This window comes from Caulobacter sp. Root655, assembly GCF_001427665.1.
GTDB lineage: Bacteria > Pseudomonadota > Alphaproteobacteria > Caulobacterales > Caulobacteraceae > Caulobacter.
The window spans coordinates 115344-341728 of the sequence record NZ_LMHC01000023.1; the positions used below are offsets into that span (position 1 = coordinate 115344).

A 226385-nucleotide genomic window follows, 5' to 3' on the forward strand; every position below is an offset into this window, starting at 1 on the left:
GGATCGCCGGCCTCAGGCCAATCGCGGCTATCTGGAGATCGTCGACCAGGACGTCTCGGCACGCCTCCCGGTGCTGATGGCGCCGGGCGACGTGCTGTTTTTCCACAGCTTCCTGATGCACATGTCGACCGACAACGTCGCCGATCACCGCCGCTCAGCCATGGTCTACCACTATGGCCAGGCGGGCTCCCAGCCGCTGTCGCCCGAGGCCGAGGCAATGCTGCGCCCGGTCAATCGCTGGCTTCCCGTCCGCCGAACCGCCTGACCCGAGCCCTCCCCGCTCCGGGCGAAGACATGCCGTCCGGGCGCCTGTCCATCCCTTCCCCCCTGTCCATCCCTTCCATCGAGAGACACCATGCCCATCACCGCCGCCGCAGCGGGCGTCCAGCCCCACCCCCTCAATCGTGATTTCGTCTGGGGCGACACGGTCGCCGACCCGCTCCGCCGCCTCTCGGCCAACCAGGCCGCGTGTTTCAACGAAGACGGCTTCGTCAGGCTGGAAGGAGTCTTCAGCCTCGAGGAGATCGCCGCCGTCACGGCCGCCATCGATCCGATCGAGGAGGAGCGCGAGCGCTATGTCCGCGAGCAGCACGCCGGTCGCATGCGCCTGTCGGAAGCCGACATCATCACCTTCACGACCCACATCGTCCGCAACTCGCAGATCCTGCGCGACTTCGCCGCCCATCGCGTGATCAAGGACATCTGTCACGACCTGATCGGCCCGGACGTCCGCCTCTACTGGGACCAGTCGGTCTACAAGAAGACCGGCAAGCCGCAGGAATTCCCCTGGCACCAGGACAACGGCTACACCTTCGTCACGCCGCAGCAGTACCTGACCCTGTGGATTCCGCTGGTCGACGTCGACGCGGAAAACGGTTGCCCCTGGATCGCGCCGGGCCTGCACAAGCTGGGCACCCTGGAGCACTGGCCCACCGACATCGGCCTCAAATGCCTGGAGACCGCGCCCGCCGCGGTCTGCGTGCCGGCCAAGGCGGGCGACGTGGTCGCCTTCTCCTCGCTCGCGCCGCACCGGACCGGGCCCAACCTCAAGACCGGCACGGTGCGCAAGGCCTACATCCTGCAATACGCCCCCGACGGCGCCTACGCCCCACAGCCCGACGGCGCGCGGATCTCCCTGAACGACCCCGAACGGCAGTTCAGCATCCTCAACGGCGGCCGATAGGTCCCGACATGGCCGACGACATCGAAACTCTCATAGAGCGCTTCCAGCGGGACGGCTTCGTCCACGCCCGCGCGGTCCTGGGACCCGACGAGGTGGCGGGCTTCGCCGCGGCGATCGATCGTGCGGTGGCGACGCGCAAGCGATCCGATCCCCGCGCCCTGGCCGACAAATCCGCCTACGAGCAGTCCTTCATCCAGTGCCAGTATCTGTGGGAGGACCACCCCGCGGTGCGGGGGCTGACCTTCCACCCGAAGGTCGCGGGACTGGCCGCGGCCCTGATCGGCGCCGAGCGGGTGCGGCTATGGCACGACCAGGCGCTCTACAAGGAACCGGGCGGCCGCGAGACCGAGGCCCATCAGGATCACGCCTACTGGCCGATCGCCGAGACGGACACCCTGACGGTGTGGATTCCACTGTGCGAGGTCGACGAACTGACGGGCTGCATGGGTTATGTGCCGGGCACCCATCGCGGCGACTGCGAGTTCGTCGACATCTTCACCGCGCCGGGATCCGGCAAGGCGCTGGAGGCCAAGTACGGCGATATCGCGCCGGTCTTCATCCCCTGCGCGCCTGGGGACCTGCTGTTCCACCACGGCCGCACCGTGCACATGGCCAAGCCCAACCGCTCCGAACGAATGCGGCGCGCCTATACGGCCATCTATTTCCGCGATGGATGCATGCGCGCCCCCGGCTATGCCCACCCCTCGGTGGATCGCGACGCCATCGCGATCGGCGCGCCCATCGTCGGAGCGGCGACGCCGGTAGCGTGGCCCCTGTCCAGCGAGGGTTTTCCGCGACCGCGCCCCTGGCCCGTCGCCGTGAGCGATCGGCAACGCCGCGCCAGCGCCCTTGGCGTCATCCCTCCCACGAAAGGCTAGATGATGACGTTGATCAAGGTCCGACCTCAGGCCGATCTCTTCCTGGACGCCCGGGGCCGACAGGTCATGCTCAGGGGCGTCAATCTCGGCGGCGACAGCAAGACGCCCTATCCGGACGGCGGGACCCAGTTCCCATCCGACTTCTCCGACCATCGCCAGGTCAGCTTTATCGGCCGGCCCTTTCCGCTGGAGGACGCCGAAGAGCATCTCGCCCGGTTGGCGGGTTGGGGCTTCAACGTCGTCCGGCTGCTGACCACCTGGGAGGCCGTCGAGCACGCCGGGCCTGGTCTCTATGACGAGGCCTATCTCGACTATTTCGCCGAGGTCTGCCGACGGTGCGGCGCGCACGGCTTGCATGTCTTTGTCGACTTCCACCAGGACGTCTGGAGCCGGATGAGCGGCGGCGACGGCGCGCCGGGCTGGACGTTCGAAGCCGTCGGCCTCGACTTCACCCGCTTCCCGGCCGCCGGCGCGGCGCATGTGATGCAGGCGAAATTCGACTACGCCGACCCCAGCGACCGCCAGGCGGCCTATCCTCAGATGAGCTGGGGCTCGAACTATCGCCTGCCGGCCAACGGGATCATGTGGACCCTGTTCTGGGGTGGACGGACCTTCACCCCGGACTTCCGGGTCGACGGCGCGAACGTGCAGGATTTCCTGCAGGGGCGCTACCTCGGGGCGATCGACGCCGTCGCCCGCCGCCTCAAGGCCCTGCCCAACGTCCTGGGCTTCGACACCCTGAACGAACCGGGGCTCGGCTGGCTCGGCCAGGGCTTGAGCTATCGTCACCTCGCGCCGACGGCCCAGGATCCAACCCCGCCCCGGGTCGGACCAGCCCTTTCGCCGCTCGACAGCCTGGCCGTGGCGCGCGGGATCGCGACCACCGTTCCGCTCCTGGCGCGCAACGCCAACACCGGCGCGGCCGAACCGAGCGGCGAGACGACGGTCAATCCGGACGGCGTTTCGATCTGGACCAGGGGCGCCGAATGCCCCTTTGAACGCCACGGAATCTATCGGGTCGAGGGAGGACGTCCCGTCGCCGCCGCCGAGGACGTCTTCCGGCGGCATGCCGGTCGCGCGCTCGACATCCCCAATGACGCGTTCGGGCCGCTGTTTCGAAAGGTGGCCGAGACGACCCGCCGGCATGAACCCGATTGGGCGGTGTTCGCCGAGCTCGATCCGTTCGGGACCGCATTCGGACGAACCTTTCCCGATGACATGCCCGAGCGCTCGGTCAACGCCAGCCACTGGTACGACGTCGCCATCCTGTTCCAGAAGACGGTCGATCCGGACCCGACGCCGACTCCATCGGAGACCCTGGCCGCGCCGGACCGTCGCCAGGATCGCTACCTGCGCCAGCTTTCGCACTACGCCACGCTGTCGCGACGGATCGTCGGCGGCGCGCCCACCCTCATCGGAGAGTTCGGCATCCCGTTCGATCTCGACGAGGGCGAAGCCTACGCCCACTGGGCGAGCGGCCGGCGGGATCGTGCAATCTGGAGCCCGCATGTCCGGGCGCTGAGCGCGATGTACGATGCCCTGGACGCCCTGCTGCTGCATGCGACGCAATGGAACTACACCGCCAGCAACCGCAACAGCCTGCGCGTCGGAGACGGCTGGAACCAGGAGGACCTGTCGATCTTCTCCGCCGATCAGCGCGACGCGCCGGAGGACCGGGACTCTGGTGGGCGCGCCGTCGAGGGCTTCTGCCGTCCGTTCGCCCGCGCCGTCCAGGGTCGGATCGGCGGCATGGGCTTTCAACGGGAACAGCGCGCCTTTCATCTGCGGTTCGACGCCGACCCCACGATCGACGCTCCGACAGAGATCTACGCGCCGAGGGTCCAGTACCCAGCCGGCTTCGACGTCCTTGCCAAAGGCGCTCGCGTTCGCCTGGAATCGCAGCCGACGGGCCAACGTCTCCTTGTCCACGCACTGGAGCCCGGTTGCGTTGACCTGATGCTGAAGCCGTCGAGCCGCCCCTGATCCGATCGGCGGGTGGCGGACGATCGCTTGGAAATTGGCCAAGGCGCGCGGCGTTATCGGTTGGGCGGCGATCAGGCGCAGGACGCCGCTGTCCCGCTCCCCGGTAAGCCGCGTCGCGCTGAATGCGATCAACCCGAGGGGCGCCAGGAAAACCAGAACGAACGCCAGGTCGAACGAACCCAGCGTCAACGCGCGCGAGTTTCCCGGATCGTAGGCCGCGTCCGGAAAGATCGCGTTGAAGTCGACGCGGATCTGGTGGGGCTGAAGGTCGGACTGGCCCGCGGCCAGCGCCGCCAACGGGGTCGGTGGCTTAACCGCGTGCGTCACCAGGAAGTAGGTCATGTAGCCGAACGCGTCGGTACACCACACGACCCGGGGAAAGCGGCCAGGCGAAGTTTCATGCGGCCTCTCGCTTTACGCAGGAGCAATGCCATAATACAACTAAAGGAAGTTTTGTCAGCTGATACACGAATGAAGAGCTTCGCCTCCCAACGCTGCATCCCCACTGGAGAAAGACTATGAGCAAATGGCATCCCGTGGTCGCGAAGCTGCAAAAGCTGATCAAGGATAACGGCTGGGAGGCGCGCTTCGAGAAAGCCGTCGCCCAGGCCCGGGCCTGGAACATCCCCGAGTTGGCCGACCTGAAGGACCTCGAGAGCTACTACGTCTACATCAACGACTTTCTGCGTTGGGTCCCGAGCGAGAACGAGCCGGGCCGCGAGGTCTACAACAAGCTCTGCAAGTTCTATTTCGTGTTGGACCAGGAGGCGGTGATCGGCCTGCAGAACAAGGTCGTCCCGCACGACAAGGCCCCGCCCCTGACGCCGCTGTCGGCCTGGCTGGTCGACTATGCCGACGCCCTGGGCGCTTTCCTCGATACGCCGGAATCCCTGACGCCGGCCTCGCTGGAGACCTTCCGCAAGTCGCCCAACTACAATCTGGACGACTACATCGAGCCACACGGCGGCTGGAAGAGCTTCAACCAGTTCTTCGCCCGCAACTTCAAGCCGGGCTACCGGCCCGTCGCGGCCATTGCCGACCAGAGGATCGTGGTCTCGCCCGCCGACTCCACCTTCGCCGGCCAGTGGGAAATTCGCTCGGATTCCCACGTGACGGTGAAGAACCTGCATTGGAAGATCGAGGAGCTGATGGAGGGCAGCCCCTACAAGGACCGCTTCAAGAACGGCCTCTTCATGCATGCGTTCCTGGGGCCGAACGATTACCACCGGCAGCACGCCCCCGTCGGCGGCACGGTGCTGGAGGCCCGCGTCATACCTGGCCAAGTCTATCTGGCGGTCGTGGCCGAGCCGGTCGGTGATGACGAGAACGGCGCGCACAAGTTGAAGCCGCTGCGCGCTTTCGACGCCCCCGATGCGGCCGGCTACCAGTTCGCCCAGGCCCGCGGTCTGATCGTGCTGGACACCCCAATCGGCTTGGTCGCCGTGCTGCCGATCGGCATGTGCCAGGTCTCGTCGGTCATCCTGACCGCCGAGGTCGGCGTCACCGTCCGCAAGGGCGAAGAGCTCGCCTACTTCCAGTTCGGCGGCTCGGACATCATCGTCCTGTTCGAGGCCAAGAGTAACGTCAGCTTCACCGCCCAACCCAACGTCCACTACAAGATCGGCACGAAGATCGCGGACGCTTATCCGGCGGTATAGGGCGGCGCGCGGCGGGACGGCCGGCGGCGCTCTCCACAGGATCGACCGGGTTCAATCATCAGACGCCGCGGTTTTGAGAGTGGCGCGCGGCTGAGCAGGCAAAAAGAAAGGGACCGGTGTGACCCTGAAGTCCACACCGGTCAGGAAGGTTTGCCAGCGGGGGACGCTGGCAAACCATGGGTCCGCGAGAGGGAGCTCTCGCTGACAGACTAGAACTTGCCGCGCACGCCGAACTTGATCGTTCGGCCGTCATACTTGGCGTAGTCGAGGCGGGTCTTCTTGCCGTTACCGTAGCGACCCGCGACGTCTTCGAAGTAGTCGAAGCCCAACGTGTTGGTCAGGTTCAGGACATCGAGACGCAGTTCAAGGGCGTCGCTGATCTTGTAGCTGACGTTGCCGTCAAGGTAGCCCGCCCCAGCATGCCAGCGCTCCAGATCCGAACCATCCGGGTTGGTGTCGATGATGTTCCGAGCCTTGTAGTTGTAGGTCAGTCGCGCGCCCAGCGGGCCCTTTTCGTAGTAACCGGTCAGGCTGTACGAATATTTCGGGATGCGGTTGACCATGTCGATCGACCCGTCCTGCTTACGATACTTCAGATCGCTGCTCTTCGAGTTGACCTTGGTGTAGCTGGCCAGGGCGCCAAAACCGTCCCACGGCGCAGGCAGGAAATCAAACGACTGCTGATAGGCGAACTCGAGACCGTCGAGATTCACCGTGCCGCCATTGATGAAGGTATCGACATCGATGGGGAGGTTGGGGTCGACATGCCCGTTCTGGGTCTGCCAGATGATGGCCAGCGACTGGTCGGGAAGGCCGAGGCTGGAAAACGGCACGACCGAACGCTGAGCGATCGTCGTATCCTCCAGCTTCTTCTTGAAGTAACCCGCGCTCAGAATGCCGCCGCGCCCGAAGTACCACTCCACCGTCGTATCCCAGTTCGTCGAGACTTCCGGCTTCAGGTCTGGGTTACCCGAGGTCGCATAGGTGTTGTAGATATTGGGAATGACCGTCTGAGCAGCGATCCGCGACAACGAGGCTCGCGTGATGGTCTTGCCCCAGGAACCACGCCAGACCAAATTGGGGATCACGTCGTAAGCGAAGCTGACCGAAGGCAGGGTGTTGTTGTAGCTGCTCTCTTCGGTATTGGGCTGATAGGCGCCGCCGGTCCCCGTCTTCTTGAAGTTGTCGATGGTCATGTCGGTTTGCGAATAACGCACGCCGGCATTGATACGCAGTTCGCGGTCAAGAACCTGCCCGCTGAAATCCGACTGGATAAAGGCGGTGCTGACCTGTTCGTCGGCCGTAAAGCTGCTGGAGAGATCGATCGGCGAGGCCATGGCGGCGCCGACAGGATCAAGCACGCTGACCATATAGTCGCGCGAGAAAGTGGCCCATTGCTGCGGGTAGTTGTCGCCGATGACGAGGTTATCGAGCGGCACGTGATGCAGCATCGAGGCGCGCAGCCCCGCGGCGCCGATCGCGGCCAGGCGGGCTTGAACGATCGAGGTTCCGTTACGCTTGGTCTTTTGCTTGGTCGTATCGACGTATGACAGGCCAGCCTTCAGGTGACCCTTCCAGTCGCCAAGCCCGTAGTCCCAGTCGGCCACCAGCTTGGCGACCCGCTCTGTATCGACCTCGCGATTCCAGTCCACGGCCGTGCTGAAATCTTCGAAATTGGCCGGGTTGGTAAAGTCGACGCCCGGCGCGGAGAGCCCCGGATAGACGCGGTCATTGCCCCAGTCGAGGGTGGAGGTCACGCCGTAGATGTTCGAGACGATCCGCTTGTTGTTATAGAACGCCCGGCTGTCCGAAGCCGCGAGCTGGCCAGTCAGTCTCAATGAATCGTTGACTTGGTACTTGGCGTTGAGGCCGCCGTACCCAAACTTCGTCTCGGCGTTGTAGTAGTAGCTCTCGCCCAGATAAGACGTGTTCCCGAACGTTCCCTGGAGCAGATTGCCGTCGACGATGCTGACGTTGATGGGCACGAGGCCGTTGTGACCAGAGGTTCCCGGACGGGCGGCCACATTGGTGGTGGCCGAGTTGCGGATCGGCAGGCCGAAGGTGAACTCGTCACGCGAGTCTTGCAGATGCGACAGCAGCGTGTCGAAGCTCACGTCCAGCTTGTCGTTCTTGTACTGGAGCGAAGACACCAGGCCGTCGCGATCACGCGTGTTCTCGGCGCCGTAGTAGCGGTAGAAACGCGACAGATAGGCGTTGTCGATCGCCGTTCGATTGCCAAGCATGCCCGCGGCCCGCGGATCAGCCCAGTCCAGCGCCATGTTGAAGGGACCATTGCGCATGGTCGGCGGCGTCTTGGTGTCGACGGGGACGGGGTGGCCAGCCAGATAGTTGCTGTTATAGCCGCCCGTCGCCTCGAAACCCGACTTCATGTTGACGCTGGTCGAGTGGGCGACACCGATCAGGAAGCCCCAATTGTTCCAGGTCTTGGAGAACAGCCCAAAGACGTTCGGGTCCATCTTCTTGGACGCCGTGTTGTAGGAGGCCACCGCGTTGAAGCGCAGAACCTGGCCGCCGGCGCCGTCGAACGGCCTTGGCGTCTGCAGATCGACCACGCCGCCGACGCCGCCTTCTTCAAGTTCAGCCAAGGGCGTCTTGTAAAAGTCCACGCGGCCGAACAGCTCGGAAGCAAAGACGTCGTAGTTGAAGTCGCGCGAAGAGCCGCCGACGTTGGTCGAGGAGGTCGTATGGACCGGAGCGCCGTTGAGGGTCGTCACCGTATATTCGGGACCAAGGCCCCGGATGGCGATGCGCTGGCCTTCGTTGGAAGCGCCATCGCGGCTCATGTAAATTCCGGGGATGCGCTGCAGGGCTTCGGCGACGTTAGCCTCGGGGAATTTGCCGATGTCTTCGGCGACGATCGAGTCTCGGACGGCGATCGCGTCGCGCTTCAGGGTCAGCGCCTTCTCCAGCGAGGAGCGGAAGCCGGTCACCACAACCTCTTCGACGGTGTCGGTGGCGGTGGCAGCTGGCGTCGCCGCGTCCTGGGCCCAGGCCGCGGTGACCCCGCCCATTCCCATGGTCAAAATCGTCGTCAGCAGAAGCTTCTTCTTCACGATGTCTTTCCTCCCCATTGCGGTCTTGCCGCGCAGCACTCGCCCGCTCGCCTTGCGTTGGAGCAAAGCGGCGGCCGACGAACAAAAGGCGGTCTGCCGGCGTCAGGAGGCGCGTGACGTACGCGAACTTGTTTCCTCACCCCGGACGCCGAGCGCCTCTGGATCTTCTGTCACGCATATCGACACAAGCACGCAGCTATGGGAACGGCATTTGTAGTATTTTTCAGCCAAACCGCGTTCGGACGCGCAGAGCGTTGCGTTGGCGCAACACTGCTCCGTGGACTATCGTTCAAAACTGGAACGCAAGCGGCCGCCAGGCCGCGCCCTGCCCTATCGGTAGCCGAACTCAGCGCTGATCTTGGCGGTGGCTTCCTTGACGTAGGCGGTCACGGTTTCGATTCGCGCGTCGTCCATGTACTGGGCGATCGACGAGACCGAGACCGCCGCGACGATCTTGCCGCTCATGTCGCGGATCGGGGCGGCCACGCAGCGGATGTGATCTTCGTTCTCGTCCAGATCCAGGGCCGCGCCCTTGGCGCGATAGGCCCGCATCACCTCCAGCCATTGGCGAAGGTCGTAACGATAGCGGGGAAAGATCGCCGCCTCGCGCAGGAAGACCTCGCGCCAGACGTCTTCGCTTTCATCAAGCAGCAGAGCCTTGCCAAGCCCTGTGTGGCGCAAAGGTTGACGCTCGCCGACCACGCAGCGCACCTCGATGCGGCGCGAGCCGGGAATCTTGTCGATATAGTGCACCTGGTCGCGCTCCAGAACGCCCAGGTTCACGGTGTCGCCGGTGTCGATCGACAGCTGGCGCAGATGCTCGCGGCTGACGCGGGTCAGGGTGATCTGCTGGGAGGCGGCGTAGCCGAGCTCCAGCAGCTTGGTGCCCAGCGCATAGCCTTCGCGGGCGTTGAAGGACAAAAAGCCGGCCTCCACCAGGGTCGAAGCCAGGCGGTGGACGGTGGTCTTGTTCAGCTGCAGCGCCTTGGCCATCTGGCCCAGGGTCGCATCGCCCTTGGCCACGCGACTGAGCACCTCCAACCCCTTGAACAGGGTCAGCGCTCCGGCGCTGGTGCGCGGAGAAGAGGAATGATCCCCTTCATCATCATCAACAGCGATGTCGACGGACTGGGACATCTAAGGCAACTCTCGCCATGGCGCGACGCGCCGTTCCGGTATTTGATACGCTTCGGCGTTCCTTTTGAAAACCCCAGCCCCTCGCCAAGCCCTAGAAATCGACGGCGTAGTCCTTTGGAAACGCCTTGCCGGCGAAGGCGAGCTTCTGGGTCCACGGCTCAGCGGGGGCCGTCCAGAAACTGTCGGCGGGCGCAAGACCCAGCGCCAGGAAGCCCTCGGTGGTGATGTACATGCTGCCGTTGTTCGAATACCAGTCGCCCAGGGTCGGATGGTGGCCCACGAAGCCGATGGTGAGGAAGCCGTCCGGCGTGAAATTGCTCGGCTCGCTGAACACGGCCTTGTGGACGGCCACCAGCGCCGAACGCACTTGCCCTTCCGAGACCTTGGCCGGCAGTTGCTTGCGCCAGGCCAGCAGCGCCAGCGGCTGAAAGACGGCCGTGCGATAGGTCAGCGACCGGCCGAACGGCGGAAACGTGCCTTCCGGGGATACGAACCGCTCCAGATGTTCGCTGTAGCGCTGGGCGCGCTTGACGGCCAGCTCGCGCCATTTGGTCAGGTCGTCCTTCCAGAACGGCGCCTTGTGGGCCTCCATGACCTCCAGCACCTGGATCATCATCGGGTGCATGACGAACGAGCTGTAATAGTCGAAGTGGAAGGTCGCGCCGTCCTGGATCCAGCCGTCGCCGATGTACCATTCGTCGATCTTGCGCACGGCGGTGTTCAGCCGCATCGGGTCGGACTCCTCGCCGATCGACAGCAGGAAGGCCTCGTTCATCGCCGCGAACAGCAGCCAGTTGATGAAGGGCGGGTTGACCCGCCGCAGTCCCTTGATCTCCTCGACGATGCGCCTCTTGGTCGTTGCGTCCAGGGGCTCCCACAGCGCCTTGGGCGCGCGCAGCAGAGCCTGGGTGAAATAGGCGGAATCGACCAGGGCCTGACCGTGGCCGCGCCAGGTCAGATAGTCGGGGCTTGAGGGATCCACGGCGTGGACATAGCTTTGCAGCGCCTGCTCGGTCAGGCGCTTGCGCGTGCGACCTTCGGGGGTGTCGTCCTCGGGCAGGCTCAGCCAGGGCGATAGTCCCGAGATCAGTCTGCCAAAGCACTCCAGATAGGCCACGCTCTTTTCGCGCCCGTCCCAAGTCGGGCTGAGCTCCAGCGGAAAGGACGCCTTCAGTCGCCCCTGCGACATCGCCGAAAGGACCGGATCGGCGATCGATTGCAGCAGACCGGCCATATAGGCTCGATCGGTCTTGGCCTGCGCCTTGGCGGGCGCGGCCTGAGCCGCGTTGGAGCTGGCCAGGGTCGCGGCCCCGACCAGGGCCGTCTTCAGGAAGTCGCGCTTGTGCATGATAGCCCCCTTAGTTGCCGCTGTTGCGTGGCGTGCGCGGGACCGAAACACCGCGATCCTTGGCGGGCTTCAGGCCCAGGTCCCCCACCGCCGCCGCCGCCAGCAAGAATGCGCCCACGCCGTAGAATTGGGTGTCGTCGTAGCTGACGCTTTCGGGACGATCAGACACCGGCTGGACGTAGCCGAACTTGCCGTCGGGGTGGACCGCGCGCGTCAGCGCCGCCCAGCCCTTACGGACAGTGGGCTCGAAGGTCGCCCGGTCCAGCAAGCCGGACTTGATCCCCCAGGCCAGGCCATAGGTGAAAAAGGCGGTGCCGCTGGATTCCGGCGGCGACTTGGCCGGGTCCGAGAGCAAGGACGGCGACCAATAGCCGTCGGCCTTTTGAATCGCCTTCAGCTTGCCGGCCATCTCCTTGAAGACCGCCTCCATCTTGAGGCGATCAGGATCGCCGGCCGGCAAGAGCGGGATCATGCGGGCCAGACCCGCCAGCACCCAGCCGTCGCCCCTGCTCCAGAACACCTTCTCCCCATCGGGGCCACGTCGCGTGAAGAAGCGCGAGTCTCGATAATAGAGGTGCTCGTCTCGGTCGTAGAGATAGGCGGTGACCGCGGCGAACTCCGACTTGGCGTAGGCGGCGTAGCGCGGATCACCGCTTACCTTCGACAGCTCCAGCCAGGTGGTCGGCGCCATGAACAGCGCATCGCTCCAGCACCAGCGCTGGTCGCAGTCCACGCCCCGCGGGTCGGAGTATTCAGCGTGCTCCAGCCCCACCTTGGGCGGATAGGTCAGGATGGCGTCGAACCGCTGGCGCAGCGGCGCGATCGCCTCGGCGCCGGCGCCGTTTTGCGCCGCCCACAGATAGGCCTGGCCGATCACGTGGTCGTCGGCGTGATAAAAGCGCTTGCCCAATTCCCACTGGTTGGCCAGCCCCCGCGCGAGGATGGCTTGCCGATAGGCCGGATTGGACGAGCGATCGGCCAGATCGGTCAGGCCAACCAGCAGCGCGCCCTGGACCCAGCCCTTCGGGTCGGCGGTGTCGCGCGAGGTGTTGGGCGGAATGTAGCCGGCCGCCATGGTCGCCAGCTGGTAGTCGGCGACCTTCTCGGCCAGGGCCATCACGTCGTCGCGCGAATAGGGGACGGGGCTGGGCGCCTGGGACACGGCGGCCAGCGCGGCCGGCGCCGCCGAGGGCGCCAGGGACGCGGTCAACATCGCCAAGGCGAGCGCGGTGTGAGCCAGGGACGTCATGGAGGAACTTTTCCTTGGGAAAGGGTGGCGGGTCGCGCGCTTCATCGCGCCCCCTATCGAAGCTGACAGATGTCGAGGACATCCATGTCGTGATAGTCGAGGTTCTCGCCCCCCATCGCCCAGATGAAGGCGTAGTTAGAGGTCGCCGCGCCGCAGTGCACCGACCACGGCGGGCAGATCACCGCCTGCTCATTGGCCACGATCAGGTGACGCGTCTCATCCGGCGGACCCATGAAGTGGAAGACGCGATCATCGAGGCCCAGCTGGAAATAGAAATAGGCCTCGGACCGCCGGTCATGCAGGTGGGGCGGCATGGTGTTCCACACGCTGCCGGGCTTGAGGATCGTCAGGCCCAAAAGGAGCTGGGCCGAGGCGCAGACCCCCGGCACGACCAGTTGGTAGATGATGCGATGGTTGGAGGTCTCTGGCGCGCCGCGTTCCAGCGGGATGGCCGCGCGAGTCGACAAGGCGCGGGTCTCGTAGGCCGCATGGGCCGGCGTCGAGGCCAGATAGAACCGCGCGGGGACGGCCGGATCACGGCTTGCGAAACGCACGTCCGCCGCGCCTCGGCCGATATAGAGCGCGTCCAGCGGGTCGAGCTGATGCACCGTCCCATCCACCGTGACACGCCCGGGGCCCTCGCCGACATTGACGACCCCCATTTCCCGTGACGCCAGGAAGGGCGCTCCGCTTTGCGAGGGCGGCTCGGTTTGAACCGGCAGGGCGAGCTCTTCGAGGAGCGGCGCCGCGCCGCCGATCACCAGACGTTCCTGGTGCAGGTAGTTGAGGGTCACCGTCTCGGGCGCGAACAGACGATCGACGAGGTAACGGTCGCGCAGGTCTTGCGAGGCCGCGCCGTCCATCATGTCCGGATGGGTGGCGTAATAGACCTTGGCGAAGGGCCCCGAGGGAGAAGCGCCCACATCGCTGGCCGCGCTCGCGCCCGGCCGAGCCGCCGAACGGCGCCCCTTGCTGACACCGCTGGTTCTTAGGCTCACGCCGCTGGCCACGCACCCCTCCCGACCCGCGCGCAAACCGCCGGCCACTTGCTCTTGTATTGATACTATAATTGCAAAATTGAAACGCAAGACCATAAATCGGAATGAGCAGACACAGGCCCACTGGCGTGACCCCGCCCACAGCAGGCTTTGCTCACCAGGGTCTTTGGAGGACGTGTATCGATAATCAAATTCACGATCGACGATTCGTGACGCTTTTCGCCAAAGCCCCCGTCACGCTAGATTTCGACGCCGCCGCGCCTGGCCAACCTGCCCCTCCGCAGGGCCACCAACCCAGACGGACCGGCGCCCAGCTTCGGCCCGCACGGTTATCTGACCGAAACGATGAACGTTCCCCTTTGGTTCACGCGCCGCTACACTCGCCGCCATGGCCGGCGACGGGATTCGCAAGATCATTCATATCGACATGGACGCCTTCTATGCGTCGGTCGAACAGCGCGACGATCCCAGCCTCAAGGGGCGACCGCTGGCGGTCGGCCATGGCGCCCGGCGCGGCGTGGTGGCGGCCGCCAGCTACGAGGCGCGGGCCTTCGGCGTGAGATCGGCCATGCCCTCGACCACGGCGCTGCGCAAATGCCCGGACCTAGTGTTCGCCCCGCCCAGGTTCGAGGTCTACAAGGCCGTCTCGCGGCAGATCCATGGGATCTTCGCCGACTACACGGACCTGATCGAGCCGCTGTCGCTGGACGAGGCCTATCTCGACGTCACCGAAAACCGCCGCGGCCTGGCGACCGCCACCGACACCGCCCAGGAGATCCGGGCGCGAATCCTCGCGGAAACCGGCCTGACCGCGTCGGCCGGGATTTCCTACAACAAGTTCCTGGCCAAGCTGGCCTCCGACCAGCGCAAGCCCAACGGCCAGTTCGTCGTCCCGCCGGGCAAGGGCGAGGCCTTCGTCCAGTCCCTGCCGATCGGCCGTTTCCATGGCGTCGGTCAGGTCACCGAGGCCAAGATGAAGCGGCTGGGCGTCCACACGGGCGAGGACCTGCATCGCCGGAGCCTGACCTTCCTGCAGCATCATTTCGGCAAGTCGGGGGCTTGGTACTACGCCATCGCCCGTGGCGAGGACCATCGCGCCGTCAATCCCGACCGGGTGCGCAAGTCCTTGGGTTCGGAGACCACTTTCGCCCAGGACGTCGTCGATCCGCAGGCCATCGAGGCCGGGGTCCTGGCGATGGCCGACGACGTCTGGGCCTGGTGCGAGAAGACCGGCGCCCGCGCGCGCACCATCACCGTGAAGATCAAATGGGCTGATTTCCAGCAGGCGACCCGCAGCCGCTCCCTGCCCTCGCCCGTCGCCGATCACCAGACGCTGCGCCGGACGAGCCTGGACCTGATCCGCTCGGTCTATCCGCCGCGCCTGGGCATCCGCCTGGTCGGCGTCACCCTGTCGAACCTCGACCAGGAAATCGCGCTGCGCGACGAGCAGTTGGGCTTGGGATTCGCCGCCGCCTGCGTCAATGGACCGGACTAGACGCGGCCTTGCTCAGGGCGCCACCACGACGTCCCAACCGTGAAGCCGCGTCTGGTTGCGCTGCGGGTCAAGGCGAGCGTTCTGAGCGAAGAGCGCACCGGTAGGACCGACGGGGTCGGCCGCGCACATTCGCAGCGTCGCCTCGAACAGGTCGCGATGAACCGACTTGTGGCATAGAAACAGCTTGTTCTGGATGTATGCGAACGCCACTAGGCCGGCGCCGAGCGCCAGATGGGCATTGACCGCTTGAGAGACGCCTAACCGGACCGGGTTGAGGAAGTCGTCGCAGGCGATGATGCCGCCCTCAGCCAGCAGAGCGCCCGAAATCAGCAAGTCGTGGCTGACGTCCTCGACCAGATGCGAGCCGTCGATGCTGATGAACCGCACTGGGCCTTCCAGTCGCAACACCAGGCTCGCGACGTCATGGACAACCGAGGGGCCGCGCAGGAACGCGAAGCCGGTCCCGAGCCCGACAGCGGCGAGATTCTGGCGAACCACCTCCTCGTCGACACGCTCGAAGGTGTCCAGCCCCAGAACCATGCCGCCGCGCGGCGCGACCTCGCGCAGCAGCACAGAGAAGTAGAGCCCGGCGTAGATGCCGATCTCCAGAGCCGCCCCCTCGACACCCTTTTCGGACTGCCAGCGCATCAGCTCCATGGTGCGGAGCGCGACATAGTCGTCCAGCCAGCCTGGGATGCGATCGTGGATGAGGGCGAGGAAGGCCCGGTCCGCGTCCAGGCCCGCGGCGTCCGCCTTGGGCTCTTCTGCTATAGCTTCCACCTCGGCCTCAACGGACGGGGGGGCGATCGACTCGGTGACAGTCAGAGGAGTCAGGATGGGAGGCCCCGGCTGCGACGACCCGAACCAGCATTCGCGCTCGCTGACCATATCCCATTCGATCTGATACTCACCGGCCAGATCCGGAACATGGAAGGCGCACACGAAAATCGCTTCGCCGCCGGGGACTGTAATGTCCATGACCAACGTGCGTTCGCAGTCCCAGATCACCATGCCGCCTTCGGCGTCGCGCACGTGCGGACTGAAACCCAACTGGGCGCCGCGCTTGCTCCAGTCGGGAAACCAGGCCAGCCCGCCAGTGTTGCGCACCCTGACGCGGGCGATCACCCGTGTCCCCGCTTTAGCCTCGGCGGGCATGTCGACCTCGAGCACCTGCATGCCCCAGGACGTACCGCTCGCCAGGAAGGCGTCGCGCACCTCGGCATGGACCACCGCCCCGCCTGATCGTCGTGGATCATGAGCCATCTTGACGAAGCCCTCCGCCGGGCGACGAGGACCACCAATCCGGTCGGGATACTGGGCATCGTTTTCGATCGCCGCCCCTGCGGCGTGATATCGCTCCAGCTTGCGTTGGCGATCCAGCGGCGAGCACCAGACCGGTTCGAAATGCAGGATGCTGGCGCGCGGTTCCTGAAAGCCAGGGCCCAACACGTGGTAGCCGCTGTGAGGACGGGCCGGCTTCCAGACCAGGCTGCGATCGTTGCGGAACAGGCGCATCTGCCAGTCGGGATGCCAGGGCAGGGAGAAGGCGAATTCGCAAGGCGCCTCGTTGACGATCCACTTGCGAGGGAACCAGAAGTGGGTGGCGCCCGCGCGCGACATCAGCTCTGGCAATAGCGTCGCGAAGGCAGGCTCCAAGCTTTCATCGTCGTCCACCACCAAGATCCAGTCGCCGACCGCGTAGTCGAAGATCATCATCCGGGCCGCGGCCATCTGACCGTCATGGCGGAAGGTGAAGACGTCGTCGGCCCATCGCGCGGCGATCTCCGCCGTATCGTCGGCCGACTCCGCGTCGACCCCGACAACGATCTGGTCAGCCAACCACGACAGCTGGGCGAGGAGCGGCTCCAGACGGTCGGCCGAATTCTTGGTCAGGATGCTGATAGTCAGTCGCGGGGCGCCGCTGAAGCCCACAGGACGCGCGTTGGGAGACAAGGCGCCGGACAGGCTGAATTTTTCAGTCATCGATCATCCATCCGCCCCGTCCCGGCGTCGCCTGCCCATTTTCCGGTGCCCTGACGTGCACAATGCTCTATCCCAAACTTCCGGGACACGCGAAGGACAGTTCGTGACAACCCTTTTTTGCGCAAGGCCGACCACGCCCAATATTGGCAATGATCTGATCAACCGGGCGACCCGCGACCTGCTGTATGCGGTGTTCGGCGAAGAGACCTCGATCGTCAATATTTCCGCTTTCGCCAATGGTGGGCGTGGCGGCCTTTCGGCCGCGCAAATCTACGACATGAATCGCTTCGCCGATGGGGTGGTGATCGGCGGCGGCAACCTGTTCGAGAATGGCCAGCTGACCATCGACCGCCACGCCCTGCGGTCGCTGCGCACGCCGATGATGCTGATCGGTGTTTCCCACGGGCGGATCTACGACGCGGTTGGGGCATGGACCCATCGCAGCGATTCGATGCCGGACACCGAGGCCCGTGAACTGGTGGCCAAGGCCGAGATCGCGATGGTTCGCGATCACGGCTCGCTCGCCATTTTGCAAGCCATGGGAGTCGGCCACGTCGAGCAGGCCGGCTGCCCAACGATGTTCATGGCGCCCAACGCCCCCGGCGCCCCGTGCGACGGCCGCGTGCTGCTGTCCGTCCGTCATCCGGCCCGGATGAGCGTTCCGCCCGCCCTGCAATGGCGCACGCCACAGGACGTGCGCCGCCTGGCCGACGCGCTGCGGGATGTCTATGGCGACCGGGTTCACCTAGTGTGCCACGACTACATGGACCTGGAGTTCGCCGCCGGCTTCCCGGACGTGCCGCATCTGTATTTCGACGATGTCGATCGCTATGTGGCCGCGCTGCGCGGCTGCTTGCTGAACGTCACCTATCGGCTGCACGCCTTCCTGCCCTGCCTGGCTTTCGGCGCCCACTCGATTCATCTGTCCTACGACGAGCGCGGCAAGGCCATGGTCGATACCGCGGGCATGGGGACCTGGGACATCGACCTGATGACCGAGACCGATCTGGTCAGCGCGGTGCTGGCGAGAGCCGCCGCTCCCGCCGACTACCAGCGTCTGAGAACTCAGGCCGCCGACGGCCTGGCGCGGATGCGCGATCTTACCCTCTCTGGACTGCAACGCTTCGCCGGCGCGGTCGAAAGGCACCGGTCCGATGCCAAGCGGAGATAGCCCCACCATGGCGCCCGCCGTCACCCCGCCATCGCACCAGGTTTGCGGCGCCGAGACCCTGGACGGGCTGAACGCCCTGCACCGGCGAGTGATCGACGAGATCCTCGCCGCGATCGCCGCCTTGAAAGGACCCGAAGCCGTCGCGCGCCTGGACGGTGACCTGGGCCGACTGCATCTGGTCATCGCCGCCGCCGAGGTGGGCTTCCTCCGCGACCAGGTGCTGGAAGCATTGCGCGGGGACCTGTTGCGACTGGCGGTGCAGGTAGGCCGCGACGTCCTGGGTTGGACACACGATTTCCACGTCGACGACTATCTGATCCTGCGCGTGAACCTGCCTTACACCGTGGCGCGCCGCGCGACGGCTTCGGACGAGAATCCCGGTATCGGCCGCGTCAGCCCGTCGGTGCGCGCGATCGCGGCTTCCCGGCGCGTCAAGGACCCGGTCTACGATCCCCAGAGCTACCACAAAGGCCATCCGCCCCCGGCCTGGGCGCACGGTCCGCATCTGGACAGTTGGGCCGGCCACTCCCGCGACGGCTTCAATATCTGGTGGGCGATTTCCGAGGTGCCCGCCGAGACCGGCATGGTGCTGTATCCGGAATTGGCTGACACGCCGCTGTCGTGTGATCGGCGCAGCCTCTATCTCAACGCCGGACACCCGCTGCCGCCGCCCACCTTCTTGCCGCTGGCGGCGGGCCAGATGTTGATCTTCGACCCCGAAATCCTGCATGGCACCCACCTGAACGTTACCGATCAGACCCGGGTGGCTATCTCGCTGCGCCTCAACGCCGCCGAGCCGACCTTCGACCCAGCCTCCTTCTACGCCCGCGAGTTCTGGCGCACGGCCGGCGCCATCGAACGCGGCGAGGCCGACGCGGTGCTTCACCTGAAGCGCGAAGACCACCTGTCGCTGGACGCTCCGCGGCCAGTGCCGGCGCTCCGCCGCCCGGCGCCGATCACGCCACTGGCGGTGGACGGGTCGACGGTGCGGATCGCGCTGGATCACCCTCTCGCAAAAGGCGAGCGGCTCGACATCGATCTCGGCGATCGGCGGGTGTTGCTGCTGGGAACGGCCGACGGACTGCGCGCCGTCGATGGGACCTGCCCGCACTACGGCCTGGATCTCATCGACGGCGGCCTGGCCGGCCACCGGCTGCATTGTCCGGGCTGCGCCATCGCTTTCGACCTGCGCACCGGCCGCTCCCTCTGCGCCGACCTGACACTGGGCGTCCACCACGTCCACCAGACTGACAGCGAGGTTGCGGTCACCCTGGACCGCGCCCCGGACGCCTAGCATCCGCCTTCGGCGCCTGGGCAAGCCAAACCTTTGGCCTTGAACACGCCTGCGTCCTAAGCAGCGATCCGCACGGATGACCCCCGGTTGCGCGCCCACCTTAAAGACCTTTGATTGTGCCTCAAGCGCGGCAACGCTTGGTGTGGTCTGGGCGGCTCCGGGGTGGCTCCGGGAAACCCTGGCGTAAAATAGCGTAGGCGCGCCCAGGACGATCCGAACGACGATTTCTTCTCGATCAAATGTTTCCGCCCAACCAACGCGGACTGAATTGAGAAGTGACGGCCACCGCGCGCTAAATCATGATTGCGACTCAGTCGCCCCGGAACAATCCCGAAGCAAGTCCGCCGCACATTAAAGATGTTAATAGACTCAAATACTTGCAGGATATCGATTTCGGTTTTGTAGACCGAAGGTCACGGGTTCGATTCCTGTAACCGGCGCCATATCCACCGCGCGCGGCGTCACTCCAGGATGTCGGCCGACGAGATCACCGAGACCAGCTCGGCCTGGCGATGCACGCCGACCTTGATCATGGCCGAGGCCATCTGAACGCGCAGGGTGTTGATGCTGACATGGCGCTCGACGGCGATCTCGACCGGCTCGCGTCCCTGGACGACCCTGGAAACGATCTCGGCCTCCGCCGGCGAAAAGTTGAACATCATCCGCGCCCGCTCGGCCAGGCGGGGCGAAGCCCGGCCAACCTCGCGCACGGTGATCAGCGCGCAGCGAAAGCTGCTCTCGTCGGTCGAGAACGGTTCGATCAGCAGCACCAGCGGCTTGGCGCTGCGCGAACGGTGAATCAGCATCGCCCCGGCGTGTCCTTGGCGAACCGCCCCGGCGATACGGCTATGCAGGGCCTCGGCCTCGAAATCGCTTTCGGTGGTCAACAAACCGCCGTTCTCGGCCAGGCCATCGCCTCGCGTCACATAGCCCCAGGCCAGATCGTTGGCGGCATAGGCGCAACCTTCACTGTCCGTGACGATGACGCCGAAGTTCACCAGGTTAAGGATGGCGTTGGCGACATGCGCCTCGAAGACGCCGCGCTCGACAGCCGTATCCACGACTTCAATCATCTTTCTCAGCCCCATCCGCGCACCCTCGCTGCATCTTCTTCCGCTTGCCTGGTCGTCGCGAAGCGCCTGTGTGGAAAATGAACATGAAACGTAAAATTGCTTCAGCACACTCACTCAACCACAAAGAACAGACACCTCTAAGGCGAACAAAACAAAGCCTCCTTGATCATTTGATGCTAACCATAGCGCAAAATCGCACCCCAAATTGGGTAGTTGAAAAGACTATTATTGAGACTCTGGGTCAATAAACCCCACCCATCAGAAGAAAGCTCGCCTAGTAAGATATATATACGTAAAAACAGCAAAATTCTCCGAACTTCATTTAAGCAGTTCGATGTGCGCCAAGTGATGAGTGACCGCTAACAGGCCAGAGTTCCAGCCGGCGTACAGGGCGCCTACCGCGATCGCCACACCGTAGGGCAGGCCCGCCCGCGGCCGGGGCCAACCCGAGGCGACCAGCAACCCCTCGTAGGGCCGCACGGCCAGGGCCGTGATCGCCAGCGCCCCGCCCGTCAACGCGGTGGCCACCAGCAGCAGCAACAGATTGTCCATCCCGGCGAACAGCGCCGCCGCCGCCAACAGCTTGACGTCGCCGGCGCCCATCACCCGGCCGACAAACATCGGAAAGCCGACGACCAGGGCCAGGGCGAAGGCCGCCAGGCAGGACAGCCAGCCGGGGGCCAGCCACCCCTGCGTCAGGCCGACCAGGAACACGCCCACCAGCCCAACGACGGTCCAGTTGGGAATCCGCCGCGCCCAGATGTCGTAGCCGGCCGCCGACAGCAGCAGGCCGGCATAGGCGATCGACCAGGCCAGGCGGACATAGTCAATTTCCATCGCCGACCCCGCGCCCGGCCTGGGCCTTGAGGCTGATCGCCAGCTTGCGGTTCTCGCTGGCCAGCGGGTAGTAGGCGCCGCGCGCCTGGCCCGCCTCGTCCAGCAAGGTCATGGCCTTCTCGTAGTCGCCGCGCAGCAGCGCCGCGAAGCCGGCGTTGTTGAGCAGGGCGGCGGAATCGTCCCTGCCCGCCCCGCGCGCCGAGGCGCGGCCATAGTCGCCTTGCAGGGCCAGGACCAGCCTCAGATTGCCGCGCGCGGCGGTCAGGTCGGGCCGCTTCTCCAGCGCCGCCACGAAATCGGCCGAGGCTTCGCCCAGGCGTCCCTGCAGCATGCGCGAATAGCCCCGGTTGTTCAGCGGCAAGGCCTCGCGGCCCGAGGCGTCCAGCGCCCGGGCGTAGGCCGCTTCGGCGTTGACCCAGTCGTGGCGGCGGTCGTATTCGCGGCCCAGGCCGTTCCAGGCCCGCCAGAGGCTCGGTTCCCTGGCCGTCGCCGCCGACAGGGCCGCGACCGCCGCGGCCGCCTGTCCCTGGGCCGAAAGGGCCAGCCCCTCGCCCTGGAGAGTCCTGGCGGCGAAGGCCCCGTCGGCCGGAACCTGGCGAAAGGCGGCCAGGGCCGCGTCGTAGTCGCCGCGGGCCAGGCGGGTCTCGCCCATCAGCACCAGAAAACGGGGATCCTCGGCGCCGCCCATGAGGGCGTTGTTGAGCAGGCCGGCCGCGTCCACCGTCCGCCCTTCGGCCAGGGCGGCCTCGACGGCGGCCACGACCGCGTCCCGCGCGGCGGGGGCCTGTCCGGCGGAGACCGCCGGCGTCGCCGGCTTCGACCAGAGCCACGACCCCGCCGCCCAGCAGGGCGACCCGACGATGATCGCGACGCCGCAGACGGCGCCGAGCAGGAGAGCGCTCTTCATGCCTTGGTCCTCGGAAGGGTGGGAGATGTCGCCGCCGCCGGGTCAGGCGACGCGGCGAGGCTCGACGCCTCGGCCGAAACGGGGGCCGAAGCCGGCGCGGACGGCGGCGCGGCGGCCTGGAGGGTCGGCGAGCTTGCCTTCAGCCCCTGAAGCCGCGCCGAATAGGCGATGTTGTTGGCGACGATCGCCGAGTTCGGATCGGCCTGGAGGGCGCGGGCGTAGTACCGGCCGCTGAGGTCGAAACGGCCCAGTTCGTCATAGACCACGCCCTGGGCGTTCAGCACCCGGACGTCGCCCGGCGCGCGGGCGGCGGCCACCTGCAGCAGGTCCAGCGCCAGGGCGTAGTCGCGCGCCCGGATCGCGTCGGCCGCCCGCGCGTAGAGCCGGTTGACGACCGCTGCGGGATCGGGCGGGGCAAGGTCGGCATTGGGCACGGCGCGGATGCGGACATCCAGCGGCGCCCGGCTGGCGAACTGCCCCTGCCCGGTCAATCGTCCCCAGACCGAACACCCTCCCAGCGCCGGAAGCACCAGGCAGCAGCACGCCGTCAGCAGAAACCGTCGCATGTCAGTGACGCCCTTTCAGGGCGGGCAGCAGGTTGTGGGCGACGTCCAGGCCCGCCGGCAAGAGCAGGGCCGTGACGATGACCGGCAGGATGCAGGCCACGAGCGGCATGGTCAGCAGCACCGGGATGCGCATGGCCTTCTCCTCGCCGCGCAGGAACCGTCGTTCGCGCAACTCGCTCGAATAGGAGCGCAGGGTCTGGGTGATGCTGGCCCCGAGGCTCTCGGTCTGGATCATCAGCGCGGCGAAGGCCCGCAGGGAATCGACGTTGATCCGCTCGGCCATCCGTCGCAGGGCGTCGGAGCGGCTGCGCCCGGCGCGCAATTCCTGGGAGACGCGATTGAACTCGCAGGCGATGTCGCGATGCGAGTTGGCGATCTCGTGGCTGACCCGCACGAAGGCCGCGTCGACCCCCAGGCCCGCCTCGACGCAGACCATCATCAGGTCCAGGGCGTCGGGAAACTGGTTCTCCAACCGCTCGCGACGGTCGGTGGCCCGCAGGTCCACGAAGATGGCCGGCGCCGTCAGGCCGGCGCCGCACAGGAGAAGGGCCCCGATGATCAGCTGCGCGCCGGTGATCGGCACCGAGGTCAGCTTCTGCGAGACCACCAGCAGCAAGGGCAGGCCCGCGGCCGCGATCACGCGGATCAACACATACAGGGACGGGGCCGACGGATGGGTGAAGCCGGCCTCGATCAGGGTGCGCGCCTGCCCCCGGGGGGTCTTGTCGGCGGCGCCGGGCAGTCGCGACTGCACCCAGGCCAGGATGGGATTCTTGACCTCGGAGTCCTTCAGCAGGCCTTCGCCGGCCGGACCGGCGAGCGTCCCATCCGCCGTCGGACGATCCTTCATCCGCCGCCGCAGGACGGCCCCTCGCTCCATCTGCTGAAGCACGACCCAGGTCACGCCGACCACGCCCAGGAAGATCCCGATCAAGAGAAGCATGTCCATGTCCGACCTCAATATTTGAACTGGACGATCCGGCGGATCATCAACTGGCCGATGAGGTAGAGCACCACCACGCCACCGACGACGGGCCAGAAGGCCGGGTCGGAGAACTTGCTGGTGTAGAATTCGGGATGGAAGATGCTGACGGCCGAGACGCAGAGGATCGGCAGCAAGCTGAGGATCAGGGCCGACATGCGCCCCTCGCTGGACAGCGCCTGGATGCGCTTGTTGAGCGAAGCGCGGCCCCGGATCACCGTCGCCAGGCCCGCCAGGATCTCGGCCAGGTTGCCGCCGGTCTCGTTCTGGATGGCGATGCTGACGGAGAAGAAGGCGACGTCGGCCGAACCGGTGCGCCGCGCCAGGCTGGCCAGGGCGTCCTTGAACTCGCCGCCATAGGTGGTCTCGTCCATGACAAGGCCGAACTCGCTGCCGATCGGGTCGGACATCTCCTGGGTCACCAGGTTGACCGCCGAGATCACCGGATGGCCGGCGCGCAGGGCCCGCACCATGACGTCCAGCGCCAGGGGCAGTTGTTCCTCCAGCCTGCGCAGGCGGCTGGCGCGGCGGTTGGTGATCCACATCAGGGCCACGGCGCCCGACAGGCCCGCCGCGCCCACGGCCGCCATCATCACCTGGGGAAAGGGCGTGCTGATCGGCGAGGACCGCAGGAAGACCATGGCCGCCAGCCATAGCCCTCCGGCCACGGCGGCGGTGAAACCGACGACCTGCAGCGGCCCGGCCGACAGTCCGGCCTGGCGGCAATAGAGCGTGGCGCGGTCGTGCAGCGCCCCGTAGGGCGTGCGGCCGATCCAGCTGGCCCGCGTCTTGCGCAGGAGGGTCTGGTAGACTTGGTCGGGAGCCATGCCGCTGGCCATCAGGGTCAGGCGGCGATTGACCCGCTGGCCGTGCTCGCGGGCGCCCATGAACAGGCCGAACAGCGCCTGGCCGCCCAGCACCACGGCCATGAAGACCAGAACCAGAACCATGGGAGCGAGGAGGTTTTCCATGGCGTCACGCCGAGACCCGGCCGGGCGCGAACAGGTCGATCGGCAGCTCGATGCCGCGCGCGCGCAGCACCTCCATGAGCCGGGGCCGCACGCCGGTGGCCTCGTACTGGCCGATCACCTTTCCCTCGGTCGAGCGACCGATCCGCCGGAAGCGGAAGATTTCCTGCATGCAGATGACGTCCTCTTCCATGCCCGAGATCTCGGAGATCGAGACGATGCGGCGGGCGCCGTCCTCCATGCGCTCGGCCTGGACGACGACGTGGATGGCCGAGGCGATCTGGCCGCGGATCGAGCGGGCCGGGATGTCGAGCCCCGCCATGCCGATCATCTGCTCGACGCGTGACAGGGCGTCGCGCGCCGTGTTGGCGTGGACGGTGGTCATCGAGCCGTCGTGGCCGGTGTTCATCGCCTGCAGCATGTCGAAGGCCTCGCCCGAGCGGACTTCGCCGACGATGATCCGGTCGGGGCGCATGCGCAGGGCGTTGCGGACCAGTTCGCGCTGCTGCACCTCGCCCTGGCCCTCGATGTTGGCGGGCCGGGTCTCCAGTCGCCCCACATGCGATTGCTGCAGCTGCAGTTCGGCGGAGTCCTCGATGGTGATGATCCGCTCGTGGTCGTCGATATAGGCCGACAGGGCGTTGAGCAGGGTGGTCTTGCCCGAGCCGGTGCCGCCCGAGATCAGCACGTTGCGTCGCGCCTGGACGATGGCCTCGAGCACCAGCGCCATCTCCTGGGTGATGCTGCCCAGCTCCACCAGGCGGCTCATGGCCAGGGGCACGCGCGAGAACTTGCGGATCGAGACCAGCGGCCCGTCCACGGCCAGGGGCGGGATGATGGCGTTGACCCGCGAGCCGTCGGCCAGGCGGGCGTCGACCATCGGCTGGGACTCGTCCACCCGCCGGCCCACCGCGGCGACGATCTTGTTGACGATCCGCACCAGGTGCCGGGTGTCCTGGAAGCGCACGTTGGTGCGCTGCAGCCGCCCGCCCCGCTCCACATAGACGGCTTCGTGGGTGTTGATCAGGATGTCGGTGATGCTGTCGTCCTTGAGCAGCGGCTCCAACGGTCCCAGACCCAGAAGTTCGTCGAGGATCTCGTCGATCAGGAGGTCGGTCTGGGCCGGGGTCAGCAGGCGCTTCTCCTCGGCCAGCAGGCCGATCACCGCGCCGCGGATCTCCAGGCGCAGGGTCTCGCGCGGGGTCCTGTCCAGCAGGTTGAGATTCAGCAGGTCGATCAGCCGCTGGTGCAGCCGCACCTTCAGGCCAAGGGCGTCGTCGATCGGCGTGGTCAGCGGATAGTCCGCCGGAACCGCCGTTGCTTCGATATGTCGGGACTCGTCGTTCCAGAACATGACAGCCTTACCTTCCCATGCCGGCGGCGGCCGGCGCGGCGTGAACGGGCGCGATGACCTCGGCCAGGCGGGCGATCGCCGCCTCGATCTTGCTGCCGCGCCGCAGGGCGCTCAGCGCCACGCCTTCGTCGATGGCCTGGTGCATCAGCCGGCGATCCTCGGGGATCACCAGGTCGAACGGCCGGCCGATGGCCTGCTGGGCGGCCTTCAGCGAGATGCCGCTGGCGCTCTCGGATTCGACCTGGTTGCAGATCAGGGTGACGGGAATGTCGTCCAGGGCCTGGGCGGCCAGCATGTGCAGCTGCCGGCGGGCCAGATAGACGTGCGGCACCGACAGGCGGGTGACCAGCAGGATGCGCTGCGACTGGCGCAGCAGCCGGTTGGTCCACGCGGTCCACACCGTCGGCAGGTCGATCAGGGTGATCTCGAAATCCCGGCGAAGCCCCGCCAGCAGGCCGTCGATCAGGGCGGGGTTCAGGGTTTCGATCGGCATCAGTTCGTGTGGCGCGGCCAGCACGCAGGCGCCGCTGCGGTGCGACGGCAAGGACGAGGCGAACGGCACCTCCTCCACGGCGCCGCCGGCCGCCAGCACCTGGGCCACGGTCACCGTGTCCGGCACGTCGAGATAGAGGGCCGCCGCGCCCATCTGCAGGTCGAGGTCGGCCAGGCAGACGCCGGCCAGGGCCGGGTTGACGGCCAGCATCACCGCCAGCTGGGCCGCCAGCGAGGTCGCTCCGACCCCGCCCCCGGCCTTCAGCAAGGTGACGACCTCGCCGCGCCGCCGCTGGGCGCGACCGGTGTCGAGGCGACAGAAGATCCGCTCCAGGGCGATGGCCAGGGCGGTGTCGGTGACCGGCGCGGGCAGCACGTCCGCCGCCCCCTGATGGATCAGTCGGCGCGTGGTCTCCACGTCGGCGCCGCGCACCAGCACCAGCACCTCCACCCGTCCGGCGCAGGCGGCGACGCGGGTGGCCAGGCGCTCCTGTTCGGCCGCGTCGGCGGCGTCCAGGCCGACGATCAGCAGGTCGAAAGTCTGGACGGCGCGCTCTGGCCAGGCGTTGTCGAGGACCTGGAAGGTGACGGCCGGGAACATGGCCGACAGCATCGCCACCGGCGGTTCCGGGCCCAGGCCCGGCCCGCACAGACCCACGCGCCAGGCGCAAGGCCGGCTGGGCTGGGCGACGCTATCCGTCGTCTTCGGTCGTCCGAAATGGAGCAGGCTCATGAAAGGCTCTCCCCGCTGAGGGTGGACGCCGTCGCCGGCAAGGTGAACGGCGCAACGCCGAAGATCTGAAGGGCCGCGCTCTGGAAGGTCACGCCGGTCAGGCTGACCGTGACCAGGGGCTCCATGTCGGGCGCGTAGGGGTTGCCCACCTTGCCCAGGCCGACATGGCGATAGGTGATGACCACGTTGGCGGCGGTGATGTCGGGGTCGTAGGCCTGCATCTTGGCCAGCACGGCGCCGAACGTTGTCGTGTCGAAGCCGGGATCGCCGCCGCTGCCGGCGATCTGGGTGCAGGTCGAGCCAACCCCCGTGCAGCTGAACGCCATGTCGGGCACGACGGCGCCTCCGCCCAGCGTGCCGGAGCCGTCATAATCGGCCATGTAGGTCGAGATGATCGGGCTGACCACGGCCAGACGCACCCCTTCGCGGGTGGCGGCCTTGGCCGTGTTGATGCGCCAGGCCAGGCGGCCCATGTCGATGACGCCCAGCAGCATCGAGACGAACACCAGGCACACCAGGCCGAACTCGACGGCGGTGGTTCCCCGCTGCTCGCGGACCAGGCGGGAGATGAGGCCGGCGCGGCGCATCACTCGGTCCACGCTTGCTGGGCGCTGACCGAGAAGGTGGTCAGGCTGACGCCGGTCAGGCCGCCGAAGGCGTCGACATAGGGCGGCGAGGCCGTCACCTTGACCACCGGCACGTCGGCCATGCCGTCGTAGCGACCGGAGTAGGTTCCGCCCGCGTTGCTGACGCAGGTGACGGTGACGACGACGCTGGCGTCGCTGGTCCAGTCGGCGATCAGGGGTCCGCCCACGGCGTCGATGTCGCCCGTGCGCGCCAGGTGCTGGACGTGCAGTTGGTCGGCCCCGGACAGCCCCGCGCAGGTCATCGGCAGGCGAGCGGCGTAGCGGGCCGCGTCGCGCACCGCCGAGACGGCGATGTGGTAGTTCCAGAACAGTCGCCCAACGCCGATGAAGGCGAACATCAGCAGCATCAGGAACGGCAGGACCAGGGCGAACTCGACCGCCGCCGAGCCACGGCGCCCGATCAGGAACCGGCGCAGGAGGGCGGCGGGGCTAGTCATAGAGCCGCACCGAATAGAGCATCGTTTCCGCGCCCACCGACGAGACGTCGGTGGTGGCGCCGATGACCTCGCCGTAGATCGAGTTGTTGTGGGCCGGCGCCGTCAGGAACAGGTCGACGTAGGAGATCACGTTCACGGTCGAGCTGCCGTGGACGTTGTCGGCGAGGCAGTTGACGACCACCACCGAGATCGTGCGGCGGTCCGGCGTGGACTGGGCGCCCAGCTTGTTGCACTGGGGCGCGGCGTAGTCGTTCGAGCCACTGACCGCCGCCTGGCCGTCGGAGAAGGCGCCGGCCGGCTTGGCGATCGCCCCACTCAGCATGGCCAGCTCCCATTGATAGACCTGGTAGCGGGTCGGGGTCGTGCCGCCCGCCACCGTCGCGGGTCCGTAGGCGGCCCAGCCCGAACCCGCCGCGCCGGCCGGAATCTCCGGGACGTAGGTGCCCGGCGTGATGCCCGAATGGTTGGTGGCGAAGTACTGGGCAACGTTCCAGACGCCGGAACCGATCTTTGCGGTCCCTTGACCGCAATCCAGCGGGAAGCCCATGCCGGTGCTGACCGCGGCGCTGCTGGCGCATGAATCGCCGGGCGCCGAAACGGCAGGCGAGCAGGCGCTGGCGCCGGCGTTGGTCTTGACCCCGATCATGGTGTTCATGGCCGGGGCGAAGAAAATGTCGTTCTTGTTGCCCGACGCCGACGCGTTGTAGATGTCGAACCGCGTGTTGAACCAGTCGTCGGCCGAGGCGATGTTGCCGGTCTGGGTCTGCACCGACGTGCCGAAGCATTCGGTCAGCGGCGGGTTGCGGCCCATGGCGTTCTTGACGTCGGCCGCGCCGGACCCCACCGACAGGAAGCCGAAATTGCCGGGGCCCCACGCACCGTTGCCGCCGGGCGGCGGAGTCAGCAGGAAGCTGCGACCGATATAGGCGTTGCCGTCGAACGTCAGGCTCGTGGCTTCGTCCGGGTTGCAGATCATCAGCGGCGGCACCTTGCAGATCGCCGTGCCGTAGCCGGCCACCGCGTGGGCGGTGGCGTTGAAGCCGGTAGCCCCGGTCAACATCCCGAACACCAGGCCCAGCGACCGGGGCGTCAGGTCGATGCGGATGAAGCTGGCGCCGGCGTCGGTCGTGGCCACGACGTCCGGATCCTGGGCACTGAGGAAGGCGATGTCGGCGGGCACGACCGCGACATTGGTTTCGAAGGCGTCGGCCAGGGCCTCGCGGTTGCCGACCAGGCTGCCCATGGCCGCGGACTGGGCCCGCCCCATCGCGCCGGCGGTTCCGTCCAGCTGGCTGGCCCCGGCCAGGGCGGCGGCGTCGACGGCGCTTTCCAGCTCGGCCCTCAGGGCATAGGCGCGGCTGACGTCGTAGGCCAGGCCGCCGATCCCCACCAGGGCGATCAGGGCGACCCCCGTGAGGGCCGCCACCGCGCCGGACTGATCGTCAATGAAACGTCGAACGAGAGACATGGTCAGTTGGCGGGGGCCGGGCCCTTCGCCCCTCCCTTGATGTCGACGCTGGAGGTCGAGGCCGAAGCCGGCGCGATGACCTGGTTCTTGCCGTAGCGGGTGGCGGCCAGCGCCGCCCGGGCCCCGTCGCCGCCCGGCTGCAGCACCCGGTCGTAGCGGGCCTCGGGATCGGCGATCTGGGCGGCCAGGTTGGCGCGCACGGCGTTGCCGAAATCGGGGCTGAGGTCGCGGCTGGCGTCGGCGCAACCGGCCAGGGCCAGCAGGGCGGCCAGAGCCGTCAGGGGGCGAACGATCATCCTAGTGGAGCACATAGCCGTAAGGTCCATCGACCCCTCCCTTGGCGTTTCCGGTCAGGAGCACGCGGTCCTCGGGCGACAGGGCGCCCTTGCCCGACTGGGTCCTGCCCAGCAGGAACAGTTCGGTGTCGGAGGGCGGCACGAAGCCGTCGGCGGGCGTCGCCATCCTGCCGCGCGTCGGCCGGACCAGGTGCGGCGTGACCACGATCACCAGCTCGGTCTGGTTGCGCTGATAGCTGGTCGAGCGGAACAGGGTCCCCAGCACGGGCAGGTCGCCCAGCATCGGGAACTGGCGGATCTGGTTCTGGTAGTCGTCGCGGATCAGGCCGGCGATGGTGAAGGACTCGCCGTCCCGGAGCTCGACCGTGGTCTTGGCGCGCCGCACCTTGATGCCGGGGATGCGCAGGCCGTTGCTGACGAACGAGCTGTTGGGGTCGATGCTCGAGACCTCGGGATTGACCACCAGGTTGATCATGCCGTCCTGCAGCACCGTCGGCGTGAAGGCCAGGGCGATGCCGAACTGCTTGAACTCGACGGTGATGGTCGTCAGGCCGCCGCTCTGGTTCTGGGCGACCGGCACGGGAAACTCGCCGCCGGCCAGGAAGTTGGCCGTATCGCCCGACATGGCCGTCAGGTTCGGCTCGGCCAGGGTCTTGACCGCGCCCTTGGTCTCCAGGGCGTCGAACAGCACGTTGAGGTCGACGTCGCCGGCCCGGAGCGGGAACTTCAGCAGGCCGAAGCTGTCGAGCACGCCGCCGATCACCCCGGTGTCGCCGGTGCCGATGACGAACTTGTGGTAGCTGGGCGAGGCCGGATCGGCGGTCGCGACGTTCAGTCGCAAGGCCTTGGCGGTCGCCCGCTCCATCTCGACGATGCGCACCGACAGGGTCACCTGTTGCGAGCCTTGCACCGTCATCAGGTTGACCACCTGCCCGGGGGCGAAGCTCTCGGCCAGGGCGGCGGCGCGGCCGGCGGCGGCGCCGCTGCTGACCGGACCCGACAGCAGGATCGACTGGTTGCTGGCGGCGACCACCAGGCCATCCTCGCCGGGCATGATGTCGTGCAGGCGTTGCCGCAGCGTGTCGACGTCGGCCGAGACGACCACGTTGGCGGCGGCCATCAGGGAGCGGCCGGGACCGTAGACGGTGAGCGTGGTGGTCCCCAGCTTCTTGCCCACCACATAGACCGAACGCGCGGTCAGCGGCAGGACGTCGGCGGTGTCGGGGTTGGCGACCATCAGGTCGGTGTAGGGGCCGGGCAGTTCCAGCACCTGGGCCTTGCCGACCGGCACGGTGACCTCGACCCGGCGGACCGAGGTCTCGGAAACGGCCGCGGCGGGCTGGGCCAGACCTGTCGCGGGAAGCGCGGTCGCCAGGCTGGCGGCGGCGAGCGCGAGACCGCAGGCGACCGCCGGGCGGACCAGCAGGAGTTTTCGGGTCATGGTTGGGCGTCCGGTTGCGCGCGACGTCCGGCCGCGCAGGCAGGGATGGAGCGGGATGGCAGGGGCGGCGGTCACAGCGTCACCTGATAGCCAGTGGTCACCACGCCTCGGGTCACCCGCACTTCGGTGGCGCGGGGCTCGATGCGGGGAGCGGCGACGCGACGCGGGGCAGGAGCGCGAGCACGGACCGGCATGGCTGGCGCCGCGACCCGCGGCGATCCGCCACGCGCCAGGTCGGCCAGGGTCGTCACCTGGCGCTGAAGGGGGGCCTGGTCGGAGATCTGCCGCAGCGACAGCGACACCGCGCCGACGGCCTGGGCCAGGGTGATGACCTGGGCCTGGTCGGGCGTCACCTCGACGGTGATGGCCTTGACCACCACCGGCTTGTCGGCCGCCTGGTTGTCGGACTGGTCCACGCCCACGACACGGACGTTCTCGGCCAGGACCTGGGTGAGGCTGGTTTCCGGCGCGTTGGCGTCCTGGCTGCGGGTCAGCAGGACGTCCACCCGGTCGCCCGGCAGGACGAAGCCACCGACGCCGGCGACGTCGTTGGCGCGCAGCGACACCGCGCGCATGCCCTCGGCGAGGGAGCCGGAAAGATTGGCGCGCCCGCCGGGTCCCGAGACGCGGTCGGGCAGGATGGGCTCGTTGGAGCCGATGTCCTTGAGCACGATGCGCGCGCCGGCCTGGGTCGAGGCGGCCTCCGCGACGGTGCGGAACGCCCCGGGAGGCACGGCGTCGGCGGGATAGCGGGCCACCTTGAGCACCGCGGATTGCAGCTTGAAGCCTCGGGTCAGCGGCTGTGAAGCCACGACCACCGGCACGGAGCCCACGTCGCGAGCGGCGGGCGCGGCGTTGCGCGCCGATCCCAGATAGACCCGGGCGGCCAGAACGGCTCCCAAGCCGAGCACGACCGCGACGGCGAGCGAAACGACGGTTCGCGTTTGCATGCGCACCCCTCCCCAGCTCGGCGACGCGACCTCACGGGTCCGTCGCCTGGGTCGGCGACGCGGCGAGCGGGCCGCGTCGCCGACGGTTCAGTCAGCAGTTGGCGGCGGTCGGATTGGCGACGCAGGTAGCCGCGTCGGTGATCGCCTGGCCGATGTTCGTGCCCAGCAGGACAGCGGCCACCGCGATGGCGCTGCCGATGATCGCCAGGATCAACGCGTACTCGGCCGCCGCGGCGCCCTCTTCTTCGAGAATGAAGTCACGCAGAATATTCATGGACCTATACCTCGCTTATATTGACCCTACCCAAGTTTGGGGAGGCTTTTAAGAAGAGGACACCCCCTTCGGGTCCACATTTAAGGTCTTAATGGATTGTTAAGTAAATAGATATTGGTACGTAATCAATATTATATATATTAAACTCGAATATTTAGTTAGTTCACATCATGTTATGAGGAATGATTATCATGAAGATCGCGCACCCGGCGATTAGTTCAACCGCGAAAGGCTCTAAGGCTTGAAGGCGAACACTAGAGGTTGAGGCGCAACCTCTAGTGTATCCACAGCCATACGGGTCAAATGATGTCGAACAACGGAAGCACGGCGGCGCTTCAAAGCATCGTGACCAAGCTCGACAGGCCCGGCCCTCAGGTCGCGCGGAGCGCGCGCCTCAGGATAAACTCCGGCCGGGGCTAGGTTCAGCCGTCGTGCCGGACGATGACTCGAAACTCTCCGCCCTATGATCTGGGCCCCGGCCTTCGCCGGGGAAACGGAATGGGGTGGGCTCTAGCGCCATGACCCCGGCGATCAGCGCCCGAGGCAACGCCCGCCTCCGCGCCGCCGATGCGTTCGCCGTAAGCCCCAGCCCCAACGCCAGTCGGAACGACCTACGCCCGCGCAAGGCCTTGGCGCACGAACCGCGCACCAAGATCACGCCAACGCCTCAGGATTGAATAACAATAACGTATTAGAAGATTTTTCGAAACATCCGATAGAAATAGTTGTGCGTCGAAACATTCCAATCTGAAGCATCCATACAACTGCCGTATTTGGTTCCTAGTGATTACTTTTACCTAGCTGTCAATACTATTGACACAGCCCGGAACTGGGACGATCGCTAACCACTGTTTCGCTTCGCGTTGGCAAACGCGGACCGAGTGGGCGGCAAACGGTCGTGGACAAGGGAGGCTGCCCCCTCTCTGTCTCCCCGCGTTCACGAGGCCGCGCGCGCCTCCGGCGTCGACGTCGGAGTTCTCCCCAGCACACTCCGGCGTCGACGTCGTGACAGAAGCCACCCTTTGGATCGCGCGGACGAGCGGACTGCACGCGCGCGGAATGTTCAGGAGCCAGTCATGGCCGACATCGACCTCACTTCGCCCGGCAGTACGACGACGATCGACGGCGTCATTATCACCTATGGTGACCCGATAGGCTCGGGCACCGGTCTCTACGACCCGTTCCTAGGGATCAACGACAATGACGGCGACGAAGAAGGCTTCAACACCGATGCGAGCGGTGTCCTCGACACCGACCAAAGCAAGACCAGCAGCCTGACGTTCAACGACATTCCGGTCAAAATCATCGACGGCGTGGAATATTTCGAATTCCGCCTGGACCTGAACCAGACCAACGCCGACACGAATATCTCCCTGACCAGCCTGAAGCTCTATTACTCGTCGGCCGCCGCGACGGGCGCGGACTACATCGCCGCCACCAACGAGCTGGATTCCGACTTCACCAAGGTCTTCGACCTGGACAGCGGCGGCGATACCCGTCTGCTGCTCGACGCGCACTCCTCCGGCAGCGGCAATGACGACTACGTCTTCTTCGTGCCGGTATCGTCCTTCGCGGGGGCCGATTTCGCCACCGACTTCATCACCCTGTACGCCGACTTCGGTTCGCCCGGCACGGACTACGCCGCGAACGACGGCTTCGAGGAGTTCAACACCGAGAAGGTGTCGACCATCAACGGCGTCAAGTTCAACGACACCGACGGCGACGGCGTCAAGGACGCCGGTGAGGCCGGCCTGGCGGGCTGGACCATCTTCATCGACACGGACAAGGACGGCGTGCTCGACGCCGACGAACGCTCGACGGTCACCGACGCCAACGGCGCCTTCCAGTTCGCGGGCGTTGGGACGTCGCTCGAATCCGTCCAAATCGACGAGGTCCTGCAAGCCGGCTGGGTCCAGACGACGGGCGACTTCGAGACGGTCGACGTCTCCAGCGCCGGGAACTACAGCGTCGAGATCGGCAACTTCCTGCCCAACCCGGCCCTGAACATCACCAAGGACGCCAGCGTCCCCGGCGGCACGGCCAATGCGGCGGGCGAAGTGATCAGCTACACGATCAGCGTCGCCAACACCGGCAACGTCGCCCTGACCGGCGTGGTGGTGACCGACCCGTTCGTGTCGAACCTGGCTCCGGTCCTGTCCGGCGGCTTCAACAGCGGTGACATCGATCACGACAGCGTCCTCGACACCACCGAGACCTGGCACTACACGGCGACCCACACCGTCACCCAGGCCGAGATCGACGCCGGCGGCACCATCGATAACACCGCCACGGCCGACAGTGACCAGACCGGTCCCGACACCGACCCGGCTTCGATCCCCGTCGAGCAGAACCCGGCCCTGAACATCACCAAGGACGGCAGCGTCCCCGGCGGCACGGCCGACACGGCCGGCGAGCTGATCAACTACACGATCAGCGTCGCCAACACCGGCAACATGACGCTGAGCGGCGTGACGGTCACCGACCCGTTCGCGGATGTCGGCTCCATCGTGCGCGGGGCTGACGTCTCGGGCGACAACGACGCCCTGCTCGAAGTCGGCGAAACCTGGGGCTATACGGCGGCTCACACCGTCACCCAGGCCGAGATCGACTCCAATGGCGGCGGCGACGGCGCGCTGGAGAACACCGCCACGGCCGACTCCACCCAGACCGGACCGGATACCGACGACGCCAGCGTGCCCGTCGAACAAAGGCCCAGCCTGAACATCACCAAGGACGCCAGCGTCCCGGGCGGCACGGCCGACGCGGCGGGTGAACTGATCAGCTATACGATCACGGTCGCCAACACCGGCAACACCACCCTGACCGGCGTGACCGTCACCGACCCGTTCGCGGATGTCGGCTCGATCGTGCGCGGCGCTGACGTGGTGGGCGATAACGACGCCCTGCTCGAAGTCGGCGAAACCTGGGGCTATACGGCGGCTCACACCGTCACCCAGGCCGAGATCGACTCCAACGGCGGCGGCGACGGCGCCCTGGAGAACACCGCCACGGCGGACTCCGACCAGACCAGCGATGACGACGACGACGCCTCGGTTCCGGTGTCCCGCAATCCGGCCCTGAACATCACCAAGGACGCCAGCGTCCCGGGCGGTACGGCCGACACGGCCGGCGAGCTGATCAGCTACACGATCACCGTCGCCAATACCGGCAACACCACCCTGACCGGCGTGACCGTCACCGACCCGTTCGCGGATGTCGGCTCGATCGTGCGCGGCGCTGACGTCTCCGGCGACAACGACGCCCTGCTCGAAGTCGGCGAAACCTGGGGCTATACGGCGGCCCATACCGTCACCCAGGCCGAACTCGACTCCAACGGCGGCGGCGACGGCATCCTGGAGAACACGGCCACGGCCGACTCCAACGAGACCGGACCTGACACCGACGACGCCAACGTGCCCGTCGATCAGATTCCGGGCCTGAACATCACCAAGGACGCCAGCGTCCCTGGCGGCACGGCCGACACGGCCGGCGAGCTGATCAGCTACACGATCAGCGTCCAGAACACCGGCAACACGACGCTGACCGGCGTGGTGGTGAGCGACCCGTTCGCGGATGTCGGATCGATCGTGCGCGGGGCTGACGTCTCGGGCGACAACGACGCCCTGCTGGAAGTCGGCGAGACCTGGGGTTACACGGCGACCCATACCGTCACCCAGGCCGAGATCGACTCCAATGGCGGCGGCGACGGCCAACTGGAGAACGTCGCGACGGCCTCCTCCGACCAGGTCGAGCCGGACACCGACGACGCCACGGTCCCGGTCGAGCAAAGGCCCAGCCTCAACATCACCAAGGACGCCAGCGTCCCTGGCGGCACGGCCAACGCAGCGGGTGAACTGATCAGCTACACGATCAGCGTCGCCAATACCGGCAACACCACCCTGACCGGGGTGACGGTCACCGACCCGTTCGCGGACGTCGGCTCGATCGTGCGCGGCGCTGACGTGTCGGGCGACAACGACGCCCTGCTGGAAGTCGGCGAAACCTGGGGCTACACGGCGGCCCACACCGTCACCCAGGCCGAGATCGACTCCAACGGCGGCGGCGACGGCGCGCTGGAGAACACCGCCACGGCCGACTCCAACGAGACCGGACCGGACACGGATGACGCCTCCGTCCCGGTCGATCGCAGCCCGGCCCTGAACATCACCAAGGACGCCTCTGTCCCTGGCGGCACGGCCGACGCGGCGGGCGAACTGATCAGCTACACGATCAGCGTCGCCAACACCGGCAACACCACCCTGACCGGGGTGACGGTGACCGACCCGTTCGCGGACGTCGGATCGATCGTCCGCGGCGCCGACGTCTTGGGCGACAACGACGCCCTGCTGGAAGTCGGCGAAACCTGGGGTTACACGGCGGCCCATACCGTCACCCAGGCCGAGCTCGACTCCAACGGCGGCGGCGACGGCCTGTTGCAGAACACGGCCACGGCCGACTCCAACGAGACCGGACCTGACACCGACGACGCCAACGTGCCGGTCGCGCAACGCGCCAGCATCGACATCGAGAAGTACGTGTCGATCGATGGAGGCCAGACCTGGGACGACGCCGACAACCCGCAGGGACCGGTCGCCATCTCGAGCGCGGACATCCAGTTCAAGTTCGTGGTGACCAACACCGGCAACGTGACCCTGACCGACGCCACGGTCACCGACTCGGTGTTCGACCTGAACGGCGCGGATCCGGGCACGGCGATGTCGCTGGGCACGCTCGATGTCGGAGAGACCAACACGTTCTACTACGACGCCTCCTGGACCGTCGGCCAGCATGTCAACGACGCCACCGCCACCGGGACCTATTCCGGCGGCCCGGTGAGCGACCACGACCTGGCCTACTATTTCGGCCTGATCGACTGCGTCGGCGTGCGGACCCCCGGCTTCTGGTCCTCGCCCAACGGCCTGACCTTCTGGGACGGCACGGTCGGCAATGAAACCAAGTCGGGACCGGAATTCGCCGACGGCGAACTGCTGGCCTACAACAACGGCATCAACGACGGACCCGACCCAGGCACGAGCAACAAGGAGGAACGCTACATCCTGCTGGGTGATGACGACGGCGACGGGATCACCGACGCCGGCGAAGACACCCTGAAGATCTCGCTGGATCTGGCGCTGAAGATCATCAACGCCTCCCAGAAGACGCAGCAGGACGCCCGTTGGGTTCTCGGACGCGACGCGGTCGCCGCCTGGCTGAACTTCGAGGCCGGCAACGACGACGGCAGCCCCCTCGACCTCAACAGTCCGGCCCACAAGATGGACCTGGCGATCGACTGGCTGCAGCAGTACGCAGACTCCAACCATGACGGAGTGCTGGACTTCGGCGGCGCGGCCATCAAGCAAAGCAGCGCGGCCTGGCAGGGCTCCGGCGCGGGCCTTCACACCGCGCTCGACGAGTACAACAACTTCGGCACGGTCAATGGCGTGGCCTATGCCTGCGACGCCGACGACCATGTCTTCGTGGACGCCCTGACCCGCTACCATCACGAAGACGTGCTGGCATGACCGGGCGTAGCGCGGAAGGCGGGCGGACGGACCGGGCCCGGCAACGGATCCCGGAGCCGCTCGCCACCGCGCTGCGGACTTGCCGGCGGCATCTCTTGATCGCCGCCGGCTTCAGCGCCCTGGTCAACATCCTGTACCTGGCGCCGACGCTGTACATGTTGCAGATCTACGACAGGGTCCTGCCCACGGGCGGGATCCTGACTCTTGTCTTCCTCACCGTAGCGGTCGTCTTCGCCCTGGCCACCCTGGCCATGCTGGACAGCCTGCGTCAGCGGATTCTCGTCCGGCTCGGCCTGCGGCTCGACCGCCAGCTGGCCGCCGAGGTCCTGACCCGGCTGACCGGTGGGTTGGGCTCGGCCGCCAACCCGCGGCTGCGCCAGGCGATGCGGGAGTTCGACGCCTTCCGCAACATCATCGCCGGTCCGGCCGCCCTGGCCATGCTGGACGCGCCCTGGACGCCGATCTACCTGTTCCTGTGCTTCGTCCTGCACCCGCTGCTGGGCGTGATCTCGGTGCTCGGCGCCCTGGCCCTGCTGATCCTGGCCGTGCTCAACGAGCGCGCCACCCGCAGCAAACTGGAGGCGCTGCACGAAGCCTCCGCCCAGGCCTATGCGGCCCAGGAGGCCATCGCCACCCATGGCGGACTGGTGCGGGCCCTGGGCATGCGCGAGCCGCTGATCGTGCGCCAACTCCTCGAACGCCGCACCGCCGTCGGCCTTCAAGCCGACGCCCAGTTCACCGGCGGGGTCTATTCGGGCCTGATCCGCTTCCTGCGGCTGACCCTGCAATCCCTGGCCCTGGGCACCGGCGCCTGGCTGGCCGTCCGTCACGAGATCTCGGCCGGGGGCGTGATCGCCGCCTCGATCCTGCTCAGCCGCAGCCTGCAGCCGATCGAGCAGATCGTCGGCGCCTGGAAGGGCGTCATCCAGGCCCGCGACGGCTTCCGCACCCTGGTCGACCTGTTCCAGCAAGCGCCGGTCATGACGCCCCGGACCCGCCTGCCCGCCCCCGAAGGCCGCCTCCGGGCCGAGCAGGCCAGTGTGCGGACCCCGGACGGGACCGGCATGATCCTGCGCGGCGTCTCCTTCGACCTGAACCCGGGCGAGATCATCGGCGTCGTCGGCCCCAGCGGGGCCGGCAAGACCACCCTGGCCCGCGTGCTGGTCGGCGCCCTGGCGCCCGACCACGGCTGCGTGCGCATCGACGGCGCCGACCTCGCCGACTGGCAGCAGGAGCGCCTGGCCTCCTATATCGGCTACCTTCCCCAGAACTGCGGCCTGTTCGCGGGGACGGTGAAGGAGAACATCGCCCGCTTCGCCAGCATCCTCGAGAGCGACCCGCGGGAGATCGACGAGCGCACCGTGGCCGCCGCCACCGCCGCCGGGGCGCACGAGATGATCCTGCGCCTGCCGGAAGCCTATGACACGCCGCTCGCAGCCGGCGGCGGCGGGCTTTCCGCCGGCCAGGCCCAGCGCCTGGCCCTGGCTCGCGCCCTGTACGGCGATCCGCGCATCTTCGTTCTCGACGAGCCCAATTCGAACCTCGATTCCGAGGGCGAGACGGCGCTGGAGCACGCCATCGCCGCCCAAAAGGCGCGCGGCGCGGCCCTGGTGGTCATCGCCCACCGCCTCAACATCCTGGGCGTCGCCGACAAGCTGCTGGTGCTGCGCGACGGGGCGGTCGACCTCTACGGTCCGCGCCGCGACGTCCTGCAGGCGCTGGAGGCGCGGGTCGCCAGCCTGCCACGCGCGGCCAACGCCGCGCCCGACCTGCGGGTTACGAGGTAGCACCATGACCGGTTCGCTCATTCACTCGACCCCGGGCGGGATCATCAACATCGACAGCTTCGCGGACGACGGTCCGACGGACGGCACCCGTTGGGAACTGCGCGTCGGCCTGTGCGTGGCGGGCGCGTTCTTCGTCGGCTTCCTCGGCTGGGCGGCGCTCGCGCCGCTGGACGCCGGCGCCTACGCCCCGGGCGTGGTCGTGGTGTCGGGCAGCCGCCAGGCCGTGCAGCACCGCGAGGGCGGCGTCATCTCGGCCCTGCGCGTGCAGGAGGGCGACGTGGTCCGCCAGGGCCAGGTGCTGGTCGAGATCAACGTCCAGGACGTCCGCGCCCTGGAACGAGCCCTGGCCTCGCGGACCTTCGCCGTCGAGGCGCGGCGGGCCCGCCTGATCGCCGAGCGCGACGGCCTGGACGAACCGCCGGCGCCCCTCGCCTTCATCGGCCTGCCGCCCGAGGACCAGATCCTGGCCGACGAGGCCATGGGACTGGAGCGCCGCCAGCTGGCTGCCCGGCGCGGCGCGCGGGCCTCGCAGCACGGCGTGCTCGGCGAACGCGCCAGCCAGCTGAGCGAACAGATCAACGGCTACAACCGCCAGCTGGCCGCCAATCGCGAACAGCAGCGGCTGATCGGCGAAGAGCTTGTGGGCATGAAGAAGCTGGCCGCCCTGGGCTATGCGCCCCTGACCCGGGTGCGGGCGCTGGAGCGCGCCGCCGCCGACCTGACCGGCGCCGACGGGGCCTTCCGCGCCCAGGCGGCCAGCGCCCGCGAGGGCATCGGCGAGACCCGGATGCAGGCCCTGCAGGTCGATCGCCAGCAGATGGACGAGGTGATCGTCGACCTTCGGCAGTCCGAGGTCGAGCTCAACGAGCTCAAGCCCAAGCTGTCGGCCGCCCGCGATCAGCTGTCGCGCGGCATGGTCCGCGCCCCGGCCTCCGGCCAGGTGGTGGGCCTGAAGGTGTTCACGGTCGGCGGCCTGGCCCAGCCGGGCGACACCCTGATGGAGATCGTGCCCAAGCGCGCGCCGCTGGTCATCGAGGCGCGGGTGTCGTCAAACGACGCCGACGACATCCATGTCGGCCAGACCACCGACGTGCGCCTGACCGCCTTCCACGACCGCCACCTGCCGCTGCTGGAGGGCACGGTGACCAAGCTGTCGGCCGACGGCTTCACCGACGAGAAGACCGGCGCCCACTATTTCCGCGCCGAGGTCGCCGTGCCGCCCGAGGAGCTGGCCGCGCTCAAGCAGCCCGGTCGCGAGGCGCCGATGCTGAAGGCCGGCCTGCCGGTCGAGGTGGTGGTGCCGTTGCGCAAGCGGACCGCCCTGCAATACATGATCGAGCCGCTGCAGCAGCGCCTGTTCCGGGCCTTCCGCGAACAATGAACCGGTCCCGCCGGCTCTGGCGACCCTGGATGGAACGTCGCCATGCGCGTTCGGCATGGCCGGCGCCGGCATCGGCATGGGCCTCCGCCGGACCGCTCCCCTAGACTGGCCGCCAGCGGCGCGCGGTCGGCGCGGCAATGGCCTTGGGGGAAATGCACCGATGAAGATCTCGAACACCCGCCGCCTGCTCGCCCTGCTGGCGGGCGCGATGCTGGCGGGCGGCGCGGCGAGCGCCCAGGCCCAGTCGGTCAACCGCTTCCCCGAACGGGTCTGCGACGTGCGCGACCACGGGGCCGGCGGCACGCGGATCTGGTTCGACACCGAGAGCTTCCAGGCCGCCATCGACGCCTGCGCCAAGGCCGGCGGCGGCACGGTGCGGGTGACCCGCGGCGAATATCTGATCGGCCCCATCTGGCTGAAGTCCAACATCCGCCTGGAGGTCCAGAAAGGCGCCGAGGTGTTGGCCGCCACCGACCCTGCCCTGTTCCCGCAGGGGGAACGGGCCGGGCTGATCAACGTCAAGGACGCCGACAACGTCGCCGTGGTCGGCGAGGGCCTGATCGACGGCCAGGGCGCGGTGTGGTGGGAGCGGATCCGGGCGATCTGGCGCGCCAATCCCAACTTCGCCACTGACGGCCAGGCCCGCCAGCAGCAAAAGGACGACCGTCCCCGCCTGATCCTGGTGTCGCACAGCACCAACGTCCGGTTCGAGGGCGTGCGGATCGAGAACTCGCCGTCATTCCACCTGGTGCTCAACGACGCCGACCACGTGACCATCGACCGCGTGCGCATCACCGCCCCGGCCCACGCCCCCAACACCGACGCCATCGACCCGATCGACAGCCGCTACGTGGTGATCACCAACAACGTCATCAGCGTCGGCGACGACATCGTGGCCATCAAGTCCAACGGCCCCGACCCCCGCCATCCCGACGCCGTGTCGTCCGATATCCTGATCGCGGGCAACACCATCCTGGCCGGACGGGGCATCTGCATCGGCAGCGGCGCCAGCGGCGGTGTCGCCCGCGTGCGGGTCGAGAACAACAGCTTCGACGGCTCGATGTACGGCCTGCGCATCAAGACCATGCGCGGCAAGGGCGGCAAGATCCGCGACGTGGTGTTCAAGAACAACCGCATGAAGGACGTCGAGACCCCGCTGGTGTTCACCAGCTACTACGAGTACCGGCCGCTGGACCTGAAGGCGGCGACGGCGCTGTTGCAGCCGGGCGGCTTCCTGCTGGGCAACCAGATCTGGCCCGGCCCGACCGATCCCGCCCAGCCGATCGTCGCCGACAGGACGCCGGACATGGCGGGCATCGTCGTCGACGGCCTGACAGCCACCGGCGCCGACCGGGCCGGCATCGTCGTGGGCCTGCCCGAACGGCCGATCGCCGGCCTGACCCTGCGCAACGTCCGCATCGAGGCCAAGCGCGGCCTGCTGGTCCGCAACGCGGCGGTCTCGACGTCGAAGGCGGTGATCACGGTGGCGGACGGGACGCCGTACAGGCTGGAGGTCGGCGCGACCGTGGCGCGCTAGCGCCGCGGGTCGAAAGCGCGGCGTCCATGCCAAACGGGCATGGGTCCCAACCGGATCGGCATTGGCCCCGGCCGTCGCGTCAAGCCTAAACTGTCGCGCGGCCTCGTCCTTCCTACCCGGGCGGCTCGCGAACTTTCTCCCCCAAACATCAAGGGGCGCCGACCCCGGGTTCGCCCCGGTCGGCGCCCTTCTTTTTTCAGCGAACCGCCAGTTCGCTCCAGAACGCCTCGGCCGCCAGGCTCTGGCGGGCGGTGGGACGGAAGACGCGGATATCGACGGGGGCTTCCCAGTCGCCGCCCGCCGCGCGCACCAGCCGCCCCTGCGCCACCTCGTTCTCGGCCAGGCTGACCGGCAGCCAGGCCACGCCCCGGCCGTCGCGCGCCATGGTCATCAGGCTGGCGGCCAGCCGCGCGGAGAACACGACCTTCAAGCCCTGAGCGCGATCGGTGAAGCGCTGGGCCTCGATGATCCGCCCCAGCCCCGACTCGTCGCTATAGGCCAGGTAGGGGATCTCGTCCGCCCCGTCCGACAGGCTCCAGCGCGGCCCGCCGTCCGGACCCGGCGCGACGAACGGCGCCAAGGCGTCCTGGCCGACCACCTGCGAGCGGAACTGCGCCCCGAACCGGCTGGGCGCGGCGGCGTGGTGATGGCACAGCAGGAACTGCGCCTCGCCGTGCAGCATCAGGTCCTCGCAGGCCTGCATGCTGTCGGAGATCAGCCGGATCGGGCCCAGCGTGGCCCGCGATTCCAGCTCGCGCATCCATTGCGGGAAGAAGGTGAAGGACAGGGCGTGGGTGGCGGCGAACCGCAGGGTGGCGGCCTCCATCCCGCCGGCCTCGCGGCTCTCGCGTCGCAGCTGGTTGATGCGGCGGATCAGTTCGTCGGCGCCGGTGCGGAACTGCTGGCCGGCCGCCGTCAGGGTGACGCCCGGCGTGGCGCGGTCGAACAGCGGCGCGCCCACCCAGTCTTCCAGCGCCCGCACCCGCCGGCTGAAGGCGGGCTGGGTCACGTGGCGGTTTTCGGCCGCCCGCGAGAAGTTTCCGGTCTCGGCCAGGGCGACGAAATCCTCGAGCCAGATCAATTCCATGGATGATGCCTGTTGCGCATAGCGATCGCCGGGAACGGCATTGGCTCGCGATTTGACGCTTGCCTAGGGTCCAGTCGCCAACTGGAGAACACCGTGCGTATCCTCGACATCCGCGAGAAGACCGTCTCAATCGCCTCGCCGATCGCCAATGCCTATATCGACTTCTCGAAGATGACTTGCTCGGTCGTCGCCGTCATCACCGATGTGGTGCGCGATGGCAAGCCGGTGATCGGCTACGGCTTCAATTCCAACGGCCGCTACGGCCAAGGCGCTCTGATGCGCGACCGCTTCCTGCCGCGCCTGGCCGAGGCGGCGCCCGACAGCCTGATCGACCCGGAAACCGGCAATCTCGACCCCTTCGCCATCTGGAAGGCCCTGATGGCCAACGAGAAGCCCGGCGGCCACGGCGAGCGCTCGGTGGCGGTCGGCACCCTGGACATGGCGGTCTGGGACGCGGTGGCCAAGATCGCCGAAAAGCCGCTCTATCGTCTGCTGGCCGACCGCTATCGTGGTGGCGTCGCCGACGACAAGGTCTGGGTCTACGCGGCCGGCGGCTACTACTATCCGGGCAAGGACGACGCCCAATTGCAGGCCGAGATGCGCGGCTATCGCGACCGCGGCTACCAGGTGGTCAAGATGAAGATCGGCGGCGCGCCGCTGGACGTCGACCTGCGTCGCATCGAGTCTGTGCTCGAGATCGTCGGCGACGGCCAGAACCTGGCGGTCGACGCCAACGGCCGCTTCGACCTGGAGACCGCCCTCGCCTACGCGCAGGCGCTCAAGCCCTACAACCTGTTCTGGTACGAGGAAGCCGGCGATCCGTTGGACTATCGCCTGCAGGCCGAGCTTTCCCGCCACTACGACCTGCCGATGGCCACCGGCGAGAACCTGTTCTCGCACCAGGACGCCCGCAACCTGCTGCGCCACGGCGGCATGCGGCCCGACCGCGACTTCCTGCAGTTCGACTGCGCCCTGTCATATGGCCTTGTCGAATACCTGCGCACGCTGGAGGTCCTGGAGCAGAACGGCTGGTCGTCGCGCCGGATCGTGCCGCACGGGGGGCATCAGATGTCGCTCAACATCGCCGCCGGCCTGCACCTGGGCGGCAACGAGTCCTATCCCGACGTCTTCAAGCCATTTGGCGGTTTCGCCGACGGCATCGCGGTCGAGAACGGCCATGTCGGCCTGCCCGACGCGCCCGGCGTCGGCTTCGAGGCCAAGTCGGAGCTCATCGCCCTGATGCGCACCCTTACCGAGGACGTCACCGCCGCCAGCCACGCGGCCTGAACCACACGACGACCCGGCGATCAAAGCCGGGCGCATTAGGGGGTAACGACCATTTCGACGCTCAAGCGACTGCTGTCCCAGATCTACGTCCAGGTGCTGTTCGCCATCGTCATCGGGGCGCTGGTGGGCCTGTGGTTCCCCCAGGTCGGAACCGCGCTGAAACCGCTGGCCGACGGCTTCATCAAGCTGATCAAGATGCTGCTGGCGCCGATCATCTTCGGCACCGTGGTGGTCGGCATCGCCAAGATGGGCGATCTCAAGGCGGTCGGTCGGATCGGCGTCAAGGCGCTGGTCTATTTCGAGGTGCTGTCGACCATCGCCCTGGTCGTCGGGCTGGTGGTGGTCAACGTCCTCAAGCCCGGCGCCGGCATGAACATCGACGCGTCGAACCTGGACGGCCAGGCCTTGGCCGGCTTCACGGCGGCGGCCAAGGAACAGGGCGTCGTGCCCTTCCTGCTCGACATCATTCCCACCACCCTGGTCGACGCCTTCGCCAAGGGGGCGATGCTGCAGGTCATCCTGCTGTCGGTGCTGATCGGGGTCGGGGTCGGCCAGATGGGTCCGCGCGCCAAGCCGCTGGTCGAGATGATCGACCTGTTTCTGGAGGCGATCTTCAAGGTGGTGGGCATGGTCATGCGCCTGGCCCCGCTGGGCGCCGGGGCCGGCATCGCCTTCACCATCGGCAAGTACGGGATCGACACCCTGTGGTCGCTGGCCCACCTGCTGATCGCCCTCTACGTCACCTCGCTGTTCTTCGTGCTGGTGGTGCTGGGCGGGGTGATGCGTTCGACCGGCCTGCCGTTCTTCGCGTTCCTGGGCTTCATCCGCGAGGAGATCTTCGTGGTGCTGGGCACCTGCTCGACCGAGGCCGTGCTGCCCCGGTTGATGCAGAAACTGGAGGATCTGGGCTGCGCCAAGCCGGTGGTCGGGCTGGTGCTGCCGACCGGCTACACGTTCAACGCCGACGGCACCTGCATCTACCTGACCCTGGCGACGGTGTTCGTCGCCCAGGCGACCAACACCCATCTGGGCCTCGTCGACCAGCTGGTGATCCTGGCGGTGCTGCTGCTGACCTCCAAGGGGTCGGCGGGCGTGGCGGGCGCGGGCTTCGTGACCCTGGCGGCGACCCTGTCGACCCTGCACGCCGTGCCGGTCAGTGGCCTGGTCCTGCTGCTGGGCGTCGACCGCTTCCTCAACGAGGCCCGCGCCGTCACCAACCTGATCGGCAACAGCGTCGCCACCGTGGCCATCGCCAAGTGGGACGGGGCGCTGGACATGGACAAGGCCCGCGAAACCCTCGCGCGCCGCCCTCAAGCCGACGCGACTTGATCTCGACATCACTTTGAATGACACCGGTTTCCATAACAGACTCGATACGAGCGAATTCAGGGAGGGCGCCATGGCCCGCTTAACCAGACAGACCCTCAAGGCCGCGCTGCTGCTGTCGGCCGCGCTGATCGCCGCACCGGGCCTGGGCCACGCCGCCCCAGAACAACAGGACGACGGCGGCCTGCTCTTCCACCTGACCGGCGACAAGGGGCTGACCGCCGACCTCGCCGCCGGCCAGGCCGCGCCCAACTTCGCCGACAAGGTCAAGATCCAGACTGACCCCGCCCACGGCCCCTATATCGAGGCCTCGGGCGACGAAGTGCTCAGTTGGATGGCCCCGGGCAACATCTACGCCCAGCGCGGCACGCTCAGTTTCTACTGGCGGGCCCGCGACCCGGTCGGCCCGACGCCCTTCCCGCTGTTCCGCGTCGGCTACGCCGACCACACCAGCTGGGACATGGCCTGGCTGCGCGTCGACTGGAACGGCAAGGGCTTCGACGCCTTCGTCACCGACAACAATCTCGCGCGCGTCCGCGTGAGCGTCGACGCCCCGGCGCCCCGGCCCGACCAATGGATCCTTGTGACCTTCACCTGGGACGAGACCAAGGGGATCGCCCTCTATGTCGACGGCAAACCGGTGGCCGCCAAGGCCCAGGTCGCCGCCCTCGACGCGGGCCTGGACCAGTTCGGTCCGCACAGCCGGGTGATCTCGCCCCACCAGGTGCAGAGCGCCTACCAGTTCGTCCGCGGCGGCGACGTCGACGACATCCGCGTCTACGACCACGCGCTGGGCGACGCCGACATCGCGGGACTGGCGGCCGGCAAGGAACCGGCCGCCGCGCCGCCGACCACCGCCGACGCCAAGGCCTGGCTCCACCGCTACGGCTGGGACCACCCGGCCGATCCGCCGCCCTACCTGGCCGATGCCGCGACCCGGGTGCGCAAGGTCGAGTTCACCGACCAGTACGACCTGAAGGAACGGATGGACCTGGGCTCGGACGGCATCGCCGAGACCACCTGGCCCGGCGTCTACAACCGCTCCAAGCTGCCCGGCCGCTACGACTATTTCGAGCTGCCCGACTGGAACGTCTATGTCGAGGGCGGCAAGGCCATCACCTTCACCCTGCCCGACGAGCCGTGGAACCGGCTGGAGTTCCAGGGCGCGGCCTATGGCGCGCTGACCGCGATCGACGCCGCCGGCAAGGAGACCCCGCTGGCCAGGCGGGCCCAGGGCCAGTTGCGCACCATCAACCAGTTCGCGCCCCTGAAGGGCGGCAAGCTGCGGTTCGACAACCTCGTCCAGGAAACCCCGATCCAGGAACTGGCCGCCTACGACGTCACGGCTGGCGCCGAGCCCGACGAGTTCACGCTGAGCTATGTCGTGCGGCCGGGCGCCGATCCCGCCGCCTATCCGACGCTGGACGACCTGACCACCTTCGTCAAAGGCCGGTTCGCGGCCGGCGAGCGGAACATGGTCGCCGCCCTGCCCGCCTCGGCCCCGGTCAAGGCCCGGGTCGAGGCCGCCGGCCCCAAGCTGCCGATCGTCCACGTGCTGATCCCCGCCGACTTCCGCCTGGGCCGGGCCGGCGGGCCGGTGGGCAAGTTCCAGTACGGCTGGCAGGGCATGGACGCCGGCCTCGACGGCGTGGCGATCGACATCCCGGCCCTGAACGTCAAGGCCACGCACGGCGGGCTGTTCCCGCTGAACATCAAGGTCAAGGACCCGCTGTGGCCGGGCCGCGACCTGATCGACGTCAACGTCTCGGTCAAGCCGGGCGAGGCCCGCACGGTGTTCCTCGACACCCGCGACCGCCTGCTGCCGCCGGACAGGAGCCTCTACCTGACCATCGCCGGGGCCGGCGGCGACTTCGACGCCAGACAGCTGGACGGCATGGCCGTGCGGCTGAAGTTCAAGCCCGCCCAGGACGCCAGGCCCGAGCACATCGCCGACCGCCTGGTCCAGGCACGCGACAACCTGGCCTTCCTGGTCGAGGAGCACGACGTCTCCAAGCGCCTGGCCCGTTACGCGCGGCTGGACCTGGAGTTGTCGGACCTGCTGCGGGTCGATCCGCAGAACCGGCACGGCCGCGAGATGTGGGCCGAGCTCAATCCCGAACAGCCGGGCGTTCCCGTCACCCTGCCCGTGGCCCCGGCCGGGGTTCCGAAATGGGCCTTCCTGCAGGTCGAGGACCTCAAGCGGGTCCGCCACTTCATCGAATGGTGGATCGACAACCGCCAGGTCCCCTACGGCGACTTCGGCGGCGGCATTTCCGACGACAACGACCTGACCCAGCAGTGGCCGCCCCTGGCCTTGATGGGCGACATTCCCGACAAGACCACCGCCTCGCTCAACGCCCTGGCCGACGCCGCCTACAAGAACGACATGCTTCCCCTGGGCCTGTCGAAGATCAAGACCGACGAGCTCCACTCCTACGAGGAGGGGATCAACCTCAAGGCCGAGGCGATGTACACCAGCTACGGCGACCCCAAGGTCGTCGAGCGGCTGATGGAGACGGCCCGAGCCTATCCGACCGTCATGGGCAAGGGCGAGGACGGCCACGTCCACGTGCTCAGCCGGTTCTTCTCGGCGACCGACGTGTCGCGGGACGGCCCGTGGGGCTGGTCGCACCCCTATTCCTACCTGATCCTGCATCCCGGGATCATGCTGGCCGACTTCAACGGCGACCCGACCCTGCGCAAGCTGATCGTCGACCTGGCCGACGGCCACATGGCCCACGGCAAGCAGGATCCGGACGGGACCTGGCGCTATCCGGAGGACATCAACGCCGCCACCGGCCAGTCGCGCGGCGAACTGGCCGGCAAGGCGCGCGGCAACATCTCGGCCATCCAGCTGTTCTGGGCCGCCTGGCGCTGGACCGGCGACGAGAAGTACCTGCTGCCGCTGAAGGGCGAGATGGCGCACGGCAAGCTGCGCGGCATGGACGAGCTGAACAGCGACGTCGTCGACATGCTGGGCCAGCGCGCGACCTGGGGCGCGGAGTTCGAGCGCCGGGCCAAGGCCGGCGACAACGATCCCTTCACCCTCTACGAGGCCTGGCGGACCAGCGGCGACACCCGCTTCCTGGAGAAGGTCTATGGCGACGAGATCACCACCGCCGAGCAGCGGATGTGGATGATGACCGACGCCCACTGGTGGTCGGACCGGGTGGAGCTGTTCAGCGACATCCTGCAGCGCTCGCGCCTGGGCGGCATGGCCCTGCGACGGAACCAGATGTTCCCCGGTCACCTGGTCAGCTGGCGCTTCGACACGCCGACCGGGGCCGAGGACGTCGGCATCCTGGTCACGGGCGGCCCAAAGGGGTTCAGGGTCACCGGTTACAACCTGACCGGCCGGCCGATCCACGCGGTGATGACCGGCTGGGACGTCGTCGCCGGCCAGTGGAAGATGGTCCGCGCCGTCGAGGGCGCCGCCGATCCGGGGACCCGCCTGGCCTTCGAGCGCACCACCGGCGTCGACGTGACCTTCGCGCCCGGCAAGACCACCACCTGGGACTTCGCGCTGGAAACCCCCGCCGCCCCGGCAGCCGGGCGCGCCGACCTGGGCGTCGGTCGTGACGACGTCAAGGCGACGCGCTCGGGCCTGACGGTGACCGTCCACAGCCTGGGCTCCAGGCCGGCCCCGGCCAGCATTGTGGTGCTGGAAGACGCCGCCGGTCACGAACTGGCCCGCGCCACGACGCCCGCCCTGCCCGCGCCGCTCGACCTGAAGCCCAAGACCGCCCAGGTGAGCTTGGCGTCGAAGGCCGGCTGGAAGACCGGCTATCGCGTGCGGATCGTCACCCCGACCGGCGCGCCGGAGATCACCCAGCTCAACAACATCGTCACCGCCCCCTGACCAAAAACCGGAGACCCCGGAGCGGACGCGCTCCGGGGGCGTTACCTCGCCATGGCCGAAACCCTCACCGTTCCCCGCGACCTCTTCCTGCGCCTGCGCGCCCGGTTGCCCGCCGTCACCCGCGAGCACCTGTTCGACTGCTACGCGATCAGCGAAACCACCTGGACCAAGCTGCGCGACGGCAAGCCCGTCAAGCGCTCCACCCTGGAGCGGATCCTGCGCCGCTACGAAGGGTTGATCGCCCGCGCCGCGTGATGCCGGACCGGCATCAACAGGTTCGAGAACGGCATTGGCGGCGCGCCGCCGCCGGCTCCTAGTCTCCCGGCGGGATGAGGTCCCGCCGCCGATCCGAACACCGGTCGGCGCCCGGCCCCTCCCGAGAACAAGACCGAGCATCGGTCAGAAAATGTCCCGTCGGGAGGGAAATGGGTATGCATACTGTTCAACGCCGCACATGGCTGGCGAGCGCGTCCTTGGCCGCCGTCTGCCTGGGCCTGGCCGCCACGCCGGCCCTGGCGCGGCAAGACGCGGCGCCGCCGGCGCAAGCCACGCCGAACAATGACGCCGTGTCGGAAGTGGTGGTCACCGGCTTCCGCTCCAGCCTGGCCAAGGCCCTAAACGTCAAGCGCCAGGAGTCCGCGGCCGTCGACTCCATCCTGGCCGAGGACATCGGCAAGTTCCCCGACCTCAACCTCTCGGAATCCATCCAGCGCATCCCCGGCGTCGCCCTGGCGCGCGACGGCGGCGAAGGCCGGCAAATCTCGGTGCGGGGCCTGGGCCCGCAGTTCACCCGCGTGCGCATCAACGGCATGGAAGCCCTGACCACCGGCGGCGGTTCCGACGCCGGCGGCGGCATCAACCGCGGCCGCTCGTTCGACTTCAACGTCTTCGCCTCGGACCTGTTCAGCGCCATCACCGTGCGCAAGACGGCCGAAGCGGCCACGGAGGAAGGCTCGCTCGGCGCCACCGTCGACCTGCGCACCGCCCGCGCCTTCGACTATCACGGCTTCAAGATGGTCGGCTCGCTGCAGGGCAGCTACAACGACCTGGCCAAGTCGACCAATCCGCGCGGCGCCTTCATGGTCTCCAACACCTGGAAGGACGACACCTTCGGCGCCCTGCTGTCGGTGGCCTACACCAAGCGCAAGCTGGACGACGAGGGCTCCTCGACCGTCCGCTGGGCGACTGGCGCCGCCTTCGGCCCCGGCTTCGACGCCCTGCCCAACGGCGCGGGCCTGCCGACCACGGTCAACCCGGCCGCCGCCGCCAACAACGCCGCCTTCCACCCGCGCTTCCCGCGCTACGACAACTATATCGACGACCAGGAGCGCATCGGCGGCACCCTGTCGCTGCAATGGCGGCCGAGCGACAAGACCCTGATCAGCTTCGACGGCCTCTATGCCGACTTCAAGGGCACGCGCGAGGAGCAGTACCTCGAGGCGCCGTCGTTCAGCGTCGGCGGGGCCTGCACCGCGGCCAACGTCAACACCTCCTGCGGCATCGCCCAGACCCACGTGGTGTCCTCGACCATCGACAGCCACAACACGATGATCGCCGGCAAGTTCAACAACGTCGACCTGCGGGTCGAAAACCGCTTCGACGAACTCGACACCAAGTTCACCCAGCTGGGCCTGAACCTCGACCACCAGATCACCGACGACATCAAGGTCACAGGCCTGCTGGGCCATTCGAAGTCGGACCACCAGAACCCGGTGCAGACGACAGTCCAGTTCGACCAGTTCAACGTCCAGGGCTATTCCTACGACTACAGCAACGGCAACCTGCCGGTGATCGACTACGGCAGCGCCCAGCTGACCAACCCGTCGAGCTGGGTGCTGACCCAGATCCGCCAGCGCCCGCAGACCGCCGTCAACACCTATGACGTCGCTCAGATCGACGGCGAATGGGCCAATCTGGGGATCTTCAAGCTGAGCGGCGGCGCGGCGTTCAAGGAGTACAAGTTCACGACCACCGAGCTGCGCCGCTCCAACGGCTCCAGCACCAATATCGAACCCACCGTGCCGGCCGCCCTGGTGGCCCTCCCGACCTCGTCGTACGGCAAGGTCGTCAACTTCGCCGGCGCCGACGTGCTGATCCCCAACGTCCAGACCGCCGCCGGCGTGCTCAGCCTCTATGACCAGACAGCCTATGGCGGCGCGTTCCACCTGGGCAAGGAACCGGCCCTGGGCAACAACCGCGGCGTCACCGAGAAGGACGCCGGCGGCTATGTGCAGGCCGACTTCGACACCCAGGTCGCGGGGCGTCCGCTACGCGGCAATTTCGGAGTGCGCTACGTCAAGACCAAGCAGCGGTCGCAGGGCTACACCTATGTCAGCGGCGCGCCGCTGGCGATCACCGCCGAGCGTGAATACAGCGACACCCTGCCGTCGATGAACGTGGTCTACGAGCCGATCGACAATTTCCTGATCCGCTTCGGCGCGGCCAAGGTGATGTCGCGGCCCGACCTCGGCAGCCTGACCCCGGGCGCGACGATCAGCGTCTCGGGCGCCGGCCGCAGCGTCACCGCCGGCAACCCCAACCTCGACCCGTTCCGGGCCAAGGCCTACGACCTGTCGTTCGAATGGTACTTCCAGCAGTCGGGCCTGCTGTCGCTGGCGGTGTTCAAGAAAGAGATCGGCAGCTTCGTCCAGACGCTGCAGACCAACGGGGCTTTCACCGGCAATGCGTTCGGCCTGCCCGACAGCGTGGCCATCGCCGCCTGCGGCGCGACCAACGGCTGCAGCCCCAGCGCCCAGTGGCAGTTCACCGTGCCGAGCAACACTCCCGGCGGCGACCTGACCGGCTACGAGATCAACTACCAGCAGCCGTTGACCTTCCTGCCGGGCTTCCTCAAGCACACCGGCGTGCTGCTGAACTACACGCACGTCAAATCGTCGATCAACTACCTGAACGGCGCCGGCGCGGTGGTGGCCACGGCCAACCTGACCGGCCTGTCGCCCAGCTCGTACAACGCCACGGTCTATTACGAGGACAGCAAGTGGAGCGCCCGCGCCTCGGCGGCCTACCGCGACGCCTACCTGACCCGGATCCCGGGCTCGGAGGCCGGCACCGACGCCGACGGCGCCGCCTCGACGCTCAATGTCGACGCCTCGCTGCAGTACACGGTCAACGACCACTTCAAGCTCACCTTGGAGGGCGTGAACCTGACCGACGAGAACCAGGACCAGTTCAACGACTCCGTCGCCGACCGGTCCTCGTTCTATCACCACACGGGCCGCGAGTTCATTCTGGGCGTCCGCTACACCTACTGACGGCCAGATGAAGCGATGGCGCGATGGTTTGTCCCCGCCGCGCCTCGACAGCAGAGGTGCGCGGACGTCCCTCCCGGCGTCCGCGCGCTTTCGCGTTTCCCCAATCGCGGTCAGGATCAGCCATGCTCGTTCGCGCCCTTCTCGCCACCGCTGTCGCCCTCAACCTGAGTCTGGGCCTGGCGAGCGCCGTCCAGGCCCAGATCGCGGTCTCGGCCAATGACGGCAAGCAGGTGCTGGACGACGGCGAGCAGGTGGTCCCAGCCCATCCGGCCCCGGACTCCGTCACCCTGATCGACATGTCCGCCTCGCCGCCCCGGAGCGTCGGCGACGTCGCCGCCCCGACCAGCGTCATCGGGCCACCGTCCAGCGTGGCGGTGGCGCCCGACGAGTCCTTCGCCCTGGTCACCGCGGCCCGCAGGCTGACGCCCGGCGATCCCACCACCATCAGCCCGGACGACGTGGTCAGCGTCATCGACCTGAAGACCCGGCGCGTGACCGCCACCCTGCACGCCGGGGCCGGGGCCTCGGGGGTGTCGATCAACCGAGCCGGGACCCTGGCCCTGGTGGCCAACCGCGCCGAGGGCACGGTCAGCGTCTTCACCGTCGCCGGCGGCGTCCTGACCCCGGTCGGCAAGGTCCGGGTCGGCGAACCGGACTCCTCGCCGGCCATGCCGATCTTCTTCGACGACGACCACCGGGCCCTGGTGTCGCGCGACCGTGATCACAAGATCGTCCAGCTGAGCCTCGACGGCGCGACCGTCGCCGTCACGTCGGTGACCCTGGCCCCCGGCCTGCGCCCCTATCAGATCGACACCGACGGCCCGCGCCGCTTCGCCGTGTCGGGAAACATCGGCGGCGGCGGGCGCGACGTCGATACGATCAGCCTGATCGACTTGGCCCCAGCCATCCCCCGCGTCGTCGACACCGTGGCCGTCGGCCTGACGCCGGAAGGCCTGAAGATGTCGCCCGACGGCCGTTACGTCGCGGTCAACGTCAACAACGGCTCCAACCTCGCCCGCGCGGCGCCAGGCTATCATCCCAAGGGCCTGGTCCAGATCTGGCGCATCGACGGCGAAAGGCTGACCAAGGTCACGCAGGCCGACGTCGGCGCCTGGGGTCAGGGGATCGCCTGGTCGCGCGACTCCCGCCGCCTGCTGGTCCAGTGCGTGGTCGGCCAGACGATCGAGGCCTTCGCCTTCGACGGCCGCCGCCTGCGCCACACCGCCACCCTGCCCATGCCCGCTGGCCCGGCGGCGATCAGGACCGCCGAGCCGTGAGGGCCTTGGCTTCCGTCCTTCAGGCCGGGGCGACCGGGCAGTAGCGGTCCACGAAGGCCTGGTGGCTCGGCATCCGGTCCACCGCGCGGGCGATGTTGCCCTTCAGGTCGTTCAGCGCCTGGCGCAGCTGCTCGGGTGGCATCAGACGGCCCATGTGGTGGTGGCCGCTTGGTCGCAACCTCTGCCCCAGCATCACCTGCAGCCAGGAGTCGGTCTGGAACAGTTCGCCCGGGGCCCGGAACACGTGGCCGCTGTCACGAAACAGGGCGATGCGATGGGCCAGGCTGTCGGGGATTTCCATGGTCCGGCAGTGGTCCCAGAACGGGCTGTCGGTCCGCTCGGTCAGCTTGTAGTGCAGCACGACGAAGTCGCGGATCTTCTCGATCTCGTCGTCGGCCAGATGGTTGAAGCGGTCGCTGAGCGCTTCGTTGCAGCCGGCGAACGGGAAGAGCTGAAGCAGCCGGTGCACCGCGACCATGATCATGTGGATCGAGGTGGATTCCAGCGGCTCGATGAAGCCGGCGGCCAGACCTATGGCGACGCAGTTCTTGTGCCAGGCCTTGCGGCGGCGGCCGGCGCGGAAGCGGATGAGCCGGGGCTCGGCCACCATCTCGCCCTCGATCATGTCGCGCAGCCCCGCCTGCGCCTCGTCGTCGCTCATATGGTCGCTGGAATAGACGAAGCCGTTGCCGATCTTGCCCTGCAGCGGAATGCCCCACAGCCATCCCGCCCGATGGGCGATGGCGCGGGTGTAGGGATAGGCCGGAGCGTCCGTGCGCGTCTGAACCGCCAGGGCGCTGTTGTTGGGCAGCCAGTGGGTCCAATCCTCGAAACCGACCTCCAGAGCGCCCCCCATCAGCAGCGACCGGAAGCCGGTGCAGTCGATGAAGAGGTCGCCCTCGATCACCTCGCCCGACTCCAGCACCAGCGCCTCGATGAACCCGTCGTCGGACCGCTGCTTGACGCTGGTGATCTTGCCCTCGACCCGCCGGACGCCCTTGCCCTCGCTCTTCGCGCGCAGGTACCGGCCGTAGAGGGTGGCGTCGATGTGATAGGCGTAATTCAACGAGGCGTTCTCGTCGGTGAAGAACCGGTGATCCTCGGCGGCCTTGAGCTCAAGACAGTAGTCTCCAAGGTCGCCGCCGAACCCCTGCGCCTTGGCCTGAAGCCAGAAGTGGTGGAAATCGCCGAGCCAGGTTGATTTCCCGATCTGACCGAACGAGTGGATGTACCGGTCGCCGATCTCGCCCCAGTTCTCGAACGAAATCCCCAGCTTGAAGGTCGCCTGGCAGGCGCTCATGAATTCCGGTTCGTCCAGATTGAGCAGAGCGTTGAAGGTGCGCGCCGTGGGGACGGTCGACTCCCCTACCCCGACCGTGCCGATGTCGTCGGATTCGATCAGGGTGATGTCCAGCAGCGGCCCCAGTTGCTTCGACAGGGCGGCGGCGGCCATCCAGCCGGCGGAGCCGCCGCCGGCGATCACCACCTTCTTCACGACCTGTTCGGCCATCGGAGCCTTCTCCTCGTTCATCGGTTCAGTCGGTTGAGCAGCAGAGCGCGCAGGCGGCGGGCCTTGAGGTCGTCCATCGGCCCCAGCGCGCCGCGCGCCGCCTCGGGCAGGTGGGCGCCAGCGCGGTCGGAGGGCCCGAAGACATAGTGGTCGAACAGCTCGCGCCAGCCCTGCTTCTCGAAGTCGGGGCGATCGCGCAGGCTGAGCAGGCCATGCAGCAGGGTGTTCATGGGCGTGTCCATGAAGCCCGGCGCGCTGTTCCACCAGTAATTGACCAGCACGTTGAAGGCGTCCAGGGCCTCGACCTGGTGCCACCACAGGGCCGGGTAGACCAGCACGTCGCCGGGCTCCAGTTCGGCGACCTGGGCGGCGGCCAGGGCGTCGCGGAAACCCGGGAAGCGGTCGTGGTCGGGGTTCTCGAAATCAACCATGCTCACGGCCTGGCCGCCGGGCGTCGGCTCCAGCGGGCCGGGATAGAGATTGTGGACCTGGTTGGGCGGAAACAGCGTGAAGCGGCGGCGTCCGACCACGCAGCAGGCGATGTTGTTGGACATGTCGTAGTGGGCGGCCGCCGTCGTGCGATTGCCGATCCAGATGCTGACCAGCGGCGGCTCGCCGCCGAACACTTCGGGATCCAGCCCCAGGTCGTTCCGCTCGCGAAAACCCGGCAGATAGGTGTCCAGGTCGGTGGAGCCGACATAGAGGGAGGGGGCGCTCTCGTCGGCGAGATGTCGCGAGATGTTGTCCAGGACGGCGTCCAGCGGCTCGCGCCTAGCCTGGAAGTTCATCCCGGTGACCGTGTCGTCGTAGAAGAACCGTCCCTTGATTTCCGGCGCCCCACGATAGGCGACCACCCGCTGGCCCTTGGCGAAGCCGGCGAGGTAGGCCATCGCCGGCTCCGGGCCCTCCAGGCCCAGCCTGACCAGCGGCCAGTCGCGAGCCAGCCCCCTGAAGATCATCGGCCTCTGGTCACGCAGGATCTCGTCGAAAGGGATGTCCTTCGGCGACGAGACCGCGACCACCGGGGTCCTGCACGCGATATCGACCATGAATTCAGACTTCCGCCAGCCGGCGGGTTTTCAGGTCGATCAGGGTCCGCAGGTTGCCCATCGACGATACGACCCACTGGGCCGCGCGCAGAAGCCCGGACCGGTGGAGCCGCAGGAGATCCGCCGCGTCCAGCCCCACCAGGCGTTCCTGGGAGATCGTGTAGAGGTCGGGCAGGTCGTAGGACCGCTCGTCGTCGAGCTTGATCTCCACCACGACCGGCTCGATCAGCGCCAGTTCCTCGAAGGCGGCGAACATCGCCGGGCCCATCTCCAGGCCGTCATAGATGGCGCCGAGAAGACCCACGACCCCCTGCAGGTAAGGCGCGTTGCCGCCGGCCGGCAGGAACACCGCCTCCCCTTCCGTCCGGCTGATCCGCGGATGGTCCAGATCGACATGGATCATCAGTTCGGGCTGAGCGGCGTCGGCCGAGCGATCGCCCTGCAGCGCGATCGAGAACGGTCCCCGTTGCTGCACCGCGGGGACGTAACGGGCCCGCCAGCTCCCGTCGTCCAGGAACAGGTTCTCGTCCCGATCCAGTCCCAGCAGGGCGATGGTCTGGTAGGCGCCGGTCGCGTCCTTGCGGAAGAACATCGGGTACTCGCGCTGGACGTCCTCGAACTCGGTCGGCAGCACCAGAACCTGGTTGATGTCGTCGCCGAACCGCGCGCCGTGGCCCGTGAGGACCCGCAGGTCCCCATGGTCGACATTGTTCAGCAGCACTCTGTTGGTCATGTCCGCCTTCCGGGCTCGCGAAAAGCCGAGCCCCTGCCCTGTAGCCTTGAGAAGAAAAAGGCCGCTGCAAGCAGCGACCTTTCCCCCATCGTGGATCTACGTCCACCACCTAGAAGCGATAGCGCGCTCCGAGCAGGAAGCGGCGATCCAGTTCCTGAGCGTACCACAGCTGGTTCTCGTCACGGGCATAGGTCCGCAGGCTCTCCTTGGTCAGGTTGATCCCTTCCAGCGAGATGGCGAGTTTTTCCGTCACGTCGTAGCTGATGTTGATGTCCAGCTGGCCGAAGGGTTCGACGAAGACCGGGTTCCTGGAGCCGCCACGGTTGGTGGCCTGCAGGAAGCGGTCGCGCCAGTTATAGGCTACGCGGGCCGAGATGCCGTACTTCTCGTAGATCAGCGTGGCGTTGGCCGTGTCGCTGAGCCCGAGCAGCGCGAACTGGTCCTGCCCCGGATCCGCGGCGATATCGAAGCCGATGTCGCCGCGCACCATGGTGTAGGCCGCGGCAACGCCGAACCCGGTGTCGCCGATGAAGTGCTGGGCGGCGATTTCGAAACCGTGGATCTTGCCGGTCTCGTTGTTGATCGGCTTGGAGACTTGGAAATTGAACAGCGGATCGGTCGCGGTCGGCTCGATGTCGACCGTGGCCAGGATGTTGTCCACGAACGCCTGGTTGAGGTCGCCACCCGGTCCGCGGTTGGCCTGGAACTGGGCGGTCGCGGCGGCCACCGAGCCGGTCTGCTGGATCAGGGCCGTCATCGTGAACAGATTCACGTCGGTCTGGTCGGCGCCGATCGTCGTGAGCGAAGCCTTGGCGTCGCCCGAACGGGTGCCGGCCGCGCCGGAGCTGGGATCGCGCAGACCGAACAGGTTCTGCATGACGGTGCCCCGACCGACGAAGTTGTTGACCCGCTTCTCGAAGAAGCCCGCCGAGATGAAGCTGCTGGGCTTGTAGTACCACTCCAGCGAAACGTCGAAGTTGTCGGAGATCGCCGGCTGCAGGTTCGGGTTGCCCGAGGTGCCGAGTGGGACGGCGCCGTTGGCGATCGGACGGTTGGGTGCCCCGGCGGTCTGGGCGGCGAACAGATCGCCGTAGTCCGGGCGCCCGAGGGTGCGGCTGAACGAGAAGCGCCCCACGATGTCGTCGGTCAGCTCCACCTGGAAGTCCATCGCCGGCAACAGGCTGGAATACTTGCCCTTGCCGGAAACCGGCGAGTAGGTGGAGAGTGTATCGACGCGGAAGTCGTTGTCGGCGGTCCAGATGATAGCCCGCGGCGTGCGGACCAGCGAAGTGGACGTGACCTTGGTCTCTTCGTAGCGCACGCCGGCCACCAGGGTGGCCGGGCGTCCCGCCAGTTGCGCCTTCCAGGTCAATTGGAAGTAGCCAGCCAGGATGTCCTCGTCGACGCGGTTGTTGTCCTGACTGGTGACGGCGACGGCGTTGCCGCGCTGGGCGTAGACCGGCGACAGGGCGTTGTAGAGGTCGACCGCATTGGCGCGGAACGAGATCAGGCCAGGCCCGCTCTGCTTCGGATCGAAGCTGTCGAACTTGCAGGCCATGCAGAAGGTGCTGACCAGGCCGTTGGCGTACTGGTTCACGTCACGCGGATTGGAGATGCCCCAGCTGCCCAGGTCCTGCTGGGTGTTGACGGCCGATTGGGTCATCTTGGAGGAGCGGTAGTTCACCCCGAAGTCGAACCGGCTGCCGCCGTCGTCATCCAGGTCCCAGCTGGCGTCGGCGCGGATTTCCTTGATCTCGTGCTGCTGGCGCTGGGCGGAGGTGCGGGCCACCTGGCTGCCCAGGTCGCCGACGTCCAGCACGCCGTTGGCGTTGCCGCGCGGCAGGGCGTCGTTGATCGTGAAGCTCTGGACCGGAATCTTGCCGCTGTAGTCCACCGAGTGGCTCGAAACGATCGGCGCGCCGATGCTGACCGAGGTCGAGCTCGTCCCGTTGGGGGCGTCCGGCGCGCTGTCGGCCTTCGAGATGTGGCCGTCCACCGTCACCTTGAACCGGTCGCTGAGGTCCCAGGCGGCGTTCAGCCCGTAGGACTTCAAGGTGTCCTCGTTAGCGCGATACTGCTGCTCGAAGCCCATGTCTTTGGTGCCGCTGAGCGTTTCCTGCAGCAGCACGGCGGTGGCGACGACGGGGTTGTCGTCGAACGTCACCTTGTCGAACGGACGGTTGAACCAGTTGGTGCTGTCGTTGCGCTTTTCGTAGGTCTTGTTGCGCGCATAGAGGGCGTCAGCCGTCAGGGTCAGGTTTTCGATCGGACGATATTGCACGGTCGCCTGGCCGTTCAGGCGTTCGCGCTGGCCTTCGGAGAAGTGGTAGCGGCTGTCGTTCGGGATCGAGACCCAGGTGTTGGGATCCTTCGGCGCGTTGGTGATCTGGGTGGCGCCGCCGTTGCGGACGTAGCCGTTGGCCGGATTGATGAAGTCCGAGTAGTGGCGCATGTTCCAGTCGTTGGAGGTGGCGGCGCGGCTGGTAAAATTGCGCTTCTGATAGCTGCCGAATAGCGCGACGCCGAACTTGTCGCTGTCGTCGGTCCAGTTGAGCAGGCCGGAGACTTCCGGCGTCAGCTTGTCGGCGTCCTCCAGGCTCTTGTCGACGCCGGTGTCGTAGACCGCCTTGACGCCGATGCTGCCCGAAAGCCCGGATTCGCGCGCCTCGAACGGGTGGCGCGTCTTGACGTTGATCGTCGCGCCGATCCCGCCGGAGGGGATCGCGGCGCGGCCGGTCTTGTAGACCTCCAGCGTGCTGACGCCTTCCGAGGCCAGGTTGGAGAAGTCGAAGGACCGGCTGGTGCCGCCGGCGAAGTCCGCCGACTGGTCGCCGCCGACGGTCACCACATTGGCGGTCGGCATGGTGCGGCCGTTGAGCGTCACCAGGTTGAACCCGCCACCGAAGCCGCGCACCGTGACCTGAGAGCCCTCGCCGTTCGTGCGGTCGATGGACACGCCGGTGATGCGCTGCAGCGACTCCGCCAGGTTGGTGTCGGGGAACTTGCCGATGTCCTCGGCCGAGATCGCGTCGACGACGCCGCTGTTGCTGCGCTTGATCTCGATGGCGCGGTCGAGCGAGGCCCGAATGCCCGTGACGATGATCTCTTCCACGGTATCAGATTTAGGCGCCTCCTGGGCCGCGGCATGGCCTGCGGCAAGCGCCGCCGACAAGGCCAACAGAGACGCAGACGTAGTCCACCGACGGTGCCGTTTCATGGTCGTTTCCCCGCGCTTTGCCCGTGAATTGGGCTTCAATTTTTTTGTTACAACATCGTCAAAAATTTCCAGGGGCGCCTCGCGAAAGCCCCAAATTTCAACTTGACGACGAAGTCATCGGTAGCGGTAACATCGCTATGCGAAATAGGTCAAGCACTCCGAAAGGTCTTTTAGACACTTTTTGACAGCGCTGTTTTTGCCGATTTGCCGCGACTATTGACCAAACCGTTATGGCGCCAGTGGTTTCGCCACTTTTTGACATAATTGTATTATTATTGCCACGTCGGCACGAAACTACTTTTGCGCGTGCTCAGAAACCGGCCGTCAGGCGCTTGCTCGCGTCGCGACGCCGTGTCGCCCGGGAATCACGGTCGGGCCGTCGGCCCAAGACGAAGACCGTCCGAACCCCGCCTAAGTTGTCGGCCGAACGGGCATCTGGATCAGATTGAAGAAGGTCAGCACGACGACGTCGTCCTGGTTGGTGACGGTGGTGGCCGTGCGGATCGTGCCGCGATCGGGCCGGGTCCGGGACGGGGTCACGGCGACGAGTTGGCGTCGCACCCGCAGCGCATCACCCGGCCGCACCGGATGCAGCCAGCAAAGCTCGTCGATCCGCATGCCCAGCATCGGCGTGGCGCCGAACGGCGCGAGCTCGACATATTCGCGCATCACCCGCGAGGCCACGTGCCAGCCGCTGGCGATCAAGCCCCCGAACCGCCCCCGCGCGGCCGCGACCGGATCCAGGTGCATCGGTTGCGGGTCGAACTGCCTCGCGAAGGCGATGATCTCGGCCTCCGAGATCGTGAAGGGCTCGCCTTCCCAGGTTTCCCCCACCTGGAGGTCGTCGAGATAGCGATCGGGATAGGCCAAGGCCTACCGTCCCGGCTCGGTCATCGACGGCGGGTCGCTGGCGGGAAAGCTCTCCTCCAGGGCCTCGTCCAGCCGCGCGTCTTCCCGGGCCCTGGCGTTGATCGCCAGGCTGGCCTCCATGCGCGCCAGTTGCTCCGGGGTGGCCGACTTCTGATGCCGAGCCTTCCAGTCTCCGAAGGGCATGCCATAGACCGCCTCGCGCGCCTGATCGCGATCGAGCGCGCCGTCCGAGGCTTCGCTGACCCAGTCGGCCAGGCAGTTCCGGCAGAACCCCGCCTCGCCCATCAGGTCGACGTTCTGGACGTCGCGCCGAAGCCGCAGGTGCTCGATCAGCCGCCGGAACGCGGCCGCGGCCACCCGGTCATCCAAGGGAATCTCGCTCATCGCCGCCTCGCTGGTCCGCACGCGCCAGACCTATCCCACCCGTCGCGCGCGACGCAACGCCGGCCTGCCGCTTCAGGCGCCAAGCAACGCCTCATAGCGGGCGATGTTCTCGATCAGCCACTGTTCGAGCCGCTCCAGCTCATTGATGTGGGTGGGGGTCTCGTCGCGCTCGCCGCCGTCGTCTTCGCGGGCCTTGACCTGCAAGTCGCCGCTGCGCAGGGCGCCCAGACGCTCGGCCAGGGCTTCCTGTTCCTGCTTGTGGCGTTCGATGAGGCGATTGAGTTCGGCCTTGTCCATACTCGGTCTCCACACGGGCCCGGCGCGAGGGCCAGGCCGTTCAAGGATCAAGCTTAAGGCCGCGGCCCTCGCGCGTCGATCAAGCGGCCGGGGTACAGGCAAAAAAAAGCCCGGCACAAAGGCCGGGCAGTCATTAGGGAGGAAACGCCCAGGAAGGGCAGGAGCGCCAAAGGCGGCTCCACGGGTTGATATCTAGTGGGCCCGGGTCGGGGATCAAGGCGGGGTTCCACCTTTGATGCGCACATCGCCCAGAAAGATTGGTTGCGCTAACAAACGGTGCAAGCTGCGCCATGATGCTCAAATCATGAGCGCTAAAATCCGCCGAAGCGAACGCGCCGGGGAATCGCCCTCAACCCTTCAGCCGCACCTTCACGGTCGTCGACAGGCCCGGCCGCAGGCGCTCCAGCCCCGCCTGCCCCGGTTCGATGCGGATGCGCACCGGCACGCGCTGGACGATCTTGGTGAAGTTGCCCGTCCCCGGCTCGAACGGCAGCAGCGAGAACTGCGACCCCGAACCCGGCGCGAAGCTTTCCACCGAACCCTTCAGGGCCGGACCGTCCAGGGCGTCGACCTTGATCGTCGCGGCCTGGCCGATGACCATGCGCGAGACCTGGGTCTCCTTGAAATTGGCCACCACATAGAGCGCCCGCAGCGGCACCACGGTCAGCAGGCGCGTGCCTGGCTGCACGTAGTCGCCCGGCTCGGCCTGGCGGTCGCCGACCACCCCGTCGATCGGGGCGCGGATCAGGGTGTGGGCCTGGTCCTGGCGCGCCAGGTCGAGGGCGGCCTGGGCGCGGGCGACCGAGGCCTGTGCCTGGGCCAATGCGGCGTTCAGCGAAGCGCGCTTGGCGGTCGTCACGGAGGCCTGGTTGCGGCTGACGTCGAACTCGGCGCGGCTGCGCTCGGCGGTCGACTGGGCGGTGATCGCCGCGGCCTGGTAGCGCTCGACATCGCGGCGGGCGACCGCGCCACTGCTGGCCAGGGCGTCGAAGCGGGCTCGGTCGGACTGGGCCTGGGCGTTCTGGGCGTCGGCGGCGCGGATCGAGGTCTGGGCGGCGCGGATGTTGGAGGCGGCCAGTTGCTCCTCGGCGTCCAGGGCGATCAGAGCCGCCCGCGCGGCCTCGACCGAGGCCTGGGCGTCCTGCAGGTCGGCGCCGGCCGAGGCGACGCGGGCGTCAAACTCTTCGGGGTCGATGCGCACCAGCGGGTCGCCGCGCTTGACGGTCTGGTTGTGGGCGACCAGCACCTCGGAGACCAGGCCCCGCACCTTGGGGGCGATGGTCGAGCTGTCGGCCTGCACATAGGCCGCGTCGGTCGAGACCACCGCCTTGGGCGCGGCCAGATAGACGCCCCCGGCCACGGCCAGGACGATCGCGCCACCGACCATCAGGGCGGTGCGCGGCGAGAACGGCAGGCCCTTGCGGGTCTTGGCCGTCGCCTGGTTCGGGGGCGGGGCGACCGGAGCGGCGACGCCGACCGGCGTATCGAGGATCGCGGCGGTCATCGCTCGAACACCAGCAAGGTCGAGGTCGCCGAGGCGTAGAGCCGCCCCGCCGCGTCCTTGATCGTCGCCTCGGTGAAGGCCGCCCGTCGGCCGAAGGTCACCACCCGGCCCTCTGCGCGGACCGGACCGGTCTTGTCGGTCATCGCCCGGTGATAGGTCACCTTCAGCTCCAGGGTCGTGTAGCCCTGGGTGGCGCTGAGCTTGGAATGGGCCGCGCAGCCGCAGGCGGAGTCGAGCAGGGTCGCCGCATAGCCGCCGTGCACCGTGCCGATCGGATTGTAGACGTGCCGGCCCGGCGTGCCCTCGAAGGCCGCCCAGCCGTCGCCGGCTTCCACGAGCGTGAACTCCAGGGTGTCGCCGATCGGCGGACGGCCGCCGGCCGCCACCATGGCCCGCAGTTGCTCCAGTCCGGTGACGCCGGGGGCGAGTTGGTCGACCAGGGTGGTCATTGGGTCAGCTCCAGGCCGAGACGGCGTTGCAGGGCGGCGCGGGTGCGCGCGAGGATGGCGTCCGACCGCGCCGGGTCGGGCTCGGCCCGGGCCAGGGCGACGGCCCCGACCATCTCCGACAGCATCGAGCCGGCGGCTTCCTCGGCGTCGGCGCGGCCCAGTTCGGCCAGCACCTGGGCCAGGCGGTCGGTCAGGTTGGCCACGCCCTGGGCGAAGCGCTCGCGCGACGGGGCGGCCAGGCGCGGGGCGTCGGCCGACAGGAACGGCAGGGGGCAGCCGGCGGTGCGCGTATCGCGATGGGCGGCCGACAGGTAGAAGTCGAGATAGGCCCGGAGCCCCTCGGCGGGCGTGCGCCCCTCCACCGCCCGGTCCAGCCGCCCCCGACTCTCGACGAACATCTGGCCGACGGCGGCGGCGATGAAATCGTCCTTGGACTTGAAGTGGGCGTAGAAGCCGCCGTGGGTCAGGCCGGCCTCGGCCATCACCGCGGCGACGCCGATCCGGTGCGGCCCCTCGGCCCGAAGGGCCTTGGCCGCCGCCTTCAACACCCGCTCCCGGGTCTGCTGCTTGTGGTCCGCATCGTAGCGCATGGCTTGCGATCTCCATTGCATGATGCATATAATATTACGGTGATCATACTTTCAAGAGGGCGTCATGCGCGACACCGCCGAAATCCCCGGTCCGCCCCCCTCGGCGCCGGCGGCGGCGATCAATCCGCTGAACCTGCCGGACGCGACCAAGTACCTGATCTTCGCGGTGATGGCCTTTGGCCAGTTCATGGCCCTGATCGACATCCAGATCGTCGCCGCCTCGCTGAACGACGTGCAGGCCGGGTTGTCGGCCGGGCCCGACGAGATCAGCTGGGTGCAGACTGGCTACCTGATGGCCGAGCTGGTGATGATCCCGTTCGCCGCCTTCCTGGCCCAAGCCCTATCGACCCGCTGGCTGTTCGCCCTGTCGGCCGGGCTGTTCACCCTGTCCAGCGCCCTGTGCGGCATGGCCTGGGACATCAATTCGATGATCCTGTTCCGGGTGATCCAGGGCTTCGTCGGCGGAGCCATGGTGCCGACGGTGTTCGCCACGGGCTTCGCGATGTTCGAGGGCAAGCAGCGGGCGATGATCCCGGCGATCCTCGGCATGGTCTCGGTGCTGGCCCCGACCCTGGGCCCCACGGTCGGCGGCTGGCTGACCGACGCGGCCGGCTGGCGGTGGATCTTCTACATCAACATCGTGCCGGGGATCATCGTCACCCTGCTGGCCGTCAGGTTCATCCGCGTCGACGCGCCCAAGCTGTCGATGCTCAAGACCATCGACTATTCCCACCTGGCGGCGATGGCGGTGTTCCTGGGCGGACTGGAATATGTGCTGGAGGAAGGCCCGCGCCACGACTGGTTCGGCGAGCCGTCGATCACCATCGCCGCCTGGCTGTCGTTCGTGGGGCTGCTGCTGTTCCTGGAGCGCTCGTTCAACTCCGGCGGCCCGGTCGTGCGGCTTAGCCCGTTCCGCAGGCCGACCTTCGTGTTCGCCTGCGTGTTCAACCTGGTGATCGGCTTTGGGCTCTATTCGGCGACCTATCTGATCCCGGTCTTCCTGGGCCGGGTGCGCGGCTATAACAGCCAGGAGATCGGCACCACCGTGGTGGTCACCGGCGTCGCCCAGATCCTGTCGGTGGTGATCGCCGCGCGGCTGTCGCAGCGGGTCGACCCGCGCATCCTGATCACCGTCGGCCTCAGCGCCTTCGCCAGCAGCCTGTTCCTGACCTCGCACCTGACCCCGGAATGGGGCTTCCACGCCCTGCTCTGGCCCCAGGCCCTGCGGGGCTTCGCGATCATGCTGTGCATCGTGCCCAGCGTGAACCTGGCCCTCTCCGGCTTCGCCATGGCCGAGCTGCGCTACGCGTCGGGCCTGTTCAACCTGATGCGCAACCTGGGCGGCGCCATCGGCATCGCCGTGGTCAACACCTGGCTGGGCGACAACACCCGCATCCATGTGGCGCGGATGGGCGAAAGCCTGGGCGAGGCCGGCCGCGTCGCCCCCGACTTCGTGGCCGCCCTGGCCGCCCGGATCGGCCAGCTGACGCCCGACCCCGCCCATGCCGCCCTGCTGGCCCAGGGCGAACTGGCCAAGGTCATCGGCCGCGCCGCCACGACCCTGGCCTTCAACGACGTCTTCCGGCTGATGTCGTGGATCTTCCTGGCCGCCCTGATCATGGTGCCGTTCTGCAAGCCCGCCCCGCAGACGTCGGCGCCGCCGCCTGACGCGCACTGAGGTATCGCCCTTCTACTTCCGTCTTCCCGGCGAAGGCCGGGACCCAGATTCATCTAGAGAGGCTCGTGGGTGTCACCTGGGCCCCGGCCTTCGCCGGGGAGACGGAGGTGGGTCGGCTTGCCCCATTGCGCCCCGAAGCGCTACGACACGGCATGACCACCGTTCTCTACATCGACGCCGACGCCTGCCCCGTGAAGGACGAGGTCTACAAGGTCGCCGCGCGCTATGGCCTGAAGACCTTCGTGGTCTCCAACAGCTGGATCCGCGTGCCCCTGACCCCGGCCATCGAGCAGGTGGTGGTCGACGCCGGGCCCGACATCGCCGACGACTGGATCGCCGAGCGGGCCGGCCCCGGCGACGTGGTGATCACCAACGACATCCCCCTGGCCGACCGGGTGCTGAAGGCCGGCGGCCAGGCCCTGGGCACGACGGGGCGGCTGTTCACGACGGACACTATAGGCTCGGCCCTCGCCTCGCGGGCCATCGGCGAGCACCTGCGCTCGATGGGCGAGGTGACCAGCGGCCCCAAGGCCTTCGGTCCGGCCGACCGCAGCAAGTTCCTGCAGGCGCTGGACACCGCCGTGGTCAAGGCGCGGCGCGTGGTCCGATGATCGAGATCACGTCCTGGCTGCGCATCGACGACGACGAGCTCGTCGAGAAGGCCACCCGCGCCTCGGGGCCGGGCGGCCAGCACGTCAACAAGACCTCGACGGCGATCGAGCTGCGGTTCGACGTGCGGGGCTCCCCGAACCTGCCCGAGGACGTCAAGACCCGGCTCGAGGCGCTGGGCGGCAGCCGCATGACCCTGGACGGGGTGCTGGTGCTGTTCGCCCAGGGCAGCCGGTCGCAGGAGATGAACAGGCAGGAAGCGCGCGAACGGCTGGTGGAGCTGATCCGCAAGGCGACGGAAAAGCCGAAGCCCCGGCGGCCGACCAAACCGACCTATTCCAGCAAGCTCAAGCGGCTGGAGACGAAGGGCAAGCGGGCGGGGATCAAGAGCCTGCGGGGGCGACCGAGGGGGGACGACTAGGCCGGCAATTTTCCAAGCGGTCTTTGAGAGATCCTACCCCTGCTCCCAGGCCGCGCCCTGCGGCGCTGGCCCGTACGACAGCACCTCGTGCTTCCATTCCGGTTCGGTGATCAGCCCGCCGAGGATCTTCTGCAGATAGGTCGCCAGGTTGGCCTGCTCTTCCTCGGTCAGTTCGGCGCAGACTTCCTGGTTGATCGGCCGGATGTCGTCGCCGACCCGGTCCAGAAGTTCCGCCCCCGCCGGCGTCAGGCGCACCACCACCTTGCGGCGGTCCGACGCCTGGGCGCCGCGCTCGACCAGGCCGTCGCGGATCAGGCCGTCGATCGAGCGGGTCAGGGTGGTGCGGTCCGCGGCCGACAGCTTGGCCAGGCGGGTCATCGAGCATTCGCCGAACCGCGCCAGCGAGGCCAGCGCGACCCACTTGCCGAAGTTCAGTCCGTGCTGAGCGATGCAATCGGCCGCCAGGGCGCGCCGGTGCTGCTCTGTCTGGTACATCAGATAACTGACATAGGTCGGCAACGGCAAACCGTGGCCCTCCTGATGGTCTTGATCTGACATGGTTCCCCCCACGCCGTTCGAGCGCTGTCTTCTCACAAGCTAGGCCGTCGCACAATCATGGCGCGCGGCTCACCCGCGCGGTCGCGCTCGAATGCACATTTCATGGAAGCTCCCGGCGCCGATCTGGTGGCGTGAACGGTGATAGCGTCACCGTTCGCAAAACCCTAACGCCACGTTAACCACCCGGTTCCAGGCGACAAAAAACCCCGCGAACGGATTCGCGGGGTCGCTGTGTCTTTCGCCTCGGAATAGGCGGCGGCGCCCTTCTGGCGCGCCTCGCCTAGAACTGGGGCCTCAGTTGGGGATGGTGGCGTTGCGGGCCCGGGCCCGGGTCAACCAGTCGTCCGGATAGGTCTCGCGCACCACGATCGACTTGAACTGGCCCACCGGGATGTGGGTGTTCTCGCCGGGATTGAGGTCGCGCGACACCGAGTGGCCGGCGAACTCCTCGATGATGGTGATCACCTGGCTGCTGCCGGCGGTGTTTTCGATGAAGACCATGTTCATTGTCGTCGTTCCGAAAGCTCTGGGGTCAGCGGCTTGAGGGTTCAGCGAAAGGCGATCAGGCGGTGTGCAGTTCGATGGCCGGCGCCGAGATCGGTTGGCGGGCCCAGGTCTTGATGTCCGCGGCCGTCTGCGGCCGGCGGAAGGCCCCGCGGGCGTGGTCGTCGCAGTAGGAGCCCCGGGCGGTCTTTTCGCGACCGCAGAAGCCGAAGTCGTTGGCGTCGGGATTGCCGATCGGCCAGCGACAGGAATGGGTGGAAAGACCCAGGATGGTCGAGGTCGGCGCCATCTCGGCCAGTTCGATCAGGCGAAGGGCGGGCCGCGGCGCGGCGGTGATGTCGCGGACGGGACGGGTGCGGGCCGGGGCCCGGCTGGCGGTGCGCGCCGTGGTGCGCTGGCGGACCGGAACCTCGCGGACGGTGATGCCCAGGCGGTGCACCTTGCCGATCACCGCGCTGCGGCTGACGCCGCCCAATTGCCGAGCCACCTGGCTGGCGCTCAGGCCTTCGAGCCACAATTTGCGTAGGGTGGCGGTGCGCTCGTCGTTCCAGTCCATGACCTTGTTTCCATCCCGTCGCCAGAGCAGCCCCTCCGGCCTTATCTGGGTACGTTTATGGTTAATTAGGGTCAATTTATTATGTGCATACCCACGGTTTGCGATTGCCCATTTTGCGTTTGCAATCTGTTACATAGCGCTCGTTGTCGCAGGGCGTTCGCTGAAAGATGGCGAGACCTTGACCGAATAACGGCGTTATATATTGGATGCGCGACCCATAGTTGGGCAGGAAAATGAATGCGGCGCGGCGCCGCACAGCTTGCGGCATAGTGTCAGTCGGGAACCTTTGAATGCGTCAGTTTCACCTCGCCGCGACGGCGGTTTTTTGCGTCTTTCTGGCCGGCTGCTCGAAACCCGCCGACAGCGGTTCGGGCGCCACGTCGGCGACACCGCCCACGGCGGCGCCGACCGACACCGAGAAGCAGGCGCTGCTGGCCGCCCTGCCCGCCCCCTACAACACCGGCGACCTGCTGAACGGCCAAAGCAAGTTCGCCCTCTGCCGCTCGTGCCACACCATCACCCAGGGCGGGCCCAACATGACCGGCCCCAACCTCTACGGCGTGTTCGGCCGCAAGGCCGGGACCCTGGCCAGCTACAAGTACTCGCCCGTGGTCGCCGCCGCTGGCTTCGCCTGGGACGCCGAGCACCTGGACAAGTGGCTGGCCGACCCGCGCGGCTTCATGCCCGGCACCAAGATGACCTTCGCCGGCCTGAAAGACCCCAAGGACCGCGTCGACCTGATCGCCTATCTGAAAGTTGAGACCGGCTACAAGCCTCCCAAAGGCTGAACTGGGACGGACCCATGGACCACGCGCAAGCGCTGCTGACCAAGGTCTACGACGCCTATAACCGGCAGGATTTCGCCGCTTTCTCGGCGTATCTGACGCTGGATGTCGATTGGCCCAACCAACTGCAAGGCGGCCGGGTGGTCGGTCACGACGCCGTGGCCGCCCAATGGCGCGAGACCGCCAAATCGATCCAGGTGGACCTGGCCCCGGTGACCTTCGCCCTGGAACCCGACGGCCGGATCGCCGTGAACGTCAACCAGGTCGTGCGCAATCTGGGCGGCCAGATCTGGTCCGACAGCTGCGTACGGCACCTGTTCACGCTGGACGGCGGGATGATCGCCCGGCTGGACGTCGAGCCGCTGGATGGAGGAACCTGACCATGAGCGCGGCGTCGGACCTGATCACCCGGTTGCACGACGCCCTCAATCGCCGTGACCTCGACGCGGCCATGGCCCAGATCCATCCGCGGGCCCGGTTCCGGGACTATCTCGAGGGCGGTGAGATCGAGGGCCTGGTCGCCATCCGGGACTTCTACCAGCGCCTGTTCGACATGCTCGCGCCCGACCTGGCCCTGATCGCGCTCAAGCCCCTGCCCGGCGGCCGGGTGCGAGCCGACATCCAGTCCTCGGTCCGCGACCGTTCAGGCCACCTGTGGTCCGACACCCGCGTCGTGGCGATCTACACCATCACCGACGGGCTGATCTCGAGCGTCGAACTTCTGGACGGCACGGGGTAGAGGGCGACTGCTCCACATTGAATCACTTTTTACCCGCTCATCCCGGCGAATGCCGGGACCCAGATGGAATGGCTCTGGTGTGGGCTCCAAGGGCTCTGCGTTGCTCCAATCCGCCACCCCGCCTGGGATCTGGGTCCCGGCATTCGCCGGGATGAGCGGAGATTGGGAGTGCTTCAATGTTGAGCAAACCCACTCCAGGCCTCAGATCAGCAGATCCGCGCAGGCGTCGAGGATCGCGTCGGCGTCCAGCCGGTACTTGGCGTAGAGGTCCGGCAGGTCGCCCGACTGGCCGAAGGTCTCCAGGCCCAGGGCCCGCAGGCGCATGCCCCGTACCGAGCCCAGCCACGACAGCGTGGACGGCGCGCCGTCGATCACCGTCACCAGCCCGGCGTCGCGCGACAGCGGGGCCAGGAGGGTCTCGATGGTCGAGGTCCGCGCGGCGCCGTCGGTCCAGCGCGAACGGCCGGCGGCGGTCCAGTCCTGGTGCAGGACGTCGGCCGAGGTGATCGCCAGCAGGCCGGCGCCCGGCTCGTCCTCCAGCACCGCCTCGAAGGCCGCCAGGGCCTCGGGAGCCAGGGCCCCGGCATAGGCGATGGCCAGGCGCGCGCCGGGGGCCGGCGGCCGCAGCCAGTAGGCGCCGTCGACCACGCCCTGGCGCCAGGCGTCGTCCGTCCGTTCGGGTTGGGCGATCACCCGGGTGGATAGCCGCAGATAGGTCGAGGCCCCCTGCTCGGCCTGGATCCGTTCGAAGGCGTGAGCCATCAGCACCGCCGTCTCGTCGGCGAAGGCCGGCTCGTAACTGTCCAGTCCTGGCTGGCTCATGCCGATCAGCGGCGAGCCGATCGACTGGTGCGCCCCGCCTTCGGGGGCCAGGGTCAGGCCGGACGGCGTCGCCACCAGCAGGAACCGGGCGTCCTGGTAGCAGGCGTAGTTCAGCGCATCGAGACCCCGGGCGATGAACGGATCATATAGGGTGCCGACCGGGAACAGGCGCTCGCCGAACAGCGGCGCGGTCAGGCCCAGGGCCGCCAGGACGATGAACAGGTTGTTCTCGGCGATGCCCAGCTCGACATGCTGGCCGGTCTCGACCTTGGACCACACCTGGGACGAAGGGATGCGTCGACGCTTGAAGACGTCCTCGTGGGCCCGGCGCTGGAACACGCCGCGCCGGTTGACGAACCCGCCGAGGTTGGTCGAGACCGTGACGTCGGGCGAGGTGGTGACCACCCGGCCGGCGAACTCGTCGTCGCGGCGCGAGATCTCGAACATCACCTTGCCGAACGCCGCCTGGGTGGACTGCTCGCCGCCGCCCAGCACCGGGACCAGCAGTTCGTCGGCCGTCGGGGTGGCGACGGTGGGCGCGACGTGGCGGCGCTGGACGTCGGCGGCGAACGGCGCGCGGGCGACCAGGCCCTTGAGCGCCGTGCGCTCGGCGCTGGACAGGCCCGACAGCGCGTCCCACTCCTCGCCCTCGGTCACGCCCAGCCGGCCGCGCAGTTCGGCGATCTGGGTTTCGGTCATCAGGCCGGCGTGGTTGTCCTTGTGGCCCTGGAACGGCAGGCGCAGGCCCTTGACGGTATAGGCGATGAAGAACCGGGGGGCGTCGTCCTGGCCGGCCCGCTCGAAGGCCTCCAGGATGGTCTCCATGCAGTGGCCGCCCAGCTCGGTCATCAGCTCTCCGAGGTCGACGTCCTTGTAGCCGGCGATCAAGGCCAGGGCGTCGGCGTCGCCGGCCAGGTCGGCGGACAAACGCTCGCGCCAGGCCGTCCCGCCCTGGTAGCTGAGGGCGGCGTAGAGGTCGTTGGGCGCGGTCTCGATCCAGGCCTTCAGGGCTTCGCCGCCCGGCCTGGCGAAGGCCTCGCGCTGGCGCTTGGACCATTTCAACGTCTCGACGGTCCAGCCGGCGGCCTCGAAGATCTCGCCGTAGCGGGTGAACATCCGGTCCTGGGTGGTCGCGTCCAGGCTCTGGCGGTTGTAGTCGACGATCCACCAGGTGTTGCGGATGTCGTGCTTGCAGGCCTCGATCAGGGCCTCGTAGATGTTGCCCTCGTCCAGCTCGGCGTCGCCCAGCAGCGAGATCATCCGGCCCATCCGCTCGGGCTTCACCGCCCCGCGCGCCGCCAGGTAGTCCTGGGTCAGCGAGGCGAAGGCGGTCATGGCCACGCCCAGCCCCACCGAGCCCGTGGAGAAATCGACATCGTCGACGTCCTTGGTGCGCGAGGGATAGGACTGGGCCCCGCCCAGGGCGCGGAAGGCCTTCAGCTTGTCCAGGCTCTGGCGGCCGAACAGGTGTTGGATGGCGTGGAACACCGGGCTGGCGTGCGGCTTGACCGCCACCCGGTCCTGCGGCCGCAGCGCCTTCATGTAGAGCGCCGTCATCAGGGTGGTCATCGAGGCGCACGAGGCCTGGTGCCCGCCGACCTTCAGGCCGTCGCGGCTCTCACGCAGGTGGTTGGCGTTGTGGATCGTCCACGAGGCCAACCAGAGAATGCGTTCCTCGATGCGACGCAGAAGCGCAAGCTCCTGCCGCTTCGCCGCCAAAATGGCTTCAGCCATGCTTCCTCACCCAACTCAGACGGGTGAGGCTTGCCCTTCCCCGTTCTTCTCACGGGCTTCATAGTCCTCGATCTGCCGCGCCGTCCACTCCGGAGACTTCGTGAAGCGCGCCAGCAGATTGTAGAACACCGGCACCACGAACAGCGTCAGCAGGGTGGCGAAGATCGCGCCCATGAAGATCACCGCCCCGATCGTCTTGCGGCTCCCCGCCCCCGCGCCGGTCCACAGCATCAGCGGCAGGGCGCCCATGGCGGTCGCGATCGAGGTCATGATGATCGGCCGCAGACGCAGGGCGGCGGCCTCGATCACCGCCTCCTTCACCTTCAGGCCCTCGTCGCGCAGCTGGTTGGCGAACTCGACGATCAGGATGCCGTTCTTGGCGGCGATGCCGACCAGGATGATCAGGCCGATCTGACTGTAGGTGTTGATGGTCGAGCCGGTCATCAGCAGGCCAAACAGCCCGCCTAGCACCGCCAGCGGCACGGTCAGCATGATCACGGCCGGGTGGATCCAGCTTTCGAACTGCGCGGCCAGCACCAGGAAGACCAGCAGCAGGGCCAGGCCGAAGGCGACGCCGACGGCGCCCGAGGCTTCCAGGAAGTCCTTGGCCTGGCCGCCCCACTTGACGCTGACGCCGGGGCTCGGATGGGCGGCGGCCTGCGCCTGGAAGAACGTCACCGCGTCGCCGACCGTGTAGCCGGGCGACAGCTGGGAGGTCAGGGTCACCGAGCGCAGACGGTCAACACGGGGCCGGTCGGCCGCGTCGCCCCGCAGCTCGGTGGTGACCACGGTCGATAGTGGCACCAGGGTTCCGGACTGGGTGCGCACCTGAAGTTGGTCCAGGTTGGCGAGGCTGCGGCGCTGCTCCAGGCTGGACTGCAGGATGACATCGTATTCCTGGCCGTTCTTGATGTAGGTCGTGGCGCGGCGGGAGCCGAACATGGTCTCCAGCGCCCGGCCGATCGATTGGGCCGAGACCCCCAGGCTGGCGGCCTTGTCGCGATCGATCTGCACGGCAAGACGCGGCGAGGTCGGCTCGTAGTCGATGCGCGGGCGCGACAGGCCCGGATTGGCCTGGGCCGCGGCCAGGATCGGCTTGAGCCAATTGGCCAGCTCGACATAGTCGTTGCCGGTGGCGATCAGGTCGACATTGGTGCCGCCGCCTCCGCCGCCGCCGCGCTGGAAGGCGCCGCGCACGCTGGCCACGGCGCGAACGCCGGTGATCCTGCTCAGGCTCTTGTTGAGTTCGGCGGCCACCTCGTCGGCGGTCTTGTCGCGCTCGCCCCAGTCCTTGAGCACCAGCACGCCGTTGCCGGTGTTGAACTGGTTCTGGCCAAAGCGCGGCACGCCGATGATGGTCCGCGCGGCGACGCCGTCGGCGCGGTATTTCTCCAGCTGCTTCTCGACGGCGTTGGCGGCCTTGACGGTGTAGTCGAAGCCCGCGCCCTCGGGGCCGTTGATGGAGACGTCGACGCGACCGCGGTCCTCGGCCGGCACCAGTTCCTGCGGCAGCGCCACGAACAGCCCCCCGGCCACTACCGCCAGAACCAGCACCACGGCGCCGGCCCCGATCGTGGCCGAGCGCGCCGCCAGCAGGCCTTCCAGCGAATGGCGATAGCTGTCTTTCAGCCTGTCCATCGCCTGATCGACCTTGCGATTGAACCAGTTGCCGCCGGCGGCGGGCTTGAGCAGCTTGGAGGCCAGCATCGGCGACAGACTCAGCGCCAGCAGGGCCGAAAAGCCGACGGCCGCCGCGATCGCCACGGCCAGCTCGACGAACAGCCGGCCGATATAGCCGGGCAGGAACATCAGCGGCGCGAACACCGAGATCAACACGATGGTGGTGGCCACCACCGCGAAGAACACCTGCCGGGTGCCGCGCAGAGCCGCGACATTGGCCGGCTCGCCCTCATCCACCCGGCGCTGGATGTTCTCGACCACGACGATGGCGTCGTCGACCACCAGGCCGACGGCCAGCACCAGGGCCAGCAGGGTCAGCAGGTTCAGTGAAAAGCCCAACGGGGCCAGGACGATGAAGGTCGACAGGATGCAGATCGGCGCGACGATCGAGGGGATCAGGGCCGAGCGCCAACTGCCCAGGAACACCAGGTTGACCAGGGCCACCAGCCCGATCGAGATACCCATGGTGACCCACACTTCGTGGATCGCCTCGGCCGTGAAGATCGAATTGTCGACGGCCTTGATCAGCTGTGTGCCGGGCGGCAGCGTCTTGTTGATCTCCGTCAGCTCGCTATCGACCACCTTGGAGATGGCGACGTCGTTGGCTTGCGATTGACGGGTCAGGAAGATGCCGATCTGGTTGACGCCGTTGCCGCGATAGAGCCTGCGGCGTTCGTTGGAGCCCTCCTCCACGCGCGCCACGTCGCCCAGACGGAGCACGAAGCCGTTGGCGTCGGCCGCCCTCAACGGCAACTTCGCGAAATCCTCGGGCCGAGAATAGCTGCGCGCCACACGGATGGTGAAGTCCTTGGCGTCGCTTTCCAGCGCCCCGGCCGGCAGTTCGACGTTCTGGCTGTTCAGCGCGGTCTCGATGTCGTCCACCGTCACCCCGCGCGCCGCCATGGCGTCGGGGTTTAGCCAGATGCGCATGGCGTAGAGCTGGCCACTAAGGCCGGCCTGGGCGACGCCCGGCACGGTCGACAACCGCTCGACCAGATAACGGTCGGCGTAGTCGGCCAGCTCCAGCGGCGACAAGGTCGTGGAGGACAGGTTGAGGAAGACGATCGGCGAGCTGTCGGCCTGGGCCTTGGCGATCTGCGGCGGGTCGGCCTGGTCGGGCAGGTTGGCGGTCACCCGGCTGACGGCGTCGCGCACGTCGTTGGCGGCGGCGTCGAGGTCGCGGTCCAGGGTGAAGGTGATGGTGATTTGCGAGCGGCCGTCGCGCGAGCTGCTGTTGACCCGGTCGATGCCCTGGATGCCGGCCACCTGGCGCTCGATCACCTGGGTGATGCGCTCCTCGATGACCTCGGCCGAGGCGCCGGTATAGGTGGTCGAAATCGACACCACGGGCGGATCGACGTTGGGCAGTTCGCGGATCGGCAGGCTGGTGAAGGCGGCCAGGCCGATGACGCAGAGGATGATCGCGGCGACGGCCGCGAAGACCGGGCGGCGGACGGAAAGGTCGGACAGCATCAGCCGGCCTTCTTCTGACCGGGCTTGCCGCCCTGTGCCTTGTCGCCCTTGCCGCCGCCGACCGGCGCGCCGTCTTGCACGCGGTTGAGGCCGTCGCCGACGATCCGGTCACCGGCCTTCAGGCCCGAGACGATCTCGACGAAGCCGTCGGCGCTGAGGCCGGTCTGCACCGTGGTGCGCCGGGCGATCTGGCCCTTGGGGCCCTTGGCGATCAGGAACACCGAGGCCTGCGTGCCCTCGAACTGGACGGCGGCCTCGGGGACCGCCACGGCCTGGCGCTGGCCCTGGTCGATGCCGACCTTGATCAGCATGCCCGGCTTGAGGCGTCCGTCGGCGTTGGCGAACTCGGCCCGGGCCTTGAGGGCGCGGGTGGTCGGGTCGATGCGGGTGTCGATCTGGGCGATATGCCCCGTGAAGCTCTCGCCCGGCAGGGCGTCGGGCGCGGCGGTGATCGTCAGGCCTTCGCGCAGGATCGGCAGGTAGCGGTCGGGCACCGAGAAATCGACGCGGATCAGCGAGACGTCGTCCAGGCTGACGATGGCGGTGCCGGGGCTGATCAGCGTGCCCGGCGCGATGTCGGAAATGCCCACCCGGCCGGCGAACGGCGCGCGGATCACCCGGTCCAGCTTCTGGGCGCTGGCGGAATTGAGCGCGGCGCGGGCGGTGTCGCGGGCGGCCAGGTACTGCTCGGCGGTGGCGCGCGGGGCGACGCCCTTGTCGGCCAGCGCCTTCCAGCGGGTATATTCGCGGTCGGCCTGGGCCAGTTGAGCCTGGGCCTGGGCGATGCCGGCGTTCTCCTGGTCGGCCTTCAGCTCGACCAGCACCTGACCCTTGGACACCGCCTGGCCGTCGGTGAAGTGCACGGCGGTGATCAGCTCGGCGGTGTTGGAGGTGATGGTCACCGACTGGCGGCCCTTGGCCACGCCCAGCACCTCGATACGGTCGGTGAAGGCGCGTGGCTGCACGGTGATTTGCGAGACCGCCGTGGCGCGCCCGCCGCCGCCCGGTCCGGCCTGACCCGTGGCCTTGCCGCCGAACGCCAGCTTCAGCCCGCCGATCACCAGCATCAGCAGAACCGCGACAACCGCCGCGACGAAGAAGAAGTGTCTGCGGATCACGAAAAGCTCCGGGCGCCGAAAGGAGTCGGTCTAGCTGTCTGAATGCGGCTCATAGCCGCCTGCCCTAACCCACGTCCAGTGACACACGGATGACCGAATATTACGGTTTTGACACAGTCAGAACCGGCGCCACGCCGCGACGACGCCGCCCTGGTCCGCGGGGGTTTCGCGACCCGACAGCGCCTGACGCCATCCGACCTGGAAACTCCAGTCCCCCAGATCGCGCACCACCGACAGTTCGGCCTTCATCCAGCGCGATCCGACCGGCTTGGATTCCGCCTTGCCGGCATAGGCCTGGGCCAGCAACAGCCAAGGTTTGGCGGGACGGAGGCCCAGGGTGAGGTCGGCCCGGGTCTCGTCGGCCAGGCCGCCACGTTTCAGCCGCGCGACCTGGATTTCACCGAAGACATGCCGGCCGCGCCACTCCCGCGAGGTCCCCGCCAGCAGCCGCGCTTCGAGGTCGGTGTCGCCCCGGCCGGGCGCCGCGTAGCCCGCATTGCGCCCCACCCCGTCCTTGGCGGCGCCCAGATAAAGGCTGACCGCTGATCGATCCGTATGCAGCAGAGCGTAGCGCAGGCCCAGTTCGATCGGCCCGCGCCCGTCATAGGCGACGAAACGGTCGTGGCCGCGCGTCACGCCGGCCTTGGCCTGCAGGGTCAGGCGATCGCTCAGGCCGTATTCGCTGTAGACCGAGAGGTTCTGGTCCCGCCGACGGTCGATGGCGACGCGCACGCCATCCGGATCAAAGCCTTCGTCGGCCCGCTGGTCCTCGTATTTGAGGATGGCCAGCCCTTCCCCGTCCTTCATCGGCCAGGCCCCGGCCCAGGCGGACTGCGCGCAAAAGAAAGCCGCCGCGACCCCGGGGATCGCGGCGGCCCATCGTTTTCGCCGTTTCGGCGTCAATCCGCGTAGCCGGGGGACTCCCGGTCGAGCTGGCGCAGGCAACCGGGCCAGGCCAGGCCGGAGATCATGCCCATGCCCATGCCGGTCTGGCTGCGGACCTCGGCCTGGGCGGCCTCCGGCGCCTCCAGCACGTTGTCGCGGCCGGCGCTGAGCGCCATCACCTGTTGGGCGCAAGCGCGCTCGAGGAAGAACATCCCCAGCCAGCACTCGGCCGCCGTCGCTCCCACCGACAGGGTGCCGTGGTTGCGCAACATCATCAGCTTCTTCTCACCGAGGTCGGCCACCAGCCGTTCTCTTTCGTCAAGGTTGAGCGCTATACCTTCATAGTCGTGATAGGAGAGCTGTGGCAAGACGATTAATGCGTGCTGCGACAGCGGCAGCAGCCCATCCTTGTTGGCCGACACCCCCACGCCCTGGTCGGTGTGCAGGTGCATGACGAAATGGGCGTCTTCGCGGGCGGCGTGGATCGCCGAATGGATCGTGAACCCCGCCGGATTGATGAAGTACGGCGTCTTGTCGATGACATTGCCGTCCAGATCGACCTTGACCAGCATCGAGGCGGTCATCTCGCCGAAGAACATGCCGTAGGGATTGATCAGGAAGTGGTGCTCGGGCCCCGGGATACGGGCCGAGATGTGGGTGAAGATCATGTCGTCCCAGCCGTGGACGGCGACCAGGCGATAGAGCGCGGCCAGATCGACGCGGGCCTTCCACTCGGCCTCGCTGACCTTGTCCTTGAGCGACGTGGCGATGGGCGATGCACCGTCGGCCATGAGCGGATCCTTCCTAGGTTATCGTTGTTAGCTTGAAGGTCGCGCCGAGAGGCCCTTGCGTCAAGCGTCGTGCGTCCTTCGAGGCTCGCCATGGGCTCGCACCTCAGGATGAGGCGCTCAGCAACAGCGTTCCTCATCCTGAGGCGCCCGCGCCAGCGGGCCTCGAAGGACGCACGGTGATGTGATAGCGCGTCTGGCTCCGATGGCTTGAGCAATCCCCATGATCCCCTGGCAGCATCTCGACACCGCCCAGGTTCCCGGCGACGGCGACGAGCTGCGGCTGATGCGGCGCGGGACCGAATATTCGATCATGACCGGCGGAATCGAGCTGATGAACAGCCGCCTCAGCGGGTCGGAAGAGGCCTTGGCCACCCTGGCCTTCGAACGCATCGGCGGCCGGCCCAAGGCGCGGGTGCTGATCGGCGGCCTGGGCATGGGCTTCACCCTGCGCGCCGCCCTGGCCGTGTTCGGCCCGGACGCGGAGATCGTCGTCGCCGAACTGGTCCCCGCCGTGGTCGCCTGGGCGCGCGGCCCGCTCGGCGGCCTCTACGGCGACAGCCTGTCAGACCCCCGCGCCCGGATCCATGAGGGCGACGTGGGCGAGCTGATCCGCGCGGGCGACGGCGCCTTCGACGCCATCCTGCTCGACGTCGACAACGGCCCCGGCGGCCTCAGCCGCAAGGAGAACGACGGGTTATATAGCCCGGGCGGGCTGGCGGCGGCCAAGCGGGCCCTGCGCCCCGGCGGCGTGCTGGAGGTCTGGTCCTCGACGCGGGACAGCGCCTTCACCCGGCGATTGAAGCAGGCCGGCTACGCGGTCGAGGAGGTCGGCGTGCGCGCCCACAAGGGACGCGGCGCGCGGCATGTGATCTGGATGGCGACAGGGCCCTGACGCCAACGGGAGACGACGATGAAGACCATCCTGACGATCACCGCCGGAGTCCTGGCGCTGTGGGGCGGCCAGGCGGCGGCCCAGACCGCCGTCATCCGCGACAACCCGCCTGGACTGTTCACCAGCCCGCGCTTCACCAATGTGATCGAGGTCCCGGCCGGGACGACCCTGGTCTTCGTGTCGGGCCTCACCGCCCAGGGCCCGGACGGCTCCGCGCCCAAGGACCCGCGGGCCCAGGCCGACGCCGTGTTCGCCAACCTGCGCACGGCCCTGGCCGCGCGTGGCCTGACGCCCGCCGACGTGATCCAGGTCCGCGCCTTCCTGGTCGACATCCAAACCACCCTGCCCGCCTATCGCAAGGCGTATGGCGACTTCATCGGCAAGGCCCCGCCGCCGGCCAGCACGGCGGTCGGCGTCGCCGGCCTGGTCCGTCCGGACCTGTTGCTGGAGGTGGAACTGGTCGCGGCCAGGCCGACGGCGGTGCGGCCTTAGACAAAAGTCCTCCCCCTGTGGGGGAGGCGATCGCGTAGCGATCGGTGGGGGGAACCTGCCGAGGTGGGATCACTCCCCCCTCCGGCGCTTCGCGCCACCTCCCCCATAGGGGGAGGAATTCTAGTCCGACCGGTCGCCCTTCATCAGCCGCGCCTTGTCGCGCTGCCAGTCGCGGGCGGCTTCGGTTTCGCGCTTGTCGTGGTTCTTCTTGCCCTTGGCCAGGCCGACCTCGAGCTTCACCAGGCCCTTCTCGTTGAAATAGATCTTCAGCGGGATCAGCGTGCGGCCGTCGCGCTGCACCGCGCCGATCAGCTTGTCGATCTGCTTGCGGTGCAGCAGCAGCTTCCGGTGGCGGCGCGGCTCGTGGTTGAAGCGGTTGGCCTGGCCGTAGGGCGGAATGTCGGCGTTGATCAGCTTGATCTCGCGCCCTTCGACCGAGGCGTAGGACTCGGCGATATTGGCCCGCCCCACGCGCAACGACTTGACCTCGGTGCCGGTCAGCATGATGCCGGCCTCGAAGGTCTCCTCGATGAAATAGTCGTACCGCGCGCGGCGGTTCTCGGCGATCGGCTTGGTCATCAGACCAGACCAGCCTCGTGCATGGCCTCGAGGATCTCCGGCTTCACCGCGTCGCTACACGGCGAGATCGGCAGACGCGTGTCGGCCTCGCACAGGCCCAGGCGCGCCATGGCGAACTTGGTCGGCGACGGCGAGGCGTCGAGGAACAGCGCCCTGTGCAGCCGCACCAGGCGGTCCTGCCAATAGAGCGCGGTCTCCCACTCGCCGCCCAGGCAGGCGTTGATGAAGGTGGCGCAGGCGTCGGGCGCGACGTTGGAGGTCACCGAGATCACCCCGTGGCCGCCGTGCGCCACGTAGCCGAGCGCGGTGGGATCGTCGCCCGACAGCATCACCCAATCGGGGCCGCACAGGATCCGCTGCATGCTGGCCCGGGTCATGTCGCCGGTGGCGTCCTTGATGCCGACGATGTTGGGCAGCTTGGCCAGGCGGGCCAGGGTCTCGTTGCTGATGTCGCTGCCGGTGCGGCCCGGCACGTTGTAGACCAGCACCGGAAGCTGCACGGCGTCGTTGATCGCCTTGTAGTGCTGGTACATGCCCTCCTGGCTGGGGCGCACATAGTAGGGCGTCACAACCAGGGCCGCGTCGGCGCCGACCGCCTTGGCGTGGGCGACCAGTTCGATGGCCTCGGCGGTCGAGTTGGAGCCCGCCCCGGCGATCACCGGCACGCGGCCGCGCGCGGTCTGCACGCACAGCTCGACGACGCGCTTGTGCTCGTCATGCGACAGGGTGGCGGTCTCGCCCGTGGTGCCCACCGGCACCAGGCCGTGGACGCCGCCGGCGATCTGGCGCTCGACCAGGGCCACGAAGGTTTTCTCATCCACCGCGCCGTTGCGGAAGGGCGTGACCAGCGCCGGAATGACGCCCTTGAACGGAGAATGAGCCATGACTTGCAATTTGCCGTGAGAAACGCGCCGCGACGGTTGCGGCTGGAGAATGGGGGCGGACAATATCTTGGTCGCGGCGTCCCGCAACTGCTCCGTCGTCCTCTGATGTCATTTGGTGACGTTTCCGAGGGGGTCAATCCTCGGCGAAGCGGTCTATAGGTGCTGGGAAGGACGATGATCGCCGTAAATCGGCCCCGTCCCCCCTCGAAAAGGACATAGCCCCGCTCCGCGAGAGCCGGGAGGTTTGGGAGACAAGGTTTTGGCGTCAGGGTTGGGTAAGGTGTTGCTGGGCGGCGCCGGCGCCATCACGGCTTTGGGGATCGTGGCCTTCGGGGTGGCGGTCGCCCAGGAGGATGTCGCCGACCTGCCCCGCGCGCCGCAGCCCTATACCGGCTCGGCCACGCCGCGTGGCCTGATCACCACCCCGCCGATCGCCAGCTACGCCACGCCCGCCGAGGCCGACGCCGGCAACCTGCGCATCGCGGTGACCAGCCGCGACCCCTCCACCATCCGCATGGCGATGAGCGGCATCCAGGACCCGCTGTCGCGCAAGATCGCCCTGTGGGCCCTGGTCGACGCCGGCGCCGAGACCATGAGCTTCTTCGAGCTGGACCAGGCGCGCCGCGACCTGTCGGGCTGGCCGCGCGGCGGCCGTCGCGACGCCGCGGCGGAAAAGGCCCTGCCCACCTCCGGCCTCGACGCCCAGCGGACCATCGCCTGGTTCGGCGGCGCCGACCCCAAGACCGCCGAAGGGGCCATGGCCCTGGCGGCGGCCTACCAGGCCGCCGGCCGCGCCGGCGACGCCACCACCCTGATTCGCCGCTTCTGGCGCGACCAGGTGTTCGAGCTGGACGCCCAACGCGGCATGTACGCGCGGTTCGGGACGCTGCTGACCGCCGACGACATCACCCGCCGCGCCGACATCCTGCTGTACGGGGCCCAGGGCCCCGCCGCCCGCGACGCGGTGGCCCTGCTGCCCTACGACCAGCAGGCGCCCGCCCAGGCGCGCCTGGGCCTGCGCTCGAACGCGACCAACGCCAACGACCTGTTCGCCGCCCTGACGCCCGCCCAGCAGGCCTCGCCGGGCGTGGCCTTCGAACGCGCGGCCTATCTGCGCCGCAAGGGCCTGGACACCCTGGCCCTGCCGCTGGTGCGCCTGTTCCCCTCGCCGCCGCCGACCGACGAGGCGGCCGCCGCCGTCTGGCGCGAGCGTCGCGCCCTGGTGGTCGGGGCCCTGAAGAACGGCGACAGCGCCGGCGCCTACGCCGCGGCCAACGCCGGGCTGAAAGCCGGGCCCGACGCGGCCGAGGCCGAGTTCTACGCCGGCTGGATCGCCCTGAGCCGATTGAAGAACCCCGACGCCGCCGCCCGTCACTTCGCCCGCATCGCCGAGATCGGCGCCTCGCCGATCACCCGCGGCCGGGCGCTCTACTGGCAGGGCCGGGCGGCCGAGGCGCAGGGCGACCAGATCGCCGCCAAGACCTTCTATTCGGACGGCGCGCGCTACATCACCACCTTCTACGGCCAGCTGGCCGCCGAGAAGGCCGGGATCACGGAGATCCGCCTCGACAAGGACCCGGTGGTCACCCAGGCCGACCGCGCCCGCTTCGAAGGCCGCGAACTGGTGCGCGCCGCCCGCGTCCTGGCCGGGATCGGGGCCCGCGACGCGTTCAGGGCCTTCGTGCTCTATATCGACGACCAACTTCCCTCCGCGGAAGAAGAGGCCCTGCTGGTCGACCTGGCTCGGAACTATGGCGACCAGGACCTGGCCATGCGCGCCGTGCGCACCGCGGCCCAGCGCGGCTTCATCCTGGCCGAGCGCGGCTATCCGCTGCTGGACCACCATTTCACGCCGGGACCGGGCGCGGCCGAGACGGCCTTCGTCTATTCGATCTCGCGCCAGGAGAGCAATTTCGACCCCAACGCCCGCTCGTCTCCGGGCGCGCGCGGCATGATGCAGCTGATGCCGGCCACCGCCGCCAGCGTGGCCCGCCAGCTGGGCGAAGCCCACAGCGTCGACCGCCTGTCGGACCCGTCCTACAACATGCGCCTGGGCTCGACCTACCTGGGCAGCATGGTCAGCAATTTCAGCGGCTCCTACATCATGGCCGCCGCCGCCTATAACGCCGGCCCCAGCCGCCCGCCGCAATGGACCGCCCTGTGCGGCGACCCGCGCGGCGCGACCACGGACCCGCTCGACTTCATCGAATGCATCCCGTTCTCCGAAACCCGCAACTACGTGATGCGGACGCTGGAGACGACGATGGTCTACCGCGCGCGCCTGAACGGCAATGTCGCGCCCCTGACGCTGTCGACGGACCTGAAACGGGGCGGATACAGCTACGCGACCATCCCGTCCGGCCCCATCGGCGGGACGATCGGAGGGACGACGGCGCCCTCGACCCCGGCGATCCCGATCGGCGGCTACAGGCCGGGGACGCGCTGATCTAGCTTTCAAAGAGACCCTCTCCCAGAGGGAGAGGGAGGGGCCCGCCGCGTAGCGGTGGGAGGGTGAGGGGTTTAGACGCCAACCGCCGATCCCCAATGCCCTGCCCGGATCTGAAACAGCGTAACCCCTCACCCTCCCACGCCTACGGCGTGGGCCCCTCCCTCTCCCTCTGGGAGAGGGTTCTTCGCGCGGCGACCACCAGCCCCGCCGGCGTCTCGACCAGCGCCCCGTCCAGCCGGAACACGTCGGCCAACACGGTCGGCGACAGCGCCTCCAGCGGCGCGCCGTCGGCCGCGACGCGGCCGTGATCAAGCACCAGCACCCGGTCGCAGGCCCGCGCCGCCAGGCCCAGGTCGTGCAGCGTCACCACCACCGCCGCCCCGGCCGACGCCTGCGCGCGCAGCAGGTCCAAGGTCAGCAGTTGGGCGTCGGGGTCCAGGCCCGCCACCGGCTCGTCGGCGACCAGCAGCGGCGCGCGGGTGGCCAGCAGCCGGGCCAGCAGCACCCTCGCCCGCTCGCCGCCCGACATGTCGAGCACGCCGCGCTCGGCCAGATGGGACATCCCCACCCGCGTCAGGCGCTCGCGGGCCACCGCCAGGGCCTCGCCCGGCGGCAGGTCCGGCGCGCCCAGGGCGGCGACGTCGAGGGCCGGCAGGTTCCAGGCCAGGCGGCGCTCCTGCGGCAGATAGCCGACCAGCCGCGCCCGCTCGATCGGGTTGAGGCCGCCGATCGCGCGGCCGCCTAGCAGCGCCCGCCCGGTCTCCAGCGGCATCAGGCCCAGGCCCGCCCGCAGCAGGCTGGTCTTGCCCGCGCCGTTGGGTCCGACCACGCCCAGCACCTCGCCGGGCGCGACGCTCAGGCCGGCGCCGTCCAGCACCAGGGCCTTGCCGCGCCGGGCCTTCGCGCCCTCGATGGTCCAGGCGGCGGTCACGACCGCCAACTCCGCGCCGCGCGCCAGGCCAGCAAGGCGAAGACCGGCGCGCCGAACAGGGCGGTGACCACGCCCAGCTTCAGTTCCTGCTCGGTCGGGATCAGCCGGGCGGCCAGGTCGGCGGCGACCAGCAGCAGCGCGCCAGCCAGGGCGGAAGGCCGCAGGATCTTGCCCGGATCGTCGCGCGCGGCCGCTCGCACTAGGTGCGGCGCGGCCAGGCCGACGAAGCCGATGACGCCAGCGGCGGCCACGGAAGCGCCGGCCAGCAGCGCCGAGCCGGCCACCGCCGCCACCCGCAGCCGGGCCATCGGCAGGCCAGACATCTGGGCCGCCTCCTCGCCCAGGGTCAGCATCCGCAGGCCCTGGGCGGCGTAGAGACACAGCCCCGCCCCCACCGCCATCGGCGGCAGGGCGCGCAGGATGTCGGTGAAATCGCGGTTCTCGACCGAGCCCATCAGCCAGGCCAGGACCTCGGCCATGGCCACCGGCGACGGCGACAGGTTGAACACCAGGGCGGTCAGCGCCCCGGCGAAGGCCGACAACGCCACGCCGAACAGGATCAGCACCTCGGGCTCGCGGAACCGCGCCGCCAGGCCGACGACGACCGCGCCGGCCAGCAAGGCCCCGGCCAGGGCGCTGACCTCGACCGCGCCGGGCAGCGCCGCCAGGCCGCCGGCGATCGCCAGCGACGCCCCCAGCCCGGCCGTGGCCGAGACGCCCAGCACGCCCGGCTCGGCCAGCGGATTGCGCAGCAGCCCCTGCATCGCCGCCCCGGCCAGGCCCAGACCCGCGCCGATCAGGGCGGCCATCACCACGCGCGGCAGACGGATGGTCCACAGCACCTCACCGGGCGGCGAGCCCGGATCGCTCAGGGCCTGATGGTACTGGGCCAAGCTCAGCGGGCTTTCGCCCAGGCTCACGGCCACCACGGCGACCACGACCAGGGCCAGCAGCAGCAGGAGTTCCAGACGCCGCGCGCTCATGGCCGCGTCGCCTTGGCCAGGACCTGCGCCCCGTCGGCGGCGAACCAGGCCGAGCAGCCCAGCATGGCGCCGGGCAGCGAGGCGATCACCCGGCCCCGGGTCGCCTGGCGCAGCGCCGCGTGCCGTCCAGGACCCCAGCGGTCCGCGCCGGCCCGGGTCAGGTCGAAAAAGCCCAGCACCACCGCCTTGGGCGGGGCCAGCACCAGCGCCTCCAGCGGCGCGGGCGAAAAATAGGGCTGGGCGGCGGCGTTGGCGAAGCCGGCGGCCCGCAGCATCGCGTCGATCATGGTGCTGGACCCGGCCGTATAGCCGCCCGGCGTCAGATAGAAGGCGCTCCGACCCCGCCCCGCCCCAGCCGCCCGCGCCAGCTTGCCATCCATTTCGGCCAGCAAGACCTCGCCCGCCGCCTGGCGGTTCAGCGCCACGGCCACCTGACGGACATTGGCGCGCACGCCGTCGAAGTCGGTGGCGTCGCCCAGGCTGACGGTACGGATCCCCCGCCGTTGCAGGGCCGCCGTCAGCCGGGCGTCGCCGCCCCACTGGCGCACCACGACGTCGGGCCGCGCGCCCAGCACCGCCTCGATCGTCGTCCGCCGTTGCGGCAAGCCCTCGGCCCTGGCCCTTAGGAAGGAGTCCGGCGCATCGGCGCGCGGTGACAGGCCAACCACCGCCGCGCGCGGGGCCAGGGCCAGCACGTACTGGTCGGCGCAGGAGTCGAGCGACATCACCCGCTGGGCCGCGGCGGGCCCCGCCAACCCCATAAGGCCGCCGGCGAACAGGGCGACCAAGCCGACGCGCATCGCTCTAGTCCGTGACCAGGCCGTGCAGCAGGCCATCGAGCATGACGGTCATCAGCTCCTCGCGCGGCGCCCAGTTGCGGTCGGGTATGGTGATCAGCAGGGCCACCAGGCCATGGCAGGCGGCCCACAGCACCTGGGCCGCGCTCTCGCCCGAGCCCGTGCGCAGGCGCCCGGCGGCGGCGATCTCGTGGATCGGGCCGCTGAACTCCTCGAAGCAGCGATCGCCCAGCTCGGCGGTGGCGGCCTGCTTCTCCTTGGAGATCACGTCGCGCGAACCGCAGAACACCAGTTGGTAGGTGTTGGGGTTCTCCAGGGCGAAGCGCATATAGGCTTCCAGCATCAGCCGCACCCGCGACACCGCGTCGATCGGCCGGTGGGCGATGTCGACATTGACCGCCAGCAGCTGGCCGATCGCGTCGTCGCTGATCTCCAGCAGGATCTGATCCTTGTCGCGAAAGTGCATGTAGAGGGCCGTCGACGACACCCCCACGGCATCGGCGATCTTGCGGATCGTCGCCCCGGCATAGCCTTCGGCGATGAAGATCTTCTCGGCGGCGGCCAGAATCTCTCCGCGGCGCAGGTGCCCGTCGCCCTTGGGCTTGCGCGCCGACTTGTGCGGCTTCTTCAACGCGATCGTCACGATCTGGCGTTCCCCTTACCTAGTCCCCGAACCCGACACTAAACGGGAATCACACAAACGTCGCAACTGTCGACGAAATACGTGAAACGCGTGTTTTTACGTTTGACACTCCATGGTTGAAGATTCGCTATCTGCGCGCTGGATATCCGCAAGCGCGACGGGGGAGCGATGGCGCGGGAGGAACGAGACCAGCAAGGTCGCGCCTGGCGCGCGCGCCCATCGATACTGGCGCCGGGCGGGCCCGCGCCGCTCTTGCCCGATGGAGCGCACAGACGCCTGTCGCCAGCCCAGGCGGTGGTGCTGATCCTCCTGGCGGCCCTGGTCATGACCCTGGCGGCGACGCGTCCGGCCCTGCTGACCGAGACCTTCCACTGGCTGTTCATGACCGGCTTCATGCTGAGCGCCGTGGTCAAGCTGGCGGCGGCCTGCACGCCGCGCCTGGCCGTCGTCCCGCCATCGCCGGACGATGCGGACCTGCCCGTCTACACCGTGATCTGCCCGCTGTTCCGCGAGGCGGCGGTGGCGGCCGAACTGGTCGAGAACCTGTCGCGCCTGGATTATCCGCGCGACCGCCTGCAGGTGTTGATCGCGCTGGAGGCCAAGGACCACGAGACCCAGGCCGCCTTCCAGGCCCTGCCCCTGCCGACCTTCGTCCAGGTGCTGATCGTGCCGCCCGGCTCGCCCCAGACCAAGCCCCGCGCCTGCAACCACGCCCTGGAGCGGGCGCGCGGGCAACTGGTGGTGATCTACGACGCCGAGGACGCGCCCCACCCCGGTCAACTGCGCGAGGCCGCCGCCCGCTTCGCCGCCGAGGGGCCAGAGCTGGCCTGCCTGCAGGCCCCGCTGCGCATCGAGGCCGACCGGCGGTTCATCGGCGAACAGTTCGCCCTGGAATACGCCGTGCAGTTCGAGGTGCTGCAACCCGCTTTGGCCCGCTGGGGCCTGCCCTTCCCACTAGGCGGCACCAGCAACCACTTCCGCGCGGAAGCCCTGCGCGCCATCGCCGGGTGGGACGCCTACAACGTCACCGAGGACGCCGACATCGGTTTTCGGCTGGCCACCCGGGACTACCGGCTGGGCGTCATCGCCTCGCCCACCTTCGAAACGCCGCCGCGCCTGGGCCCATGGTTCCCGCAACGCGCCCGCTGGGTGAAGGGTCATATCCAGACTCTGGCGGTGCATCTGCGCGGACCGGCGGCCCGGAGCCCGCGCGGCCTGACCTCGCTGGTCCTGACCCTGGTCCTGTCGGTGGCCTCGTCCCATCTGCATGGGCCGCTGTTCTTCTGGTTGCTGGCCAAGGTCGTCGGGGCCTTGCTGGGCGTCCAAGGGCTGATCGACGGCGGAGACTTCGTGGTCCTGTCGTTCGGCTGGTCCTGCGCCGCGATCGCCGGGGCGCGCGGCCTGGAGCGGGCCGGCGCCAAGCCGCGTCTCCTGCCGTTGTTCGGCGCGATGCTGTACTGGCCGCTGCAAAGCTTGGCCGCCGCCAACGCCGCCGTGCAGTTCGTGGTCGCCCCTTTCCATTGGGACAAGACCCCGCACCAGCCCCGCACCCCGTCCAAAACCTCGTCCCCCGCCTCGCCCCAGACTGGACGGGGCTTGCCCTGAGCGCGTATTGGCGGGGTCATGGATCCGACCGTCGCCCCCGCCCCCCTCGTCATGCGCACCACCGGTTGGGCCGACTACGCCCTGCTCGACAGCGGCCATGGCAGGAAGCTGGAGCGCTACGGCCGCTACACCGTGGTGCGGCCCGAGCCGCAGTGCTTCTGGACCCCGCGCCTGCCCGCCAAGGCCTGGGACGAGGCCGACGCCGTCTTCGACCCAACCGACGAGGACGAGGCCGGCCGCTGGCGCTTCAAGGGCAAGCCGCTGGAGAAGTTCCCGCTGGCCTGGGGCGAGGCCAGGTTCCACGGCCAGTTCACGCCGTTCCGCCACCTGGCCTTCTTCCCCGAACAGGCCGCCAACTGGGCCTGGCAGGACGCCCGCGTCCGGGCCTTCAAGACCCGCCAGCCCAAGATCCTGAACCTGTTCGGCTACACCGGCGTGGCCAGCCTGGTCTGCGCCGCGGCCGGAGCGGCCGTCACCCACGTGGACGCCTCCAAGAAATCGGTCGGCTTCGCGCGCGACAACGCCGCCTTCGCCGGCCTGTCCGACAAGCCAATCCGCTGGATCGTCGAGGACGCCCGCCGCTTCGTGGCCCGCGAGGTGCGCCGTGGCTCGCAATATGACGGGATCATCCTGGACCCCCCGAAATTCGGCCGCGGGGCCGACGGCGAGGTCTGGCGGCTGTTCGAGGACCTGGCCGAGCTCACGGCGAACTGCGCCCAGATCCTCAGCCTCGACGCCTCGTTCCTGCTGATGAACGCCTATGCCGCCCGGGTTTCGGGCGCGGCGATGTCGGGCCTGCTGGCCCAGGAACTGAAGGGGCGCGGCGGGGTCATCGACTGGGGCGAGCTATCGCTGGTCGAGGAAAAGGGCGACCGGCAGATCGGCCTGTCGTTCTTCGCGCGCTGGGCTTGCGACAACGCGGCGGGAGCCTGATCATGACCAAGACCGTCACCTCCCTTTCGAACAGCACGGTGAAAGCCGTCCGCGCCCTGCACATGCGCAAGGAGCGCGAGGACAGCGGCCTGTTCCTGGCCGAAGGCCTGAAGATCGTCATCGAGGCGATCGACTGCGGCCACGCCCCCAAGATCCTGATGTACGGCCCCGACGCCGCCGACCATCCGATGCTGCAGAAGGCCGCCCAGGCCTGCTTCAAGGCCGGCGGCGAGATCATCGAGGTCAATCGCGAGATCCTCGAAAAGGTCTCGCGCCGCGACAATCCCCAAGCCGTGGTCGGGGTGTTCCAGCAGGTCTACACGCCGCTGTCGGCCATCGTCCCCGAGAGCGCCCCGTGCTGGGTGGCCATGCAGGCCGTGCGCGACCCTGGCAACCTGGGCACCGTGATCCGCACGGCCGACGCGGCCGGTTGCGGCGGGGTGATCCTGGTCGGCGACTGCGTCGACCCCTATTCGGTCGAGGGCGTGCGGGCGACCATGGGCTCGATCTTCGCCGTCAAGATCGCCAAGGCCAGCATCCAGGAGTTCCTGGCCTGGCGCGAGGATTGGCCGGGCAGCGTGATCGGCACGCTCTTGACCGCCACGGTCGATCACAAGAACGCAGACTATGTGAAGCCGTCGCTGATCCTGATGGGCAACGAGCAGCAGGGCCTGCCGCCCGAACTGGCGGCGGCCTGCGACGTCAACGTCAAGATCCCGATGCGCGGCCGGGCCGACAGCCTGAACCTGTCGGTGGCGACGGGCATCATGATCTACACGGTGACGGGGTAGCCCAGGTCATGGCGGGTCGATCGTCAGGGTGAAACCTTCGTTGCCGAGAGGGAACAACTCGTCCGTTGTCGCCTCATCGTCATACATCCCCACAGATTGACCAGAACCTGCTATACTCAGCCGACAAGCTGACCTCAGCGCCATTCCACCGGCAGAGCAACTCTTTCCCCGCCCCTAGTCCGGCGAGCCCTCGCCAGGTTGGGGGCGCTGTTGCGCTTACTGTACGGACTTCAGAAAAGACCATGATCAAACGCGCCGAAATCACCTGCGCCGCTCAGAACGGGCGCCACAGCCCCTACGAGCGGATCACCCATGTCGGCGGCGGCAAGACCAAGCCCTGGAAGCTGACGATCAAGGAAGCGATCAAGCTGCTCGATAGCGGCAAGTGGCAGTTCTACGTGATGCGCGACGACGCGCCGGTGAAGGTCGAGGCCCTGAACAGTCGAACCGGGTGTCGTTACCTGAAGACGGTCAATGACCGCAACGAGCCGCTGGACCTGCTGACGCTGCCGGACTGCCCGGCCGACGAGGTCGTTTCGGGATAGACGCCCTCTCGCCCCGGAGAGGGCTCCATGCGAGCGTAGATGTCGCTGTCCTCAACGAAATCAACGGCTTGAAGTTTCTCGATCTATTTCGTCCTCACCCCTTCCGGGCGCCCCGATACTGAGCTCACCCCAGCGCACGGGGAGGGACGTCGGCCGGCGACCTGACGGGCGGTGGGGGGTGGTCGAGCGGGAAGCGCTCGCCGGTGGTCTTTAAGGGACAGCCTTCGCGGCGGTCCAGGGCAGGTTCCCTGCAACATGGGACGAAGCCCTGGCGGCGAGGGATCGGCGGACGCGGCAGGTGTGGGCTGAAATCGCCTACACGGTCCGGAAGGTTCGCTAGCCTTCCGCCCGCCGGGGGCCTCCATCGGAGCGGGTTAAAAATCCGCGATCCGAAGGCTCTCGTCCGCAGGCCGCGCGAAGCGCTCGTCTTCGTCGAAACGGTATTCAAAACTGCAAATCCTCCGGGCGGAGCCCGGGCGCTTCGCGACCCTCCCCAATCCCTCAGCGGGTTTCCGCGTGAGATCACACCCACTTGCCCCCACCTGACCGCTTCGCGGTCTGTCAGCGGCGAGGGGGCGGAGCCTTCGCGCTTAGGCTCTTCCCCCTCTGGGGGAAGACGGCCGAAGGCCCGTAGGGGGCAAGGACGTGAGCCCCCTACTTCACCCGCGTCCAGTTCTGGGTCTTGCAGATCGGCGCGACGATGCAGCCCTTGAGCTTCAACGTGTTGGGCGAGGTCAGGATGATGGTGCCCGAATAGGTGCCGCCGTCGTCGGCGTTATAGACCTTGCCGCTGCTCCACTTGGTCGGGCCGCCGGTGAAGTCGTAGAGCATCTGCATGTTCTTCAGCGGACGGGCGCGCAGGCTGGCGTCCTTGTTCTTGAGGTCCTTGGCCGTCGGATCGGTCTGGATGTGGTTCGAGGTCACCAGCTTGCCGCACAGGCTGTTGCCGCAGCGGCTGATCTCGACCTGGCCGCCATTGGTCTCGGTCTGCCACAGCCCGGTGGCGTCCTGGGCCAGGGCCGGGGCGGAAAGGGCCACGGCGAAGGCGGCGGCGAGGATGGGCAGTTTCATCTGGCGTCTCTCCCAAGAGCTTCGTGCTGTTCTAACGCGCGTTCGGCTGAACCGGCCATGAATTGCTCGCCGGGTTCGAACACCCCTCGCCTGGTTTCGGGCCTAGTTCCGCGGCCCCCTCCGAGCGGCGGGGCTCGAACAGGTCGTGTAGCTGTTGACGTTCAGGCGGCCAGCCACCATGCCCAGCTTCGCGGGAAGGTCGCGGATGTGCGAGCTCCGGGTTTCCCGCACCGCGGCCAGGGCGACGCTGGCGCAGGCGAAGGCGTCCTGCGCCGCGTCGTGGTGCTTGAACGCCACGCCCAGGAAGTCGCAGACCGCGTTCAGCTTGCCCGACGGCAGGGCCGGCCAGGTGTTGCGGGCGACCTGGACGGTGCAGAGGTAGTCGAACTCCGGAAACGGCAGTCCGTAGAGCTCGCAGGTGCGCCGCATCACGCTGATGTCGAACGCCGCGTTGTGGGCGATCACCGTGGCCCCCTCGATCCGGGCCTTGAGCCGCGACAGCACGGCGGGAAACTCATCGGCGTCCTCGACATCGCCCGGCCGAATGCCGTGGACCGCGATGTTCCAGCCCGAGAACCGCATGTCGGCCGGGCGGATGTAGTGATGCTCGACCTGGGTGATCACGCCGTCCTCGATCCACGCCAGGCCGATGGCGCAGGGGCTCGAACGCTGCTCGTTGGCCGTCTCGAAATCGATCGCCACGACGGGCAAGGGCAGTCTCCTCGAAAGTTCGTCGGCGATGGACGTTCGTCAGCCCACCATCTCCAGCCACTCGTCCTCGGTCATCACCTGGATGCCCAGGTCCGTCGCGGTCTTCAGCTTCGACCCCGCCCCCGGTCCGGCCACCACGAGGTCGGTCTTCTTCGACACCGACGAGGCCACCTTGGCGCCCAGGGCCTCGGCCTGGGCCTTGGCTTCGTCGCGGGTCATCTTCTCCAGCGAACCGGTGAAGACGATGGTCTTGCCGGCCACGGCGGTGTCGGTCTTGGGCTTGGCCACCGCCTGGATGTCGAGCTGTTCGACCAGGTTGGCCACCTTTTCGCGATTGTGGTCCTCGGCGAAGAACCGGGCGATCGACTGGGCCGCCACCGGCCCGACGCCGTCGACCGCCGCCAGTTGCAGATAGTCGTCGCCCGGCGCGCCCTGGGCCGCCTCGACCAGGGCCTGGGCGAAGGCGTCCCAGTCGCCGTAGCGTTCGGTCAGGGCCGCCTTGGCCGGTTTGGAGAGCTTGGGCACGGCATGGCCGATCTTGACCTCCAGGCTGTCGGCCTCGGGCCACGGATCGGACTTCAGCCCCCCCTTCCCGGCCTCGACCAGCTCGTCGCGGGCCTTGGGTCCAACCCCGGCCGCTCCGGCCAACTCCAGATAGACCGCGCCGGGCAATTGGCCGGCCGCCTTCTCGGCCAAGGCCTGCAAGTCCTCGAAGCGGTCGAAGTTGCGGGCCAGGACGGTCGAGGTGGTCTCGCCGATATCGCGCATGCCCAGGCCGTAGATCACCCGGTCCAGGCCGACGGTCCGCCGCGCCTCGATGCCCTTGACCAGGTTGGCCACCGAGGTTTCGCCATAGCCGTCGCGCTCCCGCAACTCCGTCAGCTTTTCCTCGTCCCGGGCAAGCTTGAAGATGTCGGCCGGCTCCTTGATCCAGCCGGCCTCGAAGAAGGCCGCCAGTTGCTTCTCGCCCAGGCCCTCGATGTCGAAGGCCCGGCGGGAGACGAAGTGGCGCAGGTGCTCGATGCGCTGGAACGGACAGGCGAACTCGCCGCTGCACCGACGCACCACCGTCTCGGCCCCTGCCGCCGTGGTCTCGCGGACCAGCGGCGTGTGCAGCGGACAGGGGCAATGGGTCGGGAACTCGAACGGGACCGCGTCCGCCGGCCGCTCGTCCAGCACCGGCCCGACGATCTGCGGGATGACGTCGCCGGCCCGTTGCAGGATCACCGTGTCGCCGACCCGGACATCCTTGCGGGCGATCTCGTCGGCGTTGTGCAGGGTGGCGTTGGTCACCGACACCCCGCCCACCGTCACGGGCTTCAGCCGCGCCACCGGGGTGATCGCCCCAGTGCGCCCCACCTGCAGGTCGATGGCCTCCAGGATCGTGCGGGCCTGCTGGGCAGGGAACTTGCGGGCGACGGCCCAGCGCGGCGAGCGCGACACGAAGCCCAGGCGACGCTGCTGTTCCAGGTCGTCGACCTTGTAGACCACCCCGTCGATGTCGAACGGCAGCTTGGGACGCAGCACCTCGAACTCGGCATAGGCGTCGAGCAGGCCTTGCGCGTCCTGAACCCGACGGGCCGGCGGCGCGGTGGTGACGAAGCCCCAGTCCTCGAGCTTGTCCAGCGCCTCCCACTGGCCGGCGGCGAACGGCGCGCTGACCAGGCCCCAGGCATAGGCGAAGAACCGCAGCGGCCGCTGGGCGCTGATCTTCGGGTCGATCTGGCGCAGCGAGCCGGCCGCGAAGTTGCGGGGGTTGGCGTAGGTGCGCTGGCCGGCTTCGAGGGCGGCGGCGTTGAAGGCGGCGAAGGCCTCCAGCTCGACATAGACCTCGCCGCGTACCTCGATGACGTCGGGCCAGCCGGAACCTTTCAGGCGATGGGGGATGTCGGCCAGGGTCCGCAGGTTGGCGGTGACGTCCTCGCCCACCTTGCCGTCGCCCCGCGTCGCCCCCTGGACCAGCACGCCCTTCTCGTAGCGCAGCGAGGCCGACAGCCCGTCGATCTTCGGCTCGGCGGTGTAGAACACCGGCTCGCTTCCCAGCCGCAGAAACCGGCGGATGCGGGCGTCGAACTCGGTCGCCTCGTCGTTGGAGAAGGCGTTGTCGAGGCTGAGCATCGGCACGCCGTGCTCGACGGCCGAGAACTGCTCGGCCCGCGCCGCCCCGACCCGCAAGCTCGGGGAGTTGTCGCGGACCAGGTGCGGGAAGCGGTCCTCGATGTCGAGGTTGCGGCGCTTGAGGGCGTCGTACTCGCCGTCGGAAATGACCGGGGCGTCTTCCTGGTGGTAACGCAGGTCGTGGCCCGCCAGCTCGTCGGCCAGGCGCGTCAGCTCCTCGACGGCCTGGTCTTCGGTGAGGTCGGCGACGGCGATCTGGGGCACGGGCGAATCCGGAGGAGCTGGAGAACGGCGGCAGACTAGCCGGTCCTCCCCCTCTGGGGGAGGTGTCGGCGTAGCCGACGGTGGGGGGAGTTTGCTGAATCTTCCGAGCACTCCCCCTACCGGCCTTCGGCCGCCTCCCCCACAAGGGGAGGACCTTTAACCGCGATGGCCTAGACCTTGCTCCTGAAGCCCCGAAGGAGCCCGCCGCATGACCCAGACCGCAACGCTGTCCCAGAACGGTTCTCGGGGCCAATCCCGCGACTTGGCCCGTGGCGGCGCCCTGGACCTCCTGCGGTTCGTCGCGGCCCTGTTCATCGTGCTCTACCACGTGGCCGAGCGAGCCCCGGTGTCGCTGTTCGCCATCCATCCGGCCTTTGGACGCGGCTACCTGGCCACCGACTTCTTCCTGATGCTGTCGGGTTATGTGCTGGCCAGGACCTATGGCGAGCGGGTGTTGGGCCCCAAAGGCTCAGGCGGGGGGGTTGGAACCGGGGAGTTCCTCAAGCGCCGCCTCCTGCGCATCTGGCCGGCCCACCTGGTCATGCTGGCCTTGTTCGTGGCTTTCGTGCTGGCCACCGGCGCCATCGGCCTGGCCCCGCAAAACCCGCAATGGTTCCAGTGGAGCCAGCTCCTGCCGCAGGTCTTCCTGGTTCAGGCTTGGTTCGTGCCCGGCCCCTCGGGCTGGAACATGCCGACCTGGACGCTGTCGGCCCTGATCGTCTGCTATGCCGGCTTCCCGACCGCCTGGCGGCTGACCGCCAAGGTCGCCTCGCCCTGGGTCACCCTGGCGGTCGGCGTGGCGATCTTCCTGGTCGTCGACTACGCGGCCAAGGCGATCACCGGCATCCCCGCCCACCAGCTGCCGCTGCGGTTTGGCCTGGTGCGCGGCGTTCCGCTGTTCATCCTCGGCATGCTGATCGCCCGGCTGGGGACCGCGAGCGCCGCGCCGCGCCCCCTCTTCCCGTATTGGGCCGACGGCCTGGCGATCTTCGCCGGCGTCGGGGTTCTGGCCCTGCAGGTGGCCGGCCGCTTCGACCACGCCAGCCTGGCCCTGCTGGGCCTGCTGATCTACGCCGCCGGCGCCTCGGGCTCAAAGGGCTGGGGCTGGGCCAGCCTGGCCGGGCGGCTGTCGTTTTCGCTGTTCCTGACCAACCAGCTGGCCGCCGTGGTCTGGTTCGGCGTGACCCGCGCCGTTGGTGACAAGCTCGGCTTCGAAGGTTCGATACTGTGGCTGACCTGGGCTCTGGCCCTGCCCGCCTGCGTCGTCGCCGCCTGGCTGTTCGAGCGTTTCGTCGATGCGCCGCTGCAGGTGTGGATCAAGGCGCGGCAGCAGCGCAAGGCGGCGGCCAAGGCGGTGGAACTGGCGCCGGCCTGATTTACTCGGAAGGCCCCGGAAATCCAGGACCCCACTTCCGTTGTCATCCCGGAAGCCTCGCAGAGGCTGTCCGGGACCCAGGGGACTGGGCAGAGGCGGTGCGGTTCACCTGGGTCCCGGACAAGCGCTGCGCGCTTTCCGGGATGACAACAAGAGAGTGAATTCCAGGAGCTTGAACCCCAGCTTACCCGATCAGCGCCCGCGCCGCGGCCCTGGCCGCCTCGGTCACCTCCGCCCCCGACAGCATCCGGGCGATCTCTTCCTGGCGTTCGGCCGGCGACAGCGGCTCCACCCGGGTGCGGGTCGAGGTTTCGTCGCCGGACTTGGCGATCCGCCAGTGGGCGTCGGCCCGGGCGGCGACCTGGGCCGAGTGGGTGACCACCAGGACCTGGGCCCCATTGCCCTGGGAACCGTCGGCCAGGCGCTTGAGGCGCAAGCCCACGGCGTCGGCCACGGCCCCGCCGACCCCCTGGTCGACTTCGTCGAAGATCATCAGCGGCTGGGCGCCCTCGCCTCTTCCCGCCAGGGCGGCTTTCAGGGCCAGGGCGAAGCGGGCCAGTTCGCCGCCCGAGGCGATGGCCTCCATCGGGCCGAACGGCGCGCCGGGGTTGGTCGAGATTTCGAAGGCGACGCGGTCGATGCCCGTGGGCCCGGCGCGGTCCTCGTCCAGGGCCTCGACGGCGACGCGGAACCGGGCCTTCTCCAGTTTCAGCGGCGCCAGTTCGGCCATCACCGCGGTCGCCAGGCGGTCGCCGGCGGCGCGGCGCTCGGCCGACAGGGCCTGGGCGGCGAACAGATAGCCGTCGCGGGCGTCCGCCGCCTCCTGCTCGGCGGCCTTCAAGGCCTCGCCGGAGGTCTCGATGGCCTGGAGCTGGGCGGCGAAATCTGCCCGCACCGAAGGCAGCAGTTCGGGGGCGACGTTCAGCTTGCGGGCCATGCCGCGCAGGGCGAACAGCCGCTCCTCGGTCTTCTCCAACTGGTCGGGCTCGAACTCGAAGCTTTCGGCGGCCGCGTCGATGGCGGCGGTGGCTTCCTGAGCCTCGACCAGGGCGCGGTCGATGGCCTCGCAGGCGGCGGCCAGCCGGGTCATGGCGAGGCCGTCGGCCGGGGCGCCGGCGTGGGCGGCGCGCTCCCGGGCCCGCTCCAGGGCGCGGAAGGCGCTGGCCAGCTTGCCTGACAGCGCGTCGCCGCCCAGGGCGTCGCGAGCGGCCTCGATATCGGCCAGGGCCTTCTCGGCCGAGCCCAGCAAGGCCCGCTCCTCGGCCAGGGCCGTCTCCTCGCCCTCGCGGGGGTCCAGGCGGTCCAGTTCGGAGAGGCGGAGGGTCAGCTCCTCGGTCTCGGCGGCGGCGCGGTCGGACAGCTCGCGCAGGGCGGCGGCCTTCTCGCGGGCCGCCCGCCAGCCGCTCCAGGCCGAGGCCACGGCCCCGACGGCGACCGAGCCGAAGGCGTCCAGCAGAGTGCGATGGGTGCGCGGGTCGAGCAGGCCGACGGTCTCGTGCTGGCCATGGACCTCGAGCAGCAGGGCGCCGAGGTCCTTGAGCACGCCGACGCTGGTGGCCTGGTCGTTGACGAAGGCCCGTGATCTGCCATCGGCCGAAAGCTGGCGGCGCAGGACCAGGTCCTCGTCGCGGCCGTAGTCCAGGCCCTTGTCGTCGAGATAGGCGAAGGCCGGGTGGTCGGCCGCCAAGGCGAACATGGCCGTGGCGCTGGCGTGGCCGGCGGCCCCGCGCCGCACCAGGCCGGCGTCGGCCCGGGCGCCGGTGGCCAGGCCCAGGGCGTCGAGGATGATCGACTTGCCAGCTCCGGTTTCACCGGTCAGGGCGGTCAGGCCCGGCCCGATGGCCAGGTCCAGGCTCTCGATGAGCACGACGTCGCGGATGGAAAGGCCGATCAGCATGGGACGCAGGATCGCCGGGAATCAGCATTTTTCAAAGGGGGCTTGTTCCCCGGGTGTTCTCACCGCCCGCGAACGACGAAAAACGGGCCGATCCTCGAAGGATCGGCCCGTTGAAATCACATCCCCAGGATGCCCTTGATGCCGCCCTTCTTGGGCGGGGTCGCCCCGGGCGGCGCCAGGGTGGCGTCCTTGTCCTGGGTCAGGCGGTCCAGGAAGTTCTTCTTGTTGCCGGCCTTCAGCGGCTCGACGGCGGGCTTGAGGCCGGCGTTGTTGAGCAGCTTGTAGGCGTCGGCGTACCAGGGGTCGCCCGGGAAGTTGTAGCCCAGCACCGCGCCGTTGCGCTTGGCCTCGTCCAGCAGGCCCAGGGTCATGTAGCTCTCGACCAGGCGATAGAGGGCTTCGGGGGTGTGCGAGGTGGTCTGGTGGCGGTCGACCACGGTGCGGAACCGGCCGATGGCGGCCAGGGTCTGGCCGCTCTTCAGATAGTAGCGGCCGATGGTCATTTCCTTGCCGGCCAGCTGGTCGTTGACCATGTCGATCTTCAGGCGAGCGTCCTGGGCGTATTCCGAGTTGGGATAGCGCTGGACGACGTCGCGCAGCGAGGCCAGGGCCTGCTCGGTGGCGGCCTGGTCGCGGTTCACGTCGACGATCTGCTCGAAATAGCAGACGGCCTTCAGATAGTAGGCGTAGGAGGCCGACGGGTTGCCCGGGTACAGGCCGATGAAGCGGTCGGCGTCCGAGATCGCCTCGTTGTACTGGTTGCCCTGGTAGTGGGCGTAGCCGGTCATCAGGATCGAGCGGCGCGACCATTCCGAATAGGGGTGCTGGCGCTCGACCTCGCGGAAATAGTCGACGGCTTCGTTCCAGTTGCCACGGTCCAGACGATTGGCGCCGGTCGAATAGAGCAGCTCCACCGGGCGCTCTTCGTAGGCCAGGGAGGGCTTCTTATGCTTGCCGGCGCAGGCGTTTACAGACAACGCGACCAGCACGGCGGCGGTGACCGTAGCGGCCTGGCGTCCCGAGAAATTACGAAGCACGGACTTTTCACCCTCGAAGCAAACGTGCGCCCCTGCGCCGTGCAAGGCTTCTACACCACGCCGATGCGGGCGCAAATGGAAGCCGAGCCGTGACAAGGATACGCCCCAAGACGCATCCCCCAGGAATCCGCCCAAACGCTACTGACACCGGCTTTTTGACCAAATCAGGTCGAAGCGCCGATACCCAGGTCCAGATTGTCAGACGGCTTCGGCCAATTGCACCGAATGGGTCCGCATCCGCCAGGCGCGTGGCTTGGCCATCAGGGCCCGGACAATGGCGTTGTTCAGGCCGTGACCGGCCAGCACGCCCTCGAAACGGCCGATGACCGGCGCGCCCAGGACATAGAGGTCGCCCACCGCGTCCAGCGCCTTGTGGCGCACGAACTCGTCGGGACGGCGCAGGCCTTCCGGGTTGAGCACCCGGTCGCCGTCGACGACCACCGCGTTCTCCATCGAGCCGCCACGGGCCAGACCGATGGCGCGCAGGGCCTCGACGTCGCGGACAAAGCCAAAGGTGCGGCAGTTGGAAAGCTCGGCGCGGAACGATTCTTCGTCGATGGTCAGGTCGACGCGCTGGCGGCCGATGGCCTTGCTGGCGAAGGCGATCTCGAAGGCGACCTCGAAGCGGTCCGACGGCGACAGGCTGGCCCGCTTGTCGCCCTCCTCGACCACGACGGTCTCCAGGATTTCGATGTAGCGGCGCGCGGCTTCCTGCTTGCGGCGACCGGCGCGGTCGAGGATCTGCACGAAGGGTTCGGACGAGCCGTCCATGATCGGCACTTCGGGGCCGTCCAGCTCGACGACGCAGTTGTCGATGGCCAGGGCGGCCAGCGCGGCCATCAGGTGTTCGATGGTGGAGACGCGCACGTCGGCGGCGTTGTTGATCACGGTGCCAAGCTGAGTCTGGCAGACGGCGTCGGGCTTCACCGGCACGCGGTTGTCGCGGTCGTGGACATCGGTCCGCACGAAGACGACGCCGGTGTCGACCGGCGCGGGGCGCACGGCGACGCGGACGTGCGAACCCGTATGCAGGCCCACTCCCGCGAAGATCACCGGTCCCGCGACCGTGTGCTGAAAATATGCCGAAGCCGACAAAACAGAGACCCTTACCTTGACCAGCGGAGCGGCTCTTTGACCGCCTCTCGCCCCGCATACCATTTAGGGACAATGCTGCGACGCGGCAAAGCAAGTCCTGTTTCCGATTGTTACCTCCCTACAGGCTTGTTTCTAATGGCCTTTTTCGCCCAATCTTGGCCATTTTTACGCCGCATTGCAGAGCTTGCGCCCAACGCGTGGGGTCGCCGCGCAATCTTGTGCCCTCCCCCTGGCCTGTCTCGCACGTCGTCGCTAGGCTCTCGCCTCTTTCCGGCGCCAACATCTCCTGGATACCGTTTCGATGACCAAGACCTTGCGTATGGCCGCGTCCGCCCTCGCCCTTTCCCTGGCCGCCTTCGCGGTCGCGCCGGCGGCCCTGGCCGCCCAGGACCAAGGCGGCCGCGGCTTCACCGCCAAGGACATGGTCCGGCTGGAGCGGATCAGCGACCCGCGGGTGTCGCCGGACGGCCGCTACGTGCTCTACAGCGTGCGGACGATGGACTACGCGGCCAACAAGGCCTCGATGTCGCTGTGGATCGCCGACCTCAAGGCCCGCATGGCCCCGCGCCGGCTGGCGATCTCGGACGGCGGCGCGTCCAGCGGGCGCTGGTCGCCGGACGGCAAGGGCGTCTATTTCGTCTCGGGACGGACAGGCGGGCTGGACCAGGTCTACCGCACCGACGTCGCCGGCGAGACGGCCGTTCAGGTGACCACGGCCCCCTTCGACGTCGGGGCCTTCAAGCTCGCCCCGGACGGCAAGACCATCGTCATCGCCCAGTCGGTCTATCCCGACTGCCCGACCCTGGAATGCACCAAGGACAGGCTGGCGGCCAAGGCCGGCGTCAAGACCACCGGCGTGGTGTTCGACAAGCTGTTCATCCGTCATTGGGACACCTGGGCCGACGGCACGCAAAACCACCTCTACGCGCTCGCGCTGGATGACAAGGGCGTGGCGAGCGGCGCGCCGGTCGCGCTGATGAACGGCTTCAACGGCGACGCGCCCACCAAGCCGTTCGGCGGCGACGAAGACTTCACCATCAGCCCCGACGGCAAGACGGTGGTGTTCTCGGCCAAGATCGCCGGCCGCGACGAGCCCTGGACCACCAATTACGACCTGTGGCGAGCGCCGCTGGACGGTTCGGCCGCGCCGGTCAACGAGACCGAGGGCAACAAGGCCTGGGACGCCCAGCCCAGCTTCTCGCCCGATGGCAAGACCAGCGCCTGGCTGGCCATGAAGCGCCCGGGCTTCGAGGCCGACCGCTTCGGCGTCATGGTGCGCGAAGGCGGCAAGATCCGTGAACTGGCCCCGAGCTGGGACCACTCGGCCCAGTCGATCACCTGGAGCGCCGACGGCAAGACGATCTACACGACGGCCGAGGACGTCGGTCAGACCCGCCTGTTCGCCATCGACGTGAAGTCCGGCAAGGCCACCGCCCTGACCGGGCTCGGCCATGTCGGCGGCTTCGGCGTCGGCGGCTCCAGCATCGTCTACGCCCAGGACGATCTGAAGGGCCCGGCCCAGCTCTACGCGCTCTCGATCGCCAAAAAGACCGAGGCGCCCATCAAGCTGACCAACAACAACGCCGAAGCCCTGACCGGCGTGGCCATGGGCGAGCCCGAGCAGTTCAGCTTCCCGGGCTGGAACGGCGAGACCGTGCACGGCTACGTGGTCAAGCCGGCCAATTTCGACGCCTCGAAGAAGTACCCCGTCGCCTTCCTGATCCACGGCGGCCCACAGGGCAGCTTCGGCAACCTGTTCCACTATCGCTGGAACGCCCAGACCTACGCCGGGGCGGGCTACGCCGTGGTGATGATCGATTTCCACGGCTCGACCGGCTACGGCCAGGCCTTCACCGACGCCATCAGCCAGCACTGGGGCGACCGTCCGCTGGAAGACCTGCAGAAGGGCTGGGCGTTCGCGACGTCGAAGTACGGCTTCCTCGACAAGGACCGCGCCTGCGCCCTGGGCGGCTCGTACGGCGGCTTCATGGTCAACTGGATCGCCAGCCAGTGGAAAGAGCCGTGGAAGTGCCTGGTGAATCACGACGGCATCTTCGACAGCCGCTTCATGGGCTATTCCACCGAGGAGCTATGGTTCAGCGAGTGGGAGAACGGCGGCCCGCCCTTCGCGCCCGACACCACCTATTCGAAGTTCAACCCCGCCGACCACGTCGCCGACTGGAGCGTGCCGACCCTGGTCGTGCAGGGCGGCCAGGACTTCCGCGTGCCGCTGGAACAGGGCATCGCCACCTTCACCGCCCTGCAGCGCAAGGGCGTGCCCAGCAAGCTGCTCTACTATCCCAACGAGAACCACTGGGTGCTCAAGGCCCAGAACTCGGTGCAGTGGCACGGCGAGGTCCTGAAGTGGCTGGACCAGTGGACCAACACCAAGAACTAGACGCCATGAACTGGGGACAGGCGCATGCGCCTGTCCCCAACCGATGTCAGACCCGGCCCGTCGCCACCGCCCAGGTCAGCCGGGCCCGCGCCTCCAACTCGCCCAGCGCCCGCGTTCCAGTCTGGGCGGCCGCCAGGGCGGCCAGCGCGGCGGCCGGGAAGGCCGCCACCGAAAGCGCCTTCAACTCGTCCCGCGCCTTGGCCAGGGCCTCGCGCACCCGGCGCCGGACGTCGGCCTGGGTCCAGTCGAGCGGCAGCCGGTCCACGCCCGCCAGTTTCAGCCGCCACAGCCCCGCCAGGCCGTAGGCCCGCGCCGCGCTCTTCACTGCGTGGAGGTCGGCCTCGGGGTCCAGTCGCCAGGTCGCCAGCATCATCACCGCCCCGGCCGTGGCGTCGATATAGGCCAGGACCTGCGCTTCGGTCGCGAACGGCGCGCCGTCCAGGTCGGCCATCCGCGCCTCGGCCATTTCGGCCAGAGCGCTTGACGGATAGCCGGCGGCGGCGACCGCCTCGACCGTGGGGTGTTTGCGCGGCGGCCGCCTCGCGGCGACCTCCTCCATGGCCTCCCGCCACCAGGTCAGGCGGATCTCGCCCATCAGGGCGTTGCTGACCCCGCCGGCCACCCGGGCCAGCTCGTAGTTGAAGGCGTACAGCGCCACGACGTCGGCCCGCGCATTGGGATCGGCGATGAACCGGCTGGCCAGCCAGCGGTCCGGGTCCATGCGGCGGACCAGGGCGTCGAGATCGGTGTCGGGGCTGGTGTCCAAGGGCGTCGTCATGGGCGCGGCTTATGCGCCACGTCGCCCAAAAGAAAAAGGCCCGCCGGATGGGCGGGCCTTCTCCAGGATATCGGCGAGACCGATCAGCCGAACAGCGTCTGGTACATCGTCATGGTCACCAGCATCGGGATGCTGAGCAGCGTGTTGATACGCGAGAACAGCATGGCGATCCTGGCGGACTTGGCCTTGGTGTCCGCGTCGGCCTCGACGATGCCCAGGGCGCGCTTCTGGTTCGGCCAGATCACGCCCCAGACGTTGATGAACATGATCGTCGCCAGCCACATGCCCAGGCCGATGAAGGTGAAGCCCATGTCGACGCCGCGCTCGTAGCCGCCCCACAGGCCCAGCGTCGCCGCTTCGGCGAAGTAGCCGCGCGAGATGGCCAGGATCACGCCCATCACCCAGGTGGCCAGGGCCGCCCAGCGGAACCAGAACAGCGCCTCGGGCGCGATATATTTGGAGACCGCCGGCTTCAGCTCGGCCGGGATCTGCGGCATCACCCGGATCTGCACGAAGTTGAAATAGTAGAGCAACCCGATCCACAGGATGCCGAAGAACACGTGCAGCACACGGAAGACGGCCTGGAAATAGGCGGCGTCGAAGCCGTGTGGGCTATGCCCGAAGCCAAATACGATCACCAGCGCCAGGATGACGCTGAGGATGATGGTGTTACGAAAATTCGAAAGTAGTCCGGCCATGGTTCAGCCCCCTGAAATTCCAACCCTGGCGATCAGGTATAGGCCTGTTCGCGGAGTCGGCAAGAGTCGGGTTTTGCAAGCGCCTTGCGTCCTTCGAGGCCCGCTGCGCGGGCGCCTCAGGATGAGGAGGCTTTGTGCACTGAATTCCTCATCCTGAGGCGCGAGGCGTAGCCGAGCCTCGAAGGACGCAGGACCTAAACCGCGATCAGCGCCGCCGCCAGCCGCCGGCCCTCGCTGGCCAGGACGTTGTAGGTGCGGGCGGCGGCCTCGGTGCTCATGAACTCAAGGCCCAGGCCGGCGGCCTTGAGGGCGTCGCGCACCGGGCGCGGCGGCAGGGCGTTGACCAGCCCCACGCCCAGCAGCACGAACTCGACCGCCGGGCCGGCCGCGAAGACCTCGGCGAAGTCGTCGGGCGTCAGGTCGGCCAGGGCCTTGGCGGCCCAGTCCCGCGGCTGATCGTCGAGGATCAGCAGCGAGCCCGGGCGCCATTGGCCGGAGACGCGGAAACCGCCGCCGCCCCAGGCGTCGATCGATGGCGGCTGGCGTAGCATCAGGGACGGGTGCCGGCGCCGAGCTTGATCGGCTCGGCCTCTTCGTCGCCGCGCTTGACGCCCCAGACCAGGATCAGCGGCAGGGCGATATAGACCGACGAATAGGTGCCGATGATGATGCCGAAGGTCATGGTGAAGACCAGCGGGAACAGCACCGGGCCGCCGAAGAACATCGTCCCGCCCAGGGCCAGCAGGGCCGTGGTGCCGGTGATGACCGTCCGCGACAGACGCTCGTTCTCCGACAGGTCGATGATGTCGCGCAGCGGCGTGGTCTTGTACTTGCGCAGGTTCTCCTTGAGGCGGTCGAAGGTGATGACCTTCTCGTTCATGGAGTAGCCGATCACCGTCAGCAGGGCGGCGATCGAGGTCATCGAGAACTCGATGCGCATCACCGACAGCAGGCCCAGCGTCAGGATGATGTCGTGGAACACCGCGACCACGGCGCCGACCCCGAACTGCCACTGGAAGCGGAACCAGATGTAGCCGAGCATCAGCAGCAGGGCGATGCCGAGCGCCTTGAAGCCCGAGCCGAGCAGTTCGCCCGACACCTTGGGGCCGACTTCCGAGCGGTCGGTGATCTTGGCGCCCGGGAAGGTTTCCGCGACCTTGGCGGTCATCCGGTCGGCGGCGGCGCTGGGCGCCTCGCCGGGTTCGGGCAGAAAGCGCACGATCGCGGCGTTGCCGGAGCCGAAGCTCTGGACCTGCGGGTCGTGCGCCCCGCCCTGTTCCAGGGTCGAGCGCAGCTTGGCCAGGGGCAATTGCTGGGCGGTGGCGACGCGGAAGGAGACGCCCCCCTTGAAGTCGATGCCGAGGTTCAGGCCCTGGGTGAAGAACGACACGCAGGAGCCAAGGATCAGCAGGGCGGAGATCCCGGCGGCGACCGGAGCCCACTTCACGAAACGGAAGTGGGTCTGGCGGGGGATCAGGCGGATGAGAGGCCAAACCATGATGTGAACCTAAGCGATCGGCAGCTTCTTCGGCTTGGCGACCTTGAACCACCAACCGATGAGCACTTGAGTAATGATGATGGCGGTGAACACCGAGGTGAACACGCCGATCGAGAGCGTCCAGGCGAAGCCCTTGATGGGCCCCGACCCGAAGCCGAACATGATGCCGGCCGAGATCAGGCTGGTGATGTTGGCGTCCATGATCGAGACCATGGCCCGGCGGAAGCCGGTGTCGGCCGCCGACATCGGCGATCGTCCCCCCGCCGCCTCGTCCCGCATCCGTTCGTAGATCAGCACGTTGGCGTCGACCGCGACCGCCAGGGTCAGGATCAGGCCGGCGATGCCGGGGAAGGTCAGGGTGGCCTGGGTGAACGACATGATGCCGATGATCATCAGCACGTTGACCACCAGGGCGATGGCCGCGAACACCCCGAACAGGCCGTAGGCCAGGACGATGAACACGAACATCGCGGCGGCGCCGATGGCCAGCGAGATGGCGCCGGCCCGCACGGCGTCGGCGCCGAGCTCGGCCCCCACGGTGCGCTGTTCCTCGAGGTTCAGCTTGGCGGGCAGAGCCCCCGAGCGCAGCAGCAGGGCCAGCTCGTTGGCGCTTTCCGGCGTGAAGTTGCCGGTGATCTGGCCCGAACCGCCTGGGATCGCGCCCTGGATGACCGGCGCCGAGATGTACCTGTTGTCGAGCACGATGGCGAAGCGCTTGCCGATGTTGCGCGCCGTGGCGTCGCCGAACTTGCGGGCGCCGGGGCCGCCGAAGCGGAAAGAGACCACCGCCTCGTTGTTCTGGCCGAACGCCTGGCCGGCGTCGACCAGGTCCTCGCCGGTCACCAGGGCCCGCTTGGCCATGGCAAGCGGCGGAGCGCCCGGCTCCGTGCCGGACAGAACCATCACGCCCGGCGGGATGCGGCCGGCGGCGATGTCTTCCGGCGTGACGGTGTCGTCGACCATCTGGAAGGTCAGCTTGGCCGTCTGGCCGATCACCGCGCGCAGACGGTTGGGATCGCTTTCGCCGGCCGCCTGGATGACGATCCGGTTGTAGCCCTGACGGGTGATGATCGGTTCCTTGGTGCCCAGGGAGTCGATCCGGCGACGGATCGTCTCGATGGACTGGTCCACGGCCTTGGCGGCGTCGGCCCGCGCGGCCTCGGCCACGAAGCTGAGCTCCAGGCGCCCGTCGCCCTTGTTGTTGACCGTCACGTCGCGGCCGCTGATCGTGCCCTGAAGGGGCCCGCCGACCGAGCGGCGCAGCAGGCTGAGGGCCTGGTCCACCTTGCTCGGGTCGGTGACGCGCACCCGCACGATGCCGCCAGCCTCGCCCAGTTCGCTGAAGGTGATCTGATCGTTGCGCAACGCGGTCCGCACGTCCTCGACCATGTTGGTCAGGCGTTCGGCCCGCAGGGCGTCGGTGTCGACCTCATAGAGCAGGTACGACCCGCCCTGCAGGTCGAGGCCGAGGTTCAGCTTCTGCTGGGGAACCCAGCCAGGCAGCGCGTCGAGCGTCCTCTGCGGCAGGAGATTCGGCAGGGTGAAGACGATGCCGAAAATCACCGACAGTATGACGGCGGTGACTTTCCAGCGGGAGAGGGTCAGCATGGATTACAGGCTCTAGACGACGCTTTGCAGCGTCTAGTGGCGGGCAGCGCCCCGTGGTCGGCGCGGAGGGTGATCAGCTCTTGGGGTCGTTGGCCGGGGCGGGTTCGCCCTTGGCGCGGATCTCGGCGATCATGCTCTTGACGACCTTGATGGTCACGCCCTGGGCGATCTCGACGCCGACTTCGCTGTCCTCGACCCGGACGACCTTGCCCAGGATGCCGCTCGACAGCACGACGTTGTCGCCGCGCTTGACGGCGGCGATGGCCGCGGCGTGGGCCTTGGCGCGCTGCTGTTGCGGACGGATCAGCATGAAATAGAACAGCACGACCATCAGCACGATGGGCGCGATCTGGATCAGTTGGGCTTGCAGGCCAGCGGGCATGTCGTCTCCAAGAAATTCTGGGTGGCGTCCCTCCCACATGGGGGGCCGGCCAAGTCGGCGGAAGCTATGCGTTCACCTCCCCTTTTGCAATGACGGCGCGGTGGGGCTAGGAGGCAACACATGGACGACGCCACCACAGCCTATCTCGCCCGTATCGCCGACGCCTTGGAGCGTCTGGCCCCGACGGCCTCGGCGCCGCCGTCATTCGATGGCGCGCGCCTTTTCCGGCATGAACCAAACGGCGGTAACTTCGTACCGGCGCCCGACTATCCGATGCCGCTGGACCTGCTGATCGGCGTCGAGCGGCAGAAGGACCGCTTCGTCGAGAACCTGCGCCGCTTCGCCGTCGGCCTGCCCAGCAACCACGTGCTGCTGTGGGGCGTGCGCGGCACTGGCAAGAGCTCGCTGACCAAGTCGGCCTTCATGGTGCTGGCCGCCGAGTATCCGGACCTCAAGCTGGTCGAGGTCGACCGCGACGAGGTCACCGCCCTGCCCCCGCTGTTCGACCTGCTGCGCGCGCGGTCGGAGCGCTTCGTGGTGCTGTGCGACGACCTGTCGTTCGAGGACGGGGCCGAGGCCGCCAAGGCCCTGAAGTCGGCCCTGGAGGGCGGCGTGGCCGGACCGCCGGAGAACGTGCTGTTCGTCGCCACCTCGAACCGCCGCCACCTGATGCCGCGCGACCACACCGAGAACCAGGGCGCGATCGCCAGCGCCGAGAACGCCGAGGAGGAGATGAGCGTCTCCGACCGCTTCGGCCTGTGGATCGGCTTCCCGCCCATGGACCAGGCCACCTATCTGGCGGCGATCCAGGGCTATGCCGCCCGGTTCGGCCTGCAAGTCGAGAACCTCGACCGCCGGGCGCTGCAATGGTCACAGCTGCGTGGAGCGCGGTCGGGCCGGGTGGCGTACCAGTTCATCCGTGACCTGGCCGGCGAGCTGGGTGTAAACCTGCCCGTGTAGAACCGTCTGGAGCCTCGCCATGGGCAAGCCCTGGTTTCGCGTCAAACGTTACGGCCTCGGCGCCGGATTGCCGTGCAGTTGGCAAGGCTGGGCGGTGACGGCGGGATTCGCCGCGATCCTGTTCGGCGCCGGCCTGGCCGAGCTTCCTTACGGCCCGCGCCTGGCGATCGTTCTCGCCGCCGCGATCGCCTTCCTCGCCGTCGCCCGACTCAAGAGCGACGCCCCGTGGAAATGGCGCTGGGGCGGGAAGTAAAGACGCCCTCTCCCGGAGGGAGAGGGTTCAGAGATTTGACTACCTCGGCAGCACCAGGCCCGGATCCACCGGACGGGCCTTGTCCTTCGGGGTCGGGGCGTAACGGACCTCGAAGTGCAGTTGCGGCTCGGTGACGCCGCCGGTCTGGCCGACGGAGCCCAGGGTGGCGCCCTGCGAGACCTGCTGGCGCATCTTCACTTCGGTGGACGACAGGTGGGCATAGGCCGTCACCCAGCCGTCGGCGTGCTTGACCAGCACCAGATTGCCGAAGCCCGGCACCTGGTTGCCGGCATAGACCACCTCGCCGGCGGCGGCGGCGCGGACCGGCGTGCCGGAGGGGGCGCGGATGTTGACGCCGTCGTTGCGCTGGCCCGTGCCCTTGGCGCCGAAGCTCGAGATCGTCTCGCCCTGCAATGGCCAGACGAAGCGGCCGCGCCCGGCGGCGGTGATCTCGGCCTCGGTCGGCGGCGGGCTGGCGCCGATGATCTGGCCCGGCCCGGGCGGCGGTGTGACGGGCTGAGCCGAGACCGGGCCGGTGGGACGCGGATAGCTGCTGACCGGCGGCGGCGTATAGGGACGCGGCGTCGAAGGCGTCGGCGTGTAGGGCGTCGGGCTCGAGGGCGTCGGCGCGGGCGGGTTGTAGATCGGCGCCGGGGTGGTCGGCTGCGGGGTCGGGCGCGGCGCGGGCGGCTGCGTCGTGACCGTGGTCTTCAGGGGGCCCTTGTCCTTGTAGCCGGACGGCAGGCGCAGCTTCTGGCCCTTCTTGATGGTCGAGCCGACGCGGATGTCGTTCTCGTCGGCCAGGGCGGCGGGCTTGACGTTGAAGCGCTTGGCGATGTTGGCCAGGGTGTCGCCGCTGTTGGCGACATAGGCCTTGGCCGTGGTCGCCGGGCCCTTGAGCTTCTGGCCGGGCTGGATGCGGTACGGGGCCTTGAGGTCGTTGTCCTTGACCAGGTCGGCGCGGGTGGTGTCCAGGCCGCGGGCGATGGCGTCGATCGCGTCACCCGACTTCACCGTATAGGCGCGGCGCGGGCCGGCCACCTCGACAACGGAACCGGTGACGCTGGTCGTGGTGGTGGTAATGGCCCGGGCCGGCGGCGGCTCCGAGACGGTCTCGGTCATCCGCGACGGCGTCGGGGTGGCGGCCGGCGGCGCATAGGTCGGCGCGCTGGTCTGGACCGGACGGCTGGGGCCTGGCGTCATGGTCGCGCCCTGGGCGACCGGCTGCATCACCGTGGTCCGGGTCGGGCCCTTGTCCTTGTAGCCGGACGGCAGACGCAGCTTCTGACCCTTGCGGATCGCGGAACCGGTCTTCAGGTCGTTCTCGTCGGCCAGGGCCCCGGCCGAGACCGAGAAGCGCTTGGCGATGGCGAACATCGTGTCGCCGGTCTGGACCACATAGGCCTTGGCGTCGGTGGTCGGGCCCTTCAGCGTCTGGCCCGGCTTGATCCGGTAGGGCGACTTGAGGTCGTTGTCCTTGGCCAGGTCGGCGCGGGTGGTGCCCAGGGTGCGGGCGATGGCGTCGATATTGTCGCCGGACTTGACGGTATAGGTCTTGGCCGCGCCGGTCACCGAGACGACCTGGCCGCCGACCGTGGTCACCACCACCGGACGCGGCGGCGGGGCCGGACGATTTTCGACGGGCGGCGGTGGCGGAGGCGGCGACGACTCGGCGGGCGTCACCGGAGCCAGCGGCTGGCTCGACACGCCAACGCTGCTGGGCGGCGAGGAAAGGTTGACGGGCGGCTCGTCGTCCTGGGTCGAGACCGGCGGGCCTTCGGGCTGCTGGGCGGCCGGCGGAGCCTGGACGATCGGGAAGTTGGGCGTCGAGCGCCCGTCGCTGTCACGGGAGGGATACTGCGCGCCGCCGGTGCTTTCGCAGGCCGCGAGGGTTCCAGCCGTCAGGGCGATCACCGCCGCGCGCGTCCACAACTGCCGCATAGCCACTCCTTTGCCTCGCGAGGCTCCAGACGCCGTCGCAAGGGTAAATCAATCATTAAACATCCCGCGCCGCGCCGAGAACCCGAGAACGGGAACCCAGCGTCGCCGCCCGCCTATTCGCGGGCGACGCCGTCCAGGATCGGGACGAAACGCACATCGCACAGAACTTCGACCGTGAAGCCCCCCTTACCGTCGCCGGCATAGCGGCGAAGGCTCTGCACCGGGCCCTTGCCCACCGGCGCCACGAGGACGCCTTGGGGCTTGAGCTGGGCCAGCAGAGCTTCAGGTTCATCCTGGGCCGCCGCCGTGACCAGAATACGGTCAAACGGCGCCTGTTTGGGCCAGCCTTCCCAACCATCCCCAAATTTCGTGATGACGTTGGTCAGGCCAAGAGTCGCGAAGCGCGCCTCGGCCTCCTTCATCAGGGTCCGGTAGCGTTCGATCGTGTAGACCAGCCGCGAAACGCGGCTGAGGATGGCGGTCTGGTAGCCCGAGCCGGTGCCGATCTCCAGCACCCGACAGCGCGGCTCCAGGGTCAGGGCCTGGGTCATCAGCCCGACGATGAACGGCTGGCTGATGGTCTGGCCGCAGGCGATCGGCAGGGCCGAGTCCTCCCACGAGCGTTCCTTGAACAGGTCGGGCGTGAACAGGTCGCGCGGGGTCTTCTCGATGGCCGCCAGCACGGCCGGGTCGGTGACGCCCTGGGCGCGCAGGGCCTTCATCAGGGCCTGCAGGCGCACCTCGGGCGTTTCGGGCTTCCTGGCCTGGGCCATCACGACCCCGTTTCCATTTTTGCGGGTTCCGCTCTAGGCGGCGAACCGCCGAGCAGGCCCTTCATCGCCGCGACCGTGGCGTTGTGGGTCAGGTCGATGTGCAGGGGCGTGACGGAGATGCGCCCGTCATGGACGGCTTTCAGGTCGGTGCCCTCCGCGAGAATGGACGGCTTGGCGATGAAGCCGGTCCAGTAATAGTCGCGACCACGCAGGTCGGTCCGCTTTTCCATGCGCCGCATGTGCGAGTCGCGGAAGCCCTGGCGGGTGACTTCCACCTCGGTGACGCTTTCGGGGGCAAGGGCTGGGAAGTTGACGTTCATGATCACGTCCTTGGGCCAGCCGATCTCCAGCAGGCGGCGGACGATGCCCGGACCATAGATCTCGGCGGTGGCCCAGTGAATGATAACCTCATCGTGGGCGAAGGTCATGGCCTGCGACAGGGCGATCGACGGGACGCCCAGGGCCATGCCCTCGATCGCGCCGGCCACCGTGCCCGACAGGGTGACGTCCTCGGCGATGTTCTGGCCGCGGTTGACGCCCGACAGCACCAGGTCGGGCGCGGCGCCCTCGATCAGCTCCTGCACGGCCATGGCCACGCAGTCGGTGGGCGTGCCTTCGACGGCGAAGCGGCGCGGGTCGATGCGGCGCACGCGGATCGGGTCGGCCAGGGTCAGGGCCCGGCTGGCGCCCGACTGCTCGTACTCCGGCGCGCAGATCCAGATGTCGTCGGACAGCGTCCGAGCGATGCGCTCCAGGCTTTGCAGGCCCTCGGCATGGATGCCGTCGTCGTTGGTGAGGAGGATGCGCATCAGCGGGCGGGCTCAAAAACGTCTGTCATCCCGGACGAGCGCGTAGCGCGAAGATCCGGGACCGGCGCGTGAACGTAAGCGCTTCCGGCGGTCCCGGATCTGCGCTTCGCTTGTCCGGGATGACAGACGTTTTTGGTAAAAGTGGTGTTCACGCCTCCCCCCCGATGTGCGTCACGCCGCCCATGTACGGAACCAGCACCTCCGGCACCGTGATCCGCCCGGTCTCGTCCTGGTAGTTTTCCAGCACCGCCACCAGGGTGCGGCCGACGGCTAGGCCCGAGCCGTTGAGGGTGTGGACGTAGTGCGCGCCCTTCTCGCCGGCGCGTTTAAAGCGGGCGCCCATGCGCCGGGCCTGGAAGTCGCCGCAGTTGGAGCACGAGCTGATCTCGCGATAGGTGTTTTGCGACGGCAGCCAGACCTCGAGGTCGTAGGTCTTGCGCGCCCCGAAGCCCATGTCGCCGGCGCACAGCAGCATGGTGCGGAACGGCAGCTCCAGCGCCTTCAGCACCGCCTCGGCGCAACCGACCATGCGCTCGTGCTCGGCCTCGCTTTGGTCGGGCGTGGTGATCGACACCAGCTCGACCTTGTAGAACTGGTGCTGGCGGATCATGCCTCGGGTGTCGCGGCCCGACGCGCCGGCTTCCGAGCGGAAGCTGGGGGTCAGGGCGGTCATCCGCAGCGGCAGCTCGGCCTCGTCGGTGATCTGCTCACGGACGATATTGGTCAGCGAGACTTCGGCGGTGGGGATGAGCCAGTGGCGAGAGCGCCGAAGCACGATCTCGCGTATTCCTCGAAGCTCGTTCTGGGCCGCGATTTCGGAAAGAATTCCGCCTCCCGAAGTGGTCACGGGGTCGGCTTGATCAAGATAGGCGATCGCATCTGCGACACCGGCCTCGACCTCCGCCACGTTCCCACAAAAGAAAAGATCTTCCTCAAACTTCGGCAACTGCCCCGTCCCGAACAGCGCCTCGTCCTTGACCAGCAGCGGCGGCGACACCTCGGTGTAGCCGTTCTGCACCGTCTGCAGATCCAGCATGAACTGGCCGAGCGCCCGTTCCAGCCGGGCGATCTGGCCCTTCAGCACCACGAAGCGGGCGCCGGACATCCGGGCGGCGGCTTCGAAGTCCATGCCGCCGAGGGCCGCGCCGAGGTCGACGTGGTCCTTGGGGGCGTTCAGCCGGCCGGCCGGCAGCTTGGAGGCGTCGCCCCAGCGGCGGATCTCGACATTGCCGGCCTCGTCCTCGCCCGGCGGCACGTCGGCGGCGGGGATGTTGGGCAGGGCCGCCAGCAGGTCGCGCAGTTCGCCGCCGACCTCGGCCTCGGTCCTGGCCGCCGAGGCCATGACCTCCTTCAGATGCTCGACCTCGGCCATCAGGCGGGCGGCTTCGGCCTCGTCCTTCTTGGCCTTGGCCATGCCGATCAGCTTGGAGCTCTCGTTACGCTTGGCCTGGGCCTCCTGCAGGGCGGTCTGGGCCGCGCGCAGGGCCGCGTCCAGCTTGACCGCCTGGTCGGCCGCGCCCGAACGGCCCTTGGCCGACCAGGCGGCTTCGAAGGCTTCGGGATTGTCGCGGATGGCCTTGATGTCGTGCATCGGGAGCGCTCGGGGGAGAAGTCGGCGGGAACGGACCTCTCTAAGGCGCGTCGGCGGGGGCGCCAAGCGTGGTGTCGGGACGCGGGTACACAGGGCTGTCATCCCGGACGTAGCGAAGCGAAGATCCGGGACCGACGCGTGAACTCGGCGCTTCCGGCGGTCCCGGATCTTCGCGCTACGCGCTCGTCCGGGATGACAGCCGCGGGTGGAAAGGAAACTAAACCGCCACCACGTCCTTGCCCGCCTCGCGCTCGTCCTTGGCCTTGCGGCGTTCGATCAGCCACACGCACCAGATCGAGATCTCGTAGAGCAGGCACATCGGGATCGCCAGGGTCATCTGGCTGATCGGGTCGGGCGGGGTCAGGATGGCGGCGGCGATGAACACGCCGACGATGGCGTAGCGGCGGCCCTCGCGCAGCATCTTGCTGGAGAGGATGCCGGCCATGCCGAGCAGCGACACCACCACCGGCAGCTGGAAGCACAGGCCGAAGGCCAGCAGCAGGGTGGTCACCAGGGTCAGGTAGTCGCTGACCTTGGGCAGCAGCTGGATCGAAATGCCGGCCGTGGTGATCTGCTGGCTCAGCGAGAACCACAGCACGAACGGCAGCATGACGTAATAGACCAGCGCCGCGCCCAGGAAGAACATCAGCGGCGAGGCCAGCAGGAACGGCAGGAACGCTCCGCGCTCGTTCTTGTAGAGGCCCGGGGCCACGAAACGGTACAGCTGCCAGGCCAGCACCGGGAAGGTCAGGACCACCGCCCCGAACCCGGCCAGCTTCAGCTTGGTGAAGAAGAACTCCAGGGCGGCCGTATAGACCAGGCCCAGCGTCTTGACGTCGCCGACCGGGATGGCCTTCAGCCCCACCAGGGCCAGCAGCAGGTCGAACGGTCCATGGTGGCCGCCGGACGCCTTCTGGGCGGCCAGCAGCTGCTGGGCCACAGTGAACGGCTTGACCAGGAACAGGAAGATCTGGTCGGCGAAGGCGAAGCAGAGGCCAAAACCCAGGAACAGGGCGACGACGCAGATGATCAGCCGCATGCGCAGCTCGATCAGGTGGTCCATCAGCGGGGCGCGCGAGGCTTCGATCTCGTCTTCCGGATCGTGTCCGATGGCGTTGGTCACGAGGCGATGTCCGATTTTGGCGCGCGCTTGCGGGCCGGCTTGGCCGGGACCGAGATGTCGGTCTTGTCGGCCTTGGCGACGGCCCGCCTGGGCTTGGAGACGATTTCGACCGTCGGCTTGGGGGCCGGGGCCGGCGCGGGCTTGGCGGCGCGCGGCTTGCGGGCTGGCTTGGAGACGATCTCGACGGTCGGCTCCGGCAGATGGATCGTCGGGTCCGCGGCCTGGTAGGCGGCGTGCGGCGAGACCTGCACCGCGCCGCTGTTGAGGCTGGCGTCGATGTCGGCGAACACCTGGTCGACGTGGCTGGCGTCGCCGGCCTGGGACGCGGCGTCGCGCATCGGGGCGGTGTATTGCCCCTCGCGCATGGCCTGGACTTCCTTGCGCAGCTCGTCGAGCTCCGATTGGCGGGCCATCTCGTCGAAGCTGGCGCGGAATTCGTTGGCCATGCCGCGGATGCGCGCGACGAACTGGCCAAGCTTGCGCAGCAGGACCGGCAGGTCCTTGGGCCCGACCACGATCAGAGCGACCGCGGCGATGACCAGGAGTTCGGTGCCGCCGATATCAGGGAGCATGGACGCGCCTTAGAGCGAGCGGCCGAAGGCCAGCGCGCGAAGTGAAACGGCCGCCCTCCCCTGCTCGGGAAAGGCGGCGCGACGTATCTCCTACGACTTGCGCAGGTCTTCTTTTTCGGCCTCGGTGCGCGGCAGGGCGCCCGTCGACTTGTTGGCCGAGACCTCGTCGGAGGTGTCGTCCTTCAGGCCGTCCTTGAAAGCTTTGATGCCCTTGGCCGCGTCGCCCATGATGCCGGACAGCTTGCCGCGCCCGCCAAACAGCAGGGCGACGACCGCGATCACGATCACCCAGTGGATCCAGCTCATGCTACCCATGACGACGATGCTCCTTGCGACAGCGGCCCATTAGCCGGTGCGGCGTGTCGTTACAATATCCCAGACAATATAGGCCGTCGCGCGGCGGGGGGCCAATGCTATCGGACCTCAACTGTCCCCCAGGAAATCCTGCGCGAATTCGGGCGCCTCGTCGCCGTCCAGCGGGTCCTCGTCCTCGCCGGGACGCAGGCCCATCGGGTCGGGCACCGAGAAGCCGGGCGGCAGGTCCAGCGACAGCAGGCCGGCGGCGCGCATCTCGGCGACGCCCGGCAGGTCGGCCAGGGTGGCCAGGCCGTAGTGCTCGAGGAAGGCGTCGGTGGTGCCGAAGGTCACCGGGCGGCCCGGCGTGCGGCGGCGGCCGCGCATCTTGACCAGGCCCAGTTCCAGCAACACGTCCAGCGTGCCCCGGCTGGCCTGGACGCCGCGCACGGCCTCGATCTCGGCCCGGGTGACGGGCTGGTGGTAGGCGATGATCGCCAGGGTCTCCTGGGCGGCCTTGGAGAGGCGTCGCGGCTCTTCGCGCTCCTCGGTCATCAGGAAGGCCAGGTCGGCGGCGGTCTGGTAGCGCCAGCGGCCGGCCACCTGGACCAGCTCGATGCCCTGGCCGGCGTAGCGGACCGCCAGGTCGGCCAGGCCCCGCTCGATGTCGGCGCCCTCCGGCAGGCGCTTGGCCAGGTCGGCGACGCTCAGCGGCTCGGCCGCCGCGAACAGCAGGGCCTCGATGCAGCGCTCGGTGAAGAGAGGGTCGATGGTCATGACGAGGTCCTCCCCCTTTGGGGGAGGCGATCGCGCAGCGATCGGTGGGGGGAACCTGCGAAGGTGGGGGCGCTCCCCCCACCGGCCCATTCGGGCCGCCTCCCCCACGGGGGGAGGACCTTGAGAATGGAACTCACGTGATCGCCTCCAACGGCGTCGTCCGCGTCCGCAGGTAGACGTCCGAGAACGCCTCCATCTGCCGGGCCTCCAGGACGCCCTCCTTCACCAGCTCCAGGCTGGCGGCCAGGGTCGAGGCCAGGTAACTGGCCGGGCTGGGACCGTCGGGGTCTTCCTCGTGCTGGTCGACCGGCGCGACGCCCGACAGGGTCGTCCAGTCGGCCATCGCCGGCAGCAGGGTCCGCAAGCGGTCGCGGGCGTCCTCCAGCGGATAGGCCTGGGGCGGACGCGGGGCGTAGTGGCGGCCGTGCTCGCGTTTGCGCTGGGTGATGTAGGCGGTCATCAGGGCGTAGAGGTCGCCCTCGAAGCGGGTCGACGAGACGATCTTCACCGCCTCCGGATCGCCGCGCATGAACACGTCGCGCTTGAGGATCGGCTGGTCCTTCAGCGCCTCGACGGCCTTGCGCATGACGTCCAGCTTGGCCAGGCGGAAGGCCAGCTGGGCGGCCATCTCCTCGGCCGGCGGCTCCTCGGCCTTGGGGCGTTCGGGCTTGGGCAGCAGCAGGCGTGACTTCAGATAGGCCAGCCAGGCGGCCATCACCAGATAGTCGGCGGCCAGCGAGAAGCGCACCCGGCGGGCCTGCTGCACAAAGGCCAGGTACTGCTCGGCCAGCTTGGTGATCGACAGCTGCAGCAGGTCGACCTTCTGGCTGCGCGCCAGGGCCAGCAGCACGTGCAGCGGGCCTTCATAGCCCTCGATGTCGATGACCAGGGCCGCGCCGTCTTCGGCCGCGGCGTCGGCGGCCTCGAAGTCGAGGGTGGGCTGGAAGCCCGTGCTCACGCAAATTGTCCATTGAAGGCGGCGTCGAAGCGGGCGCGGGCCTCGGCGACGTCGAGCGGCTCGGGGACCTTTACGATCCGCGCCATCACCGCCTGCACCCGGCGCTTGGCCTCGCGCGACAGCTTGCCGACGCCGGACATCACAGCCTTCATCTCGGCCATGTCGCCGTTGCAATGCAGGACGACGTCGCAGCCGGCCGACAGGCTGTCCTTGGCGCGCTGCCTGAAGTCGCCCGACAGCGCCTTCATCGACAGGTCGTCGCTCATCAGAAGTCCGTCGAAGCCGATGGATTCCCTGATGATTTTCTTGATGGCCTTGCGCGAGGTGGTGGCGGGGCGGCCACGGTCGATGGCCGTGTAGACCACGTGGGCGGTCATCGCCATCGGCATGTCGGACAGCACGCGGAACGGCGCGAAGTCGCGGGCCTCCAGCTCGGCCAGCTTGGCCTTGACCACCGGCAGCTCCAGGTGGCTGTCGGACATCGCCCGGCCGTGGCCGGGGATGTGCTTGATGATCGGCAGCACCCCGCCGGCCAGCAGGCCCTCGGCCGCCGCCCGGCCCAGGGTCGCCACCTGCTCGGGCGTGTCGCCATAGGCGCGGTCGCCGATGATCTCGTGACCCTTCGGATCGGGCACGTCCAGCACCGGCACGCAGTCGACATTGATGCCCAGCGACGTCAGGTCGTGGGCGATCAGCCGCGCGCCCAGGCGGGTGATCTCGCGGGCCACCAGCGGGTCGTTGGCCACCAGGGCGCCATAGGCGCGGCCCGGCGGGTAGGTCTTCCAGTGCGGCGGCTGCAGGCGGGCGACACGGCCGCCTTCCTGGTCGATCAGGATCGGCGCGTCGTCTCGGCCCACCGTGGCCCGCAGGGCGGCGGTCAGGGCCCGCACCTGGTCAGGGCTCTCGATATTGCGCCGGAAGAGGATGAAGCCCCACGGCTTCACGTCCCGGAAGAAGGCGGCCTCTTCCGCCAGCAGGGCGGTCCCGGCGCAGCCGAGGATGGCGGCGGAAATGGCCAAGCGCCCTACTCCCTTACTTCACGAAGCAGGATTTGCCGGCGGCGCTCAGGGCGTCGCAGAACGCCTTGGCGTCGGCGCGGCTGGCGAAGCCGGTGACGGCGGTGCGGTAGAGGGTGGCGCCGTTCTTGTCGATCGCCTCGACCTTCTTGCCCTTGCCTGCCGCCAGGCCCGGCGCGATGCGGGCGGCGTCAGACCAGGCCTTGTCGGCCAGAGCGGTCGAGGACAGGGCGCCGATCTGCACGCTGGCCGGGCCGCCGGCCGAGGCGGCGACCGCGGGCTTGGTCGCGACGACCGTCGGCTTGGCGACCGGCGGCGCGGACCGGGGCGAGACGGCGGCGGTGGCCAGGCCTTCGATGGTCGGCTGCTTGGCGGGAGGCTTGACCGCCGGGGGCTTGGCGGCGGGCGCGGCCGAGATGGGCGCGCTGGGGCCGACCGGAGCGGGCTTGGCCGGGGCCAGGGTCGCGGTCTGGACCGGCGCGGTCGGCGGCGGCGCGACCGGACGGGCCAACGGCGTCTCGGGCTGGGCGGCGAAGGTCGGCGAGGCCTCGGGGGTCTCGTTCTTGTAGATCTGCAGGCCGGCGGCCGGATCGGTCGGCTGGGTCGCGCCGGCCGGCGGCGCGGACTTCATCGCGGCGACGGGCTCGCCGACCGTGCGCGGCGGCTCGCCCTGGCCGCGCACGCCGCCGCGATAGATCAGCAGCACCGCGACCACCAGCGTGGCCAGGACCACGGCGCTGAGGATCAGGGTCATGGGCAGGGGCCGCGAGCCGCGAACCGGTTGGCGCGCGTCGAACGAGAGCGGCGCATCGGTGGGCGGCGTATAGGCGCCGCGGTGGGGATCGGACATTCGCGTCGAGGCTCCAGAATTCCAGCGCGCGGATCGTCCCAGACGGGCGAATCAGACGCGCGCGACCGCAGTTTATCGAAGCCCGAGCCTACCCAGAACCGCCGGCGAAAGTTGGACTAGTTCCAGACGTCCAACTGGAACAACTTCCGGTGCTCTTCGATGGCGAAACGGTCGGTCATGCCCGCGATATAGTCGCAGACCACGCGGGCGCGGCCGGCCTCGTCGCGATTCTGCGACCGGGCGAACCATTCCGACGGCAGGACGTCGGGCTCGGCCAAGAACAGGCTGAACATCTCGGCCAGAATGCGGCGGGCCTGGCTCCGCGTCCGATTGACGCGCCAGTGGCGGTACATCCGGGCGTGCAGGAACTGGCGCAGCCGGGCCAGGTCCTCGGCCATGTCCGGCGAGAAGGCGACCAGGGCGTGGTCCAGGGCCCGCACCTCGTCGGCGGTCTGCACGCCGGTGGCGGCGGCCCGCTTCAGGGTCTCGCCCATCACGTCGTCGACCATCGCCCCGATCATCCGCCGCACGGCCTCCAGCCGGGTCAGGCGCAGGTCGAGGTCCGGGCGCTCGCTGCGCACGGCGGCCAGGATCGGGCCGATCAGCGGCACGTCCATCAGCTCGTCCAGGGTGAACAGCCCCGCCTCGACCCCGTCGTCGACGTCGTGGTTGTTGTAGGCGATATCGTCGGCCAGGGCCGCGACCTGGGCCTCGGCCGAGGCCCAGGTGTTGAGGCCCAGCTTGTATTCGCCGTCGTACTTGGAGATCGCCTTCCAGGACGGCTTGCCCAGCTTTTCGGTCACCGGGCCGTTGTGCTTGATGATCCCTTCCAGGGTCTCCCAGGTCAGGTTCAAGCCGTCGAAGTCCGGATAGCGGCGCTCCAGCTCGGTGACGACGCGGAAGGTCTGGACGTTGTGATCGAAGCCGCCATAGGGGGCCATCTTGGCCTGAAGTTCGTCCTCACCGGCGTGGCCGAACGGCGGGTGGCCGATGTCGTGGCCCAGGGCGATGGTCTCGGCCAGGTCGCTGTCCAGCCCCAACGCGGTCGCTAGCGAACGCGCAACTTGCGCCACTTCCAGCGAATGGGTCAGGCGGGTGCGGAAGTTGTCGCCTTCGTGGGCGACGAACACCTGGGTCTTTTCCTTCAGCCGCCGGAAGGCCGAGGTGTGGATGATGCGGTCGCGGTCGCGGGCGAACGGGGTGCGCGTGCGGCTCTCGTCCTCCGGGAAGCGGCGTCCCCGCGACTTGGCCGGATCTTCGGCATAGGGGGCTCGCGGAACGAGGAACGGAGACGACGACATAGGCGGCCTTTGCTGATCGCCCCCTTTCCCTGGGGCGCGGACACCCTCATATAGGCCAAGCACGGGTTTTCCACAGCCATGACCGACACCACCGTAACGCTTTCTCCCAACGCCGCCCGCCGGCTGCGCACGATCTCGGAGGCCGAGGGCCATCCGGTGATGCTGCGCGTCGCCGTGGACGGCGGCGGCTGCTCGGGTTTCCAGTACCGTTTCGACCTGGTCGACGCCGCCGAGGCCGACGACCTTCGAGTCGAGCGCGACGGAGCCGCGGCCCTGGTCGACGTCATCTCCCTGGCCCTGCTGAAGGGCTCGGAGATCGATTTCGTCGACGAACTGGCCGGCGCCGAGTTCAAGGTGCGCAACCCCAACGCCAAGTCCAGCTGCGGCTGCGGCGTCAGCTTCTCGATCTGAATTCCGACGCTATCGCGCCGTGAAATGGGAGTGCGTATGGTTCAGGACGCGGTGAAGGGCTTGCTTGCCATCAGCAACACCCTGTCTGACGATCTTCGCGCCGAACAATTGGATGCCGCCGTCAAGGAACTTGACGCCCTTGCCGCTCCTCTGTCGGAAGAGGACGTTCGCGCCTTGTTGTCCTTGCTCCCGCAGGGAGGTGATACCGCATTCGGGCTCAACTGGACTGTTCTGCACGCCATCGAGTCCGCACTCTGCTGGCCGCTCTGGGATACGCTCCAAGACGAGCGCAGTGAATGGACGCGGATACTGCGGCTGAGGCTCGCTAATGCCGGCCTTCACCCACCCCAAGAAGGCGGCTCGGCGAAAGCTTGAGTAGAAGGCTTGCCGCCCTAAGCCAACACGAACCGCAGCACCGTCATCGTCACGGCCGCCCAAGCCAAGGGCGTGAGGACCGCGGCTACCGCGCCGGCCAGGGCCAGGGGCCATCGTCGCCAGAACCAGCAGCAAAAGCCGGTTGCGTCGCGAAATCTGGAACCCCGACTTGAGCGCCTTGCCCATGAGCCCTAGCCTCCCGCCGCCGACTGGAGCCGTCAATGCGCATCGCCACCTGGAACGTCAATTCCGTCAACGCCCGCCTGGAAAGAGTCCTGGAGTGGTTCGAATCGGCCGCGCCCGACGTGGCGGTGCTGCAGGAGATCAAGTGCGTCGACGAGAAGTTCCCCACCGAAGCCTTTGAACGGCTGGGCTATAACGTCGCCGTCCATGGCCAGAAGACCTACAACGGCGTGGCCCTGCTCTCGAAATATCCGCTGGAGGACGTGCGGCGCGGCCTGCCCTTCCTGCACGAGGGCGAGGTCGACGAGCAGTCGCGCTACATCGAGGCGGTGATCGCCGCCCCCAAGCCCGTCCGCGTCGCCGGCATCTACCTGCCCAACGGCAATCCGCTGGGCACCGAGAAGTTCGACTACAAGCTAGCCTGGATGCGCCGGCTCCACGCCCACGCCCAGGGGTTGCTGGCTCTGGAGGAGCCGCTGCTCATCGCCGGCGACTACAACGTCATCCCCGAGGTCGAGGACGTGGCCAATCCCGAGGCCTGGCTGGGCGACGCCCTGTTCCAGCCCGAGAGCCGCGGCGCGTTCCGGGCGCTGAAGAACCTGGGCCTGGTCGACGCCTACATGCAGGCCGACGGCGCGCCGCACGGCTACACTTTCTGGGACTACCAGGCCGGCGCGTGGCCGCGAAACCTGGGCATCCGCATCGACCATCTGCTGCTGTCGCCGCAGGCCGCCGACAAGCTGGCCGGGGTGACGATCCACCGCGACGAGCGCGACAAGGAAAAGCCGTCGGACCACGTTCCCGTGGTCGCCGAACTCGCGCTGTAGCGCCGCCCTCTGGCCCCAAACAGGGACTCTCGCTAGCCTGATCCCATGAGTGAACTCTGGCGTCTCATGTTGCTGGTGACGATCTCGGCCTCGGCCGTGACGTTCCTGGGCAGCGCCGCGATCTGGTTCATGGACGAGGACCGCCGGATCCGCCGCGCCCTGCGCCACGTGCTGAAGGGCGCGCCGGAGACGGTGATCGTCGCGCGGGGACGTGGGCGCGGAGCGGGCTTCAACTTCACGACCAACCAGGCCGCCGTCGCCTGGGACAGCGGCGCCTGGTGCCTGCTCTATCGCATCGACGAGCTGATGGGCGCCGAGCTGTCGGTCGACGGCCAGGTGATCGGTCGGGTGTTCCGGGGCGAGCAGCGCCGGGCCATCGACCAGATCGTGCAGCAGGCCGCCCAGGTGACCCTGAAGCTGATCTTCGACGATCCGCGCCACCCGGACTTCGAACTGGAGCTGTGGGTGGACGGCGACCAGCAACGGCGCGAGACCCGCTCGCCGGCCGACGCCATCCAGGAGGCCAACCGCTGGCTGCTGCGGGCAGACGCCATCGTCCGCCGGCCCCTGGCTCCCAAGGCGCAGCCCCAGGCCGCCGTCCAGGCCCGTCCGCCGGCCGAGCCGGAGATCGCGCGGCCGCAGCCGGCTCCCAAGCCCTACCAGCCGGCGCTCGAGGCCGTGACGGCAACGGCGCCCCGCCCGACCGCCACCGCTCCGCTGTTCGACGAGATCGACACCACCGCCGACCCGATGGAGGCTCCGTGGGACGACGACCTCGACGACGCCCCGTCGCCCTTCGCCGAAAAGTCCTACAAGCCAGTCTCGAAGGCCGCCCGTCCGCCTAGGGGCGATCAGGACGAACTGCCGTTCGACCTGGACGAGGACGACTGACGGGCGGCCGATCTAGCGGCTCTGTTGCGCCTGCACGCGACGCCGTTCCCACTCGACCAATATATCGAGAAAGGCCGTGACGCGGGCGCGGCGAAAGCGGGTGGCCGGCGTGACGGCGTAGATGCCGCCGCTCTCGAGGCCCCATGCGGGCAGCAACCGCGTCAGGCGGCCGCTCGCCAGATCCGTCGCGACGGCGAAGTCCGGAAGCACCGAGGCCCCGACCCCGGCCCGCACCGCCTCGAGGACCCCCAGGGTCGCGTCGATGGCGAGCGTGGCTGACACCCGCACCGCCCGCTGCTGTCCTTCGCTGTTGGAAAAGGTCCAGCCCAGCGGATCGCGCAGGACGCTGTTGGCGACAAACGGCAGGTGGGCGATCTGGCCGGGTTCGTCGTCGTCGCCCAGGCACGCCGCGAGTTCGGGACCGGCGACCAGCACCTGCTGGAACGATCCGATGCGCCGCGCCCGCAGGTTGCTGTCGGCAAGCCAGCCGACCCGGATCGCCAGTTCGATGTCCTTCTCGACGGGATCGAGGGTCCGGTCGCTGATCACGAGATCGGCGGTGCAGGCAGGAAAGCGCCGATGAAATTCGGCGATCGCCGGAACGACCACGGCGACCCCGTAGTCGAAGGGCGCGGTCAGGCGCAGCATGCCCGTCGGCGTGCGGTCCTCGCCCTCCAGCCCGTCGAAGGCCTCCTGGGCTTCGGACAGGATGCGGGCGCAACGTTCATAGAAGGCGCGGCCCTCCTCGGTCGGACGGACGCTGCGGGTGGTGCGCACCAGCAAGGTCGTCTCGAAGGCCTGTTCAAGCCGGGCGACCTGCTGGCTGACCACGGCCTTGGTGATGCCCAGGCGCTCGGCCGCGGCGGTGAACGAGCCGGTTTCGACCACCTCGGCGAAATAGGCCAGGCGCTTGAGGTTGTTGATCCCGCGCTTGGCGCCGTCACGCTGATTGTATGCTTGAGGCATACAGAAGGTGTATTTTCCCGGTCTGCGAATTGCAATCGACGAGGCGCATGTTGGCCGCGGACCTGGAGCCGCCCTCATGCCTACGCCCCTGACGCCGACTCGGAGACAGACGATGACCATGATCGCAGGCGGCGCGGCCGCATCCCTCGCGGGCCAGGGCGACGCCTTGGCCGCCGGCGCCAAGCTGGAATGGCGAGCCTTCCCCGCCGGTGAAAACGGCTTCTTCCGGGCGCCGGTCCTGGTCTGGGGGCCCACCGACGCCCTGCTGATCGACGGCGGCTTCACGCTCTCCGACGGCCGGGCCCTGGTCGAGGCGATCAAGGCCACGGGTCGCAAGCTGACCGCGATCTATGTCAGCCAGAGCGATCCGGACTACTATTTCAGCCTGGACCCGATCAAGGCCGCCTTCCCGGACGCGCGGGTGCTCGCCGCCTCGGCGACGATCGCGGCGATCCAGGCCAGTGTCGAGAAGAAGCTCGCCACCTGGGGGCCGCAGTTGGGCGACAACGGCCCCAAGACCCTGGCCGACATCGTCATGCCGACAGCGTTCGACGGCGACCATCTGGCCGTCGACGGCCAGGCGATCCAGATCGTCCCGGCCCAGGGCCTGGCCAATCGCCGCTACCTCTGGGCGCCGTCGCTGTCGGCGGTCTTCGGCGGCGTGCTGGTGTTCTCCGGCGTGCACGTCTGGACCGCCGACACCGCCGGCGCGGACGCCCGCGCGGCCTGGGTCAAGGAACTGGACGCCATGCTGGCCCGCGCCCCGGCCGTGGTCGTGCCCGGGCACATGACGCCGTCGGCGCCGACCGGTCAGGCCGCTCTCGCCTACACCCGCGACTACCTGCTGGTCTTCGAGCAGGAACTGGCCAAGGCCAAGGATAGCGCCGCCCTGATCGCGGCGATGACCGCCCGCTATCCGGATGCGGGCATGGGCGTGGCGCTGCAGGTCGGCGCCAAGGTCGCCACCGGCGAGATGAAGTGGGGCTGAAGCCGGCATGACGCTCCCTCGGGCGCCATGCCGGCGTGGCGGGCGCTCGCCCGCCCAGCGTTCTCAGATATCCGCGTAGACGTGGGTCTCCGCCGCCGCGCCCGGATGGGTGACGGCGCCCAGATAGGCCGGACCGACCAGTTGGGCGAACTTCCAGATCGCGCCGCTGTTGTAGTCGGTCCCGCGCGGCTTCCAGGCGGCCTTGCGGCGCGCCAGTTCGTCGGCCTCGACCTCCAGGTCGATCGTCCCCTTGGTGGCGTCGATGCTGATGATGTCGCCGTCCTGGACCAGGGCGATCGGGCCGCCGGCCGCCGCTTCCGGACCGACATGGCCGATGCACAGGCCGCGCGTGGCGCCCGAGAAGCGGCCGTCGGTGATCAGGGCGATGTTCTCGACGCCCTGGCCGTAGATGGCGGCCGTGGTCGACAGCATCTCGCGCATCCCCGGCCCGCCCTTGGGGCCCTCGTAGCGGATGACCAGGACGTCGCCTTCCTTGTAGTCGCGGTTCGACACCGCCTCGAAACAGGCCGCCTCGCCGTCGAACACCCGGGCGGGGCCGCGATGCACCTGGTGCTTGAGGCCGGCCACCTTGACGATGCCGCCCTCGGGGGCCAGCGAGCCCCACAGGCCGACGACGCCGCCGGTCGGCGACAGCGGGTTGGAGACCGGGCGGATCACGTCCTGGTCGTCGCGCCAGACCACATCGGCCAGGTTCTCGGCCAGGGTCTTGCCGGTCACGGTCATGCAATCGCCGTGCAGCAGGCCGGCGTCCAGCAGGGTGCGCAGCAGCATCGGCACGCCGCCGGCCTCGCCCATGTCCTTGGCCACGTAGCGGCCGCCGGGCTTCAGGTCGGCGATGTAGGGGGTGCGAGCGGCGATCTCGGCCACGTCCTTGAGGGTGAACTCGATGCCGCACTCATGGGCCATGGCCGGCAGGTGCAGGGCGCCGTTGGTCGAACCGCCGGTGGCGGCGACGACGACGGCGGCGTTCTCGAACGCCTTGCGGGTGCAGATGTCGCGCGGCCGGATGTTCTGCTCGATCAGCCGCATCACCGCCTCGCCCGAGGCCACGGCGTACTGGTCGCGGTCCAGATAAGGCGCCGGCAGGGCCGAGGACAGCGGCAGGGCCAGGCCGATGGCTTCCGACACGCAGGCCATGGTGTTGGCGGTGAACTGGCCGCCGCAGGCGCCGTCCGACGGACAGGCGTGCTGCTCCAGCTCGCACAGGGTCTTGGCGTCCATGGTCCCGGCGGCATAGGCGCCGACGCCCTCGAATACGTCCATGACGGTGATGTCGCGACCCTGGAAGCGGCCCGGCAGGATCGAACCGCCGTACAGGAACACGCTGGGCACGTTGAGGCGCAGCATGGCCATCATCATGCCCGGCAGGCTCTTGTCGCAGCCGGCGACCCCGACCAGGGCGTCATAGCCGTGGCCGCGCATGGTCAGTTCGACGGAGTCGGCGATCACGTCGCGGCTGACGAGGGACGAGCGCATGCCCTCGTGGCCCATGGCGATGCCGTCGGTGACGGTGATGGTGCAGAACTCGCGCGGCGTGCCGCCGGCCGCCTTGACGCCTTGCGAGGCGGCGTGCGCCTGGCGCATCAGGGCGGTGTTGCACGGCGCGGCCTCGTTCCAGCACGAGGCCACCCCGACGAATGGCTGGGCGATCTCGCGGGTGCCAAGACCCATGGCGTAGTAATACGAGCGGTGCGGCGCGCGGGCCGGCCCCTCGGTCACGTGCCGGCTCGGGAGTTTGGACTTGTCCCAGCTGCCGTCGGGGTTCTTGGTCATGATGGTACGCCTTCCGAATAGAGCGGTGTGGTTAGCTCAGGCGGGCGCGGGACGGAAGAGTCAGACGCCGAGTTTTTGCCGGAAAAGGGCTTGAGGGCGCGTGTTTCATTGCGAGCGGTTCGCGAATGTGACGGCCGTCACGCATGATCACACCCTCGGCGCGATCGCCCTCTGTACGTCGCCGGCAAAATGATGGTAGCGCTCACATCGCCGCACCTTGGACGACGAACAGCGCCGGGGCGGTTTGGGCAGGAACTTCGGGAGCGTCGCAAGGCCATGAAGATCACCGACAGATCGCGCGTCACGACGGGGCTTCACGCCAGCCTCCTGGCGTCAGCCCTGGCCGTCCTGCTGGCCGGATCGGCGGCCGTCGCCGGCGACAAGGTCCCGACCCGCCATGTCGCGATCGACGCCCAGGCCCCCACCGTCCCGCGAGACCGCTTCCACGACCTGTCGATCGGCTCCGACTATCCCGGCACCCTGCTGCGCGAGGACAGCCTGGCCCAACTGAAGACGACTCGCGACGAGCTCGGGTTCCGCTATATCCGCTTCCACGCGATCTTCCATGACGTGCTCGGGACCTACCGCGTCGTCGACGGCAAACCGGTCTATGACTGGACCAAGATCGACGAACTCTACGACCGCCTGCTGAAGATCGGGATCAAGCCCTTCGTCGAGCTGGGCTTCACCCCGGACGCGATGAAGACCTCGAACCAGACGATCTTCTGGTGGAAGGGCAACACCTCCCACCCCGACCCGAAGCAATGGGCCGGCCTGGTCGACGCCTTCGTCCGCCACGTCCAACAACGCTATGGCGAGGCCGAGGTGCGATCCTGGTATTTCGAGGTCTGGAACGAGCCCAACCTCGACGGTTTCTGGGAGAAGGCCGACCAGAAGGCCTATTTCGAGCTCTATGACCTGACGGCGCGGACCATCAAGGCCATCGATCCCGCGCTGAAGGTCGGCGGCCCCTCGACGGCGGGCGCGGCCTGGACACCCGAATTCATCCGCCATGTCGAGGCCTCGGGCGCGCCGGTCGACTTCATCACCACCCACACCTACGGCGTGGACGGCGGTTTCCTCGACGAGAAGGGCCAGCAGGACACCAAGCTGTCACCCTCTCCCGACGCGATCGTCGGCGACGTGCGCCGCGTGCGCCAGGAGATCGAGGCGTCGTCCAAGCCCGGTCTGCCGCTCTATTTCACCGAATGGAGCACCAGCTACACGCCGCGCGACCCGGTCCACGATTCCTATGTCAGCGCGCCCTATATCCTGAGCAAGCTGAAGGCCAGCCAGGGCCTGCTGCAAGGCATGAGCTACTGGACCTATAGCGATCTGTTCGAGGAACCCGGCCCGCCGTCCGCGCCCTTCGAGGGCGGCTTCGGCCTGATGAATCCGCAAGGGATCCGCAAGCCCGCCTGGTTCGCCTACAAGTACCTGAACCAGCTGGGCGACAAGGCGATCAAGGTCGCCGACGCCCAGACCTGGGCCACCACCGACGGCGACGGCGTGCAAGCTGTGATCTGGGACTTCCGCCAGCCGGTGCAGGCGGTCAGCAACCGCCCTTACTACACCAAGGTTCAGCCCACGCGGGACGTCGAGCCCGTCAGCCTGGACCTCCGGGGCCTGAAGCCTGGCCGGTATGACGTCCAGATCTTCCGCACCGGCTTCAAGGCCAACGACGCCTATACGGCCTATCTGGAACTGGGTTCGCCCAAGACGCTGAGCGATCAGCAGGTGCGGGACCTGAACGCCCTGACGGTGGATCGACCGGAAACCCAGACCCTCAGCGTCGGCAAGTCGGGCGCGACCAGCCTCCAGGTCCCGATGCGCGCCAACGACGTCGTCCTGGTCAAACTGGCGCCGCGCTAGAGTCCGACTTTTCGCCTCTGAATCCCAGCTTTCTCCGTTTCCCCGGCGAAGGCCGGGGCCCAGGTGAAACCCACGAGCCGCTCTGGATGAATCTGGGTCCCGGCCTTCGCCGGGAAAACGGCGTTGGGACTGGCGCGCTTCAACGAGAAGCAAACGCGCGCTAGACGCCAAGCAGGCGGTCGCGTTCGCGATGAATCACGGCCGCCAGATGGTCGCCGACCGTCCGCACCGCCGCCGAGCGGCGCAGGTCTTCGTGCATGGCCAGCCACAGGCCCCGGTTGGGCGGCGCGGCGCTCGACCAGCGCCGCAGCCCCGGATCGCCGTCGGCCAGGAAGCACGGCAGCATCACCACCCCCAGCCCGGCCCGCGCCGCCGGCATCAGGATGCTCATGTCGTTGCTGCGGAAACTGACCGGTCGACCGGCCGCGAAGGTCCGCAGCCATTCCTGCGGCGGCAGGCGATCCATCTCGGCGTCGTAGCTGACCAGCGACCAGTCGCCGTCGGGTTCGTGCGGATAGTCGGCGGCGGCATAGAGCCCGTAGGCCATCTCGCCCACCTTGCGCGCCACGCTGGTCGGCTCGCTCGGGGCCTGGAGGCGCAGCGTCAGGTCGGCCTCACGCCGGGTCAGCGACACCAGTGAGGCCTCGCCGCGCAGGGTGACGGTGATCGACGGCCGGGCGCGGCGCAGCTCGACCAGGCTTTCGGCCAGCATGAACATCGCCAGGGACGGCGGGACGCTGACCACCACCTCGGCCGCCGGCGGCTGGCGCTCGGCCTGGGCCAGGCGCTCGACCGCCAGCGCCCGGTCCTCCATGTCGAAGGCCAGGGCCGCGACCCGCTCGCCCGCCTCGGTCAGGGCCGTGCCCCGGCCGCGCCGCTCCAGCAGCCGCAGGCCGGTGCGCGCCTCCAGGGCGGCGACCCGGCGGCCAACCGTGGCATGGTCGACGCCCAGCGCCCGCGCGGCGCCCGACAGCGAGCCCTGTCGCCCGACGGCGGCGAGGTGGCGAAGGTCTTCCCAATCCATCCGTGCATTTTCGCACAAATGGAGTGCGATCTCACGGAATTTTCGGAGACTGGACGACATGCGAACCTTGGAGCTCAAGAAGGAGAATTAATCCATGGTCCGCACCATCGAACTCGTCGGCACGGGCGGCGTCGAACAGCTTCAGCCAGCGCGCCGTCCGCTCCCCGCCCCCGGCGAGGGCGAACTGCGGGTCCGTCATGACGTGGCCGGGGTCAACTTCATCGACGTCTATTACCGGACCGGCCTCTACCCCCTGTCGCTGCCGACCGTGCTCGGCGTCGAAGGCGCCGGCGTGGTCGAGGCGGTGGGCGACGGCGTCCAGGGCTTCGCGCCCGGCGACCGCGTCGCCTATGCCGGCGCGCCGATGGGCGGCTACGCCGAGGCCCGCAACCTGCCGGCGTCGCGCGCCATCAAGCTGCCGGACGGCGTCGACACGCGGGTCGCGGCGGGCGCCATGCTGCGCGGCCTCACCGTCCAGATGCTGCTGCGCGGCCCGCGCCCGGCGACGCCTGGCTCGACCATCCTGGTCCACGCCGCCGCCGGCGGTCTGGGCCAGCTTCTGACCCGCTGGGCCAGGCGGATGGACCTCACGGTGATCGGCACGGTCAGTTCGGAGGCCAAGGCTGAAGTCGCCCGGGCGGCGGGCGCGGCCGAGGTGATCGTCGGCCGCGACGCCGACTTCGTGGCCCAGACCCTGGCCCTGACCGATGGCCGGGGCGTTGATGTCGCCTATGACGGCCTGGGTGGCGATTACCTGCGCCGAACCTTCGACGCCGTCGCGCCGTTCGGCATGGTGGTCAATGTCGGCCAGGCGGCCGGCCCGGTCCCGCCGGTCGTGGTCGCCGACCTGAGCAAGCGGGCCCTGGCCCTGTGGCGGCCCAGCGTCATGGCCTATGTCACGGACGTTCCCCGCTACCGCGCGGCGGCGGCCGACCTGCTGGGCGCGATCGAGCGCGGCGACCTCACCGTCGAGATCGGCGGCGAGTACGCGCTGGAGGACGTGGGGAAGGCCCACGCCGACCTGGAGGCCGGACGGACGACGGGAAGCTTGTTGCTGCTTCCTTGATTGAGGCCAGCGCAGAGAACCCCCTCAATCGCTCCGCGACTGCTCTCCCAGAGGGGGAGCATCTAGCGCCGCGTAGATCCTCCCCCTTGGGCGAGGTGGCCCGAAGGGCCGGAGGGGGCGACCCCGCCCTAGCCGCAGGCCTGCTCTACCGCCAGCCCCAGGTCCAGCGCCCGCGCCGCCTCCTCGCCCGTCACCACCGGACGGGGCGCCTGCCCGCGCACCGCCGCCAGGAACCCGGCCACGCTCTGGCCCAGAGGATCCTTGCCGGCCGGGGTCTCGGTGAAATCCTCGATCAGCGGGAACGGGGTGGTGTTGCGGAAGGTGCGGGCGAGGAAGTCGATCTCGACCTCGCCTGAGGGATAGACGACCTTCATGGTCCGCTCGCGGGCTTCGGCGACGCGCGAGCTGTCGAACACGGCAGTGAAGCCGTTGTCGAAGGTGGCCTCGGCCTTGACCCAATCTAGCGAAGGATTGGCGAGCGAGGTCGAGCGGGTGATCGCCCCCTCGCCTTCCACCGTCACCGGCTCGGCGTCGCAGATCGCCAGGGCCAGGTCGATGTCGTGGATCATCAGGTCCAGCACCACCGAGACGTCGAGGTTGCGGTCCGACGGCGTGCCACGCCGCACGGCTTCCAGGCGCAGCGGCTGCTCAGGGATGTCCAGCAGGCCCATGGCCTGGAACACCACGCGCTCCTGGTGACCGCAGGCCAGGGGCAGCTTGCGCTTGGCGGCCTCGGCGACCAGGGCGTCGGCGTCTTCCGGCGTCACGGCCAGGGGCTTTTCCGAATAGACCGGCTTGCCGGCCTTCAGCGCCGCCAGCACGGCCGGGGCGTGGTGCACGGCGGGGGTGGCGACGGTGACCACGTCGACGGCGGCCAGGAAACCCGGGAGGTCGTCGAAAGCTTCCGCTCCCAGCGGCTCGGCCAGCGCCCTGGCCCGTGCGAGGTCGATGTCGAACACCGCCACCAGGGTCACGTCGGGAAGGTCCACGTACTTCTTGGCGTGATAGCCGCCGAACACGCCGGCGCCGACGACGCCCGCCTTGAGAGGAGCTTGGGTCATGGGGCGGTGTCTAACCGGTTCGCCGGGATGCGGGAAGCGCTTGGAAGCGGAGGCGAGAGCGGGTTAAACAGTCGTTTAACGAAAAAGCCCCAGGGAGCGACGACCATGACCGCCTCGCGTGAAATCCGTCTGAAGAGCCGCCCGGTGGGCGTTCCGGCCACCACCGACTTCGAGTTGGCCACCGTCGAGGTCCGCCCGCCCGGCGACGGCGAGATCCAGGTTCGGAACCTGTGGATGTCGGTCGACCCCTACATGCGCGGCCGGATGACCGATCGCAAAAGCTATGTGCCGCCGTTCGAGCTGGGCAAGGTGCTGCAGGGCGGCGCGATCGGCGAGGTCGTCGGCTCCAACGATCCGGACTTCAAGCCCGGCGACATCGTCAGCACCATGTTCGGCTGGCGCGAGCTGTTCAACGTCTCGCCCAAGGCCCTGGCGGCGGCGGGCATGGGCGCGGTCACCAAGATCGACACCCATGGCCTGCCGCCCCAGACCTTCCTGGGCGTGGCCGGCATGCCGGGCCTGACCGCCTATGCCGGCCTGCTGCGGATCGCCGCCCTCAAGGACGGCGACGTGGTGTTCGTCTCGGCCGCCGCCGGGGCCGTGGGCCAGGTCGTCTGCCAGATCGCCAAGAACAAGGGCCACACGGTGATCGGCTCGGCCGGCGGACCGGAAAAGGTCGCCTTCCTCAAGAGTATCGGCGTCGATCACGTCATCGACTACAAGGCCACCCCTGACGTGGTCGCCGAGCTTGAGCGCGTCGCGCCCAAGGGCATCGACGTCTATTTCGAGAACGTCGGCGGCGTGCATCTGGAAGCCGCCATCAACTCGGCCCGCCCGTTCGCCCGCTTCGCCCTGTGCGGGATGATCTCGCAGTACAACGAGACCGGAAAGCCGGTCGGCCCGGCCAACATCATCCAGGCGGTCGGCAAGAGCCTGCGGCTGGAGGGCTTCATCGTCTCCAACCACTACGACCTGGCGCCGCAGTTCATCAAGGACATGGCCGGCTGGATCGGCGCCGGCCAGATGAAGTGGAACGAGACGATCGAGGAAGGCGTCGACCGCGCGCCCGAAGCCTTCATCAAGCTCTTCAAGGGCGAGAACCTGGGCAAGATGCTGGTCAAGCTGACCTAAGCGCTCGGGACTGAAACGGGGGACGCACGCTCGCGGCAAGGCCTATGCGGACTTGGCCGAAACCTTGGAGTGAGCGTGTGTCCTCTCGCCTGCTCCGAGCACCTCCAATAATTTATTGTAGACGCCATTGAACGCTCAGGTAGCATACCTTCACTACGCTCGAATGGGGCGTGCGAGGGGGCGATCATGGGCAGATTTGCGACGCGGGCCGCGATCCGCGCGGGATGGCGGCTGGGGGCGGCGGTCGCCGCGCTAGGCTTCGGCCTGGGCGTCGCCCAGGCGCAGGACCGGGTGGTCAGCAACCCCCGCCTGCTCGGCGTCGAATCGCCCGAGAACGCCGGCCAACCCAAGGCGGTCCCCAACCTGATCGCGGCGGCGACCACCGCCAAGTCGGCCGACCGGCCGTTCGACCTCAACGTCGTCTATACCGATGGCCGGCTCTACAACCCCGCCACCCTGAGCTACGACAAGGTCCGGCTGCGCAGCTACAACGGCACTGACGTCAAGCCGGACGCGCCCTATGTGGCCCCGACCATCCAGGCGTGGCCAGGCGACACCGTGCGGGTCAATCTCGACAACCAGCTGCCGGCCGACCCCAGCTGCGTGACCAGCGGGCCGGTCAACAGCCCGCACTGCTTCAACGGCACGAACCTGCACTCGCACGGCCTGTGGGTCAGCCCGACGGGCAACAGCGACAACGTGCTGCTGTCGATCAATCCGGGGGTGCAGTTCGAGTACGAATACAACATCCCGCGCACCCATCCGGCCGGGACCTTCTGGTACCACACCCACCGTCACGGCTCGACCGCGCTGCAGGTGTCCAGCGGCATGGCCGGGGCGCTGATCATCCGCGGCGAACGGCTTCCGACCCCGACGGCCAACGGCGACCTCGACACCCTGCTCTTCAAGAGCGGCCGGTCGATGCCCGACGAGGTGCTGGTGTTCCAGCAGATCCAGTACGCCTGCCTGGACGCGGCCGGCAACATCAAGGTCAAGACCGTCATGGGCCCGGACGGCAAGCCCAAGGTCGTCGCCTGGATCTGCGACAAGGGCGACACCGGGGTCATCGAGACCTATGAAGACAAGAACGGCAACGGCTTCGGGCCCGGCAGCTGGGGCCAGTCGGGACGCTACACCAGCATCAATGGCGAGGTCCTGGCCACGCTGAAGGCCAAGGCCGGCGAACTGGCCCGCTGGCGACTGATCCATGCCGGGGTGCGCGACACCCTCTCGGTGCAGTTCGTGCCGATGACCGACGCCGGGGTGAAGGCCATGGAAAGCCTGGCCGCCGTCGACGGCGACGCCTTCCGGTCCGCCAACTGCGTCGGCGCGCCCGTGCCGGTCCACGTGGTGGCCAGCGACGGCCTGACCATGGCCCAGGCCCAGCGAGCGACCACGGTCACCCTGCAGCCCGGCTACCGCAACGACCTGCTGGTGGTGTTCCCCAAGGCCGGCAACTACTGCATGCTCGACGCCGCCACGCCCAAGTCCGCCACGGTCAACGGCGACGACGTCGGTACGCGGCTGCTGGGCAAGGTGGTGGTGGCCAAGGGCCAGGACATCGCCAACATCCCTGCCTTCGTCACCGCCGAACTGGTCGAAGCCGCCCGGGCCCAGATGCCGGCCGCCGTGCGCGTCCAGGTGATCGGCGACCTGCGCGACGGCCTGAAGCTGACCCGCTTCGTCCCGCACCAGACCGTCACCGACGCCGAGGTGGCCGGCAAGCCCCGGCAGGAAGTGACGTTCAACATCGACGTCAAGGCCACGCCGACAGCATTCGAGGTCGGCTCGCAGGACTATGCGCCCCGCCCCTACAAGCCCGACCGCATCGATCGCACCCTGGTGCTGGGCCAGGCCCAGGAATGGGTGCTGAAGTCCGACTTCGTCAGCCACCCGTTCCACATCCACGTCAATCCGTTCGAGGTGGTCGCCATCCTCGATCCGGACGGCAAGGACGTCAGCGCCCCCGGGGCCGTGGACAGCTATGACGGGACGGTCGACCCGCAGTATCCGGGCCTGAAGGGGGTCTGGAAGGACACCCTGTGGGTCAAGAGCGTGCAGAAGGTCAAGAACGGCCCCTACATGTCCTACACCCTGATCACCCGTACCCGGTACGAGCGCTACATCGGCGAGTACGTGCTGCACTGCCACATCCTCGACCACGAGGACCAGGGCATGATGCAGAACGTCGAGATCGTCCTGCCCAACGGGGCCGGCGGCGTCGCCCACGGCCACCACTGACCTCGAGGCCGGCCGGGCCCAGGGTCCCGCCGGCCTCTCCATCTCGACCCCAAGATCGACGGCAAGAGGGAAACCGGGCATGACCCAGAGCGTCTTCGAAACGGGCGGCGTGCAACGCCGGACCCTGCTGGCCGGGGCCGTCGCCGCGGCGAGCGTCGCGGCTCTGGGCGGCGGCCGGGCGATGGCGGCGACCCAGGCCCGCTACCGTCGCCACAACGTCGCCAGCCCCGAGGGGGCCAAGATGCTGGAGAGCTACAAGACGGCGATCACCGCCATGCTGGCCCTGCCGCCGGCCGACCCGCGCAACTGGTATCGCCACGCCCTGACCCACACCATGGACTGCCCGCACGGCAACTGGTGGTTCGTGGTCTGGCACCGGGGCTATGTCGGCTGGTTCGAGCAGGTCTGCCGCGACCTCAGCGGCAATCCCGATTTCGCCTTCCCCTACTGGGACTGGACCGCCAATCCGCAGGTGCCGGCGGCGATGTTCGACGGGGTGCTCAATCCCAACGACCCAGCCTATATCGCCAGCCTGGATCGGTTCAACGCCGAGTTCGGCCCGGTGCTCGACACGTTCTGGAACGGCCTGACGCCGGCCCAGAACGGCCAACTTCTGATCCGGGGCCTGCGCTTCCCCGCCGACCTGCTGTTCGATATCGGACCCAAGGGCGGGCCGATGTTCTTCCCGCGGGGCAGCGCGCGCGGCTCGACCCAGGCCAAGCCGGGCTTCGACGACATCACCAACAACGCCGTCTCGCCGTGGATGCTGGACAACGCCCTGGCCCCGCGCGACTTCATCGGTTTCGCCAGCCCCAAGACCTTCTATCACGGCAGCATCACCGGCTTCGGGGTGCTGGAAGGCCAGCCGCACAACAAGGTGCACAACTGCACCGGCGGCATCTGGACCGACCCGAACGGGCAGACGACCTATGGCGACGGCTTCATGCAGTCCAACCTGTCGCCGGTCGATCCGCTGTTCTTCCTGCACCATTCCAACATCGACCGGCTGTGGGACGTGTGGACGCGCAAGCAGCAGGGCTATGGCTATCCCACCCTGCCCGACAACAATCCCAGCGCGCTCGACCCCAAGGGCGACCTGGGCCGCTGGCAAGCCGAACCGTTCGTGTTCTTCTCCGACGCCAAGGGCCAGGTGCTGCCGCCGCAGAAGCAATTGGCCGGTTATTACGCGACGATCGGCGAGTTCGACTACGACTACCAGCCCGGCTCGGGCGAACAGGTCGTGCCGCCGGCCGCGCCCACCACCAAGAAGCTGAAGGCCGTGGCGGCGGCCCCGCCGCAACGGTTCGCCGGCACGCTGAAGGTCGCGGGCAAGACCAGCCTGGGGGCCGCCGACGTCGCCGTGCCCACCGTCCTGCTGACCCAGGCCGCCCAGCCGAACGGGCCCCGGCTGTTCGCCACCATCACCGTCGAACTGTCGCCGTTCGAGCACGGCCAGGACCTGGCGGTGCTGATCAACACGCCCGAGGGCCAGGCCTTCGACGCCAAGTCGCCAGGCTTCGTCACCACCCTGTCGATGTTCGGCAACCACGTCGTGCAGCGCCCGGTGACCTTCATGGTGCCGCTGTCGAAACCGCTGGCGGCGCTGAATGGCCAGAAGCTGCTGCGGGCCAATCAGCCGCTGAGCATCAGGGTCGCCAGGCTGGGCTCCGGCGGACCCAGGCCGGCGATGCTGCACAGCCATGGTCTCGCCGCCTCCGGGGCCACCACCTCCACCGCCCAGGTGGTCAGCATCGTCATCGAGTCGCACTGAGCCCAGCAGAGGAGCCCGCCATGATCGCCGGCCTGTGGACCTATCGCAGCTACCTCAACGATCCCGCCCTGGTCGACGGCGATCCCGCCAAGGCGCTGGCCCTGATCTTCGGCGAAGGCGTCTTCAGCTTCGAGACGCCGACGCCGGAGACCCTGACCGGCACGCTCGACATGGGCGGCGGCTACGTGCTGGACCTCGAGGGCGAGATCGCGACCTCGGCCGACGAGCCTGTCGTCCTGGTCATCAACGGCTATGGCCGCGACGGCACACCGACCGCCGGCTGGGAATATGACTACCATTGCTGGCCCGGCTACGCCTGGCCGGACGGCGTCGACCAGGTCCTGTCCCTGGTCGGCACGGTGGTGCGGGCCAAGCCGCACAACGGCGAGCCGGCCGGCGTGGTCGCCTCGTTCATCGCCGTGAGCCAGTCGTGACCGCCGCCGCCAAGCCGCCGCCCGTCTTCACCGTGGGCATCGTCCTCTATCCGGGCTTCGACATCCTGGACGTGGCCGGCCCGCATGAGGTGTTCGGGTTCTTCGACGGCGCGGTGATCGGCCGGACCGTCAAGGTGGCGACGGTGGCCCAGACCAAGGCGGCGCTGCCGACCTCGGGCGTGCTGCGGGTGCTGCCGGAATATGACTTCGGTGACTGCCCGCCGATCGACCTGCTGTTCGTGCCCGGCGGCGGCGACGGCCTGGACAAGGCGATCGGCGACCAGGCCCTGCTGGCCTTCCTGCGCAAGGCCGCCAAGCACGCCCGTTACGTGGCCGGAGTCTGCACTGGCGGCTTGCTGCTGGGCGCGGCCGGGTTGCTGGACGGCTACCAGGCCACCACCCACTGGGGCTTCATCGACTGCCTGAAGCTGTTTCCCAAGGTCAAGGTCGTCAACGGCTGCCCGCGCTGGGTGCGCGACCGCAACCGCATCACCGGCGGCGGCATCTCGTCGTCGATCGACGAGTCGCTGTTCCTGCTGGACACCCTGGTCTCCGACCTGGCGCCGGGCAAGGACAAGGCAGCCCTGGCCGAACTGACCACCCGGCAGGTCCAGCTCTCGATCCAGTACAATCCCCAGCCGCCCTTCTCGGGCGGTGACCCCTGCTCGGTGGACTACGCGGTGTTCGAACCGGTGAACGCCGGCATGGCCGGGTTCCGCGAGATCGTTTCCAAGGCGATCCTGGCGCGGCCCTGAACTCAGGGACCAGCGTGCCCTGGGTCCCGGGTCTTCGGCCCGCCGCGCGGTCCTGCGCCCGGGATGACAACCACCAGAGAGGGTGGGTTCCGGTTGAATCCAGGATCTACCGCCCCTTCAATTCCGTCAGCTCATACCCCGCGCCGGCCTTGCGGAACTTGAACGCCACGCGGGTCCCGGCCGTCAGCGGCGCCTCGGCCAGCACGTCGCCATAGCCCTGGAACGCGGTGCGGCCGGCGACCAGTCCAGCGCCGCTCGCGCCCTCGTGATCGAGCGTTACCAGTTGGCCTTCCAGCGCCGCGATCACGCCCGTCGAGTCGTATTCCGGACCCGCTGGAACCGGCGTTTGAGCCGTTTCAGCGGGCTTCGGCGGCGTCTTCGCCGACTGGCCAGGACCGCAGGCCGCGAGAACGCCGATCACGGCGATTGAAAAAATAATCTTTATTTTCATGGACTTGAATGACTTTCAGGCCTGACGGGTCGTTCCGGATACGGCGCTTCTATAAGGTTTTTCGCCGCAAGTGCGAAAAGAGCGGCGATTGTGGTAGCGAATTCGTGATCGAAGTTTTACATTCACGACACCGACGGCTCTCCACGTCGGTTGCCGAAGACACGCAGAACCAGCAGCAGAACGCGCCCGATCCTAGCGGAAACGGCACGTCCCGTAAGCCGGTCTTGCGCGCGCTCGGTCCCCCGCGGAGAGGCCCGGCCCGGCGCCGGACAGCCCGAGACGATGGACCATGAGCGAACGCGGCGCCTTCTTCGACCTGACCTCCTCGCGGAGCGTCGCCTATGAAACGGTGATCTCCGTCAGCGACCGGGTCGAGATTCCGACCGACGCGCCCCTGGCCATGCCGGTCCAACCCCTGGCCTTCTGGCAGGGCGGCGCCCGTCCATCCAACACCGCCGCCAACACCGACATGACCCTGCGCCGCTGGGGCGTGTTCGTCGCCACCGCGATCATGGCGTTCGCCGGCTGGAAGGCCACGTTCGACACCATCGCCCTGGGCGGCGTCACGCGCCTGGAAGCCGTCTGCATCGTGCTGCTGGCCCCGCTGTTCCTGGCCCTGGCCCTGTGGTTTTGCACCGCCGTGGTCGGCTTCGTGGTGCTGCTGGGCAAGCCCAAGGATCCGCTCGGCATCGACGAAACCCTGCCGATGCCCCGGCCCAAGGCCCGCACCGCCATCCTGATGCCCGTGCACAACGAGGACGCCGCCGAGGTGTTCGCCCGCCTGCGCGCCATGGACGCCTCGCTGGCCGAGACCGGCAACAGCCGCGCCTTCGACATCTTCATCCTCAGCGACACTCGCGACGCCGCCGTGGCCCTGGCAGAACAGGCCTGCTTCGCCCGCTTCCGCCGCGAGGCCAGCAGCCACGTCTTCTATCGCAAGCGCACCCAGAACACGGGCCGCAAGGCCGGCAACATCGCCGACTGGGTGGCCCGCTGGGGCGGCGACTACGAGCACATGCTGGTGCTGGACGCCGACAGCCTGATGACCGGCGAGGCCATGGTCCGCCTGGCCGACGCCATGGAGCGTCATCCGCGCATCGGCCTGATCCAGACCATGCCGATGATCATCAACGGCCAGACGGTCTTCGCCCGCACCCTGCAATTCGCCACGCGCCTGTACGGTCGCGTCGCCTGGACCGGCCTGGCCTGGTGGTCGGGCTCGGAAAGCAGCTTCTGGGGCCACAACGCCATCGTCCGCACCAAGGCCTTCGCCGAGACCTGCGGCCTTCCCAGCCTGAACGGCCCCAAGCCGTTCGGCGGCGAGGTGATGAGCCACGACGCCCTGGAAAGCGCCCTGCTGCGCCGTGGCGGCTGGGGCGTGCACCTGGCTCCCTATCTGGGTGGCTCCTACGAGGAAAGCCCCTCCAACCTGCTGGATTTCGCCACCCGTGACCGTCGCTGGTGCCGGGGCAACGTGCAGCACGTGCCGCTGATCGGCCTGCCCGGCCTGCACTGGATGAGCCGTCTGCACCTAGTGATCGGCGTGCTCAGCTACGTGCTGTCGCCGCTGTGGTTCGTGGCCCTGTCGTCGGGGATCATCTCGCGCATGCTGATGCCCGAGTTGAAGAAGGCCGCCTTCACCATGGCCGACCTGCAGGCCGCGGCCCACGCCCTGATCGACTGGCGCGAGATCCAAGCCACCGCCTGGGCGATGATCATCACCTTCGTGCTGCTGTTCGGCCCCAAGATCCTGGGCTCGATCCTGGTGTTCTCGCGCAAGCACGAGATCAAGGGCTTCGGCGGCCGTCGCCGGATCCTGGCCGGCCTGGGCGTCGAGATGCTGCTCTCGGCGCTGGTCGCCCCGATGCTGATGTTCACCCAGACCCGCGCCCTGGTCGAGATCCTGGCCGGCAAGGTCGGCGGCTGGGCCACCCAGCGCCGCGACGCCGACAAGGTCACCAGCCAGGAGGCCTTCAAGGCCATGGGCTGGATCAGCATCACCGGCCTGACCCTGGCGGTGATGTTCTGGTTCACGCCGGACCTGCTGACCGCTACCCTGCCGATCCTGGCCGGCCTGGTCCTGGCCGTGCCGCTGACCATGCTGGGGGCCCACAAGATCGCCGGCCTGAAGCTGAAGGCCAACGGCCTGTTCATGACTCCGGAAGAGCGCCGCCCGCCGGCCATCGTCCGCGCGGCCCTGGGCCCGGCCTGCGAGCCGCCGGCCGCCTGGTTCCCCGGCCAGCGCCACACGGCCATGGTCGCCGAACCGGCGACGGAACGGAACGCGGCCTAAGCGCCTTATGGGGCCTGACGCCTTTATGCGCAGGCCTCTACATAAGGATATGGCCGCCTCGGCTCGACCGGAGTAGAAGCGCGCTTCGTTCAATCCTAACGGAGCGTCCGCCGTGTCGCGCCTCTTCAGCGCCTATGTGATCGTCGACTGGAGCGCGGCCACCAAGCCGACGACGGGGGCGGATTCCGTGTGGATCGGCGTGGTCAAGCGCGACGTGCGCTTTCGCCTGACCTATGAAAGCTTCAACCCGCCGACCCGCCAGGAAGCCGAGACCAAGCTGGCGGCGATCCTCGACGACCTGAAGAAGCGCAACGAACGGGCCCTGGTCGGTTTCGACTTCCCACTGGGCTTCCCGCGCGGCGTCACCGCCGCCCTGTCGCTGAAGGGCGAGCATCCCTGGCGCGCGGTCTGGGACCAGTTGGCCAAGATGGTCAAGGACAAGGCCGACAACACCAACAACCGCTTCGGCGTCGGCTCGGAGCTGAACCGCCGGCTGACCGGCGGCCCGTTCCCGTTCTGGGGCTGCCCGCCCAAGGACACCTTGACGACCCTGCAGCCCAAGAAGACCCGCGAGCACGGCCCAGGCGACCTGCCGGAGTTCCGCCACGCAGACCTGGCGGCCCATCCTTCAAAAGGGGGGGGAGCGGCCTCGATCTGGAAGCTCTACTATAACGGCTCGGTCGGCGGTCAGGCGATCGTCGGCATTCCGGCCGCGCGCCGGTTGAGGGACGCGCGCGGCGAGGCCGCCCGCGTCTGGCCGTTCGAGACCAGCTTCAAGGCCCTGGCCGAGGCCGACCTCGAGGGCGTCCAGGTGGTGATCGCCGAGGTCTATCCCTCGCTGATCAAGGCGACGCCGGCCGCCGGCGAGGTCAAGGACGCCGCCCAGGTGCGGGCCCTGGCCGAGCACTTCGCCAAGCTGGACGAGGCGGGCAAGTTGGCCGCGCTGTTCGGGCCGTCCAAGGACGCGCCGGCCGACGTGGTGCGGGACGCTGAGACCGAAGAGGGCTGGATTTTGGGGGCGGGCGTCTAGGCCGCTCCGCTGGCGGGGACAGGCACATGTGCCTGTCCCCAACCGTGCCCCCTACCGGTCCTCCGCGGCCAAGGCTTCTTCCACCACGGTCGCCGCGCCGAACGCGACCGGGATCGAGGTCTCGTCGCCCGGGTTGGCCGGGTCGAACCAGACGACCACGGGATCGCCGACCCGTGGCAACTGGACCGCGTCGAAATTGTCGGTCTTGGTCACCCAGCGGTCGACGCCCTGGTGGTCGGTGAACTTGACGACGACGCGGAGCCTCGGCTGATTCATGATTTCGACCCCGGTGTCGTGCAGTTCGGTGATCAGGCCGCGCGTCTTGATCCCCGTCTCGATCACGGCCTTGGCCCGCGCCCTGCGGCGGCTCTCGGCCCTGGCCTGGTTGCGGCCGATCCAAGCCAGGCCGGCGCCGATCAGGACCAGCAGCGCCGGAGCCCAGTAGCGCGACGTCCAGGCGATCCAGGCGCCGGCGTCCCACGGCCCCGTCCGCTCGCCGGGCGGCGTCGCGTCCGTGAAGCCTTCGGACGACCCGACCCAGAAATCGCCGCCCACAGACGAGGCGCCGCCGTTGGCGACGGCCGCGAAGACACCGGGCTCGGGCGCGGCGACCCAGAACAGGCTCGCGCCCAGCCAGAACCCCACCGCGCAGCCGATCAGGGTGACGGCCGCCGGAAGCGAGAACCCGGCGCCGAGCCCGAAACGCGAGGTCATGGCGGCCGCGAACCCGAGATCCAGGACAAAGCCGACGATCGAACCGACGAACACCGCCCAGAACAGGCCGGGCACGACGTTGGCGGGATACAGATCCGGCGTCAGATAGAGCAGGCCCATCGGATAGCGGATGGTGTCGGCCAGCCCCAGGCCGAACAACGCCCAGGCCGCGAAGACCAGGAACAGTCCCAGCCCCGCGCCGCCGCCCGGCTCTTGCCGGCTCTCCTCGAGCGCCTTGCGTCGCCGTTCGACGGCCGGATCCACCGTGCTCAAATCAACGCCCTCCCGATACAACCTGAGGAAACGGCGCCGCTCGGCTATCGTTCCTTCAGATCCAGCATCCGGTAGCGCCCCAGCAGCAGGCCGGCGGCCAGGAAACTGGTGATGATCACCGACCAGACGATGCCCTGCACGCCCAGCTTCATCGGCAGGGCCAGCCACCAGGCCAGGGGTCCCATGATCAGGGCGTAGCTGATCATGTGGGTCGTGGTCGGAATCCACACCTCGCCCCGGGCCCGCAGGGCCTGGGCGCAGACCACCTGCACGGCGTCGGGGACCAGGAACAGGCAGCTGAGCGCCAGGGCCGGCGCGATCAGGGTCAAGGCGGCCGGGTCGCTGGTGTAGGCCTCGGCCACCAGATGGCGCAGCGGCAGCAGCAGCACCGAGACCAGCAATGCAAAGACGGCGGTGACGCCGAAGGCGATCCAGCCGGCCCGGCTCATGCCCTTGGTGTCGCGCGCGCCATAGGCTCGGCCGACCTGCACCGCCGTGGCGGTCGACAGGCCCAGCGGGACCATGAAGATCACCGCCACCACGTTCAGCACCACCGCCCAGGCGGCCACCGAATAGCCGCCCAGCCAGCCGGCCACCAGGCTCATGCCGGCGAAGGCCCCGGCCTCGAACAGGTTCGAGCCGCCCGCCCCATAACCGACCCGGCGCTGCTCGCGCTCGGCGGCCAGGTCGGACGCCGGCTTGTCGAAGACGCCCATGGTCCTGGCGTCCTTCAGGCGCACGATGACCACCGCCAGCATCACGGCGAAGGCGGCGCGGGCCACGAAGGTCGACCAGGCCGCGCCCACCGCCCCCAGGGCCGGCAGGCCGAAGGTCCCCGGCACCAGCAGCAGGTTGACCGCCAAGTTGATCAGGTTGGCGATCCACATGGCCACGGTCACCAGGCCCGGCCGGCCCAGGCCCTCCAACCAGAAGCTCAGGGTCACGCTCAGGGCGAACATCGGCAGCGACAGCGAAAAGACGATCAGCGGCGCGGTCGCCCCATTGGCCAGGGCCTTGTCCAGGCCGGCGTGATGCATCAGCGGCGGTCCGGCGACCGCCAGCAGGGCCGCGCCGGCCACGCCCAGCCACAGGGCATAGGACAGGCCGCGCCGCAGCACCGCCCCGGTCTCGTGCGGCTTGCCCGCCCCCACGGCGCGCGAGGCCATGACCTGCACCCCGACCAGCAGGCCGACCGTCATGGTCACGAACACCGAGGTCGGGGCCCAGGCCATGGCGTGGAAGCCCAGCTGCGTCGCCGAATAGTGGCCGACCACGATGGCGTCGGTCAGGCCCATGACCATGATGCCCAGGCGCGACAACACCACCGGCCCCGCCAGGCGGAGCAGTTCGACGAGATCGGAGACGATGACGCCGTGCGGCTTCCCGGAGGGGGAAGCCGGCGCGGCCGCGGAACGCGGCATGGACAGGGCCTTTTCAAAGAAGGCCGGGAAAGTGACCGATGCACAAGCTTTGGGCAACCCCCGGTTACAGCGCTCTTGGGCATGGTGGGCTCCTTTTGGGTTGAATGGCTCACGCCCTTGCCCCCTACGGATCGCTTCGCGATCGTCTTCCCCCATAGGGGGAAGAGTTCCGTGCCGCCGACTCCGCCCCCTCGCCGCTGACAGACCGCGAAGCGGTCAGGTGGGGGCAAGCGGGTGTGATCCCACGCGGAAACCCGCTGAGAATGTGAGGAGGCGCGGAGCGGCCGGGCCAGGCCCGGAGACCGTGAGTATTGTGTTTGCGTTTCGGCGTGGACCGACCGCTCCGCGAAACCGTTNCACGCGGAAACCCGCTGAGAATGTGAGGAGGCGCGGAGCGGCCGGGCCAGGCCCGGAGACCGTGAGTATTGTGTTTGCGTTTCGGCGTGGACCGACCGCTCCGCGAAACCGTTATTCTCGAGGGACGGCGACTGAGGGCTTGTTTCATCCCGGTCGACGTTCCCCCTCGGACGGGCAGGATCAAAGTCGCCCGGAAGGGGCCGTCGGCGACTCCGACAGATCCTGGAACAGGCCGGTTTGTCATCCCGGTCGACGTTCCCCCTCGGACGGGCAGGATCAAAGTCGCCCGGAAGGGGCCGTCGGCGACTCCGACAGATCCTGGAACAGGCCGGTTTGAACCTCCCGACCCCGTCGACCCGCCTGTCCCGCCATCGTCCGCGCCGGACCTTGGAGCCTTCTGAGCCCCGCCGCCCGCCGTGATCCGATCGCCAGGCCAGGCGGCCCCGCTCGGTTCCATCTCCATCGCCGCTTCGGGTCGGTACCAAGCGCCCTCCTCCGCGATGGAGACAGCGATCAGTATGGGCGTGGTTGTGAGTACGCCAGCGATCGTGACGCTGATTATTTTGTACGGCGTTGAGATTGCTGAACTTCGTTCCAGCCGCGACGGGGATAGACAGGGCGCCGGCCAGCAGGTCGTCGACGGAGGCGTCGCCAAGGNTCCGCGACGGAGACAGCGATCAGTATGGGCGTGGTTGTGAGTACGCCAGCGATCGTGACGCTGATTATTTTGTACGGCGTTGAGATTGCTGAACTTCGTTCCAGCCGCGACGGGGATAGACGCCCGCCTGTCCCCGCCCCCCTTCCCCTCAGTGCGGCCAGGCTTCGGCCAACACCTTGGCCACGCCGTTCTTCCAGCTGACCTCCAGGGCCGGCGTCTTGGGTTGGCCCGCCGCGAACAGTTCGTAGATCACCAAGCCGTTGTTCTGGGTGCTTTCGATGACCCGGACCGGCGCGACGGCGTGGGCGGCCTTGGTCGCCGCGTCGCGCACGGCCTGCGGGGCCGAAACCCAGGCGATGTCGCGCTGGGTCTCGACGATCTCCCAGCGACCGTCCTTTTCCAGCAGATCGAACTCGATCTCGGCCCCGTCCGGCAGCACGCCCTCGACATCGAAATAGCGGCGGTTCTCGCGCGCCTTCAGCTCGGCCTCCTTGATGACCAGGCCCGGCGCGGCAGCCTTGACGACGGCGATCACCGCCGGCGGCAGGTCGGCGGCCGCGACGGTGGTGATCTTGGTTTCGGGCGCGCCGGCGAGGGCGGCGGAGGCGACCAGCGCCAAGGCGGGGGCAAGCATCAGGCGCGTGAACATGACGAACTCTCCGGACGGCCAATTTGCAAAGACACCGGTATCATGGCGTCCCTCCTGCCAGGAACCGTTGAAAACCGCCGATCGTTCCCGTCAAATCCCCACGGGCGGGTCACTGGCGATGGAGAGCCTCATGATGTCCCACAAACACTTGATCGCGGCGGCGGCGGCCATTTTGCTCGTTCCCGGAGCGGCCCTCGCCCACCACGGCTGGAGCAGCTACGACGCCGGAAAGACGCTCAAGATCACCGCGCCGCTGACGTCGATCGCCTGGCGCAATCCGCATGGCGAGGCCAAGGTCAACTACAACGGCAAGACCTGGGCCGTGGTGCTGGCGCCGGTCGCCCGCATGGAGGCGCGGGGCCTGACCGAGGCGATGATCGGCGGCGGCAAGCCGGTGACGATCGAGGGCTATCCGCGCAAGGACGGCGTTCCCGAGATGCGCATCGAGCGGATCACCGTCGACGGCAAGACGGTCGAGCTGCGCTAGGTGGAGGCCCTGGCCGTCGCGCTGGAAGCCTCGCCCCTGGGTGCGTGGGCGCGCGGTTCGGACCTGGCCTACCCGGTCGCCAACCTGGTCCACCTGCTAGGCCTGGTGCTGCTGGTCGGCGGCATCGGCCTGCTGGACCTGCGGTTGACCGGTCTGTTCAGGAGCCTGCCCGTCGCGACCCTGTCGCGCGTGCTGACCCCGCTGGCGATCGCCGGCCTGGTCCTGCTCGGCCTGGGCGGGGCGGTGATGTTCAGCGCGGACGCGACCGCCCTGTTCGCCTCGACGGTGTTCCGCTGGAAGGTGGCGCTGATCGCGCTGGCCCTGGCCAACGCCGCGGCGTTCCGCTGGCTCCGGCGACGGCGGATGGCGCGCTGGGATGTCGACCCGCCGCCGGCCGGGCGCGTCATGGCCGCCGGTTCGCTGGGACTCTGGCTGATCGTCGCGGGCCTGGGCCGATGGATCGCCTACAGCTAGGCTCGACGCTTTCCCAGTGAGTCCCCATGGCCCGCCACCTCGCCCTCCTGTCGCTGCTCGTCGAAGACTATGACCAGGCCCTGGCCTTCTATGTCGGCAAGCTGGGCTTCAGCCTGGTCGAGGACAGCGACCTGGGCGGCGGCAAGCGCTGGGTCGTCGTCTCGCCCGGCCCCGGCGGCTCGCGGTTCCTGTTGGCCCAGGCGGCCGACGATCGCCAGGCGGCGCGGGTCGGCGACCAGGGCGGCGGCCGGGTCTGGCTGTTCCTGCACACCGACGACTTCGCCGGCGACCACGCCCGGATGACCGCCGCCGGCGTGCGGTTCCTCGAAGAGCCGCGCCACGAGGCCTATGGCAGCGTGGCGGTGTTCGAGGACCTCTACGGCAACCGCTGGGACCTGCTACAGCCCAAGACCTGACCTTGCTTGCCCTACCGCGATCGGAGTCTTCGATGAAACTGCTCGGCGTTTCCGGCAGCCTGCGGGCCGCCTCGTTCAACACCGCCCTGCTGCACGCGGCCCAGGAGGTGGCGCCGGACGGGGTGACGATCGAGATCTTCCGCCTGCACGACCTGCCGCTGTTCAACCAGGACGTCGAGGACCAGGGCGATCCCGCGCCGGTCACGGCCTGGAAGGACGCCGTGCGCGGCGCCGACGCCCTGCTGCTGGCCTGCCCGGAATATAACGGCGGGGTGACCGGCGTGCTGAAGAACGCCATCGACTGGGCCTCGCGCGGCGCGCCCTCGGCGCTACAGGGCAAGACCGCCTGCATCATCGGCGCCTCGCCGGGCGTGACCGGCACGGTGCGGGCCCAGGACGCCCTGCGTCAGTCGCTGCGCAAGGTCTCGGCGCAATACTGGCCGCTGAGCGAGATGCTGGTGGGCCAGGCTCACACCAAGATCGAGGCCGGGGTGGTCACGGACGAGAAGACCCGGGCCTATCTGGCCCGACACCTGGCCACGTTCGTGGAGCACATGCGGGGCGGTTGACACAAGGTCGGGCCGTGATCTGAAGTCCTATTCCGGCCCAGCCGCCAACTTCCTATTCGACCCTGAGCGGACGTTCGAACGGTCAGCTTTCGAAATCCGAAACCCTCTCGTCCCTCCCCCCTGCGGGGAGGGTGGCCCGCGTAGCGCGTCGGGTGGGGGTCCGGTGCAGGGCCGTTCGTTGCGGCGGTGAAGCCCCACCCACCAGCTTCGCTGGTCCCCCCTCCCCATAAAGGGGAGGGAAAGGCGATCCGTCCGTTGTTATCGGCGCTCGCGTATCTCCCTTTCGCTTCAAGGCAGGAATGACGGACGTCGGCGACGGCGAATGGCAAGATTGCTCCCCTCCCGCGTTGCACCACGACAAGCGCGGGCGTAAGACCGCCGCAATCCTGAAACCGGTCTTTCGAGTCCACGTCCTCCCAGGGGAGTCCTGAACCATGTCGCTCGAGTCCGCCGCCCTGCGGCGCATCGCCCCGTCCGCCACCATCGCCATCAGCGCCAAGGCGCGCGCCCTGAAAGCGGCCGGCCGGGACGTGATCGCCCTTTCCGCCGGCGAACCGGACTTCGACACCCCCGACAACATCAAGGAAGCCGGCATCGCGGCGATCCGGGCCGGCAAGACCAAGTACACCGACCCCGACGGCATGCCCGAGCTGAAGGCGGCGATCTGCGCCAAGTTCAAGCGCGAGAACGGCCTGGACTACAAGCCCAGTCAAGTCCACGTCGCCCCGGGCGGCAAGCCGGTGATCTTCAACGCCCTGGTCGCCACCCTGAACCCGGGCGACGAGGTGGTCATCCCCGCCCCGTACTGGGTGTCGTATCCCGACATGACCCTGCTGGCCGGCGGCACGCCGGTGCCGGTGGAAACCACCGCCGAGAGCGGCTTCAAGCTGACCCCCGACGCCCTGGAAGCGGCGATCACGCCGAAGACCAAGTGGCTGCTGATCAACAGTCCGTCCAACCCCTCGGGCGGCGCCTATACCCGCGCCGAGCTGCAGGCCCTCGCCGACGTGCTGCTGCGCCACCCGCACGTGTGGGTGCTGACCGACGACATGTACGAGCACCTGGTGTTCGACGACTTCGAGTTCACCACCATCGCCCAGGTCGAGCCCAGGCTCTATGACCGCACCCTGACGATGAACGGCGTGTCGAAGTCCTACGCCATGACCGGCTGGCGGATCGGCTACGCGGCCGGACCGGAAGCCCTGATCAAGGCCATGGCCAAGATGATCAGCCAGACCACCTCCAACCCCTCGTCCATCTCGCAATGGGCGGCGCTGGAGGCGCTGAACGGCACGCAGGACTTCATCAAGCCGAACGCCAAGCTGTTCCAGGAGCGCCGCGACCTGGTGGTGTCGATGCTGAACCAGGCCACGGGCATCCACTGCCCGACCCCGGAAGGCGCGTTCTACGTCTATCCGTCCTGCGCCGGCCTGATCGGCAAGACCGCCCCCAGCGGCAAGGTCATCGAGACAGACGAGGACTTCGCCGGCGAACTGCTGGACGCCGAGGGCGTGGCCGTGGTGCACGGCGCGGCGTTCGGCCTGTCGCCGTTCTTCCGCATCAGCTACGCCACCAGCAACGACGTGCTGGAGGACGCGTGCGCGCGCATCCAGCGCTTCTGCGGCAACGTGAAGTAGGGACCTAGGGGGACACACACTCATCGCGAGGCGTTCCGGTCTTATGATCGGACGTTGGTGAGATGAGTGTGTGTCCCCGCCTCGTCCGCGGGGACTTGAGGGGGTTTCCCGCCCTTCATGACAGAAATCGCAACCCTTTCAGCGCGAACCGCGCTAGGGGATCGCCGTCGCGTCTCTGCGACAAAGGAGGTCGCCGCATGGCCCGTACACCGAACTATTCCTTCGAACGCCAGGAGCGCGAGCGCCTGAAGGCCCGCAAGGCCGCTGAAAAGGCCGCCGAGAAGGCCGCCGCCAAGGCCGCTGGCCAGCCCTACGACCCGGACGACGCCGACGCCAAGCCCCCGACCGACGACCAATAGACCGCGACCGCCGAAAGACCGCCCATGCCCAGCTCGACCGCCTACAATCACGAGACCGTATCGCTGGATGGCGAGCACTTTTCCGACTGCGAGTTCCGCGACTGCCGCCTGACCTACGCCGGCGGCAAGGCCCCGACCTTCGACAACTGCAAGGTCGTGGACTGCGAGTGGAAGTTCGAGGGGCCGGCCGAGCAGACCCTGGCCCATCTGAAGGCGGTGTGGAACGCGGGCGGCAAGGCCCCGGTCCAGGCGCTGATCAAGGAAATCACCGGCGGCGGCCGCTAGGCCTTTTCGGAGCCTTGTGCGCCGCGAGGGGTTAGTACCCCGAAGGCAAGGCGCGAGGTTCGAAAAGAACGGCGATGCGCAGCGCGGCGGAATGCCTGGCCAAGGCCACCGAGATGGAACGACAGGCCGGCCTGTGCGACACGCCGAGCCTGCGCACCGACCTCCTGTCGATGGCGCGGACTTGGCGCTACGTCGCCCAGCAGGCCCTGTGGCAGGACACCTTGGACGCCACCGCCCCGCCCCACTGACGAAAGCGACCCACGACAACGGTTCGGGATAGGCGTACAGCTTGACGATCGGCGCCTATCCGTTGCCGTCCGCGAACGTCATTGCGCCTAGGATCGGACGATGCCCCGCTTGATGACGCGCGCGATCCCCGGCATCGAAGACGCCCAGACGCTGGCCCAGGCGATCGTCGACACCATCCACGAACCGCTGCTGGTGCTCGACTCGGACTTGCGCGTGCTGGCCGCCAGCCGTTCGTTCTACGAGACGTTCAGGGTCGACCCCGAACAGACGATGGGTTGCCTGCTCTACGACCTGGGCGACGGCCAGTGGGACATTCCGGCCCTGCGCCTGCTGCTCGAGACGATCATCCCCGAGCGCGTGGCCATGAACGGCTTCGAGGTCAGCCACGACTTCCCGGACCTGGGCCAGCGGATCATGCTGCTCAACGCCCGCAAGGTGCTCTACGAGACCAGCTCCAATTCGACGATCCTGCTGGCCTTCACCGACATCACCGCTCGCCGGGCGATCGAGCGCGAGAAGGAAAGCCTGCTGGACCGGACCCGCGACCTGCTGAACCAGAAACAGGTGCTGCTGCAGGAAATGCAGCACCGGGTCGCCAACAGCCTGCAGATCATCGCCAGCATCCTGATGCTCAAGGCCAGGGCCGTCACCTCCGAGGAGACTCGCTTTCACCTGAAGGACGCCCACCAGCGGGTGATCTCGGTGGCCGAGGTGCAGTCGCACCTGCACGCCTCGGGCGGCGTCGACCAGATCGAGGTTGGACCCTACCTGTCGAAGCTCTGCGGCAGCCTGGCCGGCTCGATGATCGGCGAGAGCCAGCCCATCGCCCTGACCGTCGTCGCCGACCATGGCCTGATCGGTTCGGACAAGGCCGTCAGCATCGGCCTGATCGTCACCGAACTGGTGATCAATGCGGTCAAGTACGCCTTCCCGATCGCCAGGGACGACGCCGGGATCACCGTCGCCTTCGATAGCGGAGCGGACGGCTGGACCCTGGTCGTCTCGGACAATGGGGTCGGCAAGACCGAGACCGACATCGCCGCCACGCACGGTGGTCTCGGCACGGTGATCGTCGACGCCCTGGTCAAGCAGCTCGACGGCCACATGACCGTGACGACCACCGCCGGCGTGACCGTGACGATCCGGCACAAGGACGTCCCGGTTCTGGCGCCGATCGCCGCTTAAACGATCGTTTGACCCACCCCCGCCCCGCGGGCGATGCTGCGCGACGGCGCGGCGCCAGACCGCGCGTGGGAGGCCAGAGATGCGGTTGAACGAGCCCCGGGTCCGTCCGGTGAACATGGACGCCCTCACCCCGGACCAAGCCGAGGTCCTCGCGCCGCTGGGAGCCGGCGGCGTCATCCCGGCCGGGCGGGTGCTCAACATCTTCCGCACCCTGGCCCACGCCCCCAAGGCCCTGAAGGCCTTCCTGACCTGGGGCAACTACATCCTCTCCAAGAAGAACGACCTGCCGGCCAGGGAGCGCGAAATCGTCATCCTGCGCACCGGCTGGCTGTGCCGCTCGGGCTATGAGTGGACGCAGCACGTCGAGATCGGCCTGCGCTGCGGCCTGACCCCGGACGAGATCCCCAAGCTGAAGGCCGGACCGGACGCCGGCTGGAGCCCCGCCGACGCGGCCCTGGTCCGCGCCGCCGACGAACTGCACGCCGACCAGTTCGTCTCAACCCCGACCTGGACCGCCCTGCTCGCCCATTTCGGCGAGAAGCAGGCCATGGACGTGGTGTTCACCGCTGGCCAGTACACTCAGGTCTGCATGATGCTGAACAGCTTCGGCGTGCAACTGGACGACGGCCAGACGCTCGATCCCGACTTCGCGAAGGCCTGACCATGACCGGACGGCTGGCGGGCAAGCGCGCGGTGATCGTCGGGGCCGGCCAGACGCCGGGCGAGACGCTGGGCAACGGCCGAGCCATGGCCCTGCTGTTCGCCCGGCAAGGCGCGACCGTGCTGTGCGTCGACCGTGTCCTTGACCGGGCCGAGGAGACGGCGGCGATGATCGCGGCCGAGGGCGGGCGTTCATTCGCCCTGGCCGCCGACATCCGCGACGCGAGCGCCGCCCAGGCCATCGTCGACGCCGCCCAGGCCCAGCTCGGCGGGTTGGACATCCTGGTCAACAATGTCGGGATCGGCGGTCGCGGCGACGGCCCGGCCCATCACCTGACCGAGGAGGCCTTCGACCTGATCCTCGACGTCAATCTGAAGGGTCTGTGGCGGGTGACCAAGGCCGCCCTGCCCGTCCTGCGCGCCCAGGGTCACGGGGCGATCGTCAACATCTCGTCCCTGGCCGGCATGGCCGGCGGAAACCAGCTGGCCTACGAGGTCTCCAAGGCCGCCGTGAACCGCCTGACGACCAGCGTCGCCCAGGCCAACGCCGGCAAGGGCGTGCGCTGCAACGCCGTCGCGCCCGGCCTGATGGACACCCCGATGGCCGTGGCCGGCATCGCCGAGGCCAAGGGCCAGGACATCGAGACCGTCCGCGCCTCCCGCAACGCTCGCGTGCCGCTGAACGGTGTCATGGGCACGGCCTGGGACACCGCCCACGCGGCCCTGTTCCTGGCCTCCGACGAGGCGGGTTTCATCACCGGCGTGGTGCTGCCGGTGGACGGTGGGATGTCGAGCCGGGTCGGCTAGGCGCCCCTGGGCGCGTTTGCGCGTTCGACCATAAGGTGTAGCTTCGGCGGATGCCTTGCCTCGCCATTCGCCCCCACGCCGCTTTCGCCATTGCCCTGTTGGCGGCTTTCGCGGCCTTCGGCGGCGTCACGCCTGCCCGCGCTCAGACCCCGTCGCCAGACGCGCCCCACGAGATCAACGTGACCTCGGACTCAGCGCCTGGCTGGATTCCGTCCCCGGATCAGGAGCGCGCGGCGCGGGAGGCCGCGACCGCCTTCCTTGCCGCCCTCGACACCGGCAAGGCCCGCGAGGCCTATGCGCTTCTGGCCGACAAGAACCGACGCCATATGCCCTATGCGACGTTCTCCGCCGGCGTATCGCGGTTCAATGCCGAGGCCGGCGCCGTCGTCGAGCGGCGCGTCGTCAAGACCACCTGGACGAAGGATCCGTCAGACGCACCGGTTCCCGGCGTCTATGCGGCGATCGATCTGGTGAGCCATTTCGCCAGGATCGACCGCCATTGCGGCTACCTGATCCTCTATCAACCGCCCGCCGGAGGTCCGTTTCGCGTGATGCGCCAGCAGGACGCCTATGTCACGAACGCCTCGGCCGACAGCATCGAGACGCAACAATCCAAGGCTCAGCTGGACGCCGCCTGGAGGAGCGCGTCGGCCGGTTGCCCGAACTATGTCGCCGAGGGTCCACAGGCCGATGCGCCCTTGCCCGAGCAGCCCGGCGCGACCGGCTATCCCAGCGTCGCCGCCGCCCTGGTCGATCTGCGCTCACGGCCCGGCGTGGAATTCTCGACCCAGAATGGCTGGACCATCGCCACCGACAACGGCTCGCTGACCTTGTGGTCCTTCGCCCCCACCGACCATCCCGCCTATCCGTCGGCGGTGAAGCGCCAGGCGGTACAAACGGGCGGCCAAACGTCACTGCAAATGAGCGTCCTCTGCGAAGCTGACAAGACATCCTGCGACGCGCTGGTTCGCTCATTCCAGGATCTGAGCGCCCAGATGACGCGGAGCCTGCAGAAGGGCCGTTGAGCCGCTTTTCCGCACTCCCCCCGCGCTTCGTGCCTTGGGACGCGATTTATACGACTTCTCCTTCTGAGAACGACTTGCAACTAAACGCGCGCCGCCCTAAGCAGCGCGCTAAGAATAGTTCGCATTAGCACCTGAGGTCGTCGTGAAGCCCCAAGCCCTGCTGCTCGCCCTGCTGGCGACCGCCGCCCCCCTGCATGCCATGGCGGCGGACGTGACGGCCGACGACGACAAGAGCGCGGTGGATGGCGTCGTCGTCACCGCCCGGGCCCACGACACCGTCGGTTCGACGGCCAGCAAGCTGGCCACGCCCCTGGTCGAGACCCCGCAATCGGTGTCGATCATCACCGCTGACGAGATCGACAAGTTGGGCTTGCAGTCGCTGAACCAGGCCATGCGCTACGTGGCCGGTGTGACTCCCGAAACGCGTGGCGGGGCGGTCACCCGCTACGACCAGTTCAAGCTGCGCGGCTTCGAGGTGACGACCACCTTCCTCGATGGCCTGTCGAGCCAGTACCCGGGCTGGTACGCCGACGCCCAGGTCGACGCCTCGACCGTGGACCGCATCGAGATCCTCAAGGGCCCGGCGTCGGTGCTGTACGGGAACTCGCCCCCGGGCGGACTGCTGAATTTCGTGTCCAAGACGCCCAAGGAAGTCGCCAGCGGCGAGATCGAGGTGCGCGCTGGCAGTCGCGACCTGTACGAAACCTCGCTCGACACCACCGGCCCGATCGCCGGCGACAGCCGCTACACCTACCGGCTGCTGGCGCTGTATCGCGAGGGCGACGGACAGGCCCAAACCACCCGCTACGAACGCTACCTGATCGCGCCGTCCTTCACCTGGCGACCGGACGACGCCACCACCATCACCCTGCTGGGCCGCTACCAGCACGATCCCAAGTCCAACTCCTACGGCTCCGCGCCGTCGAAGGGCTCGGCCTTCGCCAACCCGCTGGGCCAGCTTTCGCCCGACTTTTACGACGGCGACCCCAACTTCGAGGCCTATAACCGCACCCAGGCCTCGATCGGTTACCTGGCCGAGCACCGGTTCAGCGACGTCTTCGCCTTCCACCAGAACCTTCGCTACACCCGCGTCGAGAGCAACTACGAGTCGGTCTATGCCAGCGGCCTGGCGGACGACAACCGCACCCTTCACCGGGGCACGGCCGCGTCGCTGGAGAGCAATGACGGCTTGGCCGTCGACAACCAGCTCAGCGCCCGCTTCGACACCGGCCCCCTGACCCACAATGTCCTGCTCGGGCTCGACTACCAGCACATGATGGCCAAGGTGCTGTTCGGCCTGGGCACGGCGCCGGACCTGGACATCTTCAACCCGGTCTACGGCCAGGCGACAATCGGCGACCCGCGCGGCCCCGCCGGCTTCTACAACGCCGACAGCCGCATCAAGCAGGAGCAGACCGGCCTCTACGCCCAGGACCAGATCAAGCTCGACCGCCTGGTCGTGCTGCTGGGCCTACGCCACGACAAGGTGACCCAGGACACCACCGCCCTGGGCGCGACGAACACCACCACCAGCGTTGATCAAAGCAAGACCACCGGTCGGGTCGGCGTCCTCTACCACTTCGACAGCGGCCTGGCGCCCTATGCCAGCTGGTCGCAGTCGTTCGAGCCCCAGGGTCAGACCGATTTCGCCGGCAACCCGTTCAAGCCGGTGACCGGCGACCAGGTCGAGGGCGGCCTGAAGTACGAGTCGCCCGACAAGCGCGTCTACGCCACCCTGGCGGCCTTCGAGATCAAGCGGAAGGACGCCCTGACCGCCGACCCGGACCACCTGAACTTCAGCGTCCAGGACGGCGAGCTGCGTTCGCGTGGCGTCGAGTTCGAAGGCCGCGCCCATCTGACTCATCGGCTGAAACTGACCGCGGCGGCCACCAAGCTCGACGTCGCGTTCACCAAAAGCAACGACGGCCTGCTCGGCAAAACCCCGGTCGGCGTCGCCGAAAAAACCGCCTCGGCCTATCTCGACTACGACTTCGGCGGCCCGCTGGACGGCCTCGCCGGCGGCGCCGGCGTGCGTTATGTCGGCCCCAGTTGGGGCGACACGGCCAACACCTTCAAGTCGCCCTCCTACACCCTGGTCGACCTGAACCTCGGCTACACGCTGGGCAAGCTGAACCCGTCGCTCCAGGGCTGGCGGGCCACGGCCAGCGCCACCAACCTGTTCGACAAGCGGTACGTGTCGTCGTGCTACTCGGTCGACTGGTGTTGGTTCGGCGAGCAGCGCACCGTGCAAGTCGGCCTCAAGCGCAGCTGGTAGGCGCATGAGCCCAGCGATCCAACCCCTGTTGGCGTCAGCGGCGACTCTCGCGGTCGCCGTCGGCGTCTGGCTACTATGGCGGGCCTGGAAGCGCCATCCCCAGCCGCGCGGCCGACTGATCGCCGGCGGCTGGGCGTTGCTGCTGCTGGCCGCCGTGCTGCTGGCCCCGTGGGCCGGCGGCGATCGCGGCGTGGCCATCGAGACCCTGCTGGCGGCCGTCGCCGCCACGGTGTTCATCGTCGTCAGCGGGCGCTGGGCGTCGCCCAAGGGCAAGAAAGCCCGGCCGATCCGCGCCACGGCCATGATCTCGGGGGGCGCCGATCCCGCCATCGGCCCCGCCACCACGCCGTTGCGCACCGTGGCCGCCGTGCTGCTGGCCCTGCCCGTCTCGCTGGCGGCGTCGGTCGGCGTCGGTCTGGTCCTGGCGATCTGGGTTCCGGGATCACAGGCCGACAAGCTGGTGACCGCAGCCTTCGGCGCGCCGCTGGTGATGGCCGGGGCCATGGTCTGGACCTGCGCCGACCGCCGCCTGCTGCGCACCACCGCGGTGCTGCTCGCCGTCACCGCGCTCTGCGCCCTGGCCGTCGTCCTGCGGCCGCACTGAGGAATTCGACATGGACGCCGCCGTTCCCCCCGACACCGCCAGCGCCCGCCCCAGGCGCCGGACCTCGATCTGGCCCAAGGCCTCGCCGGCCTTCGTGCGCACCGTGCTGTCGGGGCACTCCGGGCTGGGCCTGGTGGCCGCCGCCCTGATCTACATCGTCTGCCTCAGCGGCACGGTCGCGGTGTTCATCAACGAGCTGAAGCTGTGGGAACAGCCCGCCGCGCCGCGCCTGACCCAGATCAGCCCCCACGCCGTCCAGGCCTTCGCCGAGGCGGTGACCAAGGCCCACCCCAAGACGCCCTACACCTATATCGGCCTGCCGACCGACGACGTGCCCCACCTGTACGCGATGATTCAGGACGGCGACGACAAGGTGCTGGTCGGCGACGCCCAGGGCGCCGTCGTCGGCGACATCGCCGCCGAGTGGTCCCACTTCATCGAACACCTGCACATCTATCTGCACCTGCCCGAGACCCTGGGCCTGATCGTCGTCGGCCTGGTCGGGGCGGCCCTGACCGGCCTGATCGTCTCGGGCTTCCTGGCCCACCCCAAGATCTTCCGCGACGCCTTCGCCTTTCGCTGGGCCGGCGCCAGGCGGCTGTCCCGGGCCGACCTGCACAACCGCCTCAGCGTCTGGGGCGCGCCCTTCCACTTCGTCGTCGCCTGGACTGGGGCCTATATCGGCCTGGCCACCGTGCTGCTGTTCGCCGTGGCCGGGGTCACCGCCAAGGGCGATGTCGCCAAGGTCACCGCGCCGATCTACGGCGTGGTGCGCAAGGCCGATCCCACGCCCGCGCCCTATCCCGACCTGGTCGCGACCCTGGCCTGGTTCGCCCCCCTGAAGCCCGACGTCGAGCCCGAGCTGATCGCCCTGACCGCGCCGGGCACCCGGGGCCAGACCATCGAGGTCAACGCCGCGCTGCCCAAGCGCCTGGTCTATGCCGAGCGCTACGAATTCGACGGCCAGGGCCGGATGATCAAGAAACTGGGTCTGTCGGACGACGGCCTGGGCAAGCAGGTGTTCGCTTCGTCCTACCCGCTGCATTTCGGCTCGTTCGGCGGCCTGCCGGTCAAGATCGCCTATGGGCTGCTGGGCGTCGCCCTGTGCGTGGTGACCAGCAGCGGCGTGACCATCTGGCTGACCCGCCGCCGCGATCGCGGACGTCCCGCGCCGCGCCTGGAGAAGGCTTGGACGGCGGTCGCCTGGGGCGCGCCCGCGACCCTGGCCCTGTCTGCCGTCCTGTGGCTGGCGATCAAGGCCCCGCCGGTCTGGGTGTTCTGGGCTCCGCTGGCCGTCGCGGTCGCCGCCGCCGTGGCGGTCAAGGACGCGCGGTTCTGGACGGTGGGCCTGCGGGCGGCGACCAGCCTGGCGCTGGCGGCGGTCGTGGCGGTTCACGTGGCGCGGTTCGGCGCTCTGGCGTTCAGCTCGACGGCGCTGGGGGTGAACCTGACGCTGCTGGCGCTGGCGGTGGTGATCGCGCCGTGGCGGAGGGCACGGACGGGGACACACACTCAGCCCCGCCACCTCGCCACCTAGACAAGGGCCTGGGGTGAGTGTGTGTCCCCAGCTCATCCACGGACCAGAAACCTACCCGTCGATCCAGTCCGTCAGCCCCTCGCGAGCGTGCGTCTCGCGCAGCGACGGCATCGCCCGCATCCGCGACAGGTAGCGGGCGACATGCGGCCACGCCGTGGCGGGCCTGGGCATGTTGCGCGACCACCGCATCAGCATGGTCGCCAGGAAATCGACGGCCGACAGCCGCTCACCCAGCATGTAGGGGCCGCGCCCAGCCAGTTGCGCGTCGAGGCGGTCCCAGACGGCCTCGATCCGCGCCTGGGCCACGGCCTGGACGGCCTGGGCGCCGGCCTCGCCCGCCGGCTCGTGCGGATAGAACCAGGCCCGGAAGCTCGGCAGCAGGGTGTTGGCCAGATAGATCATCCCCTGCAGGTAGGCCGCGCGTTCGGGCGCGCCGACCGGCGGGGCCAGGCCCTTGTCGGCGTGGCGCTCGGCCAGCAGCATCAGGATCGCCGTGCTCTCGCACACCGGCGCCCCGTCGACGATCAGGGTCGGGACCACGCCGGCCGGGTTGAGCTTGAGGTACTCCGGCTGCTTGTGGGCGCCGGCCTGGATGTCGGTCAGCACCAGTTCGAACGGCGCGCCGATCTCGATCAGCATCCAGTGCACGGCCAGGGCGGCCGTGCTGGGGCTATAGTAGAGTTGGTACATGGGAATCCCTCGCCCGCGATGGGCGAGGGATCGGTCGGCGAGGCCTGGCTGTCAATCGGCGTGCGACGAACTTCAGTGCTTCTCGCGCCAGGCCGCCTTGGCGGCGTCCTTGGTCAGGGTCAGGTGCACGCCCTCGTCGTCGACGTGGTCGACCCAGGTGATCGGGATTAGATGATGCTTGAGGCCGCTGCCCAGGTCGAGCTTGGTCAGCTCGATCTCGCCGCCGACCACGTGGTCCACGCGGCCGACATGGCCGCCGTCCGAACCGACCACTTCGAGATGTTCCTGAATTCGCGAGGCGTCGATCATGATGTTCCTCCTGATGTTGGTGACCGCCCGAGGGGCTAACGGACAGGCGCCCGGCGCAGTTTCCAGAGCGCTTGCGCAGAGCGAATGTTCTCTATATGTTCCCGTCAAGGTTGCGACTTTGCCGAGGCCGCGATCCTGGCTATCACTCGCGGGTCGGACGCGTTCGCCGCCAGGACCCGTCGATGGGGAAAGACCGATGATCAAGCCGCTCGCCGCCGCCCTGTGCCTGCTGATCGGCGGAGCGACTTCGGCGGCCTGGGCCCAGCCGGCGCCGGCGACGGTTGAAGCGCCGGCGGCGGCCGCTCCGGCCCCGGTTGCGCTCCCCGCTACGCCTCCCGTCACGCCCCTGGCCCGTGTCGACGCGGTGTTCGCCGACGACGGCGTCACCCTCACCGACGGCGGCAAGAGCGTGCTGTTCTACCGCACCGCGCCCGCCGATCCCCACGAGCCGGGCCGGCTGAACTATGTGCACCCCATCTACGCCCCTGACGGAACGGTGCTGACGCAGGATCGCCCGGCCGACCACCCGCACCAGCGCGGGGCCTTCTGGAGCTGGCACCAGGTGATCGTCGACGGGAAGACCGTCGCCGACGGCTGGTTCATGAAGGGCCTGACCTTCCACGTCCGCGAGAAGCGCTTCAAGGGCGACGGCGCCGGCGGCGGGACCCTGGTGGTCAATGCCGACTGGATCGTCAATTCCGGACCGGAGGTGGCCTATGTGGCCCGCGAGACCACCAAGGTCCGGGTCCATCCGCTGAAGGCCGGCGCGCGGCGCATCGACTTCGACACCGTGATCACCGCCCGCGCCGATACCCTGGCCCTGGGCGGCAGCGACGACGTCAAGGGCTATGGTGGCTTCTCGGTGCGGCTGGTCATGCCCGACCGCCTGGCCTTCGGCTCGGACGGCAAGGCCGTGACCCCGGCGGTCGGCCCGGTGGACGCCGGCAAGGCCATGGGCTTCGCCTGGCCGCAGGGCGCCGGCGCGCCGGCCTGGACGGTGGGCCTGGCCTGCAAGGCCAACGGGACGCCGATCACCCGCTGGATCCTGCGCAAGGAGCTGTCGATGCAGAATTGCGTGTTCCCCGGCCGCGCGCCGTTCGTGCTCAGGAAGGACCAGACCCTGCGCCTGCAGTCGACCCTGATCCTGCGCCCGGCCACACCGCCGAAACCCCCGAAGCCAACCAAGAAGGGCTAGGCCGTGGCCGATATCCTCAACCTCAACCGGGCCCGCAAGGCCAAGACCAAGGCGGGCGCCAAGGCCCAGGCCGTCGAGAACCGCGCCAAGTTCGGCCGCACCAAGGGCGACAAGGCCCTTGAGGCCGCACGCGCCGACAAGCTGAAGCGCGAGCTGGACGGCGCCAAGCGCGAGGAGTGAGCGTGCGGACTCCATTGAGCCCCACCCAATTGTTGTCATCCCGGCTGTAGTGAAGCGAAAGGCCGGGACCCAGGGGCCACCGCGTTGCGCCGCCCCCCAGGTCCCGGACAGCCTCTGCGAGGCTTCCGGGATGACAACTGTATTTGAAGCTTCGACGTCTCCAGGAGACGCGTGGGTTCGATCGTGTCTGGGTCCGACAACCGCGGGTCCCCGTTCTACCGGAGCCCCAGATACCGCATGGGCTTGGCCAGCGTCGCGTCACGGATCGCCGCCAGCCGGGCCTCGTCCGCCACGCGCCGAACCGCCCGCCTGGCCGCCTGACGCTGACGAAACTCCTGCCACATCAGCACCCAGCCGAAGGTGGTTTCCTTATGGGTCTTGATTGCCTCGTCCATCATCGTCGCCTTCCGTGCGCTGCGATGACGTGAAAATCCTCCTTTCGTCCCTGGGTGACAAACGCGGTCTCCTTGGCTATACATAAGCTATCCTTATGCCAGACATCCTCGCCACCCTGCCGCTCAGCGCCATCCGGATCTTCGAGGCGGCCGCGCGCCTGAAGAGCTTCACCCGGGCGGCCGACGAACTGGGCGTCAGCCAGGCCGCCGTCAGCTGGCAGGTCAAGGCGCTGGAGCAACGGCTGGACCAGCCGCTGTTCGTGCGCCGGCCGCGTGAGGTGGACCTGACCCCGGCGGGAGAGCGCCTGTCGCGGGCGGCCACCGAGGCCATGGCCATCCTGCGCGCCGCCGTCTCCGACCTGGTCGAGACCGAGGAGGGCGTGCTGTCGATCACCACCGTCCAGAGCCTCGGCGCCCAATGGCTGGCCCCGCGCCTGGGCGGCTTCCAGGTGGCCCATCCCCGGATCGCCGTGCGGCTGGAGACCTCCAGCCGCGTGGTCGACCTGACGCGCGAGACCTACGACCTGGCCCTGCGCGGCGGCCAGGGCCATTGGCCGGGCCTGGAAAGCCACTACCTGGCCCCCTCGATCCAGACCGCCCTCTGCACCCCTGCGTTCCTGGCGCGGATCGGCGGCCTGGCCACGCCCGCCGACCTGGTCGACGCTCCGCGCATCGGCTCGGCCGCCGAATGGGCCACGTGGTTCGACGCGGCCGGGGTCGCGCCCTGCGACGATCGCGCCGTGCCGCGCCTGATGGCAGACGCCCAGGCGCTGGAGGTGGCCTCGGCCCTGGCCGAGCAGGGCGTGGCCCTGGGCTCGCCGATCTTCTACGCCCAGGACCTGGCCCAGGGCCGGCTGGTCGCGCCGTTCGACGTCGTCGCCCACTACGGCGGCGGCTATTGGATCACCTACCCGGCCGAACGTCGCCGCGTGCGCAAGATCGCCGCCTTCCGCGACTGGATCCTGGCCCAGGCGGCGGCCGATCCGCTGATCGCCCGCCATCGGGCGCCGTGAGGGATCAGGCCCCGCCCCGCCGGGCCAGTCGGCCGTCGGCGCTGGCCCCTTTGTCCGATTTGGCGTAACATCGTTCTCCTTGAAGGAGATCCGAAATGACACCTTGGGAATTCAAGGGTCGGGAACTCGTCAACTGCACGTGCGAGTACGGCTGCAACTGCCAATTCAACGCCCTGCCCGACAAGGGACATTGCCACGCGGTCGCCGGGATCGTCATCGACGAGGGGCGTTTCGGCGACGCGCGCCTGGACGGCATGAAAATCGCGGCGATCTTCAAATGGCCCGGGCCGATCCATGAAGGCAACGGCGAGGCCATGGCCTTCGTCGATGAACGGGCGGACGCGGCCCAGCGCGACGGTCTCCTGCGGATCATGAGCGGTCAGGACACCGCGCCGTTCGCCACGATGTTCGCGGTGTTCGCCTCGACGCTCACCAAGATGCACGATCCGGTGTTCACCAGGATCGACATCGACATCGACGTCGACGGTCGCCAGGGCCGCGTCTTTGTCCAGGACCATATCGATCTGACCGGCCGCCCGATCCGCAATCCCGTGACCGGGGCCGACACCCGCGCGCAGATCATTCTGCCCGACGGCTTCGAATATGAACTGGCGGAGATCGGCAGCGCCTCGAGCCGGACCGGTGGTCCTGTCCTGGTACAGATCGACGACAAGTACGCGCAGTTCGCCCGGCTGCACCTGAACAACAACGGCGTCGTACGCTCACGGACGGCGTCCGCGGCCGCCTGACGTGGCGAGCGAGAGCGAAGCGGCGATGCTGGAGCGCGTGCTGAGGCACGAGCGCATGATCGCGTCGGTGGGGCTGGCCCTGCTCTGCGCGCTGGCTTGGCTCTACCTGCTGACCGGCGCCGGGCTCGACATGAGCGCGTCGGAGATGACCACGCTCTCGCTCTTTCCGCACAAGGCGGCGCAGGCCTCGGCCGCGATGTCGATGCCGATGTCGATGTCCGCGGCGGAGATGCGGGACATGGCGATGGGGCCGCCGGCCTGGAGCCCCGGCCTCTGGGCGCTGACCGCCGCCATGTGGTGGACCATGATGGTCGCGATGATGACGCCCAGCGCGGCCCCGACCATCCTGCTCTACGGACGGGCGCACCGGCACGCGCTGGCCCATGGCCAGGCGGCGGGCCTGGCGCCCGTCTGGGCGTTCGCGGCGGGCTATCTGCTCGTCTGGCTCGGCTTCTCGCTCGCGGCCGCGGGGCTGCACTGGGGCCTGGAGCGCGCCAGCCTGGTTTCGGCCGCGACGATGGGCTCGCGGAGCCGGTGGCTGTCCGGGGCCGTCCTGATGGCCGCCGGGGCCTACCAGCTCTCGCCGCTGCAGCAGGCCTGCCTTGGCCATTGCCGCTCGCCCGCGGCGTTCCTCTCACGCCACTGGCGGCCGGGAGCCCTGGGCGCCGTCCGGCTGGGCGTCCTGCACGGGACCTACTGCGTTGGCTGCTGCTGGCTGCTCATGGCGCTGCTATTTGTCGGCGGAGTGATGAACCTGGCCTGGATCGCGGCCCTGACACTGCTGGTCATGGCCGAAAAGGTGTTTCCAGGCGGGCCATGGGTCGCCCGTGTTTGCGGAGTCGTGATGCTTGCATGGGGCGCGGCCACGCTCCTGGTGTGACGGCTCTAGCCGCGCAGGAACTCGTCCACCAGCGCCTGGTCGCCGTCATAGACCCAGCACTCGGCCAGCAGGTCGCCGTCGATCCTGTAGACCAGCACTCGGTCCAGCTCGGTGACCACGCCGTCGCGTTCGAAGGCCTCGCGGGCGATGACCACCGCGCGTTCGGGACCGGCCGTGACGTCGACGATCCTCACCAGCTTGCGGCGCGTGCGGCGGCTGACCTCGGCCAGGGTCGCCAGGGCCGCCGCCAGGCCGACATGGTCGCCGCTCAGCGGGTGGTCGCCGAAATAGTGCAGGGTGAAGTCCGGGTGATAGCAGGCGCGCAGGGCCGTCAGGTCGCCCGCCTCCCAGGCGCGGGCATAGCGCTCGGCGACAGCGCGGTTGGCGGCCGTCCGGTCGCCGGCGGTCATGCGACCACGAACCGGTCGCGAAGACTTTCGGGGATGCCCTGATAGACCGTGGCCGGCGAGATCTTCAACCGGTGGCGGGCCTCGTCCAGCGGCAGGGCGAACAGGGCCGGATAGTCGACCTCGGGCAGCCAGGCCGCCTTGCGGCCGTTGCGCCAGGCCTGCCGGGCGGCCTGCCCGTAGGGCTGGCCGTTCTTCTGCCTGGCGAACTGCCTGGCCCCGGCCATGGCGATCACCGCGAAGCCCAGGCTACGGGTCTGGGCGTAGGAGAAGGCCACCACGCAGACCTCGCCCAGGGCGTCGGTCCCGTAGCCGGTCAGCACGTGCCAGACGTCATGGACGTCGCGCATCCGCCGCGCGTACCAGGCCAGCGGGTGGGCCGCGTCGACGTCGGCCTCCGGAACCTTGCGGCTCTCCTCGGCCAGCCCCTCGGCCGACAGGCCGCGCGGGGCGATGAACTCGCGATAGGCCGCGCCCACCGTACCGGGCGCGAAGCCGGCCAGCCAGGCGGGATCGGACAGCCGCTCGGCGAACTCGTCGCGCTCGTAGGCGATGCGGCCGCCCTCCGGCGTGCTCAGCAGTCGGCGATAGCCCTTGGGGATGGCCCTGCCCGACAGCGCCCGCATGATCTCGAACACCTGGCGGGTGTCCTCCTTGTCGGCGATCAGGCGCCGGACGGCCCGAAGCGCCCGCAAAGGCTGCAGATTGAACGCGTCGCGCTGCCGACGCATCGGCTGGCGGAGGTTTTGCTCGCCGAGGGCTTGCGTGGCCGCGATCATAGGGCATTCTCCTGCTGGACCCCACAAAGATGACATCGCGTCATTTTTATTCAAGGGGTTCAGCGACCCCTGCTATGTGAAAATGGGGACGGCGAGATGGGCAGTCTTAAAAAGCGTTCGATCAACCTGGCCGGCCACGCCACCTCGCTGGCCCTGGAGCCGGAATTCTGGGCCGTGCTGCAGCACGCGGCGGCGGCCGACGCGATCAGCATCGCCGGCCTGATCCAGCGCATCGACGCCGGACGCGGCGACCGGCCGCTGGCCTCGGCCTGCCGGGTGTTCGCGCTACAGCACAATCAAGCCCGTTAGCGCTCGACGCCGGGCCCTGGCTTCGGCAACGGCGCCGGTTGTGGATTGGGTGTCGGGGCCCGCGGCAGGGTCGGCGCGGCCGGCAGCCGCATCGCGAAATCGTCGGGCCGCACGGCCAGCAGGCCCGAACGCCAGCTGCCCCACACCAGGGCCCCGACGAACAGCAGAACGATCAGCAAGGCCAGCCCCACAAGTCCGATGTGCTGGGGATGCATGTCGTGACGGTACGCCACCTTGTCTCTCCCGTGCGTTTCGTCCCATCAGGAAAACGGCGGGGCGTGGTCGAGGTTCCTGTTTCGCGCGATCGGGCGCGAGGGCTTAAGCCCGGCGAACTTTGTGCTACATATGTTCCATGTCTCAAGGCTTCGACTCGACTGATTTCCCCGGCGACCTCCCCGCCCCGCGCATCTCCGACCTGGCCCGCCCGCGCGGACCGGAAGGCCCGACTCCGAACTATCTGGAGGGCCTGAACCCCGAACAGCGCGCCGCCGTCGAGGCGACCGAAGGCCCGGTCCTGGTGCTGGCCGGGGCCGGCACCGGCAAGACCCGGGTGCTGACCACCCGCCTGGCCCACATCCTGGCGACCGGCCGCGCCCGGCCGTGGGAGCTGCTGGTCGTCACCTTCACCAACAAGGCCGCGCGCGAGATGCGCGAACGCATCACCCACATCATCGGCGACCAGGCCGAGGGCCTGCGCTGGCTGGGCACCTTCCACTCGGTGGCCGCCCAGATCCTGCGCCGCCATGCCGAGTTGGTGGGGCTGAAATCCAGCTACACGATCATCGACACCGACGACCAGGAGCGGCTGCTCAAGCAACTGATCGAGGCCGCCGACATCGACGCCAAGCGCTGGACGCCGCGCATCCTCGCCGGGCTGATCGACACCTGGAAGAACCGCGGCTGGACGCCCGATCGCGTGCCCGGTTCGGAGGCCGGCGAGTTCGCCAACGGCCGTGGGATCACCCTCTACCGCCAGTACCAGGAGCGGCTGCGGATCCTCAACGCCTGCGACTTCGGCGACCTGCTGCTGCACAACATCACCATCCTCACCAGCCACCCGGACGTGCTGGCCGACTTCCAGCGGCGCTTCCAGTACGTGATGGTCGACGAGTACCAGGACACCAACGTCGCCCAGTACCTGTGGCTGCGGCTGCTGGCCCAGGGCCGCCAGAACGTCTGCTGCGTGGGCGACGACGACCAGTCGATCTATGGCTGGCGCGGGGCCGAGGTCGACAACATCCTGCGCTTCGAGCGCGACTTCCCCGGCGCCAAGGTGGTCAAGCTGGAGCGCAACTACCGCTCCACCGAGCACATCCTGGCCGCCGCCTCGGGCCTGATCGACGCCAACAAGAGCCGGCTGGGCAAGACCCTGTGGACCGAGATCACCGGCGGCGAGAAGGTCAAGGTCAGCGGCGTCTGGGACGGCGAGGCCGAGAGCCGGATGGTCGCCGACGAAATCGAGAAGGCCAAGCGGGCCGGCCGCAAGTACAGCCACATGGCCATCCTCGTGCGCGCCTCGTTCCAGATGCGGGCCTTCGAGGAGCGCTTCGTGATGCTGCAGATCCCCTACAAGGTGGTCGGCGGCCCGCGGTTCTTCGAACGGGCCGAGATCCGCGACGCCCACGCTTACCTCAGGCTGATCCAGTCGCCCGACGACGACTTGGCCTTCGAGCGCATCGTCAACACCCCCAAGCGCGGCATCGGCGACACCTCGGTGCAGAAGCTGCTGCAGATCGCCCGGCTGGAGGGCATCTCCACGGTCGACGCGGCGCGGGTGATCATCGGCGGCGACGACCTGCCGGCCCGCACCCGCACGGCGCTGAGCAATTTCCTGCGCGACCTCGACCGCTGGCGGGCCCTGGCCGTCAACACTCCGCACCAGCGGGTGATGGAGGCGGTGCTGGAGGAGAGCGGCTATACCGACGCCCTGCGCCTCGACAAGGGCCCCACCAGCCAGACCCGGCTGGAGAACCTGAAGGAACTGGTCCAGTCGATGAGCGCCTTCGACACGCTGGAGGCCTACCTGGAGCACGTGTCGCTGGTCATGGACCTCGACAAGGGGGCCGGTGATGACGCGGTGTGGATCATGACCCTGCACTCGGCCAAGGGGCTGGAGTTCCCGCTGGTGTTCCTGCCCGGCTGGGAGGAAGGCGTGTTCCCCAGCCAGCGCAGCATGGACGACAAGGGCGAGAAGGGCCTCGAGGAAGAGCGCCGCCTCGCCTATGTGGGCATCACTCGGGCCCGCGAGGAGGCCCGGATCAGCTTCGTGGCCAACCGCCAGGTCTACGGCCGCTGGACCAGCCAGTTGCCGAGCCGCTTCGTCGACGAACTGCCCCTGGCCCACGTCGATGCGGCCTCGGAGACCGGCTATTACGGCGGCGGACCGGGCATGCAGCAGACCGTGGCCTCACGCTGGGATGATCCCGGGACCAGCACCTTCACCGCCGGCAGCTACGACAGCCCCGGCTGGAAGCGGGCCCAGGACCGGGCGTCAGGCTTCGGCGAGCGCGCGGCGCCCAGCTGGCGGGCTGGCGGCTCGGCCGCCCGCTCGGCCCCGATCGAGGGCGAGGGCCGGCTGGTGGCCGTCTCGGCCAGTTCGGCGGCCAGCACCCACAAGCGCGGCGACCGGGTGTTCCACGTCAAGTTCGGCTACGGCAAGATCACCGCCGTCGAGGGCAACAAGCTTTCCGTGTCGTTCGACAAGGCCGGCGACAAGAAGGTGATCGACAGCTTCGTGGAGAAGGCGTGAGGCGCCCCTGAACCGCTCATCCGGCGAACGCCGGGATGAGCGGCGTCTGAGGCGGAACGTGGGATTGGCCCAGGCCAGCAATCGCGATCAAATGCCCCTCTGACGGGCAGGCTATCCAAGCCCCACGCTTCGTCACGAGACCCGCCATGAACCCCGTCCAGAAAGCCGTCTGGTTCATCGAAAGCCATTTCGCCCAGGTCCTCGACCTGGACGAGATCGCCGACGCCGGCGGTATTTCACGCTTCCACATGTCCCGCGCGTTCGTGGTCGCCACCGGCCTGCCGGTGATCGGCTATCTGCGCGCGCGGCGGCTGACGGAGGCGGCGCGGACCCTGGCCGATGGCGCGCCCGACATCCTGTCGGTGGCGCTGGAGGCCGGCTACGGCTCGCACGAGGCGTTCACCCGCGCGTTCCGCGACCAGTTCGGGATCACCCCCGAGCAGGTGCGGGCGGCGCGCGACCTCGAACCCCTCAGCCTCGTGGAGCCCCTCATGCTGGACTCATCGCCTCGAACCGACCTCGCCCCGCCGCGCATCGAACAGGGCCGCGCCCTGCTGATCGCCGGTCTCGCCGGCCACTATGGCTGCGAAGGCCCCGGCGGCATCCCCGCCCAGTGGCAGCGTTTCAACGAGCACGTCGGCCATATCCCCGGCCAGATCGGCGACGTCGCCTACGGCCTGTGCTTGAACAGCGACGAGCTGGGCAATTTCGACTATGTCAGCGGCGTCGAGGTGGCCGACTTCTCCGACCTGCCGGAGGGCTTCGTTTCGGCTCGTGTACCGGCCCACCTGTACGCGGTGTTCCGCCATGCCGAGCACATCTCGACCATTCGCCAGACCATGCACGCCATCTACACCGAATGGCTACCCAACTCGGACTACGAGGCCGCCGACGCTCCGTTCTTCGAGCGCTACGGCCCGGAATTCGACCCCCGCACCGGCGAAGGCGGGCTGGAGGCGTGGATTCCGGTGACGAAGAAGGGCTGAGCCTCCAACGTTGTCATCCCGGACAAGCGCGCAGCGCGCCGATCCGGGACCGGCGCGTGAACGCGGCGCTTCCGGCGGTCCCGGATCTTCGCTTCGCTACGTCCGGGATGACAATGAATGGGGGAGCACGCCCTACCCCTACCCCCGCACCCGCGCCGGATTGCCCACCACCGTCGCGCCCGCCGGCACGTCGCGGGTGACCACGCTGCCGGCCCCGATGATGGCGTCGTCGCCGACCGTCACACCCGGCACGATGATCGCCCCGCCGCCGATCCAGACGTTGGAGCCGATGGCGACCGGCCGCGAGTACTCGATCCCCGTCCGGCGCTCGGCGTGGTCGCGCGGGTGGTCGGCGGTGTAGATCTGGACGTGCGGACCGATCGTCGTCCGGGCCCCGATGGTGACGGTGGTCACGTCGAGGATCACGCAGTTGAAGTTGAGGAACACGCCCTCGCCGATGCTGATGTTGTAGCCGTAGTCGCAATGGAACGGCGGCCGGATGCTGGCGCGGTCGCCAACGCTGGCCAGCCGTTCGCGCAGCAGGGCGTGCCGCGCGCCGACCGGCAGGTCCAAGGCGTTGTAGCGCCCCATCCAGGCCACCGCCGCCTCGTGGTCGGCCTGGATTTCGGGATCGATGGGATCATAGAGGTCGCCGGCCAGCATGCGCTGCTTCTGGGTGCGGGCGTCGGTCACGCGAGGAGGCTCCTAACTGCGCCCTCTCCATGCCAGACGCGGCGGCGATCTCAAACCTTCCGCGGGAGCCTCCCGGTCAGCCGTCCCAGGCCTGGACATTCGTCTGGTCGGTAATGAGGCCATTCACCAGGGTGAGCATCGCGGTTGAGAACACGCGGGCGCCGTCGGGATAGGCGCACGCCTGGGTGAACGCCAGGTGCTCGTTGTCAGCGATCACGGCATCGACATGGTGGGTCATCGCCCGGCCGCAGACGTCCTCGTAAAAGGACCGGATCTCGCCCTTTCCGTGGAGTTCCAGGGGAGAGCTTGGCGGGTGGTCGCGGTCGATGATCCTCATCACCGCGTCGTCGGCGTAGAACCCCGTCAGGGCGCGCGCGTCGCGGCCTTCGATAGCCTGCTTCAGTTGGGTGGTCGTCACGGAGGTCATGGGACGGTCCTCCTCCAGGCCGGCGCCGTCCGGCGCCGCGAACGCGTGGCGGGCCGACGATCGGTCGCCTCATGGCTTGGCGACGGCAGTCTACGCTCGCGGGGGTGAAAGGCGAACCGACTAAAAAACAGGCACATGGCGACACTCCCTCCGTCCCCCGCCTCCAGGGCCGTGCGCGACTCGCCGGCGCCGGACGCCAGGACCGCCCGACTCCGGACTGAGTCGGCCCTTCACGCCCTTGCGCACCGCCCATATCGCCCCCATTTCCGCGCCTCGCCAGACAACAGCCCTAACGCGGCCTTCGGGCGGATCACCGCTATCCCAAGCGGGAAGCCACTTTGCGCGGCGCCCCTGTGTTAAAGCGGCGCACCGACGCGGCAGCCCCTTCCAAAGCTGCCGCGTTTCCATATCTAATCTAACAAGGCGGGTGGTTCGGCCCGCCGGGAGAAAGTGGTCGATGGCCGAGCGAAAGCAAGGCGGACAAAACAACGGCGCGGGCTCTTCGGTCATCACGGAAGTGAAGCCGAAGACGCAGAAGCCCTCGCTGTATCGCGTACTAATCTTGAACGACGACTACACCCCTATGGAGTTCGTCGTTTACGTACTTGAACGTTTCTTCAACAAGTCGCGCGAAGATGCGACCCGGATCATGCTGCACGTTCATCAGCATGGCGTCGGCGTTTGCGGCGTTTTCACCTACGAAGTTGCCGAGACCAAGGTCGCGCAAGTGATCGACTCGGCGCGCAGGCATCAGCACCCACTGCAGTGCACCATGGAAAAGGATTGAGGAGCCTCCCCTTGCCCTCTTTTTCGCGCCCACTCGAAGAATCCCTGCATCGCGCCGTCGCTTACGCCAATCAGCGCAAGCACGAGTACGCCACGCTTGAACACCTGCTGCTGTCGCTCACCGACGACGACGACGCGGCCGGGGTCATGCGGGCTTGCGATGTCGACCTCAACGCTCTGAAGAAGAGCCTCGTGAACTATCTCGACGTCGAACTGGCCTCGCTGGTCGTCGACGACGAGGATGACGCCAAGCCCACGGCGGGCTTCCAGCGCGTGATCCAGCGCGCCGTCATTCACGTGCAGTCCTCCGGCCGCGAAGAAGTTACCGGCGCCAATGTGCTGGTGGCGATCTTCTCGGAACGGGAAAGCCACGCCGCCTACTTCCTGCAAGAGCAGGACATGACCCGCTACGACGCGGTGAACTTCATCGCCCACGGCATCGCCAAGAAGGCGGGCGCCTCCGAGCCGAAGACGGCCAAGGGCGCCACGGTCGAGGAAGACGTCGAGAAGCCCAACGCCAAGACCGGCGGCGAGGCCCTCGAAGCCTATTGCGTCGACCTCAACGAGAAGGCTCGCCAGGGCAAGGTCGATCCGTTGATCGGCCGCGCCAACGAAGTCGAGCGGGCGATCCAGATCCTCTGCCGCCGGACCAAGAACAACCCGTTGCTGGTCGGCGAACCCGGCGTCGGCAAGACGGCGATCGCCGAGGGCCTGGCCCGCAAGATCATCACCAACCAGGTTCCCGAAGTCCTGGCCGGCGCCACCATCTTCTCGCTCGACATGGGCGCGCTGCTGGCTGGCACCCGCTATCGCGGCGACTTCGAGGAACGCGTCAAGCAGGTGGTCAAGGAACTGGAGAACCACCCCAACGCGGTGCTGTTCATCGACGAGATCCACACGGTGATCGGCGCGGGCGCCACCTCGGGCGGGGCCATGGACGCCTCCAACCTGCTGAAGCCGGCTCTCGCCTCCGGCACCCTGCGGTGCATGGGGTCGACCACCTACAAGGAGTTCCGTCAGCACTTCGAGAAGGATCGGGCCCTGGTCCGTCGCTTCCAGAAGATCGACGTCAACGAACCGACGGTGGAAGACACCATCAAGATCCTCAAGGGCCTGAAGACCTATTACGAGGACTTCCACAAGCTGAAGTACACCAACGAGGCCCTGAAGGTCGCGGTGGAGCTGTCGGCCAAGTACATCACCGACCGCAAGCTGCCCGACAAGGCGATCGACGTGATCGACGAGGCGGGCGCCGGCCAGATGTTGCTGCCCGAGAGCCGTCGCAAGAAGGTCCTGGGCGTCAAGGAGATCGAGGCCGTGGTGGCCAAGATCGCCCGCATCCCGCCCAAGTCGGTCAGCAAGTCGGACACCGAGTCGCTGCGTGAACTGGAACGCGACCTGAAGCGGGCGGTGTTCGGTCAGGAAGAGGCGCTTGCTCAGCTGTCCTCGGCCATGAAGCTGGCCCGGGCAGGCCTGCGCGACCCGGAAAAGCCGATCGGCAGCTACCTGTTCAGCGGCCCGACCGGCGTCGGCAAGACCGAAGCGGCCAAGCAACTGGCCTCGACCCTCGGGATCGAGATGATCCGCTTCGACATGTCGGAATACATGGAGCGCCACACCGTCAGCCGGCTGATCGGGGCTCCCCCCGGCTATGTCGGCTACGACCAGGGCGGCCAGCTGACCGACGCCGTCGACCAGCACCCGCACGCCGTGGTGCTGCTGGACGAGATCGAGAAGGCCCACGCCGACGTCTACAACATCCTGCTCCAGGTCATGGACCACGGGGTGCTGACCGACAGCAACGGCAAGAAGGTCGACTTCAGGAACGTCATCCTGATCATGACCACCAACGCCGGGGCTTCGGACGCCCAGCGCCAGGCGATCGGCTTCGGCCGTGACAAGGTGCAGGGCGAGGAAGAGGCCGCGCTCAAGCGCCTGTTCACCCCGGAGTTCCGCAACCGCCTCGACGCGGTGGTGGCCTTCAAGCCGCTGACGCCGGACATCATCCGCCAGGTCGTGCAGAAGTTCGTCATGCAGATGGAGGCCCAGCTGGCCGACCGGAACGTGACGATCTCGCTGAGCGACGACGCGGCCGACTGGCTGGCCAAGAACGGCTTCGACGAGCTCTACGGCGCCCGTCCCCTGGCGCGGGTGATCCAGGAGCACATCAAGAAGCCGCTGGCCGACGACATCCTGTTCGGACGTCTCGTCCGGGGGGGCCACGTCAAGGTCATCCTCAAGGACAGCAAGATCGACTTCGAGATCGAGAGCGCGCCCGAAAAGCCGGGCAAGGCTCCCAAGGAAGACGAAGCCGAACCGGCCCTGGCCGAATAGGCGTCAAGCCGCGACAAGACAGCGGGAGGCCCGGAGCGATCCGGGCCTCTTTGCTTTTGGACGCGCGCGCCGCCGCTCAAGACCCGCTACGGCGCCTGACGAGACGCCGGGGCTAGAGCGCCGCCGAGATCTTCTCCGCCAACGCCTTCAGGTCCTCGACATCGGCCATGCCCTCGCCATGCCGGCCCAGGGCCTCGCCCTCGTAGCGGGGGATGATGTGGAAATGCAGGTGGAACACGGTCTGGCCGGCCGGCGTGCCGTTGAACTGGGTGACCACCACACCGTCGGGCTTCAGGGCGGTGGTCACCGCCTGGGTCACCTTCTGCACCGCGCCGATCAGCCGGCCCAGGGTCTTGGTCTCGGCCTCCAGCAGGTTGCGGGCCTGGCTGGTCTTGGAGACCACCAGCACGTGGCCGCGCGACTGCGGGAAGACGTCCATGAAGGCCAGGACCTGGTCGTCCTCGAACACCTTCACGGCCGGAATCTCGCCGCGGATGATCTTGGCGAAGATGTTGTCGGCGTCGTAGCTTCCGTGAAGGCTCATGATCGTCTCCAGTTGATCGGCCCTGTACCTAGCAAACCGGGAGGGGCGCGCAAATGACCACGAGCCCGACGCGTCGCGGCGTGTTGGCGGCCACGGCCGCGCTCGGCGCCGCCGGACCGGCGTTCGCCGAGGCCGGCGCGCTTCGCCGCGAAGAGCTGTCCGTCACCACCGACGACGGCGTCCGCCTGCATGTGCGCGAGGTGAGCCCGGCCTCGCCACGGGGCGCGCCGCTGATCCTGCTGCATGGGGCCCGGGCGCCCGGCGTCGCCTCGTTCGACCTGCCCGTGGCCGGCGGATCCCTGGCCGGCGACCTGGCGTTGCGCCTGAACCGCCGGGTCTATCTGCTGGACGTCCGCGGCTATGGCGCCTCGCAACGGCCGGCGGCGATGTCCCGGCCGCCCGGCGAAAGCCGACCCCTGACCCGCGCCTACGAGGTGGCTCGCGACATCGACGCCGCCCGCGCGCTGGCCAGCCAGCGGGCCGGCGGCGACCGCGTCGGACTGGTTGGCTGGGCGACCGGCGGCCTGTGGGCGGGGTTCTACGCGGCGCTGCGGCCGGAGACCGTCAGCGGCCTGGTGATCCTCAATGGACTCTATGGCGGGGCCGACGCCCATCCGATGCTGGGCCCCGGCTCGGCGGTCGCCCAGCCAGGACAGCCGCGACGCTTCGATCCGGCGACCGGCGGCTACGCGCTCTATCCGGCGGCCTCGCTGCTGGGCGCCTGGGAGCGCGGCATCCCCTCGGTCGACAAGGACGCGTGGCGCGACCCGGCGATCGCCCAGGCCCTGGCGGCGGCGGTGCTGGCCAGCGACCCGGAAAGCGGAACCCATGCGCCGCCCCAGTTCCGCGCCCCGCTGGGCGCGCTGGAAGACAGCTTCTACCAGGCCTGCGGGCGGCGGCTGTACGACGCTGGTTCGATCACCGCTCCGACCCTGCTGCTGCGCGCCGAACACGACTTCTGGAGCCGCCAGGCCGACCTCGACGCCTTCGTGGCTGACGCCGCCCGCTCGTCCTCGGTCAAGGTCGTGAGTCTGCCCGGCGCGACCCACTTCGCGCACCTGGACCGGCCGGAGCGCGGCCGCGACCGCCTGCTGGCCGAACTGGCCGGCCATTTCGAAGAAACCCGCGCATGACCGAGCAACTCACCGAGCGCCAGGCGAAGTGGTTCGCCTCGGTCCAGGCCAGCCTGGAGCGCGACACCGGCAAGAGCCTGGCGCAATGGGTCGAGATCGTTCGCCGCGACTGCACGGAAACCCGGCCCCGGGCGCGGACCCAATGGCTGAAGGAGGTCCACGGACTGGGCGTCAACCGCGCGGCCCACATCCTGTCGGCGGCTTTTCCCGAAGGGCCGGGCTGGGACGACGCCGACGCCCTGCGCGCGGCGCTGTGGACCGACCCGGCCGCGACCGCGATCCTGCGGGCGCTGGAAGCGGCCGTCGCCGACTTCCCCGGCATGGTCAGCGGCCAGCGCAAGGCCTTCAGCGCCTGGTCCCACAAGGTGCAGTTCGCCGCCGCCAAGCCGGTCAGGGGCGGGACGGCGATGCTCGGCCTGGCGCTGACGCCCGAAGCCTCCCCTCGCCTCTCGTCGCCGAAGAACGAAAGCTGGTCGGAACGCCTGAAAGCCAAGCTCGCCCTGGCCTCGCCGAGCGACGTGGACGACGAGGTCCGCGCGCTGCTGAAGGCGGCCTGGGAACGCTCATAGGGCGGTTCCCAGGCCGGAACACGACGGCTCACCCTTCGTTCAAGTCTCGTACGGAGGAACTCAACATGCCCAAGGACGCCGATCTCGCCGCCAAGTTCTGGAAGGCCCTGAAGTCCGACCGCACGGTCATGCTGGCCCTTCCCGGGGTCGCGGACGGACATGCCCAGCCGATGACCGCGCTGTTCGAGGGCGACCACAGCGGGCCGCTGTGGATCTTCACCTCGGCCGACAACCATATCGCCGCGGCGACCGGCCCCGCTGGGCGCGAGGCGCTCATTTACTTCGCCTCGAAAGGCCACGACCTGTTCGCCACCGTGGACGGCGCGTTGAAGGTGGACACCGACTACACGACGCTGGAACGCCTGTGGAATCCCTTCGTCGCCGCCTGGTTCGATGGCAAGGACGATCCCAAGCTGCGCCTGTTGCGGTTCGACCCACGCCACGCCCAGATCTGGCTGAACGAGAACAGCCTGTTCGCCAGCGTCCGCATGCTGCTCGGGACCGACCCAAAGAAGGCCTACAAGGACAAGGTGGGCGAGGTCGAGCTCGGTTAAAGCGTGATGACACCGGGCAAAACCGGCCTTGCCTTCAAGCGCCGTTTCCCCGGCGAAGGCCGGGGCCCAGATGCAGCCGCGACGCCGGCCAGACTTCCGAAACACCCTGCTCTATGACCTGGGCCCCGGCCTTCGCCGGGGAAACGGAAATTGAGACGATTCACAATTATCTTAGGCTCGGCTAACGCTCCTCGCGGAACGGCGAGAATTCCTCGGTCAGCATCTCGATCTCGGCGCTGACCGCCTCGCGCTCGTGTTCCAGATAGCGGGCGACCGGTTCGCGCAAGGCCGGGTCGGCGATCCAGTGGGCCGAATAGACCGGGCTGGGCAGGTAGCCGCGGGCGATCTTGTGCTGGCCCTGGGCGCCGGCCTCGACGCGCGGCAGGCCCAGGCGGATGGCGTGCTCGATGGCCTGATAGTAGCAGAGCTCGAAGTGCAGGAACGGCACGTCCTCGGTGCAGCCCCAGTGGCGGCCGTAGAGGCAGTCACCGCCGATCAGGTTCAGGGCCCCAGCGATCCACGGGCCGCCCGGGCGGCGGGCCAGGATCAGCAGAACCTTGTCGGCCATCCGCTCGCCCAGCAACGAATAGAAGGCGCGGTTCAGATAGGGTCGCCCCCACTTGCGACCGCCGGTGTCCATGTAGAAGCCGAAGAAGGCGTCCCAGTGGTCCTCGGTCAGCTGGTCGCCGGTCAGGGCGACGATCTCCAGCCCGGCCTGGGCGTCGCGCCGCTCGCGACGGATGGTCTTGCGGCGGTTGGACGACAGGGCGGCCAGGAAGTCGTCGAAGGTCGCGTAGCCGGCGTTGTGCCAGTGGTACTGCTGGTCCTGCCGCGGCAGCATGCCGCGCTCGCCCATCCAGGCCCATTCGTCGGCCCTCGGGAAGGTCACGTGCAGCGACGAGGCGCCCAGCCGCTGGCACAGGGTCAACGCCCCGCCCAGCAGAGCCATGCGTCCCTCGTCGACGTCGATGTCGGGGCGGACGATCAGCCGGGGGCCGGTGACCGGCGAGAACGGCGCCGAACATTGCAGCTTGGGATAATAGGCCCCGCCGGCCCGCTCGTAGGCGTCGGCCCAGCTGTGGTCGAAGACGTATTCGCCCTGGCTGTGGGACTTCAGATACAGCGGCATGACGGCCGCGACCTCTCCGTTCTCGTCTTGGACGGACAGGTGATGTGGCGCCCAGCCGGTGCGCGGGGTGGCGCAGCCGCTCTCTTCCAGCGCGTCGAGGAAGTCAAAGCTGACGAAGGGGTCGCCCGAGGGCCCGGCGCAGGCGTCCCAGGCCTCGCGGCCGATCTCGGCGATGCGCCGATGGACGCGCACCTCCGCCTTGACGGCTGTCACGCGGCGAAGCCCTCGAAGATCAGGTTGTCGCAATGGTCGCTGACGCTGTCCCACTGTTCAGCCGAGCGCACCGTCCAGGCGATCACCGGCATGCCCTTGGCGCGCAGCAGGTCGGCGCGCGGGCTGGGCAGCATGTCCATTCCCAGGGCCAGGAAATCGGGCCGGGCGATCTCGACATGCTCCAGCGCCGCCAGCGACTTGCGCAGCTCCGGCGCCAGCTTGCGGGCGTTCTCGTCGGCCCAGCCGTAGCTGTCCAGGCCGCGCAGGATCTGCGGCTGGTGCTCGGCGAACCAGGCGTGGGAATAGGGGTTGAAGCCGATCACCGCGGTCGGGCCGTTGTGATCGAGCAGGATCTCGGAGACCTGCTTCTCCAGTTCACCCACCTCGCCGAACGGCGTCTTCAGTTCGATATAGACCATGGCCCGGTGACCGATCACGGTCAGGGCGTCGGCCAGGGTCGGGATGGTCTCGTCGGCGCCCGACAGCGTCAGCTGGCCCAGTTCGGCGGCCGTGTGGTCGCGCAGCTTGCCCGGGGCGCCGGTCAGGCGCTCGAGATGATCGTCGTGGAACACCACCACGTGGTTGTCGGCGGTCAGTTGCACGTCCAGTTCGATGGCGTAGCCGCCGGCGCAGGCGGCCTGGAAGGCGGCCAGGGAGTTCTCGGGCGCGCCGCCGGGCGACCACAGGCCGCGATGCGCCACGGCCGGTTCGAACAGGCGCTCCCACGCCTCGCCGAACACCTCGGTTCCGGGCCGGGCGCGGGCGCGCATCAGAACACCTCGACCACGGCGTCGACCTCGACCGAGAAGCCCAACGGCAGGCGATAGACCCCCACCGCCGAACGGGCGTGGCGGCCGGCGTCGCCGAACACCTCGACCATCAGGTCCGAACAGCCGTTGATGACCTTGGGGATGTCGGTGAAGTCCTGGCTGACCTGGACGAAGCCGCCCAGCTTGACCACCCGCTTGACCCGGTCGAGGTCGCCCGTGGCGGCCTTCATCTGGGCCAGCAGGTTGATCCCGCAAAGGCGCGCGCCCTGCTGGGCGGTTTCCAGGTCGACCTCGGTCCCGACCGTGCCCTTGAGGCCGCCATTGGCGTCGAGCGAGATCTGACCGGAAATATGGATCAGGTTCCCGGCCTGGACGAAGGGAACATAGTTGGCGACCGGCGCCACCGGTTGCGGCAGCACGATTCCGAGACCCGCCAGACGCTCTTCGACCTTCGACATCACACACTCCAGAAACCTGGCCCCATGCTTAGCGCGACGTGATCACAGGACAAGAAAAAAGGCCCGGACCGTTCCCGGTCCGGGCCTTCAAACTGTGTCGCGGCTCTATCGCCTGGGGCCTGAGGGCCCGAAAGGCTTAGCGCGCGGCTTGGAACTTCTCGACGGTGGCGCTGACGCGTTCGTTCAGCGGCTTCACCGAGTCCTTGATCGAGGCCGAGACGATCTCCGAAGCCTTGCTCACCTGGGCGATGTAGGCTTCCAGGGCCGACTTGGCCCAAGCGGTCTGCAGCTCGACGGCTTCCTGGACGCTCTTGGCGCCGGCCAGCGACTTGGCGGCGGCGACCTGGTCTTCAGCGGCCTTCTTCGAATAGGCGAACGCCTGGGCGCCCAGGGCTTCGGCGCCCTTGGTCGCGGCGGTCACCGAGGCGACGACGGCTTCCAGGTTCTTCTTCGAATGGGTGTTGGCCTCGGCCAGAGCGGCCAGGGACTTTTCGACGCCGTCCTTGAACGCTTGGTTCGAGGCGGTGCTGAACTGCTCGACGGTGTTCTTCAGGGTTTCGGTAGCGGCCATGGGGAGGCTCCTGGCAAAGGCGGGGCATGGCGCGGGACTAACGATCCTGCTCATGCGGTTGGGACAACATCGGTGTCTCATGTTGCAGTGCAGCAGTCAAGAATTTTGTGCAGCGCACCATAACCCTAGGGAAGAGCCATTCAACTGATGCGCGATAACCGAAGCGTCACCGCAACGCCTTGAAATTATCCATGTCCGCGGCGAAACCACTCACCACTTGTTTACTTTAGCGTAAGGCGACGACGCGCATGCTAAGGTCACGCGTGTGGCGGTGCGGAACCGCTCAGTTCAAATGACGGACGCATTTCTCATGTTCGCCAAGTTTATGTCCGCCCGTTTCGTTCTGGCTGCCGCTGGCCTGGCTAGCGCGCTGATGTGCGGCCTGGCCGCGCCGACGACGGCCGCCGCGCAAATCCCGTACCTGCAGCTGAACAGCGCCGAGCCCAAGTACGCGGCGATCGTGATCGACGCCAATTCGGGCGAAATGCTTTACGACAAAAGGGCCGACAGCCCGCGCTACCCGGCTTCGGTCACCAAGGTGATGACGCTGTACCTCACCTTCGAGGCGCTCAGCGAAGGCCGGCTGAAGCTGACCGACCGCGTGCCGTTCTCGTCCCGCGCGGCCGCCCAGGCCCCGACCAAGCTGGGCCTGCAGGCCGGCGACAGCATCAGCGTCGACGAAGCGATCCGCGCCATGACGGTGAAGTCGGCCAACGACGCCGCCGTGGCCATGGCCGAGCGACTCGGCGGCAGCGAGAGCCGCTTCGCCGCCCTGATGACCCTGCGTGGTCAAGAATTGGGCATGCGCAACAGCCGTTTCGTTAACGCTTCTGGCCTGCCCGACAGCCGCCAGATCAGCACCGCCCGCGATCTGGCCATCCTGTCGCGCGCCACCATGCGCGACTTCCCGCAGTACTATTCCTACTTCAGCATCACCGGCTTCAATTTCCGCGGCAACTATGTCCGCGGCCACAACCGCCTGCTGACCAACATGCCCGGCTTCGACGGGCTGAAGACCGGCTACACCAACGCCTCGGGCTACAACCTCGCCGGCTCGGCCGTGCGCGACGGTCGCCGCCTGATCGCCGTGGTCCTGGGCGGCTCGTCCACCGCCTGGCGCGACAACAACATGGAAGACCTGCTGACCACCGGCTTCGACGTGCTCAAGCGTCGCTCGCACGGCGAGCGCACCACCATCGCCTCCAACCTGTATGAAGACGAGCCGACCGGCCCGATCATGCGTCCCTCGTCCGAGGAAGGCGACGGCGACCAGGCCGGCCTGAAGATCGTGCTGACCGACAATCCCCGGCCGCCGCCGGCGCTCAAGGTCTCGCCGACCCTGAAGGCCGCTCAAATTCCGGCAAAGGGGGCCAAGAAGGCCAAGGGCGAGTGGGGCGTGCAGGTCGGGGCGTTCAAGTCCAAGGGCCTGGCCCGGGAACAACTGATGATCGTGCGCTCGCGCTTTTCCAAGTTCGTGTCCGACGCCGAGGGCGCGGTCGAGGGCGCGGCCGGCGGGAACTTCCGGGCCCAGTTCCAGGGCCTGACCGCCGAGGCGGCCCGCGGCGCCTGCCAGGCGATCTCCGCCAAGCGTCAGCCCTGCATGGTCCTGGCGCCGGGCTGAACGCGGGCTATTTCAAGAGACGATCCCGCGCGGCGTTGAGCTGCGCGGCCAGACCGGCGGTGCCGCCCTTGTCGGGATGGGCCAGGCGGATCAGGCGAGTATAGGCGGCCTGGATTTCCGCGCCGGTGGCTTGCGGGCCAACACCCAGGATGGACCGGGCTTCGGACAGGCTGAGCTCAAGCTTGGCGTCCGCCCCCGCCCGGCGCACGACGGGCCGCTGTCGCGCCGTCACCGCCGTCCACAGCCCGATCACGAACAGCACGACGCCCGGCTCCCAGGCCCCGCGAATGCTGGCATAGGCCGCGCCGGCAAAGGCCACGACAGCCGTCACGCCGGCGCCGATCCGCCAGCCGTCGCCCTTCAGGAACGGTTTGCGGCGGCCCCACAGCAAGAAGACGACGACCACCGCGCCGATCAGCAGATAGAACATTCAGCGTCCCTGACGCCGCCAGACGCCTACTCGGCGGCGAGCAGAGTTTCCCCGGAAAAGGCGGCCAGGCCAAGGGAATGCATCAGGGCCCGAAGTTCCTGGCGCGCGGCCAGGTGCTGCAACGACACCGGCACCGGCCGCACCTGGGGCGACAGGTCGGCGATGGTCAGGCCGAACGGGAACAGTTCGCGATAGATCACCCGGTCGCGCAGACCCGGACCCATGCGGAAACCGACCCGCTTCGACAAGGCCGTGAGGCGATCCTCGACGCGCTTGCGGTTACGGGCCTCGGTGGTGGCCAGGCGGTTGCGCAGCACCACCCAGTCCAGGGCCTGGCGCTGGCCCGACAGGGCGCGGGCCTTGCGGGCCTCCCACACGGTCAGGGAATAGAGGCTGGGCTTCTGCAGATCCATGGTGACCGGATCGATGTGGCCCAGCATGTCGAAGTCGACGAAGCTGTCGTTCATCGGCGTGACGATCAGGTCGGCCAGGCCGTGGGCCATGCGCGAAATCGCGGTGTCGCCGCCGGGGGTGTCGATCAGCACGAAGTCGGCGGCGTCGCGCGCGGCGGCGAACGCGGCCTCGAACTTCTCGACCTGACCGACTTCCGGTCCGGCGGCCAGGGCGACGTCGTCGTCGCTGAGGCGTTGTTGGATCGGCATGGGCAAGGTCACGCCATTGGCCGCGCCCCAGGCCTGGCGGTTCTCGAAGAACCGCATCGACGAGCACTGGCGCAGGTCCAGGTCCAGCAGCGCCACCTTGGCGCCGCCGTACAACAGGGCGGTGGCCAGGTGCACGGCGATCGTGGACTTGCCCGCTCCGCCCTTTTCATTGCCGACGACGATGACGCGCGGCTCGGCCATGGTTGCCTTCCTTCTTTTCGCCCGACTCGGCGACTCTCACTGAAAGATTAACATGAACGACGTACCCTGAGAGGGTTAGGCGTCAATCCAGGGTTCCTTCCCTGTGGACCCATTGTCGCAGGTGGACGCCCGGGGTGGTCTCCGTCATAAGCCAACGCCTGTTCGACGCAGGAGTTCGCCGTGTCCCATCCGGCCCCGAAGATCGTCCGTACGGTCGCCGACCTGCGCGACCAGGTGCGCACCTGGAAGACGGCAGGCGAGCGCGTCGCCCTGATCCCGACCATGGGCGCCCTGCACGAAGGCCACCTGTCGCTGATCAAGCTGGGACAGGTCCATGCCCAAAGGACGGTGGCCAGCATCTTCGTCAATCCCCGGCAGTTCGCCCCGCATGAGGATTTCGACTCCTATCCGCGTGGCGAGGCCCGTGACGTCGACTTGCTGGCTGAAGTCGGCTGCGACCTGCTGTTCGCCCCCAATGTCGCCGAGATGTACGCCCCGGGTTTCTCGACCGCGATCGAGGTCTCGGGCGTCTCGGAACCGCTGGAAGGCGCGGCGCGGCCGCAATTCTTCGGCGGCGTCGCCACCGTGGTCACCAAGCTGCTGATCCAGGCCCAGGCCGAAGTCGCCCTGTTCGGCGAGAAGGACTACCAGCAGCTTCAGGTCATCAAGCGCGTGGTCCGTGACCTGGACCTGCCGGTCGAGATCATCGGCGCCCCGACCGCGCGGGCCCCGGACGGCCTCGCCCTCTCCTCGCGCAACGCCTATCTCAGCGCCGAGGAACGCGCCGCCGCCGTCGCTCTGCCGACCGCGCTGAAGGCCGCCGCCCAGGCCGTGGCGGCTGGCGGCCGGGTCGACGAGGCCGAGGCCGCCGGCAAGGCCGCCCTGACGGCCGCGGGGTTCGGTCAGATCGATTATCTGGAGGTCCGCGAGGCCAGCGACCTGTCGCGCCTGGGCCCTGGCCCGATCAACGACGCGAACGCCCGCATCCTGGTCGCCGCGTGGCTGGGCAGGACGCGGCTGATCGACAACATGGCGGTCTAGGGCCTGCCTTCTAGCGTTGAATCAGGGCCCCTTCCCCGTTTCCCCGGCGAAGGCCGGGGCCCAGGTGAAGCTCACGAGCCGCTCGGGATGAATCTGGGTCCCGGCCTTCGCCGGGAAGACGGGAAAGCGGTAGCTCTCCTGGATCAGGCCCCGTCCGCTTAAGCTCATGCCAACGCTACCAGGCCCCCAGTTCGCGCAGCTGCCGGGCCAGGTCCGCCGGCATCTCGGCGGCCTCGGCCTCGGTCAGGTCGGGCGGCGCGTCCTCGGCCCTGAGGTAGCGCCAGCCCTGGAACGGACGGCGCGGGGTCGGCGCCACCCGCACGATGGTCGGGTCGACCGTCACCTCGCAGCGCGACGCCTGGCCCTCGCCGACCGTGTCGATGGCCAGGATGGTCTGGCGGCACAGGATCTGGCCCTTCATCACCCGGTACAGCGAGCCGCCAGCCAGCACCTCATCGACGCGCTTGGGCGTCATGCGGGTGTGCATGATCCAGGGACGGTCGGCCTCGGCGTGCCAGGCGACCAATTCCTCGATGTTGTCGCAGCCGACGACCAGCTTGATGATGTGCAGGGGCATGAGCCGTACTTAGGGCCAGCGCCCCGCCGAGGAAAGAGCCGCGAGATTCAGGGTGTCGCGACGGCGGCCTCCCGCGTCCGCCGCGCATTTTTACTCGACATGACAGCGTAGTCATTTTCTATGGCGGATGGACGATCGATGTTCGGTCGGCGGGGTTCAAGCGATCGCGGTCAACGCGACGCGGATTTTGGGGGGCGACATGACGCCAGCACAGCTCAGCGTAGCTTTCTTTCTGCAGATGTTCGTGATCATCGCCACCTGTCGCGCGGTCGGCTGGGTGGCGAAGAAGTATCTGGGCCAGCCCCAGGTCGTGGGCGAGATGATCGCCGGCGTGATCCTCGGCCCGTCCCTGTTCGGGCTGCTGGCCCCCGACATCCAGCACATGCTGTTCCCCAAGGAATCCAAGACCATCCTCTATGTCGGCGCCCAGCTGGGCGTGGGCCTCTACATGTTCCTGGTCGGCCTGGGCTTCCGCAGCGAGCACTTCAAGAGCAACGCCAAGAGCGCCGCCGCCGTCTCGATCTCGGGCATGGCCGCGCCGTTCCTGGTGGCCGTGGCCATCGCACCCTGGCTGCTCAGCCAGAACCTGTTCGGCAAGGGCATCGACACCTTCCAGGCCACCCTGTTCATGGGCGCGGCGATCTCGATCACCGCCTTCCCGATGCTGGCCCGGATCATCTATGAGCGCGGCCTGACTAACACCCCGCTGGGCACCCTGTCGCTGTCGGCCGGGGCCATCGACGACGCCGGGGCCTGGACGGTGCTGGCCATCGTGCTGGCCAGCTTCGGCGGCGGCCCGATGGTCGCGGTCAAGGCCATCGTCGGCGGCGTCGCCTTCGTGGTCCTGATGCTGACCCTGGGTCCCAAGCTGCTGGCTCCGCTAGGCCGCTGGGCCGAGCGCGAGGGCAAGGTCAGCCCCAGCCTGCTGGGCGTGGTGTTGATGCTGTTCATGCTCAGCGCCTTCGCCATGGACGCCATCGGCATCCACGCGGTGTTCGGCGGCTTCATCCTGGGCACGGTCATGCCACGCGGCGTGCTGAGTCGGGAGATCAAGAAGCAGCTGGAGCCGTTCGCGGTGATCGTGCTGCTGCCGATGTTCTTCACCTTCTCGGGCCTCAACACCCAGCTGAACATGGTCAACAATGTCGGCCTGCTGCTGGTCGCCGCCGTGATCCTGCTGGGCTCGATCCTGGCCAAGGGTGGGGCCTGCTGGGCCGCCGCGCGCCTGACCGGTCAAGACAACCCGACGGCCCTGGGCATCGGCGCGCTGATGAACTCGCGGGGCCTGATGGAGCTGATCATCATCAATATCGGCCTGCAGCGCGGGATCATCGGCCCGGCCCTGTTCTCGATGCTGGTGCTGATGGCGATCGTCACGACGCTGATGGCCTCGCCGATGTTCGAGCTGGTCTACGGCAAGAAGGCCCGCGAGCGCGGCGAGCTGGGGGCGCTGAACGAGGACGAGGACGACGCGCCGCCGGTGCTGGCGTCGGTTCGGCCGTAGTCTGGGATTGGGGACACGCCCGTGGGCGTGTCCCCGTCACCGCACGAAGGCTCTAGGACGCGATGTCGAGCGCCGGCTCCAGCCGCGCCAGCACCACGCCCTCGCTGACCTGGCCGCCGGCGGTCGCCGACAGCTCGGCCACCACGCCGTCGAATGGCGCGGCCAGCGCGTGCTCCATCTTCATGGCCTCGAGGGTCAGCAGGGTCTGGCCCTTGACCACCGCCTGGCCGGCCTCGACCGCCACCGAGACAATCTTGCCCGGCATCGGCGACAGCACCACCCCGTCCGAAACCGAGACATGGGCCGCGCCCACCTTGGACGTAAAGTCAAACTCACGGACGTCGCCGCCCTCGAACACATAGAGCAGGTCGTCGCCGAAGGCCGCGGGCAGCACGTCGACGTCGTCCAGCGCCCGGCCGTCCTCGACGGTGATGTCCCACGACCAGTCGTCGCCCAGGCTTCCCGAGAGGGTTCCTCCCGCCAGGGCCACACGCAACGGCACGGTCTTGCCGTCCACGCTCATCGGCAGATGCATGGCCGCCCGAGGCGCGTTCATGCGGAAGCCCAGCAGCCGCGACGGCCCGCCGTTCCAGACGTCGGCCTTCGGCGTGTCGGCCTCCATGAAGGCCTCCAGCCGCTGGCCGATGGCCGCCAGGGTCGGAGCGTCGGAGAACTCGCGCACGGTCAGCTCCTCCAGCCGCGCCTCGATGAAGCCGGTGTCGATCGCGCCATCGATGAAGTCGGGATGGCTGGCGCACTTGGCCAGGAAGGCGGCGTTGGTCTTGACCGGATAGACCTCGACCAGGCGGCAGGCCTCGGCCAGGCGGGCCGCGGCGTCCTCGCGGTCGACGCCGTGGGCGATCAGCTTGGCGATCATCGGGTCGTAGAACGGGGTCACCTCGCCGCCCTCCTCCACCGCGCTGTCGACCCGTACGTCGCCCTCGGGCAGCCTAAAGTGGATCAGCGGCCCGGTGCTGGGCAGGAAGCCGGTGGCGGGGTTCTCGGCATAGAGGCGGGCCTCCATGGCCCAGCCGTCCAGGATGATCTCGTCCTGGCTCAGCGGCAGGGGCTCGCCGGAGGCCACCCGCAGCTGCCATTCGACCAGGTCCTGGCCGGTGACCATCTCGGTGACCGGGTGCTCGACCTGCAGCCGGGTGTTCATTTCCATGAACCAGATGCGGTCGGCGCGCAGGCCCTCGGAGGCGTCGGCGATGAACTCCACCGTGCCGGCCCCGACATAGCCCACCGCCTGGGCCGCCTTGACCGCCGCGTCGCAGACGGCGGCGCGGGTGGCCTCGTCCATGCCGGGGGCCGGGGCCTCCTCGATGACCTTCTGGTGGCGGCGCTGCAGCGAGCAGTCGCGCTCGAACAGGTGGACGACGTTGCCATGGCTGTCGCCGAACACCTGAACCTCGATGTGGCGCGGCCGGGTGACGTACTTCTCCAGCAGCACGCGATCGTCACCGAAGCTGGCGGCGGCCTCGCGCTGGCACGAGGCCAGCATGGCGGCGAAGTCCTCCGCCCGTTCGACCTTGCGCATGCCCTTGCCGCCGCCGCCGGCCACGGCCTTGATCAGCACGGGGAAGCCGATCAGCTGCGCCTCGGCGCTCAAGCGCTCCACCGACTGGTCGTCGCCCAGATAGCCCGGCGTGGTCGGCACGCCCGCCGCGATCATCACCTTCTTGGCGGCGTCCTTCAGGCCCATGGCGCGGATCGCCGAAGGCGGCGGGCCGACCCAAACCAGGCCGGCGTCGATCACCGCCTGGGCGAAGTCGGCGTTCTCGGACAGGAAGCCGTAGCCGGGGTGGATCGCCTCGGCCCCTGACTGGCGGGCGGCGGCCAGGATCTTCTCGGGAACCAGATAGCTCTCCCGGGCCGGGGCCGGGCCGATCAGGATGGCCATGTCGGCCTCCATCACGAACGGCGCCTCGGCGTCGGCCTCGGAATAGACCGCGATGGTCCGCACGCCCAGCTCACGGGCGGTGCGGATGATCCGGCGGGCGATCTCGCCGCGGTTGGCGATGAGGACGGAGGAGATCAACGGTGAAATCCTAGATCTGCGCCAAGGCGAAAACGAGCAAGGCGGTGAGAAGCACGACGAAGGAGATAAGCGTAGAAGTCCAGACGAAGAAGGTCTTGAAGACCGCCCCCACGATGCTGGAGCCGTAGGCCCCGCGCAGGGTTTGGAACAGGTTGATGGGGGTCCAGATCATCAGCAGCACGAACCACCATTTCCGGACGGGGTCGGGCAGCACCAAGCCCAAGGCGTTGGTCAGGAACGAGAACGACAGGAGGTTGGTGGCCACGATCAGGTGGTCGTAGATGAAGTACTGCCGCTTGTTGACGTAGACCAGCGCCAGGCTCAGCCCCAGCATCGGCAGCAGCAGCACCGCCAGGCGGTGGCCCCAGCCGAACATCACGACCATGTAGTATTCGGGATTTTCCAGGGCCTTGGCCAAGCCGGTCTTGAACCAGTGCGCCTTCTGTCCGGGCTTGGCGTGAGCGCTCGTGGCGGCCGGCGCGGCATGGCCTTCATCGCCCGTGGTGACCACCGGGTCGCCGTGCTCGGGCGCGGTGACGGTCGTTCCGGCCTCGGGCACATTGATCGTGACGCCGCCGAACTTGCCGTTTTCGACCGAAGCCGAGCGGATCCGCTGGGCCGCGGCCTTGCGCATCTTGTCGTCGGCCTCAAGCAACTCCTGAGCGGCCAGCGGATTGGTTTGCAGGTGGTCGGCCTTGGCGATGGCCTCGGCGTAGCGGGTCTGGGCCTTGGCCACGTCGGCCTGATAGTCGATCGGAGCCTTGGCGACGGCGTCCTGGTAATCCTTCTGGACCTTGGCGCGGTCCTCGTCCGGATCCTTCAGACTCTCGTCGCGGTCCTTGGCCGCAGAAGCCAGGATTTCGTCGCGATCCCTGGCGGCGTCGGCGAGCCGCTCGTCACGGTTCTTGGCGGCCTCGACACGCATGCGGCCGGCCTCGGCGGCCCGTCCCTGTGGCGTGGCCAGGGCCTCGGCACGCTTGTGGGCGTCTTCCTCGGCATGGTGCTGCACCGAATGGATGGCGTGCTCGGCCGCGAAAATGAACAGCAGCAGGGCCACAAGGAAGGTGCGGAACGGCGGCACATGCCGCACGATGCGGCCTTCCATATAGTCCTTGGCCAACTTGCCAGGCTGGAAGAACAGCGCCGGCAAGGTCAGGGCCAGACGGCCGTCGAGGTGGAACATCCCCTCGATCGCCTCCCAGATCAGATGCAGGATCGAGCGCTTGTGATTGTCGCCGTTCTGGCCGCATTCGTGGCAGTACGGGCCTTCCAGCGCCGCGCCGCAATTGGCGCAGGGCTGACCGACACCCGTGAACGGGTGCTTCTTCCGTCGCTTGAAGAACTCGGTGAACGAGTCCGCCGCCGCCGCTTCCAGTTCGCCCGTCATATTGCCCCTGCTCGACTCTAGATGGTCCAGCTGGGTTTACGGCGTTCGAGGAACGCGCGCACGCCTTCTTGTCCTTCGTCCGACACCCGCCGGCGAGCGATGCGTTTTGCCGTTTCCTCGATCAGGCCCCGGTCGATTTTCTGGTCGACCAGGTCGTTGACCAGGGCCTTGGCGTCGCCGATCGCGCCGGGGGCGCAGGCGGCGACCTCCTCGATCAGGGCGTCCTGGGCGGCCTCCAGGCCGGCGGCGTCGTCGAACACCTCGTCGACCAGGCCGTAGCTCCAGGCCGCGTCGGCGTCGAATACCCGGCCGGTGGCGAACAGCAGCTTGGCGGTGCGCGGGCCGAGCGCCGCGATCACATAGGGGCTGATGGTGGCCGGGGTCAGGCCCAGCTTGACCTCCGAGAAGGCGAACTTGGCGTCGGCCGTGGCCAGGGCGTGGTCGCAGGCGGCGACCAGGCCGGCCCCGCCGCCGAACGCCGGGCCTTCGACCAGGGCCACGGTCAGGGCCGGGACGTCGTGCAGGGCCTTGAGCATGTGGGCCAGGCCCAGGGCGTCGTCGCGGTTGTCGTCCTCGCTCCAGTCGGCGGCCGAGGCCATCCATTCCAGGTCGGCGCCGGCGCTGAACGTCCCGCCCACCCCGCGCAGGAAGACGATCCGCACGCCCTCGGCCCCGTGCAGGGTCTCGAACGCCTGGTGCAGGGCGGCGATGGTGGCGGCGTCGAAGGCGTTCTTCTTGGCCGGACGGTTGATCCAGACGGTCACCGCGCCGCCTTCCGTGGAATCAATGTGGACCAGCGGGCTCATGGCGTCGGTGTCGGGAACCTCGGCGATCGGATTGGTCATCAGATTTTCCTAGTTTTCCGGATGAAACGTAGTCCGACTCTGGCCTGGCGACGTTGTGCGCCTTCGCATGACACTCGGTAGGATCAACATTTTACCAGCGGGTCGGGGTTGGCGCCGTTCCTGGCCAGGATCGTCCAAATCTTTCTATAGTTACGGCACAACCTAACTCGATCAATGGACACGCCGGCGTCCTTCATCTCTCGTTCGAAATCCTTGGGGTTCTCTACCACCAATTGATAGGAGAAAATTCCGGTTGGGTCTGCCGATACATCATTTGCCCAATATTCTATTTCCTTTGCGTATCCAGACCCCCATATTTTTCGATCAGATTTTGCCTTCTTCAATATGAAGAAAACTTCTTCAATGTACAACATTTCTTCGCTGTATGAACTTCCGTCTTTCATTATATTTTTTATGCATTTGTCATTGTCTGAGTGTGCATGCCACACATAAATGCATCTAAAATTTTCTTTCGCCGTTTCGTGCTCTACAAAAATTTCCCCCGAAGCGTTCAGCGCTATATCCGCTGCCAGTCGAGATTGAATCCTTACGCTCCAGTAAGTCAGCAATAGCGCCAGCATGGCTATCAACACTCCACCGTGCTTAATAGCTATCGCCACGCGCCTACGACACGCTTTTGCCTGTACTTTCGAACCACTCTTACGACGACGGTCGCTGTCACAATTAACAGCGCTATGAAAAGCACCATCGCGAGGACGTCGAAACACCGCGCCAAACCGTCGAAAAACCACGTTTGATAGGACACCCCTTACCCCCGCGTGCAATTTTCACATTCTAAACACACCGAAGGTTGTTTCGGCTATCGGGGCGTTGAGGCTGGCGCTGATCGCCAGGCCCAGCACGTCGCGGGTCTGGACCGGGTCGATGATGCCGTCGTCCCACAGGCGGGCGGTGGCGTGGTAGGGGTCGCCCTCGGCCTCGTAGCGGGCGCGGATCGGGGCCTTGAAGGCCTCCTCGTCCTCGGCGGCCCAGGTCTCGCCCTTGGCCTCCAGGCCGTCGCGCTTGATTGTGGACAGCACGCTGGCCGCCTGCTCGCCGCCCATCACCGAGATTCTCGAATTTGGCCAGGTGAACAGGAAGCGCGGGCTGTAGGCCCGGCCGCACATGCCGTAGTTGCCCGCGCCGAACGACCCGCCGATCAGCACGGTGAACTTCGGCACCTCGGCCGAAGCCACCGCCGTGACCAGCTTGGCGCCATCCTTGGCGATGCCGCCGGCCTCGTACTTGCCGCCGACCATGAAGCCCGAGATGTTCTGCAGGAACACCAGCGGGATCTTGCGCTTGCAGGCCAGCTCGATGAAGTGCGCGCCCTTCACGGCGCTCTCGCTGAACAGCACGCCGTTATTGGCCAGGATGGCCACCGGCTGGCCCCAGATGCGGGCGAAACCGCAGACCAGGGTCGTGCCGTACAGCGCCTTGAACTCGTCGAACACGCTGCCGTCGACGATGCGGGCAATCACCTCGCGCACGTCGTAGGGCGCGCGCACGTCGGTGGGGACGACGCCATACAGCTCGGCCGGGTCATGGACCGGGGGCTTGGCCTCGTGGATCTCGGTCTCGACGCGCTTGGTGGTGTTGAGGTTGGCGACGATCGAGCGGACGATCTCCAGCGCGTGCTCGTCGTCATTGGCCACATGGTCGACCACGCCCGAGCGCCGGCCGTGGGTGTCGGCCCCGCCCAGTTCCTCGGCCGAGATCACCTCGCCGGTGGCCGCCTTCACCAGCGGCGGGCCGGCCAGGAAGATGGTGCCCTGGTCGCGGACGATCACCGTCTCGTCGCTCATGGCCGGCACATAGGCCCCGCCGGCCGTGCACGAGCCCATGACGCAGGCGATCTGGGCGATGCCCGCCGCGCTCATCCGGGCCTGGTTGAAGAAGATGCGGCCGAAGTGGTCGCGGTCGGGGAACACCTCGGCCTGGTGCGGCAGGTTGGCCCCGCCGCTGTCGACCAGATAGACGCACGGCAGGCGGTTCTGCTGGGCGATCTCCTGGGCGCGAAGGTGCTTCTTCACGGTCATCGGGAAATAGGCGCCGCCCTTCACGGTGGCGTCGTTGGCGACGATCATCACCTCGCGGCCCGAGACCCGGCCGATACCGGTGATCACGCCGGCCCCGGGAGCCTCGCCGTTGTAGAGGTCGCAGGCCGCCAGCTGGCCGATCTCCAGGAACGGCGAGCCGGGGTCCAGCAGGCGCTCGACCCGCTGGCGCGGCAGCAGCTTGCCCCGCGCCGCGTGGCGGTGGCGGGCGGTTTCCGGACCGCCGAGGGCCGCGGTCGCGACCCTTTCGCGCAGCGCCTGGGCCAGGGCCCGGTTGTGCGCGGCGTTTTTGGCGAACGACTCGCCGTTTTTGTCGATACCCGTGTTCATCTTCGGCATTAGCGAGGCATAGCCTTTTCCGTTTCGTCCCGAAAGCCGCAGTTTTTGACCTTCGATGGCCAAGTTCAGCGGTTCAAGTTAGCGTCCCACCCGTGGTCACCCTGCCCGACTTCATGGCCGATACGGCCCTCGCCCGGCTCTTCGCGCAAGAACATCGCGAAGGCGACGCCGCCTGGTTCTCCTTGCCCGGCGGCGCGACACTCTACGCGCCCGGCGAGGCGGCGGACTATCTCTACTTCCTGCGCACCGGCCGGTTGGGCGCGTTTCGGCGGGAGGAAGGCCAGGAGCCGCAGTTCCTGGGGGTGATCCGCCCCGGCGAGCCGGCCGGCGAGATGGCGATGATCGCCGGCGCCCCGCATTCGGCCAACCTGGTGGCCCTGCGCGATTCGGAAATCCTCGCCCTGCCCCGCGCCGCCTTCTTCGAGGCGGTCGAGCGCGATCCGGCGGTGATGATCGAGCTGTCGCGGCTGATGATCCGCCGGGCCCGCCAGGCCGGGGCCCACGCCTCGATCGGCGACCCGTCGGTCTACGGCTTCATCGCCGTCGAGCCTGGCAAGCTGATCCGCCCGGTCGTCGAGCGCATCGCCCACGCCATCCTGGCCCTGGGCTATTCGGTCACCGTCGAGGGGGCCGAGTCGTTGCTGGCCCCGACCGAATGGTTCAGCAATGTCGAGCGTCGCCACGACTTCGTGCTGTACGTGGCCGAGGCCAGCGAGACCGCCTGGAAGCACGTGGTCGGGCGCCAGGTGGACCGCCTGTTCCGCGTCGGCCAGGGCGACCGCAAGCCGCCGCCGGTCATCCCGTCCTACGCCTCGGGCCCTTTGCAGGACCAGCGCCTGGTCGACCTGATCCTGCTGCAGCCGGCCAGCGTCACCCATCCGAAGGGGTCGGCCGAGTGGCTGAACGCCACCCAGGCCGCCCGCCTGTTCCATCTGCGCGAGAACGGCATGGCCGACGTCGAGCGCCTGGCGCGGGTGCTGACCGGGCAGTCGGTCGGGTTGGTGCTGTCGGGCGGCGGAGCTCGCGCCTACGCCCATGTCGGCGCCATCCAGGCCTTGCGCGAGCGCGGCGTGCCGATCGACTTCGTCGGCGGCTCGTCGATGGGCGCCGTGGTCGCCGCCGGCCTGGCCATGGGCTGGGACGACGGCGAGATGGAGACCCGCATCCGCAAGGCCTTCGTGGATTCCAGCCCGCTGGACGACATCGCCTTCCCGCTGGTGGCCATGACCCGGGGCCTGAAGGTCAAGGCGCGGCTGGAGGAGCATTTCGACGACATCGAGATCGCCGACCTGTGGTTGCCGTTCTTCTGCGTCTCCTCGAATCTGACCTCGGGGGCCTATCACCTGCACCGCCAGGGCGTGCTGCAGGACGCCCTAAGGGCCTCGATCTCGCTGCCCGGCGTGCTGCCGCCGGTCGCCGACGGCAATTCGGTGCTGGTCGACGGCGCGGTGATGAAGAACTTCCCGGCCGACGTGATGCGCGCCTTCCAGCTGGGTCCGATCGTCGGAGTCGACGTCACGCGCGGCCGCAGCATCACCGCCGAGGACGTCGATCGCCCGGCCTCGCTGTGGACCTGGTTCTGGTCGGGCGAGTGGCGCAAGGGTCCGCCGATCGTCGCCCTGCTGATGCGGGCCGCCACGGTGTCGACCGGCCGCGACCTGACCGCCAGCCGCGAGGCCTCGGACGTGCTGATCACCCCCAAGCTCGACAAGATCGACATCCGCGACTGGAAGGCCTTCGAGCCCGCGGTCGCGGCCGGACGCACCGCCGCGGCGCTGGCGCTGGACAACCTGGGCAAGCCGGTCACCGAACTTCGTCGCCGCCCCAGCCTCGCCGACCTGGCCCGGGCCGCCGTCAGTAGCGCTGGGCGACCATGAACATCCGGGTGAACGGGAACAGCGTCACCCCGTCGGCGCGGCGCGGATAGTCGATCGCCAGCCGGGCCCGCCAGGCCGTGAGGAAGGCCGCCCGTTCGGCGGGGCCCTCCAGCGCTTCCAGATAGGGCTTGAGGCTGGTTCCCGAGGTCCAGTCGACGATCGGATCCTCGCCGCCCAGGGCGTGGACATAGGTCGTGACCCAGATGTCGAGCTCGGCGCTGAGCGGCGACAGCCAGTCGTGATAAGGCCGAGGATCGACGCCGGACCGCACCCGCTCCAGATCGACCAGGCGCGGCGCCCAGGGGCCGTTCTGGGCCACCTCGCGCAGGCTGCGCCGCCAGCCGTCGTCGGCCACCACCGGAATCTGGCAGGCCAGGACGCCGCCGGGCGCCAGCAGGCCCATCAGGCGCGGGAACAGCGTCTCGTGATGGTCCAGCCACTGCAAGGCGGCGTTGGTGAAGATCAGGTCGGGCGGGATTTCGGGAGCAAAGCCGGCGATGTCGCCCAGCACCCAATCGATGTCGCCGCGCATTGCCCGTCCCCGGGCCAGCATCTCGGGGCTGGAGTCCAGGCCGTGCACCCGGGCGCCCGGATGACGGGCCGCCAGCAGGGCCGCGTGCTCCCCCGTGCCGCAGCCCAGGTCCCAGATCTCGCGAGGGCCCAGATCCCGCGGAATCTGCAGCATCAGGTCGAGCGCCGGGCGGTCGCGATAGGTCTTGTAGCGCTGGTAGACATCGGGATCCCAGGTCGGCATCGGCCCTCCACGGTCAAGCTGCGACAATCGGTCCGCCTATTTGGCCCGACCCGTCGCTTTTGTCGCATGGGTCTGGAACGCAACCATGCCTATGTTTGGTCAAGGCGCTCATCCAACGCGCCACAGGAAGGAAACCGCCGTGAACCGCGCCGTCGCCATCGCCATCGCCGCCAAGGTCCCGACTTTGAACGTGCACCGCGCGGGCATGCTGGTTCTCAACACCGGTTTCTGGACCCTCATCATCCTGGTCGGGCGAGCCCTCTACGCCTGACGGTGATGATGCGGCCCCGGGTCGCGCTTATTCCCCCTTTGCGCGACCCGGGAGTGCCCGGCGCGCCTTGGCTTCAATCCAAGGTCGAGCTATGAACTCCCGAAGACTTTCGGGGAAAAAAGCATGAAAAGATGGGTTTCCGCGCTCCTTGGCGCGGTCGGTGTTCTGTCGGTCGCCTCGCCAGCCGCCGCCTATAGCGAATGCGAGGCCAAGGTCCTTGGCGCCTTCTACTCGCTGGAAGGCTATATCTGGATCAACCTGGACAATGGCGGTGGCGCGGCGGTCGTCGATAAGACCGACCCGAACAGGGAAGCCTACCTCTCGATCCTGCTCACCGCCCGGGCGACGAACAAGCCGATCAGGATCCGCTTCAACCACGACGCCTCCACATGCACCACGACCAACTACGACATCACCGGAATCTGGATCCCGTAGCCGACTTCCCGTCCTCGTTGGCTCCTGGACGGCGCCGTGGGCACATGGCCATCACGACGACAGAAAGGCTATCCCGCTGCCCTGAACTTCGGCGCCGCGACGTTGCGGCGTAGTGTCGCCATATTACCCTCTTTGCAGAACCGCCGATCGGCGCCCATATTCCTCTTGTGTTGTTCAACAACTGAAAGGAGGTGACCAGTGTCTCATTGTCTCCAACCGAGGTCGCGAGTGACCTGGAGCCTGAAGAACGAGGTTTCCAACTGAGGGCGTTGAACGCCTAAGGTTCAAGTCACGCCGCGACGCGGCTACGACGATGGAGGGCCGCCCCGAGCAATCGGGGCGGCCCTTTTCATTTTGATGCTCCCCTTTTGGAGGAGCTGTCGCGAAGCGACCGAGGGGGTAGGCCCCCTCCGGCCCTCCGGGCCACCTCCCCCAAAGGGGGAGGATCTACCCCCCGACCAGCTCGCGCCCGATCAGGAACCGGCGGATTTCGTTGGTCCCCGCGCCGATGTCGTAGAGCTTGGCGTCGCGCACCAGGCGCTCGACCGGCCATTCCTTGGTGTAGCCGGCGCCGCCCAGGGCCTGGACGGCCTCAAGCGACACCTTCACCGCGTTCTCCGAGGCCATCAGGATCGCCCCGGCCGCGTCGAACCGCGTGGTCTTGCCGGCGTCGCAGGCGCGGGCCACGGCGTAGACATAGGCCCGGGCCGAGTTCAGGGCGACGTACATGTCGGCCACCTTGCCCTGCATCAGCTGGAACGAGCCGATCGCCTTGCCGAACTGCTTGCGGTCGCGAACATAGGGCAGGACCACGTCCAGGCAGGCCTGCATGATGCCCAGGGGGCCCGCCGACAGCACGGCGCGCTCATAGTCCAGGCCGCTCATCAGCACCCCGACGCCGCCGCCCACCGGGCCCATGACGTTCTCTTCGGGGACCTCGCAGTCCTCGAACACCAGCTCGGCGGTGTCGGACCCGCGCATGCCCATCTTGTCGAGCTTCTTGCTGACGCTGAAGCCTTTCATACCCTTCTCGATCAGGAAGGCGGTGATCCGGCCCTCATCGGTCTTGGCGTAGACCACCAGGGTGTCGGCGTGCGGGGCGTTGGTGATCCAGAACTTCGTTCCGTTCAGCACGTAGCGGTCGCCGACCAACTCGGCCTTGAGCTTCATCGACACCACGTCGGAACCGGAGCCGGCCTCGCTCATGGCCAGGGAGCCGACGTGTTCGCCGCTGATCAGCTTGGGCAGGTACCGCCGCTTCTGCTCGGGCGTGCCCCAGCGGCGGATCTGGTTGACGCAGAGATTGGAGTGGGCGCCGTAGCTGAGCCCCACCGAGGCCGAGGCGCGGCTGACCTCCTCCATGGCGATGACGTGCTCGAGATAGCCCAGGCCCAGGCCGCCGAACTCCTCCTCGACCGTGATGCCGTGCAGGCCGAGGTCGCCCATCGGGACCCACAGCTCGCGCGGGAAGAGGTTGGTTTCGTCGATCTTCGCCGCGATCGGCGCGATATGGTCGGCCGCGAAGCGGGCGGTGGTGTCACGGATCGCGTCGGCCGTCTCGCCCAGCGCGAAGTCCATCGAGGGTGCGGTTTGGTTCGTCATGGGCACGTGCATAGCACAAACGCCCACGGATCAAGCAGACCCGCGGGCGTTCATGCTCTCGATCCCGAGATCGCGGGTTCTAGTCTTCGACCTGCGGTTCCGGGTCGCCCAACCGACGCATCAGCAGATAGGCCGAGGTGGCGAAGCAGATCATGCCAATGACGCTGGCCGCCCAACCGAACATCCGGATCGGCGACAGGCCCTCGCCCGCCCCGACGCTGAGGTTCCACAGGATCCCGCCGCCGAACAGCGCCAGGCCCAGCAGGCCCAGGCTGACCAGCAGGCTGACCCCGCCGAAGGCGTGCGGCTGGGCCTCGGCGAACGGCACCTCCTGCGGTCCGAGGTCGACCTCGGCGGCGCTGGTCGAGAAGCCGCCCAGATTGAACAGCGACCCGCCGGCGGCCGGACGCGCCGTCTCGAACAGGTTGGGCTCGCTGGCGGACGGGGTTTCGATCGTGGGTTGTGGCGCGAACAGGGGCTCGGCGACCGGCTCTTCCGGCGTCAGCTGGAACGGCGCGGCCACGGGCTCGACCGCGACCAGGGCCTCGGGCGCCTGGTAGACGGCCGGGGCCGGTGCGGCGGCGGCGGGAACGGGCGGCTCGGGCAGGACCAGGTCCTGGACCGGCGCGGCGACGCTCAGGGGCGGAGCCGGGATCGGGATCGCCGCGACGCCTTCGTCGGGCAGGATGGCTTCCAGGCGCGCGCCGACCGCGGCGGCGGCCTGCTCGCTGGCGCTCGGCCCCCGGTTCTCGACCAGGGGAACGGCGTCGCCGTCCTCGCGCAGGGCGATGGCCCTGTCGCCCAACAGCGAGGTGGTGATCGCGGCCGGCGTCTGGGCGGGGATCAGATGGCCCGCGTCATGGTCGATCCTGGGACGCAGCACCGAACTCGGCGCGGCCACCCAGCCACCGTCGGCCGGCGTCAGGAACAGGGTCTTCTCGGCCGAACGGCGGCGCACCAGGGCGTCGATGACGATCCGCTCGCCCTCGAAATCGGCCTTGCGCCACATCTCCATGGCGCAGGCGGCCTGCAGCAGCGAACCCTCGTTCAGCCGGCGCAGCACGCCCGACCGGACGAAGTTTTCCGTGCCGATATTGAAGGCGAAACAGACCAGGGCGTCGAACTGGTTCTGGTTCAGCGGCGTGTAGACGTTCTCGTTGACCGCGTGGGCCACGGTGATCAGATCGTAGAGCAGGAGAGCTTCAGCGTCCTGTTCCGAGACGGAAGCCCCGACCCGCGCCGTCAGCGTATGGCCATAGCCCAGCGTCCAGCGCCCGTCGGCGAGCTGCGCGGCTTTCATCCGGTAACCTTCGAATCTCTTGATGAGATCGACGGCGGCGCGGGAGACCTGATAACGCGGTTTCATCGCCAAGAATGACCCAGTTTGAGACAGACGCGGATGCGTTCAGAGGGTTCCGCGCAAGATGGGCGCCGTTTGTGGCGTCCCATGCCTTATCTAACGGCTTGTCGGCTCGGACGTCGCGCCCTGCGTCCTTCGAGGCTCGCCTTCGGCGCGCACCTCAGGATGAGGAGCACTATTGCTGAAGTCCTCATCCTGAGGCGCCCTCCATCGGAGGGCCTCGAAGGACGCAGCGCGGCTAGTGCAACAACAGCGCCGCGATCAGCAGCACCGCGAAGAAGCCGGTGAAGTCGGTCAGGAAGGTCACGAAGATCGACGACGACACCGCCGGGTCACGTCCCATCTTGGCCAGGGCCAGGGGGGCCAGGATGCCGCCCACCGCGGCGGTGAAGATGTTGGTGATCAGGGCCAGGCCGACGATGATCGCCAGCTTGCCGTGATGGTCGGCCGGGCCGAAGAACAGATAGGTCGCGCCGCCCATCACCAGGGCCAGGGTGCAGCCGTTGACGATGCCCACCGACAGCTCGCGCAGGATGATCCGGCGAGCGTTGGCCGTGGTCAGCTCCTTGCTGGCCAGGGCGCGCACGGCCACGGCCAGGGTCTGGGTGCCGGCGTTGCCGCCCAGGGACGAGACGATCGGCATCAGGATGGCCAGGGCCACCAGCTTGGCGATCTCGTCCTGGAACACCGCCACGCCGCTGACGGCAATGGTGGCGGTGACCAGGTTCAGCAGCAACCACGGCAGGCGGGCGCGGACGATGTCGACGACCGTGGCGTCACGGCCGGCGTCGCTGACCCCGGCCAGGGCCAGGATGTCTTCCTCGGCCTCTTCGCGGATGACCCCGACGATGTCGTCGACGGTGATCTGGCCCACCAGCCGCCCGCCGGCCTCGACGACCGGGGCGCTGATCAGGTGGTACTTGTCGAAGATGTAGGCGACCTCTTCCTGGTCCATGTCGACGGTGATCTCGGTCACCGCCTCCATGATCTCGGCCAGGGGGGTCTCCAGCTTGCTGGTCAGCAGCAGGCTGATCGGCAGGGCGCCGACCGGGGTGAAGCTGGGATCGACCACATAGACGTCGAAGAACAGCTCCGGCAGGTGGTCGCCGGACTCGCGCACGTGGTCGATGGTCTGGCCCACGGTCCAGAACTGCGGCGCGGCCAGGAACTCGCGCTGCATCAGGCGGCCGGCCGTCTCGTCCTCGTAGGACAGCGAGGTCTCGATCGCCGCGCGGTCGCCCTCGTCCATGGCGGCCAGGACCTGGGCGCGCTTGCCCTCGTCCAGGTCGTCGATGACGTCGGCGGCGTCGTCGGAGTCCAGTTCCTCCAGCGCCTTGGCCAGGGTGTGCGAAGGCGTGGCCTCCAGCACCTCCTCGCGCAGGTTGTCGTCCAGCTCGGCGATGATCTCGCCCAGCCATTCGGGGTCGAGGACCGGGATCACCTCTTCGCGGTAGCCGGCCGACAGGAAGCCCATCAGGTCGGCGACGTCGGCGGGGTCCAGCGCATGGACCAGCTCACGCAGGCGCGCGGTGTCGCCGCGGTCGGCCGCGTCGATCACCATCGCGACATATTCGGGATTGAGGGCGTAGTCGTCGCCAAGGGCGAGGTCTTCGAGATCCTCGACCGTCTCGGGTTCGGGGATCAGCAGGTTATGGCGCGCGGCGTCGGTCAGGTCGGCTGTTTCCCGGGACATTGGGACCTCCTGAACTCTTAAGACGTGCGTCCTGCGCGTGACCTGAAGCTGCGAAGGGTCAAACCCTTCCCCTGAAATGGTTAGAGCGCGCCTGACGAGTCGGAAACCGATTTCGCCAGGCACGCTCTATGCCGTTGTCTCACCTGGTGCGGTCGAGAAGACTCGAACTTCCACGGGTTGCCCCACAGCGACCTCAACGCTGCGCGTCTACCAATTCCGCCACGACCGCTCGTGGTGAGGCGCGGCAGGTAGCAAACTGAGTCTGCTTTGGGAAGAGCGGAGTTCGCTCATGGCGAACAAAGCGTCGTTCCGACGCCGCGGAGGTCCTTAGACCCCGCCGGCCATGTAATCGTAGACGTCGGCGGCGCGGGTCACCTGGATGGCGATGCGGTCGTCGCTGATCTGGATTTCGCCGCGGGCGATCGGGTGGTTGTTGGCCAGGATCCAGACCTCGTCATTGGTCTTGGCGTCCAGCGGGATCACCGCGCCGCGGCCCATACGCAGCAGTTGCTGCATCGGCAGGATCGAGCGCCCCAGAAGAACGGAGATCTCGACATTGACGGCGTTGACCTGGCTCACGAAGTAAGTCCCTGGAAGGCGCACGCGACCATGGTCGGTCGCGCGATGCCCATTGCAAGACTAAGGCCGCATGCTTGATCGCCCGTTAAGCCTTGAAAATAAGGCCCTTCCGCTGCTGGGTCGCCCGGACGGCGCCCCTGCCGGCTGGGCGGTTTCGACCGGGTACGTGCCCTACCCGGCAGCCGTTGCCGCCATGGAGGCCCGCGCCGCCGCCATCGCCGAGGGCGCGGCGGGCGAACTGGTGTGGCTGCTGGAGCATCCGCCGCTCTATACCGCCGGGATCTCGTCCAAGCCCGCCGATCTGATCGCCCCCGACCGCTTCCCGGTGTTCGAGAGCGGGCGCGGCGGCCAGTTCACCTATCACGGGCCGGGCCAGCGGGTGGCCTATGTCATGCTGGACCTGACCCAGCGCGGTCGCGACGTGCGAGCCTTCGTGGCGGCGCTGGAGGGCTGGATCATCGACGCCCTGGCCGCCTTCAACGTGACGGGCGAGATGCGCGATGGCCGGGTCGGGGTCTGGGTCGAGCGCAAGGGCCCCGGCTGGTCGCGCGACGACAAGATCGCCGCCCTCGGGGTCAAGCTGCGCAAGTGGGTCAGCTTCCACGGGATCAGCCTGAACGTCGAACCCGACCTGGAGCACTTCTCGGGCATCGTGCCCTGCGGCCAGACCGAGCACGGCGTCACCAGCCTGGTGGACCTGGGCCTGCCGGTGACCATGGATGAGGCCGACGCGGCCCTGCGGACCAGCTTCACGCGGGTGTTCGGTCCGGTCGAGGACACGGCTCCGCCGGTTTAGACCACCACCGTCGGCTTCAGCGGGTTGGGTCCGTAGCGGTTGGCCCCCTGCTCGCCCGGCATGGCGCCCAGTTCGATGACCGCCCAGACCACGACGGCGGCGAACAGGAAGTCCAGGAAGTGCTTGGGCGTCGGCCAGACGGCGATCAGCGACATCAGGACCAGCGCCGCCCACCAGCCCGACCGCCCGCGGTCGTGCAGGCGTTTGGACAGCACGCAGGCGCCGCAGAACACCAGGGTCGGATAGACCAGCCAACCGGTCAGCCAGTGCAGGGCGTCGGGCAGGCTGGCGTCGTAAAGAATGGCGACGCCCAGCAACACCCCGGCGACGATCAGGAATGGACCGCGCGCGATCCGCCCGGAGGCCGACAGGAAGAGATCCGTCCATTCGCCGCGATCGTTCATTCAGGCGGGTTCCAGCGATTCCGATACGTCGAACCTAGGCCTCGCCGCGTTCCGGCGAAAGGCCTAGGCGAAGACCTCGGCCAGCTTGCTGTCGGTGTCGCCGCCGATGCCCTTGGGGGACTTGCCGTAGCTGTTGGGGCCTTGGGTCCCGTCCAGGAAGCCCAGCTCGACCGCGCCCCAGATCCAGCCGACGATCGGCACCAGCCAGAAGAACGCCACCCAGCCACCGCCCTTGTCGCGATCGTGACAGCGCTTGAGCGCGGTCGAGATGCTGACCCAGAGCGACGGGACGTAGAGCGCGTACTGAACCACATCGGTCGCGGTCGCATCCGTGCCGAAGACCGCAAGGGCCACCAGGTTGATCGCCAAGCAGACGAGACTGCTGGCGATGTTGATCAGCCAGTAGTCGCGCCGGCGAAGACGCCCCTCGAAGCCGAACACCTTGTCCATCAACGCCATCGAATCGTCTCTGTAAACTCAACCTTGGCGCACACAACCATGCCTAGGCGAACTCCACCAGCACCTCGTCCGCTGCCACCGGATCGCCGCCCTTGGCGTTGACGGCCTTGACCACGCCGTCGCGCTCGGCCCGGATGATGTTCTGCATCTTCATGGCCTCGAGCACGCAGACCACCTCGCCCTCGCGGACCTGCTGGCCCAGGACGACGTCCATCGACACCACCAGGCCCGGCATCGGCGACAGCACCAGGCGCGAGGTGTCGGCGGCCTGCTTCTCGGGCAGCTTGTCGTGTAGTTCGGCCGAGCGTGGGGTCAGGACCAAAACCAGGGCCTTGGCGGCCCGGTGGCGGATCACGAAGCCCTCGGGGGCCGGCGTCACCTGGACGGTGAAGGCCTTGCCGTCGAGCTTGCCCTTGAACACCGGCTTGCCCGGTCGCCAGTCGATCGTCTCCAGGATGATCGTACGGCCCTCGTCGGGCAGTTCGACGCTCAGATGCTCGGCCTCGCCCGACAGCTTGACCCGGCGCTTGGCGTGGCCGACCGCCACGATCCATTCGGTGCGCACCGGATTGGTGAGCCCCGCCTGGGTCGAACGGGCCCGGGCGGCGTAGACCCGCTGCATGGCCGCGCCGACCGCGGTCATGACGTCGATCTGTTCGGACGTCGGCGCCACGCCTTTGAAGCCGTCGGCGAACTCGTCCTTGATATAGTTGGTCGAGATGACGCCCGAGCGGTAGCGCTCCTGGTCCATCACCGCGGCCAGGAACGGGATGTTCTGGCCCAGGCCCTCGATGTGGAAGTCCTCCAGCGCCCGGCCCATGCCGTCGATCGCCGCCAGGCGGGTCGGGGCCCAGGTGCAGAGCTTGGAAATCATCGGGTCGTAGTACATCGAGATCTCGTCGCCCTCGCGGACCCCGGCGTCGTTGCGGACGGTGTAGCCGGCGGGTTGCTCGCCCTCCTCCGGGGGCGCGTAGCGCACCAGCCGGCCGATGCTGGGCAGGAACTTGCGGTAGGGGTCCTCGGCGTAGATGCGGCTCTCGATGGCCCAGCCGTTGATCTTCAGGTCCTTCTGTTCGAAGGCCAGTTTCTCGCCCCAGGCGCTGCGGATCATCTGCTCGACCAGGTCCAGGCCGGTGATCAGCTCGGTGACCGGATGCTCGACCTGCAGCCGGGTGTTCATCTCCAGGAAGTAGAAGCTCTTGTCCTGGCCGGCCACGAACTCGACCGTGCCGGCGCTGTCGTAGTTCACCGCCTGGGCCAGGGCCACCGCCTGGGCGCCCATGGCCGCCCGGGTGGCCGCGTCGAGCAGCGGGGACGGAGCCTCCTCGATGACCTTCTGGTTGCGGCGCTGGATCGAGCATTCGCGCTCGAACAGGTGGACGACGTGGCCGTGCTTGTCGCCCAGCACCTGGATCTCGATGTGGCGCGGGCTCTCGATGAACTTCTCGATGAAGATCCGGTCGTCGCCGAACGCCCCGGCCGCCTCGGCGCGGACGGCGGGGAAGCCTTCCTCGACATCCTTGCGGTTCCAGGCCACCCGGATGCCCTTGCCGCCGCCGCCGGCGCTGGCCTTGATCATCACCGGATAACCGATCTCCTCGGAGATCTTGATGGCGTGGGCGGTGTCGTCGATCTCGCCGATATGGCCCGGCACGCAGGAGACGCCGGCCTTCTGGGCGAACTTCTTGCTTTCGATCTTGTCGCCCATCGCCGAGATGGCGCCCGGGTTGGGGCCGATGAACACGATGCCCTCGTCGGCGCAGGCTTGCGCGAACTCGGCCTTCTCGGACAGGAAACCGAAGCCCGGATGCACCGCTTCCGCGCCGGTCTGCTTGCAGGCGGCGATGATCTTGTCGGCCACCAGGTAGGACTGGTTGGCCGGGGCCAGACCGATGTGCACCGTCTCGTCGGCCATCTCCACGGCCAGGCTGTCGGCGTCGGCGTCGGAATAGACCACGACCGTCTTGATGCCCAGGCGACGGCAGGTCTTGATCACCCGCACCGCGATCTCGCCCCGATTGGCGATCAGCAGCTTCTTGAACATCAGGCCATCCCCTACGCGCTTCTCGTGTCTCGTTGGACACGGACTAGCAGGCCATCAGAGGTTTGCAACGGCGCCGCAGCGTGACAATATTGATGACACCGGTTTCCATAGAGAACCGAAGGGAGTGACGCAGGGTGAGGGTACAAGGTTCCGACCGGTTTTCTGGCGCGGGCGCGGCGGCGCGGCGATGAGCGATTCCGCCCCCCACGCACCCCACGGACCGCCGATCGCCCTCTCGCAACGCCCTGGCGACCGAGGGCGGCGAACCCTTGATCCTCGACGACCGGATCGTCGGCGCGGCGGTCCTCTCCCAAACCCCTGTCCTTAGCGCTTGATCCAAAGGAACCCACCGATGTCCCGTAAAGCCACGCTCGCCCTGATCGCCCTGATCGCCCTGGGGGGCGCCGCCCTCGTCGCCGGACCCGCCCTCGCCCAGACCGCGCCCGCCGCCGCCGTGCCCGCCGCGCCGCATGCTCCGCCCTATGGCCGCGCCGTGACCCTGGCCGAGGCCAAGACCGTCGTGGCGGCCGCCGAGGCCGAGGCTCGCAAGCAGGGCTGGCTGATGGTGATCACCGTTGTCGAACCGAACGGCGCCCTGGTGATGAGCCAGAAGATGGACGGGGCGCAGTACGGTTCCAACGACGTGGCCCGGCGCAAGGCCGAGACCAGCGCCAACTTCCGCCGGCCCACCTCCTATTTCCAGGAGGCGGTGAAGGGCGGCACGCTGAACGCCATCTTCACCGGCGCCCTGGCCATCGAGGGCGGCGAGCTGTTGATCATCGACGGCAAGATCGCCGGCGCGATCGGGGCCTCGGGCGGTTCCGGCGCCCAGGACGGCCTGATCGCCCGAGCTGGCGCGGCGGCGGTGAAGTAGGTCTCGGCAGCCCGGCCGTTGCGGAATGATCTGAAAAGCCTGTCATCCCGGCCTCGGGGCGCGCAAGCGGCCCGCCTGACGGCGGGCTGGCGCGCGGCGCCAAGATCCGGGACCGAGGCGTGAACGCAGGCGCTTCCGGCGGTCCCGGATCGGCGGCCCTTCGGGCCTTGTCCGGGACGACAGGCCTTGTGCATGGGTGGGCTACCCTTCGAACTCCTTGGCGAACATTGCCACGTATTCGTCGTGCGCCGCGCCGGCTTCCGGGGCGACCAGGCGGCAGATCGCGGCGCTGAACGTCACCGGAGACGTGCCCGCGGCGGTGACCAGGCGGCCGTCGGTCACCGCCTTGGCGGTGTCGACATAGCCGTCGGCCCCGGCATAGCCCGGGGCGGTCTTGGCCAGCCAGTCCGCGCCGTTCGAGGTATGGGCCTTGCCGGTCAGCAGGCCGGCCCGGGCCGCCGCCACCGTGCCGGCGCAGATCGCGCCGATGATCTTGCCGTCGGCCTGGGCCTGGCGCAGCAGGCTGAACAGCGCCGAGTCCTCATAGTCGGCCCAGGCGTCCGAGCCGATCAGCAGCAGCACGTCGGCGTCGGCCAGCACCGGGTCGGAGAACCTGTAGTCGGCCGCCGCCAGCACGCCGCCGATCGAGGTTTGCGGCTCGCCGTCCGGCGTGGCGATCTCGACCTGGACGCCATAATATTCGCGCAGGGCCGGCAGCACCTGCCCGGCCTCCCAGTCGGCCCAGCCCGGTTGCAGGAAAGCGACGGCGACGGTCATTGGGAAATCCTTTCAGCGACTCGGAAGGGAACGCGATGGGTGCTTCTACGCTCCGCCGCGTCAAAACCTGGCAGCACCTTGTCATGAGGCTGGCCCCTATCGGTCGCGCCCTCCCGGTCCTAGATTGTAGCCCATGACCGACACCGCCACCTTTTCCGCCACGGGTTTCGACCTCACGCCGCCGACCGAGCCCGAACGCCTGCGCCTCGAGGCCGACCTGACGGCCGAGGAGGCCCGCGTCCTGCTGCATCACGGCACCGAGGCCCCGTTCTGCGGCGGCCTGCTGGGCGAGAAGAGCCCCGGCGTCTATTGCTGCCGCGAATGCGGCCTGCCGCTGTTCGAGCACAGGACCAAGTTCGAGAGCGGCACCGGCTGGCCCAGCTTCTACGCCCCGTTCGACGAGGCCCACGTCAAGGAGGTGCGCGACACCTCCTACGGCATGCTGCGCATCGAGAGCCGCTGCACCCGCTGCGACAGCCACCAGGGCCACGTGTTCCCCGACGGCCCGGCCCCGACCCGGCTGCGCTACTGCATCAATTCGGTGTCGCTGCAATTCGTGAAGGCCGGCGATCCCCTGCCCGACCCGCTGCATCGCGGCGACAAGGTCTCGGCCTAGCAAGGGCGCCCGCGCCGGGCGGACGCCCCGCCAGGTTCAGGCGTCCACCGCCGCCTTGGCCGAGGCCCCGACGCCCAGGCCGGCGCTGATCGCCGCGGCGTAGTCGGACGGCAGGGGCGCGCTCTGGCCGCCCGATGCCTCGGTCGACCAGATGCCGCCGCTGTTCCACAGGAAGCCGCCGGTGATTCCGGTTCCGGCCAGGCCCGCGAAGGTCTGCTCCAGCGAGGCCGGGTCGCCGCCGTCGGCGCCCAGTACGCCGTAGCCCGGCACGATGAAGGCGTAGGCGTCGGTCACGCCGGTCCCGGAGGTGTCCTGCACCGCCTGCGCCCACTCGGTCGGCGAATTGCCGCCGCCGCCCGCGTAGCATTGCAGGTTCATCCACTTCACCAGCTGGGTCCCGGCCTGCTGGTAGACGTCCGTCAGGCAACTGGTCCAGAAGCTGGTCGCCGTGTACGGACAATAGGTGGCGAACAGGCCCAGCGACCCGACGTCCTGGGTCAGGGTGACGATCATCGTCTGGTCCTGGGTGGTGTAGTCGCCCTCATAGTCGAAATCGACGCCGGTGACGCCGAAGGTCGACTTCAGGATCGCCAGATTGGCCTTCACCTGGTCGCGCGAAGCCAGCCAGGCGGTGAAGTCGCTGGTGGTGCCCCAGGCGCCCACCGAAACCAGCAGGTCGCGCACGCTGCCGCCGGTCATCAGGGCCGAGATCAACTTCGGGAAGTCGGGATTGACGCCGCTCTTGTTGTCCGTCGCGTACTGGATCTGGCCGCCGCTGACGAACAGGGTGTCGTTCAGATAGAGGTCGCCGCCGGCGTGGATGTGGATCGACCACAGGATCACCGTGGTGATCCCCGCGTTCAGCTGCTGGACCTGGGTGGCGTAGGGCACGGGGGGATTGGGATAGCCGTCCTGGAACAGGCCGTTGCCGTAGATGGCGATGGGATAGGCCGACATGGAAAAGCCTCCGGCTCGGGATGAGCGGCGGGAGGTTAGCGCGACGAATACACTTCTGAGTGTATTTTTTGATCACTCTCGCGTGACGAGGTTCCCGCCTTCGGTGACCATCGGCACGCTGTAGGTGAGGTAGCCGCGCTCGACCATGCGCCGCATAGCCTCGTAGACCTCGGCCAGTTCCTCATAGGCGGCGCGCAGGGCGGCCAGCCGCGCGGTCTGTTCGGGGGTGATGGCCGAGGCGGTCTCGGTCATGGCCACGGCCTCGGCCACCCAGCGGGACCGGGCCAGGGCGGCGGCCACCGCCAGGCGCTGGAACTTGCCGGAGTCGCTCTTGCCGACCACCTGGGCGATGACCGTGCTGTTGGAGGCGAACGCCGTATAGTCGATCTGCTCCAGGTGGCCGCGCAGGCGGCGCTGGGTCTGCGGATCGGTGTCCTGCGGCTCGAAATGGTCGTTGGACCGGCGGAAACTGGATGTCACGGTCGAAGACATGACGAACTCCGATGGCGCCCGCCATATTGACGGACGTGCGAAAACTCTGCGCCAACAGCCTTAACGGCCCATTGAGAAGCTTCAGCGCGGGCGGCGGGCCCACGCTTGCCGGGACAGCCCGCGAGGCTCATGCTGATCCTTGGGGAGCGGATTTTGGGGGCGCGGATTGGAGACCGGCATGGACGTCCGCCTTCTGCTGCTCGGCATGATTGGCGTCACCGCCTGCGCGGCCGCGCCGGCCGCCCCGACGGCGTTGGCGCGCGGCGGCCCCGTGGCGCTGGGCGCCGGCCCCGTCCGCCTCGAACTCCCGGTCAGCCCCGCCCTGCGCGACAAGGCCGCGTCCGGAAGCCGGTTGCGCCTGGTGCTCGACCAGCTCACCGCCGCCGCGCAGCCGGGCGTGCTCTACCGCATCGGCCTGGAGGACGATCCGGGTCCGGCGCTCGGCCACATCAACTTCTACAACGTCGTCACCGGAGGGCCGGCCGAATTCAGTTTCGAGGCCACCGAGCCCCTGGCTCGCGCGGCGAAGGCCGGGCGGGTCGTCGTCGTGATCTCGCCGGTGGGAACGCCCAACCCCGACGCCAGGGCCGGGATCGGCCGCATCGAGGTTTTCGCGCGCTGATTGCGTAAAGCTACTTTTAAGTGCATTAATTCTCCCGGCACGCATGACGGTATCGTCAGTGAACGGGGAGAAAACGCGATGGGTTCGGTATCAAGGCGCCTGATGATCGCCGGTGGCGCGGCCATTCCCTTCGCCCAATGGTTCGGGGGCCAGGCCTGGGCGCAGGGGGTCTCGATCCGCCGCGACCTGTCCACACCGGGCGGCCAGGCCGACCTCCAGAAGTACGCCAAGGCGGTCAAGATCCTGACCGCCCTGCCCGAGAGCGACCCACGCGGCTGGATGTTCCAGTGGTACATCCACGCCGTGCGCGGCGACCGCACCAAGGCCGCCGAACTCGCCCGCGTCTATCCGGCGCCCAGCCCGCAACGGCAGCTGGCCCAGGATTCCTGGAGCACCTGCCAGGCGCACGGCCCCGGCACGGTCGAGGACTACTTCCTGCCCTGGCACCGGATGTACGTGTTCTTCATCGAGTCGATCATCAAGAAGACCTTGAACGACCCGACCTTCGCCATGCCCTACTGGCGCTATACCCAGCCCGCCCAGCGGGCCCTGCCCGCGGCGTTCCGGCAGCCGGGTTCGCCGGCCCTGGGCACGCTCTACCGGCCCAATCGCAACGGCTGGACGAACGCCGGCTCTCCGATCGACCAGGGCGTGGTTCCCTCGCCGCTCAACACCTCGTCCCTGCTGCAGAAGAGCTACCGCCCCGCCAGCGGCGACCAGGGCTTCTGCATGGGCATCGATTTCAACCTGCACGGCACGGTGCACGTCCAGACCGGCAACGGGGTCGGCATGGGCTCGGTCGCCTGGGCCGCCAACGACCCGATCTTCTGGATGCACCACTCCAACATCGACCGCATGTGGGGCAGCTGGAACAAGAACGGCGGCTGCAACCCCAGCGACGCCGGCTGGCTGAGCAAGACCTTCATCTTCCCCGACGCCAACGGCCAGAAGATCATCGCCAAGGTCGGCGACTTCAAGGCGCTGGCGCCGCTGAAATACACCTACGACCTCTTCGAGCCCGGGCCGAAGATCGGCGTCTGCCTCAACCGGGTCTTCAAGCTGGCGCAGCTGCCCCATATCGCCCTGGCGGAGCGCCCCTTCCCGATCGATCCGCTGGGTCCGGTGGCGATCAAGCTCTCGGCGCCCAGGGAGAACGTGCCCAGGGCCAATCTGAAGCTGCTTCAAACGGCCGGCGCCGCGCGCCCGCGCCTGGTGATCTCGGCGCTTCAGGCCCAGATCCAGCCCGAGGTGCTGTTCCGCGTCGAGATCCAGGCCAACGAAAAGGCCCGGCCGGTGACCGTCGGCTTCCTGAACTTCTTCGACGCGGTGGCCAGCGAACATGCCGATCACGCCGACATGGGTCAGGCCGGCGACGCGCCGTCGGACAAGTTCTTCAGCTTCGACATCGGCGACGCGGTCAGGGGCCTCACGAGCGAGCCCATCGTGACCCTGACGCCAGTCGGAAAGGGCGCGGCCGGCAGCAAGCCGGTCGTCGGCTCGGTCCGCGTCATCCAGGGCTGAGGCTCGGCGAGGCGTTCCTTGCAGCGCGAGGAACGCTTCGCCCCTACCCCAGCGCTTTCCAGCCGAACGCCAGCAAAGGCCCGCTGTCGGCCGCGAAGTCGGCGATGATCGCGGGCAGGCCGGGGCCGGCGATCTCGGCGCCGGTCAGGGGCCGGCGGACCAGCCAGCGGGTGCGCTTGAGCGCGGGCTCCAGCGGGCCGCCGGCGTGGTCCTCGAAGCCCTTGGGCATCCGCTTGACCGGATCGCCCGGCTCGATCGGCAGGCCGGCCTTGGTCAGCGCCTTCTCGACCTTGGCCCAGGCCGCCGGGTCGGCGGCGATCGCCCGGCGGAAGGCGTCGATGTGCGGGCGTTCGGTCAGGTAGAAACCGGCCGCCGCGAACGGGCCGTGGCCGTAATAGCCCTCGTCCTCGCCGCGCGTCGACGGCAGGGTCGAAGGGTCCAGCGGATCGATCGTCTCGGGGTCGAAGGCGGGCCGCGAACCGCCCTCGGGCTCGATATGCACATAGACCAGCCCCGGCGACAGCTTCTTGCCGTCCCGGGTCAGGGTGGCCGAGACGTGGCTCTTGTAGGGCCGCTTGTCCTTGGAAAACCGCACGTCGCGGTGGATGCGGAAGACGCTCTTCTTCGGATCGCCCGCCAGCGGCAGGTCGCGCGCCGCGAAGGCGTCGTTCAAGGCCAGGATCAGCGCGGCCAGGCTGGGCTTGAGACCGTCGTCATAGGTGACGCGGTGGGCGGCGAACCAGTCGCGGTCGTTGTGCGCGGCCAGGCCGGTCAGGAAGGCAAGGTCGGTGGCCGCGAAGCCGGGGAACGGGGGGTGAGTCATGTTCGTTATGCTAGCCTCGAAACATAGCGCGCGTCCCTGCTGACAGGTCCTGTCAGCAACCTGCATGAAATAGAACATTTGAAGAACAAAAGGCCTTGCGGATCGTCGCCGACGGGCTGACCTTCCACGCCGACGCGAACCCCCATCCCAGGAGCACCCCCATGAGCACCCAAGACATCGCCACCGATCTGGTGGCCCTGTGCAAGGCCGGCAAGTTCGACGAGGCCGGCGAGAAATACTGGGCCGACGACGTGGTCAGCTACGAGGCCATGCCCGGCGACATGGCGCGGATCGCCGGCAAGGACGGCGTGCGCGGCAAGGGCGAATGGTGGGCCGCCAACCACGAGGTGCACGGCGTGGAAGTGACCGGCCCCTATGTCAACGGCGACCAGTTCGCGGTCGGCTTCAAGATGGACGTCACGCCCAAGGCATCCGGCGAGCGGACCACCATGGACGAGGTCGGCCTCTACACGATCCGCGACGGCAAGATCGCCGAGGAGCGGTTCTTTTATTGAGTCAAGGAGACGGGACGCCCGCGAAATCCCTCTCCCATGGGGAGAGGGAGGGGCCCGCCGCGCAGCGGTGGGAGGGTGAGGGGGTAAGGCGTCAACCGCCTATCCCCCAAGCCCTGCCCGGATCTTCAACAGCGTAACCCCTCGCCCTCCCACGCCTGCGGCGTGGGCCCCTCCCTCTCCCTCTGGGAGAGGGTTCACGTCTGCGCCGATAGCGGTCCCTACAGCTCCAGGAACGCCTCGAAGCCGCCGAAGATCATCCGCTTGGCATCGAACGGCATGTTGGCCATGCTGTCCTTCAGGCGCTCGTCGGCCATCACCTTGGCCATGATCTCGTCGCGCGAGGCCTTGTCCTTGTAGGTGATCCACGAGAACACCACGATCTCGTCGTCGGTGGCCTGCACCGCGCGCGGAAACGAGGTGAGCTCGCCATAGGGCACGTCGTCGCCGAGGCACTCGACGTAGGACAGCGCGCCGTACTCCATCCAGACCGACCCGCCCAGCTGGGCCATCTTCTTGTAGGCGTCGATATTGGCCTTGGGGACCGCGAGCACGAAACCATCGACATAGGACATGGCGTCCTCCTTTTCGCTGTGACGAAACAAGGACGCTGGAGCGACGGACGTTCCGACATCGGGTCGGTGATTTATCGGTCGGCGCGCGGCAGCCGGGCCTGACGCGGGTCAGGGCCGGACGACGTATCCGTCGGTCGGCGCGATCCAGAGCACCGTGGTCGCCATTTCCGGCACGGACCGCCCATCAAGCGTGGCTGAAACCGCCAGCGCGCCATTACCCTGCATATAGAAGCTGCAGATCTCCTTGCCGAGCATGGGGGCCATGGCCGCCAGGAGTTGCTCGCGCACCTTGGCGGACACGGCTGGATCGGCCGGCCGCCCCTCCACGAAGACTTCGGCGTCGTCGAGATCCGAGAGCGCGCCACACACCGCGTCCGACTTTACCGTCACCGGCTCCGCGGTCTTCATCGTCACCAGCGGTGAAGGCGCGACAAGCACTTCGGCCGTGTTGATGATGGTTCCGTCGGTCTTGAAGACGTAGCCGGCGATGGACTGGCAGGTCTTGGCCGAGGGGTTGGGCGCATAGCACTGCAACAGCCCCGCGCGCGCCGGGGCCAGGGGATCGGCGGCGGCGGCCGGGGCGGCTTGCGCCGCCACGACCGCCAGGATCAGCGCCACCACGCTCAGCCCTCCGTCTTCAGATAGATCTCCGACCCCTGCTCGCGGAACTTGTCGCTCATCGCCGCCATGCCCTCCTCGATGGAGTTGGGGGCCATGCCGGCCGCGAACTCGCGGACTTCCTGGCTGATCTTCATCGAGCAGAACTTGGGCCCGCACATCGAGCAGAAGTGGGCGGTCTTGTGGGCTTCCTTGGGCAGGGTCTCGTCGTGGAAGGCCCGGGCGGTCTCGGGGTCGAGGCCGAGGTTGAACTGGTCCTCCCAGCGGAACTCGAACCGCGCCCGGCTGATGGCGTCGTCCCACATGGCCGCGCCGGGGTGACCCTTGGCCAGGTCGGCGGCGTGAGCGGCCAGCTTGTAGGTGATGACGCCGGTCTTGACGTCGTCGCGGTCGGGCAAGCCCAGGTGCTCCTTGGGCGTCACGTAGCAAAGCATGGCCGTGCCGAACCAGCCGATCATCGCCGCCCCGATCGCCGAGGTGATGTGGTCGTAGCCAGGGGCGATGTCGGTGGTCAACGGGCCGAGCGTGTAGAAGGGGGCCTCGTGGCAGTGCTTGAGCTGCTCGTCCATGTTGGCCTTGATCTTGTGCATGGCCACGTGGCCCGGCCCTTCGATCATCACCTGCACGCCGTGCTTCCAGGCCACCTTGGTCAGTTCGCCCAGGGTGCGCAGTTCGGCGAACTGGGCCTCGTCATTGGCGTCGGCGGTCGAGCCGGGACGCAGGCCGTCGCCCAGCGAGAACGACACGTCGTAGGCGCGCATGATCTCGCAGATCTCTTCGAACCGCTCGTAGAGGAAGTTCTCCTTGTGGTGCGCCAGGCACCACTTGGCCATGATCGAGCCGCCGCGCGAGACGATGCCCGTCACGCGTTTCGCCGTAAGAGGGATGAACGGGAGACGGACGCCGGCATGGATGGTGAAATAGTCCACCCCCTGCTCGGCCTGCTCGATCAGGGTGTCGCGGAAGACCTCCCAGTTGAGGTCCTCGGCCACGCCGTTGACCTTCTCCAGCGCCTGGTAGATCGGCACCGTGCCGATCGGCACCGGGCTGTTGCGGATGATCCAGTCGCGGATATTGTGGATGTTGCGGCCGGTCGACAGGTCCATGACCGTGTCGGCGCCCCAGCGCGTGGCCCAGACCAGCTTGTCGACCTCATCGGCGACGGTGGAGAGCACCGCCGAATTGCCGATGTTGGCGTTGATCTTGACCAGGAAGTTGCGGCCGATCGCCATCGGCTCCAACTCGCCGTGGTTGATGTTGGCCGGAATGATGGCTCGGCCGCGGGCCACTTCCTGGCGGACGAACTCGGGGGTCACGAAGTCGGGGATCGAAGCGCCGAAGTCCTCGCCGTCGCGGACGCACGGGCGGTCCTGCTCGCGGCGCAGGTTCTCGCGGATGGCGACATATTCCATCTCGGCGGTAATGATCCCGGCCCGGGCATATTCCAGCTGGGTGACCAGCTTGCCCTGGGTTCCCTTGAAGATCGGGCGCTTGGCGGTGAATTGCGGGGCCAGGTGCTTGCCCTGGGCGAAGCCGTTGTCCTCGGGCTTGACCTCGCGGGGATTGGCCACCAGCTCGCAGTCGCCGCGGGCGATGATCCACGGCTCGCGCGAGCGCTCCAGGCCCTGCTCGATATCGATCTTGGCGTGCGGGTCGGTATAGGGGCCCGACGGGTCGTAGATGGTGACCGGCGGCTCGTTGGCGCTGGGGTGGACCGCGACCTCGCGGAACGGCACCCGGATGTCGGGGAACAGCGAGCCGGCCTGGTAGACCTTGTGGCTGCCGGGGCGTTCGCCGGTCGGGATGGCGCCGATGGCGTCTTTGATGGGCAGTTGAACGTTCATTTCGGGCGCTCCTCAAGCGTTAAGGAGACCCGGACGTGTCGTGCTAAGTCGGTCTACGGAAAGGGTTTTCGGGCCCGGTCCGCGTTCCCTCCCTTCGCCGGCATGACCCGGATCAGGTTCGACGGGTCAGGGCTAAGGCCCAATCTCAGCCGCGCGAAGCGGCCCCCCGGTGAACTGGGGGACACTAGGCCGACTGACGTGCGGGTCAAGGGTGCGGGCGTCACCGTCATTCCAGAAGGCGTTTGGCGCGCTCGAGGATCGAGGCCCGGTCCAGGGCGGTCTCCAGTCGTTCGAGGCCGGCCAGGGCGTCGTCGGCCTCGGCGTTCAGGTCCACCGCCGCCGCCGCCAGGGCGCGCCAGACCGGGGCCAGCCGCGCGGCCAGCTCGGCCCCTTCGCCGGTGAGCCGCAGGACGCGGCTGCGGCCGTCCCGGGCGTCGCGCTCCCAGGTGATCAAGCCGGCGTCGGCCAGGGCCTGGCGCACCTGGCTCACCGAGACGTGGCTGACCCCCAAGGCGGCGGCCAATTCGCCGACCGGCAGCGGGCCATGAAGGTCCAGCAGGTTGAACACGCCAAACCAGCGCTGCTCGAAACGCACGCCGAGCTCGGCATAGAGCTTGCCGGCGTCGCGGTCGATCCGTTCGGACAGACGCCGCAGCCGCCCGCCGATGGCGGCGGGGCCGGACCGGCTGGTGTAGAGGCGGAAATCCGGCGGCGCGAGCTCGGCCATTGACAATATCCGTAAGGGCTTACATTTCTTCCGCCGTTCCCATAGCGAGGATCTGGGCGGATGAACAGACGCGACTTCGTGGCCGTCTCGGTGCTGGCGGCCGGCGGCGCCTGGGCGGGCGGGAGCTGGGCCGCCGATCCCGTGGCCGACCTGGCGGGGTCCGAGCCGGCCAAGGTGTGGTTTCGGCAGTGGCTGACCGCCTTCAACGCCCAGGATCCGTCGGCCTATCGCGCCTTCGTCCAGGCGCACGTGCCCGACCTGGTTCCCTATATCGATGACGACCTGGCCACGCGGGAGGCGTCGGGCGGCTTGGAGGTGTTGCGCGCCAGCCTGACCGCGCCCGGCGAACTGACCGTGTGGGTCAAGGACCGCGACTGGGACCGGTTCTCGCGCGTCATGCTCACGGTCGGACCCGCGGGCCAGATCGCCGACCTCAACTTCGCCGGCGCGCCGGTCCCGGAAGACTTCAAGGTCGCCCGCGGCGGCGAAGCCGAGGCCATCGGCGCCTTGGACGGGAAACTGCGGGCCGAGGCCCAGGCGGACCGCTTCTCCGGCGCGGTGCTGGTCGCCAAGGGCGCGCGGACGCCCCTGCGCGAGGCCTATGGCCTGGCCGACCGCGCCAAGACCCTGCCGGCGACGCCGGCCACGCGGTTCTGTGTCGGCTCGATGGGCAAGATGTTCACCGCCGTCGGCGTCGTTCAGCAGATCCAGGCCGGGCGCATCCGCCTGGCCGATCCGGTCGCCGCCCATCTGCCGGACTATCCGAACGCGGCCCTGGCCAAGCGCCTGACGATCGAGCACCTGCTGACCCACACCGGCGGCACGGGCGACATCTTCGGTCCTTTCTACGAGGCCCACCAGGCCGAGTTGAACACCCTGGCCGACTATGTGCGGCTGTATGGCCCGCGCGAGCCGGCGTTCGAGCCCGGTTCGAAGTTCGGCTACAGCAACTACGGGTTCGTGCTGCTCGGCGCGATCCTCGAACGGGCGACCGGCCAGGCCTATGACGACTATTGCGCGGAGCATGTGTTCCGCCTGGCCGGCATGACGGCGACCGGCCCGAGGTTCGAGGATGGCCGGACCGCCCGGCCCTACTCAGGCAGCGCGCGCACGGGCCTGAAGGCGCTGCCCCCCTATGCCGGCCTGCCGGCGGGAGGCGGCTATTCCACGGTGGAAGACCTGCGCGCCTTCGCCGACGCCCTGCGCGGCCGCCGCCTGCTCGACGCCGAACACACCACGCTGCTCACCACGGGGCGGGTCGATGCGAGCGGAACCTCGCGTTGGGCCCTCGGCTTCAGGGTCCAGAGCCGCAACGGCGAGCCCTGCTACGGCCACGGCGGCGGCGCGCCCGGGGTGAACAGCGACCTGGCGATCTATCCGCGCTCCGGCTACGTCACCGCCGTGCTGTGCAATCGCGGCCACCCCCTGGCGGTGAACGCCGCCGACTATGTCGGCGCCCGCCTTCCGGCCTGATCCGTTCGGCTCCTACAGCGTCCGCGCCGCGAACGTGTCGCACGCCCCCGGGTCGCCGGCGTCGTAGCCCTTGCCGAACCACCGCATGCGCTGGGCGCTGCTGCCATGGGTGAAGCTGTCGGGCATGACCCGGCCCTGGCTCTGTTCCTGGATGGCGTCGTCGCCGACCGCCGCCGCCGCGCCCAGGCCATCCTCGATGTCGGCCCGGGTGATGGCGATGCCGTCGCCCGAAGCCTCCGGCGCGTGCCGGGCCCAGACGCCGGCATAGCAGTCGGCCTGCAGCTCCAGTCGCACCGAGCCGCTGGTCGCCCCGCGCGCGCCCATCCGCTGGGCCTGATCGGAAGCGCCGGTCAGGGTCTGGATGTGATGGCCGATCTCATGGCTGATCACATAGGCCCGGGCGAACTCGCCCTTGGCCCCGAAGCGGGTTTCCAGCTCGTTCCAGAAACTGGTGTCCAGATAGACCTTGTGGTCGGCCGGGCAGTAGAACGGCCCCATGGCTGACTGGCCCGTGCCGCAACCAGTGCCGGTCGCCTGAGTGTAGAGCACCACGGAGGTCGGCGGCGTATAGCGGATGCCGTGCTTGGCCAGGACCGGGCCCCAGACGTCGGCGTTGGAGGTCTCGATCACGTCGATGAACTGGCCCTCGGTGTCGGCGACCTGGCCGCGCGAACCTTCCTGGGCGGTGGGCTGCTGCGTGCCCTGGACCGCGTTCATCGTGGTCTGCGGATCGACCCCGAACACGAAATAGCCGATCACGGCCAGCACGACCGCGCCGATGCCGCCGCCAGCCACCCCGACCGGCCCCAGACGGCGCCGGTCCTCGATATTGCCTGAACGGCGTCCCCCACCCCATTCCATGTGATCGTTCTCCGGTTTGTTCTGATCAGGCTAGAGCATTTTCGAGCGAAGCGGGCGCCGGTTCGCGTGAAGACAATGCGTTGAAACAAGGAACTAGTATGCCGGCGTGATGGCGCGCAGGCGGGCGTTGCTCTCGGCCAGGCGCTGATCGGTCAGCGCGTCGATGCGGGCGGCGTCGGCGGCGAGGTCGGCGGCGTCCGGCCCGCGTGGCGGAACGACCGGCAAGGCGGGCCGCAGGGTCGGCTTGGTTGGCGGGTTGGCGGCGGAATCCAGCGCGCGCAGGGTCAGTTGGGTGTTGTAGCGGTTCTGGGCGGCCGAGGCCTCGCGCTGGGCGGCCAGGAGGCTCTGGCGGGAGATTTCCTGCTGTTGCCGGATCTCGTCCTGTTGCCGCAGGACCCTCAGGTCGACCTGGGCCAGCGCCGGCGGGCCAATAGCCAACGTCGCCAAGGCGGCGCCGATGGCCGTCGTCATCCAAAGTCGAGCCGTGGGCATGACGCGCACTCCGAGTCTCCCGGGCCCCGAGCCTAGCGCATTCCGTGCGTCGGTTTCAGGGCCGCTTGACGGTAAAACGCGTCAGCTCCTTTTTCGGCGCATCCCAGTCGGGATCCAGTTCGGCGGCCTTGGTGTAGTCGCGATAGGCGGCCGTCACGTCGCCCAGGTTCTCATGGGCGATGGCGCGGTTGTAGAAGGCCTTTTGCGGGTCCTTGACGCCCAGGGCCAGGCCCAGGTCGATCTGGGTCAGACCCTCGCCGTAACGCTGTGTGCCGACATAGGCCGCGCCGCGATTGACGAAGGCCTCGCCCAGGTTCGGATCGATCTCGGACGCGGCGTCGAAGTCACTGACCGCCCGGACATAGTCGCGCTGGCGCATCTGCAGCACGCCGCGGTTGACGTAGGTGCGGGCGCGGTCGCGAAAGCTCAGGGTCTCGGTCTCCAGGGCCAGGGTGCAGGTCGTCACCGAGGCCCGGTCCGAGCGGCCGTTGATCGCGGCGATCGAGCAGTCCTTGGCCGCGCCGCCGCCGATCACCAGGGTCGAGGCGCTGGCCGCCCCGGCGCACAGCAGGACGGTCGCGGCGAGGCCGGCGGTCCACGGGGCGGATTGAAGCCAAGCCATGCGTTTCTCCCATATCGGGCGCGGCCTTCTGGCGAGAAGCGCGCGCCCCTTCTTGCCGAAACCCCCTTCTTGCCGAAACCCCCTCCTTGCCGAAACAATGGGAGCAGTCGCGCGGAAGCCGCGCCGGGTCGTGCTTTTGTGGGCGGCAGCATAGCACGGCCATGCGCTAGGCTGTAGGGGATCGACGATCGCCGGCTCTTCAGTTCTTCAGAGTGTGAGAGACACCCGCATGCATCTGGCCCGCTTCCCCCGCGCCCGCTTCGCCCACCTGCCCACGCCGCTGGAGCCCCTGCCCCGCCTGGGCGCGGAGCTCGGGATCGACCTGTGGGTCAAGCGCGACGACTGCACCGGCCTGGCCGGCGGCGGCAACAAGACCCGCAAGCTGGAATTCCTGCTCGGCGAGGCCTTGGCCCAAGGCTGCGACACCCTGGTGACCCAGGGTGCGGTGCAGTCCAACCACGTGCGCCAGACCATCGCCGCCGGAGCCCGTTTCGGCCTGAAGAGCGAGATCATCCTGGAGGAGCGCACCGGTTCCAAGGCGTCCGACTACACGGGCAACGGCAATGTGCTGCTCGACCGGCTGATGGGCGCTTCGATCCGCTTCGTGCCCGGCGGGACCGATATGGTCGCTGAGCTGGAAAGCAGCGCGCAAGCGGTGCGCCAGCGCGGCGGCAAGCCCTATGTGATCCCCGGCGGCGGTTCGAACACGGTCGGGGCCCTGGGCTATGTGGACTGTGCCCGCGAACTGGTGGTCCAGGCCGACGAACGCGACCTGAAGATCGACCGCCTGGTCACCGCCACCGGCAGCGCCGGCACCCACGCCGGCCTGGTGGCCGGCTTCGCGGCGCTCAGCGTCGACATCCCGATCCTCGGCTTCGGCGTCCGCGCGCCCAAGGCCAAGCAGGAGGAAAACGTCTTCAACCTGGCGCTGGCCACCGCCGAGGTCGTCGGCGCGGCGGGCCGCGTGACCCGCGAGATGGTGGTCGCCGACTGCGACTATGTCGGCGCGGGCTACGGCCTGGTCGACCAGGGGGTGATCGACGCCCTGACCCTGGCGGCCCGCACCGAGGGCCTGCTGCTGGACCCAGTCTATTCGGGCAAGGCGATGAAGGGCCTGATCGACCAGGCCCGCAAGGGCGCGTTCAAGGGCGAACGGGTGGTGTTCCTGCACACCGGCGGCGCGCAGGGGCTGTTCGGGTACCAGAGCGAAATGGAAGCGGCGCTGGTTTAGACAGGGGCGACGCACCAAATTGGTGTCATCCCGGACAAGCGCGTAGCGCGCCGATCCGGGACCGCCGAAAGCGCATGCGTTTGGGGCGGTCCCGGGTCTTCGCTACGCTGCGCCCGGGATGACATTTGGAAGAGGTGGAACTGATGTCAAAAACCCTCGGCGTCCTCGGCGGCATGGGCCCGGCCGCCACCCTCGACTTCCTGGCCAAGCTGCAGGCCGCCACCCCGGTGACCCGCGAGCAGGACCATCTGCGGGTGCTGGTCGACATCAACCCCAAGGTCCCCGACCGCAACAACAGTTACGACGCCGCCGGTCCGGTGCTGGCGGCCATGGCCGTGGGCCTGCGCGACGCCGGGGCCCAGGTCCTGGCCATCGCCTGCAACACCGCCCATGCCTATGCCGATGCGGTCAAGGCCAGCGGCCTGCCGCTGGTGGACCTGATCGAGACCGCCGGCCTGGCCGCCGAAGCCCTGGGCGCCCAGCGCGTCGGCGTGCTGGGCACCGGCGGGGCCCTGGTCCTCTATCGCCGGACCTTCTCGCACCAGGCCATCGAGGCGGTCACCCTGGACGACCACGAGCAGGTCGAGTTCATGGCCCTGCTCTACCGCATCAAGCACGGCGACCTGGGCCCGGCCTCGCGCGAGACCATGGCGGCCCTGGCCCACCGCCTGGTCGGCAAGGGGGCGCAGGTGGTGGTGGCCGGCTGTACCGAGGTTCCCCTGGTGATGAGCGCGGCCGACCTGGCCGTGCCGTTCATCGACGCCACCGAGGCATTGGCGCGGCGGTGCGTGGAGGTGTGCCTGGCGGAGGGGTGATCCAAGCGGCATTTTCGAATGTCAGCAAGGGGTGGAAGGTAGACGTCTGAAGCGCCCGCTTCAGATGAAGGCCGCGCACACGGACCCCCTCTCTCTAAGAGAGAGGGATCAGGAACGTCCGCTCAGGGTCGAAAGCGGACATTGACGCCCGTCCGAAAAACCGACGCTGGGATGGCTTCGAAGTTACGCGCCCGCGCGCTCGTGGCGAGGGCCTGGCTAGGCGGCCTCTCGCGCCACGAATGGCGACACCACGCTGATCGCCCGCGAGACATAGATCTCCTTCTCTCCCACCGGCGCCACATAGTGGATCGCCGCCTCGGCCTCCGCCCGGCCGGCGCCGCGCAGGATCATCCAGGCGGCGAGGTATTGCGAGGCCAGGCAGCCGCCGGCCGTCGCCACGTTGCCCCGGGCGAAGAACGGCGCGTCGAGGACCTCGACGCCGGCCTCGACCACCCAGGGCTTGGTCGTCAGGTCGGTGCAGGCCGGGACGCCGTCGATCAGGCCCAGCTTGGCCAGGATCAGCGTGCCCGAGCACTGGGCGGCGATCAGCTGGCGCGACGGGTCGAGGCGGATCTGGGACAGCAGGCCGGCGTCGGCGGCGACCTCGCGGGTGCGCACGCCGCTGCCGATGATCACCGCGTCGGCCTGGGCGGCGAAGGCCAGCGGCTGCTGGCGGCGCACGGTGACGCCGTTCATCGAGGTCACCTCCTCGGTGGGCGCGGTGATGTGGGCCTTCCAGCCCTTGGGTTTCAGGCGATTGAGGATCGCCGCGGCGATGAACGAGTCCAGCTCGTTGAAACCGTCGAAGGTCAGGACCGCGATCTGCATGGGCGTCACTCCTCGCCCCGCGCTGTGCCACGGGGCGGACGACGCATCAAGCCACGACCCTACTCCGCCGCGAAACGCGCGAAGCTGCGGGGTTCGGGTTTGATCGAGACCTGGGCTCGGATCCCCTCGTCGAACAAGGCGCTGGCGTAGTCGAGGGCGGCCTTGTAGGCGGCCTCCTGGGTCGAGTGTCGCGACAGGGTCTGCCCCTGTCGCTCCACCGTCCAGTCGAACGGCTTGGTGACAACCATGATCGATTCCATGGCCTGCTCCTGATCCGGCGGTTCCGACACCGCGCGTGATCCCCCGCCGTCATAGACCCCCGATTCCTCCGTCTCGACTATGCAGAACGGCGCAGTTTCGATCCGTGGGCGTTGGTTTCGGCGGCGCTAGCGACCGCAGCAGCCGCCGTGGCCGCCGGTCGAGCCGCCGCCATGTCCTCCGCCACCGTAGCGGCCGCCGCCAGACACCGTGACGCTGGTCGAAGAGCTCGCGCTGGATGCGGCGCTGGCCCCGGCGCCCGACCAGGCCCGACCATAACCACCCGCGCCATAGTAGGACCTGCCCCCGTAAGATTGGCCCCCGTGAGATTGGCCGCCGTAGGATTGACCGCCGTTCCAGCCGCCGCCGACGCCGTACCGGGCGGTCGTTCCGCCGTAATAGTAGCCGTCGAGCGACTGGGCGTAGCCGTCGCCGGCCAGATAGCTGCCCTGCGAGCTCCAGCCGTCGCCGTCATAGCGTTCGCTGTAGGACTCGTAGCTTTCCTCGGAGCTCTCGACGCTCTGTTCGACGGCCGAGCCGCCGTAGACGCGACCATGGTCCTGGTAGACGCGGCGGTCGTCGTCGCAGTCGCAGCCGCGACGATAGGCGACCGGCGGCTGGCGCTCGACATAGACCGGCACGCGCTTCTCGATGATCCGGTCCACCGGACGATCGACATAGACGGGACGGTCGACCGGAACCTCCACGCGTCGTTCGACCACGCGGTCGACAGGACGATCGATATAGACCGGGCGATCGACCGGACGATCGACGACGCGCACCACCGGCACCTCGACGCGCTTTTCCACGATGCGGTCGACGGGGACTTCCACCCGCTTCTCGACGATGCGGTCCACTGGTCGATCGACATAGACGGGGCGATCGACGGGCTTTTCGACGATCTTGACGACCGGAACCTCGACCCGCTTCTCGACAATCCGATCCACCGGACGGTCGACATAGACCGGGCGATCGACGGGCACTTCGACCCGGTGTTCGATATAGACCGGCTGCTTGACGATCTTTTCCACATAGACCGGGCGTTCGACGACCCGCACCCGGACCGCCGGCTTGCGCGCCGGCTTGGCCTTGGTGACGGGCACGACGCGGGCGGGATAGCCGTCCGCCGCCGCGGTCGAGATCATGACCGGGCCCAGGGCGGCGAAGGTGATCGCCGCGGCTCCGATCAGGAGAATGTTCTTCGGGTTCATGCCTAGCGCCTTTCCGACTCCGCCGCTCCGCGCTTGCCGGCCGCTTCCCCCGAAGCGCGGTCGAAAAAGCGTCCCATTCTGGGTCGCGACAGATTGGATGCAGCAAGCGGTGGGCCACCTTTGAGCGCTCGATCCCAGCCCTGGGCTTTCGCCCTGCGTCCTTCGAGGCTTCGCTACGCTACGCACCTCAGGATGAGGAAAGCAGCACAGAGCTCCTCATCCTGAGGCGCCCTCCAGCGGAGGGCCTCGAAGGACGCACGGCGCTTCCCGATCTCGACTGTCCACACGTCCTTGAGCCTACAGCCCGAAGATCCGCCGCAGCCATTTCGGCACACGGTGCGGACGGGGCTCCGCCTCGACCGCCTCCTCTTCGTCGCGAGGCTCCCCGCGCGAGACCCTCGGGACCGGCGGACTGTCGCGGGCGATCAGGCCGGCCTTCAGGCCGCTGGTCATGACGTCGCGCCAGATGCGAGCGGGGATGTCGCCGCCGACCACGCGGCTCATCGGTGAGTGGTCGTCGTTGCCGACCCAGACCCCGACCACCAGGTCGCCGGTGAAGCCGACGAACACCGCGTCGCGATAGTCCTGGGTGGTGCCGGTCTTGCCGTAGGCGCGCTGGGAAAGGCGGGCGGCGCGGCCGGTACCCTCCTGAACCACCGCCCCCAGCATATCGAGCAGGGCCTCGCGCTGACCGGGGTCCAGGACCGCCGGGGTCGACGCGGCGACGCGCGGGCGGCCGTAGGGCTGGATCGGCATCTTGCCCGAGGCCACGGCGGCGTAGGCGGCGGTCA

214 protein-coding genes, 1 tRNA gene, 1 pseudogene and 1 riboswitch (2 of these 217 cut by a window edge) are annotated in these 226385 nt (G+C 68.4%); of the genes and pseudogenes, 92 read left to right on the forward strand and 124 right to left on the reverse strand.

All coding sequences use genetic code 11. From position 1 onward, the window contains the following. The 5 genes from ASD79_RS15470 to ASD79_RS15490 all read left to right on the forward strand — a co-directional run. Positions 1–265 carry the final stretch of a phytanoyl-CoA dioxygenase family protein gene (locus ASD79_RS15470; RefSeq protein ID WP_082584975.1) on the forward strand. The gene continues 527 nt to the left of window position 1, outside the view, so 265 of the gene's 792 nt are visible here — the last part of the coding sequence; its start codon lies beyond the left edge, outside the window; it ends in the stop codon at positions 263–265. A gap of 90 nt (positions 266–355) precedes the next feature. Further along, positions 356–1183 carry a phytanoyl-CoA dioxygenase family protein gene (locus tag ASD79_RS15475; protein ID WP_056723199.1) on the forward strand — a complete coding sequence of 276 codons (828 nt, stop codon included), beginning with the start codon at positions 356–358 and terminating at the stop codon, positions 1181–1183. 8 nt (positions 1184–1191) lie between these two features. Then, a complete protein-coding gene (locus tag ASD79_RS15480; RefSeq protein WP_056723201.1) occupies positions 1192–2061 on the forward strand; it encodes a phytanoyl-CoA dioxygenase family protein in 870 nt (289 codons plus the stop codon). Continuing rightward, complete coding sequence (locus ASD79_RS15485) at positions 2062–4044, forward strand: cellulase family glycosylhydrolase (protein ID WP_156400536.1); 1983 nt, start codon at positions 2062–2064, stop codon at positions 4042–4044. It begins immediately after the preceding gene. A gap of 518 nt (positions 4045–4562) precedes the next feature. Next, the gene (locus ASD79_RS15490) at positions 4563–5702 is read left to right on the forward strand and encodes a phosphatidylserine decarboxylase (RefSeq protein ID WP_056723203.1); all 1140 of its coding nucleotides are present in this window, start codon (positions 4563–4565) and stop codon (positions 5700–5702) included. Positions 5703–5911: 209 nt separating this feature from the next. On the opposite strand, the gene ASD79_RS15495 is transcribed toward ASD79_RS15490, so the two are convergent. From ASD79_RS15495 to kduI, 5 genes are all read right to left on the reverse strand, one after another. Then, positions 5912–8815: a TonB-dependent receptor gene (locus tag ASD79_RS15495; protein WP_235524480.1), complete on the reverse strand. Its 2904-nt coding sequence runs from the start codon at positions 8813–8815 to the stop codon at positions 5912–5914. Positions 8816–9106: 291 nt separating this feature from the next. Further along, positions 9107–9913: an IclR family transcriptional regulator gene (locus ASD79_RS15500; protein ID WP_056723207.1), complete on the reverse strand. Its 807-nt coding sequence runs from the start codon at positions 9911–9913 to the stop codon at positions 9107–9109. Positions 9914–10004: 91 nt separating this feature from the next. Beyond that, the gene (locus tag ASD79_RS15505) at positions 10005–11261 is read right to left on the reverse strand and encodes a DUF2264 domain-containing protein (RefSeq protein ID WP_056723209.1); all 1257 of its coding nucleotides are present in this window, start codon (positions 11259–11261) and stop codon (positions 10005–10007) included. A gap of 10 nt (positions 11262–11271) precedes the next feature. Beyond that, complete coding sequence (locus ASD79_RS15510) at positions 11272–12510, reverse strand: glycoside hydrolase family 105 protein (protein WP_156400537.1); 1239 nt, start codon at positions 12508–12510, stop codon at positions 11272–11274. Positions 12511–12563: 53 nt separating this feature from the next. Continuing rightward, positions 12564–13433, reverse strand: a complete 870-nt coding sequence (gene kduI / locus ASD79_RS15515; RefSeq protein WP_255356992.1) for a 5-dehydro-4-deoxy-D-glucuronate isomerase — start codon at positions 13431–13433, stop codon at positions 12564–12566. 463 nt (positions 13434–13896) lie between these two features. On the opposite strand from kduI, the gene dinB reads away from it, so the two are divergent. Continuing rightward, positions 13897–15003 (forward strand): DNA polymerase IV, encoded by a 1107-nt coding sequence (gene dinB, locus ASD79_RS15520; protein ID WP_056723212.1) that lies wholly within the window; start codon positions 13897–13899, stop codon positions 15001–15003. Between the two features lie 12 nt (positions 15004–15015). Here the strand turns inward: dinB and ASD79_RS15525 are convergent, their stop codons facing one another. Further along, positions 15016–16986 carry a class I SAM-dependent methyltransferase gene (locus tag ASD79_RS15525; RefSeq protein ID WP_056723214.1) on the reverse strand — a complete coding sequence of 657 codons (1971 nt, stop codon included), beginning with the start codon at positions 16984–16986 and terminating at the stop codon, positions 15016–15018. Positions 16987–17041: 55 nt separating this feature from the next. Here ASD79_RS15525 and ASD79_RS15530 point away from each other — a divergent pair, with 55 nt between their 5' ends. Both ASD79_RS15530 and ASD79_RS15535 read left to right on the forward strand, forming a co-directional pair. Beyond that, a complete protein-coding gene (locus tag ASD79_RS15530; protein WP_162252370.1) occupies positions 17042–18157 on the forward strand; it encodes a polysaccharide pyruvyl transferase family protein in 1116 nt (371 codons plus the stop codon). Between the two features lie 7 nt (positions 18158–18164). Then, complete coding sequence (locus ASD79_RS15535) at positions 18165–19451, forward strand: Rieske 2Fe-2S domain-containing protein (RefSeq protein ID WP_056723218.1); 1287 nt, start codon at positions 18165–18167, stop codon at positions 19449–19451. A gap of 461 nt (positions 19452–19912) precedes the next feature. Here the strand turns inward: ASD79_RS15535 and ASD79_RS15540 are convergent, their stop codons facing one another. The 15 genes from ASD79_RS15540 to ASD79_RS15610 form a co-directional block, all read right to left on the reverse strand. Further along, a complete protein-coding gene (locus tag ASD79_RS15540; RefSeq protein WP_056723219.1) occupies positions 19913–20524 on the reverse strand; it encodes a LuxR C-terminal-related transcriptional regulator in 612 nt (203 codons plus the stop codon). A gap of 318 nt (positions 20525–20842) precedes the next feature. Beyond that, a complete protein-coding gene (locus tag ASD79_RS15545) occupies positions 20843–21361 on the reverse strand; it encodes a prepilin peptidase (RefSeq protein WP_056723221.1) in 519 nt (172 codons plus the stop codon). Next, on the reverse strand, positions 21351–22268 hold the full coding sequence (locus ASD79_RS15550; RefSeq protein ID WP_056723223.1) for a tetratricopeptide repeat protein: 918 nt from the start codon (positions 22266–22268) through the stop codon (positions 21351–21353). Before ASD79_RS15550 ends, ASD79_RS15545 begins: the two co-directional genes overlap by 11 nt. Continuing rightward, positions 22265–22834 carry a tetratricopeptide repeat protein gene (locus ASD79_RS15555; RefSeq protein ID WP_156400539.1) on the reverse strand — a complete coding sequence of 190 codons (570 nt, stop codon included), beginning with the start codon at positions 22832–22834 and terminating at the stop codon, positions 22265–22267. Before ASD79_RS15555 ends, ASD79_RS15550 begins: the two co-directional genes overlap by 4 nt. Before the next feature lies 1 nt (position 22835). Further along, positions 22836–23777 (reverse strand): type II secretion system F family protein, encoded by a 942-nt coding sequence (locus ASD79_RS15560; RefSeq protein WP_162252371.1) that lies wholly within the window; start codon positions 23775–23777, stop codon positions 22836–22838. 14 nt (positions 23778–23791) lie between these two features. Next, positions 23792–24766: a type II secretion system F family protein gene (locus tag ASD79_RS15565; protein WP_056723229.1), complete on the reverse strand. Its 975-nt coding sequence runs from the start codon at positions 24764–24766 to the stop codon at positions 23792–23794. A 25-nt stretch (positions 24767–24791) separates the two neighbouring features. Beyond that, positions 24792–26138 (reverse strand): CpaF family protein, encoded by a 1347-nt coding sequence (locus ASD79_RS15570; protein ID WP_056723231.1) that lies wholly within the window; start codon positions 26136–26138, stop codon positions 24792–24794. Positions 26139–26145: 7 nt separating this feature from the next. Continuing rightward, positions 26146–27363, reverse strand: coding sequence for a hypothetical protein (locus tag ASD79_RS15575; protein WP_056723233.1), 1218 nt, complete (start codon positions 27361–27363; stop codon positions 26146–26148). Further along, positions 27360–27950 (reverse strand): TadE/TadG family type IV pilus assembly protein, encoded by a 591-nt coding sequence (locus tag ASD79_RS15580; RefSeq protein ID WP_056723235.1) that lies wholly within the window; start codon positions 27948–27950, stop codon positions 27360–27362. Before ASD79_RS15580 ends, ASD79_RS15575 begins: the two co-directional genes overlap by 4 nt. After that, the gene (locus tag ASD79_RS15585; protein WP_056723237.1) at positions 27950–28447 is read right to left on the reverse strand and encodes a TadE/TadG family type IV pilus assembly protein; all 498 of its coding nucleotides are present in this window, start codon (positions 28445–28447) and stop codon (positions 27950–27952) included. The genes ASD79_RS15580 and ASD79_RS15585 overlap by 1 nt, the downstream gene beginning before the upstream one ends. Then, entirely contained in the window at positions 28440–29873 is a 1434-nt protein-coding gene (locus ASD79_RS15590) for a pilus assembly protein TadG-related protein (protein ID WP_162252372.1), read from the reverse strand. Before ASD79_RS15590 ends, ASD79_RS15585 begins: the two co-directional genes overlap by 8 nt. Positions 29874–29917: 44 nt before the next feature. Further along, positions 29918–30211 carry a hypothetical protein gene (locus tag ASD79_RS15595; RefSeq protein ID WP_056723242.1) on the reverse strand — a complete coding sequence of 98 codons (294 nt, stop codon included), beginning with the start codon at positions 30209–30211 and terminating at the stop codon, positions 29918–29920. 1 nt (position 30212) lies between these two features. Continuing rightward, complete coding sequence (locus ASD79_RS15600; RefSeq protein ID WP_056723244.1) at positions 30213–31652, reverse strand: type II and III secretion system protein family protein; 1440 nt, start codon at positions 31650–31652, stop codon at positions 30213–30215. 71 nt (positions 31653–31723) lie between these two features. Further along, the gene (gene cpaB / locus ASD79_RS15605; RefSeq protein WP_056723246.1) at positions 31724–32602 is read right to left on the reverse strand and encodes a Flp pilus assembly protein CpaB; all 879 of its coding nucleotides are present in this window, start codon (positions 32600–32602) and stop codon (positions 31724–31726) included. 91 nt (positions 32603–32693) lie between these two features. Next, positions 32694–32876 carry a hypothetical protein gene (locus ASD79_RS15610; protein WP_056723248.1) on the reverse strand — a complete coding sequence of 61 codons (183 nt, stop codon included), beginning with the start codon at positions 32874–32876 and terminating at the stop codon, positions 32694–32696. 1076 nt (positions 32877–33952) lie between these two features. On the opposite strand from ASD79_RS15610, the gene ASD79_RS15615 reads away from it, so the two are divergent. The 4 genes from ASD79_RS15615 to ASD79_RS15630 all read left to right on the forward strand — a co-directional run bounded on the left by ASD79_RS15615 (position 33953) and on the right by ASD79_RS15630 (position 43103). Continuing rightward, positions 33953–38398 (forward strand): DUF11 domain-containing protein, encoded by a 4446-nt coding sequence (locus ASD79_RS15615; protein ID WP_056723250.1) that lies wholly within the window; start codon positions 33953–33955, stop codon positions 38396–38398. Beyond that, entirely contained in the window at positions 38395–40185 is a 1791-nt protein-coding gene (locus tag ASD79_RS15620) for a type I secretion system permease/ATPase (RefSeq protein WP_056723252.1), read from the forward strand. Before ASD79_RS15615 ends, ASD79_RS15620 begins: the two co-directional genes overlap by 4 nt. Before the next feature lie 4 nt (positions 40186–40189). Next, the gene (locus ASD79_RS15625; RefSeq protein ID WP_082584980.1) at positions 40190–41566 is read left to right on the forward strand and encodes an HlyD family type I secretion periplasmic adaptor subunit; all 1377 of its coding nucleotides are present in this window, start codon (positions 40190–40192) and stop codon (positions 41564–41566) included. Between the two features lie 160 nt (positions 41567–41726). Next, the gene (locus ASD79_RS15630) at positions 41727–43103 is read left to right on the forward strand and encodes a glycoside hydrolase family 28 protein (RefSeq protein WP_056723254.1); all 1377 of its coding nucleotides are present in this window, start codon (positions 41727–41729) and stop codon (positions 43101–43103) included. A 196-nt stretch (positions 43104–43299) separates the two neighbouring features. On the opposite strand, the gene ASD79_RS15635 is transcribed toward ASD79_RS15630, so the two are convergent. After that, the gene (locus ASD79_RS15635) at positions 43300–44190 is read right to left on the reverse strand and encodes a LysR family transcriptional regulator (RefSeq protein WP_056723255.1); all 891 of its coding nucleotides are present in this window, start codon (positions 44188–44190) and stop codon (positions 43300–43302) included. A gap of 93 nt (positions 44191–44283) precedes the next feature. Between ASD79_RS15635 and ASD79_RS15640 the strand changes: the two genes are divergently transcribed. The 6 genes from ASD79_RS15640 (at position 44284) to ASD79_RS15665 (ending at position 55211) form a co-directional block, all read left to right on the forward strand. Continuing rightward, the gene (locus ASD79_RS15640) at positions 44284–45477 is read left to right on the forward strand and encodes a mandelate racemase/muconate lactonizing enzyme family protein (RefSeq protein WP_056723256.1); all 1194 of its coding nucleotides are present in this window, start codon (positions 44284–44286) and stop codon (positions 45475–45477) included. Between the two features lie 72 nt (positions 45478–45549). Continuing rightward, entirely contained in the window at positions 45550–46806 is a 1257-nt protein-coding gene (gene dctA / locus ASD79_RS15645) for a C4-dicarboxylate transporter DctA (protein WP_082584981.1), read from the forward strand. 70 nt (positions 46807–46876) lie between these two features. Beyond that, the gene (locus ASD79_RS15650; RefSeq protein WP_082584982.1) at positions 46877–50662 is read left to right on the forward strand and encodes a LamG-like jellyroll fold domain-containing protein; all 3786 of its coding nucleotides are present in this window, start codon (positions 46877–46879) and stop codon (positions 50660–50662) included. 51 nt (positions 50663–50713) lie between these two features. Continuing rightward, a complete protein-coding gene (locus ASD79_RS15655) occupies positions 50714–50917 on the forward strand; it encodes a hypothetical protein (protein ID WP_056723259.1) in 204 nt (67 codons plus the stop codon). Between the two features lie 176 nt (positions 50918–51093). Further along, a complete protein-coding gene (locus ASD79_RS15660; RefSeq protein ID WP_156400542.1) occupies positions 51094–53934 on the forward strand; it encodes a TonB-dependent receptor in 2841 nt (946 codons plus the stop codon). 122 nt (positions 53935–54056) lie between these two features. Continuing rightward, positions 54057–55211 carry a YncE family protein gene (locus ASD79_RS15665; RefSeq protein ID WP_056723263.1) on the forward strand — a complete coding sequence of 385 codons (1155 nt, stop codon included), beginning with the start codon at positions 54057–54059 and terminating at the stop codon, positions 55209–55211. 19 nt (positions 55212–55230) lie between these two features. Here ASD79_RS15665 and ASD79_RS15670 read toward each other — a convergent pair whose 3' ends face one another. The 10 genes from ASD79_RS15670 to ASD79_RS15715 all read right to left on the reverse strand — a co-directional run bounded on the left by ASD79_RS15670 (position 55231) and on the right by ASD79_RS15715 (position 65814). Next, positions 55231–56721 (reverse strand): tryptophan halogenase family protein, encoded by a 1491-nt coding sequence (locus ASD79_RS15670; RefSeq protein ID WP_056724047.1) that lies wholly within the window; start codon positions 56719–56721, stop codon positions 55231–55233. 17 nt (positions 56722–56738) lie between these two features. Then, a complete protein-coding gene (locus tag ASD79_RS15675; protein ID WP_056723265.1) occupies positions 56739–57770 on the reverse strand; it encodes a cupin-like domain-containing protein in 1032 nt (343 codons plus the stop codon). 4 nt (positions 57771–57774) lie between these two features. After that, positions 57775–58503, reverse strand: a complete 729-nt coding sequence (locus ASD79_RS15680) for a SapC family protein (RefSeq protein WP_056723267.1) — start codon at positions 58501–58503, stop codon at positions 57775–57777. A gap of 109 nt (positions 58504–58612) precedes the next feature. Beyond that, positions 58613–61720, reverse strand: coding sequence for a TonB-dependent receptor (locus ASD79_RS15685; RefSeq protein ID WP_056723269.1), 3108 nt, complete (start codon positions 61718–61720; stop codon positions 58613–58615). A 411-nt stretch (positions 61721–62131) separates the two neighbouring features. Next, positions 62132–62590, reverse strand: coding sequence for a MaoC family dehydratase (locus ASD79_RS15690; RefSeq protein WP_056723271.1), 459 nt, complete (start codon positions 62588–62590; stop codon positions 62132–62134). Positions 62591–62593: 3 nt separating this feature from the next. Beyond that, entirely contained in the window at positions 62594–62974 is a 381-nt protein-coding gene (locus ASD79_RS15695; protein ID WP_056723272.1) for a DUF1244 domain-containing protein, read from the reverse strand. A gap of 72 nt (positions 62975–63046) precedes the next feature. Next, positions 63047–63271 carry a hypothetical protein gene (locus ASD79_RS15700; RefSeq protein WP_056723275.1) on the reverse strand — a complete coding sequence of 75 codons (225 nt, stop codon included), beginning with the start codon at positions 63269–63271 and terminating at the stop codon, positions 63047–63049. Between the two features lie 349 nt (positions 63272–63620). Then, on the reverse strand, positions 63621–64775 hold the full coding sequence (locus ASD79_RS15705; RefSeq protein WP_082584984.1) for an HlyD family secretion protein: 1155 nt from the start codon (positions 64773–64775) through the stop codon (positions 63621–63623). After that, on the reverse strand, positions 64772–65224 hold the full coding sequence (locus ASD79_RS15710) for a PaaI family thioesterase (RefSeq protein WP_056723276.1): 453 nt from the start codon (positions 65222–65224) through the stop codon (positions 64772–64774). The genes ASD79_RS15705 and ASD79_RS15710 overlap by 4 nt, the downstream gene beginning before the upstream one ends. Then, on the reverse strand, positions 65221–65814 hold the full coding sequence (locus tag ASD79_RS15715; protein ID WP_056723278.1) for a TetR/AcrR family transcriptional regulator: 594 nt from the start codon (positions 65812–65814) through the stop codon (positions 65221–65223). Before ASD79_RS15715 ends, ASD79_RS15710 begins: the two co-directional genes overlap by 4 nt. 64 nt (positions 65815–65878) lie before the next feature. On the opposite strand from ASD79_RS15715, the gene ASD79_RS15720 reads away from it, so the two are divergent. From ASD79_RS15720 to arfB, 3 genes are all read left to right on the forward strand, one after another. Beyond that, positions 65879–67492 (forward strand): DHA2 family efflux MFS transporter permease subunit, encoded by a 1614-nt coding sequence (locus ASD79_RS15720; RefSeq protein WP_056723280.1) that lies wholly within the window; start codon positions 65879–65881, stop codon positions 67490–67492. 152 nt (positions 67493–67644) lie between these two features. Beyond that, the gene (locus ASD79_RS15725; protein WP_056723283.1) at positions 67645–68103 is read left to right on the forward strand and encodes a YaiI/YqxD family protein; all 459 of its coding nucleotides are present in this window, start codon (positions 67645–67647) and stop codon (positions 68101–68103) included. Further along, positions 68100–68522: an alternative ribosome rescue aminoacyl-tRNA hydrolase ArfB gene (gene arfB / locus ASD79_RS15730; protein ID WP_056723285.1), complete on the forward strand. Its 423-nt coding sequence runs from the start codon at positions 68100–68102 to the stop codon at positions 68520–68522. The genes ASD79_RS15725 and arfB overlap by 4 nt, the downstream gene beginning before the upstream one ends. 33 nt (positions 68523–68555) lie before the next feature. Here arfB and ASD79_RS15735 read toward each other — a convergent pair whose 3' ends face one another. From ASD79_RS15735 to ASD79_RS15745, 3 genes are all read right to left on the reverse strand, one after another. Further along, positions 68556–69080 carry a MarR family winged helix-turn-helix transcriptional regulator gene (locus tag ASD79_RS15735; protein ID WP_056723288.1) on the reverse strand — a complete coding sequence of 175 codons (525 nt, stop codon included), beginning with the start codon at positions 69078–69080 and terminating at the stop codon, positions 68556–68558. A gap of 294 nt (positions 69081–69374) precedes the next feature. Next, a complete protein-coding gene (locus ASD79_RS15740; RefSeq protein ID WP_007674156.1) occupies positions 69375–69587 on the reverse strand; it encodes a hypothetical protein in 213 nt (70 codons plus the stop codon). A gap of 55 nt (positions 69588–69642) precedes the next feature. Next, positions 69643–70140: a GcrA family cell cycle regulator gene (locus tag ASD79_RS15745; protein WP_056723290.1), complete on the reverse strand. Its 498-nt coding sequence runs from the start codon at positions 70138–70140 to the stop codon at positions 69643–69645. A 290-nt stretch (positions 70141–70430) separates the two neighbouring features. Here ASD79_RS15745 and ASD79_RS15750 point away from each other — a divergent pair, with 290 nt between their 5' ends. The 3 genes from ASD79_RS15750 to ASD79_RS15760 are packed head-to-tail and all read left to right on the forward strand — an operon-like array spanning position 70431 to position 71664. Then, positions 70431–70928: a cytochrome c family protein gene (locus tag ASD79_RS15750; RefSeq protein ID WP_056723292.1), complete on the forward strand. Its 498-nt coding sequence runs from the start codon at positions 70431–70433 to the stop codon at positions 70926–70928. Between the two features lie 14 nt (positions 70929–70942). Then, positions 70943–71305 carry a nuclear transport factor 2 family protein gene (locus tag ASD79_RS15755; protein ID WP_056723294.1) on the forward strand — a complete coding sequence of 121 codons (363 nt, stop codon included), beginning with the start codon at positions 70943–70945 and terminating at the stop codon, positions 71303–71305. Between the two features lie 2 nt (positions 71306–71307). After that, complete coding sequence (locus ASD79_RS15760; RefSeq protein ID WP_056723296.1) at positions 71308–71664, forward strand: nuclear transport factor 2 family protein; 357 nt, start codon at positions 71308–71310, stop codon at positions 71662–71664. A gap of 201 nt (positions 71665–71865) precedes the next feature. On the opposite strand, the gene ASD79_RS15765 is transcribed toward ASD79_RS15760, so the two are convergent. The 5 genes from ASD79_RS15765 to ASD79_RS15785 form a co-directional block, all read right to left on the reverse strand. Then, positions 71866–74220, reverse strand: a complete 2355-nt coding sequence (locus ASD79_RS15765) for a transketolase (protein WP_056723298.1) — start codon at positions 74218–74220, stop codon at positions 71866–71868. Positions 74221–74235: 15 nt separating this feature from the next. Next, positions 74236–77373, reverse strand: coding sequence for an efflux RND transporter permease subunit (locus ASD79_RS15770; RefSeq protein WP_056723299.1), 3138 nt, complete (start codon positions 77371–77373; stop codon positions 74236–74238). Further along, entirely contained in the window at positions 77373–78491 is a 1119-nt protein-coding gene (locus ASD79_RS15775; protein WP_056723301.1) for an efflux RND transporter periplasmic adaptor subunit, read from the reverse strand. The genes ASD79_RS15770 and ASD79_RS15775 overlap by 1 nt, the downstream gene beginning before the upstream one ends. A 117-nt stretch (positions 78492–78608) precedes the next feature. Continuing rightward, the gene (locus ASD79_RS15780) at positions 78609–79298 is read right to left on the reverse strand and encodes a hypothetical protein (RefSeq protein WP_056723303.1); all 690 of its coding nucleotides are present in this window, start codon (positions 79296–79298) and stop codon (positions 78609–78611) included. A gap of 92 nt (positions 79299–79390) precedes the next feature. Continuing rightward, a complete protein-coding gene (locus ASD79_RS15785) occupies positions 79391–80167 on the reverse strand; it encodes a class II aldolase/adducin family protein (protein WP_056723306.1) in 777 nt (258 codons plus the stop codon). Positions 80168–80387: 220 nt separating this feature from the next. Between ASD79_RS15785 and ASD79_RS15790 the strand changes: the two genes are divergently transcribed. Both ASD79_RS15790 and ASD79_RS15795 read left to right on the forward strand, forming a co-directional pair. After that, the gene (locus ASD79_RS15790) at positions 80388–81059 is read left to right on the forward strand and encodes a spermidine synthase (protein ID WP_056723309.1); all 672 of its coding nucleotides are present in this window, start codon (positions 80388–80390) and stop codon (positions 81057–81059) included. 18 nt (positions 81060–81077) lie between these two features. Further along, complete coding sequence (locus tag ASD79_RS15795) at positions 81078–81551, forward strand: RidA family protein (RefSeq protein WP_082584985.1); 474 nt, start codon at positions 81078–81080, stop codon at positions 81549–81551. A 120-nt stretch (positions 81552–81671) separates the two neighbouring features. On the opposite strand, the gene smpB is transcribed toward ASD79_RS15795, so the two are convergent. Then, a complete protein-coding gene (gene smpB, locus ASD79_RS15800) occupies positions 81672–82130 on the reverse strand; it encodes an SsrA-binding protein SmpB (protein ID WP_007674185.1) in 459 nt (152 codons plus the stop codon). Continuing rightward, positions 82130–83014 (reverse strand): 4-hydroxy-tetrahydrodipicolinate synthase, encoded by an 885-nt coding sequence (gene dapA / locus ASD79_RS15805; protein ID WP_056723311.1) that lies wholly within the window; start codon positions 83012–83014, stop codon positions 82130–82132. Before dapA ends, smpB begins: the two co-directional genes overlap by 1 nt. Positions 83015–83273: 259 nt before the next feature. Between dapA and ASD79_RS15810 the strand changes: the two genes are divergently transcribed. Further along, a complete protein-coding gene (locus ASD79_RS15810; protein WP_056723313.1) occupies positions 83274–85460 on the forward strand; it encodes a lytic transglycosylase domain-containing protein in 2187 nt (728 codons plus the stop codon). Positions 85461–85605: 145 nt separating this feature from the next. Here the strand turns inward: ASD79_RS15810 and ASD79_RS15815 are convergent, their stop codons facing one another. The 4 genes from ASD79_RS15815 to ASD79_RS15830 are packed head-to-tail and all read right to left on the reverse strand — an operon-like array spanning position 85606 to position 88817. Beyond that, a complete protein-coding gene (locus ASD79_RS15815; protein WP_056724054.1) occupies positions 85606–86394 on the reverse strand; it encodes an ABC transporter ATP-binding protein in 789 nt (262 codons plus the stop codon). Next, positions 86391–87434 (reverse strand): iron ABC transporter permease, encoded by a 1044-nt coding sequence (locus ASD79_RS15820; RefSeq protein WP_056724056.1) that lies wholly within the window; start codon positions 87432–87434, stop codon positions 86391–86393. Before ASD79_RS15820 ends, ASD79_RS15815 begins: the two co-directional genes overlap by 4 nt. After that, complete coding sequence (locus ASD79_RS15825) at positions 87374–88177, reverse strand: ABC transporter substrate-binding protein (protein WP_056723316.1); 804 nt, start codon at positions 88175–88177, stop codon at positions 87374–87376. Before ASD79_RS15825 ends, ASD79_RS15820 begins: the two co-directional genes overlap by 61 nt. Positions 88178–88181: 4 nt before the next feature. Then, entirely contained in the window at positions 88182–88817 is a 636-nt protein-coding gene (locus ASD79_RS15830; protein WP_056723318.1) for a TetR/AcrR family transcriptional regulator, read from the reverse strand. 252 nt (positions 88818–89069) lie between these two features. On the opposite strand from ASD79_RS15830, the gene ASD79_RS15835 reads away from it, so the two are divergent. The 4 genes from ASD79_RS15835 (at position 89070) to ASD79_RS15850 (ending at position 92691) form a co-directional block, all read left to right on the forward strand. Next, positions 89070–90422 carry a glycosyltransferase gene (locus ASD79_RS15835; protein ID WP_235524481.1) on the forward strand — a complete coding sequence of 451 codons (1353 nt, stop codon included), beginning with the start codon at positions 89070–89072 and terminating at the stop codon, positions 90420–90422. 18 nt (positions 90423–90440) lie between these two features. Beyond that, positions 90441–91355, forward strand: coding sequence for a class I SAM-dependent methyltransferase (locus ASD79_RS15840; RefSeq protein ID WP_056723321.1), 915 nt, complete (start codon positions 90441–90443; stop codon positions 91353–91355). Beyond that, the gene (locus tag ASD79_RS15845) at positions 91355–92146 is read left to right on the forward strand and encodes an RNA methyltransferase (RefSeq protein ID WP_056724058.1); all 792 of its coding nucleotides are present in this window, start codon (positions 91355–91357) and stop codon (positions 92144–92146) included. The genes ASD79_RS15840 and ASD79_RS15845 overlap by 1 nt, the downstream gene beginning before the upstream one ends. 242 nt (positions 92147–92388) lie before the next feature. Continuing rightward, a complete protein-coding gene (locus tag ASD79_RS15850) occupies positions 92389–92691 on the forward strand; it encodes a DUF3892 domain-containing protein (RefSeq protein WP_056723324.1) in 303 nt (100 codons plus the stop codon). Positions 92692–93345: 654 nt separating this feature from the next. Here ASD79_RS15850 and ASD79_RS15855 read toward each other — a convergent pair. The 3 genes from ASD79_RS15855 to ligA form a co-directional block, all read right to left on the reverse strand. Beyond that, entirely contained in the window at positions 93346–93762 is a 417-nt protein-coding gene (locus ASD79_RS15855) for a DUF2147 domain-containing protein (RefSeq protein WP_056723327.1), read from the reverse strand. 102 nt (positions 93763–93864) lie between these two features. Next, a complete protein-coding gene (locus tag ASD79_RS15860; protein WP_056723329.1) occupies positions 93865–94473 on the reverse strand; it encodes a 3'-5' exonuclease in 609 nt (202 codons plus the stop codon). 39 nt (positions 94474–94512) lie between these two features. Beyond that, positions 94513–96855, reverse strand: coding sequence for an NAD-dependent DNA ligase LigA (ligA, locus tag ASD79_RS15865; protein WP_056723332.1), 2343 nt, complete (start codon positions 96853–96855; stop codon positions 94513–94515). Between the two features lie 208 nt (positions 96856–97063). Here ligA and ASD79_RS15870 point away from each other — a divergent pair, with 208 nt between their 5' ends. Continuing rightward, positions 97064–98230 (forward strand): acyltransferase, encoded by a 1167-nt coding sequence (locus tag ASD79_RS15870; RefSeq protein WP_056723334.1) that lies wholly within the window; start codon positions 97064–97066, stop codon positions 98228–98230. A gap of 184 nt (positions 98231–98414) precedes the next feature. Here the strand turns inward: ASD79_RS15870 and recN are convergent, their stop codons facing one another. From recN to lpxC, 3 genes are all read right to left on the reverse strand, one after another. Next, positions 98415–100127 (reverse strand): DNA repair protein RecN, encoded by a 1713-nt coding sequence (recN, locus tag ASD79_RS15875; RefSeq protein WP_056723335.1) that lies wholly within the window; start codon positions 100125–100127, stop codon positions 98415–98417. Between the two features lie 116 nt (positions 100128–100243). Beyond that, complete coding sequence (locus tag ASD79_RS15880; protein ID WP_162252373.1) at positions 100244–101209, reverse strand: outer membrane protein assembly factor BamD; 966 nt, start codon at positions 101207–101209, stop codon at positions 100244–100246. A gap of 153 nt (positions 101210–101362) precedes the next feature. Continuing rightward, complete coding sequence (gene lpxC, locus ASD79_RS15885) at positions 101363–102259, reverse strand: UDP-3-O-acyl-N-acetylglucosamine deacetylase (RefSeq protein ID WP_056723339.1); 897 nt, start codon at positions 102257–102259, stop codon at positions 101363–101365. A 301-nt stretch (positions 102260–102560) separates the two neighbouring features. Between lpxC and ASD79_RS15890 the strand changes: the two genes are divergently transcribed. Beyond that, a complete protein-coding gene (locus ASD79_RS15890) occupies positions 102561–104657 on the forward strand; it encodes a S9 family peptidase (RefSeq protein WP_056723340.1) in 2097 nt (698 codons plus the stop codon). Positions 104658–104703: 46 nt separating this feature from the next. Here the strand turns inward: ASD79_RS15890 and ASD79_RS15895 are convergent, their stop codons facing one another. From ASD79_RS15895 to yajC, 7 genes and pseudogenes are all read right to left on the reverse strand, one after another. Continuing rightward, a complete protein-coding gene (locus ASD79_RS15895) occupies positions 104704–105435 on the reverse strand; it encodes a squalene/phytoene synthase family protein (protein ID WP_056723342.1) in 732 nt (243 codons plus the stop codon). Positions 105436–105518: 83 nt separating this feature from the next. Further along, positions 105519–106133 carry a urate hydroxylase PuuD gene (locus ASD79_RS15900; protein WP_056723345.1) on the reverse strand — a complete coding sequence of 205 codons (615 nt, stop codon included), beginning with the start codon at positions 106131–106133 and terminating at the stop codon, positions 105519–105521. 76 nt (positions 106134–106209) lie between these two features. After that, a pseudogene (locus tag ASD79_RS23990) lies at positions 106210–106325 on the reverse strand (hypothetical protein); the annotation flags it as partial. Positions 106326–106327: 2 nt separating this feature from the next. Next, positions 106328–106684 carry an Mth938-like domain-containing protein gene (locus ASD79_RS15905; protein WP_056723347.1) on the reverse strand — a complete coding sequence of 119 codons (357 nt, stop codon included), beginning with the start codon at positions 106682–106684 and terminating at the stop codon, positions 106328–106330. After that, positions 106684–107631 (reverse strand): protein translocase subunit SecF, encoded by a 948-nt coding sequence (gene secF, locus ASD79_RS15910; RefSeq protein ID WP_056723350.1) that lies wholly within the window; start codon positions 107629–107631, stop codon positions 106684–106686. The genes ASD79_RS15905 and secF overlap by 1 nt, the downstream gene beginning before the upstream one ends. Before the next feature lie 9 nt (positions 107632–107640). Further along, positions 107641–109239 (reverse strand): protein translocase subunit SecD, encoded by a 1599-nt coding sequence (secD, locus tag ASD79_RS15915; protein WP_056723352.1) that lies wholly within the window; start codon positions 109237–109239, stop codon positions 107641–107643. A gap of 73 nt (positions 109240–109312) precedes the next feature. Beyond that, on the reverse strand, positions 109313–109621 hold the full coding sequence (gene yajC / locus ASD79_RS15920) for a preprotein translocase subunit YajC (protein ID WP_007667651.1): 309 nt from the start codon (positions 109619–109621) through the stop codon (positions 109313–109315). Between the two features lie 120 nt (positions 109622–109741). Here yajC and ASD79_RS15925 point away from each other — a divergent pair, with 120 nt between their 5' ends. Continuing rightward, positions 109742–110581, forward strand: coding sequence for an ATP-binding protein (locus ASD79_RS15925; protein WP_056723353.1), 840 nt, complete (start codon positions 109742–109744; stop codon positions 110579–110581). Positions 110582–110600: 19 nt separating this feature from the next. Next, positions 110601–110834: a hypothetical protein gene (locus tag ASD79_RS15930; protein WP_056723355.1), complete on the forward strand. Its 234-nt coding sequence runs from the start codon at positions 110601–110603 to the stop codon at positions 110832–110834. Between the two features lie 39 nt (positions 110835–110873). On the opposite strand, the gene ASD79_RS15935 is transcribed toward ASD79_RS15930, so the two are convergent. The 12 genes from ASD79_RS15935 to ASD79_RS15990 all read right to left on the reverse strand — a co-directional run bounded on the left by ASD79_RS15935 (position 110874) and on the right by ASD79_RS15990 (position 122839). Then, positions 110874–112775: a LysM peptidoglycan-binding domain-containing protein gene (locus ASD79_RS15935; protein ID WP_056723357.1), complete on the reverse strand. Its 1902-nt coding sequence runs from the start codon at positions 112773–112775 to the stop codon at positions 110874–110876. 113 nt (positions 112776–112888) lie between these two features. Beyond that, entirely contained in the window at positions 112889–113548 is a 660-nt protein-coding gene (locus ASD79_RS15940) for a protein-L-isoaspartate(D-aspartate) O-methyltransferase (protein ID WP_056723360.1), read from the reverse strand. Further along, entirely contained in the window at positions 113548–114357 is an 810-nt protein-coding gene (gene surE, locus ASD79_RS15945; RefSeq protein ID WP_056723362.1) for a 5'/3'-nucleotidase SurE, read from the reverse strand. Before surE ends, ASD79_RS15940 begins: the two co-directional genes overlap by 1 nt. A gap of 148 nt (positions 114358–114505) precedes the next feature. Further along, the gene (gene serS, locus ASD79_RS15950; RefSeq protein ID WP_056723363.1) at positions 114506–115948 is read right to left on the reverse strand and encodes a serine--tRNA ligase; all 1443 of its coding nucleotides are present in this window, start codon (positions 115946–115948) and stop codon (positions 114506–114508) included. 217 nt (positions 115949–116165) lie between these two features. Next, complete coding sequence (tatC, locus tag ASD79_RS15955; protein WP_056723364.1) at positions 116166–117071, reverse strand: twin-arginine translocase subunit TatC; 906 nt, start codon at positions 117069–117071, stop codon at positions 116166–116168. After that, the gene (gene tatB / locus ASD79_RS15960; protein ID WP_056723365.1) at positions 117068–117643 is read right to left on the reverse strand and encodes a Sec-independent protein translocase protein TatB; all 576 of its coding nucleotides are present in this window, start codon (positions 117641–117643) and stop codon (positions 117068–117070) included. The genes tatC and tatB overlap by 4 nt, the downstream gene beginning before the upstream one ends. Positions 117644–117733: 90 nt before the next feature. Continuing rightward, the gene (locus ASD79_RS15965; RefSeq protein WP_007673643.1) at positions 117734–117958 is read right to left on the reverse strand and encodes a twin-arginine translocase TatA/TatE family subunit; all 225 of its coding nucleotides are present in this window, start codon (positions 117956–117958) and stop codon (positions 117734–117736) included. A gap of 108 nt (positions 117959–118066) precedes the next feature. Next, positions 118067–118714, reverse strand: a complete 648-nt coding sequence (gene scpB / locus ASD79_RS15970) for an SMC-Scp complex subunit ScpB (RefSeq protein WP_056723367.1) — start codon at positions 118712–118714, stop codon at positions 118067–118069. Between the two features lie 133 nt (positions 118715–118847). Beyond that, positions 118848–119672 carry a ScpA family protein gene (locus tag ASD79_RS15975; protein WP_056723369.1) on the reverse strand — a complete coding sequence of 275 codons (825 nt, stop codon included), beginning with the start codon at positions 119670–119672 and terminating at the stop codon, positions 118848–118850. Then, positions 119669–120691, reverse strand: coding sequence for a beta-N-acetylhexosaminidase (gene nagZ, locus ASD79_RS15980; protein ID WP_056723370.1), 1023 nt, complete (start codon positions 120689–120691; stop codon positions 119669–119671). The genes ASD79_RS15975 and nagZ overlap by 4 nt, the downstream gene beginning before the upstream one ends. Before the next feature lie 13 nt (positions 120692–120704). Then, positions 120705–121538 (reverse strand): SPOR domain-containing protein, encoded by an 834-nt coding sequence (locus ASD79_RS15985; protein ID WP_056723371.1) that lies wholly within the window; start codon positions 121536–121538, stop codon positions 120705–120707. 116 nt (positions 121539–121654) lie between these two features. Next, a complete protein-coding gene (locus tag ASD79_RS15990) occupies positions 121655–122839 on the reverse strand; it encodes a deoxyguanosinetriphosphate triphosphohydrolase (protein WP_007673656.1) in 1185 nt (394 codons plus the stop codon). A 78-nt stretch (positions 122840–122917) separates the two neighbouring features. Here ASD79_RS15990 and erpA point away from each other — a divergent pair, with 78 nt between their 5' ends. From erpA to ASD79_RS16010, 4 genes are all read left to right on the forward strand, one after another. Continuing rightward, positions 122918–123250: an iron-sulfur cluster insertion protein ErpA gene (gene erpA, locus ASD79_RS15995; RefSeq protein WP_056723372.1), complete on the forward strand. Its 333-nt coding sequence runs from the start codon at positions 122918–122920 to the stop codon at positions 123248–123250. A 36-nt stretch (positions 123251–123286) separates the two neighbouring features. Beyond that, positions 123287–123625, forward strand: a complete 339-nt coding sequence (locus tag ASD79_RS16000; RefSeq protein ID WP_056723373.1) for a hypothetical protein — start codon at positions 123287–123289, stop codon at positions 123623–123625. A 221-nt stretch (positions 123626–123846) separates the two neighbouring features. Continuing rightward, complete coding sequence (gene xth / locus ASD79_RS16005; RefSeq protein ID WP_056723375.1) at positions 123847–124635, forward strand: exodeoxyribonuclease III; 789 nt, start codon at positions 123847–123849, stop codon at positions 124633–124635. A 45-nt stretch (positions 124636–124680) separates the two neighbouring features. After that, complete coding sequence (locus ASD79_RS16010; RefSeq protein ID WP_056723377.1) at positions 124681–125526, forward strand: hypothetical protein; 846 nt, start codon at positions 124681–124683, stop codon at positions 125524–125526. 12 nt (positions 125527–125538) lie between these two features. Here ASD79_RS16010 and ASD79_RS16015 read toward each other — a convergent pair whose 3' ends face one another. Continuing rightward, entirely contained in the window at positions 125539–126492 is a 954-nt protein-coding gene (locus tag ASD79_RS16015; protein ID WP_056723379.1) for a LysR family transcriptional regulator, read from the reverse strand. A gap of 112 nt (positions 126493–126604) precedes the next feature. On the opposite strand from ASD79_RS16015, the gene ASD79_RS16020 reads away from it, so the two are divergent. Then, entirely contained in the window at positions 126605–127480 is an 876-nt protein-coding gene (locus tag ASD79_RS16020) for an MBL fold metallo-hydrolase (protein WP_235524483.1), read from the forward strand. Positions 127481–127543: 63 nt separating this feature from the next. On the opposite strand, the gene ilvD is transcribed toward ASD79_RS16020, so the two are convergent. After that, on the reverse strand, positions 127544–129274 hold the full coding sequence (gene ilvD / locus ASD79_RS16025; protein WP_056723383.1) for a dihydroxy-acid dehydratase: 1731 nt from the start codon (positions 129272–129274) through the stop codon (positions 127544–127546). Between the two features lie 276 nt (positions 129275–129550). On the opposite strand from ilvD, the gene ASD79_RS16030 reads away from it, so the two are divergent. After that, positions 129551–131146 carry a beta-xylosidase gene (locus tag ASD79_RS16030; protein ID WP_156400543.1) on the forward strand — a complete coding sequence of 532 codons (1596 nt, stop codon included), beginning with the start codon at positions 129551–129553 and terminating at the stop codon, positions 131144–131146. Between the two features lie 160 nt (positions 131147–131306). On the opposite strand, the gene ASD79_RS16035 is transcribed toward ASD79_RS16030, so the two are convergent. Continuing rightward, positions 131307–132170: a LysR family transcriptional regulator gene (locus ASD79_RS16035; RefSeq protein ID WP_056723385.1), complete on the reverse strand. Its 864-nt coding sequence runs from the start codon at positions 132168–132170 to the stop codon at positions 131307–131309. 94 nt (positions 132171–132264) lie between these two features. On the opposite strand from ASD79_RS16035, the gene ASD79_RS16040 reads away from it, so the two are divergent. Next, on the forward strand, positions 132265–133236 hold the full coding sequence (locus tag ASD79_RS16040; RefSeq protein WP_056723388.1) for a quinone oxidoreductase: 972 nt from the start codon (positions 132265–132267) through the stop codon (positions 133234–133236). A 128-nt stretch (positions 133237–133364) separates the two neighbouring features. On the opposite strand, the gene ASD79_RS16045 is transcribed toward ASD79_RS16040, so the two are convergent. Continuing rightward, a complete protein-coding gene (locus tag ASD79_RS16045; protein WP_056723390.1) occupies positions 133365–134297 on the reverse strand; it encodes a Gfo/Idh/MocA family protein in 933 nt (310 codons plus the stop codon). Positions 134298–134402: 105 nt separating this feature from the next. On the opposite strand from ASD79_RS16045, the gene ASD79_RS16050 reads away from it, so the two are divergent. The 5 genes from ASD79_RS16050 (at position 134403) to ASD79_RS16070 (ending at position 140629) form a co-directional block, all read left to right on the forward strand. Continuing rightward, positions 134403–135428 carry an NADP-dependent oxidoreductase gene (locus ASD79_RS16050; protein ID WP_056723392.1) on the forward strand — a complete coding sequence of 342 codons (1026 nt, stop codon included), beginning with the start codon at positions 134403–134405 and terminating at the stop codon, positions 135426–135428. Positions 135429–135614: 186 nt separating this feature from the next. After that, complete coding sequence (locus ASD79_RS16055; protein ID WP_056723394.1) at positions 135615–137669, forward strand: multicopper oxidase family protein; 2055 nt, start codon at positions 135615–135617, stop codon at positions 137667–137669. A 79-nt stretch (positions 137670–137748) separates the two neighbouring features. Beyond that, the gene (locus ASD79_RS16060) at positions 137749–139440 is read left to right on the forward strand and encodes a tyrosinase family protein (protein WP_056723396.1); all 1692 of its coding nucleotides are present in this window, start codon (positions 137749–137751) and stop codon (positions 139438–139440) included. 20 nt (positions 139441–139460) lie between these two features. Next, positions 139461–139874: a hypothetical protein gene (locus ASD79_RS16065; protein ID WP_056723398.1), complete on the forward strand. Its 414-nt coding sequence runs from the start codon at positions 139461–139463 to the stop codon at positions 139872–139874. After that, complete coding sequence (locus tag ASD79_RS16070) at positions 139871–140629, forward strand: DJ-1/PfpI family protein (protein WP_056723399.1); 759 nt, start codon at positions 139871–139873, stop codon at positions 140627–140629. The genes ASD79_RS16065 and ASD79_RS16070 overlap by 4 nt, the downstream gene beginning before the upstream one ends. Positions 140630–140735: 106 nt before the next feature. On the opposite strand, the gene ASD79_RS16075 is transcribed toward ASD79_RS16070, so the two are convergent. Next, complete coding sequence (locus ASD79_RS16075; protein WP_235524484.1) at positions 140736–141050, reverse strand: copper-binding protein; 315 nt, start codon at positions 141048–141050, stop codon at positions 140736–140738. A gap of 319 nt (positions 141051–141369) precedes the next feature. Between ASD79_RS16075 and mdoH the strand changes: the two genes are divergently transcribed. Both mdoH and ASD79_RS16085 read left to right on the forward strand, forming a co-directional pair. Next, on the forward strand, positions 141370–143373 hold the full coding sequence (gene mdoH, locus ASD79_RS16080) for a glucans biosynthesis glucosyltransferase MdoH (protein ID WP_056723404.1): 2004 nt from the start codon (positions 141370–141372) through the stop codon (positions 143371–143373). A 112-nt stretch (positions 143374–143485) separates the two neighbouring features. Continuing rightward, positions 143486–144403 carry a hypothetical protein gene (locus ASD79_RS16085; RefSeq protein ID WP_056723406.1) on the forward strand — a complete coding sequence of 306 codons (918 nt, stop codon included), beginning with the start codon at positions 143486–143488 and terminating at the stop codon, positions 144401–144403. Positions 144404–144454: 51 nt separating this feature from the next. Here ASD79_RS16085 and ASD79_RS16090 read toward each other — a convergent pair whose 3' ends face one another. The 3 genes from ASD79_RS16090 to ASD79_RS16100 all read right to left on the reverse strand — a co-directional run bounded on the left by ASD79_RS16090 (position 144455) and on the right by ASD79_RS16100 (position 148460). Further along, on the reverse strand, positions 144455–145381 hold the full coding sequence (locus tag ASD79_RS16090) for a DUF3592 domain-containing protein (protein WP_368664870.1): 927 nt from the start codon (positions 145379–145381) through the stop codon (positions 144455–144457). Positions 145382–145434: 53 nt separating this feature from the next. Next, the gene (locus tag ASD79_RS16095) at positions 145435–146811 is read right to left on the reverse strand and encodes an MATE family efflux transporter (RefSeq protein WP_056723411.1); all 1377 of its coding nucleotides are present in this window, start codon (positions 146809–146811) and stop codon (positions 145435–145437) included. Between the two features lie 1163 nt (positions 146812–147974). Beyond that, a complete protein-coding gene (locus tag ASD79_RS16100) occupies positions 147975–148460 on the reverse strand; it encodes a hypothetical protein (protein WP_056724062.1) in 486 nt (161 codons plus the stop codon). Positions 148461–148605: 145 nt separating this feature from the next. Between ASD79_RS16100 and ASD79_RS16105 the strand changes: the two genes are divergently transcribed. The 15 genes from ASD79_RS16105 to ASD79_RS16165 all read left to right on the forward strand — a co-directional run bounded on the left by ASD79_RS16105 (position 148606) and on the right by ASD79_RS16165 (position 161044). After that, on the forward strand, positions 148606–148962 hold the full coding sequence (locus ASD79_RS16105) for a DUF6152 family protein (RefSeq protein WP_200952316.1): 357 nt from the start codon (positions 148606–148608) through the stop codon (positions 148960–148962). Then, positions 148963–149436, forward strand: a complete 474-nt coding sequence (locus ASD79_RS16110; protein ID WP_056723413.1) for a hypothetical protein — start codon at positions 148963–148965, stop codon at positions 149434–149436. It abuts the gene before it with no gap. 26 nt (positions 149437–149462) lie between these two features. Beyond that, on the forward strand, positions 149463–149852 hold the full coding sequence (locus ASD79_RS16115) for a VOC family protein (RefSeq protein WP_007675159.1): 390 nt from the start codon (positions 149463–149465) through the stop codon (positions 149850–149852). 32 nt (positions 149853–149884) lie between these two features. Continuing rightward, positions 149885–150421 (forward strand): NADPH-dependent FMN reductase, encoded by a 537-nt coding sequence (locus ASD79_RS16120; RefSeq protein WP_056723414.1) that lies wholly within the window; start codon positions 149885–149887, stop codon positions 150419–150421. A 434-nt stretch (positions 150422–150855) separates the two neighbouring features. Continuing rightward, entirely contained in the window at positions 150856–152058 is a 1203-nt protein-coding gene (locus tag ASD79_RS16125; protein WP_056723417.1) for a pyridoxal phosphate-dependent aminotransferase, read from the forward strand. Between the two features lie 197 nt (positions 152059–152255). Continuing rightward, on the forward strand, positions 152256–152417 hold the full coding sequence (locus tag ASD79_RS24710) for a hypothetical protein (RefSeq protein WP_200952317.1): 162 nt from the start codon (positions 152256–152258) through the stop codon (positions 152415–152417). 24 nt (positions 152418–152441) lie between these two features. After that, positions 152442–152702: a hypothetical protein gene (locus ASD79_RS16130; protein ID WP_056723420.1), complete on the forward strand. Its 261-nt coding sequence runs from the start codon at positions 152442–152444 to the stop codon at positions 152700–152702. Positions 152703–152776: 74 nt separating this feature from the next. Then, on the forward strand, positions 152777–152950 hold the full coding sequence (locus ASD79_RS23995) for a hypothetical protein (RefSeq protein ID WP_156400544.1): 174 nt from the start codon (positions 152777–152779) through the stop codon (positions 152948–152950). Positions 152951–153050: 100 nt separating this feature from the next. Beyond that, positions 153051–154136 (forward strand): sensor histidine kinase, encoded by a 1086-nt coding sequence (locus tag ASD79_RS16135; RefSeq protein ID WP_235524485.1) that lies wholly within the window; start codon positions 153051–153053, stop codon positions 154134–154136. 79 nt (positions 154137–154215) lie between these two features. Further along, on the forward strand, positions 154216–154797 hold the full coding sequence (locus tag ASD79_RS16140) for a carboxymuconolactone decarboxylase family protein (protein WP_056723422.1): 582 nt from the start codon (positions 154216–154218) through the stop codon (positions 154795–154797). A gap of 2 nt (positions 154798–154799) precedes the next feature. Beyond that, positions 154800–155603, forward strand: coding sequence for an SDR family NAD(P)-dependent oxidoreductase (locus ASD79_RS16145; protein WP_056723423.1), 804 nt, complete (start codon positions 154800–154802; stop codon positions 155601–155603). Positions 155604–155701: 98 nt separating this feature from the next. Beyond that, positions 155702–156628, forward strand: a complete 927-nt coding sequence (locus ASD79_RS16150; protein WP_162252374.1) for a DUF4019 domain-containing protein — start codon at positions 155702–155704, stop codon at positions 156626–156628. Between the two features lie 142 nt (positions 156629–156770). Then, entirely contained in the window at positions 156771–158903 is a 2133-nt protein-coding gene (locus tag ASD79_RS16155; protein WP_056723427.1) for a TonB-dependent siderophore receptor, read from the forward strand. A 4-nt stretch (positions 158904–158907) separates the two neighbouring features. After that, positions 158908–159507 (forward strand): hypothetical protein, encoded by a 600-nt coding sequence (locus tag ASD79_RS16160; RefSeq protein ID WP_056723428.1) that lies wholly within the window; start codon positions 158908–158910, stop codon positions 159505–159507. A 10-nt stretch (positions 159508–159517) separates the two neighbouring features. Further along, positions 159518–161044, forward strand: a complete 1527-nt coding sequence (locus tag ASD79_RS16165; RefSeq protein ID WP_056723430.1) for a PepSY domain-containing protein — start codon at positions 159518–159520, stop codon at positions 161042–161044. Positions 161045–161095: 51 nt separating this feature from the next. Here the strand turns inward: ASD79_RS16165 and ASD79_RS16170 are convergent, their stop codons facing one another. Together ASD79_RS16170 and ASD79_RS16175 are read right to left on the reverse strand one after the other, a co-directional pair. Further along, a complete protein-coding gene (locus tag ASD79_RS16170) occupies positions 161096–161734 on the reverse strand; it encodes a glutathione S-transferase family protein (RefSeq protein ID WP_056723431.1) in 639 nt (212 codons plus the stop codon). A gap of 72 nt (positions 161735–161806) precedes the next feature. Continuing rightward, entirely contained in the window at positions 161807–162043 is a 237-nt protein-coding gene (locus tag ASD79_RS16175) for a DUF2171 domain-containing protein (protein ID WP_056723432.1), read from the reverse strand. A 196-nt stretch (positions 162044–162239) separates the two neighbouring features. Between ASD79_RS16175 and ASD79_RS16180 the strand changes: the two genes are divergently transcribed. Beyond that, positions 162240–163238, forward strand: a complete 999-nt coding sequence (locus tag ASD79_RS16180; protein ID WP_156400545.1) for a DUF6807 family protein — start codon at positions 162240–162242, stop codon at positions 163236–163238. Positions 163239–163241: 3 nt separating this feature from the next. Continuing rightward, positions 163242–163418, forward strand: coding sequence for a DUF4169 family protein (locus tag ASD79_RS23480; protein WP_082584987.1), 177 nt, complete (start codon positions 163242–163244; stop codon positions 163416–163418). A gap of 215 nt (positions 163419–163633) precedes the next feature. Here ASD79_RS23480 and ASD79_RS16185 read toward each other — a convergent pair whose 3' ends face one another. Next, a complete protein-coding gene (locus ASD79_RS16185) occupies positions 163634–163813 on the reverse strand; it encodes a hypothetical protein (RefSeq protein ID WP_162252375.1) in 180 nt (59 codons plus the stop codon). Positions 163814–163908: 95 nt separating this feature from the next. Here ASD79_RS16185 and ASD79_RS16190 point away from each other — a divergent pair, with 95 nt between their 5' ends. From ASD79_RS16190 to ASD79_RS16200, 3 genes are all read left to right on the forward strand, one after another. Next, positions 163909–164826, forward strand: a complete 918-nt coding sequence (locus ASD79_RS16190; RefSeq protein ID WP_056723436.1) for a LysR substrate-binding domain-containing protein — start codon at positions 163909–163911, stop codon at positions 164824–164826. 95 nt (positions 164827–164921) lie between these two features. Further along, the gene (locus tag ASD79_RS16195; RefSeq protein WP_056723438.1) at positions 164922–165575 is read left to right on the forward strand and encodes a DUF1326 domain-containing protein; all 654 of its coding nucleotides are present in this window, start codon (positions 164922–164924) and stop codon (positions 165573–165575) included. A gap of 25 nt (positions 165576–165600) precedes the next feature. Continuing rightward, entirely contained in the window at positions 165601–166455 is an 855-nt protein-coding gene (locus ASD79_RS16200) for a DUF2182 domain-containing protein (RefSeq protein ID WP_056723440.1), read from the forward strand. Positions 166456–166460: 5 nt separating this feature from the next. On the opposite strand, the gene ASD79_RS16205 is transcribed toward ASD79_RS16200, so the two are convergent. Together ASD79_RS16205 and ASD79_RS16210 are read right to left on the reverse strand one after the other, a co-directional pair. Continuing rightward, positions 166461–166865, reverse strand: coding sequence for a nuclear transport factor 2 family protein (locus ASD79_RS16205; RefSeq protein WP_056723441.1), 405 nt, complete (start codon positions 166863–166865; stop codon positions 166461–166463). Then, positions 166862–167641: a Coq4 family protein gene (locus ASD79_RS16210; protein ID WP_082584988.1), complete on the reverse strand. Its 780-nt coding sequence runs from the start codon at positions 167639–167641 to the stop codon at positions 166862–166864. Before ASD79_RS16210 ends, ASD79_RS16205 begins: the two co-directional genes overlap by 4 nt. A gap of 96 nt (positions 167642–167737) precedes the next feature. Between ASD79_RS16210 and ASD79_RS16215 the strand changes: the two genes are divergently transcribed. After that, positions 167738–167950, forward strand: a complete 213-nt coding sequence (locus ASD79_RS16215; RefSeq protein WP_056723443.1) for a ribbon-helix-helix domain-containing protein — start codon at positions 167738–167740, stop codon at positions 167948–167950. Here ASD79_RS16215 and ASD79_RS16220 read toward each other — a convergent pair. Next, complete coding sequence (locus tag ASD79_RS16220; protein WP_056723445.1) at positions 167947–168183, reverse strand: hypothetical protein; 237 nt, start codon at positions 168181–168183, stop codon at positions 167947–167949. The two genes, ASD79_RS16215 and ASD79_RS16220, sit on opposite strands and share 4 nt — an antisense overlap. A gap of 119 nt (positions 168184–168302) precedes the next feature. Here ASD79_RS16220 and ASD79_RS16225 point away from each other — a divergent pair, with 119 nt between their 5' ends. Both ASD79_RS16225 and ASD79_RS16230 read left to right on the forward strand, forming a co-directional pair. Next, the gene (locus ASD79_RS16225) at positions 168303–170699 is read left to right on the forward strand and encodes an ATP-dependent helicase (RefSeq protein ID WP_056723447.1); all 2397 of its coding nucleotides are present in this window, start codon (positions 168303–168305) and stop codon (positions 170697–170699) included. A gap of 146 nt (positions 170700–170845) precedes the next feature. Beyond that, positions 170846–171685 (forward strand): AraC family transcriptional regulator, encoded by an 840-nt coding sequence (locus ASD79_RS16230; protein ID WP_056723449.1) that lies wholly within the window; start codon positions 170846–170848, stop codon positions 171683–171685. 138 nt (positions 171686–171823) lie between these two features. Here the strand turns inward: ASD79_RS16230 and ASD79_RS16235 are convergent, their stop codons facing one another. After that, entirely contained in the window at positions 171824–172378 is a 555-nt protein-coding gene (locus ASD79_RS16235; RefSeq protein WP_304438985.1) for a sugar O-acetyltransferase, read from the reverse strand. A gap of 76 nt (positions 172379–172454) precedes the next feature. Next, complete coding sequence (locus ASD79_RS16240) at positions 172455–172805, reverse strand: nuclear transport factor 2 family protein (RefSeq protein WP_056723451.1); 351 nt, start codon at positions 172803–172805, stop codon at positions 172455–172457. Positions 172806–173262: 457 nt separating this feature from the next. Between ASD79_RS16240 and clpS the strand changes: the two genes are divergently transcribed. After that, positions 173263–173592, forward strand: a complete 330-nt coding sequence (clpS, locus tag ASD79_RS16245; protein WP_007672483.1) for an ATP-dependent Clp protease adapter ClpS — start codon at positions 173263–173265, stop codon at positions 173590–173592. Positions 173593–173603: 11 nt separating this feature from the next. Beyond that, positions 173604–175925 carry an ATP-dependent Clp protease ATP-binding subunit ClpA gene (clpA, locus tag ASD79_RS16250; protein ID WP_056723453.1) on the forward strand — a complete coding sequence of 774 codons (2322 nt, stop codon included), beginning with the start codon at positions 173604–173606 and terminating at the stop codon, positions 175923–175925. Positions 175926–176037: 112 nt separating this feature from the next. Here clpA and ASD79_RS16255 read toward each other — a convergent pair whose 3' ends face one another. Next, positions 176038–176469 (reverse strand): HIT family protein, encoded by a 432-nt coding sequence (locus ASD79_RS16255; protein ID WP_056723456.1) that lies wholly within the window; start codon positions 176467–176469, stop codon positions 176038–176040. Between the two features lie 53 nt (positions 176470–176522). Here ASD79_RS16255 and ASD79_RS16260 point away from each other — a divergent pair, with 53 nt between their 5' ends. The 3 genes from ASD79_RS16260 (at position 176523) to ASD79_RS16270 (ending at position 178725) form a co-directional block, all read left to right on the forward strand. Further along, complete coding sequence (locus ASD79_RS16260; RefSeq protein ID WP_056723458.1) at positions 176523–177602, forward strand: alpha/beta fold hydrolase; 1080 nt, start codon at positions 176523–176525, stop codon at positions 177600–177602. Next, positions 177599–178171, forward strand: a complete 573-nt coding sequence (locus ASD79_RS16265; protein ID WP_056723460.1) for a DUF4287 domain-containing protein — start codon at positions 177599–177601, stop codon at positions 178169–178171. Before ASD79_RS16260 ends, ASD79_RS16265 begins: the two co-directional genes overlap by 4 nt. A 65-nt stretch (positions 178172–178236) precedes the next feature. Then, on the forward strand, positions 178237–178725 hold the full coding sequence (locus tag ASD79_RS16270) for a pyridoxamine 5'-phosphate oxidase family protein (RefSeq protein WP_056723462.1): 489 nt from the start codon (positions 178237–178239) through the stop codon (positions 178723–178725). 181 nt (positions 178726–178906) lie between these two features. On the opposite strand, the gene ASD79_RS16275 is transcribed toward ASD79_RS16270, so the two are convergent. From ASD79_RS16275 to ASD79_RS16290, 4 genes are all read right to left on the reverse strand, one after another. Continuing rightward, positions 178907–180067 carry a GNAT family N-acetyltransferase gene (locus ASD79_RS16275; protein WP_056723465.1) on the reverse strand — a complete coding sequence of 387 codons (1161 nt, stop codon included), beginning with the start codon at positions 180065–180067 and terminating at the stop codon, positions 178907–178909. Further along, complete coding sequence (locus ASD79_RS16280) at positions 180064–180837, reverse strand: glycerophosphodiester phosphodiesterase (protein ID WP_056723468.1); 774 nt, start codon at positions 180835–180837, stop codon at positions 180064–180066. The genes ASD79_RS16275 and ASD79_RS16280 overlap by 4 nt, the downstream gene beginning before the upstream one ends. Beyond that, on the reverse strand, positions 180837–181295 hold the full coding sequence (locus tag ASD79_RS16285; protein ID WP_007672502.1) for a RidA family protein: 459 nt from the start codon (positions 181293–181295) through the stop codon (positions 180837–180839). The genes ASD79_RS16280 and ASD79_RS16285 overlap by 1 nt, the downstream gene beginning before the upstream one ends. Positions 181296–181431: 136 nt before the next feature. Further along, the gene (locus tag ASD79_RS16290; RefSeq protein ID WP_007672504.1) at positions 181432–181866 is read right to left on the reverse strand and encodes a phasin family protein; all 435 of its coding nucleotides are present in this window, start codon (positions 181864–181866) and stop codon (positions 181432–181434) included. Positions 181867–182176: 310 nt separating this feature from the next. Between ASD79_RS16290 and ASD79_RS16295 the strand changes: the two genes are divergently transcribed. Then, complete coding sequence (locus tag ASD79_RS16295; protein WP_056723470.1) at positions 182177–183487, forward strand: D-alanyl-D-alanine carboxypeptidase family protein; 1311 nt, start codon at positions 182177–182179, stop codon at positions 183485–183487. 7 nt (positions 183488–183494) lie between these two features. Here the strand turns inward: ASD79_RS16295 and ASD79_RS16300 are convergent, their stop codons facing one another. Together ASD79_RS16300 and ASD79_RS16305 are read right to left on the reverse strand one after the other, a co-directional pair. Further along, positions 183495–183917 (reverse strand): DnaJ domain-containing protein, encoded by a 423-nt coding sequence (locus ASD79_RS16300; protein ID WP_056723472.1) that lies wholly within the window; start codon positions 183915–183917, stop codon positions 183495–183497. A 26-nt stretch (positions 183918–183943) separates the two neighbouring features. Further along, positions 183944–184780: a division plane positioning ATPase MipZ gene (locus tag ASD79_RS16305; RefSeq protein WP_056723473.1), complete on the reverse strand. Its 837-nt coding sequence runs from the start codon at positions 184778–184780 to the stop codon at positions 183944–183946. A gap of 180 nt (positions 184781–184960) precedes the next feature. Here ASD79_RS16305 and panC point away from each other — a divergent pair, with 180 nt between their 5' ends. After that, entirely contained in the window at positions 184961–185821 is an 861-nt protein-coding gene (gene panC / locus ASD79_RS16310) for a pantoate--beta-alanine ligase (protein ID WP_056723475.1), read from the forward strand. 175 nt (positions 185822–185996) lie between these two features. On the opposite strand, the gene ASD79_RS16315 is transcribed toward panC, so the two are convergent. Continuing rightward, positions 185997–186398 carry a DUF1489 family protein gene (locus tag ASD79_RS16315; RefSeq protein ID WP_056723477.1) on the reverse strand — a complete coding sequence of 134 codons (402 nt, stop codon included), beginning with the start codon at positions 186396–186398 and terminating at the stop codon, positions 185997–185999. 199 nt (positions 186399–186597) lie between these two features. Between ASD79_RS16315 and ASD79_RS16320 the strand changes: the two genes are divergently transcribed. Further along, a complete protein-coding gene (locus ASD79_RS16320) occupies positions 186598–187902 on the forward strand; it encodes a cation:proton antiporter (RefSeq protein WP_056724074.1) in 1305 nt (434 codons plus the stop codon). Positions 187903–187954: 52 nt separating this feature from the next. Here ASD79_RS16320 and ASD79_RS16325 read toward each other — a convergent pair whose 3' ends face one another. From ASD79_RS16325 to ASD79_RS16340, 5 genes are all read right to left on the reverse strand, one after another. Then, positions 187955–189943: an acetyl/propionyl/methylcrotonyl-CoA carboxylase subunit alpha gene (locus tag ASD79_RS16325; RefSeq protein WP_056723479.1), complete on the reverse strand. Its 1989-nt coding sequence runs from the start codon at positions 189941–189943 to the stop codon at positions 187955–187957. Positions 189944–189953: 10 nt separating this feature from the next. Beyond that, positions 189954–191330 carry a DUF3667 domain-containing protein gene (locus tag ASD79_RS16330; RefSeq protein WP_056723481.1) on the reverse strand — a complete coding sequence of 459 codons (1377 nt, stop codon included), beginning with the start codon at positions 191328–191330 and terminating at the stop codon, positions 189954–189956. A gap of 17 nt (positions 191331–191347) precedes the next feature. After that, positions 191348–192175 (reverse strand): enoyl-CoA hydratase-related protein, encoded by an 828-nt coding sequence (locus ASD79_RS16335; RefSeq protein ID WP_056723483.1) that lies wholly within the window; start codon positions 192173–192175, stop codon positions 191348–191350. 83 nt (positions 192176–192258) lie between these two features. Further along, entirely contained in the window at positions 192259–192756 is a 498-nt protein-coding gene (locus ASD79_RS24000; protein ID WP_156400546.1) for a hypothetical protein, read from the reverse strand. Between the two features lie 207 nt (positions 192757–192963). Beyond that, positions 192964–194571 (reverse strand): carboxyl transferase domain-containing protein, encoded by a 1608-nt coding sequence (locus ASD79_RS16340; protein WP_056723484.1) that lies wholly within the window; start codon positions 194569–194571, stop codon positions 192964–192966. Between the two features lie 113 nt (positions 194572–194684). On the opposite strand from ASD79_RS16340, the gene ASD79_RS16345 reads away from it, so the two are divergent. Then, entirely contained in the window at positions 194685–196448 is a 1764-nt protein-coding gene (locus ASD79_RS16345) for a patatin-like phospholipase family protein (protein WP_162252381.1), read from the forward strand. Here the strand turns inward: ASD79_RS16345 and ASD79_RS16350 are convergent. Then, positions 196426–197202: a methyltransferase domain-containing protein gene (locus tag ASD79_RS16350; protein ID WP_056723489.1), complete on the reverse strand. Its 777-nt coding sequence runs from the start codon at positions 197200–197202 to the stop codon at positions 196426–196428. The two genes, ASD79_RS16345 and ASD79_RS16350, sit on opposite strands and share 23 nt — an antisense overlap. Before the next feature lie 139 nt (positions 197203–197341). Here ASD79_RS16350 and ASD79_RS25355 point away from each other — a divergent pair, with 139 nt between their 5' ends. Together ASD79_RS25355 and ASD79_RS16355 are read left to right on the forward strand one after the other, a co-directional pair. Beyond that, positions 197342–197473 (forward strand): hypothetical protein, encoded by a 132-nt coding sequence (locus ASD79_RS25355; protein WP_255356986.1) that lies wholly within the window; start codon positions 197342–197344, stop codon positions 197471–197473. A 123-nt stretch (positions 197474–197596) separates the two neighbouring features. Then, the gene (locus ASD79_RS16355) at positions 197597–197908 is read left to right on the forward strand and encodes a hypothetical protein (protein WP_056723491.1); all 312 of its coding nucleotides are present in this window, start codon (positions 197597–197599) and stop codon (positions 197906–197908) included. Positions 197909–198355: 447 nt separating this feature from the next. On the opposite strand, the gene ASD79_RS16360 is transcribed toward ASD79_RS16355, so the two are convergent. The 5 genes from ASD79_RS16360 to ASD79_RS16380 all read right to left on the reverse strand — a co-directional run bounded on the left by ASD79_RS16360 (position 198356) and on the right by ASD79_RS16380 (position 203166). After that, on the reverse strand, positions 198356–199510 hold the full coding sequence (locus ASD79_RS16360) for an isovaleryl-CoA dehydrogenase (protein ID WP_056724076.1): 1155 nt from the start codon (positions 199508–199510) through the stop codon (positions 198356–198358). 79 nt (positions 199511–199589) lie between these two features. Further along, positions 199590–200876 (reverse strand): lysozyme-family localization factor SpmX, encoded by a 1287-nt coding sequence (gene spmX / locus ASD79_RS16365; RefSeq protein WP_056723494.1) that lies wholly within the window; start codon positions 200874–200876, stop codon positions 199590–199592. A 232-nt stretch (positions 200877–201108) separates the two neighbouring features. Next, entirely contained in the window at positions 201109–202563 is a 1455-nt protein-coding gene (gene mgtE, locus ASD79_RS16370) for a magnesium transporter (RefSeq protein ID WP_056723495.1), read from the reverse strand. 144 nt (positions 202564–202707) lie between these two features. Then, positions 202708–202792 (reverse strand) — tRNA-Leu (locus tag ASD79_RS16375). A 98-nt stretch (positions 202793–202890) separates the two neighbouring features. Beyond that, complete coding sequence (locus tag ASD79_RS16380) at positions 202891–203166, reverse strand: FliM/FliN family flagellar motor switch protein (protein ID WP_085954875.1); 276 nt, start codon at positions 203164–203166, stop codon at positions 202891–202893. A gap of 46 nt (positions 203167–203212) precedes the next feature. Between ASD79_RS16380 and lipB the strand changes: the two genes are divergently transcribed. Beyond that, positions 203213–203938, forward strand: a complete 726-nt coding sequence (gene lipB / locus ASD79_RS16385; RefSeq protein ID WP_056723497.1) for a lipoyl(octanoyl) transferase LipB — start codon at positions 203213–203215, stop codon at positions 203936–203938. Here the strand turns inward: lipB and ASD79_RS16390 are convergent. The 3 genes from ASD79_RS16390 to ASD79_RS16400 form a co-directional block, all read right to left on the reverse strand. Further along, positions 203935–204342, reverse strand: a complete 408-nt coding sequence (locus ASD79_RS16390) for a DUF805 domain-containing protein (RefSeq protein ID WP_056723499.1) — start codon at positions 204340–204342, stop codon at positions 203935–203937. The two genes, lipB and ASD79_RS16390, sit on opposite strands and share 4 nt — an antisense overlap. A gap of 63 nt (positions 204343–204405) precedes the next feature. After that, positions 204406–204801 carry a DUF805 domain-containing protein gene (locus tag ASD79_RS16395; RefSeq protein WP_056723502.1) on the reverse strand — a complete coding sequence of 132 codons (396 nt, stop codon included), beginning with the start codon at positions 204799–204801 and terminating at the stop codon, positions 204406–204408. Between the two features lie 43 nt (positions 204802–204844). Then, the gene (locus ASD79_RS16400) at positions 204845–206845 is read right to left on the reverse strand and encodes an acetyl/propionyl/methylcrotonyl-CoA carboxylase subunit alpha (RefSeq protein WP_056723504.1); all 2001 of its coding nucleotides are present in this window, start codon (positions 206843–206845) and stop codon (positions 204845–204847) included. 352 nt (positions 206846–207197) lie between these two features. On the opposite strand from ASD79_RS16400, the gene ASD79_RS16405 reads away from it, so the two are divergent. Beyond that, positions 207198–207719: a heme-binding protein gene (locus tag ASD79_RS16405; RefSeq protein WP_056723505.1), complete on the forward strand. Its 522-nt coding sequence runs from the start codon at positions 207198–207200 to the stop codon at positions 207717–207719. A 201-nt stretch (positions 207720–207920) separates the two neighbouring features. Here the strand turns inward: ASD79_RS16405 and ASD79_RS16410 are convergent, their stop codons facing one another. Then, positions 207921–208496 carry a DJ-1/PfpI family protein gene (locus tag ASD79_RS16410; protein ID WP_056723507.1) on the reverse strand — a complete coding sequence of 192 codons (576 nt, stop codon included), beginning with the start codon at positions 208494–208496 and terminating at the stop codon, positions 207921–207923. Between the two features lie 133 nt (positions 208497–208629). Between ASD79_RS16410 and msrB the strand changes: the two genes are divergently transcribed. Beyond that, the gene (msrB, locus tag ASD79_RS16415) at positions 208630–209112 is read left to right on the forward strand and encodes a peptide-methionine (R)-S-oxide reductase MsrB (RefSeq protein WP_056723509.1); all 483 of its coding nucleotides are present in this window, start codon (positions 208630–208632) and stop codon (positions 209110–209112) included. A 36-nt stretch (positions 209113–209148) separates the two neighbouring features. On the opposite strand, the gene ASD79_RS16420 is transcribed toward msrB, so the two are convergent. Together ASD79_RS16420 and ASD79_RS16425 are read right to left on the reverse strand one after the other, a co-directional pair. Then, positions 209149–210069, reverse strand: coding sequence for a hypothetical protein (locus ASD79_RS16420; RefSeq protein WP_056723511.1), 921 nt, complete (start codon positions 210067–210069; stop codon positions 209149–209151). A gap of 72 nt (positions 210070–210141) precedes the next feature. Further along, the gene (locus tag ASD79_RS16425) at positions 210142–210561 is read right to left on the reverse strand and encodes a hypothetical protein (RefSeq protein ID WP_056723513.1); all 420 of its coding nucleotides are present in this window, start codon (positions 210559–210561) and stop codon (positions 210142–210144) included. Between the two features lie 178 nt (positions 210562–210739). Between ASD79_RS16425 and ASD79_RS16430 the strand changes: the two genes are divergently transcribed. Together ASD79_RS16430 and ASD79_RS16435 are read left to right on the forward strand one after the other, a co-directional pair. After that, positions 210740–211183, forward strand: coding sequence for a hypothetical protein (locus ASD79_RS16430; protein WP_056723515.1), 444 nt, complete (start codon positions 210740–210742; stop codon positions 211181–211183). Positions 211184–211261: 78 nt separating this feature from the next. Then, entirely contained in the window at positions 211262–212704 is a 1443-nt protein-coding gene (locus tag ASD79_RS16435) for a tyrosinase family protein (RefSeq protein WP_082584989.1), read from the forward strand. 43 nt (positions 212705–212747) lie between these two features. On the opposite strand, the gene ASD79_RS16440 is transcribed toward ASD79_RS16435, so the two are convergent. Further along, positions 212748–213527, reverse strand: coding sequence for a DUF2461 domain-containing protein (locus ASD79_RS16440; protein WP_056723519.1), 780 nt, complete (start codon positions 213525–213527; stop codon positions 212748–212750). Positions 213528–213688: 161 nt separating this feature from the next. On the opposite strand from ASD79_RS16440, the gene ASD79_RS16445 reads away from it, so the two are divergent. After that, entirely contained in the window at positions 213689–214042 is a 354-nt protein-coding gene (locus ASD79_RS16445; RefSeq protein ID WP_056724078.1) for a nuclear transport factor 2 family protein, read from the forward strand. Between the two features lie 218 nt (positions 214043–214260). On the opposite strand, the gene ASD79_RS16450 is transcribed toward ASD79_RS16445, so the two are convergent. The 4 genes from ASD79_RS16450 to ASD79_RS16465 form a co-directional block, all read right to left on the reverse strand. Further along, positions 214261–214614: a DUF1428 domain-containing protein gene (locus ASD79_RS16450; RefSeq protein WP_056723520.1), complete on the reverse strand. Its 354-nt coding sequence runs from the start codon at positions 214612–214614 to the stop codon at positions 214261–214263. A gap of 108 nt (positions 214615–214722) precedes the next feature. Beyond that, positions 214723–215235 (reverse strand): hypothetical protein, encoded by a 513-nt coding sequence (locus tag ASD79_RS16455; RefSeq protein ID WP_056723523.1) that lies wholly within the window; start codon positions 215233–215235, stop codon positions 214723–214725. 2 nt (positions 215236–215237) lie between these two features. Then, the gene (thiC, locus tag ASD79_RS16460) at positions 215238–217076 is read right to left on the reverse strand and encodes a phosphomethylpyrimidine synthase ThiC (protein ID WP_056723525.1); all 1839 of its coding nucleotides are present in this window, start codon (positions 217074–217076) and stop codon (positions 215238–215240) included. Positions 217077–217148: 72 nt separating this feature from the next. Next, a riboswitch (TPP riboswitch) is annotated at positions 217149–217255 on the reverse strand. 47 nt (positions 217256–217302) lie between these two features. Further along, positions 217303–217803, reverse strand: coding sequence for a MarR family winged helix-turn-helix transcriptional regulator (locus ASD79_RS16465; RefSeq protein WP_056723527.1), 501 nt, complete (start codon positions 217801–217803; stop codon positions 217303–217305). 60 nt (positions 217804–217863) lie between these two features. On the opposite strand from ASD79_RS16465, the gene ASD79_RS16470 reads away from it, so the two are divergent. Further along, on the forward strand, positions 217864–219276 hold the full coding sequence (locus ASD79_RS16470) for a serine hydrolase (RefSeq protein ID WP_056723528.1): 1413 nt from the start codon (positions 217864–217866) through the stop codon (positions 219274–219276). 12 nt (positions 219277–219288) lie between these two features. Here ASD79_RS16470 and ASD79_RS16475 read toward each other — a convergent pair whose 3' ends face one another. The 3 genes from ASD79_RS16475 to ASD79_RS16485 all read right to left on the reverse strand — a co-directional run bounded on the left by ASD79_RS16475 (position 219289) and on the right by ASD79_RS16485 (position 221251). Continuing rightward, positions 219289–220137, reverse strand: a complete 849-nt coding sequence (locus ASD79_RS16475; RefSeq protein WP_056723530.1) for a neutral zinc metallopeptidase — start codon at positions 220135–220137, stop codon at positions 219289–219291. 93 nt (positions 220138–220230) lie between these two features. Further along, a complete protein-coding gene (locus ASD79_RS16480) occupies positions 220231–220629 on the reverse strand; it encodes a hypothetical protein (RefSeq protein WP_056724080.1) in 399 nt (132 codons plus the stop codon). Between the two features lie 55 nt (positions 220630–220684). Then, on the reverse strand, positions 220685–221251 hold the full coding sequence (locus ASD79_RS16485) for a tetratricopeptide repeat protein (RefSeq protein WP_056723532.1): 567 nt from the start codon (positions 221249–221251) through the stop codon (positions 220685–220687). Positions 221252–221480: 229 nt separating this feature from the next. Here ASD79_RS16485 and ASD79_RS16490 point away from each other — a divergent pair, with 229 nt between their 5' ends. Both ASD79_RS16490 and ASD79_RS16495 read left to right on the forward strand, forming a co-directional pair. Beyond that, positions 221481–222482, forward strand: coding sequence for a D-cysteine desulfhydrase (locus ASD79_RS16490; RefSeq protein WP_056723534.1), 1002 nt, complete (start codon positions 221481–221483; stop codon positions 222480–222482). Between the two features lie 143 nt (positions 222483–222625). Further along, a complete protein-coding gene (locus tag ASD79_RS16495) occupies positions 222626–223297 on the forward strand; it encodes an aspartate/glutamate racemase family protein (RefSeq protein ID WP_056724083.1) in 672 nt (223 codons plus the stop codon). A 216-nt stretch (positions 223298–223513) separates the two neighbouring features. On the opposite strand, the gene ASD79_RS16500 is transcribed toward ASD79_RS16495, so the two are convergent. From ASD79_RS16500 to ASD79_RS16515, 4 genes are all read right to left on the reverse strand, one after another. Continuing rightward, positions 223514–224125 carry a DJ-1/PfpI family protein gene (locus tag ASD79_RS16500; protein ID WP_056723536.1) on the reverse strand — a complete coding sequence of 204 codons (612 nt, stop codon included), beginning with the start codon at positions 224123–224125 and terminating at the stop codon, positions 223514–223516. 59 nt (positions 224126–224184) lie between these two features. Further along, positions 224185–224385 (reverse strand): hypothetical protein, encoded by a 201-nt coding sequence (locus ASD79_RS16505; RefSeq protein WP_056723538.1) that lies wholly within the window; start codon positions 224383–224385, stop codon positions 224185–224187. Positions 224386–224511: 126 nt separating this feature from the next. Further along, positions 224512–225594, reverse strand: a complete 1083-nt coding sequence (locus tag ASD79_RS16510; protein ID WP_056723541.1) for an IMCp domain-containing protein — start codon at positions 225592–225594, stop codon at positions 224512–224514. A gap of 297 nt (positions 225595–225891) precedes the next feature. Next, positions 225892–226385: the final stretch of a transglycosylase domain-containing protein gene (locus tag ASD79_RS16515; RefSeq protein WP_056723543.1), read on the reverse strand. The gene runs 1402 nt beyond the window's last position; 494 of the gene's 1896 nt are visible here — the last part of the coding sequence; the start codon falls outside the window, past its right edge; its stop codon occupies positions 225892–225894.

Coding starts and splice junctions, on each gene's coding strand:
- ASD79_RS15475 (WP_056723199.1), top strand. CDS start 356: ATGCCCATCACCGCCGCCGCAGCGGGCGTCCAGCCCCACCCCCTCAAT.
- ASD79_RS15480 (WP_056723201.1), top strand. CDS start 1,192: ATGGCCGACGACATCGAAACTCTCATAGAGCGCTTCCAGCGGGACGGC.
- ASD79_RS15485 (WP_156400536.1), top strand. CDS start 2,062: ATGATGACGTTGATCAAGGTCCGACCTCAGGCCGATCTCTTCCTGGAC.
- ASD79_RS15490 (WP_056723203.1), top strand. CDS start 4,563: ATGAGCAAATGGCATCCCGTGGTCGCGAAGCTGCAAAAGCTGATCAAG.
- ASD79_RS15500 (WP_056723207.1), bottom strand. CDS start 9,913: ATGTCCCAGTCCGTCGACATCGCTGTTGATGATGATGAAGGGGATCAT.
- ASD79_RS15505 (WP_056723209.1), bottom strand. CDS start 11,261: ATGCACAAGCGCGACTTCCTGAAGACGGCCCTGGTCGGGGCCGCGACC.
- ASD79_RS15510 (WP_156400537.1), bottom strand. CDS start 12,510: ATGACGTCCCTGGCTCACACCGCGCTCGCCTTGGCGATGTTGACCGCG.
- dinB (WP_056723212.1), top strand. CDS start 13,897: ATGGCCGGCGACGGGATTCGCAAGATCATTCATATCGACATGGACGCC.
- ASD79_RS15525 (WP_056723214.1), bottom strand. CDS start 16,986: ATGACTGAAAAATTCAGCCTGTCCGGCGCCTTGTCTCCCAACGCGCGT.
- ASD79_RS15535 (WP_056723218.1), top strand. CDS start 18,165: ATGGCGCCCGCCGTCACCCCGCCATCGCACCAGGTTTGCGGCGCCGAG.
- ASD79_RS15540 (WP_056723219.1), bottom strand. CDS start 20,524: ATGATTGAAGTCGTGGATACGGCTGTCGAGCGCGGCGTCTTCGAGGCG.
- ASD79_RS15545 (WP_056723221.1), bottom strand. CDS start 21,361: ATGGAAATTGACTATGTCCGCCTGGCCTGGTCGATCGCCTATGCCGGC.
- ASD79_RS15550 (WP_056723223.1), bottom strand. CDS start 22,268: ATGAAGAGCGCTCTCCTGCTCGGCGCCGTCTGCGGCGTCGCGATCATC.
- ASD79_RS15555 (WP_156400539.1), bottom strand. CDS start 22,834: ATGCGACGGTTTCTGCTGACGGCGTGCTGCTGCCTGGTGCTTCCGGCG.
- ASD79_RS15560 (WP_162252371.1), bottom strand. CDS start 23,777: ATGCTTCTCTTGATCGGGATCTTCCTGGGCGTGGTCGGCGTGACCTGG.
- ASD79_RS15565 (WP_056723229.1), bottom strand. CDS start 24,766: ATGGTTCTGGTTCTGGTCTTCATGGCCGTGGTGCTGGGCGGCCAGGCG.
- ASD79_RS15570 (WP_056723231.1), bottom strand. CDS start 26,138: ATGTTCTGGAACGACGAGTCCCGACATATCGAAGCAACGGCGGTTCCG.
- ASD79_RS15575 (WP_056723233.1), bottom strand. CDS start 27,363: ATGAGCCTGCTCCATTTCGGACGACCGAAGACGACGGATAGCGTCGCC.
- ASD79_RS15580 (WP_056723235.1), bottom strand. CDS start 27,950: ATGCGCCGCGCCGGCCTCATCTCCCGCCTGGTCCGCGAGCAGCGGGGA.
- ASD79_RS15585 (WP_056723237.1), bottom strand. CDS start 28,447: ATGACTAGCCCCGCCGCCCTCCTGCGCCGGTTCCTGATCGGGCGCCGT.
- ASD79_RS15595 (WP_056723242.1), bottom strand. CDS start 30,211: ATGATCGTTCGCCCCCTGACGGCTCTGGCCGCCCTGCTGGCCCTGGCC.
- ASD79_RS15600 (WP_056723244.1), bottom strand. CDS start 31,652: ATGACCCGAAAACTCCTGCTGGTCCGCCCGGCGGTCGCCTGCGGTCTC.
- cpaB (WP_056723246.1), bottom strand. CDS start 32,602: ATGCAAACGCGAACCGTCGTTTCGCTCGCCGTCGCGGTCGTGCTCGGC.
- ASD79_RS15610 (WP_056723248.1), bottom strand. CDS start 32,876: ATGAATATTCTGCGTGACTTCATTCTCGAAGAAGAGGGCGCCGCGGCG.
- ASD79_RS15615 (WP_056723250.1), top strand. CDS start 33,953: ATGGCCGACATCGACCTCACTTCGCCCGGCAGTACGACGACGATCGAC.
- ASD79_RS15620 (WP_056723252.1), top strand. CDS start 38,395: ATGACCGGGCGTAGCGCGGAAGGCGGGCGGACGGACCGGGCCCGGCAA.
- ASD79_RS15625 (WP_082584980.1), top strand. CDS start 40,190: ATGACCGGTTCGCTCATTCACTCGACCCCGGGCGGGATCATCAACATC.
- ASD79_RS15630 (WP_056723254.1), top strand. CDS start 41,727: ATGAAGATCTCGAACACCCGCCGCCTGCTCGCCCTGCTGGCGGGCGCG.
- ASD79_RS15635 (WP_056723255.1), bottom strand. CDS start 44,190: ATGGAATTGATCTGGCTCGAGGATTTCGTCGCCCTGGCCGAGACCGGA.
- ASD79_RS15650 (WP_082584982.1), top strand. CDS start 46,877: ATGGCCCGCTTAACCAGACAGACCCTCAAGGCCGCGCTGCTGCTGTCG.
- ASD79_RS15655 (WP_056723259.1), top strand. CDS start 50,714: ATGGCCGAAACCCTCACCGTTCCCCGCGACCTCTTCCTGCGCCTGCGC.
- ASD79_RS15660 (WP_156400542.1), top strand. CDS start 51,094: ATGCATACTGTTCAACGCCGCACATGGCTGGCGAGCGCGTCCTTGGCC.
- ASD79_RS15665 (WP_056723263.1), top strand. CDS start 54,057: ATGCTCGTTCGCGCCCTTCTCGCCACCGCTGTCGCCCTCAACCTGAGT.
- ASD79_RS15670 (WP_056724047.1), bottom strand. CDS start 56,721: ATGGCCGAACAGGTCGTGAAGAAGGTGGTGATCGCCGGCGGCGGCTCC.
- ASD79_RS15675 (WP_056723265.1), bottom strand. CDS start 57,770: ATGGTCGATATCGCGTGCAGGACCCCGGTGGTCGCGGTCTCGTCGCCG.
- ASD79_RS15680 (WP_056723267.1), bottom strand. CDS start 58,503: ATGACCAACAGAGTGCTGCTGAACAATGTCGACCATGGGGACCTGCGG.
- ASD79_RS15685 (WP_056723269.1), bottom strand. CDS start 61,720: ATGAAACGGCACCGTCGGTGGACTACGTCTGCGTCTCTGTTGGCCTTG.
- ASD79_RS15695 (WP_056723272.1), bottom strand. CDS start 62,974: ATGAGCGAGATTCCCTTGGATGACCGGGTGGCCGCGGCCGCGTTCCGG.
- ASD79_RS15700 (WP_056723275.1), bottom strand. CDS start 63,271: ATGGACAAGGCCGAACTCAATCGCCTCATCGAACGCCACAAGCAGGAA.
- ASD79_RS15705 (WP_082584984.1), bottom strand. CDS start 64,775: ATGACCGCCGCGATCCTCGATACGCCGGTCGGCGTCGCCGCTCCGGTC.
- ASD79_RS15710 (WP_056723276.1), bottom strand. CDS start 65,224: ATGACCACCCTGGTCGACCAACTCGCCCCCGGCGTCACCGGACTGGAG.
- ASD79_RS15715 (WP_056723278.1), bottom strand. CDS start 65,814: ATGCGCTACGATGCGGACCACAAGCAGCAGACCCGGGAGCGGGTGTTG.
- ASD79_RS15720 (WP_056723280.1), top strand. CDS start 65,879: ATGCGCGACACCGCCGAAATCCCCGGTCCGCCCCCCTCGGCGCCGGCG.
- ASD79_RS15725 (WP_056723283.1), top strand. CDS start 67,645: ATGACCACCGTTCTCTACATCGACGCCGACGCCTGCCCCGTGAAGGAC.
- arfB (WP_056723285.1), top strand. CDS start 68,100: ATGATCGAGATCACGTCCTGGCTGCGCATCGACGACGACGAGCTCGTC.
- ASD79_RS15735 (WP_056723288.1), bottom strand. CDS start 69,080: ATGTCAGATCAAGACCATCAGGAGGGCCACGGTTTGCCGTTGCCGACC.
- ASD79_RS15740 (WP_007674156.1), bottom strand. CDS start 69,587: ATGAACATGGTCTTCATCGAAAACACCGCCGGCAGCAGCCAGGTGATC.
- ASD79_RS15745 (WP_056723290.1), bottom strand. CDS start 70,140: ATGGACTGGAACGACGAGCGCACCGCCACCCTACGCAAATTGTGGCTC.
- ASD79_RS15750 (WP_056723292.1), top strand. CDS start 70,431: ATGCGTCAGTTTCACCTCGCCGCGACGGCGGTTTTTTGCGTCTTTCTG.
- ASD79_RS15755 (WP_056723294.1), top strand. CDS start 70,943: ATGGACCACGCGCAAGCGCTGCTGACCAAGGTCTACGACGCCTATAAC.
- ASD79_RS15760 (WP_056723296.1), top strand. CDS start 71,308: ATGAGCGCGGCGTCGGACCTGATCACCCGGTTGCACGACGCCCTCAAT.
- ASD79_RS15765 (WP_056723298.1), bottom strand. CDS start 74,220: ATGGCTGAAGCCATTTTGGCGGCGAAGCGGCAGGAGCTTGCGCTTCTG.
- ASD79_RS15770 (WP_056723299.1), bottom strand. CDS start 77,373: ATGCTGTCCGACCTTTCCGTCCGCCGCCCGGTCTTCGCGGCCGTCGCC.
- ASD79_RS15780 (WP_056723303.1), bottom strand. CDS start 79,298: ATGAAGGACGGGGAAGGGCTGGCCATCCTCAAATACGAGGACCAGCGG.
- ASD79_RS15785 (WP_056723306.1), bottom strand. CDS start 80,167: ATGGCCGACGGTGCATCGCCCATCGCCACGTCGCTCAAGGACAAGGTC.
- ASD79_RS15790 (WP_056723309.1), top strand. CDS start 80,388: ATGATCCCCTGGCAGCATCTCGACACCGCCCAGGTTCCCGGCGACGGC.
- ASD79_RS15795 (WP_082584985.1), top strand. CDS start 81,078: ATGAAGACCATCCTGACGATCACCGCCGGAGTCCTGGCGCTGTGGGGC.
- smpB (WP_007674185.1), bottom strand. CDS start 82,130: ATGACCAAGCCGATCGCCGAGAACCGCCGCGCGCGGTACGACTATTTC.
- dapA (WP_056723311.1), bottom strand. CDS start 83,014: ATGGCTCATTCTCCGTTCAAGGGCGTCATTCCGGCGCTGGTCACGCCC.
- ASD79_RS15825 (WP_056723316.1), bottom strand. CDS start 88,177: ATGCGCGTCGGCTTGGTCGCCCTGTTCGCCGGCGGCCTTATGGGGTTG.
- ASD79_RS15840 (WP_056723321.1), top strand. CDS start 90,441: ATGGATCCGACCGTCGCCCCCGCCCCCCTCGTCATGCGCACCACCGGT.
- ASD79_RS15850 (WP_056723324.1), top strand. CDS start 92,389: ATGATCAAACGCGCCGAAATCACCTGCGCCGCTCAGAACGGGCGCCAC.
- ASD79_RS15855 (WP_056723327.1), bottom strand. CDS start 93,762: ATGAAACTGCCCATCCTCGCCGCCGCCTTCGCCGTGGCCCTTTCCGCC.
- ASD79_RS15870 (WP_056723334.1), top strand. CDS start 97,064: ATGACCCAGACCGCAACGCTGTCCCAGAACGGTTCTCGGGGCCAATCC.
- recN (WP_056723335.1), bottom strand. CDS start 100,127: ATGCTGATCGGCCTTTCCATCCGCGACGTCGTGCTCATCGAGAGCCTG.
- ASD79_RS15890 (WP_056723340.1), top strand. CDS start 102,561: ATGACCAAGACCTTGCGTATGGCCGCGTCCGCCCTCGCCCTTTCCCTG.
- ASD79_RS15895 (WP_056723342.1), bottom strand. CDS start 105,435: ATGACGACGCCCTTGGACACCAGCCCCGACACCGATCTCGACGCCCTG.
- ASD79_RS15900 (WP_056723345.1), bottom strand. CDS start 106,133: ATGGCCGGACTACTTTCGAATTTTCGTAACACCATCATCCTCAGCGTC.
- ASD79_RS15905 (WP_056723347.1), bottom strand. CDS start 106,684: ATGCTACGCCAGCCGCCATCGATCGACGCCTGGGGCGGCGGCGGTTTC.
- secF (WP_056723350.1), bottom strand. CDS start 107,631: ATGGTTTGGCCTCTCATCCGCCTGATCCCCCGCCAGACCCACTTCCGT.
- secD (WP_056723352.1), bottom strand. CDS start 109,239: ATGCTGACCCTCTCCCGCTGGAAAGTCACCGCCGTCATACTGTCGGTG.
- yajC (WP_007667651.1), bottom strand. CDS start 109,621: ATGCCCGCTGGCCTGCAAGCCCAACTGATCCAGATCGCGCCCATCGTG.
- ASD79_RS15925 (WP_056723353.1), top strand. CDS start 109,742: ATGGACGACGCCACCACAGCCTATCTCGCCCGTATCGCCGACGCCTTG.
- ASD79_RS15930 (WP_056723355.1), top strand. CDS start 110,601: ATGGGCAAGCCCTGGTTTCGCGTCAAACGTTACGGCCTCGGCGCCGGA.
- ASD79_RS15935 (WP_056723357.1), bottom strand. CDS start 112,775: ATGCGGCAGTTGTGGACGCGCGCGGCGGTGATCGCCCTGACGGCTGGA.
- ASD79_RS15940 (WP_056723360.1), bottom strand. CDS start 113,548: ATGGCCCAGGCCAGGAAGCCCGAAACGCCCGAGGTGCGCCTGCAGGCC.
- surE (WP_056723362.1), bottom strand. CDS start 114,357: ATGCGCATCCTCCTCACCAACGACGACGGCATCCATGCCGAGGGCCTG.
- serS (WP_056723363.1), bottom strand. CDS start 115,948: ATGCACGACATCAAGGCCATCCGCGACAATCCCGAAGCCTTCGAAGCC.
- tatB (WP_056723365.1), bottom strand. CDS start 117,643: ATGCTCCCTGATATCGGCGGCACCGAACTCCTGGTCATCGCCGCGGTC.
- ASD79_RS15965 (WP_007673643.1), bottom strand. CDS start 117,958: ATGGGTAGCATGAGCTGGATCCACTGGGTGATCGTGATCGCGGTCGTC.
- scpB (WP_056723367.1), bottom strand. CDS start 118,714: ATGACCATCGACCCTCTCTTCACCGAGCGCTGCATCGAGGCCCTGCTG.
- ASD79_RS15985 (WP_056723371.1), bottom strand. CDS start 121,538: ATGTCCGATCCCCACCGCGGCGCCTATACGCCGCCCACCGATGCGCCG.
- ASD79_RS15990 (WP_007673656.1), bottom strand. CDS start 122,839: ATGTCGTCGTCTCCGTTCCTCGTTCCGCGAGCCCCCTATGCCGAAGAT.
- erpA (WP_056723372.1), top strand. CDS start 122,918: ATGACCGACACCACCGTAACGCTTTCTCCCAACGCCGCCCGCCGGCTG.
- ASD79_RS16000 (WP_056723373.1), top strand. CDS start 123,287: ATGGTTCAGGACGCGGTGAAGGGCTTGCTTGCCATCAGCAACACCCTG.
- xth (WP_056723375.1), top strand. CDS start 123,847: ATGCGCATCGCCACCTGGAACGTCAATTCCGTCAACGCCCGCCTGGAA.
- ASD79_RS16010 (WP_056723377.1), top strand. CDS start 124,681: ATGAGTGAACTCTGGCGTCTCATGTTGCTGGTGACGATCTCGGCCTCG.
- ASD79_RS16015 (WP_056723379.1), bottom strand. CDS start 126,492: ATGCCTCAAGCATACAATCAGCGTGACGGCGCCAAGCGCGGGATCAAC.
- ASD79_RS16020 (WP_235524483.1), top strand. CDS start 126,605: ATGACCATGATCGCAGGCGGCGCGGCCGCATCCCTCGCGGGCCAGGGC.
- ilvD (WP_056723383.1), bottom strand. CDS start 129,274: ATGACCAAGAACCCCGACGGCAGCTGGGACAAGTCCAAACTCCCGAGC.
- ASD79_RS16030 (WP_156400543.1), top strand. CDS start 129,551: ATGAAGATCACCGACAGATCGCGCGTCACGACGGGGCTTCACGCCAGC.
- ASD79_RS16035 (WP_056723385.1), bottom strand. CDS start 132,170: ATGGATTGGGAAGACCTTCGCCACCTCGCCGCCGTCGGGCGACAGGGC.
- ASD79_RS16040 (WP_056723388.1), top strand. CDS start 132,265: ATGGTCCGCACCATCGAACTCGTCGGCACGGGCGGCGTCGAACAGCTT.
- ASD79_RS16045 (WP_056723390.1), bottom strand. CDS start 134,297: ATGACCCAAGCTCCTCTCAAGGCGGGCGTCGTCGGCGCCGGCGTGTTC.
- ASD79_RS16050 (WP_056723392.1), top strand. CDS start 134,403: ATGACCGCCTCGCGTGAAATCCGTCTGAAGAGCCGCCCGGTGGGCGTT.
- ASD79_RS16055 (WP_056723394.1), top strand. CDS start 135,615: ATGGGCAGATTTGCGACGCGGGCCGCGATCCGCGCGGGATGGCGGCTG.
- ASD79_RS16060 (WP_056723396.1), top strand. CDS start 137,749: ATGACCCAGAGCGTCTTCGAAACGGGCGGCGTGCAACGCCGGACCCTG.
- ASD79_RS16065 (WP_056723398.1), top strand. CDS start 139,461: ATGATCGCCGGCCTGTGGACCTATCGCAGCTACCTCAACGATCCCGCC.
- mdoH (WP_056723404.1), top strand. CDS start 141,370: ATGAGCGAACGCGGCGCCTTCTTCGACCTGACCTCCTCGCGGAGCGTC.
- ASD79_RS16095 (WP_056723411.1), bottom strand. CDS start 146,811: ATGCCGCGTTCCGCGGCCGCGCCGGCTTCCCCCTCCGGGAAGCCGCAC.
- ASD79_RS16100 (WP_056724062.1), bottom strand. CDS start 148,460: ATGCTTGCCCCCGCCTTGGCGCTGGTCGCCTCCGCCGCCCTCGCCGGC.
- ASD79_RS16105 (WP_200952316.1), top strand. CDS start 148,606: ATGATGTCCCACAAACACTTGATCGCGGCGGCGGCGGCCATTTTGCTC.
- ASD79_RS16115 (WP_007675159.1), top strand. CDS start 149,463: ATGGCCCGCCACCTCGCCCTCCTGTCGCTGCTCGTCGAAGACTATGAC.
- ASD79_RS16120 (WP_056723414.1), top strand. CDS start 149,885: ATGAAACTGCTCGGCGTTTCCGGCAGCCTGCGGGCCGCCTCGTTCAAC.
- ASD79_RS16125 (WP_056723417.1), top strand. CDS start 150,856: ATGTCGCTCGAGTCCGCCGCCCTGCGGCGCATCGCCCCGTCCGCCACC.
- ASD79_RS24710 (WP_200952317.1), top strand. CDS start 152,256: ATGGCCCGTACACCGAACTATTCCTTCGAACGCCAGGAGCGCGAGCGC.
- ASD79_RS16130 (WP_056723420.1), top strand. CDS start 152,442: ATGCCCAGCTCGACCGCCTACAATCACGAGACCGTATCGCTGGATGGC.
- ASD79_RS23995 (WP_156400544.1), top strand. CDS start 152,777: ATGCGCAGCGCGGCGGAATGCCTGGCCAAGGCCACCGAGATGGAACGA.
- ASD79_RS16135 (WP_235524485.1), top strand. CDS start 153,051: ATGCCCCGCTTGATGACGCGCGCGATCCCCGGCATCGAAGACGCCCAG.
- ASD79_RS16140 (WP_056723422.1), top strand. CDS start 154,216: ATGCGGTTGAACGAGCCCCGGGTCCGTCCGGTGAACATGGACGCCCTC.
- ASD79_RS16145 (WP_056723423.1), top strand. CDS start 154,800: ATGACCGGACGGCTGGCGGGCAAGCGCGCGGTGATCGTCGGGGCCGGC.
- ASD79_RS16160 (WP_056723428.1), top strand. CDS start 158,908: ATGAGCCCAGCGATCCAACCCCTGTTGGCGTCAGCGGCGACTCTCGCG.
- ASD79_RS16165 (WP_056723430.1), top strand. CDS start 159,518: ATGGACGCCGCCGTTCCCCCCGACACCGCCAGCGCCCGCCCCAGGCGC.
- ASD79_RS16170 (WP_056723431.1), bottom strand. CDS start 161,734: ATGTACCAACTCTACTATAGCCCCAGCACGGCCGCCCTGGCCGTGCAC.
- ASD79_RS16175 (WP_056723432.1), bottom strand. CDS start 162,043: ATGATCGACGCCTCGCGAATTCAGGAACATCTCGAAGTGGTCGGTTCG.
- ASD79_RS16180 (WP_156400545.1), top strand. CDS start 162,240: ATGATCAAGCCGCTCGCCGCCGCCCTGTGCCTGCTGATCGGCGGAGCG.
- ASD79_RS16185 (WP_162252375.1), bottom strand. CDS start 163,813: ATGGACGAGGCAATCAAGACCCATAAGGAAACCACCTTCGGCTGGGTG.
- ASD79_RS16190 (WP_056723436.1), top strand. CDS start 163,909: ATGCCAGACATCCTCGCCACCCTGCCGCTCAGCGCCATCCGGATCTTC.
- ASD79_RS16195 (WP_056723438.1), top strand. CDS start 164,922: ATGACACCTTGGGAATTCAAGGGTCGGGAACTCGTCAACTGCACGTGC.
- ASD79_RS16200 (WP_056723440.1), top strand. CDS start 165,601: ATGCTGGAGCGCGTGCTGAGGCACGAGCGCATGATCGCGTCGGTGGGG.
- ASD79_RS16205 (WP_056723441.1), bottom strand. CDS start 166,865: ATGACCGCCGGCGACCGGACGGCCGCCAACCGCGCTGTCGCCGAGCGC.
- ASD79_RS16210 (WP_082584988.1), bottom strand. CDS start 167,641: ATGATCGCGGCCACGCAAGCCCTCGGCGAGCAAAACCTCCGCCAGCCG.
- ASD79_RS16215 (WP_056723443.1), top strand. CDS start 167,738: ATGGGCAGTCTTAAAAAGCGTTCGATCAACCTGGCCGGCCACGCCACC.
- ASD79_RS16225 (WP_056723447.1), top strand. CDS start 168,303: ATGTCTCAAGGCTTCGACTCGACTGATTTCCCCGGCGACCTCCCCGCC.
- ASD79_RS16230 (WP_056723449.1), top strand. CDS start 170,846: ATGAACCCCGTCCAGAAAGCCGTCTGGTTCATCGAAAGCCATTTCGCC.
- ASD79_RS16240 (WP_056723451.1), bottom strand. CDS start 172,805: ATGACCTCCGTGACGACCACCCAACTGAAGCAGGCTATCGAAGGCCGC.
- clpS (WP_007672483.1), top strand. CDS start 173,263: ATGGCCGAGCGAAAGCAAGGCGGACAAAACAACGGCGCGGGCTCTTCG.
- ASD79_RS16255 (WP_056723456.1), bottom strand. CDS start 176,469: ATGAGCCTTCACGGAAGCTACGACGCCGACAACATCTTCGCCAAGATC.
- ASD79_RS16260 (WP_056723458.1), top strand. CDS start 176,523: ATGACCACGAGCCCGACGCGTCGCGGCGTGTTGGCGGCCACGGCCGCG.
- ASD79_RS16265 (WP_056723460.1), top strand. CDS start 177,599: ATGACCGAGCAACTCACCGAGCGCCAGGCGAAGTGGTTCGCCTCGGTC.
- ASD79_RS16270 (WP_056723462.1), top strand. CDS start 178,237: ATGCCCAAGGACGCCGATCTCGCCGCCAAGTTCTGGAAGGCCCTGAAG.
- ASD79_RS16280 (WP_056723468.1), bottom strand. CDS start 180,837: ATGCGCGCCCGCGCCCGGCCCGGAACCGAGGTGTTCGGCGAGGCGTGG.
- ASD79_RS16285 (WP_007672502.1), bottom strand. CDS start 181,295: ATGTCGAAGGTCGAAGAGCGTCTGGCGGGTCTCGGAATCGTGCTGCCG.
- ASD79_RS16290 (WP_007672504.1), bottom strand. CDS start 181,866: ATGGCCGCTACCGAAACCCTGAAGAACACCGTCGAGCAGTTCAGCACC.
- ASD79_RS16295 (WP_056723470.1), top strand. CDS start 182,177: ATGTTCGCCAAGTTTATGTCCGCCCGTTTCGTTCTGGCTGCCGCTGGC.
- ASD79_RS16300 (WP_056723472.1), bottom strand. CDS start 183,917: ATGTTCTATCTGCTGATCGGCGCGGTGGTCGTCGTCTTCTTGCTGTGG.
- ASD79_RS16305 (WP_056723473.1), bottom strand. CDS start 184,780: ATGGCCGAGCCGCGCGTCATCGTCGTCGGCAATGAAAAGGGCGGAGCG.
- ASD79_RS16315 (WP_056723477.1), bottom strand. CDS start 186,398: ATGCCCCTGCACATCATCAAGCTGGTCGTCGGCTGCGACAACATCGAG.
- ASD79_RS16320 (WP_056724074.1), top strand. CDS start 186,598: ATGACGCCAGCACAGCTCAGCGTAGCTTTCTTTCTGCAGATGTTCGTG.
- ASD79_RS16330 (WP_056723481.1), bottom strand. CDS start 191,330: ATGACGGGCGAACTGGAAGCGGCGGCGGCGGACTCGTTCACCGAGTTC.
- ASD79_RS16335 (WP_056723483.1), bottom strand. CDS start 192,175: ATGACCAATCCGATCGCCGAGGTTCCCGACACCGACGCCATGAGCCCG.
- ASD79_RS24000 (WP_156400546.1), bottom strand. CDS start 192,756: ATGCTGGCGCTATTGCTGACTTACTGGAGCGTAAGGATTCAATCTCGA.
- ASD79_RS16340 (WP_056723484.1), bottom strand. CDS start 194,571: ATGCCGAAGATGAACACGGGTATCGACAAAAACGGCGAGTCGTTCGCC.
- ASD79_RS16345 (WP_162252381.1), top strand. CDS start 194,685: ATGGCCGATACGGCCCTCGCCCGGCTCTTCGCGCAAGAACATCGCGAA.
- ASD79_RS16350 (WP_056723489.1), bottom strand. CDS start 197,202: ATGCCGACCTGGGATCCCGATGTCTACCAGCGCTACAAGACCTATCGC.
- ASD79_RS16355 (WP_056723491.1), top strand. CDS start 197,597: ATGAAAAGATGGGTTTCCGCGCTCCTTGGCGCGGTCGGTGTTCTGTCG.
- ASD79_RS16360 (WP_056724076.1), bottom strand. CDS start 199,510: ATGACGAACCAAACCGCACCCTCGATGGACTTCGCGCTGGGCGAGACG.
- spmX (WP_056723494.1), bottom strand. CDS start 200,876: ATGAAACCGCGTTATCAGGTCTCCCGCGCCGCCGTCGATCTCATCAAG.
- mgtE (WP_056723495.1), bottom strand. CDS start 202,563: ATGTCCCGGGAAACAGCCGACCTGACCGACGCCGCGCGCCATAACCTG.
- lipB (WP_056723497.1), top strand. CDS start 203,213: ATGCTTGATCGCCCGTTAAGCCTTGAAAATAAGGCCCTTCCGCTGCTG.
- ASD79_RS16390 (WP_056723499.1), bottom strand. CDS start 204,342: ATGAACGATCGCGGCGAATGGACGGATCTCTTCCTGTCGGCCTCCGGG.
- ASD79_RS16395 (WP_056723502.1), bottom strand. CDS start 204,801: ATGGCGTTGATGGACAAGGTGTTCGGCTTCGAGGGGCGTCTTCGCCGG.
- ASD79_RS16400 (WP_056723504.1), bottom strand. CDS start 206,845: ATGTTCAAGAAGCTGCTGATCGCCAATCGGGGCGAGATCGCGGTGCGG.
- ASD79_RS16405 (WP_056723505.1), top strand. CDS start 207,198: ATGTCCCGTAAAGCCACGCTCGCCCTGATCGCCCTGATCGCCCTGGGG.
- ASD79_RS16410 (WP_056723507.1), bottom strand. CDS start 208,496: ATGACCGTCGCCGTCGCTTTCCTGCAACCGGGCTGGGCCGACTGGGAG.
- msrB (WP_056723509.1), top strand. CDS start 208,630: ATGACCGACACCGCCACCTTTTCCGCCACGGGTTTCGACCTCACGCCG.
- ASD79_RS16420 (WP_056723511.1), bottom strand. CDS start 210,069: ATGTCGGCCTATCCCATCGCCATCTACGGCAACGGCCTGTTCCAGGAC.
- ASD79_RS16425 (WP_056723513.1), bottom strand. CDS start 210,561: ATGTCTTCGACCGTGACATCCAGTTTCCGCCGGTCCAACGACCATTTC.
- ASD79_RS16430 (WP_056723515.1), top strand. CDS start 210,740: ATGGACGTCCGCCTTCTGCTGCTCGGCATGATTGGCGTCACCGCCTGC.
- ASD79_RS16435 (WP_082584989.1), top strand. CDS start 211,262: ATGGGTTCGGTATCAAGGCGCCTGATGATCGCCGGTGGCGCGGCCATT.
- ASD79_RS16440 (WP_056723519.1), bottom strand. CDS start 213,527: ATGACTCACCCCCCGTTCCCCGGCTTCGCGGCCACCGACCTTGCCTTC.
- ASD79_RS16445 (WP_056724078.1), top strand. CDS start 213,689: ATGAGCACCCAAGACATCGCCACCGATCTGGTGGCCCTGTGCAAGGCC.
- ASD79_RS16450 (WP_056723520.1), bottom strand. CDS start 214,614: ATGTCCTATGTCGATGGTTTCGTGCTCGCGGTCCCCAAGGCCAATATC.
- thiC (WP_056723525.1), bottom strand. CDS start 217,076: ATGAACGTTCAACTGCCCATCAAAGACGCCATCGGCGCCATCCCGACC.
- ASD79_RS16465 (WP_056723527.1), bottom strand. CDS start 217,803: ATGGCCGAGCTCGCGCCGCCGGATTTCCGCCTCTACACCAGCCGGTCC.
- ASD79_RS16470 (WP_056723528.1), top strand. CDS start 217,864: ATGAACAGACGCGACTTCGTGGCCGTCTCGGTGCTGGCGGCCGGCGGC.
- ASD79_RS16475 (WP_056723530.1), bottom strand. CDS start 220,137: ATGGAATGGGGTGGGGGACGCCGTTCAGGCAATATCGAGGACCGGCGC.
- ASD79_RS16480 (WP_056724080.1), bottom strand. CDS start 220,629: ATGCCCACGGCTCGACTTTGGATGACGACGGCCATCGGCGCCGCCTTG.
- ASD79_RS16485 (WP_056723532.1), bottom strand. CDS start 221,251: ATGGCTTGGCTTCAATCCGCCCCGTGGACCGCCGGCCTCGCCGCGACC.
- ASD79_RS16490 (WP_056723534.1), top strand. CDS start 221,481: ATGCATCTGGCCCGCTTCCCCCGCGCCCGCTTCGCCCACCTGCCCACG.
- ASD79_RS16495 (WP_056724083.1), top strand. CDS start 222,626: ATGTCAAAAACCCTCGGCGTCCTCGGCGGCATGGGCCCGGCCGCCACC.
- ASD79_RS16500 (WP_056723536.1), bottom strand. CDS start 224,125: ATGCAGATCGCGGTCCTGACCTTCGACGGTTTCAACGAGCTGGACTCG.
- ASD79_RS16505 (WP_056723538.1), bottom strand. CDS start 224,385: ATGGAATCGATCATGGTTGTCACCAAGCCGTTCGACTGGACGGTGGAG.
- ASD79_RS16510 (WP_056723541.1), bottom strand. CDS start 225,594: ATGAACCCGAAGAACATTCTCCTGATCGGAGCCGCGGCGATCACCTTC.